Origin of the sequence: Streptomyces sp. YGL11-2, assembly GCF_050054615.1 — a bacterium.
Lineage (GTDB): Bacteria > Actinomycetota > Actinomycetes > Streptomycetales > Streptomycetaceae > Streptomyces.
This window is the reverse complement of record NZ_JBNHIN010000005.1, coordinates 118,836-282,608: the sequence shown is the minus strand read 5'-3', so window position 1 is coordinate 282,608 and position 163,773 is coordinate 118,836. Positions and strand designations below refer to the sequence as shown.

The window sequence follows — 163,773 nt, the reverse complement described above, 5'->3', positions numbered from 1 at the left end:
GGTCGCCGCCGCCGAGCTGGCCATCATGGCGGGCGCCGACCGCATCGAGGGCTGCCTGTTCGGGCAGGGCGAACGCACCGGCAACGTCGACCTGGTCACCCTGGGCATGAACCTCTTCTCCCAGGGCGTCGACCCGCAGATCGACTTCTCGCAGATCGACGAGATCCGCCGCACCAGCGAGTACTGCAACCAGATGGAGGTCCACCCGCGCCACCCCTACGCGGGCGACCTGGTCTACACCGCCTTCTCCGGCTCCCACCAGGACGCCATCAAGAAGGGCTTCGACGCCATGGAGGCCGACGCCGCGGCCCGGGGCACGACCGTCGACGACATCGAGTGGGCGGTGCCGTACCTGCCCATCGACCCCAAGGACGTCGGCCGCTCCTACGAGGCGGTCATCCGCGTCAACTCGCAGTCCGGCAAGGGCGGTATCGCCTACGTCCTGAAGAACGACCACAAGCTGGACCTGCCGCGCCGGATGCAGATCGAGTTCTCCCGGATCATCCAGGGGAAGACCGACGCCGAGGGCGGCGAGGTCACCCCGGCCGCCATCTGGTCCGTCTTCCAGGACGAGTACCTGCCCAACCCGCACGACCCGTGGGGCCGCATCCAGGTCAAGACCGGGCAGACCACCACCGACAAGGACGGCGTCGACACCCTCACCGTCGAGGCCGAGGTGGACGGTGCCGAGACGGTCCTGGTCGGCTCCGGCAACGGCCCGATCTCGGCGTTCTTCCACGCGCTCCAGGGCATCGGCGTGGACGCCCGGCTGCTGGACTACCAGGAGCACACGATGAGCGAGGGCGCCTCCGCGCAGGCCGCCTCGTACATCGAGTGCGCGATCGACGGCCGGGTCCTGTGGGGCGTCGGCATCGACGCGAACACCACCCGGGCCTCGCTCAAGGCGGTCGTCTCCGCCGTCAACCGCGCGGGCCGCTGACCCCCGGCCGCGCCACGCCCCGCTCCTCCCTCCGGGAAGGGGCGGGGCCCCGCGTATTCCGGCCAGATGTCCGGGCGTTGTCCGATACGGGGTACTGACGGCGCATCACCAATGTGGCTAACATCACGTACCGAACGGCGACGGGGCCGTGGGCGTAACTCCCCGCGTCGTCGAGGCTGCGGGGGAGTTACGGAGGCAGACGTGATGCGCAACTGGTGTGTGATGGGAGTGCGCACGTCCTGGCGTACCGTCGCCGACGGCGAGTTCTTCTGTCCCGACTGCGGCGGCGACCGCAACTACCTCCGCCGCACCGGCCGGCGCCGCCTCACCCTCCTCGGCGTCCCGGTCCTGCCCCGGGGCACCGCCGGACCCGTCCTCGAATGCTCCGCCTGCCAGGGCCACTTCGGGCCGGACGCCCTCGACCACCCCACCACCGTCCGCTTCTCGGCGATGCTCCGGGACGCCGTGCACACCCTGACCCTGGCACTGCTGGCGGCCGGCGGCACGTCCTCCCGCACGGTCCGCGACACCGCCGTCGACACGGTCCGCGCGGCCGGATTCGACGACTGCTCCGAGGACCAGCTGCTCACCCTGCTCGCCGCGCTCGCCGCCGACAGCGGCCGGCTCACCGGCACCTACGACGCGGTCACCGGCGGGCACTGCGGAGCGCAGGGCCTCGACCCGTGCGGCACCGCGCTGGCCATAGAGCTCCACGAGGCGCTGGAGCCGCTGGCGCCCCATCTCGCCCCGGCCGGACGGGAGTCGCTGCTCCTCCAGGGCGCCCGCATCGCCCTCGCCGACGGCTCCTACACCCCCGCCGAACGCGAGGTGCTCGGCACGGTCGGCGCCGCCCTGATGCTCCGCCCGGCCGACGTGCACCGGCTGCTCGCCGCCGCGGCCCGCACCCCGAGGTAGCCGCGGGAAGACGCCGACGGCCCTGCCACCGGGAAGGTGACGGGGCCGTCCGCGACGCACGGGAACGGCGGCGGCTCAGCCGGCCGTCAGCCGCACCGGCAGGCTGCGCAGCCCGCCCGCGATGAAACCGCCCGCGGGCGCCAACTCGCCGGGATCCACGGCCAGTCGCATGTCCGGGAAGCGGTCGAAGAGGGCCGGGAGCGCGGTGCGGGCCTCCAGACGGGCCAGCGGCGCCCCGATGCAGTGGTGGACGCCGTGGCCGAACGCCAGATGCTCCTGGCCCGTCCGCCGGACGTCGAAGGCCGCCGCGTCCGGGCCGTGCTGCGCCGCGTCGCGGCCCGCCGCCGCGTACATCGGGAGCAGCGCCTCGCCCTTGCGGATCACCTCGCCGTGCGGCAGCTCGATGTCCGCCACGGCGAAGCGCAGCGGGAGACTGGCGATGCTGGGGGACCAGCGGAGCGTCTCCTCGATGACGTCGTTCCAGGAGACGGTGCCGTCGAGGACCAGCCGGAGCTGCTCGGGGTGGGTCAGCAGCGCGTACACCGCGTTGCCGAGCAGGTCGACGGTGGTCTCGTGGCCGGCGCCGATGACCAGGATCAGGGTGTCCAGCAGCTCCCGCTCCGTCATCCCCTGGCCCGCGTCGTCCCGCGCGGCGACCAGCAGGCTCGTCAGGTCGTCGGCGGGCTGTGCGCGCTTGGCGGCGACCAGGTCGCCGAGCAGCGCGTTGACCGACACCCAGGTCGCACTCGCCTGCTCGGGCGTGGCCGTGGTGTCCATGATCTCCGCGACGATCCGGGCGAGTTCGACCCGCGGCCGCCCCTCGGGATAGCCGAACAGCTCGCAGATCACCTGCATCGGCAGCGGGTGGTGGAAGGACTCGCGCAGATCGACGACCTCGCCGGCGGGGCGCGCCGCGAGGCCGTCCAGTAACGCGCGGGTGACCTGCTCCACCCGCGGCACCATGGCGTCGGTGCGGCGGGCGGTGAACGCCGGGGCGATCAGCTTGCGCAGCCGCCGGTGGTCGGCGCCGTACGCGGTGAACATGTTCGTCACGCCGATCCACGACTGCAGCCAGCTGCCGCGGATCTCCTCGCGCTGCCACTGCGGCCAGTGGGCCCGGGGGTCCTTGGACACCCGGTCGTCGGTCAGCAGCTCCTTCAGCAGGCCGTGGCCGGTGATCGCCCAGGCCGCTATGCCGCCGGGCAGCTCGATCCGAGCCGCCGGGCCTAGTGCGCGGAGGCGGGCCGCCTCGCCGTGGATGTCGGTTCCGGCCGGGTCGATGACATAGCGCTCTGCTCGCTGTTGTGCCATGGCGTGGCTCCTGCCTGGTCCGGGGTGATGGGGGTGAAGCGGGCCGGGAGGGCGGCCAGCGCCCGGTGGAAGGCCCCGTTGCGCCACTCCAGCTCACTGTGGTCGACGGCGAGTTCGATGTCCGAGAGCCAGGCGGTCAGCCGCTCGATCGCGGTGGTGGCGATCAGCAGCGCGTGCCGCTTCACGGGGCAGGCGTGCGGGCCGGCCGCCCACGCCAGGTGCGAGCCGCTGCCCGAGCCGGGCGCCAGTACCTCGGTGGTGTCGAACTGGCCGTTGGCCGCCGCGTACGACACCATCACCAGCTGCCCCTTGCGCACCCAGGTGCCGTGGAAGAACACGTCGCGGACCGGGAAGTGGGCGGAGTAGTTGGCCATCGGCGGCTCGTTCCACAGCACCTCGTTGATGGCGTCCTGCGCGGTCAGCGCGCCGCCGGAGAGGGTGTTGTAGTAGCGGTCGTCGGAGAGCATCCGGGAGAGCGCGTTGCCGATGAGGTTGGCGAGCGGTTCGTTGCCCGCGCCCATCGTGAGGATGATGTTGTGGATCAGCTCCTCGTCGTTCAGCGCGTTGGGGTGGTCCATGAACCACGAGGTGAGGTCCGGCCCGCGCGCGGCCTTCTTCGTGCCGACCAGCTCCATGATGTAGCTGGTGAACGCCTCGTTGGCGGCGGCGGCCTCCTCCGGGGAGTTGCCGTCCAGCATCCCGGCGATCGCCGCGATGAGCCGTTCGCTGTACGAGTCCGGCAGCCCGAAGAGGCTGTTGAACATCAGGAGCGGGATCAGCCGCGCGTAGTCGGCGATCAGGTCGGCCTCGCCCCGGGCGCCGAAGCGCTGGATCAGGGTGTCCGCGGCATGGTGCACGCGGGCGCGCAGTTCGTGCGGCTCGACGAGCTTGAAGCTGTCGACGATGACGTCCCGGTAGCGCACGTGCGCCGGCCCGTCGCTGTAGAAGACGTTGGGGCGCCACATCAGCATCGGCATGACCGGGGAGTCCTGCGGGACGGTCGTCATCCACTCCCGGGAGTCCTTGGACCAGGTGGCGTCGTCGTGCAGCAGGTCGAGCGCGGCCCGGTAGTCGGTCACCAGCATCGCGGTCACGTCGGGCGCGATCTCCACCGGTGCCAGCGCCCCGTACTGGCGCAGATGCCGGTAGAAGCGGTGCGGGTCGGCGGCGAAGTCCGGTCCGTACAGCTTCACCGGTGCGTGCGCGTCCGGCTGGGCCGGCGCCTTGTGCTGCGGCGCCGCGTGCGCCGGGCAGCCCGGCGGCGGCGCCTGCTCCTGCGGCGGGGGGACGGCCTGCGCGGGGCAGGACGGCGATGGTGCGGCGCCCGGCCGGTGCGGGGAAGTCACGGGTTCGGGTTCTCCTCGGGGAGGTTGTCCAGGACGTGGCGGACGAGCGCGATCAGCGCGTCGACGGACTGCTCCTTGTCGCGGGCGTCGCACAGCACCAGCGGTGTGTCCGGGTGCAGATCGAGTGCGTCGCGGAGCTTTTCCACGTCGTACTGCGGGGCGTCCGGGAAGGTGTTGACCGCGACCGCGTACCGCAGCCCGGCCTCCTCGACGATGTCCATCACCTCGAACGAGTCCGCCAGCCGGCGGGTGTCCGCGAGGACCAGGGCGCCCAGCGCGCCGCGTGCGATGTCCTGCCACAGCGGGCGGAAGCGTTTCTGCCCGGGTGTGCCGAACAGGTACAGCACCAGGTCCCCGGGCAGCGTCAGCCGCCCGAAGTCGATGGCGACGGTGGTGGTGGTCTTGTCCCGGACACCGGCGAGGTCGTCGACCATCGCGCCGGACTGCGTCATGACCTCTTCGGTGTGCAGCGGTTGGATTTCCGAGAGCGCACGGATCAGCGTGGTCTTGCCGACCCCGAACGGGCCCGCGACCAGCAGCTTGACCAGCGTCTGACGGTCGCCGTCGAGGTACATGCCGCCGGTTCCGGCACCGGTGCTAGGACTTGAGAGAGCGGAGTCCATCGAGAACCCTCTCCAGGATCTGCCGGTCGAATTGCTCGGCTTCGGGTATGGGGACTCGGGCGTGCAGGCGCCCGGCATCGACGAGGTCGGCCACCAGCACCTTCACCACGCTGACGGGCAGGTGGAGATGGGCGGCCACCTCGGCCAGAGTCAGCGCCCCGGGCTGGAGCAGCTCCAGGATCCGGTGCTCTTCGGGGCGTACCTCACTGGTGATCGGCATGTCCACGCCGTGCAGCACGGTCAGCCGGTCCAACGTGTTGCGGCTCGGCTGGGCGCGCCCGCCGGTCGCCAGATAGGCCGGTACGAGGCGCCGTCCGCCGCTCTGGCGGGGCGTCATGCCGGTGTACCGGTGTCCCGGGCGCGGCTGTTCATGACCTTGCTGCCCAGGGTCGTCACCTGGATCTGCATGTGGTGCGCGACGACGCCCATGTTCACCTCCGGACCGGCGAACACGGCGAGGCAGGTGTTCTCCCCCGCCGGAATCGCGAAGACGAAACCTTCCTCCGACTCGATGACCGTCTGCCGCAGCCGGGTGTCGGGCTTCTCGGCGAACGCCGCGGTCACCGCGCGCCCCGCGCCCTGGAGGGCGGACATCATCGCCGCCACACCCTCCGCGGCCTCCCGCGAGAGCCCCGGCGAGGCGCCCTCGATGAAGCCGTCGCCGGAGATGACGGCGGCGTGGACCACATGCGGCAGCTCCAACAGGGGAGTCAGCACCCAGGACTTGTCCTCGGCGACACGGCGGCGGGTGGGGCTGTTCATGACTGGGCGTTCCCTTCGGGACTGCGCGGGGGCTCTGACTGGGCTGCGGCCCGGCCGGACTCGGTGCCTTGCTGGAGCGCTGCCCAGCGGGACGCCGTCTCCTCCGGGGAGCGCATGTTGATCGTGTTCTCGTCGCGCGGGTCGGCCTGCTCCTCGGACTGCGGCCTGCGGCGCCGCCGGCGCGGCAACTCCCCGTCCGCCTGCGGGAGTTCGGCAGACGAAACCGGCGCTGCCGGCGCTGCCGGCGCCGCGGGGACCGCGGGGGCAGCGGCGGGAACCCCGGTGCGACCGGTGACCCCGGCGGCGGTGGCCGGCGCCGCGGCTCCGGTCGGCATCACGGACGCCGACCCGGACCGGTCCCGCACCCCGGCACCGGGGGCCGGACGGTGCGGCACCGGCGCCATCACCGACATCGGCTGCGCCGTCTCGTCGAGCACCGTCAGCAGCGGATCACCCGGGATGTACACCACGGCCCGCACCCCTCCGTACGGCGACGGCTCCACATGCACCCCGAACCCGTACTGCCGCACCAGTTGCCCCGCCGCGGCGAAACCGGACCGCGGCGGATCGCCCAGCTGCGTCAGCAGCAGGCCCTCGTCACCCGCCAGCAGCTCCATCGCGTGCTTGAGCTCGTCGTCGTGCATCCCGACGCCGTAGTCGTCGATGATGACCGACGCGCCGCGGCTGCCCTGCTGGAGCGTCACGGCGACCGGAAGCTCCCGGTGCGAGTGGTGCAGCGCGTTCGCCAGCAACTCGGTGACGGTGATCGCGACGGGCTCGACGGCCCGCGCCACCACGGCGACCGGATCCCGCAGCTGGTTGCTGACCTGTACCCGCTCGTAACCACGCAGCCGCGAGGTGGCACCCGCCACCAACTCCGCGAGATACGAGTCCTCCCGCGTCAGCCCCGGCCAGGCACCGCAGACCACACCCGTGGCCTGGATCCGGCGCAGCGCCTGCTCGTTGAGGAAGTCCGCGTCGAGCAGGTCCTGCGCGATCTGCGGGTCGTCGTACTTGTGCTGCATGGTCTGCAGCGCCGTCTGGACCTGGTACAGCAGCGCCTGCATCGTGGTGGTGGCACCGCGCAGCGTCGACTGCGCCGCGGCGTCGACCCGCTGCCGCTCCTTGGTGATCGCCTCGCCGACCTGCTCCAGTACGCCGCTCAGCGCCTCATCGGTCTCCGACCCGGCGAACCGGCCGTCCAGCAGCCCCCGTACCGGCACATGCGGATGAGCCAGCGCCATCGTCAGGTCGGGCAGCCGCGCCCCGGCCAGATGCCGGATCTCGGCCTCCGTGGCCCGAAGCCGGGCCGACAGCTCCGTGTTGCTGTGGAGCGTGGCGCTGCTGTGTTCCTCGGCGGCGGCCAGCCGCGCTCTCAGGGCCTTGCGCTGTCCGCTCGCCCGGATCGAGAGCGCCGCCAACACCACGGCGGCGGCCGTGCCTGCGCTGAGGCACCACAACAGCGCCTCGGGTATGGATGTCATCGGGATCCTCGTTTGGGGGCTGACGGGGATGATGGCCGGCCGTCACGGCTGCCGTGCCGCCGATCATCACCGGATGCTACCTGCCGCCTGACGCCGTGTGAGGGCCCTCGACGTGCAGCGACGGAGAAGTGTGGAAGGTCGCATTCCGACGGTGATGACCGGTCGGTAACGTGATGCGGCCCCGCCATCCGGGGAGGGCGGGGCCGTGGGTGGTGCGGGTGGGGTCAGGTCAGGCGGTCCGGAACCGCTCGTCCTTGACGGCGCCGACGAACGCGGTCCAGCCGCCGGCCGGGAAGACCAGGGCGGGGCCGTGGGGGTCCTTGCTGTCACGGACGGGGACGAGGCCGGAGAACTGGTCGGCGACCTCGACGCAACTGCCGCCGCTATCGTCGCTGTAGCTGCTCTTGCGCCAGTTGGCGGCGCCAGGGAAGTCGTGAGCGACTTCGACGCAGTTGCCGCCCTTGTCGTCGCTGTAGCTGCTCTTGCGCCAACGGGCTGTGCTCAGGTCGTAGTCTCGCATCGTCTGAAATCCTCCGCCGCCGATTCCATCAGGGCCAGCGACGCCTCTGGTGACAGCGCGATGGCCCTGAGCAGATCGTACTCTTCGCGCACACCCTTGACGGTGGCCGGATCGTCCAGCAAATTCCCCGAACGCACGCCTTCCGTATAGGCGGTTGGCGGGGCGTCGTCGAACTCCAGGAGCCGCATCATCTTGCCCATGGAAGGGTACGGACCCGCGGCGAACGGAAGGATCTGCACGAGGATTTTGTGCTCGCGGGCGAGCTGCGCGATGTGCTCCAGCTGCTCGGCCATGGCATTCGGGCCGCCTACGGGGACCCGGAGAACGGCCTCATGGAGCAACGCCCAATACACGGGCCGTGTAGCGCCCTTGAGGATGGCGGCCCGGTCCAGTCGGTTGCGTACCGCTTCCTCGATCTGCTCATCCTCCGAGAACGGATCGCCCGCGCGCATGACGGCCCGTGCGTACGGCGCTGTCTGTAGCAGCCCAGGCACGATCATGGGCTCGCAGTCGCAGATCCTCGCCGCCAACCGCTCCAGCTCCGCCACCGCCGCGAAGTAATCCGGATACCGCTTGTCGTCGATCAGCTTGCGCCAGGCCCGCTCGAAAAAGCCGTCGGTTTGCAGCACCTCGTCGATCCGGGTCGCCACATCCAGCTGCGGCCTGCGGATCGCCTGCTCGAACTGGCCGATGTAGCCGCCGGAGACGAACACCCGCCGCCCCAGTTCGTTCTGGGTCAGCCCGGCGAGTTCTCTGCGGTATTTGAGCTCCGCGCCCCAGTGTTCCCATGCCGCCATGCGTGAGCCATTGGCCATGGCTAACTCCCTCTGCCTGCCCGGCAGTTGTAGTGCCGATCCCATTGCAGAGCGTAGTTCCGCAGCGTCACGCTCTGCATGCGAACAGTGAAACCCCCATGGAAAGGGCGGACGATCATGCAGCAGCACCTCAAGGAAGTGAATGCCGTGACGACGGAACTGCGCGAGGCCCTCGCCCGGGCGGGGATCGTGCTGCCTTCACTCCGCCCCGACCCGGTGTCCATCGCGCACCGCTATATGCCGCCGCTCGTCGAATTGGGGCGCTGCTCGATGGAGGTCGCCCGGCAGCTGACCGACGCGCTGGCGGAGCCCGCCCGGGGCGAGCGGCCCTGAGAGCCACCCGGGACCGCCGCCCTGCCGTCGTGCGCGAGAATGGCCCCATGAGTCTGTTCCGCGACGACGGCATCGTGCTGCGCACCCAGAAGCTGGGCGAGGCGGACCGGATCATCACCCTGCTCACCCGCAGTCACGGCCGGGTGCGGGCCGTGGCGCGCGGCGTACGGCGCACGAAGTCGAAGTTCGGGGCCCGGCTGGAGCCCTTCTCGCACGTCGACGTGCAGTTCTACGCGCGCGGCGGCGAGCTGGTCGGGCGCGGGCTGCCGCTGTGCACGCAGAGCGAGACGATCGCCGCGTACGGCGGCGGCATCGTCACGGACTACGCGCGCTACACGGCCGGGACGGCGATGCTGGAGACCGCCGAGCGGTTCACCGACCACGAGGGCGAGCCGGCCGTGCAGCAGTACCTGCTGCTGGTCGGCGCGCTGCGCACGCTCGCCAACGGGGAGCACGCGCCGCACCTGGTGCTGGACGCGTTCCTGCTGCGCTCGCTGGCGGTCAACGGCTACGCGCCGAGCTTCGGTGCCTGCGCGCGGTGCGGTCTGCCCGGTCCCAACCGGTTCTTCTCGGTGGCCGCGGGCGGCGTCGTCTGCGGGGACTGCCGGGTGCCCGGAAGCGTCGTACCCTCCTCAGAGGCCATCGGGCTCCTCGGCGCGCTGCTGACCGGCGACTGGGAGACCGCGGACGCCTGCGAGGCGCGGCATGTCCGGGAGGGCAGCGGCCTCGTCGCGGCGTATCTGCACTGGCATCTGGAACGAGGCCTGCGCTCCCTCCGTTACGTGGAGAAATAGCGCGGGCCGTCAATCGAGTCAATGAGTCAACGATCTGCAGAGGAGACTGGGGCGCATGGCAGTACGCGGGATTCTGGGCCGCAACCGGCGCGAGTACGAGACGCCCGAGCGGCATCCGTCCGGCGCGCGCCCGCCGAAGATCCCCGGCGAGCTCGTCCCGAACCATGTCGCGATCGTGATGGACGGCAACGGCCGGTGGGCCAAGGAGCGCGGGCTGCCGCGCACCGAGGGCCACAAGGTCGGCGAGGGCGTCGTCCTCGACGTGCTCAAGGGCTGCATCGAAATGGGCGTGAAGAACCTCTCGCTCTACGCCTTCTCGACGGAGAACTGGAAGCGGTCACCGGACGAGGTCCGCTTCCTGATGAACTTCAACCGGGACGTGATCCGGCGGCGCCGTGACGAGATGGACGCGCTGGGTATCCGCATCCGGTGGGTCGGGCGGATGCCGAAGCTCTGGAAGTCCGTGGTGCAGGAACTCCAGGTCGCCCAGGAGCAGACCAAGAAGAATGACGCGATGACGCTGTATTTCTGCGTGAATTACGGCGGTCGGGCGGAGATCGCGGACGCCGCGGCGGCGATCGCGGCGGATGTCCGGGCCGGGAAGCTGGACCCGTCCAAGGTCAACGAGAAGACCGTGGCGAAGTACATGTACTACCCGGACATGCCGGATGTGGACCTCTTCGTCCGGCCGTCCGGCGAGCAGCGGACGTCGAACTACCTGATCTGGCAGAGCGCCTACGCCGAGATGGTCTTCCAGGACATTCTCTGGCCGGACTTCGACCGCCGGAACCTCTGGGACGCCTGCCTGGAATACGCGAAGCGGGACCGCCGCTTCGGGGCGGCGCCGATCGCCGAGGGCGAGTCGGCCACGTAAACGGGCCCGTCCCGCCCCGCGCCGCCCGGCCGGAACAGCAGGCAACGGCCGCCCCCGCCCGCAGGCGGAGGCGGCCGTTCCCGTATGTCCGCAGCTACTGCTACTGCTACCGCGCCGCCGCGCGGTCCGCGCACTCGCCGCACGTACCGAAGATCTCGATGGTGTGGGCGACATCGCGGAAGCCGTGCTCGGCGGCGATCTGGTCGGCCCACTTCTCGACCGCGGGGCCCTCGACCTCGACGGCCTTGCCGCAGGCCCGGCAGACCAGGTGGTGGTGATGGTCGTCGGTGCTGCACCGGCGGTAGACGGCCTCGCCCTCGCTGGTCCGCAGCACATCGACCTCGCCGGCGTCGGCGAGGGACTGCAGCGTCCGGTAGACGGTGGTCAGCCCGACCGAGTCGCCCCGGTGCTTGAGCATGTCGTGCAGCTCCTGCGCGCTGCGGAACTCGTCGACCTCGTCGAGTGCGGCCGAAACCGCGGTCCGCTGCCGCGTCGACCGGCCGCGTACCGGAGATCCCGCGCTCGTCGCCACCGTTGCCTCCCTAGGACGTCAGGACTTGCCCTGCGCATGCGTTGGGCCATTGTGCCAGGTGATGCCCGGAACCCTGGTGGGACACTTACCTCCATGTCTGTCCCGCACCGGCCGGCCCTACCCCTGGCGGGCGCGTCGTACGACTGGGTCAGGCCACCCGCCGCGGACCCGCCTCACACCCGCACGTCGTCCGCCGGAACCCGGTCGGCGGGTACCTCCAGAGTGCACCCCTCGGCGGCCTGTGCGGCCGCTCTGGCGCGTTTTCTCGCGAGCGGGGCGGCCAGCGCCGTGAACGCCACGAAGAGCCCGATGGCGAACAGCACGATGGTCGCTCCGGACGGCACGTCGACGTAGTACGAGGTCGTCGTCCCGGCGACGGTGACCACCACGCCGATCGCCACCGCCGCGGCGAAGGTCACCGCGAAACTGCGGCTCAGCTGCTGCGCCGCCGCCACCGGGATCACCATCAGCGCGCTGACCAGCAGCAGACCGACCACCCGCATCGCGACCGTGACGGTGACCGCGGCGGTCACCGCGACCAGCAGGTTCAGCAGCCGCACCGGCAGCCCCGTCACCCGCGCGAACTCCTCGTCCAGGCACACCGCGAACAGCTGGCGGCGCAGCCCGACGGTGATCGCCAGCACCAGCGCGGCCAGGACGCAGATCGTCGTCATGTCCTGCGGCGAGACGGTGGTGATCGAACCGAAGAGATACGTCCCGAGATTGGCGTTGGAGCCCGCGTCGGAGAGGTTCATCAGCAGCACACCGCCCGCCATGCCGCCGTAGAACAGCATGGCCAGCGCGAGATCGCCGCGGGTCCTGCCGTACCAGCGGATCAGCTCCATGATCACCGAGCCGACGACGGCGACCGCGGTGGCCATCCAGACCGGGCTGGAGTTCAGCAGGAAGCCGAGGCCGACGCCGGTGAGGGCGACATGGCCGATACCGTCGCCCATCAGGGCCTGGCGGCGCTGGACGAGGTAGATACCGATGGCGGGCGCGGTGACACCGACGATCAGGGCGGCGATCAGCGCCCGCTGCATAAAGGCGTAGTCGAGGATTTCCATCAGCTCAGCAGCCCCGTTCGGAGCGGTTCCGCGGACGCGTCGGCGTGCGGGTGGACATGGTCGTGGCCGGGCAGCGCATGCTGGCCGACGGCTTCGGGCGGCGGGCCGTCGTGGACGACGCAGCCGTCGCGCAGCACCACCGCGCGGTCGATCAGCGGCTCCAGCGGCCCCAGTTCGTGCAGGACGAGCAGCACCGTGGTGCCCCGGGCGACCTGCTCGCGCAGCGCGGCGGCCAGCACCTCCTGGCTGGCCAGGTCGACCCCGGCCATCGGCTCGTCCATGATCAGCAGATCCGGTTCACCGGCCAGCGCACGGGCGATCAGCACCCGTTGGTGCTGTCCTCCCGACAGGGCGTTGACGGAGTCCCTGGCCCGGTCCGCCATCCCGACCAGCTCCAGCGCGCGATGCACCGCGGCCCGGTCGGCCCGGCGCAGGATGCCCAGCTTCGTACGGGCCAGCCGGCCGGCCGTGACCACCTCGCGGACGGTGGCCGGAACCCCGCCCGCCGCGGTCGTGCGCTGCGGCACGTACCCGATCCGGGCCCAGTCCCCAAAACGCCGGAACGGCGTCCCGAACAGCGACAGTTCACCGCCGGTCAGCGGAACCTGGCCGATCACCGACCGTACGGCGGTCGACTTGCCGGAGCCGTTGGCGCCGAGCAACGCCACGACCTCGCCCGGGCGCACGGTGAGATCGACCCCGCGCAGCACGGGCCGGGCGCCGAGCGACGCGGTGGCGCCGCGCAGGGCTATGACGGGCTCGCCCTCCATGGCGGGCTGGTCCCTGTCCTTCATGTGCCGACCTCCGTCGTGCGGTACGTCCGAATCGCGCCCGGCGGCATGCCGGGCCGCCGCTGCGCGGTCACTTGCCGCCGAGCGCCTGCTCCAGCGCGGCGAGGTTGGCGCGCTGGATACCGAAGTAGTCCTTGCCGCGGGACTTGGGGGTGATCCCCTCCAGCGGGTCGAGGACGTCGGTCTTCAGGTGCAGGTCCCCGGCCAGGGCCTTGGCGGTGGCCGGGTTGGCGATGGTCTCGAAGAAGACCGTCGAGACATGGTGCTGTGCGGCGAGGGTGTGCAGGTCCTTGATGCGGTTGGCGCTGGGCTCGGACTCCGGGTCCAGGCCGCTGATCGCCTCCTCGGTCAGGCCGTACCGCTCGGCGAGGTAGCCGAACGCCGCGTGGGTGGTGACGAACGTGTCCGAGGCCCGGTTCTTCAGCCCGTCCCGGAACTCCTTGTCCAGCCCGTCCAGCTTCTTGACCAGGGCGTCGGTGTTCTTCTGGTAGTCGGCCCTGTTCTTCGGGTCGGCCTGGGCGAGCGTCCGGCCCACGCCCTTGGCGACCTCGGCGTACTTCACCGGGTCCAGCCAGACGTGCGGGTCCCGGCCCGGCTCGGACTCGGAGTGCGAGTGGTTGTCGCCGGTGGAGTGGTGGTGGCCGTCGACCTCGGTGCCGTGCGTTTCGAGCGAGGTGAGGGAGGCCGCGTCGGCGACGTTCTTGACGCCGGACTGCTTGATCGCGTCGTCCACGGCGGGCTGCAGGCCCTTGAGGTAGACGATCGCGCCGGACTCACCGAGCTGCGCGGTCTGCTTCGGGGTGAGCTCCAGGTCGTGCGGCTCGACGCCCGGCTTGGTGAGGTTGGACACCTCGACGTGGGAGCCGCCGATCTGCTCGGCGAGGAACTGCATCGGATAGAAGGACGCCGTCACCTTCAGCTTGCCGTCGCCGGAGCGGCCGGCGTCGGCGGCGGAGCAGGCGGTGAGGCCCAGCAGGCCGAGGACCGCGGCTCCGGCTATGGCTGCGGTGGATATGTTCGGGCGTACGTTCATGACACTCATTTTCAACAAACATGGAAATGATTGTCAACAAAGTGCGAAGCAGGTCACAGTGCCCGAGGAAGCGGCCGGAACCGATTTGATCCGGAGGGTACGGCCGCCGGTACCCTGAACTATTCGCCCGCCCGTCTCCCGAGCAACCCCCCTCGTCGAGGCGCTACGCGCCGTCCTGTCCATTGTTCGTCGTCGTAATGAAGAGAGCACCGTGGCCGCCGACAAGATCGATACCATCGTCAGCCTGAGCAAGCGCCGTGGCTTCGTCTACCCCTGCAGTGAGATCTACGGTGGCTCCCGTGCTGCCTGGGACTACGGCCCCCTCGGCGTCGAGCTCAAGGAGAACCTCAAGCGCCAGTGGTGGCGCGCCATGGTCACCTCGCGCGAGGACGTCGTCGGTATCGACTCGTCGGTGATCCTGGCCCCCGAGGTATGGCAGGCGTCCGGCCACGTCGCCACCTTCACCGACCCGCTCACCGAGTGCACCTCCTGCCACAAGCGCTTCCGCGCCGACCACCTGGAAGAGGCGTACGAGGAGAAGCACGGCCGGCTGCCCGAGAACGGCCTCGCCGACATCAACTGCCCGCACTGCGGCAACAAGGGCGGCTTCACCGAGCCCAAGCAGTTCTCCGGCCTGCTCTCCACCCACCTCGGCCCGTCCCAGGACACCGCCTCGGTCGCCTACCTGCGCCCCGAGACCGCGCAGGGCATCTTCACCAACTTCGCCCAGGTGCAGCAGACCTCGCGCAAGAAGCCGCCGTTCGGCATCGCGCAGATGGGCAAGTCCTTCCGGAACGAGATCACTCCGGGCAACTTCATCTTCCGCACCCGCGAGTTCGAGCAGATGGAGATGGAGTTCTTCGTCAAGCCGGGCGAGGACGAGCAGTGGCACGAGTACTGGATGGAGCAGCGCTGGAACTGGTACCGCGACCTCGGCATCCGCGAGGAGAACATCCGCTGGTACGAGCACCCCGCCGAGAAGCTCTCGCACTACTCCAAGCGCACCGCTGACATCGAGTACCGCTTCCAGTTCGGCGGCTCGGAGTGGGGCGAGCTGGAGGGCGTCGCGAACCGCACCGACTACGACCTCTCCTCGCACTCCAAGGCGTCCGGCCAGGACCTCTCCTACTTCGACCAGGAAGCCGGCGAGCGCTGGACCCCGTACGTCATCGAGCCCGCGGCCGGTGTCGGCCGCGCGATGCTCGCCTTCCTCCTCGACGCCTACGTCGAGGACGAGGCCCCCAACGCCAAGGGCAAGATGGAGAAGCGCACGGTCATGCGCCTCGACCCGCGACTGGCCCCGGTCAAGGCCGCGGTCCTGCCGCTCTCCCGCAACCCGCAACTCTCCCCGAAGGCCAAGGGCCTGGCCGCGGACCTGCGCAAGAACTGGAACATCGAGTTCGACGACGCGGGCGCCATCGGCCGCCGCTACCGCCGCCAGGACGAGATCGGCACCCCGTTCTGCGTCACCGTCGACTTCGACACCCTCGACGACAACGCCGTCACGGTGCGCGAGCGCGACACGATGAAGCAGGAGCGCGTCAGCCTCGACCAGATCCAGTCCTACCTGGGCGGCCGTCTCCTCGGCTGCTGACCCGCCGCCCGCCCGGCAACGACAGAGCGCCGGCCGCCCCCGCAACTTCCCGGGGACGGCCGGCGTTTCGCTGCGCGCGGCCGTACGGACAGGGCCCTCCGACCCGCCTGGGGTCTGTCCTGTGGGTTGGGTCGGGGGTCGGGCGGGGCCTGGGACCTGGGATCTGGGACCTCGCGCCGGTCCGGTGGATCGGGGACGGGCGGGGCCTTGGGGGCTGTCCCGTAGGTCGGTCGGGGACGGGCGGAACCTCGGGCCTGTCCGGTGGGTCAGGGCCGGGAGGCCCTAGCCCTGCAGCCCCCGCATCACCAGGTCGCGGACCGCCTCGAAGTCGGCGGTGATCTCCGGGCGGGACCACTCCGCGGCGTAACACGGGTCGTGGAAACGGCCGGTGGCGGCGAAGACGGCGTGAGCGGTGGTGGCGGGGGAGGGGGCGCGGAAGGCGCCCTCGGCGACGCCGGCCTCGATGATCGTGGCGAGCTGGGATTCGAGGTCGGTGACATGGCGGTCGACGACACCGCCGCTCTCGCCGATCAACGTCATATACGTGGCGAAGAGTTCGGGGTCGTCGCCGGCCTTGTGGCGTTTCGCCTCGAAGAGGGTCGCGAGCCAGCGGCGCAGCCGGTCGTCGGCCGGACCCGCGTCCCTGACGATGGTCGCCAGCTGCTCGCTCGTACGGTCCAGCCAGCGCGCCGTGACGGCCTCCCGCAGCGCCGTCTTCGTACGGAAGTGGCGGTAGACGCTGCCGTGGCTGACGCCCAGGGCGCGCGCGACGTCGACCACGGTGGCCTTGGCCGGGCCGTAGCGGCGCAGCACCTCCTCGGTGGCTTCGAGGATGCGCTCGGGGGTCAACGTCTCGGGGGGCATGAAACGAGCCGGCCTTTCGGGGAGGGGCGGGGCGGGAGGGGGCGGAAGGGATGGTGGCGGGGGGAGGGATGGCGGCGGCGAGACATCGATGGGTAACCGAGGGCGTCCGGTGGTGGGCAACCGGCGGGCGTCCGGTGGTGGGCGACCCGGCAGGTGGCCAGTGGTGGGCAGCTGGCTGGTGCCCGACCTGGGGTCCGTCTTCGTTCTCTACGGACGGTACCCGTGATGCGCTCTTCCCGGGGCCTCCCCCTCCCCCTCCCCCCACCCCTCCCCCTCGCGTATGCGTCGGCACACGGGCTCGCGTGCGCCCGGGTATGAGCCCGTGTGCGCCTCGGCACGAGCTCGCGTGCGCCCTGGCATGGGCTCGCCTGCGCCTTGGCACGAGCCCGCGCGTGCCCCGGCAGGAACGCCAGCCAACGAACGCCAGCCACGGCTCTCCCTGGCTCCCCGGCTCGAACTCCGGACTCGGAGCGCGGCGGGCCCGATGCCTGCCCACGGCCCCCAGGCTCGAACTCCGGCCTCGGAGCGCGCCGGGCTCGAATCCCGATCGTGGAGCCCCAAGGCATGAACTCCGGCCGCGGAGTCCCGGCTCGAACCCCGGCCATGGAGACCCAAGGCGTGAACTCCAGCCAAAGAGCCCGGACTTGAACTCCAGCCCCGAGCCCCGAGCCCCGCGTCCGCCTCCCCCGGCCCCGAGCCCCGCGCCCGTCCCCCCGGCCGCTGAGTGCCGGAGCGCGAACCCCGACCGTCGGAGGCCCAGAGCGCGAACCCCGGTTGCGGAGCCCCAAGGTACGGACTCCGGACGGGACTCCCTGTTGCGATTCGGGCGGGTCATCGAGAGCCGTCAGGTGCGTCCGCTTGTGGGGCCACCGGCTGTCCGGCTGCCACCGACGGCCACCGCGGCCGTCGGCAGGCGGCTCGTTTGCCGAGCCTGTGGCCGTAGGCAGCTGATGTCCTGCCGGCGGGACCGTGAGTGGTAGGCGGTCGGCGGGGCGTGAACGGCGAGCGGTCGGCGGGTGTGTTGGCGTTGCCCCGTGGCCCTTCGCTCGCCGTGGGCCGGGTGCCCGGCAGGGTGGCGTTCGTCGTCCGCCTCTCGATGTCGCTCCTCTCCGTGGTCAGTGTTCGCTGTCCAAGTGGGCCATCTGGGCTGCCGGGTAGCGGTCGCCGGCTGCGGCGCCGGCGGGGATGGCCTGCTCGATGGCGGTCAGGTCGCCGGCGTCCAGGGTGACGTCCAGGGCGCCGAGGGCCTCGGTGAGGCGGTCGCGGCGGCGGGCGCCGACCAGAGGGACGATGTCCTCGCCGCGGGAGAGGACCCAGGCGATGGCGGTCTGGGCGACCGAGACGCCCTTCTGGTCGGCGATCTTGCGGAGTGCGTCCACCAGGTCGAGGTTGCGATCCAGGTTGTCGCCCTGGAAGCGCGGCGACATCCCGCGGAAGTCATTGGCGGCGAGCTTGCGGTCACGGGTGAAGTGGCCGCTGATCAGGCCGCGGGAGAGCACTCCGTAGGCGGTGATGCCGATGCCCAGTTCGCGGGCGGTGGGGAGGATCGCGTCCTCGATACCGCGGGAGATGAGGGAGTACTCGATCTGGAGGTCGGCGATCGGGGCGACGGCGGCGGCCCGGCGCAGGGTGTCCGGGCCCACCTCGGAGAGGCCGATGTGGCGGACGTGGCCGGCCTCGACCAGCTCGGCGATGGCGCCGATGGTCTCCTCGATCGGGACGTCGGGGTCGACGCGGGCGATCCGGTAGATGTCGATGTGGTCGGTGCCCAGGCGCTGGAGGGAGTACGCGGCGAAGTTCTTCACCGCGGCGGGCCGGCCGTCATAGCCGCTGAAGCCGCCCTCGACGGTGCGCAGGGCGCCGAACTTGACGCTGGTCAGGGCCTTTTCGCGGGCGGCGGCGGGGGCCGTCCGCAGGGCTTCGTTGAGGAGGAGTTCGTTGTGGCCCATGCCGTAGAAGTCGCCGGTGTCGAGGAGGGTGATGCCGGCGTCGAGGGCGGCGTGGATGGTGGCGAGGGATTCGGCGCGGTCGCTGTCGCCGTAGAGGGCGGACATGCCCATGCAGCCAAGGCCGAGGGCTGAGGTCTGCGGGCCGGTGGTGCCGAGGGTGCGGGTCTGCACGGCGTGCTCCTGAGGGGAGGGATGGTGGGTGGCTGGTTCAGCCGTGCCTCAACCATGACATGACGGCTGACAGATTTCAATATTTGTCAGTCGTAAGGGTGAGGGGTGATGGAGGGGTGGGGGAGCGGGCCGTGGGGAGGGGCGAGAAGCGGGGCTCAGTGCAGGGTGCGGGGGAGGCGGAAGCCGAGCAGGGTCGTGCCGAGGACGATCAGGAGCTGGGCCAGTACGGCGGCGAGCAGGGCGTCGCGGATGCCGGCGGCGGGGAGCAGGGCGAGGAAGAGGGTGCCCAGCGTGGCCACGCCGAGGGCGAGACCGGACTGCTGGGTGGTGACCATGACGCCGCCGCCCACGCCCGCCTGAGCCACCGGCAGTTCGCTCAGCACGATCCGCATCAGGACCGGCATCAGCAGGCCCTGCCCGAAGCCCAGCACCGTCATGCTCGGGGCCAGCTCCAGGACCGGGATGTGCGGCCAGTCGGCGTGGACGGTCAGGGCCAGGGCGAGCAGCCCGGCGCCCTGGAGCAGCGAGCCGGTGATCACCACCCGGCGGCCGAAGCGCTGCACCAGCCGCGGGCCGGCCAGCGAGGCGAGGAAGAAGGCGAGGCAGAGCGGGGCGAGCGCGATGCCGGCGGCGAGCGGGCCGTAGCGCAGGCCGGTCTGGAGGGCCACCGCCACCACGAACATGAAGCCGCCGAAGCCGACGGAGAACGGGATCATCATGGACAGGCCGCTGTGGACGGAGGGGATGCGGAGGAGGGACGGCGGTACGAGGGGGGTGCGGCCGGTCCGCTCGGCGCGGCGCTCGACGGCGATGAACGCGGCGGCCGAGAACGGGAAGACCGCCAGCAGCAGCCAGGACCACACGGGCCAGCCGGCGGCGCGGCCCTCGGTGAGAGGCAGCAGCAGGGCGATGAGGGAGGTGGCGAGCAGCGCGGTGCCGGGGCCGTCGACGCGGGTGGGGTGCGGGGACCGGGTCTCGGGGACCGTACGGGCCGCCAGCAGCCAGGCCACCACGGCGATCGGGACGTTCACCAGGAACACCGCGCGCCAGCCGGTGCCGGCCAGGTCGACCGAGACCAGCAGCCCGCCGAGCACCTGGCCGACGGCGCTGGAGACGCCGGCCGTGCCGCCGTAGAGGCTGACGGCCTTGGCGCGCCGCTTGCCGGTGGTGGTGGCCTGGATGGTGGCCAGTACCTGAGGCAGCAGCAGGGCGGCGGCCGCGCCCTGGGCGACCCGGGCGATCACCAACGTCCAGGCGTCGGGGGCCAGTCCGCAGGCGAGCGAGGTGAGACCGAAGGTGGCAAGGCCCCAGAGGAACAGCCGGCGCCGGCCGGCGATGTCGCCGAGCCGTCCGCCGAGGACGAGCATCGTGGCGTAGGCGACGCCGTAGCCGGCGACCACCATTTCCAGCAGCGCGGGCCCCGCCTGCAGGTCGTGGTCGATGGTCGGCAGGGCCACGTTGACGATAAAGAAGTCGATCATCGGGAGGGCCGCGCCCAGGAGGACGGTCAGCAGGCCCAGGGGGGTGAGTAGTGGGGTCGCCGCCGAACGGTGCCGGGCGGCGGTGGTGGGTGCCGCCGGGGTGGTGCTCTGTATCTGGGTTTCGGTCACGCCGTCGATGATCGTGGTCGGCTCAGACGGGTACCAGAGTGTCCTTATCCTGGTATCAGCGCTACCTGGCAACTGTCTGGGCTCTGCGGCAGGCTGGACGCATGAGTCTGGATACGACGGATGTGGCAGCGGCGGCGGGACCGGGCACCGTCCCGGACGCGACCACCGTCCCGGATGTGACCACCGTCTCGGATGTGGCGGTGTCGCAGCGTGCCACACGTGGCGGGGGCGGCGCAGCCCCCCGGGCCGGCGGCGCCCCCCGGGCCGGCGACACGATCCGGGCCGGCGACGCGATCCGGCGGGCGGAGCTGGCCGCGTTCCTGCGCAGCCGCCGGGAGCGGATCACCCCCGAGCAGGTCGGCCTGCCGCGCGGCAGCCGCCGCCGCACCCCCGGGCTGCGCCGCGAGGAGGTCGCGCATCTCGGAGCGGTCGGCGTGACCTGGTACACCTGGCTCGAACAGGGCCGGGACATCCACGTCTCGCCGCAGGTGCTGGACGCGGTGGCCCGCGCGCTGCTGCTGGACCGCGCCGAGCGCAGCCACCTCTTCGCGCTCGCCGGGGCGATCGACCCGCTGCCGGGCAAGGAGTGCACGGGCGTGCCGCTGGCGCTGCGGCAGATCCTGGACCAACTCGCGCCGTTCCCCGCGGTGGTGCAGAACAGCCGGTTCGACATCCTCGCCTACAACAGCACGTACGGGCAGCTGATGTGCGACCTCGACGCGCTGCCCGAGGAGGACCGGAACTGCATGTGGCTGGCGTTCACCCACCCCGGGTGGCGGGCCGCGCTCGTCGACCGGGAGGCGACGATCCGGACGATGACCGCCAAGTTCCGCGCCTCGATGGCCGAGCATGTCGCGGAGCCCGCGTGGAAGGCGCTGGTGACGCGGCTGACCGAAGCGTCGCCGGAGTTCCGGGAGATCTGGGCGCAGCACGAGGTCGAGCGCCAGGCCAGCGCCCTCAAGGTCTTCCGGCACCCGGAGGTCGGCGTGCTCCAGCTGACCGGGACGAATCTGTGGACGGGGCCGAATCCCGGGCCGAAGGCGCTGGTGTACACCCCGGTCGACGAGGTGTCGCGGGAGCGGCTGGAGCGGTTGGAGAAGCTGGCGCTCGCCCAGGGGTGAGCGTGCCCGGTCGCAGGTTACGACTCCGCGCCCGCCCGGCTGTGCCCGCGGGCCGTCCCGTTCTCGAAGAGCGCCGCGGTGCGCCGGGCGGTGGCGTGTGCCCAGCGGGTGGTGGTCAGGGCGCCGAGGAGGAGGATCGCGGCGCCGCAGCCGGTGATGATCCACCAGACGGGGCGGCCGGCGGCGAGGAAGGCGGCGGGGGTGGCGCCGAGGTGCGCCCCGCCGGCCAGAACGGCGCCGATCACCGCGACGCCCAGCGACTGCCCGACCTGCCGGCTGGTGGAGGCCACCGCCGCCGCCACGCCGGCCTGCGCGCGCGGCATACCGGACACCGCGGTGTTGGTGATCGGGGCGTTGACCAGGCCGAAGCCGATGCCGAAGAGGACGTAGCCGGTGAGCAGCAGGGCGTTGGTCGACGGGGCGTCGAAGGCGGCGAAGAGCAGGCCGCTGGCGGCCATCGCCGTACCGGCCAGCAGCAGCGGCAGCCGGGCGCCGCGGCCGGCGACCAGGCGTCCGGAGAGCGGGGCGAAGACCAGGGTCATCCCGGCCATGGGGAGCATGTAGAGGCCGGCTTCCAGGGCGGACAGGCCGCGGATGTTCTGGAGGTAGAGGGTGTTGACGAAGAGGAAGCCGCCGAGCGCGGCGAACGCGCAGACGGCCGTGACGGTGGCGCCGGCGAACGGGACGCTGTGGAAGAACCGCAGGTCGATGAGGGGTTCGCGGCGGCGGCTCTCGTAGCCGACGAGGGCCGCGAGGGAGGCCGCGGCCACCAGCACGAACGAGAGGATCTCCGGGGAGGTCCAGCCGGTCTCCGGGGCCTGGATGATCGCGTACGTCAGGGAGCCGAGCAGTGCGATCACCAGCAGCTGGCCCACCGCGTCGACCCGGCGGGGCCTGGGGGCGCGGGACTCCGGGACGTACCGCCGGGTGAGGAACAGCGCCAGGGCGCCGATCGGTACGTTGATCCAGAAGATCGACCGCCAGCCGACGTTCTGCACCAGCAGTCCGCCGATCACCGGCCCGGCCGCCATGCTGATGCCGACCACACCGCCCCACACCCCGATGGCGCGGGCCCGTTCCCGGGGGTCGGTGAAGGTGTTGGTGATGATCGACATGGCGACGGGGTTGAGCATCGACCCGCCGACCGCCTGCACCATCCGGAAGACCACCAGCCATTCCAGCCCGGGCGCCAGGCTGCACAGCAGCGAGCCGATCGCGAAGACCACCAGCCCGACGGTGAAGATCCGGCGGCGGCCGAGGCGGTCCGCCATCGAGCCGGACAGCATCAGCAGCGACGCCAGGACCAGGGTGTAGGCGTCGATCGTCCACTGCATCCCGGAGACCGAGGCGCCCAGCTCGTGCTGCATGGTCGGCAGCGCGACGTTCAGGATGGTGTTGTCGAGGCTGACGATCAGCAGGCTCAGGCAGCAGATCGCCAGGACCAGCAGGCGGCGACGGCGGCTGACGGCGGGCATGGTTGAACGCTACAACGATCCCGGCCGGACGTCCCCGGCGGGGCGGTTCGTCGGGTGCGGGACAATGGGGTCCATGACTTCGCTGCAGATCGGCCCGCATGCGGTGCAGCCCCCCGTGGTGCTCGCGCCCATGGCCGGGATCACCAACGCCCCGTTCCGGACGCTGTGCCGGGAGTTCAGCGGCGGCAAGGGCCTCTTCGTCAGCGAGATGATCACCACCCGGGCGCTGGTCGAGCGCAACGAGAAGACCATGCAGCTGATCCGCTTCGACGCGAGCGAGCAGCCGCGCTCGATCCAGCTGTACGGCGTCGACCCGGCCACCGTCGGCAAGGCCGTCCGCATGATCGCGGAGGAGGACCTGGCCGACCACATCGACCTGAATTTCGGCTGCCCGGTCCCGAAGGTGACCCGCAAGGGCGGTGGCTCCGCCCTCCCCTACAAGCGGAACCTGCTGCGCGCCATCCTGCGCGAGGCGGTCAGCGGCGCCGGTGACCTGCCCGTCACGATGAAGATGCGCAAGGGCATCGACGACGACCACATCACCTTCCTCGACGCCGGCCGGATCGCCGTCGACGAGGGCGTGACCGCCATCGCGCTGCACGGCCGCACCGCCGCCCAGCACTACGGCGGCACCGCCGACTGGGACGCCATCGCGCGCCTCAAGGAGCACGTCCCGGAGATCCCGGTGCTCGGCAACGGCGACATCTGGTCCGCGGACGACGCGGTGCGGATGATGCGGCGGACCGGCTGCGACGGAGTGGTCGTCGGCCGCGGCTGCCTGGGCCGCCCCTGGCTCTTCGGCGATCTGGTCGCCGCCTTCGAGGGCACCGGCGCGCCCGCCGCGCCGACCCTCCGCGAGGTCGCCGCGGTCATGGTCCGGCACGCCGCGCTGCTGGGCGAGTGGATCGGCGACGAGAACCGCGGCGTCATCGACTTCCGCAAGCACGTCGCCTGGTATCTGAAGGGCTTCGCGGTCGGCTCGGAGATGCGCAAGCGGCTGGCGATCAGCTCGTCGCTCGCCGAACTGGAGGACGGGCTGGGCGAGTTGGACCTCGACCAGCCGTGGCCGGCGGGCGCCGACGGACCGCGCGGCCGCACCTCCGGCAACAACCGCGTGGTGCTGCCCGACGGTTGGCTGCGCGACCCGTACGACTGCGCCGGCGTCAGCGAGGACGCGGAGCTGGACACCTCGGGGGGCTGACCGGCGGATGGCCGGTTTTCCCGCCCCGGCCCGGGAGTTGGCCTTAGCATCACGGGGAGGCAGGGCTTTCGGCCACGGGGGAAGCAGTGACAAGCGTCGTCTTCGTGCACGGTACGGGCGTCCGGTCGGCGTCGTACGACAGGACGTTCGGCCGCCTGACCCGCGCCCTGGCCCGGGTCAGACCCGATGTCCGCACCGTCCCCTGCTTCTGGGGCGAGGCCCACGGCGCGTCCCTCGCGCTCGGCGGGGCGTCGATCCCCGTACGGGACAAGGACCGCGGTCTCGCCTCGGACACCGATCCGCTGGACCTGTGGGCGCTGCTGGAGGCGGACCCGTTCGGCGAGCTGACGGCGTTCGCCGAGGCGGCCGGACAGGACGGTGCGGCGGGGTTCGTGCCGGGCCGCCGGGATCCGTGGGACGACATCGCCGACCGGATACGGGCGCTGTCCCTGGAGGAGCCGTTCCCCGACCCGGCGGCCACTGGCATGACGTCCGGGCACGCCGACGGCGTACGGCAACTCGCCGCCGACCTCGCCCCGTACACCGGTGAGGCCGCCGCGCGCGTCGCCGAGGAGATCTCCCGCAGCCTCGGCGGCGCACCGCCCACGGGCGGAATCGAGGCGGTGGCGGCCCGCGCCGTCCTGGCCCTCGCGCTGCGGCTGGCCGAGTCCGACGGCGACGCCGACGAACCGCTCCCCGTGGACGGCGCCGACCGCGACGCCCTCGTAGGCGCCCTGACCGACCGGCTCGGCGGCGCCGACCGCGGTGTCGGGGCGGTCGCGAAATGGGCCGGTGCCCGCCTGGCCACCCCCGTCCTGTGGCCGGTGTCCTCCGCCGCCCGGCGGCAGCGCGGCCGGCTGACGGCCGCGACCGTGCCCGCCGGCGGCGACATCCTCCGCTACCAGACCCGCGGCGGCGCCCTGCGCGCCGCGATCGCCGAGGCGGTGCGCACGGCCTCGGCGGACGCGGCAGGCCCGGTCGTCCTCCTCGCCCACAGCCTCGGCGGTATCGCCTGCGTCGACCTGCTCGCCGACCGCGCGGCCGGACCGCCGCCCGGCGTGGAGCTGCTGGTGACAGTCGGCTCGCAGGCGCCGTTCCTCTACGAGCTGGACGCGCTCGTCGCGCTGCGCCGCGGTGACCGGCTGCCGGCCGACTTCCCCCGCTGGATCAACGTCTACGACCAGCGGGACCTGCTCGCCTTCGTCGGCGAGAAGGTCTTTCCCGGGCGGGTGACCGACCACCGGGTCAACACCCGGCAGCCCTTCCCCCGTTCCCACAGCGCCTACTTCGCCCACCGGGGACTCCACGAACTGCTCGCCGCGGAGCTGCCGTGACGGGACCGCGGCACGACTGGCGGCGCACCCACGCCGTACTGGTGGCCGTCGAGGCGTATCAGGGCCACCCGGACTGGGATCTGGACGGACCGGTCAGCGACGCGCTCAAGGTGATGGGCTGGCTCGTCGAACAGGGCGTCCCGCGGGAGAACATCCAGCTGCTCGCCTCACCCCTGGCGCGCAACGAAGGTCTCCTCGCACAGGCGCCGCCCTCCTGGCGTCCGGCGCAGCGCGGCAACATACGGCACCTCTTCAGAGAAGAGCTGCGCCGCATCGACGGCGAGTGGCTGTGGATCTACTGGGCCGGGCACGGCGTCCAGGCGGGCGACCGCTGGAGCCTGCTCTACCCCGAGTCACGCGACCGGGACCTGGTCGGCGTGGACACCGACAACCTGATCCACCTGCTGCGCACGGACCGGCTGCCGCACCGGGGCGTGGACCGCGTCACGGTGATCATCGACGCCTGCCGCGAGGCCCTGCCCGTCCGGCAGCAGGCGCTGGCCGCGCCGCCGGACCGGCTCTGGGAGGAGCCGCAGACCCATCACGACCGCCGGATCTTCCTGATGCGCGCCTCCCACCCCGGTGGCACCGCCAAGAACCGCGACGGCGCAGGGCTGTTCACCTCCGTACTGCTCGAACAGCTCGCGAAGGCCGGACACGACGGGGCGGCCGTGGACCTCGACCGGGTCTGGCACGGGGTGAGCGGGGAGTTCGAGCGGCTGCGCAGGGACGAGGGTATCCGGCAGTTCCCGACCCTCCATGTCAGCGACTGGGACGGGACGGCACGCGAGTTCGCGGTCGAGCCGCTCCGGGACCCCCGGCACAGGCGCGCCCGGCAGCAACTGGTCTTCGAGACCGAACGGCTCCTGGCGGCCGCCGCCGGCGGGGCCCTGGGCGTCGCCGCCAGGCTGTGCCCACAGCTCGACACCGAGCCGCCCGCCACCACGCCCCCCACCGGCGGGGAACTGGTCGACTGGGCACTCGCCGACCCGCGGGGCGCCGCCACCCTCCTGCACGCGCTCGCCGAAGCGGCACCCGGCGAGACGGTGCAGCCCGGCGCCCACGAGGCGAGCTGCATCCTCCAGAACGGGCAGTGGCTCACCCGCGCCGAGTACGGTGCCCTCGTCGCGCTGCTGAGCCGGCTGGATCCGCCGCAACGGGACGCCTTCGAGCGACTGGCCGGTGAGCTGCTCCGCACGGCCCCCGCACCGGCCCCCGGCCCGGCCCCGCTGGTCGACGTGCTCGAAGGGCTCACCCGCAAGCAGGACCAACTCCCGCAGCTGCTCCGTGTGGTGGAGTGGTTCGCCGCCCCCGACCAGAGCCGGGTGGCGGTCGAGCTCCAGGAGTGGTCGATGGCCTGCGCGACCCGCCTCGGTCTCGTCGGGGCCCTGCGGGAACGGCGCATCGAAGCCGAGGACCGTGCGGCAGACGACCGGGCGGTGGACGAACGCGTCCAGGTCCGGCTCGGCCCGCCGGACGGCCCCGGGCACCGGCGGGGGTACGAGGTGTGGCTGAGCCGCCGCGACGGGGCCTCGGAGACCGTGTCGGTGGTCGACGACCGGGTCCCGCTGGAGGAGATCCAGCGCGCACTGGACGACGTGCTGAACAGGTACGCCCGGACGGACCGGACCGTGGTCGAGTTCTTCCTTGCGTACACCGACCTCCACCTGGAAGTGCACCGCTGGCCGCGCGGCACCGCAGGGCCCGCCCGCAGGACACTCGGCACCGACTTCCCCGTGGTCGTGCGCTCCGCCGAACTCCGCGACGAGCGGCCGGAGATGTGGAAGAAGCGGTGGGCGCGGGTGGAGACGTCCTGCACCACGGCCCTCTACTGGCCGCCGGGAGACATGGACAGCACCGCACTCCACACCGCCCTCCAGGCACGTGAGGACTCCCCCGGCGCCGTGATCACCACCGCGGTCCCGGACCGCCCGCAGCAGTTCGCGGTCTGCCTGTTCAGCGGCGTCCCCGTCCTGGTGTGGCACGCCGAGGCGGAACGGGAGTCGGCGGAGGCGGTGCTGGCCGCGATGCTCGGCGCCGAGCAACTGCACTCCCTGCCCCACCACGTACACCGGCTGCGGTCGTTGGGCGAGTCGCACGACCGCCACCCGGGCAAGCACCTGGCCCTGCTGTGGGACGACCCGCACCGGCCGCTTCCGCAACTAGAGCTGTCGGCACCCTGAGGAGAACGAAACGATGGCACAGGACTGGCGGCTGTTCCAGGGCGGCGGCACCGAGCCGCACGACGTGGAGTGGCCGGTGGCCCCGCCGTGGCGCCGCTTCGGCGACGCCGCCGCACACCACCGCACGGACGGGCGACCGCCGGCGTATGTGATCGCCCCCGAGGACCGGGACGTCGTCAACACCGCGCTGCACCTGCACCGCCCGCTGCTCGTCACCGGCCGGCCCGGTACGGGCAAGTCGACGCTGGCCCACGCCGTCGCCCGCGAGCTGCGCCTGGGACCGGTGCTGCACTGGCCGGTCAACAGCCGCTCCACACTGGCCGACGGGCTCTACCGCTACGACGCGGTGGGACGGCTGCGCGACGCCTCCCTGCGCGGCGGGGACCCCGGCGGGCCGGCGGCCGGCGAACCGGACATCGGCGACTACCTGCGGCTGGGCCCCCTGGGCACCGCGCTGCTGCCGCGCGGCAAGCCGCGGGTCCTGCTCATCGACGAACTCGACAAGGGCGACGTCGACCTGCCCAACGACCTGCTCACCGTCTTCGAGGAGGGCGCCTTCGACATCCCCGAACTGGCCCGACTCAAGCAGCCCGACGTCGAGGTGCGGACGACCGGGACCGAGGAGAAGGCACGGATCAGCGGCGGCCGGGTGGGCTGCGACGTCTTTCCCGTCGTCGTCATCACCAGCAACGGCGAGCGCGACTTCCCGCCCGCCTTCCTGCGGCGCTGCGTGCGCCTGGACATCAAGCAGCCGGACGAGCGGCAGCTGCGGGAGATCGTCACCATGCACCTCGGACCCGAGGTCGGCGCACAGGCGCAGCAGCTGATCACCGCCTTCCTGGACCTGCGGGACACACAAGAACGCGAACTGGCCACCGACCAGCTCCTCAACGCCGTCCATCTGCGCTCCTCCGGGGTGCGGATGGACTTCGACACCCTCCGCGAGACGGTGCTGCGCTCCCTGGACGAAGCAGACATCTGATGTTCCGGCGACTGTGCGCTCTGCTGGAGGACGCCGGGGCGGACCTGACCACCGAGGAACTGCGCGACATCCTGTGGTTCGCCGTGACCACGGCACCCTCCGGCGACGTCGACGGCGACGCCGGGCGGTCCGCCGGGCCCACGCGATCCGGCGGCGCCGCGGACGGCGGCCCGCTCCCCGCACCGGATTCCGCGCCGCCCGCCGAGCCGCGGCCGGGTGCCGAACGGAGGCCCGAACCCGCCGCCGATGCCGGGCTGTTCGCCCCCGGCGGGCCGCGGCGCACGGCGGCCCGCCCGGCCCAGGCCGTCGGGATCCGCGGCGTGCCGGCCCTGCCCGCGGCCCGCGGCCTGACCAGGGCGCTGCGACCGCTCCGGCAGAGCGTGCCCTCCCGCCGCGCCTTCGCCCTCGACGAGACGGCCACCGCCGACTGGATCGCCGACACCGGCCTCCCCGACGCCGTACTGCGCCCGGAGCGGGAGCGCTGGCTGAGCGTCGCACTGGTCGTCGACGACGGCCCGTCGATGGTGCTGTGGCAGCAACTCGCCGCCGAGATACGGGGCATGCTGGAGCGCCAGGGCGCCTTCCTGCACGTGCGGACCTACGGCCTGGACAGCGGATCGGCCGCCCAACCGGTGCTCACCGCCCGCCCGTTCGCGCCCGGCGCCCCGCGCCGCAGTACGGGACACCTCAACGACACCTCCGGCCGCACCGCGGTGCTGGTCCTCTCCGACGGCGTGGGGCCCGGCTGGCGCAGCGGCGCGATCGCGCGCACGCTGCTCGGCTGGGCCCGGCACGCGCCGGTCGCGGTGGTCCAGCCGTTGCCGCCGCGGATGTGGCCCGAGCAGGGGATGCCCACCCAGCGGCTGCTCGTCTCCGCGGACCGCCCCGGCGCCCCCGGCCGGAACCTGTCCGTACGGCACCCCGTGCTGCCGCCCGGCCTGGTCTCCTACAAGGGCTCGGTCGTGCCGGTCCTGGACCTGTCCCCGGCCCGGATCGGGGCCTGGGCCGACCTCACCGCCACGGGCCGGGGCAGTGCGCTGCTGCCGGTGATGCTCCTGGGCGACGACCACGGCGCGCCCGACCCCGCCCCTGACCCCGCCCCCGCGGCCGACGGCCGGCGCGGCGTGCCCGCGGTCGCTCCCGAAGAGCGCCTGCGGCGCTTCCGGGCCGCAGCCTCCCCCGAGAGCCAGCGGCTTGCCGGGGCGCTCGCCGCGGTCAGCCCGCTGACGCTTCCGGTGATGCGGCTGGTCCACCAGGCCGGCGGCGACCGGGCCGAACGTTTCCACCCGGCGCAGCTCGCCGAGGTCTTCCTGGGCGGCCTGCTGCGCCGGCGCGAGGCGGGCCCCCACCGGCCGTCCGACGCCGTCGCGTACGAGTTCCACCCCGGAATCGCCGACCTGCTGCTCGACACGGTCCAGACGTCCACCGCGCTGGACACGGCGGCGCAGGTCACCGCCTTCCTGCTGCGCCGGCACGGCAGCGGCCCGGAGTTCCGGGCCCGCCTCGCCGGCGCCGGCGGCGACGTGTCGGTCGCCGAGCGGTCCCGCCCCTTCGCCGCCGCCTCCCCGGAGCTGCTCTCGCGGCTCGGTCTGCTCGCGGCCGGCCCCGACGAGCAGGCAGCGGCACCGGCCCCCGAGCCGGCCACCGCCGCCCCCGGGCCGACGGCGGTCGTCCCGCCACCGCGCTCGTACGCGTCCGAGCGGGTACAGCCGCCGCTGATCGCCCTCGTCCGGCGGTTCGCACAGGACGACGGTCTGCCGGAGCCGGTGCGCCGGCAGGTCGACCGGTTGCTTCGCGAGGCGGACGACCGGGACGACGAGTCCGGGTGGTCGGGGGTGCGGGAACTCCGCCGGCTGGCCCGTGAACTCGTCGATGCCGGGTGGCGGGACCGCGCGGACGCGCTGCGCGAGGCGGTCCGGGAACAGCTCGGCGGGCTGGTGGCCGCCGAGGACCTCGAATCGCGGAACCTGCGTGGACACCTGGCGCTCGCCCTGAACGTTCTGGGAGAACACGAGGAAGCCGAGGACCACTTGAGAGCGGTGGTCGAGATCTCCGGGCACGAGCACGGCAGGGAGCACGACTACACGCTCTACGCACGCGACTATCTCATCGATCTGCTGGAGCACGCGAAGCGGAACGAGGCGGCGGAGGAGGAGTGCCGGACGCTGATCGCGGCGTACCAGCGGCGCGCGAACGACGAGTGCGAGCAGATCCTGACGCTGCGCCTGCAGCGGGGCCGCCTGCTGTTGAACCTGGACCGCCTGGAGGAGGCCGAGGCCGAGTTCCGCGCGGTGCACGCGGAACGGCTCGTGCGAAAGGGGGCTGCGCACAGCGGCACCGTCCTCGCCCGTGTCTGGCTGGCCACCGCGCTCCAGCGCCTCAGGCGCTACGACGAGGCCGAGGCCGAGGCCCGGGCGGCGGCAGCCGACGCCCGGTCGGCTCCGCAGCCGGATGAATCCTCCCTGCGGACCGCGCTGTTCAGGCTGGGCTTCATCCTGAACGACCGGGAGAGCTACGACGAGGCGCAGGAGCTGTGGAGCGATCTGGCCGGCCGGGCACGGGACGGCCTGGGGCCGACACACGCGCGGACGCTGGAGGCGCGCCGCTGGCACATCGCCGCGCTGCGCGGCCTGGGCCGCTACGAGGACGCCGGGACGGAGGCCGCCGCCCTGATGGAGGGCACCGCCGAGGGGCTGGGGGAGCGGCATCTCAACCACTTCAACGCCTGCCGCGTCAGGGCGCTGGTCATGCGAGACCAGAAGCGGTACGAGGAGGCGGAGGCCGCCTTGCGGACACTCCTGGACGAACAGCTCCAGGTCCTGGGACCGGACCACGACGGCACGCTCCTGACCCGGCACGAACTCGCGCTCACCCTCGACCACGCCGACCGCAACGAGGAGTCGCTCGCGCACTACGAGGAGGCGCTCCGGGGACACCGCCGGAACGGGCAGGACGAGGAACCGGGCACGCTGGTGACGCGCTCCGCCCGCGCGGACCTGCTGGTGCGGCTCGACCGCCTGGACGAGGCCGAGGCCGAGTACCGCGCCGTGCTGGAGGCCCGGCAGCGGACCCTCGGCCCCGGCCACCCGGACACGCTGATCGCGCGCAGAATGCTGGCCAATGCGCTGCGTGACCAGGAGCGTTACGAGGAGGCGGAGGCGGAGTTCCGGGGCGTGATCGAGGGCCGCACCCGGGTCCTGGGCGCGGAGGCGTGGCAGACTCTCGCGGCACGGCACAGCCTGGGGTACGTGCTCAACCAGTTGAGCAGGTTCGCCGAGGCGGAGCGGGAGATCCGGGTGACGCTCGACGCACGGACGCGCGTACTGGGCGCGGAGCAGCCGGGCACCCTCTGGACCCGCCACAACCTGGGTATCGCGCTCCGTGGGCTGGGCCGCCTCGACGAGGCGGAGGCGGAATGGCGCGCCGTGCTCGCGGTGAGCGAGCGCGAACTGGGCGACGAGCACACGTGCACCCGCGACACCCGGGCCCGGCTGGCCGAACTCGACGCCGGCCGGGACACCGCCGGCGGCTGACCGCGGGCGGGATACCGGCGGCAGGCCCGGGGCGGTGGCGCCGTCCGGGTGTACGGCGTGATGTCCCGGCGGCCGTCCGGTCGGGGCCCCGTTACCGTGTGCAGCCCACGTGCCGCCGTGCGGCGTGCGCGTCCGGCGGCCGGGTACGGGAGAGGTGAGGGAGATGCCGTGGTGAGCGGGCACCGCTCCGTGGCGGACACGGAGCAGACGGTACGGGCCAGGCTCGGCGACACCCCCGTCCGGCAGGAGCGGATGGCCGCCGTCGCGGGCCTCTACCGCGCCGCGGCGTCCGTACGGCAGCACTTCGAGAACTCGGTGCTGCGCGGAGCCGATCTGACCTGGACCTCGTTCGTCGTGCTGTGGGTGGTGTGGGTCCGCGGTGCGTGGGAGACCCGCCGGGTCGCCGAGGAGGCCGGCATCTCCAAGGGCACCCTCACCGGCGTCGCCCGCACCCTCCAGTCCCGCGGCCTGATGGCACGCACCCCCCACCCCACGGACGGCCGGCTCGCGCTGCTCTCCCTCACGCCCGAGGGCGAGGCGCTGATGGCCCGGACCTTCCCGGAGTTCCACGCCGAGGAAGCCTTCGTCACCGAGGGACTGACCGACGACGAGGCGCTGACCCTGGCGGAGCTGCTGCGGCGGATCGTCACCCAGGTGGAGACCCGGGGCGCGGAGCGGCGGCTGGAACTGCTGGACGGGGCGGACCCGGCACCGCGCAGGAGCGGGCGCCGGGCGAAGGCGTAGCGCCCGTCCGGCGGGTCAGGGCCGGAAAGGCCCCGGCCGGTCCCGGCCCGGCGGGCGTACGGCCCGGTGCTCAGTCGGCCTCCCGGTCGGCCGCGCCCGCGGCCACCAGCCCGGCCGCCCCCAACTCTCGGTAGCGCGAGAGCAGTTCACCCAGCACCCGCTCCGCGTCCGGGCCGTCCGGCGTATAGACCCACAGAGTGGCGGTGGGCGCCTCGATCGTGGTGAAACCCGTCGCGATGATCGTCACCTCGCGGCCGTCGACCGTACGGAACGCCTTGCGGTGGGTGGCCGGCGGCAGGACGTCGTGCCGGGCCCACATCTCCGCGAACAGCGGGCTGGCCGCGGAGAGTTCACGGATATACGCCCGCCACCGCGGATCGTGCATGCGGCGGCCGAACGCGCCGCGCAACCGGCCCACCATGAAGGAGACCTCGCGCTCCCAGTCGACCAGCGGCTGGGATTCCTCGTCCGCGGTGAAAAGCCGCCACAGCACGTTCCGTTCCGGCGGCGGCAGCAGTTCGATCCGGGGATCGAGCGCGGCATAGGCGTCGTTGAAGGCCAGCACGTCGTAGCGGGCGCCGACCAGGCCCGCGGGCAGCGGGCTCAGTGAATCCACAATGGTCTGCACCGCCCGCGCCCCGGGCGGAACCGGAATCTCCTCGGCGGGGGATTCGGGGGCGGCGGCGCCGGGGACGTCCGCGAGCCGGTGCAGATGCGCGCGCTCCGCCGGGCCGAGCAGCAGCGCACCGGCGATGGCGTCCAGCACCTGGACGCTGGGGTTGATCGCCCGCCCCTGTTCCAGCCAGGTGTACCAGGCCACGCCGACGCCCGCGCGCTCGGCGACCTCCTCCCGGCGCAGGCCCGGCGTGCGCCGCCGCGGGCCGCCGGGCAGGCCCACCTCCTGGGGGGCGATGCGCTCCCGGCGGAGCCGCAGGAACGCGGCGAGCTCACCGCGCCGGGCGGCAGCGGCGGATGCGGAACGGGTGATCGCTGACACCGGTTCATCATGAGGGGCGCCCGCCGGGCGGTGCCAGATACCGCCGATATCAGGATCACGGGATTCCCGGTACGGGAATCCGCCGCCACCTTGGGAGGCGAGTGACGGCAACGCGCTCCCGTGCAGCGGTATACGACCCGGGGCGCCGAGGCGCAGTTCCCGCCACCCGGGAACTATGGCCTGATACCGGTGCCCACCGCTCTTCGGCCCGGCGGCGCACCGAAACGCCCGGACCGAGGCGGAACCGGCGCCGTCCGCAGCTCCGTCCGGGGATGGCGCGGCCCAGCGGCGGCGCGGGGCGGGGAGGCGGCGGGGTCACGACCGGCACCGGGGCCGTCCCGGAGCGGCGGATGGCCGAATCGCGTGCGGATCTTCCGGCGGTACGGGAACGAGTGCGCATGCCGGTCGACGCATTCCTTGATCAACGAGCCGAAGCGGGTCCAAATGATGGGACCCGCTCACACATGAGCGCGTGATTCTCGCCACCCCTGATAGGGGGTCCGCTCAGATGAGCGGAATCGGTCGGGCTCCATCTCTCGCAATGGTGGCACCGGGTGCCATCCGTCACCCGTTCAAGTAATCAACGATGCTGTTGCGTTGCGTAGAGAGAAATCCCCCTGCCGACTACATGGTGCAGTGATCCGTTCGGGAAATAAACGATGGTGAATGCCCTTGATCACTTTCGATCTACTGGCGGACGCCGGGTTACGCACGTATGTCGACCAAGTGGACGTACCCATACGCCTTCGATCTGGGTATGTTCCTCGCCGTCAGGGCAGCCCGTCGGCGAGGAGTCAGACCCGTGCCGGAAACACAAGATCCCCACGTAAGCCAGTCTTCTTCCGTGAAGTTCGTCTACGACTTCACCGAGGGCAACAAGGACCTCAAGGACCTCCTCGGTGGCAAGGGCGCCAACCTCGCGGAGATGACCAACCTGGGACTTCCCGTCCCTCCGGGCTTCACGATCACCACCGAAGCCTGCAAGGTCTACCTGGAGAGCGGCACCGAACCCGCGGCACTCCGTGCCGAGGTCTCCGAGCACCTCGACGCGCTTGAGCGGAAGATGGGCAAGAAGCTCGGGCAGGCCGACGACCCGCTGCTCGTATCCGTGCGTTCCGGGGCGAAGTTCTCGATGCCCGGCATGATGGACACCGTCCTCAACATCGGCCTCTCGGATGCGTCGGTTTCCGGCCTCGCCGCGCAGGCCGGCGACGAGCGGTTCGCCTGGGACTCGTACCGACGCCTCATCCAGATGTTCGGCAAGACCGTGCTGGGCGTCGACGGCGAACTCTTCGAGGAGGCGCTGGAGGAGGCCAAGCGGGACAAGGGCGTCACCGTCGACGTCGACCTGGACGCCGCCGATCTCCGTGCGCTGGTCGAGCAGTTCAAGCAGATCGTCGCCAAGGAGACCGGGCGGGACTTCCCGCAGGACGCCCGCGAGCAGATGGACCTGGCCATAAGGGCCGTCTTCGACTCGTGGAACACCGACCGCGCCAAGCTCTACCGCCGCCAGGAGCGCATCCCCGGCGACCTCGGCACGGCCGTCAACGTCTGCTCCATGGTCTTCGGCAACCTCGGCCCCGACTCCGGCACCGGCGTCGCCTTCACCCGCGACCCGGCCAGCGGCCAGCAGGGCGTCTACGGCGACTACCTGCAGAACGCGCAGGGCGAGGACGTCGTCGCCGGTATCCGCAACACGGTCCCGCTCGCCGACCTGGAGAACATCGACAAGGCGTCCTACGACGAGCTGATGCAGATCATGGAGACGCTCGAAACGCACTACAAGGACCTGTGCGACATCGAGTTCACCATCGAGCGCGGCAAGCTGTGGATGCTGCAGACCCGGGTCGGCAAGCGCACCGCCGGTGCCGCCTTCCGGATCGCCACCCAGCTCGTCGACCAGGGGCTGATCGACGAGGCCGAGGCCCTCCAGCGGGTCACCGGCGGCCAGCTCGCGCAGCTGATGTTCCCCCGCTTCGACCTGGACGCGAAGTCCGAACTGATCGGCCGCGGCATCGCCGCCTCCCCGGGCGCCGCCGTCGGCAAGGCCGTCTTCGACTCCTACACCGCCGTCAAGTGGTCCCGGTCCGGCGAGAAGGTCATCCTGATCCGCCGCGAGACCAACCCCGACGACCTCAACGGCATGATCGCCGCCGAGGGCATCCTCACCTCCCGCGGCGGCAAGACCTCGCACGCCGCCGTCGTCGCCCGCGGCATGGGCAAGACCTGTGTCTGCGGCGCCGAGGAGCTGGAGGTCGACACCAAGACCCGCAAGCTGACCACCCAGGACGGCACGGTCATCGAAGAGGGCGACGTCGTCTCCATCGACGGCTCCTCCGGCAAGGTCTACGCCGGTGAGGTCCCGGTCGTCCCGTCCCCGGTCGTCGAGTACTTCGAGGGCCGGATGCACGCCGGCGCCGAGGACGCCGACGAACTCGTGCAGGCCGTCCACCGGATCATGGCCTACGCGGACCGGGTCCGCCGGCTGCGCGTACGGGCCAACGCCGACAACGCCGAGGACGCCGCCCGCGCCCGCCGGTTCGGCGCCCAGGGCATCGGCCTGTGCCGCACCGAGCACATGTTCCTCGGCGAGCGCCGGGAGATGGTCGAGCGCCTGATCCTCGCCGACACCGACGCCGACAAGGACGCCGCCCTCGCCGAGCTGCTGCCGCTCCAGAAGGCCGACTTCATCGAGCTGTTCGAGGCGATGGACGGCCTGCCGGTGACCGTCCGCCTCCTGGACCCGCCGCTGCACGAGTTCCTGCCAGACATCACCGACCTCTCGGTCCGGGTCGCGCTCGCCGAGGCCCGCAAGGAGCCGCACGAGAACGACCTCCGGCTCCTCCAGGCCGTGCACAAGCTGCACGAGCAGAACCCGATGCTGGGTCTGCGCGGCGTCCGCCTCGGCCTGGTCATCCCCGGCCTGTTCGCCATGCAGGTACGGGCCATCGCCGAGGCCGCCGCCGAGCGCCGGAACGCCAAGGGCGACCCGCGCGCCGAGATCATGATCCCGCTGGTGGGCACCGTCCAGGAGCTGGAGATCGTCCGCGAGGAGGCCGAACAGGTCATCGCGGAGGTCGAGAAGCGCTACGGCGTCAGCCTCAAGCTCACCCTCGGCACGATGATCGAGCTGCCCCGCGCCGCGCTGACGGCCGGCCAGATCGCCGAGTCCGCCGACTTCTTCTCCTTCGGCACCAACGACCTCACGCAGACCGTCTGGGGCTTCTCCCGCGACGACGTGGAGGCCAGCTTCTTCACCGCGTACCTGGAGAAGGGCATCTTCGGCGTCAGCCCCTTCGAGACCATCGACAAGGACGGCGTGGGCTCGCTGGTACGCAACGCCGCGGCGGCCGGCCGCGCCACCCGCCCCGACCTCAAACTCGGCGTCTGCGGGGAGCACGGCGGCGACCCGGAGTCGGTCCACTTCTTCCACGAGGTCGGACTCGACTACGTCTCCTGCTCGCCGTTCCGCATCCCGGTCGCCCGGCTGGAGGCGGGCCGCGCGGCGGCGGAGGCCAAGGGCAGCGACAGCCGCTGACCCGACGGGGCACCCGCCCCACACACCACCGGAGACGGCGGCCGGGCACCTTCACCCTCACGCCCGCCCATCGGCTCCGGCACCGCAACGAGGGCGGCACCTGTGCGGAGGTGCCGCCCTCGGGTTCGTGATCTGCGACGATCCTCAGATTCCGCGTCTGATGCGCAGCAACTACGCGTGGTAATTGCCGTCGTTTTTCGGGATCTTCCTGGTCCTGGTGCCCTCGTTGTGCCCTGTGGCGGACAGGCAGGGCACACGAAGCCCCCGGCCCGTCGCGGTGAGCGGCGGGCCGGGGCGCATCTGCCGCGGGTGCTGTGTGGTGCGGCACCGGCCTACGCCGGCGGGTGGGGCAAGTCGAGGACCATGACGTCGTGGAGATCGGCACCTGCCCCCGGGCGCACCTCACCGACCTTGCGGTAGCTCCACGATCGGTAGGCCGCTTGTGCTGCCTCGTTCACCGGATGGACGTTGAGCACCACTCGCTCGGCTTCGACGCCGTGGAGGAGCGTCTCGTGCAGGCGTCGGGCGATGCGGTGTCCGCGCCATGGCAGGCGTACGGCCAGTTCCAGCAGACCGAAGGTGCGGTGGCCGTCCTCGCGGCGCATCTCGTCGGACACGGGCTCGGTGAGCGAGTCCCACCAGCCCGTCTTCGGCCCGAGGGGGCAGCCGTAGGCCATGCCGACGGGCGTGCCGTCGGGCGTGCGGGCCAGGGCAGCCCGGAAGGCGGGTTTCCGTGTCCGGGAGCGGAAGCGCCGGAAGGCGGCCACGACGTCGCCCTCGGTCTCGTAGTAGGGCGGCTCGGCGAACACATCGGCGTAGACGAGCCTGAAGTCGCCTTCCGCGTTCGCTGCGGCCGGGCCGTCCAGGCGTACGACGGTGAGGGCTTCGGGGTAGGCCACGGGGGGCTCCTCAAAGGTCTCGCGGATGCGGTCGCCACACTCGCGGGCGACCGCCGTGTCGATTCCGGCGACGGCGCGCCGGAACTTACGATCCTGCCCAGCAAACGCGGCGACGAGATGCCTCCGCATGCCTCAAGTGCGGTGGTCATCTCGGCGCACGCCTCCTCGGCTTCCCCTTCTGCTTCCTCGTTCTCACTGACGGATCCACAGCCGGATCGCGGCGACGGTGACCGTGCCGTGGAAGACGAACGCTGGACGGTGGAACGGCATGTCGCCCGCGGTCTGCGGAAGTTGAGGCGCCTTCCTGGGATGGCCTGGCGCGGACGGACGGGAGTGGCGGGCAGGAAGGTTGCGTGTGCGCCGTGGCCGCTTCCGTCACGAAACGGCATTGCTTCAACGCTTGTTCGAGGGCCTCCAGACCACCTCGGCCAGGATGGGGACGCGTTCATGCCATCCCCCATGTACATGGAAGGCCCCGCTGCCTCATGGCCAATGATCACGATGCCCCGCCCTCCGATGCCGAACTCGCCGCGGCCTTGCGGAATCCAGATTCTGACGCTGCGTTAGATGAGCTGTATCGGCGGCACCGTTCGGCGGTTCTCTCGTATGCGTCCGCCTGCTGCCGGGATCCGCACACCGCCGAGGACCTCGCCGCGGAGGCATTCGCCCGCACCCTGCAGGCCGTACGATCCGGCAAAGGCCCCGTGTCCGCGTGGCGCCCTTACCTGCTCACCATCGTCCGCCGCACCGCCGCCGACTGGGCCGACAGGGCCCGTCGCACCGAGCTGTCGCCCGACTTCGAGCAATGGCTCGCCAACGCCCACGACGCGCCCGGTGCGGAGAGCAGCGAGGAGCGGATGCTCCGCCTGGAGGACAGCAGCCTCGTGCTGCGGGCCTTCCGGTCGCTGCCCGAGCGTTGGCAGACGGTCCTGTGGCACACCGCTGTGGAACGGGACTCGGCCCAGAAGGCGGGTTCCCTGCTCGGCATGAGCCCGGCCAGTGTCAGCTCCCTGGCCTACCGGGCCCGGGAAGGTCTGCGCGAGGCGTACCTGGCCGCGCATGCCGTCAGCGACTCCGCCACCGACGAGTGCCGCCGCCACAGCTCCCGGCTCGGCGCCGTGGTGCGACGCCCCGGACGCCGCAGGACCAAGGACTTCGAGCGACATCTGACACGGTGCGAGCACTGCCGCCGCGCACTGATCGAACTCACCGACCTCAACGAACGACTGGGTTCGGCACTGCCCGTCGCGGTGCTGCTCTTCGGCGGCTCCGCCTATGTGGCGGCACGGCTCACCGATACCGCAGTGGGCACCGGCACGGGGGCGCTCGGCTCCGGAAGCCCGAACGGCGCCCTCCACGGAAGTACCGGACTGTGGGCGAAGCCCGGCGTCGCCACCGCCATAGCCACCGCCGTCGGGGTCGCCATCGTCCTTCTGCCCATGCCGTTCGGCGACCACGACGAGAGTCCGCAGAGCGCACCACTACCTCCTCCGGTCACGCGGAAGGACACTTCGCCCAGGACACTCGGGACGCCGCCCCCGCACCTGCCCCCTTCTGCGGCCCGGCCCCCGGCCCCTTCCTCTTCCCCGACCCCGACCCCCACTTTGTCCCCGCCTACAGCTGAAGCCACGCCCCTGCCCTCGCCCAGGCGCGCGGACCGCTCGTCGCCCACACCTTCGACCACGGACAAGGGCCCGGTCACAGCCCGGCATTCGCCGACCGCCGGGCACGAGGCCGCGCCGTCGTACGCTCCTCCGCCCGCGCCCGCGCGTTCCGCCGCGCCTCCGCCCGCGCCGCCCGCGGCACCGCCGCGGCCGGCGCCTGGCAGCGATTTCAGCGCCTGCTATCACGACAGGTGTCAGGTCGAGGTGACAGGCGGGGACACAATCCCGCTCGACGGTCAGGCGGGTGTCGACGTGTTGAAGATCGTCGGCGTCGCCGGCAACAGCCTGAGCTACGCCGCGTCTTCGGGCAACGGAGCGCAGACTGCCAGCGGCAGCCAGTCCAGTCCCGGTACCTCGACGGTCAACCAACTCGTCATGGACATCCTCCGTGTCGACGGGAGCCGAGCGCTCATCCGTCTCCATAAGGGTTGACGCGCTCCGCTGCGGGATCGGGGGGCCCGGACGGCCGGCGGGAACCGAACTGTTCCGGACCAGCCGTCCGTCGCGTCCCGCACGCGGGCTCCGGTCATGGGCCAAGACCTGGGCCGGATCGTGCGGCGGGCGAACAAGCTGCTGAAGGAAGGGGGGAGGAGTGGGCGAGGAGTGGGGATCGACGCGGTTGTGGCCTGATGTGCCCCCAGCGTGCCCTGTTGGACCGTCAGTTCGGTATCCGCCCAGGTCAACCCTACGAGGGCGGCACCTGTGCGGAGGTGCCGCCCTCGCTTTCTCCGGACTCCCCCCTCGGGAGCTGCCGCCCTCCCAGTCGGCGTGGGAGGCGGCCTTCAACGGGCCCGCGGCCGGGCCGGTTGTTTGCCCATCACCCCCCACGGGATCGAGCAATCCGGGCCGTTCGCACCGCCGTTGAATTGAGTACAGCATTCCCGGCGAGCCCCCGCCGGCGCGACCCTTTTCAACTCTGGCCAAAAGGGCATGGTGACCGCACGTGTTGGCGTGCATACTCAGGCGTGCCGGGGGCCGACTTCGGAAACCAAGGGTGGGGGTTCGGTGTTACGCGTCCATTTCAGTGGACTCGATCTGGCCCGCGTGCGGATAGCCGCACGCCCCGACGCACTGTGGGAGACAGTCCTCAGCTTTCATCGACTACGTGACAGGCGCGACGATTCGGCGTTCGGGAAATGGCGATCGGAAACGCGCGGAAAGTTGAATGGCGAAACGCGCCTGCTGGCGCCGCTGGTGCCCACCCGCGGCTATTTTCCCGATTTCCTGACGCCGGCCGAGGGCCTGCTCGGCATGGACGAGGCGCTTGCCGCGCTGCGGGAGACCCCCGCCGCCCGCCTGCACGACGAGCTCTCCCGGCTGGCTCCCGCCGCCGGCCGCCCGCTCCCCGCGTGGATACGGGACATGGCGGACGGCGAGACCCGTGCGCTGGGCCGGCTCGCCGGGATACTCCGGCGGTACTACGAGGCGGCGGTGGCTCCGTACTGGCCGCGCGTCCAGGGCCGCATAGAGGCCGACCGCGCCGCCCGCGGCCGGGCGCTCCTGGACGGCGGCGCCGACCGCCTGCTGGCGTCCCTCCCGCCGATGATGCGCTGGCGCCCGCCCGTCCTGGAGGCGGACTACCCGGTCGAACGCGACCTCCACCTGGGGGGCCGCGGACTGCTCCTGCTCCCCTCCTACTTCTGCCGCCGCACCCCGGTGACCTTCTACAACCCGGACCTGACGCCGGTCCTCGTCTACCCGGTCGAGCACCAGGCCCCGCGCCTGACCCCGCCGGTGCCGCCCGACCGCTCCCTGGGCCGTCTCGTGGGCCAGACCCGCTCGGCGATACTGCACGGCATCGGCGTCGGCTGCACCACCAGCGAACTGGCCCGCCGCGTCGACGTCTCCCTGGCCTCCGCCAGCCAGCACGCCACCGTGCTGCGGGACGCCGGCCTCCTCTTCACCCTGCGCCAGGGGAACGCGGTGCTGCACACCCTGACGCCGCTCGGCGCGGCCCTCCTCCGCGGGGCCAGAGCGACCGAGCAGGCGGCGGGGGGACCGGCGCCCGGGGGGCCGGCGGCGGTGGAGGCATAGGCATAGGTATAGGGGGAGGCGGGGCCCCGGACCGGTGTGGCTGTGCGGTGTCGGTGCACGGTCGGAGGCTCGATAGGTGTGAACTCCCCCTGGGGCGCGGTGTGTTGGGTGCCAGGGTGGAATCGGGAGAAGCCTGGGAGATAGTCGTGCAGCGCTCTTGCGTCATCGATCCGCCCCCGGATTTTCACCGGCAAATTGTCGTACGCGGCGGCCATATCGGCGCACATCGTGTCCCCGGCCCGCGCCGGCGCCTTGCGTGGCGGCAACACCGCTGCTATTGCGCGGCGTTCGCGGAAGGTTACGTCCGTGTGCCATACGTTCTTGAGCGTAGGTACGTCGCCGGCTGTCTTGTCAAACCGCACCACCTCCTTCGAGTCGCCGGGGGGTCAGGGGCGGACGGTCTCCAACACCCGTCAAATGACGGGGAATTGGCGTTGTGTGGGGAGGGGCGCAGGTGCTGTCCGTGGTGGAGCGGCACGTTCCACTCCGGCGGTGCCTGTGGGGGTGAGAGAGGGGCCGGGAGAGGTGCCGATGAGGGGGTGTCCGTTGAGGGGTGTCCGGTGAGGGGGGTGTGTGCGGTGTGGGGCGGCGGGCCCTGTGGTGCGTGCCGGCTGCGGGAGGGGGGAGGGGCGTTCCTCAGTCGTCGATCCCGCTGCGTTCGACGCCCGCCACGATGTACCGCTGGAGCAGCAGGAACACGACGACCAGCGGAACGATCGAGATGCCGGCCGCCACGAACAGTTCGTGCAGGTTGAGGTTCTGGGCGGTGGTGAAGGTGGAGAGCGCGACCTGGACCGTCCACGCCGACTGGTCCTGGCCGATCACCAGCGGCCACAGGAAGGCGTTCCAGGCGCCGATGAAGACGATCGTGCCGACCGCCGCGAAGACCGGCCGGGCGTTGGGCACCACGATGCGCCAGTAGGTCCGCCAGTAGCCGAGGCCGTCGACCCGTGCCGCGTCCTCCAACTCCTGGGGGAAGCCGAGGAAGTACTGCCGGAAGACGAAGCAGGCGAAGGCGCTGAAGAGCGTGGGGACGACCAGGCCCCGGAGCGTCGAAATCCAGCCGAGCGTCGAGACCAGGACGAAGCTGGGGACGAAGGTCACGGCCGCCGGGACCATCAGCGTGCCCAGGATCGCGTAGAAGACCACGGAGGCGTGGCGGTACGGGATGCGGGCCAGGCCGTAGCCGGCGAGTGAGGCCAGGACGACCGTGCCGACCGTCGTCGACACCGCGATCAGCGAGGAGTTGAGCAGTGCCCGCGCCATCGGGAGATTCGGGTCGGTGAAGACCTCGGACAGGTTCGACCAGTGGAGGCGGGAGGGGAAGAAGGTCCAGCTGGGGGCGGTGATGTCGGATTCGCTCGCGAGTGCGTTGCGGAGGAGGAGGTAGAACGGGATGAGGAAGAGGAGGGCCAGGGCCACCAGGAGTACGGCGCGCAGGGCTCGTCCGGCTCTGGTCAGTGCGTCCTGCATTCCGCTCAGTCCTCCTTGCGGCCGAGGCCGAACCAGCGGGCCTGGACGACGGTCGCCAGCGCGATGATCAGCGCCAGGATCACCGCGCCCGCACTGCCCAGTCCCAGGTTCTGGTCGCGGCCGAGTGCCGTGTAGTAGAGGTAGACCAGGGGCGGACGGGCGTACGGCGGATATCCCCGGGCGTCGCTCAGCAGGTTGTAGAACTCGTCGAACGCCTGGAACGCGTTGATGACCAGGAGCAGCACGACCGCGACCGAGGTGGCGCGCAGCTGCGGGAAGGTGATGTGGCGGAACACCTGCCAGCCGGGCCGGGCCCCGTCCATGGCCGCCGCCTCGTACAACTGCGGGGAGATGCGCTGGAGTCCGGCGAGGAAGAGAATCATGTAGAAGCCGGCCTGCAGCCACAGCCGTACGGTCACGATGACCAGCCAGTACCACGGTGGGCTGGTGGTGGACAGCCAGGCCGTCTGGTCCGCCCCGAACCATCCGAGCACGGTGTTCGCCAGTCCGAAGCGCACCCCGTTGAAGAGCGACAGCTTCCAGATCAGCGACGCCACGACATACGAGCAGGCGGTGGGCAGGAAGAACACCGAGCGGAAGAAGGCCCGCGCGAAACGCAGCCGGTTGACCATCAGGGCGAGGGACAGTGAGAGCGCGTAGGTGGCCGGCACGATGAACGCGGTGAAGAGCAGGAACGTGCCCAGGCTGCTGAGGAAGTCGTCGTCGCCCAGCATCGCGGTGTAGTTCCCCAGGCCGACGAAGTCGGTCGGGTTCACCGTGTTGTGTGCGTTGAAGAAGCTGAGGTAGAGGCTCCACAGCAGCGGTACGTAGGTGAACAGCGCGAGCCCGATGGCGAACGGGCCGACGAACACCCAGAACCACAGGTTCCGCCGCTGCGGGCCGAGCAGCCGGGCCGGCCGGGGCGACGCGCCGCCGTTGCTCGTCGGGCTGGGGATCGTCGGGCTGTTGCCGGTCGTCGTCACTTTTTCCTGACCCGCTGGAGTTCGGCGTTGACCTTTCGCACCACGGCCTTCAGCTCGCTCTCCGGATTCGCCCCGTCCTTGATGATCCTGCTCAGCGCGTCCTGGTACGCGTTGCGGTCCGGGGTGGTCCACAGGAGCGGTTCGGCGTAGCCGTGCTCCGTCGCGAGACGTACCGCGTCCGCCGCCGCACCGTCCTGCAACTGCCTGGCCCCTTTCGCGAGCGAGCGCCGGGCCGGGATGTGGAAGCCGTACGACAGCGCGAAGTCCCGCTGGAAGTCGGTGCGGTCCACCCACAGCCACTTCGCGAACGCGGTGGCCGCCGCCCGGTGCCTGCTGCGCGCGCTCACCGCCGACGCGTACGCCCCCACCGGCACCGACGGCTTGCCACCCGCCCCGTCCTTCGGGAACGGCAGCACCCCGAAGTCGTCCCCCAGCGCCTTCCTGATCTGCGGCAGTGCCCACAGCCCCGACCACTGCATCGCGGTCAGCCCCTGCACGAACGCCGCCGGATCGGACCAGTCCGTGGGAGCCCCCAGCAGCAGCGACCCGTCGGCGTACAGCTGCCGGATCTTGGCCAGCACCCGGGCGGCGGCCGGGTCGTCGAAGCCGACCTTGCCGTCGTCGCCGATCAGGCTGAGCCCGGCGGCGAACAGCGGCGTCCCGCCGAGCACCCCCACGCCGCCGTCGTTGCCGAGGAAGAGCCCCTTGACCTTGCCGGTGGTGAGCTTCTTCGCCGCGTCCACCAACGCGTCGACCGTCTGCGGCGGTTGCACCCCGGCGTCCCTGAGCAGGCTCTTGCGGTAGTAGAGCAGCTGGGTGTCGACGGTCTGCGGGATGCCCCAGATCTTGTCCTGCCAGATCTTCGGGGCCAGTACCGCCTGGTGGAAGTCGTCCTTGACCGGTGCGACGACATCGGTGAGATCGGCCACCTGGCCGCCCTGGATCTGTTCCAGCGTCGGCCCGTTGACCTCGAAGACGTCCGGACCGGCATCGGTCAGCAGCGCCGCCGCGGTCTGCCGGTCGTAGTCCCCCGGGCGCCACTGCACGGTGACGTCCGCCTTCTTGTACGCCGCGGCGTACCGCTTCACCGCCTGCTGTGTCCCCGGCTCCCCGTACTGGTGGTACCACTGGCTGAGCGCCGGCCCCGAACCGCCGCCGCCCCGGCCGGTGTTGGATCCACACCCCGCCGCCAGCGCCCCGGCGAGCGCCACACCACCTCCGGCGGCGAGCAGCCGCCGTCTGCCGATATCCGTCATGGCAGGTACTTTGCCGCACCGGCGTGACGCGCGCATTGCCTCCGTACGAACCGGTCCGCCGGGCGTGGCCGACACTCCCTCGTCCGGCGGGCTTCCACGGTCCGTAGCGGACCGGTGGCACAGCGGCGCGGAAGTGCTTGAATGGCCTGTGCGTGCCGTCCTGACCGGAGGTGGTCGACCATGCTCGCCCCGCACAACCCGGCACAAGCGGTCCTCCATGAGGACGTCCACACCTATCCGCCGCGCCCCGAGAGCATCGCCCTGGCCCGGAACCGCGCGGCCCGGCTCGCGGGCGACTGGGGGCAGTGCGAACTGGCCGAGGACGTCCGGCTGTTGGTGTCCGAGCTGGTGACCAACGCGCTGGTGCACGGCCGGGTGCGCGGCCGGCACGTCCGGGTGCGGCTGACGCTGACCGCGGCGGTGCTGCGGATCGCGGTGACGGACGCGCGGGGCGAGCGGCTGCCGAGTGTGGGAGAGCCCGGGCCCCGGGTCCCGCACGGGCGCGGGCTGCGGCTGGTCGGGGCGTTCTCGGACCGCTGGGGCGTGCGCGTGCTGGGGGTCGGCAAGACGGTGTGGTGCGAGCTCGCGGCGCGGGGCGGCTGATCGCTCCGGGCGGCGGCTCCGGCCGGTCTGGCCGCCGCCCGGAGCGGTGCTCCCGTTACGCGGTCGCCAGGCGGAACCGCAGCCGGCAGATCACCGCGTCGGTGTCGCGCCGGACCGCGTGGGCGACCACCGCGCCGCGCTGGTTCTGCAGGAGGCGCTGCCACAGGTGGGCGGGTTCGACCTCGGGGATGAGGACGGTGACCCGGGTCCCGGGATGATGTTCCGTCAGGTGCCGTACGTAGTCGGCGATCGGGCGGCCGATGGAGCGGGTCTGGGAGGGCAGTTCGAGGAGGTCCACGCCGGGGTTCCAGAGTTCCCAGTCGCGGCGCAGGGCCTCGGCGGCGGGGCGGTCCTCGGGGGTGGCGTAGGTGACGGTGACGGCCACCACCTCGTCGCCCAGGGAGACCGCCGCGTTGAGGGCCTCGCTGGTCAGGCGGGAGAGGTGGGAGACCGGGACGATGACCAGGGAGCGGGTGCGGCGCGGGGTTTCGGGGACGCGGCCCAGGCCGAGGCGGGCGCCGATCCGGTCGTAGGCGCGGTGGACGGCTTCGAAGGCGACGACCAGCACGGGCAGCGCGATGACGATCAGCCAGGCGCCCTCGGTGAACTTGGTGGCGGTGACGACGATCGTCGCCGCGGCGGTGAGCACCGCGCCGAAGCCGTTGAGGAGGGCCTTGCCCTGCCAGCCGGCGGAACGTTCCAGCCACCAGTGGCGGACCATGCCGACCTGGCAGATGGTGAAGCCGACGAACACGCCGAGGGAGAAGAGCGGGACGAGGGTGTTGACGTCGCCGCCGGAGAAGACGAGCAGCGCCGCGGAGACCGCCGCCAGGACCAGGACGCCGTGGCGGTGGACCTGGCGGTCGGCCTTGAGGCCGAAGACGTGCGGCAGGTAGTTGTCGCGGGCGAGCAGGCCCATCAGGACCGGCAGGCCGCCGAAGGAGGTGTTCGCGGCCAGGGCGAGCAGCACCATGGTGGCGAACTGGACCACGTAGAAGGCCCAGTTGTGGCCGAGCGAGGCGTCCGCGAGCTGGGCGAGGACGGTGACGCCGTCGACGGGCTGGAGGTGGAAGCGGCCGATGAGCACGGAGAGGCCGATCAGCATCACGCCGAGCAGGGCGCCGAGGGCGACCTCGGTGCGCTGGGCGCGCTTGGCGCGCGGGGCGCGGAAGGACGGCACGGCGTTGGCGACCGCCTCGACACCGGTCAGCGCCGAGCAGCCGGACGCGAACGCCTTCAGGAGAAGCAGCGCGCCGACGGCGGTGGCGTTGTGGGCGACGACCGAGGCGTGGCCCTGGGCGGTGAGGGTGGAGGCCGGGGTGTCCCGGAAGAGGCCGACGACGACCATGGCCAGGATGGCGCCGATGAAGACGGCGGTGGGGAGCAGGAACGCCTTGGCCGAGTCGACGATGCCGCGCAGGTTGATGCCCGTGACCAGGACCAGCACGGCGAGGCAGATCCACACGCGGTCGGCGTAGAGGGAGGGGAAGGCGGAGGTGAGGGCCGCGACGCCCGCGGTCACCGAGACGGCGACGTTGAGGATGTAGTCGAGGATGAGGGAGGCGGCGGCCACCAGGGCGGTGCGCCGGCCCAGATGGGTGCGGGCCACCGCGTACGAGCCGCCGCCGTTGGGGAAGGCGGCGATGACCTGGCGGTAGGAGGCCACCAGGACGGCGAGCAGGGCGGCGATGGCGAGGGTCACCGGGAGGGTGAAGCCCAGTCCGTGGGCGCCGGCGGCGGCCAGCACCAGCACGATCGACTCGGGCCCGTAGGCGACGGAGGCCATCGCGTCGAGGGAGAGGGCGGCGAGGCCCTGGGTTGCGGTGAGGCGGTGGCGTTCGACGGCCGGGTCGGGGCCGTCGGCGGACCGCGGGGCGGTGCCGGTCGCCGGATCCGGCGGTTGTTCGGGCCGGTTTGCGGGCTGGGACACCGTCGACATGGTGCGTCGTACCTCCGTGCGGCGTGGCGGGACCCGCTCAGCGTGTGGGGCACTTCGGCGGGTGGCGAGCGGCCTTGGCGGGGCCTTGGCGGGCGGTGCCGGGATCTTCACGGGTTTTTGACGGGGGCGGGGGTGAAATGTGACCGGCGTCATGGCAGTCTGCGGTCCGCGCATGGCGTCCGTGTGGCCTCCGCATCAATGGTGCGTCAGTGCGGCGTCAAGGTTCGCGGATGCGGTGTCAGTGCCGTGTCAACCCCGCTACCGCTCCGGGGCCGCCGCCCTAGCTTCTGGCGCATGGGACGGCGACCGGGCCCGGGGCCCGACTCCGCGAAGGACAGGGACGGCGGCGACGATGAGGGAGGACGAGCCGGTGGGACACGGAGCGCACGACCGGCGGTTCCCTCACCCGCGCTGCGCCCTGGGGCGGCGGTCGCCGACGACCGCACCTGGCGTCCGGAGCTGCGGGCGGCACTCGGCTGGGCGGCCGGACTCCTTGCCGTCATGCAGCTGGTCGACCTCGCCAACGGGACGCTCACTCCCGGTCGGGGAGTGTGCTGGACGTCCGTCGCGCTGGTGCTGTTCGCGGTCCTCTACCCGCCACACGTGACGGCCGGCGCGCACTGGCTGGCCTCCCGGGGGCTGCTGCGCACCCGGCGGGTGGACACCGACCTGCTGGTGCTGGTGCGCCGCAGCGACGGGGTGGCCCCGCGGCTGGTGCTGCGGGACGCGCTGGGCGGCCGGGTCGAGATCGACACCCGGACGCTGACCGCGAACCCCGTGCTGTGGCATCTGCTCGACCAGGGCGTGTGCCGGTCCCGCGAGCGCGGGCTGCTGCGGTGCGGTGCCGGTCCGCTCCAGGAGCTGGCGGACCGGATCGACGGTGCGGGCGCGCGGGCGGTGTTCGAGGCGTCGGGCCTGCTGCCGTAGCGCGTGCCCTGCCCGGGGTCCGTCAGCGGGCCGCGGCCGGCACCGCGAAGTCGTGGCGCACGCCGGTGAGTTGCTCCGACGCCGTCCACAGCGCCTCGGCGGTGCGGCCGTTCGCCGTCCACGGGGCGCGGAAGGAGCGGGCCGGGGCGCCGCGCAGACCGCTGCGCGGGCCGATGAAGGAGTCCGGCCGCATGTGCGGGGCGGTGGCCGCGCAGAGGGTGCCCAGCGCCCCGCCATCCGCGGGCTGTCCGATGAGGCGGGTGCCCAGGTCGATGGCGCGCTCGGCGGACCTGCGGCCTTCCATCCTGACGCCCGCGGTCTGGAGGTTGGTGGCCGCGTAGCCGGGGTGCGCGGCGGCGACGACGACCCCCGAGCCGGCCGCGGCCAGCCGCCGGGCCAGCTCGTGGGTGAAGAGCAGGTTGGCGCTCTTGGAGCGCGCGTAGGCGGTCCAACGGCCGTAGGGGCGCTCGCTGTTGAGGTCGCCGAGGTCCACGTTCGCCAGGGCGTGCAGCATGCTGGAGACGGTGACGACCCGGGCGCCGGGCGTGGCCAGCAGCCGGGGCAGCAGCAGCCCGGTCAGTGCGAAGTGGCCGAGGTGGTTGGTGCCGAACTGCATCTCGAAGCCGTCGGCGGTGGTGCGCCGCGGCAGCGCCATCACGCCGGCGTTGTTGACGAGCAGCCCGAGCCGGTCGCCGTCGAAGTCGTCCAGCCCGGCGGCGAAGTCCCGTACGGAGGACAGGTCGGCCAGGTCGAGCCGCCGGAACTCCGCCTCGGCGGTGGGGACTTCGGAGCGCAGCCGGTCCAGGGCGGCGGCGCCGCGCTCGGTGCTGCGGCAGGCCAGCACGACCCGGGCGCCGCGCCGGGCCAGTTCGCGGGCGGTGACGTAGCCGATACCGCTGTTGGCTCCCGTGACGACCGCCGAGCGGCCCGTCTGGTCGGGTATGTGGCTGGTGTTCCACCGGGTCACGCCGTACTCCTCGGTAGGGGGGCACCAGCGTACGCCCCGGGGCTCGCCCGTCAGGGGCCGCTCCCCGGGTCGCCGCCGCCCGCCTCGGCCAGCCGCTTGATCGCCGCGAGGCGGCCGTCCCAGTCGGCGGCGATGCGGTCCATCCACCGGGCGGTGATCCCCAGTTGCTCGGGTACGACCCGGTAGCGCGCCTCCCGGCCCGCCCGGCGGCCGGCGACCAGTCCGGCCCGGTCCAGCACCCCCAGGTGCTTGACGACGGCCTGCCGGCTGACCGGCAGCTCCGCCGCCAGGACCGTGGCGGTCGCCTCGCCGTGCGCGGCGAGGGCGTCGAGGATCCGGCGCCGGGTGGGATCCGCGAGCGCGGCGAACACCTCCGTCGCCGCGTCGGCGCCGGCGTCCGGCCCGCCCGCGGATCCCACCGCGCGCCCCCGCCCCCTGTCGTCGGTCATGCCGCGAGCCGCTCCGCGTACTGCTTGATGTCCTTGGCCTTGCCGGTCCAGCCCTCGCTGTGGCTCTCGTACGAGGCGAACGGCTCGCGCTCCTCGGGGATGACGAGGGAGGCGAAGCCGGTCTCGGTCACCCGCAGCCGGGTGCCGCCGCCCTCGGGGGTGAGGGTGAACTCGACGAGGGTGGCGTTGTCCTCGGTCGCCACCTGGCCGGGGTGGCCGCTGGCCCAGCGGTAGGAGAAGCGGTGCGGCGGTTCGACCGTCACGATCGTGGTGTCGAACTGCCCGTACTGGCCGTGGTCGAGGTGCATGATCCCGCCGGGCCGCAGGTCGACCGGGGTCGGCGCGCCCTGGCCGAACCACGAGCCGACGTGCTCGGGCTCGGTGAGCACCGCCCAGACGCGCTCCACGGGGGCGTCGATGGTGATCTCCCGCTCGATGCGGTTCCGCTCGGGGTCGTCGGGGTGTCCGGTGGGTTCGCTGTGCGTGGTCATGGGGTGGCCTCCCGCCCGTTCTGGTGTGCCTTACGTGCTACTCGATGGTTGCACGTGGCGGCGGGAGGTGCAACCCGAGGGTTGCGCATTGGTCCTCCGGGGCAGGGGCGGGCCGGCCGCCCCTGCCCCGGAGCGGTCATCAGGCGTCCGGGCCGCCGGCCGCCGCGCCGTCCATCCGGACGCGGTAGACGGGGACCGAGGCCGCCGGGTCGTCCAGACACTCCCCGGTCTCCAGGTCGAAGCGCTGCTTGAGCAGCGGCGACGCCACGAACGGTCGGTCCGCGGCGGATCCGGTCAGACCGCGGGAGAGGACCTGTGCGCCGGTGAACGGGTCCTGGTTGCCGATCGCGTACGTCCGGCCGCCGCGGTCCACGAACACGGCCGCCTGGGACCCGTCCGGGAGCAGGGCGGCGACGCCGCGCCCGGGGGTGAGGTCGCCGAGGGTGCAGACGGCGAGCCAGCCCTCGGGGCCGAGGATCTCGACGGTCGGGGAAGGGGCGGTGGTCGCCGGGGAAGCGGCGGTGGCGGTGGTCATCGTGCGGAGGTCCCTTCCAGGGTGCGAACGGGCAGGGTCGGGCCGGCCAGCAGCGCCGGGTCCGGCTTCATCTGGTCGCGCTCCGGTACGAAGCGGACGGACGGATCGGGGGTGCCGGGCGCGTTGACGAAGGAGACGAAGCGGCCCAGCCGCTCCGGGTCGGCGAGGGTCTCGGCCCATTCGTCGCGGTAGTGGGCGACATGGGCGGCCATCAGCGCCTCCAACTCGTCGCACAGCCCCAGCGAGTCGTGGACGACGACGTCCCGTACGTGGTCCAGGCCGCCCTCGATCCGCTCCAGCCACGCCGAGGTCCGCTCCAGGCGGTCCGCGGTGCGGATGTAGAACATCAGGAACCGGTCGATGAGCCGGATCAGTTCGGCGTCGGACAGGTCCTGGGCGAGCAGGTCGGCGTGGCGCGGGTCGGCGCCGCCGTTGCCGCCGACGTAGAGGTTCCAGCCGTTGGAGGTGGCGATGACGCCGAAGTCCTTGCCGCGGGCCTCCGCGCACTCCCGGGCGCAGCCGGAGACCGCGGACTTCAGCTTGTGCGGGGAGCGCAGGCCCCGGTAGCGCAGCTCCAGGTCGATCGCCATCCGGACCGAGTCCTGCACGCCGTAGCGGCACCAGGTCTGCCCGACGCAGGACTTCACGGTCCGCAGCGCCTTCCCGTACGCGTGCCCGGACTCGAAGCCGGCGTCCACCAACCGGGCCCAGATCACCGGGAGCTGGTCGACCCGGGCACCGAAGAGGTCGATCCGCTGACCGCCGGTGATCTTCGTGTAGAGGCCGAAGTCGCGGGCCACCTCCCCGATGACGATCAGCTTCTCCGGGGTGATCTCGCCGCCGGGGATGCGCGGCACGATCGAGTACGAGCCGTTGCGCTGGAGGTTGGCGAGGAAGTGGTCGTTGGTGTCCTGGAGGGCGGCCTGCTCGCCGTGCAGCACGTATCCGTCGGCGCCGACCGCGGGGGCCAGCGACGCGATGATCGAGCCGACGGCGGGCTTGCAGATCTCGCAGCCGTCGCCGGACCGGGCCTCCGGGCGGCCGTGCGAGTCGAGGAGTTCGGCGTAGCTGTTCAGCCGCAGGGTGCGGACGATCTCGTAGAGCTCGGCGCGGGTGTGCGGGAAGCAGCCGCACAGGCCGGTGTCGACGGCGACGCCGCCGGCCGCCAGCTCGTCGTTGACGAGGGTGGTGAGCGCCTTGACGCAGGAGCCGCAGCCGGTGCCGGCCTTGGTGCACTTCTTGACCTGGGGGACGGTGGTGCACTCGTGCTCGGTGACCGCCGAACGGATCGCGCCCTTGGTGACGTTGTGGCAGTTGCAGACCACCGCGTCGTCGGGGAGCGCGGACGGGCCGAGCGCCGCGGGCGCACCGGCGCCGGCGGGCAGCACCAGCTGCTCCGGCGCCACCGGCGGCACGCTCCCGGTCAGCGGACGCAGCATCCCGTACGAGTCGGCGTCGCCGACCAGCACCCCGCCCAGCAGCGCGCCGTCCGCGCCGATCACCAGCTTCTTGTAGACACCGCTGCGGGAGTCCGCGTAGACGACGTCCAGGCAGCCCTCCGTGGTGCCGTGCGCGTCGCCGAAGGACGCCACGTCGACGCCGAGCAGCTTGAGCTTGGTGGACAGGTCGGCGCCGGTGAAGCCGCTGTCCTTCCCGGCGATGGCGTCGGCCGTGGTCCGGGCCATGTCGTAACCGGGCGCCACCAGGCCGTAGACCCGGCCGTCGACGGCCAGCGCGCACTCGCCGATCGCGTGTACCGCCGGGTCGCTGGTGCGGCACTGCTCGTCGACGACGATGCCGCCGCGCTCGCCGACCGCCAGCCCGCAGTCCCGGGCGAGCTGGTCGCGGGGCCGGACCCCGGCCGAGAAGATCACCAGGTCGGTCGCTATCCGCGACCCGTCGGACAGCTCCATACCGGTCACCGCGCCGCTCTCGTCCGCGGTGATCTCCTTGCCGCCGACGCCGGTGTGCACCTCCAGGCCCATCTCCTCGACGGTGCGGCGCAGCGCGCTGCCGCCGCCCTCGTCGACCTGGAGCGCCATCAGCCGCGGGTTGAACTCCACGATGTGGGTGCGCAGTCCGAGCCCCTTGAGGGCGCCGGCCGCCTCCAGGCCGAGCAGCCCGCCGCCCACGACGACACCGGACTCGGCGGTCTTGGCGTAGTCCTCGATGGCGAGCAGGTCCTCGATGGTGCGGTAGACGAAGCACCCGTCGCTGTCCTTGCCCGGCACCGGCGGCACGAACGGGTACGAGCCGGTGGCGAGCACCAGGGTGTCGTAGCGCACGGTCAGCCCGGAGCGGGCGGTGACGGTGCGGGACTCCCGGTCGATCGTCTCGGCCGGGTCGCCGATGTGCAGCTCGATGCCGTGCCGGTCCATGAAGTCCGGGGCGGTCAGGCTCAGTTCGTCCGGCGTGCGCCCGGCGAAGTACGAGGTCAGCTGGACGCGGTCGTACGCGGGGCGGGGCTCCTCGCACAGCACGACCACCCGCGCCCGCTCGGTGACCCCGCGCTCGGCCAGCTCCTCCAGGAAGCGCTGGCCGACCATGCCGTGTCCGACGAGGACGATGGTGGGGCGGGCGGTGTCGTGGGTGCCGGGTGTTGCCGGGGTGGCGGGTGCGGCCATGATCAGAAGCCTCCGTCGGTGGTGAGCAGGTGGAGCAGCGGAGCTGCGGGGAGCTGTTCGTCGCCCTCCCAGGTACGGGCGAGCGCGCCGACAGTGCCGAGATCGCCGAGGAGGATGCCGCCGACCAGCCGGTCGCCGCGGACGACGACCTTCCGGTAGGCGGTGCGGGTGGCGTCCGCGAGGCGTATGACGTCGTCGCCGGGGAGCGGGGTGGTCCGGCCGAACGTGGCCAGGTCGAAGGGGGTGGATCCGGTGGGGGCGGATCCGGTGGCGGGGGCGCCCTCGGCGGCGAGGGTCAGCCGGGTCAGCAGGCGGGTGCCCGTATAGACCGGGGTGGCGGGTTCCGGTGCGGGTGCCGCGCCGGCCGGTACGGGAGCGGGGGATGTGGGGGCGGCCAGCACGCGGGCGAGTACATCGGCCTGCTCCTGTGCGGCGCCCGCCAGACCGTAGACCGTCCCCCGGTGCTCGGCGCAGTCGCCGACCGCGTGGATCCGGGGGTCGGAGGTACGCAGCGAGTCGTCGACGCGGATGCCCCGGCCGACGTCCAGCCCGGCGGCGTCGGCGAGCCCGGTGCGCGGGCGCACCCCGCAGGCCAGCACGACGAGTTCGGCGTCGAGCCGGAAGCCGTCCGCCAGCTCCACTGCCCGGACCCGGCGGGCGGTGGGCTCCGCCGCGTCCGGCACCGCGGTCTCGATGCCGCGGACCCGGCACTCCGTGTGCACCTCGATGCCGAGCGCGGTGAGGTGGTCGCGGAGCAGCGCCGCCGCCCCCGGATCGAGCTGATGCTCCATCAAGTGCTCGCCTTGGTGGGCCAGTACGACCTGGGCACCACGCGCGGCCAGCGCCCGCGCCGCCGACACCCCGAGCAGCCCGCCGCCGATCACCACGGCCGGCCCGCCGGGCCGCGCCGCCGCGGCCAGCGCCCGGCAGTCGTCCAGCGTCCGGAACGGATGCACCCCGTCCGGCAGATCGTGCCGCCCCGGGGCGAACAGCCCGCGCAGCGGCGGCAGTACCGGGTTGGCGCCGGTGGCCAGCACCAGCACGTCGTACCCGACCTCCCGGCCGTCGTCGCACCGCACCCGGCACGCCTCCCGGTCGATCGCCTCCGCCCGTACGCCGCCGCGCCAGTCCACCCCGGCGCCGGGCGCGGGCAGTTCGATGACCTGCGGCGCATAGCGGCCGGCGAGCACCTCGGCGAGCAGCACGCGGTTGTACGGCGCGGACGGCTCCTCGCCGATGACGGTGAGGGCGCCGGGAGCCACGCCGGCCCGTGCGGCGGTCAGCTGCCGTACGAGCCGGGCTCCGGCCATACCGCCGCCGATCACCACCACTCGTGGCGCCGTGCGCTCCCGCGTTGTCGAGGTCATGCCGGTCAGCCTGCGGCGCGCCTGTTACCCGCCCGCATCCCCTCTGTTTCCCCGGCGGAACGCTGCGCTCAGCGGGCGCCCGGCGCCGGTGTGAGGCGCAGGGGTCACCCGAAAGCCCTGGTCACGGGCCCCGGGGCGGCGGCCGGGCGGTCACGGCGACCGCCGGAAGGGCGACTGTGACGGCCACCACGACGCCGCCCGGCGCTCGCGCTCCGCCCTCCTCCGCGGTGATCCGGGTGACTACGTTGACCCCATGCCCCCCACCCGCCCGCGGCCCCCGATCCGCACGGTCGTCCTCGCACCCTTCACACGGCGCGAGCTCGGCGCGGTGCTATGCGCCCTGCTGGGGCCGGTGCTCGCACTGCCCGGGGCGGTGCTGGTGGCGACCGGGCTGGCGCTGGGGGCAGTGCTGTCGTGGACGGCGCTCGGGCCGTGGCTGATCGCATTGAGCGTACGGGCCGCGGTGGCGCTGGGGGACGCCCAACGGGGGCTGGTGCGGCGGCTGCTGGGGGAGGCGATCGAGCCGGCCGGACGGAGGTGGGAGCCCGGGGTGTTCGGCTGGCGGCGGGCGGTGCTCGGCGACCCGGCCGGCTGGCGGGCGGTGGGCTGTGCGCTGCTCGCGCCGCTGACCGCACTGCCCCCGTTGCTCGCCGTCGTCCTCGGCTATGTATACGGGCTGCTGGCGCTCACCCACCCCGTGCTGCGGCGGTGGAACTACTTCACCCTCCGCGGAGCGGACGGTTCCGTGCGGAAGGTGGGGCTCCAGATCCACGGTGTGGAGTTCGACAGCTGGCCCAGGTGGCTGCTGGTGGTCGCCGTCGGGGCGCTGCTGGTGCTCGGCGCGCCCTGGCTGGTGCGCCGGGCGGGCGCACCGCACCGGACGCTGCTGCGGGCGCTCCTCGGGCCGAGCGCCGCGGACGCCCGGATCCGCACGCTGGAGGAGACCCGGGCGCAGGCCGTCGACGACGCCGCGGCCACCCTCCGCCGCATCGAACGCGATCTGCACGACGGCACCCAGGCCCGCCTCGTCGGCCTCGGCATGCACCTCACCCTGATCCGCGAACTGCTCACCAAGGACGCCGACCGGGACCGGCTGCTGGCCGTCGTGGCGCGCGCCCAGGACAACGCCACCCAGGCCATCGCCGATCTGCGGCACCTCGTCCGCGGCATCCACCCGCCGGTCCTGGACGAGGGGTTGGCCAGCGCGCTGGCCACCCTCGCCGCCGACGCCCCGCTGCCGGTGGCGCTCCACACCCGGATCGAGCAGCGGCCCAGCCCCGCGCTGGAGTCCATCGCCTACTTCTGCGCGGCCGAACTGCTCGCCAACACGGTCAAGCACAGCGGGGCGGCGGAGGCGGCGATCGAGGTGCACGGCGACGCGGACGGACTGCGGCTGACCGTACGGGACGACGGGCGCGGCGGCGCGGTGGTCGGCGCCGGCAGCGGGCTGACCGGGCTGCTCGGCCGGATCCGCACCGTCGACGGCACGCTGACCTGCGACAGCCCGGCCGGAGGGCCTACCGTTGTCGCGGTCCGGCTCCCGTACCCGGCCCACCGCCCCGACCACTGAGCGGCCCGACCGCCAAGAGGCCCGACCACCACCCCGACCACCAAAAGGCAGGAACCATGCGCGTCGTCATGGCTGAGGACTCCGCGATCCTGCGCGACGGACTCGTGCAGCTGCTGGAACTGCGCGACGTGCGGGTCGCGGCGGCCGTCGGCGACGCCGAGGCGCTGCTCGCCGCGGTCGCCGAACACCGGCCGGACGCCGCGGTGATCGACATCCGACTGCCGCCCGGCCACCGCGACGAGGGCCTGCGAGCCGCCGTCACGATCCGCCGGGACCACCCCGACATCGGCGTGCTGATCTTCTCCCAGTACGTGGAGACCGCCTACGCCGACCGGCTGTTCGGCGCGGGCTTCGCCGGGGTCGGCTATCTGCTCAAGGAACGGGTGGTGGACATCGGCGAGTTCGTGGACGCCCTGGAGCGGGTGGCGAACGGCGGCACCGCGCTGGACCCGGACGTCGTCGGCCACCTCTTCGGCGCGAGCCGCCGGGCCCGGTCCCTGGACGCCCTCACCCCGCGTGAGCGCGAGGTGCTGTCGCTGATGGCCCAGGGCCGCACCAACCACTCGATCGCCACGGCGCTGACCGTCACCGGGCGGGCGGTCGAGAAGCACATCGCCAACATCTTCGGCAAACTCGACCTCCCGCCCTCGGAGACGGACCACCGCCGGGTGCTGGCGGTGCTCCGCTACCTGGAGGCGGCCAGCCGGCCGTAGCCACCGCAGGACCGACCGCCCCCCTTCAACGCCCCTGCTGAAACCCGGCTGTTGACCTCATCCCGGAATGCCGGAATGCCGGAATGCCGGAATGCGGGAACGTAGGGACGTGGGAACTCAGCTGTTGACCTGCGCCGGGCACAGCCGCCGCGGCTGCGTGTCACCCCGCAGCCGGGCGTCCACACAGCCGCCCGGCAGCCCGTCGTGCGCCGTGCTGCCGAAGTTCGCGGTGACGGTCAGCGCCCCGTCGCCGAACACCGTCCGCTGCATGGTGCGGTCGCCGGTCAGCCACCGGAACGACGTCATCCTCTCGGTCCCCGCCGCGCGGTGCAGCGGTCCGAAGTACTTCTGGAGAGCGGCGAGTTCCTTCCCGTCCTTCTCCAGCGACGGCCCGCTGAGCGCGAAATTCAGCGGGGTGTTGTTCAGCATCGCCAGCAGCGCCCGGGTGGTCTTCTGCTCCGGCAGCTTGTCGTACGACAGCTCCCACCGCTCCACGTTGACCAGCGACTCGTGCAGGGCCGTCTCGTACAGCGGCACCCGGTACTTCGGGTCGTACATCGCGGTGGCCAGGTCCGCCGGCAGCGACACCGGCATGAAGGCGTTCTTCGGGGCGTTCTGCGGGAAGTAGCCACCCCACTTCTCCTTGTCCCGCTCCAGCTTCCACAGCCCGTCGGCGACCGGTGTCCCCGAGCCGTGGTTGAAAGCCAGCACCGAGTTCGCCCACGGCTGCGCCGACTCCGAACCCAGCACGAGGCCCTTGGCGATCCGCCGCATCCGGGCGAGCCGGTTCTCCCGGTCGCCCGCCTTGGTCATCTCATGGCCCGCGCCGTGGTCGCGGAACACCTCACCGGTCGCGTCCACGTCCAGGAAGTAACTGTCCGCCCCGTTGGCGGTCATCGCCCGCGTACGGTTGGCCAGATAGTGCTTGGCAGGCTCCGCCTTCTCGAAGGCGCGCGAGCTGAGATAGCAGCCGCGGCCCCCGAAACCGGTCTGCGCCGTCCCGTCCGCCTTCCGCACGCAGAAGTCCGGGTAGACCCTGTCCGGCCACGCCGACGTGGGGCTGTCCGCCGTCTTCGGATCCTGCCCGTTGGCGAACGTGTCGTACGGCCCGACGAGATACCCCGCCTTCTTCGCGGCCCGGACGGCATCCGCCGTCATCGGGTCCGGCCCGGAGTCGTACCCGAGCCACATCCGGTCCACGCCCAGCTTCCTCAGCTTCTCGACACCGGACGCGGTCCGCGCCTCGCCCCACAGATAGGCGTGGAACGCGCCCAGCAGCTTCGCCCCGGCCGGGTTCCTCCTGATCTTCTCGCGCAGGCTGCCGAGCTGCCCGTGCTGGGAGAGGTAGGAGCGGTAGTCGGCGGCCGGGGCCACCGGATTCCCGTCCGTGAGCGAGAACGAGACGTCGTAGTCGCCCGTCCCCTCACCGGAGTTGAAGTCGTGTGCCGCCGTGGCGTGCAGCCGCCCCCCGGTGGAGGCGAACCGCAGCGTCGTCCCGATGTCGGTGGGCGTGAGATAGCTGACGCCGTGCCGCCCGCCGGACCAGCCCCACAGCGGCAGCGCCAGGTCCCCGCCCACATCGACGGTGTTGCCGGCCAGCCCGCCCTTCGGCCCGTTCCAGAACGCGTCCCGTACGGGGATGTCCAGCCCCTCGCCGCGCGGCAGCTGCACATCGGACGCGGCCCGGTCGGTACCGGTCACCGGCCAGCTCACCGACCCGTCCCGCTCCGACCGGATCCGGACGTGCAGCCGCCCCCGCTCCGAACTCGCCGTGACCTGGAGCCCCTTGTCCGGATAGCTCCAGCGTGCCGTTCCGGCCGTACGGGCCACCGGGCCGGGCTTGCCGAGGCCGCTCGCCACCGCCTCGGACAGCACCAGCCGCGTCCCGTCGTTGGCGCGCGCGGTGACCGCCAGCGACCCGGTGTCGACGACGGCGGTCCCGCCGGCGACGGGGAGTTCGATACGACTGCCCTGGACCGTGCCGGCCGTGGCGCTGCCGCAGCCGGCGAGCGTGAACGCGGAGGCGGTCAGCGCCAGCGAGGCGGCGACCGCTCGGGTGAGTGTGGATGCCATTCCCCTTGAATAGCGACCGGCTTTAAGAACCTTCTAAGAGGCCGCCGGATCGTCCAGGGGGCACCGGGCGGCAGCCTCCTCACACGGCCAGGCGCCGCGCCGCCAGCTCCGCGTACACCGCCGCCCCGTCCGCCAGCACCGCATCGTCGAACTCGGCCCGCGGCGAATGGTTGATGGCGCTCCGCTCCGGGTCCGCACCGGCCGGCGGAGAGCCCAGGAACAGCATCGCGCCGGGCACCTCCGCCAGCACCCGGGAGAAGTCCTCCGAGCCCTGGAGCGGCTGCCGCATGGGCGCGTACCGCTCCTCGCCGAGCACCTCGCGCACCGTGTCCGCCGCGAAGTCCGCCGCCGCGTCGTCGTTGACGGTGATCGGATACACCTCGCTGAACTCCGCGTCCACGCCGACCCCGTAGGCCGCCGCGATGCCCCGGCACACCTCCACGGTGCCGTCCTTGACTCGCGCCTGCGCCCGCTCCGAGAAGCTGCGCACCGTCGCCTCGAAGACCGCCGTGTCCGGAATGACGTTCTGCTTCGTCCCCGCGTGGAAGGTGCCCACGGTCAGGATCACCGGGTCGAACACATCGAAGCTACGGGTGATCCACGCCTGCAACGCGGTCACCATCGCGCACCCGGCCTGCACCGGGTCCTTGGCGCGGTGCGGCATCGACCCGTGCCCGCCCTCGCCCCGTACGGTCACCCGCAGCACGTTCGACGCGGACATCGCCGGCCCGCCCCGGGTCCCGAACACGCCGCTGGGCACCCCCGCGGACAGCACATGGATGGCGTACGCCGCCACCGGCCGCTGCCCGGCCGCGTCCAGCAGCCCCTCGGCCAGCATGTGCCGGGCGCCGTCGTAACCCTCCTCGCCGGGCTGGAACATGAACAGCACCTCGCCCGCGAGCCGGTCGCGGTGCGCGGCGAGCAGTCTGGCCGCACCGGTCAGCATGGCGGTGTGCAGATCGTGGCCGCAGGCGTGCATCCGGCCGGTGTCGGCGGCGAAGTCGAGCCCGGTGCGCTCGGCGACCGGCAGCGCGTCCATGTCGCCGCGCAGCAGCACGGTCGGCCCCGGCGCCGCCCCGCGCAGCACCGCCGTCACCGAGGTGAGTCCGTCCCCCGTACTCAACTCCAACGGCAACCCGTCCAGTTCAGCCAGCACAGCTTCCTGCGTACGGGGCAGATCCAGCCCGGTCTCGGGGATCCGGTGCAGCGAACGGCGCAGCCGCACGAGGTCGTCGGAGAGCGCGCGGGCGTCGTCACGAAGGTTCATACGGGCTCCTCAGCTGGGGAGCCCCCCATTCTTGACCGTGGCGACGAACGAGGACCAGCCCGCCGCGCACACCACGATCGCGGGCCCGCCCGGAACTTTGCTGTCGCGGACGGGGACGACGCCGTGGGTTGTGGAGTGGGCGGGGGAGAACTCGATGCATGCCCCGCCGTTGCCTTCGCTGTAGGACGACTTGATCCACGTGGCGGTGGCCAGATCCAAGTCGGGGATCATGGGCGGTACTCCTTCAGCAGATTCTTGATCAGGGCAAGTGATTTATCCGGGGCCAATGCGTGCGCCCTGAGCAGATCGTAATCATCCAAGGCGGAGTCGACCGTTTGTGCGGAATCATGCATCCTGCCTCCTACCCGGGTCTCCGTGTACAACACGGTGGGGGAGTCCAAGAAGCGCAACACGATGAAGGGCATCGTGGACGTGGCCGCAATGCCTGCCGAGAACGGCATGACCTGAAGTTCCAAGTGCGGCGACGCGGCTACCGCGATCAGGTAGTCGAGCTGCCCCGCCATGACCTCGGCACTCTCGATGACAGTCCGCAGACACGCCTCATGGAGGATGACCCACAGCCGCGGGGGAGCGTCCCGTTCGAACACCTCACGTCGCCGTAGGCGCGCGGCAACCTTGTCCTCGATTCCCTTTGCACTTGCCCCGGGGTTGGATACGCGGAAGACGGCCCTTGCGTACTCCTCAGTCTGGACCACGCCTGATACGAGGTTCGTCTCGTACGTCAGGATCCGCGACGCCTTCCGTTCCAGATCCAAGTACGGGACGAACCACGACGGGTGGTCCCCTTCGTCGATCCTTCGCAGCATGCCCGCGAAGAGTCCGTTCGTCCCGAATGCGAGATCGCACCCATCGGCGAACTTCTCGCTGGCCTTCACCTTCCCGGACTCCACCATGCTGACGTACGCATAGGAGTAGCCCGCAGCATGGCCTAAGTGCTTCTGTGTGAGATTGCGGCCCAGGCGTACCCGTTTGACGTCACGCCCGAAGCTCTGGAGCGGATTGAAGTGCTCGGGTGGGGTCGTCTCGTCCAATGCTGTGACCTCTCGTTCTGTGGTCGCGGTCAGCATCGCCGCAGGCAGTTGCTGTAAGCACTGCCGTTTAAGTGGCCCCACTCTATTGCCCGTTGCGTTGTCAGCGTGACCGAATGGCTACACCCCGTACGCGAAGCCAGGACCCCCGCGACCGCGTGACCGGTCCGGGGGCGTGGCCACCAACCCCCTGGAGGTTGACGACATGACCGACGCTACCGCGCGGCTTCTGCCATGGTCGAGTGCGGACGGCAAGCCCTGCTTCGTCGTGGGCGACGGCACCGGCCCCGTGTCCCGTATTGCCGACAGCATCGAGGCGGCGCAACTCGACTCGGCCGCCGACCTCATCGACGAGTCACGTCGCGTGCTCGCTGCACGCGCCTGGACGTCCGGGGAACTCCAGCTGCTCACCGTCGAGTTGACGGACTCGCTCGCCGAGGTGCACCGGGTCGCCAAGAGCCGCGGCGCCCGGCTGCCGAAGCCGTACCCCGCCGTGGTCTACGTACCGGCGGGGGAGGCCGTGAAGCCGTGCCCGTTCCCGTGCGAGGTCTGCCGCCGCAAGGGACGGTAGGGGGTGGTGGACGCGCGTCAGCGCGTCTGGACGCCCGGTCCCCCCGCCACCGCGTCGAGCCGCGCCAACTCCCCTTCCGTGAGCGCGATCCGTGCCGCGTCCAGGTTCTCGTCCAGGTGGGCGGGCGAGCCCGTACCGGGCGTCGGCAGCAGGACGGGGGAGCGGCGCAGGAGCCAAGCCAGCGCGATCTGCCCGGTGGTCGCGCCGTGCCCGGCGGCGACCGCGGCGACCACCTCGCCCGCTTCCCCCGTCAGCGCCCCGTTCCCCAGCGGGAACCACGGCAGAAGCGCCGTCCCTCCCTTCTCGCACAGCTTCAGTACGTCCTCCGAGGCGCGGTCCAGGAGGTTGTAGCGGTTCTGCACCGACGCGATCGGGGCCAGCTCCTGCGCCCGCGCGAGCTCCGCCGCCCCGACGCTGTCCAGCCCGATGTGCCGGATCTTCCCGGCCTGTTGGAGTTCCAGCAGGGCGCCCAACTGGTCGGCCATCGGCACTCCGGGGTCCAGTCGGTGCAGCTGGTACAGCGCGATCGTGTCCGTACGCAGCCGCCGCAGGCTCGCCTCGCACATGGCGCGCAGCTCCTCCGGCCGCCCGGCGATATGCCAGGTGCCCGGCCCCGTGCGCACCACCCCGCCCTTGGTCGCGATCACCAGGTCGTCCGGATACGGGTGCAGCGCCTGCGCCACCAACTCCTCGGCGATGTCCGGACCGTAGTTGTCGGCGGTGTCGATCAACGTCACCCCGCGCTCGACGGCCCGGCGCAGCAGCGCGACGGCCTGCCGCGGGTCCGCGTGCCGCGGCCCCCAGTACCCGGTCCCGACGAGCCCGCCGGTCCCCAGCCCCAGCCGCCGCACGGCCAGGCTCCCGCCGATCGCGAACTCCGGTCCCGGAGATCCAGGTCCCGCAGATCCGGATCCCGGAGGTACATTCGCTTCCGTATCCACGGGCTGGAGCCTAGACGGCAGTCCGGCCGGCAATAATCCGGCGTCCCGGGCCGCGCCCCTTCATAAGATCACCTGGTGCCTCCTGACATATCGCTGTTCACGCTGACTCTGCTCTGCCTGGCGGCCCTGGCAGCCGGCTGGATCGACGCGGTGGTGGGCGGCGGCGGGCTGCTGCTGCTCCCGGCGCTGCTGGTCGGCCTTCCGCACACACCCGCCGCGTTCGTGCTCGGCACCAACAAGTCCACCGCCATCGTCGGCACCACCGCGGCCGCCGTGACCTACGTCCGCAAGACCCCGATCGACATCGGCACCGCCCTGCGGATCGGCGCCGCGGCGCTCGCCGGATCGCTCACAGGGGCGTTCTTCGCGGCCGGTATCAACAGCGCGGTGCTCCGTCCGTTGATCATGGCCGTGCTCCTGGGTGTCCTCGCCTTCATCCTCTTCCGCCCGGCGTTCGGCACCGCTCCCGCGCCCTCGGGACCGGTGACCCGGCGGCGCGTGCTGGTGGCGATCCTCGTCGCGGGCCTGGGAATCGGCTTCTACGACGGGCTGATCGGCCCCGGCACCGGTGCCTTCCTCGTCATCGCACTGGCCGCCCTCCTTCACATGGACCTGGTCACCTCCTCCGCCACCGCCAAGGTCATCAACGTCTGCACCAACGTCGGCGCGCTGACGATGTTCGCCATCCAGGGCACCGTGCTGTGGCAACTGGGGGCGCTGCTGGCCCTGTTCAACCTCGTCGGCGGCACGGTCGGCGCCAGGATGGCCCTCAAGCGCGGCGCCGGGTTCGTGCGCGGCGTGCTCGTCATCGTCGTCATCACCCTCCTGTGCAAGCTGGTCTACGACCAGTGGCTGGCGGCCTGACGCCCCCCACCGCCGTCTGCGCGCGGGCCCGCCGATGCCGCTGGCGTGAGACACGACGGCGGTCCCGGATCCGGCGGCCCTGCAACAGCGCCAACAGCGCCAACAGCGCCAACAGCGCCAACAGCGCCAACAGCGCCAACAGCGCCAACAGCGCCAATGGCGGCAATGGCGGCAACGACGGCAACGGCGGTTTCAAAAACGGCAGTTGTAGAGCCGCGACATGTCTCGCAGGCCCCCGGGTATCCGCGCCGCGATCCGGGCCGCCGCGCGGTAGGCCACGGGCAGCTTCTCGATCCCCGGCAGGTCCATGGCGCTGATGTTCTCGACGATCTCCAGGCGGGGGCTCAGCCGGGATATGCCGGCCGGGTCCGTGCCCCAGTGCAGCGTCGAACCGGTCCTGACGATGACGGTGTTGAGGCGCGCCGCGCGCACGGCGAACCTGCTGAAGGCGTCGAAGGCCAGCTCCCCGCTCGGGGCGTGGGCTATCAGGCGGCGGAGGAGCGTGGTGACGTCCTTCTCGGTGAGGTACATCAGCAGGCCCTCTGCGACGATCATCGTCGGCCGGTCGGACGGGAGTCCGTCCACCCAGTCCGGGGCGGTGACGGACGTCGGTATCTCGGCGTATCCGGGGCGCTCCGGATAGAGCTGCCGGCGCAGGTCTATGACCTCCGGGAAGTCGACGTCGTACCAGCGCACCCGGGGGCCGGGGGCGAGGCGGTAGACGCGGGTGTCGAGGCCGCAGCCCAGATGCACCACCGTCGCCTCCTCGTGCCGGGCCAGGAAGCGGGCCGTCCAGACATCCAACTGCCGGGCGCGGAGGGCGACTCCGGCTGCGTCGCCGCCGCGCATCCGGAGCTTGCGGAAGTCGTAGTCGAGGCGGCGCACCGCGTCGACGGCCATGGTGTCGCCGAGTATCGGCTTCTTCGCGCGGCTGTCGACCGCGCGGCCGTAGAGCGTGGCGAGGAGGGTCTCCTTCGCCCCGGTCAGCTGCACCTTCGATTTCGCGCTGGTCATAGTTCGATGGTACGGAACATTCAGAAAAATGTGAAGAGTGGAAACGTGGCGCCCCGCGCCGTGGCGGTGGCCGGCGTCAGCCCCGGGCCGCCGCGCCCGCGGGCACGCCCCGCGCCGGTTCGCGCACCGCCGTGACGGCGGTCAGCAGCACCACCGAGTCGTCGACGGCGGTCAGGCCGTGCCGGGCGTGCGGAATCGCCGTGACCTGCCCCGCGGTCAGTACCTGGCCACCGCCGGCCCAGGTCAGCCGGACGCGGCCGCGCAGCACTTGGAGGCTGGCCGCCGGGGGCGCGTTGTGCTCGTCGAGCGACGTGCCGGCCAGCAGCGCGATCACGGTTTGGCGCAGCGGACCGTCGTGCAGGAAGAGGTGAGCGCTGCGTCCGTGCGCGGAGGCGCGGGCGTCGTCGAGTTGGTCGCGGATGAGGGTTTCGAGATTCTCCATGGCGCTCGCCTTTCGAGTGCGGGCCGGCGGCGGGACGTCCCTGCGACGGGACTCCCCTCTCCATCGTTGTCCCTGCGCAGGAGGGCGCAACCGGGGCGTACGGGCGCGCAGCCGGCGGATACGAGGGCGGATACGCGGACGGATGCGAACGGGAGGGGGCGACGGATACGAACGGGAATGGGGCGTCCGGGTGCTTGGGCGCGGGCAGCGGCCCGCCGCGCGCCAGTTGATCATCAAGATCCGTACGATGCGAGGCGATCCTTGACCGAAGGATTGCAAGATCGATGGCGGAAGATCGATGGCCGGAGAGCGATGCCTGGAGTTCGGAAACCCGGAGTTCGGAGCCCGGCTACCGGACGGGGGCGACCGACGACCGATGACCGGAGACCCCGGAGATCGATGAATCGCGACCGGAGATCGGTGACCGAGGACCGAGCAATGGACACAGGACGCCGAGGAATGAGCGTCGAAGATCGAATGTGCTGGGCAGTGGCACTACCCCCCACCCCGACCGCGAAGGGTGCGTGACCGTGGCCGACCCGACCGCCCTGAACGAACCGCCTGCCGTGCCGGCCCCGGCCGCGCAGCCGGCGCGATTTCTGACCGTGATGACGACCACCGACAGCGAGCAGAAGGCCGAACGGCTGGCGCGCGGTGCGATCGAGGCGAGACTCGCCGCCTGTGCGCAGATCAGCGCACCGGTGACCTCGGTCTTCCGCTGGGACGGCGCCGTGGAGACCAACCAGGAGTGGCAGGTGCTGTTCAAGACGGCGAGCACGCGGTACGCGGCGCTGGAGAGCTATCTCCTCGCCGCACACGACTACGAGACCCCGGAGATCATCGCCACTCCGGTCACGCACGGTGGCGCCGGGTATCTCGCCTGGGTCGCAGAGGAGACGAGCTGACGTGGCACTACCACCCCCTATGTCGAAGGCCGTTGCGGCGGGTACCGCCGTTGTGCACCGCCGGCGGCTGCGCTGCCGGTGGGGGAGGGCGGCGACACTCGCCCTGGGCATGACCCTGGGCCTCGCCGCTTCCCCGGTGAGCCACGCGGCCGACGGCCCCCCTGGCGACCAGGTGTCCTACGGCCACCAGACCCACCCGCACGGCTCCTGGACCAGCAAGGACGCCGCCGCCTACTGGACGCCGCAGCGGATGGCCGGCGCCGCGGGCACCGACGACCGCGGCGACCAGCAGGCCGCCCCCGCACCGCAACTCGCGCCGACCGCACGGCACTTCGACGGTATCCCGTCCGTCGGCGTGCTGTTCTCCGTCGACGGGGAGGCGCGCGAGCACCACTGCACCGCCAGTGTGGTGCACAGCCCGCACGGCAATCTGCTGCTGACCGCCGGGCACTGCAACCCGGGCGCGCGCGCCGCGTTCGTCCCGCAGTACCAGTCGGGCGCGGACTCCCAGCCCTACGGGGTGTGGGCCATCGACGACACGTTCGCGTACTCGGACCGCGCCACCACTGGAGCCGGCGCCGACCTCGACTTCGCGTTCGCCACCGTGGCCCCGGACGACCGCGGCCGGATGATCGAGTCCGTCACCGGCGGCAACGTCCTGACCGACACGCCCGGTTACCGCAACCAGGTCAGCGTCATCGGCTACCCCAGCGCGCAGAGCGACCCGGCGGACCGCGCGGTACGCTGCGACGCCCGCACCAGCCGCCTTTCCGGCACCCGTGAACTCCGCCTGGACTGCGGCGGGTTCTTCGGCGGAACCTCCGGCAGTCCCTGGCTCACCAACTTCGACGAGCACACGCAGACCGGCCGGATCATCGGCGTCATCGGCGGCGTCAACGGCGGTGGCCCCAGCGGCCCGCACAGCGACCGGGTCTCCTACAGCCCGTACTTCGGGAAGGAGATCCGCAGCCTCTACAACCGCGCCGTCAAGGAGAGCGCACAGAGCGCCGAGAGCACACAGAAGGCGCAGAGCGCCCAGAACGCTCAGACCGCGCCGAGCAAGCCGAGCCAGCAGGGCAAGCCGAGCCAACAGAGCCAGCAGGCCCGGCAGACCCAGCAGAACCTGCAGAACCAGGAGCCCCCGCAGGACCCGCAGGACCAGCAGGACCCGCAGAGTGCTCCGAGCGGGCAGGGTACGGACAGCTCGCTGGGCTCGCCGGGCACGGACAACGCGCAGGACACGCAGGACGCGCAGAACAACCAGGACACGCCGAGTTCGGGCGGTGGCGGGGGACTCCTCTAGGAGTCCGGAGTCCGGGGACTGGGGTCTGACCGGAGGCGCGTGCCGTCAGTGCAGCGCCTCCGTCAGGCCCTTCTCCTTCGGTCCGAGGAACTGCGGATCGGGCCGCAGCACCGCATCCGCAGCCGCCTTCCCCGCCGCGAAGATCTCCCGTACGCCGCCGTACGCCCAGGTCAGGTCGTGGTCGGCGGCGACCCCGACGCCGTACGACGCGATACCGGCCGCCGAGCACAGCGCCAGCGCGCGCCGGATGTGGAAGCCCTGGCTGACCAGAACCGCCCGGTCCACGCCGAAGATGCGGTGCGCGCGGGTGCAGGAGTTCCAGGTCGCCGACTCTGCCTATGCAGAGTCGCGGGAAACCTTCGCCCCCTACCAAACGAGAACTAGGTAGGGGAACACACACCATGGGCCTGACCAGCAACAAAGCACCTAGGGCTTCTGTGCCTTGGGGTGCGGGCTACGCCGAGCGCTTGTACCCCTTGCCGTCGTAGAACGTCTGGCCGGGCCGGCGCTGGTAGCCCTTGTAGTCGTAGAACGTGCCACCGGAACGGCACAGGTATCCCTTGCTGTCGTAGAAGGAGTCTCCAGGGCGGCGCTTGTACCCCTTGTAGTCATAGAAAGACTCTCCCGGTCGACGCTTGTACCCCTTGCCGTCGTAGAAGCTCTCCTTTGTCGAAAACATGCCTGTCCCCCTCGCGTCTCGGTGTGGCGTCCGCGGTGCAGCACCACCGTTCGGTGGTGCCTGTCGCAAAACCTGGGGCTTCACTCCGAAGCCGTTCCGGTACAAGGGGGAAACGTACAGCAGGGGCGCCAAGTCGCCCCAAGGACAGAACGATCCCCCGCCGCCCTTGTTCGGAGGTACCCCCATGCCCCGAAGGCCCCGTCCTCCCTTGCAGCGCCCCCGGGTGCCCTGAGCTGACAAGGGGTGGGCGGACGGGCGGATAAGGGTCACGCGCGGCCCATCGCGTTGGGAGGCCACGCGGACGGTAACGTTCAAGTCCCGTGCCAGGAAGTGGCACAGGCTCAAGACGGGTGCGGAGTTCGGTCGCGTGCCGACGGGACGCCCCGCTGAGGCTGTAGGCCACCGGAGTGGGTTATCGCATACTCCACCACGTGGCGATGACTTGGCCAATGAGGGCTGATGCCGACGCCAAGAGGCGCACTGGAGCCCGTTGCGTGATCACGTGTGGACGACTCACACGAAGTTCAAGGAACGGGCAGGGCTGGCTTCAGGCGTGGTTGCACGTTCAGGCATGGCAATGCCCTCTCTGGGATCTCGGGGGCGCAATCCATAGTGCCGTGCGCCAGAGCGGTTTCTGGCCGAAGTCAACAAAGGTTCATGACCCGCAGATCCCGCCCCCCTTGAGTATCCCCGGGTGCCCTGAGGCGACCCGGGCCGGCGGTCGGTGTCCACCTCGCTTCAACGGCTCGTCCACCAAGCGGCGCCGGATCCTCCTGCTGCCGTCGCGAGCGTGACGAGCCATACGGGGATGCGTTGGATCGTCAAGTGCACCCCACCCCAGCGGAGTTCGAACTGCGGACGCTGTCGGGTGGTGCTCGGTTTCGAGGTCATTGCGCCAGTGCACCACAACCGGCAGGGGTCCCGTCATGGGCCGTGTGCGTACAAAACGTCATCCCAAACTTAGACCTTATGGAGCATGAGTAGCCGGAGTGGCGTGGTGAGGGCACGTGTCAGGGCAGTGGCATCGGCCATTGCTGATCGGGAGTGCGCCAAGGCGGGGTGGTTTTGCGTAACTGAGTCGGCCAGGGACGGCATGTCGTCAGTGACGACCTGATGGCCCTGCTCGCCTGCGCTGTTCCCGTGCCACACGATGTGTGTCCCGGGCCTGGAGGTGCCCCCCATACCCCAAGGCCCCCGCCGCTCTTGCGCTGTCGCCGGGTGCCCTGAGTCGACTCGGGCCGTCGGGCGCTGTGGACGTGGATCACGTGCGGCCCCTCGCGTTGGGAGGGACCGACACGACCGGAATGTTCAGGTGTAGTGCCGTGGGTGCCATCGATTGAAGACCGATTCGGAGTTTGGGGTCGCTGCCTAGCGACTGGTCCATCAGGAGACCCCAGATCCGCTCGCCGCTGTGACGAGCGTGATAAGCCATGAGGGAATGCGCTGAATGGTCAAGTGCAGTACACCGAAGCGGAGTTCGAGAGCATGAGGCTTGGTGTCTGTCGTCTTGGACATGAACGGAACTTCGGCTCCATTCAATTTAGCCCAAGGGCGCTGCTGGGACGAGGGCTTGCCTCCCCCCCGCCCCTCGTTAGTCGTCTCTCTGACGATTACTCCGACAGCAGTTACCTCCTTCTTGTTAGGAGACCCCCATGCCGCGTAGACCCCACTCCCCTTGCCCTGTCGCCGGGTACCCCGAGTTGACCACGGGCGGGCGCTGCGTCCCCGGACATGGCTCCACCCCGGTACGGGCGCTGACGGCTCGTACCGGGGCGGTGTAGGCGCGTACGGTGCCCTGGAAGTCGTCTCATTAGGTGAGTCTGCGGTAGCAGATGAGGCTGCAGGCGATGGCGGTGAAGGCGAGGAAGTGTTCGGCCTTGCGCTCGTAGCGGCGATGCAGGCGGCGGCAGTCGGCGAGCCAGGACATTGTGCGCTCGATCGTCCAGCGGTGCCGGCCCAGTCGGGTGGAGGACGCGATGCCTCTGCGGGCGATGCGATGCCGGATGCCTCGTCCGCGGAGCCATCGACGCAGGTCGTCGTGGTCGTACCCCTTGTCCGCATGGAGCTTGGCGGGCCGTCGTCGGCGCGGCCCGCGGCGCGAGCGTGAGGAATCGCACCCCATCCGGCCGTACGTGCTCACAGAGACCACGCTCGCGCTGCGGAAGGTGTGCGAACGCCGAAAAGCTCTCGCCGCTGCCGTGCTGTTCGGCGAGGACTACCCCTACGCCTTCGAAGGGTCGCACTCCGCCGCTATCGCCGAGGGGAGCGTCGCATGACCCGGGAAGGCATAATCGACCCGGTGCCGGACGTGCGCGTCGCACTGTGCATCCGATGCCACAATCTCACCGACGCCCCGGTTGCAGTCCGCTGGATTCAGAGCGCCAGCGGGCCAGGGACCACGCTCTACGCCTGTCCAGACTGCGCCACCTCGCTCGGTGCGGGACCAACCCCGGATGACGTGATCCGGTAGCACAGACACATGCAATGAGCCCCGTTCGGCCATGAGTCGGGCGGGGCTTCGCTTATCTGCCTTTGGACCGGCGTGGTAGGCACTGTTGATCACGAACGCGCTCACGTAGTAGGGGAGAACATGAAGCGCACAACCACGGCCGTACTCGCTGCGGCAATGGCCATCACGGCACTGTCCGCATGCGACGCCGACGGCCCGAACACGAAAACGCCCAAAAGCGCGCCGGCAACCACGGCACCTACCACAGAAAGCACCCCAAGCGGCAAGGATGCGACCGCGCCAAAGGATGGCGCCGCGCTGTCTCCGAACGCTGAACAGACCCCAAAGCTCATGTCTGCGCTCAAGGCTGTGAACTCAGCCTTTGGGGACAACGAGAAGTGGGCGCTCACTGCGTCAAGGACCATCTGTGCGGATATCCGGGCGGGGCAGGCTGACTCCGACGTGCAGGAGGACGCGAAGATCCGGTTCACGGGCAACACGCCTGGCACCGTGCCGACCGTGACGGACAACCAGGCGGCGCGCATCGTCACGGCTGTTAAGTCGTCGTTCTGCAAGTAAGCATGCAGCGACCCCGTTCGGCCATGAGCCGGGCGGGGCATTTTGCGTCCTTGAGCGCCCGGACGCTGACGGCTCTAGATAGACTCTGTATAGAGGGGGTTGGCGGTGTCGAAGCCCGCGTAGTCGCTGACGATCTTGTGGGCCGGGATGCCGTGCCGCACCAGATAGCCGCGCATCGCGTCCGGTTCGTCGTAGTCGTGCCGGCTGTTGTCGCCGGTGACCAGGATCGCGCGGACCGTGCCGCGGTCGTAGAGCCGCACGGCGGCGTCCAGCCGGTGGGCGAGATACGGGGACGGCTCGCCGTTCCACAGGCCGGCGCCGAAGACCACGGCCACGGGGGCGGCGGGCGCCGCCGCGACGGTGCGGACGCGCGGGCCCGCGGTGGCGTTGAGCCAGGTCGCGGGCGCCAGGGCGAGCACCGTCAGCACCACGACCGCCTGGAACGCGCGGCGCTGCGCGCGCCGGGTCCGCGGTATCCGAGGGCGTGGCAGCCACCGCGGTATCCGCACGCCGCGCACCGCCCGGATGCCCAGCATCCGTACGCGCCGTATACAGCCCGGCAGTCCGGCCCGCCGCCTCCGCATTCCCGCCCCTGTCCACAGCCTGCCGCCCGTGGGCGATGTCGCAGGCTGCGACGTACGGCGGGCCGGCGCGGTTGCGGTCGGGGGACGATGGCGTCACAGATCACAGGCCACAGGGCATGGGAATGTGGCCGGGACGCCGTTCGCCGACAGGGGAGAGGACCGCCGCCGATGACCATCGAGGATGAGCGCCTGCCGTTCTTCGTCTACGGGACGCTGCGCCCCGGCGAGGCCAACCACGCCCGGTTCCTGCGCGGCCGGACCGCCTCCGAGGAACCGGCCCGGATCGGCGGCGCGCTGCTCTACGAGGGCCCCGGGTACCCGTACGCCGTCGCCGGGCCCGCCGACGCGGTGGTGCACGGCGCGCTGGTGTGGCCGCGCGCCGCCGACTACGAGGACGTGCGCACCGCGCTGGACCGGCTGGAGGGCTTCACCCCCGGCGCCGAGGGGAGCGGCCGCAACCTCTACGAGCGGGTGGCCACCGAGGCGGTCCGCGCGGACGGTGGCACCGTACGGGCCTGGGTCTACCTGGTGGCCGGGCCGCCGGCCGCCCGGCTGCGGGCCACCGGGACGCCGGTCGCGGGCGGCGACTGGACCGGGCGCCGCGGACACCGCGCGGGAAACCCCGGATAACCTGGACGACTCCTCCCGTACCGCGGAACCGGTGCTTCCGGTACCCCGGAACGGGCCTCCCGTAGAGCAGTACAAGCGCAGAACAGGTGTGACCCGCGTGCCTTCCCACTCCCCGAGTGCCCCCGCCCACCGCCCCCTTCCCAAGGCCGAACTGCATCTCCACATCGAGGGCACCCTGGAGCCCGGGCTGGCCTTCGCGCTCGCCGAGCGCAACGGCGTCACGCTGCCGTACGCCACCGAGGACGACCTCCGCAGCGCCTACTCCTTCACCGACCTCCAGTCCTTCCTGAACCTCTACTACGCGCTGATGGCGGTCCTGCGCACCGAGGACGACTTCGCCGACCTGGCCGACGCCTACCTGGCGCGCGCCAGGGAGCAGGGCGTCCGGCACGCCGAAATCTTCTTCGACCCGCAGGCGCACACCGCCCGCGGCGTCTCCATCGGGACGGTCGTCCGCGGGCTGTCCCGCGCCCTGGACGCCGCGCCGCACAACCACGGCATCACCACCCGGCTGATCATGTGCTTCCTGCGCGACGAGAGCGCCGACTCGGCCCTGGAGACCTTCGAGGCGGCCCGCCCGTACTTCGACCGGATCACCGCCGTCGGCCTGGACTCGGCCGAGGTCGGCCACCCGCCGTCGAAGTTCCGGGAGGTCTACGAGCTGGCGCGGCAGGCCGGGCTCAAGTGCGTGGCCCACGCGGGGGAGGAGGGGCCGGCCTCGTACGTGTGGGAAGCGCTGGACATCCTCGGCGTGGACCGGATCGACCACGGGGTGCGCTCCCTTGAGGACGAGCGGCTGGTGGCCCGGCTGGTGGCCGACCGCGTCCCGCTGACCGTCTGCCCGCTCTCCAACGTCCGGCTGCGGGTCATCGACGACCTCGCCGACCACCCGCTGCCCGCCATGCTGGACGCCGGGCTCCTGGTGACCGTCAACTCCGACGACCCGGCCTACTTCGGCGGCTACGCGGACGACAACTTCACCGCCGTACGGGACGCCCTCGGGCTGGATGACGCGACGCTGCGGACGCTGGCCCGCAACTCCTTCCTGGCCTCCTTCCTCGACGACGGGACGCGGGCGGCGTACCTGAAGGAACTCGACGCGTTCTGACGGATCTTCAGGGTTGCTTCACGGTTGCCGGGGCGGGGTCACGCCGGCTGCACCCGCTCTATCCGCACCGCGCACACCTTGAACTCCGGCATCCGGGACACCGGGTCGAGCGCCGGGTTGGTCAGGGAGTTGGCCCGGCCCTCGCCCGCCCAGTGGAACGGCATGAACACCGTGTCCGGGCGGATCGCCCCGCTCACCCGGGCCGGCGCGACCGCCCGGCCGCGCCGGGAGACCACCGCCACCGGCTCGCCGTCCGCGACGCCGAGCCGCTCCGCCAGCTGCGGATGGAGCTGGACGTACGGGCCGGGCTCGGCGGCGTTCAGCTCGGCCACCCGGCGGGTCTGCGCACCCGACTGGTACTGGGCCAGCACCCGCCCCGTGGTCAGCACCACCGGGTACGCCGCGTCGGTCTCCTCGGCCGCCGGGCGGTGCGCCACCGGGACGAACCGGGCCCGGCCGTCGGGCGTCGCGAACCGGTCGAGGAAGAGGCGCGGGGTCCCGGGGTGCGGGAACCGCGCCGCCGCCGCAGGGTCTGCCGCCGCGGAGTCCGCTGCCGCTGAGTCCGCCGGCTCCCCGCCGCCGGGCGCCCCGTCGGCCGCCGGTTCGCCGTCACCCGCGGACCCCGGCCCGGCCGGGCACGGCCAGAACACCCCGTCCTCCGCCGCGATCCGCCCGTAGGTGATCCCCGAGTAGTCCGCCGGACCGCCCGCCGACGCGCGCCGCAGCTCGTCGAAGACCTCCTCCGGGTCGCTCGGAAAGCCCTTGGCGTGCCCCAGCCGCGCCGCGAGCCCGCCGAGCACCTCCAGGTCCGTACGCACCCCGGGCGGCGGGGCCACGGCGCGGCGGCGCAGCAGCACCCGGCCCTCCAGGTTGGTCGTGGTGCCGGTCTCCTCCGCCCACTGGGCCACCGGCAGCACCACATCGGCCAGTTGGGCCGTCTCGGACAGCACCACGTCCGCCACCGCCAGGAAGTCCAGCGACCGGATCCGCCCCTCCACATGGGCGGCGCGCGGCGCGGAGACGACCGGGTTGGAGCCCATCAGGAGCAGCGCCCGGATGTCCCCGCCCAGCGCCTCCAGCAGCTCGTACGCGCTGCGGCCCGGCCCCGGGAGCGACTCCGCCTCGACGCCCCACACCCGCGCCACATGGCGCCGCGCCGCCGGGTCGTCCAGCTTGCGGTAGCCGGGCAACTGGTCGGCCTTCTGGCCGTGTTCGCGTCCCCCCTGGCCGTTGCCCTGGCCGGTCAGGCAGCCGTATCCGGACAGCTCCCGGCCCGCCCGCCCGGTCGCCAGGCACAGGTTGATCCACGCCCCCACGGTGTCGGTGCCCTTCGCCTGCTGCTCGGGACCGCGCGCCGTCAGCACCATCGAGGACGGGGCGTCGCAGAACATCCGGACCGCCTCGCGGAGTTGGGGCACCGGTATGCCCGTGATCCGTTCCACCATCTCCGGCCAGTGCGCCATCGCGGCGGCCCGCGCCTCCGGCCAGCCGCTGGTGCGCTCCGCGATGAACTCCTCGTCCGTACGGCCCTGGGCCACCACCAGGTGCAGCAGCCCCAGCGCCAACGCCAGATCCGTGCCCGGCCGGGGCGCGAGATGCAGATCGGCCTGCTCGGCGGTGCGGGTGCGGCGCGGGTCGACGACGATCAGCCGGCCGCCGTTCTCCTTCAGCTCGGTCAGATAGCGCAGCGCCGGCGGCATCGTCTCGGCCAGGTTGGAACCGACCAGGATCACGCACCCGGTGCGCGCCACATCGGCCAGCGGGAACGGCAGCCCGCGGTCCAGCCCGAACGCCCGGCCGTGCGCCGCCGCGGCCGACGACATGCAGAACCGGCCATTGTAGTCGATCTGCGACGTGCCCAGCACCACCCGCGCGAACTTGCCCAGCGTGTACGCCTTCTCGTTCGTCAGCCCGCCGCCGCCGAACACCCCGACCGCGTCCCTCCCGTAGGCCGCACCGGTCCGCCGCAGCCCGTCCGCGACCCGGTCCAGCGCCTCGTCCCAGCCGGCCGGCACCAGCTCCCCGGTGGCGGCGTCCCGCACCAGGGGAGAGGACAGCCGCGCGCCCGGGGTGAGGAGCTCGGGGGCGGTACGGCCTTTGCCGCACAGGGCGCCCCGGTTCACCGGGAAGGCGGTCCGCTCGACGACCTCCACGGCGGGTCCGGCCGGCCGGCCGACGGGCCGCAGACCCATGCCGCATTGGAGAGCGCAGTACGGGCAGTGGGTCTCAACGGTCGCGGCGTCCATGCAGCACAGCGTGGTACGGGCCTGTTACGGACACGGATCGGCTCTGTTTCGGGCGGGCGGCGGAGACCTCCTACAGGGCGGGCGGCTGGCTGAGAACCGACGGAACACGGAGTTCCCACCCGGGAAACGGAACCGCAACGAGCGGTTGCCAGGCTCGGCCCATGACGGCGCCGACACCCCACCACCCCGTTCCGGACCCGTACGACCCCGCCACCCCGCCCGCCGCCCCCGTGGGCGCGGCCGAACTCGCGTCCGCGATCACCGACCAGCTCAGCAGCCGGCTCGGCACCGTCCGGCTGCACGGCTACCGGCGCCCCACCGGGACCCGCCCCGGGCCCGAGGCCGCCGCGCCCACCTTCGTGGCCGTGGCCCACGGCAGCCGCCACCCCCAGGCCGCCCCCACCGTCCGGGCCCTCCTCGCCCGGGTTCGCGCCCTCCGCCCCGGCCTGCCCGTACGCCTCGGCCACATCGAACTGGACCGGCCGCTGCTCGCCGACACCCTCGCCGGGCTGCGCGGCGAGGTCGTGCTCGTGCCGCTGCTCCTCACCCGCGGCCACCACGTCACCCACGACCTGCCGGCCGCACTCGCCGCCGCCGACCACCTCACCGGCCGGATCGCCGCACCCCTGGGCCCGCACCCCCTCCTCGCCGAGGCGCTGCACGGCCGCCTCCTCGAAGCCGGCCTGCCCGCCCGCCCCCGGGCCCGCAGCGCGGTCGTGCTGGCCGCCGCCGGCTCCCGCGCGCCCCGCTCCGCCGAGGACACCGCCCGCACCGCCGAGCTGCTCTCCGCCCGCCTCGGCGGCCTCCCCGTCCTCCCCGCCTATGCCTCCGCCGCCGCCCCCACCGTCCCCGAGGCGATACGGACGCTCACCGCCCGCGGCCACGACCCGCGCCGGATAGCCGTCGCCGCCTGCTTCACCGCCCCCGGCCGGTTCGCCGACCAGTGCGCGGCGGCCGCCCCCGGGCCCGCCGCCGCCCCCCTGGGCGACCACACCGCGCTGGCCCGGCTCGTCCTGCACCGTTACGACCAGGCGCTCAGCGCGCGTACCGGATCCGGCACCGAGAGCATCAGGGCGGCTACCGTCGCTGTATGACGGGCACATCACCGGCCACCCCGCCGCCCCCGGAAGCGGGCCCGGCTCCGCACACGACACCGCACTCGGCAACACCCGGTTACACCGCGGCCGACACCGAACGCTGGGTCCCCGAACCGGACAAACGCCCCGGGCGCACCGCCTTCCAGCGCGACCGCGCCCGGGTCCTGCACTCCGCCGCGCTGCGTCGGCTCGCCGGCAAGACCCAGGTCGTCACCCCCGGCACCCACACCCATGCCTGGGACGCCAGCCCCCGCACCCGGCTGACCCACTCCCTGGAGTGCGCCCAGGTCGGCCGCGAACTGGGCGCCGCCCTCGGTTGCGACCCGGACCTGGTCGAGACCGCCTGCCTGGCGCACGACCTCGGCCACCCGCCCTTCGGCCACAACGGCGAACAGGCCCTCAACGAGGTCGCCGCGCCCTGCGGCGGCTTCGAGGGCAACGCCCAGTCGCTGCGGCTGCTGGCCCGCCTGGAGCCCAAGCGGTTCGTGCCCGCCGCGGACGGCCACCCGGTCAGCGTCGGCCTCAACCTCACCCGCGCCGCCCTCGACGCCGCCACCAAGTACCCCTGGCCGCGCGGCGGGCACCCCGAAGGACCCGACTCCCCGAAGTTCGGCGTCTACGAGGACGACCTGCCGGTCTACGCCTGGTTCCGGGCGGGCGCCCCGCCCGCCGCCCGCAGCTTCGAGGCGCAGGTCATGGACTGGTCCGACGACGTCGCGTACTCGGTGCACGACGTCGAGGACGGGCTGCACGCCGGGCACCTCGACCCCAACGTGCTGCTCGCCGACGCCGAACGCGCCGAGATCTTCGCGGTGGCCGCCGAACGCTACGCCCCCGGCGCCGGCGAGGCGGAACTGGCCGCCGCCCTGGACCGCCTCCTCGACCAGGAGTGGTGGCCGCACGGCTACGACGGCACGGCCCTCGCCCAGGCCCGTCTCAAGGACGCCACCAGCCAGCTGATCGGCCGGTTCTGCCAGGCCGCCGAGGGCGCGACCCGGGCGCGATGGGGGTACCCCCGGAGCCGTCCGGACTCTGGGGGAGGGACAGGGCGGCTCACCCGCTACGCGGCGGAGCTGGTGGTTCCGGCCGAAACGCGGCTGGAATGCGCCGTTCTCAAAGCGGTCGCCGACCGGTACGTCATACAGCGCCCCGACCAGGAAGCCCTCCGGGCCGACCAGCGCGTGGTCATCGCCGAACTCGCCGAGACACTGCTGGCCCGCGCCCCGGACGGCCTTGACCCGCAGTTCCGTTCGCTGTTCGCCGCGGCGGCCGACGACACCGCCCGGATGCGTGCCGTCATCGACCAGATCGCGGCCCTCACGGACGCCTCCGCGCGCTCTCTTCACGCCCGCCTCACGCGTCCCCCTGGTAACGGTTGGGGCAACCCAGGGTGACCCTAGGGGGGCAGCCCCTCTTCCCCCCTCACGCTCCGTGCGGGACGCTCGTCCACGACGATTCGCACGGGGCAGCGCACACGAACGAACCGAACAACGGGGGCACGCACCACGGGGAGCACCAACGGGGGGCACCAACGGGGGCGTTTACGGACGCGGACGCGGACGTACGGCACCGCAACGAGGAGGAAGCAAGTGGTCGACGCACACCAGACGTTCGTCATCGTCGGGGGTGGCCTGGCCGGAGCGAAGGCCGCGGAGACTCTCCGCGCAGAGGGGTTCACCGGCCGGGTGATCCTCATCTGCGACGAGCGCGACCACCCCTACGAGCGGCCCCCGCTCTCCAAGGGGTACCTGCTCGGCAAGGACGAGCGGGACAGCGTGTTCATCCATGAACCCGCCTTCTACGCACAAGCCGACATCGAACTCCACCTGGGCCAGCCCGCCGTCCACTTGGACCCCGCGGCCAAGACCGTACGCCTGGGCGACGGCACCTTCATCGCCTACGACAAACTGCTGCTGGCCACCGGCGCCGAACCGCGCCGCCTCGCCATCCCCGGCACCGGACTCGCCGGCGTGCACCACCTGCGGCGCCTCGCGCACGCCGAACGGCTGCGCGGCGTGCTGGCCTCCCTGGGCCGCGACAACGGCCACCTGGTCATCGCCGGCGCCGGCTGGATCGGCCTCGAAGTCGCCGCCGCCGCCCGCTCCTACGGCGCCGAGGTCACCATCGTCGCGCCCCATCCGACCCCGCTGCACGGCATCCTCGGGCCCGAACTCGGCGCGCTCTTCGCCGACCTGCACCGCGACCACGGCGTCCGCTTCCACTTCGGCGCCCGCCTCACCGAAATCGTCGGCCACGACGGCATGGTGCTCGCCGTCCGCACCGACGACGGCGAGGAGCACCCCGCCCACGACGTGCTCGCCGCCATCGGCGCCGCCCCGCGCACCGCCCTCGCCGAACAGGCCGGCCTCGACGTCGTCGACCGCGCCGACGGCGGCGGCATCGCCGTCGACGCCGCGCTGCGCACCTCCGACCCGTACATCTACGCCGCCGGCGACGTCGCCGCCGCCGACCACCCGCTGCTCGACACCCGGCTGCGCGTCGAGCACTGGGCCAACGCCCTCAACGGCGGCCCCGCCGCGGCCCGCGCCATGCTCGGCCAGGACGTCAGCTACGACCGCATCCCGTACTTCTTCTCCGACCAGTACGACGTCGGCATGGAGTACTCCGGCTACGCCCCGCCCGGCTCGTACGACCAGGTCCTGTGCCGCGGCGACGTCGGCAAGCGGGAGTTCATCGCCTTCTGGCTCAGCGAGGGACGCCTGCTGGCCGGCATGAACGTCAACGTGTGGGACGTCACCGGCACCGTCCAGCAACTGATCCGCTCCGGCGCCGAGTTGGACCCCGACAAGCTGCAGGACCCGTCCGTTCCCCTGGAATCGCTCCTCCCGTAGCGCGCCGGGACGCCCCGTGGGCCCACGGGGCCCCTGCGCCCCGCGGGCCCGCCGGCGGCGCCCGTCCCGGCGGACGCGGCACCGGCGCCCCGGCCGTCCCCCCGACGACGTCCGGGACGCCGCCCGGGACGCCGCCCGGCGGCCGGCGGGCGTGACGCTCCCCACACCCGCGCCGGGCTCCCGCCCCCCGTGCCCCCGCGCCCCGGCGCCCCCGGCGTCGGGGCGCCCCGGCCCCCCACCCGGCCCGCCCGGCGTTGTCCGACCTCCACCGTAGAATTCACGCGTGGCAGGCAGGATCAACGATGACGATGTGAAGGCGGTACGGGACGCGGTCCCGATCGACGCCGTCGTGTCCGAGTACCTCCAGCTCCGCAACGCCGGCGGCGGCAATCTCAAGGGCCTGTGCCCCTTCCACGACGAGAAGTCCCCGTCGTTCCACGTGAGCCCGGCCAAGGGGCTCTACCACTGCTTCGGCTGCCAGGAGGGCGGCGACACCGTCGACTTCGTCATGAAGATCGACCACCTCTCCTTCGCCGAGACCATCGAGCGCCTCGCCTCCCAGGCCGGCATCACCCTCCGGTACGAGGAGGGCGGCTACACCCCCGGCCGCCAGCAGGGCGAGCGCACCCGCCTCGTGGAGGCCCACAAGGCCGCCGCCCAGTTCTACGTGGAGCAGCTGGACTCCCCCGAGGCCGAGATCGCCCGGAAGTTCCTCGCCGAGCGCGGCTTCGACCAGGCCGCCGCCCAGCACTTCGGCGTCGGCTACAGCCCCGCAGGCTGGGACCACCTCACCCGCTTCCTGCGCGGGCGCGGCTTCAGCGACCAGGAGCTGGTCCTCTCCGGCATCTCCCAGGAGGGCCGCCGCGGCCCCATCGACCGCTTCCGCGGCCGTCTGATGTGGCCCATCCGCGACATCGCCGGCGAGGTCGTCGGCTTCGGCGCCCGCAAGCTCCGCGAGGACGACAACGGCCCGAAGTACCTGAACACCCCCGAGACCCCCCTCTACCGCAAGTCCCAGGTCCTGTACGGCATCGACCTCGCCAAGAAGGAGATCGCCAAGACCAGCCGCGCGGTGGTCGTCGAGGGCTACACCGACGTCATGGCCTGCCATCTGGCCGGCATCACCACCGCCCTCGCCACCTGCGGCACCGCCTTCGGCGAGGGCCACATCAAGATCCTCCGCCGCCTGCTCATGGACAACTCCGGCTCCGAGGTCGTCTTCACCTTCGACGGCGACGCCGCCGGCCAGAAGGCCGCCCTGCGCGCCTTCGAGGACGACCAGAAGTTCGCCGCCGAGACCTCCATCGCGATCACCCCCGGCGGCATGGACCCCTGCGACCTGCGGCTCGCCAAGGGCGACCAGGCGGTCGCCGACCTCGTCGAGTCCCGCACCCCGCTCTTCGAGTTCGCGCTGCGCCACGTCGTCTCCCGGCACAACCTGGACACCACCGTGGGCCGGGCCGCCGCGCTGGACGAGGCGGCCCCCATCGTGGCCAACATCAAGAACAGCTCCATCCAGCACGAATCCGCCGTCCAGCTGGCCGGCATGCTCGGCATCCTGGACACCCAGTTCGTCGTCCGCCGGGTCGGCCAGCTCGCCCGCTGGGCCCGCGAGCGCGGGCGCGACGGAGGCCCCGGTCAGGGCCGCCCGCAGCGCCCCGGCACGGCCCCGGCCCCCGCCCCGCAGCGCCCCGCGCCCGGCACCGGCGGCCCCGCCCTCAACCTCCGCAGCCCCGCCCACCGCGTCGAGCGGGAACTGCTCAAGCTCGCCCTCCAGCGCCCCGACCTGGTCTCCCCGGCCTTCGACGCATACGGCACCGACGAGTTCACCGCGCCGCCGTACGCCGTGGTCCGCCAGTGCATCGAGGACGCCGGCGGAGCCGCGGCCGGCGCCGCCGACAGCGGCTATGTGCCCCGGGTCCGCGAGGCGGCGCCCGACGACACGGTCCGCGCCATGGTCACCGAGCTGGCCGTGGAGCCGCTGCACACCCGCCGCGAGCCCGACGAGGCGTACGCCGGCGTCCAGTTGGTCGCCGTCCGCCTCGCCGCGGTCAACCAGCGGGTCACCGAGATCCGCGGCACCCTCCAGCGCCTGGGCCCGCGCGCCGACCCCGAGCACCTGGCCGCCGTCCAGAACGAGCTGTGGGTCCTCCAGCAGTACGGCCAGGCCCTCCGCGAGCGCGGCTACGGAGCCTTGTAGCACCGCCGCCCGGCCACCCCCAGCACCTCCCGGTAGCCATCCGGTCACGGACCGGACTCAAAAAGTGCCCGCACGCCCCTCGTGGCGGGAGTGTGTCGTACTCCACACTGAGGAACGGTGCCTGAGTCCTCGGAGCGCGGCACACCCGGTCGTACGCACCCCGGTACGGGCCGCGAGTGCGCCGCGCAGCCGTTCGTGACGTACGGGACGGACGGCGGCTCGGCCGCGACCGTTCCCGGGCTTTCTGCCGCCCCAGACGCGATCACCCTGGAGGTCGCCCCCGTGCAGACCCAGACCCTCCCCGACGCACCGGCCGCCGGCACACCGGCCACCCCCGCCCCCGCCGATCTGCCGACCGGGCAGGTCACGGTCCCGCAGCAGCCCGAACCCCCGGCCGCCGAGATGGTCCTGGAGGAGATCACCCCCGAACCGCCGCCCCGCCCCGGGACCGTCAGCCCGTCCTCCGACCTCTTCCGCCAGTACCTCCGCGAGATCGGCCGGATCCCGCTGCTCACCGCCGCCGAGGAGGTCGAGCTCGCCCGCCGCGTCGAGGCCGGCCTGTTCGCCGAGGAGAAGCTCACCGGCACCCCCGACCTGGACTCCCAACTCGCCTACGACCTCGACAAGTTGGTGGTCCTGGGCCGGATGGCCAAGCGCCGCCTCATCGAGGCCAACCTCCGCCTCGTGGTCTCCGTCGCCAAACGCTACGTCGGCCGCGGGCTGACCATGCTCGACCTCGTCCAGGAGGGAAACCTCGGACTGATCCGCGCCGTCGAGAAGTTCGACTACGCCCGCGGCTACAAGTTCTCCACCTACGCGACCTGGTGGATCCGCCAGGCCATGTCCCGCGCCCTCGCCGACCAGGCCCGCACCATCCGCGTCCCCGTCCATGTCGTCGAGCTGATCAACCGCGTCGTACGGGTCCAGCGCCGGATGCTCCAGGAGCACGGCTGCGAACCGACCCCCGAGGAGGTCGCCGCCAGCCTCGACCTCACCGAGGAACGCGTCAGCGAGGTGCTGCGGCTCGCCCAGGAACCGGTCTCCCTGCACGCCCCCGTGGGCGAGGAGGAGGACGTCGCCCTCGGCGACCTCATCGAGGACGGCGACGCCGCCTCGCCCGTCGAGTCCGCCGCGTTCCTGCTGCTCCGCGAGCACCTCGACGCGGTCCTCTCCACCCTCGGCGAACGCGAGCGCAAGGTCGTCCAGCTCCGCTACGGCCTGGCCGACGGCCGCCCCCGGACCCTGGAGGAGATCGGCCGGATCTTCGGCGTCACCCGCGAGCGGATACGGCAGATCGAGTCCAAGACCCTCAACAAACTCCGCGACCACGCCTTCGCCGACCAGCTCCGCGGCTATCTCGACTGAGCCGCGGAGCGCCCGTGCGGCGGCGCCGGTCCGGTCAGCCCTCCCGCTGGAACGCCCCCGGATGGGCCTCGTCGCGCACCGCCGCGTACTGCTGGCGTACCGCCTGCCAGACCGGCAGTTCCTCGCCCGGCTCGAAGACCTGGCTCGCCGCCGCCGGCCACTGCGGAGGCTCCGGGTACCCCGATCCGCCGTCCCCACCGGCGGCCGGGGTGCCCGTACGGTGCGCCGTGTTCCACGCCCAGGCCGCCTGCCGGGCCGCACCCAGCGCCGCGTAGTCGGCCGGCTGCGGCACCACGACCTGCGCCCCGAACAACCCGGGCGCCGCCGTCTGCACCGCGCCCAGCTCGGCCGCCGCGCCCAGCAGGAACACCCGGTGCACCGCCACGCCCCGCCCGCGCAGCACGTCCAGCGCGTCCGCGAGCCCGCACAGCATGCCCTCCACGGCCGCCCGCGCCAGGTGCTCCGGTTTCATGCTCTCCCGGCGCATCCCGTGCAACGACCCTGCGGTGTGCGGCAGATGAGGCGTCCGCTCGCCCTCCAGATAAGGCAGCAGCACCATGCCGTACGCGCCGGGCGACGACTTCAGCGCCAGGTCGGACAGCCCCGCCAGATCCGTGCCGAGCAGCTCCGCCGCACCGCGCAGCACCCGCACCGCGTTGGTGGTGTGCACCACCGGCAGATGCCGCCCGGTCGCGTCCGCGAACGAGGTGATCGTCCCGGACGGATCGACCAGCGCCTCGTGATGGATGCCGAAGACCGACCCCGAAGCCCCCAACGACACCACCGCGTCGCCCGCGCCGACCCCCAGCCCGAAGGCCGCGGCCATCGTCTCGCCGGTACCGGCCGAGATCAGCAGCCCCTCCGGCGTGAAACCGGCCGTGCCCGACGGGCCCAGCACCTCCGGGAGCCGCACCTGATGCCCCAGCGCCAACTCCACCAGGTCCGGCCGGTACGTGCCGGTCGCCGCCGACCAGAAGCCGGTCGCCGAGGCCCCGCCCCGGTCCGTCGTCCGCCGCGCCGGCCGGCCCAGCAGCTGCCAGGCCAGCCAGTCGTGCGGCTGCATGACCTCCGCGATCCGGGCCGCGTTCGCCGGCTCGGTACGCGCCAGCCAGCGCAGCTTGGTCACCGGGTGCGCCGCCTGCGGCACCGACCCGACGGCCTGCGCCCACGCGGACCGGCCGCCCAGCGAATCCACCAGATCCGCCGCCGCGCTCTGCGCCCGCTTGTCGTTGCCCACCAGCGCCGGCCGGACGAGGTTCCCGTCGGCGTCCAGCGGCACCAGCCCGTGCTGCTGCGCCGAGACCCCGATGGCCTGCACGCCCTCCAGCAGCCCGTTCCCCGCGGCCTCGCCGAGTGACATCAGCCACGCCTGCGGATCGACATCAGGCCCCTTCTCGACGGGGTGCGGTGCGTACCCCTGCCTGACGACGGCACCTGTGTCCGCATCGCAGACCACGATCCGTGTGCTCTCGGACGAACTGTCCAACCCGGCGACTATCCCCATGGCCCCAGATGATGCCCCATGGATCGCATGGGGAGAGAGTCAGGGTTTGCCCGGCTGGGCCCGGGCGGGCGCGGAGCCTCAGGTGTTGCTGGTGCCCCAGTCGTCCTCGTCGGCCGCGCGCTGCTCGCGCAGCGACCGCACCCGCTCGGCGACCGGCGCGGGCAACCGCCCCTCGACCTTCGCGGAAACCGTCCCGAACACCCTGGTCGCGGTCTGCCGCCCGGTCAGCGCGGCGGACTCGGCGGTGTTGCGGACCGCGGGGTTTCGCGCGATGCGCTGCGCGCCCTTCCGCAGCTGCTCGTACCGCTCCCGGCCGGCCCGGGTGCCGAGCACATATCCCACCGCCAGTCCCGCGATGAACGTGAGCCGGTAGCGCATCGCTCCACCTTTCCCATGCCGCTCGATCCGCGTCCGGTGCCGGGAGGCAGCGGACCACCGGGCTGCGCACCTGCCCTCCGGCGCCGGAGATCACCTGCGGCGACCTGAGGCCATACCGATTGGCGGAGCACCCCCCTGCTTGCGCTAATGTATGTGTCGCAGCGAGCGCCCGCCGTCCGGAAGCCCGGACAGCGATGCATTCGAGGCACGCAGAGCAATCCCCTGTAGCTCAATTGGCAGAGCAGCCGGCTGTTAACCGGCAGGTTACTGGTTCGAGTCCAGTCGGGGGAGCTCGGTCCCCTGTAGCTCAATTGGCAGAGCATTCGGCTGTTAACCGGAGGGTTACTGGTTCGAGTCCAGTCGGGGGAGCAGAAAGAACGAGGATCCCGGAAGGGGTCCTTTTTCTTGTGCCCGGGAACCGAACGACCGGTGATCGAAGTCCTTTTGGGCAGGCAAGGTCGCCCGACGGCAGCCCGCACGGGCAGCAGATCGTATGAGCGGCTATGCTGCGGCAGACGGCGCGCACAAATGTGCGCGACGCGCCGTGAGGGGGCGGTAGCTCAGCCGGTTAGAGCAGCGGACTCATAATCCGTCGGCCGTGGGTTCGAGTCCCACCCGCCCCACCGCAGCCTGGTAGCGCAGAGACGATCAGACCCGGTGAGAACACGGCAGGAAGGGCCCTCGCGGACATGCGAGGGCCCTTTTCCATGCGGCTTCATGCGGCTTCATGCGGCTGCGTGGGGCTCTTCCCGTGGTCGTGGTGCCGCTTCCGGTTCGGCGGCGCGGTCTCCCGGTCCGCGGGTGGTGGGATCCGGCCGGTGTGCGCCGGGGCGGGCTGGGTGCGGGCCGTACCGGAGGAGTGCGCGCCGAAGCCGGCGATCTGCCTGCCGGTGGAGCGGTCCGAGGCGTTCCGCGGGTTCGCGCGGGAGCGCACCGAGCGCGGGGACGGCGAGGTGATGGCGGCACCGGTCCGCGGACGAGCTGTGGATCCACTGCCTGCTGCTGGGGCAGCAGGCGGAGGACACCGCGCGCCGGCATGCGCCGCCCCGGGCCGCGATCCGGCCGGCGGGGGGCGCCGCCCCGGGATCACCCCGGAGCGCACCGCACTGCTGACGGCGTACGCGGAGGGCGCGGTGGGGTACGGCGGGCTGCTGTTGGGGGAGCGGAGCTAAGGGGCGGGCGCGGCGGGCTTGCGGACGTCGTGGGTGATCCAGACGCAGGGTTCCCAGTACGCGCCCCGGTCGCGGGTGTGGTCGATGTGCAGGGTGGCCAGGCCGCCGGGGAAGACGTAGGGGCCGTCGTCGGGGAAGGCCATGCCGGTCCAGGTCTCCCATTCGGCGACCGTGCCGGTGATGCGGGAGGACTGTGCCACGGCGGCGGCGATGGTGCCGCCCTGGCGTACCTGGGTGCGGATCCAGGGGTCGAAGGGGGAGCCGTCGGGGCGGGTCCAGGACGCGTAGCGCTCGATGGGGACGAGGGGATAGCGGTCCTTCCAGGTGGGCCGGACCGGGACGATGACGTGGGAGAGGCCGGCGGCGCGGGCCATGTCGGCCATGTGCCCGAGGAGGCGGGTGGAGTGGCCCTTGCCCTGGTGGGCGCGCGGGATCTCGATGCCCAGCGCGCACAGGGCGTCCGGCGCGGCCCCCGCGTCGTGGTCGCGGAACGCCGCCTCGATGGAGGCGTCGAGGCCGGTGCCGAGGCCCTCGGGGGTGCCGTCCCAGGTGCGCGGCAGGGTGCGGCCGGCGCCCAGGACGGTGTCGGTGTCCGGGTCGTGGAGGAGGAACTGGTGGTCGGCGAAGTCGCTGAAGAGGCGGTTCCAGAAGCCGGCGTTGATATCGCCGTGCAGGTTGTATTCCGGGACGATACCGGCGAATTCGTCGCTGATGCGGTCCCAGAGTTCGGGGCGTTCGGAGTGGTGCACGAAGGCGGGTGTCATGCGGCGCTCGTCTCGGGCTTTTCGGCGGCCCAGATGACGACCAGGGGGATTCCCTCCCAGGCGGCGCGGGCGGCGTCGGCGATGGATTCCTCGTAACCGCCGGGTGCCAGCCGCCCGTTGAAGACCGGTTCGTGGCATTCCCGTACGGTCAGCCCGGCGTCGGCGAAAGCGGAGAGATAACTGCTGTGGAGATGGCGGTGGTTGCGGACGAACGCCAGGCGTTCGGTGTCGTGGACGAAAATGCACTGGCCCTGGAGGGAGGTGACGAACGGATGCAGGTCGGAGACGATGACCCGGCCGCCGGGGCGGACCACCCGGGCCAGTTCGCCGATACCGGAGGAAAGGTCCGGGATATGGGTCAGGGCGAGGGAGCAGACGGCGAGGTCGACGCTGTCGTCGTCCAGCGGGAGTTTTTCCAGACGGCCCTCGCGGAATTCCGCGCCGGGTACTTTCCGGCGGGCGTGCGCGAGCATTTCGGGTGACTGGTCGACGCCGATGGTGCGGTGGCCGCGGGCGGCCAGGGCGGCGGTCTGGCGGCCGGTGCCGCAGGCCGCGTCCAGGGCGGCGCCGACCGGGCCGCGGTCCAGCAGGCCGTGCAGGATCGGCTCCTCGACCTCCAGATAGGCGCTCGGCAGCGAGTCGTAGCGGGTGGACCAGGACGCGTAGCCGTTCGCGGCGTCGAGTTCGCTGACCGGCTTGCTGCGGTCGGGGAGGGTGGCGGCGCTGTCGTCGGCGTAGCTGCGGATCTCGGCCAGGCGCGCCGCGATGAATTCCTCGTCGGCGTCCATCGCGTGCCGTAGCAGGGCCAGCCCCTCAATACCCAGTACCAGTTCCCTCACTCGGAATTCACTGCCCATTTTCTGCCTCCGTTGGCCGGAAATTTCGTTGTTGCGGACCGGTGTCGCACCTAGCATGGCGCGGGTGATCGAGGGATATATGGATCGTGAGAGTGTGATAGCCGGACGGCGTCTCAGATTTCATGTGTCGACGGATGCCGGGGAATTCCGGGTCCGTTTCTACCGGCTGGGACGGGAACTCGCCTTCATGGCGGAGACCGGCCCGTATCCGGGCGCCTGGGTCGCCGCACCGCCGCATCCGGACGGCGTCCCGGAGCATGCCTCGCCGGCCGTGGACTGGGACTGGCCGCCGTATGACCACCGCATTCCCGGCGACTGGCCGCCGGGGATCTATCTCGCCCACTTCGTCGAGGAGGAGGTGAGAGGGGAGGGGGAGGGGGAGGGGGAGGGGAGACGGGCCCGGGACGTTCCGCTGCTGGACGACACGGAGATCGCCGGTTTCGGCCGGGAGTTCTTCGTGGTCCGGCCGCGGCATCCCGGGGCGGGCGGGGCCCGCATCCTCTACAAGAAGTCGACCTACACCCGGCACGCCTACAACCGCGCGGACCGCGCGGACGTCCAGCGGGCCGCCAGCCTCTACGACCACCCGGTCTACGAGGAGGGCGGCGCCGACCGGCCCCGCGGCCATCAGCTCAGCCTGCACCGGCCCGGCGGCGTCGACGACCTCGCCTACTGGGACGCGCCGTTCATCGCCTGGCTGGAACGCAGCGGTTACGAGGTCGAGTACTGCACCGACCTCGACCTCCATGAGGACCCGGGGCTGCTCACCCCGTACCGGCTGCTGCTGAGCGTCGGGCATGACGAGTACTGGAGCGCGGCGATGCGCGCCCAGGTCGCGGAGTTCGTGCGCGGGGGCGGCAACGTGGCGTTCCTCAGCGCCAACACCTGCTGGTGGCGGGTGCATCCGGTGGACGGCAACAGCGCGTTCGTCTCGGACACCGACCACCAGGTGGGCGCCGAGTACCCGCATCTCCCGGCCACCGACCTGTGGTGGCCGGCGCCGCCGGACGGGGTCGGGGAGCCGGAGAACGCGCTCACCGGCGTCAGCTTCCGCAACGGCGGGATGTGGCCGGGGGACTGGCCCGGCGACCGGCCCCGCGGGGGGTACCGGGTCCAGCACGCCGACCACTGGGTCTACGCGGGCACCGGCCTGCGGGACGGCACGGACGGCGGCACCCAGGATGCCCTGGGCGCCGGGACCGCGCTGATCGGCTACGAGTGCGACGGCGCGGCCTTCGCGACGGACGCGGACGGGGTGGCCCGCGCCACCGGGGCGGACGGCACTCCGGAGTCCTTCCTCATCCTGGGGATCTATCTCCTGGATCCGGTGCACGACGACTTTCACCACCTGAAATGGGGGCACTGGAACTGCCCGGAGCGCGAGGCGGCGATCACCTCCCCGCGCGCCGCCACGATGGGGCTCTACACCGCCGGGGGCACGGTGTTCACGGCCGGGACCACCGACTGGTCGGTGGTCTGCGGCCGGGAACTGGACCCCGGGGTCGTCCGGGTGACCCGGAACGTACTGGACCGGCTGGCCGGCCCGGCTACAGCAGACCGCTGAGCGCGGCCAGCGACGAGATCCGCACGGCCCCGTCCGGCAGCGGCGGGGCCACCCCCTCGACGACCCGGTCGGCCCGGTTGGCCCGCCACAGATGCGCGGCCCGCATCCCGCAGGCCAGCGGGCCCACGACGTCCGGCTCCCACATGTCCCCGACGAACAGCGCCTGCCCGGCGGGCACGTGGCACCTCTCCAGCACCGCCCGGTAGATCAGCGGATGCGGTTTGCGGGCGCCGACGCGGGCCGAGGTGACCGCGGTGTCCACCAGCCCGGACAGGCCGACGTCCTCGATGGCGCGGTCCAGGTCCCAGTACCAGTTGGAGCAGACCGCCACGCGCACGCCCCGGGCGCGCAGCTCCGTCAGCGCGTCCACGACGTCGTCGAAGAGCGCCAGCCGGAGGTCCTTCATCGCCCGGTCGAGCTCCACGGCGAGTTCGCCGGCCACCGGCTCCGGGACGCCGCAGTCCCGCGCCCGGCGCCGCAGCCGGTCCACCTCCCAGGCGCGGTACGCCTGTTCGCTGACGGAGTGGGCGGTGTGCTCCTCGCCGTCCCGGGGCCCGACCGCCCACTGGTCGCCCCATCTGCCGGCGGCCTCGGTCAGGCCCCGGCGTGCGAACAGCGACCGGTGGCTGGGCGGCAGCGGTTCGACCAGCCGCACCAGGGTGCCGTAGAAGTCGAGGATCACGGCCCGGATGCCGCTTCGGGCGGTGTCCCCGCGGTCGTCCGGCACCGGCGTCAGTACCGTCCGTGGCGGTGCGGGAAGTAGTCCTCCAGCGTCCCGTCCCGTTCGATGTCGAAGGTCGCGCAGTGCAGCCCGCCGCCGAACGGGCCGACCGCGCGGAACGGCACCGGCACGATCTCGAAGCCGTACGAGGAGAGCTGGTCGGCCAGCGGCACTTCCTTCTCCTCGATGCACAGGGTGTTCGGGTCGAGGTTGAGCATGTTGCCGGCGAGCCACGGGCTGCAGTACGACAGCCTCGGCTGGTGCTCCCAACTGGCCGGCTGCACCGCCTCGATGACCTCCCAGTCGTTGCGGCGGAAGAACTCCATCAGCTCGGCGTCCGCCAGCCGCTCACCGCAGTGCAGCACCAGGCCGGGGCGGAGCGGCACCCAGGTGGCGTCGATGTGCAGCGGGTGGGTGTTGGTGGAGGTCACCGCGTGCACCCGGAAGTCGGGGAAGTGGCTCTTGAGCCAGCGGTATCCGCTGCGGTTGGTGACGAACGACAGCTGGACGAACAGGTCCTTGCCGAAGCGCGCGATGTCGGCCGCGTCGAACAGCGGCTCGGCCTCGGTCAGCACCAGGTCGTAGTCCCGCACCCGGGCCAACTGCTCCTCGGTGCCGAGGGTGTGGTAGGTGTCCCAGAACCCGGGCCTGTAGGAGGCATCGGTCAGCCGCGGCTTGGGCGCCGCCTCCCAGCGCATGTTCTCGTCGGCGTCGAAGAGGCGCTGCAGGAGGGGCCGGTAGCAGAGGTACTCGAACCAGCGGCTGCGGTATGACATGGTCGCTTCGAGGATCTCGTTGCCGACGGTCAGCAGCAGATCGCGCGGCGGCATGCAGCCGGACATCGACTCCTGCGTCCAGTCGGGCGTGCTGACCTGCTGACTGAAGTCGACGGGGGTGGGGCGGTCGACGCGGATGCCCCGGCGGCGCAGCAACTCGGCGAAGTTGTCCAGCTGTTCGTTGGCCTCGGCGGTCATGTCGGCCGGCATCGGGCCGTAGGTGCCCAGCGGGAATCCGTCGTCGGGGAAGTCCCGCCGGACGGCCGGTTCGGGGGCCTGTACGACCGTGTTGTCGGCGCGTCCGACGACGACATGCCGCAGGGGGTCCCAGCCGTTCCAGGAGTTGACCTTCAGGGGCCGGGTGGCCGGATCTGCGGCCGTCGTGCCGTACTCAGTCACGTGCAAACCCTTCGATAGGGGACGTGGGAGACACCCGAGCAAAAGTGAGGCAGCGGGGGCGGCAGCGTCAAGAGCGGATCTCCGGAGTACCGGAGTTTTTGCGTCAATTCACCGATGGGTTTGCGGTGGTGAACCCCGGATCGGAATGCGGCCCGGCCTGCCTTACCGGCGTTCCCGCTTTCCCCGGCAGGCCATTGGGGGGCGGTGGAATTTCTGGCCGGAAAGACTCCCGGGGGTGACGGGCGGGATACGTGGGGTAGATAGCACGCCGGTTCCGACGACCCCGACGGAGGAGATCATGGTGGGACGTGTCTCCCGTTCAGCGGCGGCCCTGGGGGCTCTCGCGGTGCTGGGGTCGGCGGCCGGCTGCGGCGGGCCGGTCGCGGCGGGCCGCTCGGGGGAGCTGACGGTGTGGCTGACCGTCGACGCCCAGGAGAGCTGGCCGGATCTGGTCTCGGAAGTCGACGACCGGTTCCGCCGGACACATCCCACCGCCCACGTCACCGTGCAGTACCAGCAGTGGACCAGCAAGAACCAGAAACTCGACGCGGCACTGGCCGGGCGGCAGGTCCCCGACGTGGTCGAGATGGGAAACAGCGAGACCACCAATTACGTCGTCAACGGGGCGTTCGCGCCGGTCGATCCGGCGCGGTTCGACCATTCCGGGGAATGGCTCGGTGCGCTCCGCAACGCCTGCCGCAACGCCGGGAAGACGTACTGCGTGCCGTATTACGCGGGCCCCCGCATCGGTATCTACCGCACCGATCTCCTCCATCAGGTCGGCGTGGACCACGCGCCGCGCAGCTACCCGGAATTGCGGGCGGATCTCGACAGGCTGAAGCGGAAGTTCGGCGCCGCCGACCGGAATTTCTCCGCGTTCTACATGCCGGGCCGCTACTGGTACGCGGCGATGGCGTTCGTCAAGGACGCGGGCGGTGAGATAGCCGTGCGCAGGGACGGCCGCTGGCAGGGGTCGCTGTCCTCCGCGGCGTCCGTCAGGGGCCTGGCCGCCTGGAAGGACCTGCTCGACGCGTACTACGTGGGCGACCGGTCCAAGGACAACGGCGACGAGCCGGCGGTGGTCGGTCAGGGCCGCGTCGGCATGTTCTACGGCACCACCTGGGAAGCCAGGGCCGCGACGGACAGCAGGTCGGGCGGCAGCCCGCAACTGCGCGGAAAGTTCGCCACGTTCGCCTTCCCCGGCCCCTCGGGCGGGCTGCTGCCGCCGTTCCTGGGCGGCTCCACCCTCGCCGTCCCCGCCAAGTCGGCACACCGGGACCTCGCCCAGGACTGGATCCGGCTGTTCACCGACCGCACCTCGCAGCGCCGGCTGATCGCCGCCGACGCCCTGCCCAACAACACCGCCCAGCTGCGGGAGGTGGCCGCCGGCGGCATCGGCGGCCCGGCCGCGCGGGCCGCCGGACGCGGCTGGATGACCCCCCTGGCGCCGGGGTGGGGAGCGGTGGAGAAGTCCCAGGTCCTCCAGGAGATGCTCCAGGACATCGCGACCGGGAAGCGGTCGGTGGCGGCCGCGGCGCAGGCCGCGGACCGCCGGATCGACGCCGTGATCAACGAGAACTGACGGCCGTGGGGACCGCGGAGCCGCAGCCGCGCGCGCGGCGCACCGCCCGGCGGCGGGTGCTGCCCTACCTGCTGATCGCGCCGACCGTGCTCGCCCTCGCCGCCGTCCTCGGCTACCCGCTCGCCGACCTGGTGCTGCTGTCCTTCCAGGACATGACCCGCCGCGAGCTCTTCTCCGGCACCGCGCCGCCCTGGGCCGGACTGGCGCACTACCGGTCGATCCTGACCGACGGGTTCTTCTGGACGGTCCTCGGGCGCACCGTGCTGTTCACGGTGGTCTGCGTGACAGCGACGATGATGCTGTCGATGCTGGTGGCGCTGCTGATGCGGCGGGTGGCGCGCTGGGTGCGGACGGTCATGACCGGGGTGCTGGTCGCCGTGTGGGCCATGCCCGTCATGGTCGCGGCGTCCATCTTCCGCTGGCTGTCGGACGCCGACGACGGCGTCGTCAACTGGCTGCTGGGACTGCTGCCCGGACTGGACTTCGGCAAGCACAACTGGTTCGAGAACCCCTGGCAGGGATTCGCGGTGATCACCGGTGTCGTCGTCTGGGGCACCGTGCCGTTCGCCGCCGTCACCCTGCACGCCGCGCTCCTGCAGATCCCCGCGGAATGGGAGGAGGCGGCCCGCGTCGACGGCGCCCGCGGATTCCGGCTGTTCCGGCACGTCACCTTCCCCGCGGTCAAACCGTCGGCGGTTCTGGTCACCTCGCTCTGCGCGATCTGGGATTTCGGGGTGTTCAACCAGATCTGGCTGATGCGCGGCGGCCAGCCCGAGAAGGACTACTACCTGCTCGGGGTCTATTCGTTCACCGAGTCCTTCGCCGTCAACCGCTACAGCGCGGGCGCGGCCATCGCCGTCATCACCGTCCTCATGCTGCTGGGCGGCGCAGTCGTCTACGTCCGCCAGCTCGTCCACCTGGGGGAGACCGAGTGAACACAGCACCCGGCACCGGGAATCGGGGCGTTTCGCGGAACCGGGAACGCCCGAAATCCCGGCACCGCGGAAAACGGCGACCCGCACTGAACGCACTGGGCCTGCTCTTCAGCGCGCTGATGGCATTCCCGATCTACTGGATGCTGCTGACCGCATTCCGGCCGGCCGACGAGATCCACGCCAGTCCGCCGCGGTTCTGGCCGGACCGGCTGACCCTGGAACACTTCCGCCGGGCCCTCGCCACCCCCACGTTCTGGGCCAATGTGCGGGCCAGCGTCCTCATAGGTGCCGGGACCGTCGCCGTCTCCCTGCTGATCGGCACGCTCGCCGCGTTCGCCCTCGCCCGCTTTGCGTTCGCCGGGCGCAAAGCCCTGGTCGTGGTGATCCTGGGAGTCCAGATGATTCCGTCGGCCGGACTGATCATTCCGCTGTATCTGCTGCTCAGCGACGCCGGACTGACCGACAGCCTGCCCGGGGTGGTCCTCACCTATCTCGCCTTCATGCTCCCCTTCACGGTCTGGCTGCTGCGCGGCTTCGTCGCCGCCGTTCCCGTCGAACTGGAGGAGGCCGCGATGACCGACGGCTGCACCCGGCTGGGCGCCTTCCGCCGGGTCGTCCTGCCGCTGCTCGCACCGGGGCTGGTGGCCACCTCCCTCTACGCCCTGGTCCAGGCGTGGAACGAGTACGTGCTCGCCTATGTCCTGCTGTCCAGCAACGACAAGCAGCCCCTCAGCGTCTGGCTGGTGTCCTTCCAGACCGGCTTCGGCACCGACTACGGCGGGCTGATGGCCGGCGCCACGCTCACCGCGCTCCCGGTGGCGGTCTTCTTCGCGCTCGTCCAGCGCCGGATCTCCGCGGGCCTGGCGACCGGCGCGGTCAAGGGATGACCCGGACTCTCACCGTACGCGCTCACCGGTGCACCGCTGCCCCGGTGGACGGACCCTCCGCACCTACCCGACCTTGCAGGAGAACACGTGACGTTCGACCGTCTCGACCTCGTGTCCAAGCTCTACCAGCCGACCGGCTGGCCGCGGATCCTCGAAGCCGCCTCCGGAGGACCCTCCAGCGGCCCCCTGGTCGTGGACCTGGACCCGACGACCTTCTGCGATCTGGCCTGCCCGGAATGCATCAGCGGAAAGCTGCTCAACCAGGGGCGCTTCACCCCCGAACGGCTCGCCGAACTGGCCGGGGAACTGGTGGAGATGAAGGTCAGGGCGGTGGTCCTCATAGGGGGCGGCGAACCGCTCGCCCACCGCGGCACCCGCACGGTGCTGCGGGTCCTCGGCGAGGCCGGCATCGCCATCGGCGTGGTCACCAACGGCACCCTGATCCGGCAGAACCTCGCCGAACTGGCCGCCTACGCCTCATGGGTACGGGTCTCCGTCGACGCCGGCACCAGCGACACCTACCGGCTCTTCCGGCCCGACCGCAAGGGCCGCAGCGTCTTCGACAAGGTCATCGGCAACATGCGGCTGCTCGCCGAGGCCAAAGCGGGCGCGCTCGGCTACTCGTTCCTCGTCATGACCCGCCAGGAGCCGGGCGGCACCGTCGTCAGCAACCACCACGAGGTCTTACGGGCCGCCGAACTCGCCCACGACATCGGGTGCGACTACTTCGAGACCAAGGCGATGTTCGACGACGGGCACCACGTCATCCAGGTGCCGGACGGCATCCTCGCCTCCGTCGAGGAGCAGCTCGCCACGGCGCGGCAGTGGACGGGCGACGGCTTCGAGATCGTCAACTCCTCGACCCTGACGTCCCTGCGGAACCGGGTGGGCCCCGTCCAGGAGAAGGACTACCACCGCTGCCCGGTCGCCGAACTGCGCACCCTGGTGACGCCGTCGGGCGTCTACGTCTGCTCGTACCACCGGGGCAACGCCGGGGCCCGCATCGGCGACGCGGTGACCGAGAGCCTGGCGGACATCTGGCGCACCTCCGACCGCGGCATCGTCGACCCGAGCCGCGACTGCCGCTTCCACTGCGCGCGCCACCGCTCCAACCTCGAACTCGACAAGATCAGGTCCGGAACGGTGGCGGGGACCCTGGGGGTACCGGAGGCCGGGAGCGAGGAGGACCCGTTCATCTAGCGGATCCGTTCAGCCAGCGGACCCGCTCATCTGGCGGACCGTTCACCTGGGGGACCGCTCACCTGGCCTTCTGCCCCGGGCAGTTGACGGGCCGGTCCCCCCCCGGAACCGGCGGCCCGCCGGGCGGGACCGCCGGCCCCCCCGGTTCCCCGCGCGCCGGACAGCCCGGGGAACCGGCCCCGCCCTACGGAGCCGGCGCCCCACCGGCCGTGCCTACGGGGCCGGCGCCGCCGCCAGCTCCGGCGCCAGGCCCGCCGCCGCCCGGGTCACGATCACCCGCGCCCGCGGATGCGCCGCCCCGAGCACCCGCCGCAGCCGGGCGGCCACCTCCTCCGCCTCGGCGGCCGGGCAGATCCCCACCAGCGACCCGCCCCCACCCGCCCCGCTCAGCTTCAGCGGCAGGCCGGCAGCGCGCAGCGCCACCTCCCGCAGCTCCTCCAACAGCGGCGTGGACATGCCCTGGAGGTCGCGCATCGCGGCGTGCGCCTCGCCCATCGCACCGCCCAGAGCGGCCGGATCACGGCGGCGCACCGCCTCCCAGACGGCGGCGGACGCCGCGTCGCAACGCTTCCGGTACGCCGCGAGCCGGGCATCCCCGGCCGCCAGCTGCGCGCGCACCGAACGGATGTGGTCGCTGGTGTCCTTCCTGGTGGCCGAGTCGAGCACCACCACCGCCCAGTCGTCCGGGAAGTCCACCCGGCCCACGATCTCCGGCAGGCCGCTCGGCCGCCCGTCGAGCAGCAGCAGACCACCCGCGATCACCGCGAGATGATCCATCCCGCCGCCGTTGAAGTACCCGAACTCGAACTCGTACGCCCACTGGGCCAGCGTCCGCGCGGACAGCGGCGCACCCGGCGCCGCCACCTCGGCGAACGCCCGGAACAGCGCCACGATCAGCGCCGTCGACGACGACAGCCCGCTCGCCGCCGGTGCGTCGCTGCGCACCGTCACGGCCGGCGGGCGGGCACCCGCTCCCGGCAGCGGCAGCCGGTGGCGCAGGAACGCCCACACCTCCGCCGCCCAGCTCCCCGCCCCGCCACCGGAACCGGCCCCGCCCGGCGGCCGGGCACCGGGCGCCCGTACCGTCACCGACGTGGTCAGATCCAGCGCCAGACTGACCGACCGGCCGCCCAGCCAGTCCAGATCCTCCCCGGACAGGCACGCCCGGCACGGCACCGCCGCACCCCCCGCCGGAACCCCTCGAACCGCTCGCGTCATCGTCATCGGGCCTGGAACTTTCCGGTCGAGCCGAACTCCCGGAACATCTCCAGGACCACGGCGGTGGGCGGATGCAGCGGTCGCGGCGGATCCGCGAGCGCCCGGAACTGCGCAGCGGTCACCTCGTCCCGGTCCGGGGACAGCTCCCCGGACCAGCGGCGGGCCCAGAAACACAGCGCGAAGCAGTGCGTGACGTCCCCGTTGGGGTAGGTCAGGGTGTGCACCTCGGGGTCGGACAGCGAGCCGAAGGCTTCCAGATCGGCCGGCGCCACCCGCAGACCGGTCTCCTCCGCCAGCTCCCGCACGGCCGTCCCCGTGAAGTCGCTGCCCTCCTCGCACGCTCCGGCCGGCAGCTCCCACACGCCGTTGTCGGCGCGCCGCTGGAACAGCCCCCGGCCGGCCCCGTCCAGCAGCAGGACCTGCGCGCCCGGGACCAGCAGCGGCCGGCTGCCCACCTGCTGCCGCAGGGCCCAGAGATACGAGCCGACATAACTCACCTGTACGTCACCTTGCTTCCGTTTCGAGGGCCTTCGTCCGCCTTCCCGGCGGCAGGCTGTCATGCGGCCGGCTCGGCGGCCAGCCACCCCGGCACCGCATGGGGTGTCGCCGACAGCCACCGCACATACCGCTCCACACCCGCCCGGACGTCGATCCGCGGCTGCCAGCTCAGCAGTTCACGGGAGTGCTCGGTCGCGGCGTACCCTCCCAGCGGATCGCCCTGCGGCATGGGAGTGGTGACGAACCGCGACGCGGGGAAGTGCGGCGCGATCAGCTCGCCCACCTCGCGCACCGAAGTCGGCACACCGGTACCGACGTTGACCGTCTCCCCGGCCATCCGCTCCTCGATCAGGGCCAGCGCGGTGGCCGCCGCGACATCCTCGACGTGCACCAGGTCCCGCACCTGCACCCCGCCCCCGTTGAGCCGCATCGGGCGGCCCAGCCGGGCCTGCATGGACAGCCAGGCCACCATCCACGAATGGCTGCCGGGCTTGGGGATCTGCGGATCGCCGTACACGGAGAAGTAGCGCAGCACCGCGTACTCCGGGGTGTCCGGGCCGCCCAGCAGCAGCCGCGTCTGGTGCTCGGCCCACAGCTTGGAGTTGGCGTACACCGACACCGGGAGTAGCCGCTGGTCCTCGCGGAACACCTGCGGCCCCCGTACGGAGGGATCGCCGTCCCCGTACACCGCCGCCGAGGACACCAGCACCAGCCGCCGCACCGTGGACGCCGCGGCCTCCTCCAGCACCACCTGGGTGCCCTGCACATTGGCCCGGAAGGCGATGTCGGGCCGCCGGGTGCACGCGGCCACGTCGGCGTACGCCGCGGCGTGCACCACATAGTCGGCGCCGTCGAGCACCGTACGCACCGCTTCGCGGTCGCAGATATCCCCGACCACCGTCTTCGCCCCGAGACCGTCCACCCCGAACAACGAGGTGTGCGCCGATTCGGGATAGGCGTCCAGCCGGTCCAGTACCGTCACCTCGGCATCCGCCCGGCGTAATAGGGCAACCAGCCGGCTGCCCACCAATCCGGCGCCACCGGTCACCACCACACGGGCGTCCCGCAGTTTCTCCAGCCGGGCCGCCACCGATTCCCCCGGATCGCCGCACGCCGCACTTCCCACGCCATTACCGGTGCCGATACCGATACCACCGGTGTTACCAGTGCCGTTCGCCGTCGCCGACATGGAACCCTCTCCCTGTGCACGAGACCGCCCGACCTGGGCCAGCGGTCAGCATGTCGGTCGCCGAATGCCGCTACCAGAGCGCGATTTCGGCAGTCTTGCGGCGCTCCCGGCGACCGCCGTACTGTCCGGATCCACCTGTGCCGGAATGCCCGGCACGGCGAAAAGCGCCGGAGGAAATTGATGACGCGATATCGGCTGAGCGGTGCCGTGATGACCCACCCGAAACGCCGCGCGGCAGCGGAACGCCTGGCGCAGGCCGCCCCGCCGGGCGCATTACGCGTCGTCATGGACCCGGACCCGGCCGGGAAACCGTCCGTATTACGGACCGCGCTGTGCGCCTGGTCGGCGATCGAGGACGGCGCCACTCATCAACTCGTCGTCCAGGACGACATGATCCTCTCCGATACGTTCTTCACGCGCGCCCGGATGGCGGTCGAAGAGATGCCGGACGCGGCCCTCGCACTTTTCGCGCTCTGGGACTCCAGAAACGGCGCCGCGGTCCGATTCGGCGCGCTGGCCGGAGCGCGCTGGGTGGCGGCCGTCAACGAGTATTTTCCGTGCGTCGCCATCATTCTGCCCAGGGAAGTCGCCGCCGGATTCGTGGCTTTCGGCCGACGCCATCTTGACAGCTGGCCCGACGACATCCTGATGAACCACTACTTACGCGCGCACAGAATCCCCGCATACGTTTCGGTACCCAGCCTCGCCGAACACGAGGACCACGGCAGCATCTCCGGCAATGCCTTCCGCGGACCGCGCCGTTCGGTCTGTTTTCTGCCCTCGGACGTTCCCGGTCGCGAAGACGTCCGGCTGGGCGGACTGCGGGTGCTGCCGTTCTTCAAACACGGCGTCGCGCAGTGCGCGGTACGCGTCGGCGCCCCCGGCGACGATCCCGGTCACTGGCTCCATCTCACCTGCGAGCAATACCTGGAGGGCTGCGGTGTACGCCCCGGAAGACCGCAACCGGCCATCGTGGGAATGGCCGAAGCGAGCGGCTCCGCCGCGGCCACCGGGACCTGGCTGACGGCCTTCACGATGGGATTCGTCCAGCAGCGGGACGGCCTCCACCGCACCGCCGCGCCCGACGGCGGCACCGCCCCCGACCCCGCCGTCCTCGCCGAGGCGCTGGCCACCGTGGGCCCCGGCGGCATCAGTTACGCCCAGCCCGAGGAGCGCATCGCCGAACTGCGGGCGGAACTTGCGCAGATCACCCTCGCCGGCGTCGCGGCCGGCCGCGAGGCGGCCGACCGGCAGCGGGCCCGCCCGGCCCGCCCCCGCACCGCGGCCCCCCTGCGGGTCGGCGTGCTCGGGTCCGCGACCCCGCTCACGGAACACCTCGTACGGGGCCTGGCCGACGCCGGACACCGGATCACCCTCCTGGGTCGCCCCACCGCCCCCGACGAGCCCGCCGCCCGCCCGTACGACGCGCTGCTCGACCTGACGGCCCTGACCCCGCAGCACCCGCCGGTTCCCGCCACCGCCGCCACCGCCGCCGACGTCGGCCGCGGCACCTCCCTCACCCTCACCATCAAGTACCCGGACCTCTCAGGGCAGTTCAGGGACGTGACCGTCCGCGTCGGGGAGCTGTACGGCCCGGGCTGCCCGCACGACACGCGGATCGGCCGCCTCGTCTGGGACGCGCTGCGCAGCTACCCGCTGACCGTCGAGGACCCGGACGCGGAGCTGCGCCCCCTGCACGTCGGTGATCTGGTCGGCGCGCTGTCCGCGATGCTCCGCACGCCCCCGCCGGACGGGACCGCCGGGCTGGCCGGCGCCCCGGTCACCGCCGCCGAACTGGCAACGGCGGTACAGACGGCGGTCCGCCCCGTACCGCTCGCCGAGGCACCGCCGACAGCGTCCGCCGCACCCCCGCGCCGTACGGAGGAGGCGCCCTGGCCCCCGGCCCCGCCCGGCTGGAAACCCGCCACGGACCTCGTCCACGGGCTGCACACCCACGCCCAGTGGCTGGCCTACGAGGGCATCCATCTCGCCCTGGACGCCTGACGGATCAACCCGGACGCCCGGCGGATGGTCCTGAACGTATGCCGGAGCGGCCCTAGATGACCGGCGGCCGTCCCAGCCGCGTCATCCGCCACACCGTGCGCCAGCGCATCGGCCGCCGCCGTCCGCAGGGGGTCCGCACGCCCTCCGCGAACCCGGCGGCCCATGCCCGCATGCCCGCCGCCGAGCGGCTGCGGACGGCCGTCAGGCCCGCCCAGACGCCCAGATACACCGGCACCAGCAGCACCGGCAGATGGCGCTTCGCCAGCCAGACGCGGTTTCTGGCCACCATCCGGTGGTAGACCGCGTGCCGGGTGGGCGAGGTGTACGGGTGCTGGAGCACGATCTCCGGCGCGTAGCGGATGCGCCAGCCGTCGTCCAGCGCCCGCCACGCCAGGTCGGTCTCCTCATGCGCGTAGAAGAACTCGTCCGGCCAGCCGCCGATCCGGTCCAGCATCGGCACGGACAGTGCGTGACCGCCGCCGAGGAAGGTGGTGACCAGGCCGCCGCGCTGCGGGTCGCCGACCCGCAGCCGGGGGACGTGGCGGCGCTGGGTGCGGCCCCGCTCGTCGGCGATGCGGAAGCTCACGACGCCCAACTGCGGATCCCGCTCATACAGTTCCGCGAGCCGGCTGAAGACGTCCGGGCTGATCAGCAGCCCGTCGTCGTCCAGGTCGACCACCACGTCCAGCTCGCCGAGCTTGCGCAGCTCGTCCAGGGCGACGTTCCGGCCACCGGAGACCCCCAGGTTTTCGCTCAGCGACAGGCCGGTCACGCCATCGGGCAGTGGGGGCAGCGGCGAGCCGTTGCCGACGACCACGATGTGCGTCGCCGGGAGGTCCTGCTTGGCCACCGAATCCAGCAGCTCGTGGAGTTCGGCGGGGCGGTTTCCCATGGTCAAGATGGCGACGCCTACGCGCAGATGACGCACAGATGAACACTCCGTCCTTGGCGGTCTCTCCAGCGATGCTAACCGCCGCCACGGACCGCCGAGTGCCACGACGCAGGCCCGGCGACATCGCCACCGGCTCGTTCCGTCGGGTCATCCCACGGGTCATCCGCGGGTCATCCCACGAGGGCGTCCCGCGGAGTCATCCCTGCGGGGCGTCCTGGCCGGCGAGGGTGCTCGGCCGGCCGGCGAACGAGATCTCCGGACTGAACCGGTCCTCGTAGCCGTCGGCCAACTCGCGCAGCGCCGCCGCCCCGTCCCCGTAGTACGACGACCCGTGCATCACGGCCAGCGTCCTCGGCGACAGCCGGGCCAGCGACCGCATGGTGGCCACCGCCGCCGTCAGGCACGACGTCTGACGGAACAACTCCTCCGCGTCGAGCGCGGGCCCGACCAGGTCGTGGTCGGTGATCGGCGAGCCGTCGCCGAGGTGGGTGAACAGATCGCCGCACAGCAGCGTGCCGGTGGTCTCCTCGAACAGCACCCGCGCCTCCCAATTGTGCGGCACATGCGGGGTGTTGAGGTTCATCACCCGGCGCCGCAGCACCTCCTTGCCGCCCAGGTCAAGCGTTTCACCGTGCGCCATCGGGCGCGGCGGCCGGTCGGCCAGGTCGTTGAGCGAGACCAGGCACCCCTGGAGGCCGTGCGCCACCTCGGCCCGCGGGGCCGCGGCCAGGAACTCGTTCATCGCCCCGCACTCGTCGGCCTCCACATGCCCGAAGGCCAGCCAGCGCAGCTGGTCCAGCGGCACGACCCGGCCCACGGCCTCCGAGACCAGTGGGAACAGCTGCCGCATGCCCGTGTGGAAGAGCAGCGGCTGCTCCGCGTCGATGAGGAACTGGTTGAACGTGAACCCCGCCGGTGCGGCCACTTCGGGAACGTAGGTGGAGATCCGGTAGATGCCGTCGGCGATCTCATCGACGCGCGTCTCCATGGGCCGGCACCTCCTTCCGGGCAGGCCCCCCGTCCATCGTAGGGCGGCGATCCGGACCATCGCAGCCCACGCACATACCGGCGATCCGGCTTCCTGATTCCACCGTCCCCGCACACGCAGGCAGCGCCGCGTACGTCGGGCAGCGCGGCGCGACGCGGCCTGGTACGTCGGGCAGTGCCGCCTACGGCTGCTGTCCGCAGCCCGCGTGACGCGGGTGAGCACCGGCGAACTGCGGACGCCGGAGAGCCTGCTCGCCACCCGCCTGCGCGAACTGGAGGAGCATCACGCCGATCTGGCTGCCGATCTGGCCGCCGGCCACACGTTCCCCGAAGTCCCGCCGGGCACCGCGCGCCGGCCCGGCTCACCGGGCGCAGCCCGGACGGCACCGGCCTGACGGCACCCGGCCGCGCGACGGTGGCGTTAGCCCTGTACCGGATCTGACACCGGAAGCACGGGACCGCGCGGCCGGGCACCTGGGGGACCGTGTGTACCGCTCACGGGGACCGGAGGCCCGAACGGGGGCGTGCGCTTCTCCCAGGGCGCCGTGCGATGCGCCACACGGCGGTATGGCGATTCCCCAGGGGCGGGATGTCTAGGAGCGGCTGGGGTGGGCAGGGGAGCGGGACGGTCCGGTGTGCGGAATACGGTGCGGGTTGATCCCGTTGCGGATACCGGACACCGACCGGACCGACGGGACACCGACCCGATCGACGGGACACCGACCCGGACATCGTCAGCAGACCGGAAGCAGGGAAGCGCGTATGAGCACCGTGGAGCTCACCAAGGACAACTTCGACGAGATCGTCTCCGGCAACGGTTTCGTCCTGATCGATTTCTGGGCCGAGTGGTGCGGGCCCTGCAAGCGGTTCGGCCCGATCTTCGAGAAGTCGTCCGAGAAGCACGACGACCTGGTCTTCGCCAAGGTCGACACCGAAGCGGAGCCCGAGCTGGCCGCCGCCTTCGAGATCCAGTCCATCCCGACCCTGATGATCGTCCGGGACAACATCGCGGTGTTCGCCCAGCCCGGCGCGCTGCCGGAATCCGCCCTGGAGGACGTGATCGGCCAGGCCCGCGGACTCGACATGGACGAGGTCCGGGCGTCGGTCGCCGAGGCCCAGGCCCAGCAGGCGGCACAGCAGGGAGAGCAGGCGCAGGCCGAGTGAGCGAGCTGCTGCTGATCCGGCACGGCGAGACCGAGTGGAGCAGGGACGGCCGGCACACCAGCTGGACCGACCTCCCGCTCACCGCCGACGGCGAGGAGCAGGCCCGCGCGCTGCGGCCGGTGCTGTCCGGCCGGAAGATCGGGCAGGTCTACGCAAGCCCGATGGCCCGCGCACTGCGCACCGCCGAACTCGCCGGGCTCCCGTCGCCGCAGATCCTCGACGACCTGCGGGAATGGGACTACGGCGGCGACGAGGGCGTCACCACCGCCGAGATCCACCGCAGCAGACCCGGCTGGTATCTGTTCAGCGACGGCGTCGCCCCCGGTCCCGCCGACCACCCGGGGGAGACACCCGAGGAGGTCGGTGCACGCGCCGACCGCGTACTGGCCCGCATCGCGCCCCATCTGGAGGCCGAAGAGGGCGATGTGGCCCTGGTGGCGCATGCCCACTTCCTGCGCGTACTGACCGCCCGCCGCCTCGGCCTGCCGGCCGCGGCGGGCGGACTGTTCACCTTCGGCACCGGCGCGGTCGGCGTCCTGGGCACCGAACACAACCGCCCCGCGGTGATCGCCTGGAACGCCCGGAGCCTGTGACCGGAACGCCCGCCGGCCGGGCCCGCCCGGCCAGCCGGGCCGTCGCACTTCCTCCCCAGCGGTCCCACCGCGCGTCGGATTTCCTCCTACGTCGGACTTCCTCAGCCGTCCCACCGCGCGTCGTATTTCCTCCTACAGAGCCACAGGGCTACGGAGTCACCGAGCCACCCAGCTACCCGGCTACCCAGCTACGGAGCCATCGGATCGAGGTGCAGGGGCTGCACCTTGCCCTCGATCATGGCGCCCAGCCCCTGCACCGCGCAGGTGCCGGGCCGGTCCGCGATGTGCACCGGCATCGTCGTCGCCTCGTGGATCATCGGCTCCAGTCCCGGGATCACCGCGCTGCCGCCCGCCAGCATGATGCCGCGCTCCCCGAGGTCGGCCACGAGGTCCGGCGGGCAGCGCCGCAGCACCGCCCCGATACCGTCGAGGATCGCGGTCAGCGGCGTGATGATCGCGCGCCGTACCCGCTCGGTGTCGACGTGCACGGAGCGCGCCAGTCCACTCACTACATCCCGCCCGTGCACCTCAGTGGTGCCCGGCGTCAGCTCGCCCTCCCCGGCGAACATCAGATGCAGCGGGCGTACCGACTGGCCGGGCAGCATCAGCTCGTGGTGCAGCCGCAGATGCTGGATGACCGCGTGATCGATGGCATTGCCGCCCACGGGGACGGTCTCGGCGGCCACGATGGAGCCGAGGGACAGCACCGCGACCTGGGTGGTGCCGGCGCCGCACACCACGATCATCGTCGCCTCCGGCTGCTCCACCGGCAGCCCGCAGCCGACGGCGGCGGCGACCAGCGTGTCGACCAGTTCGACCCGCCGCGCACCCAGCCCGGTGAGGGTCTCCACGGCCGCCCGCTGGGCCAGCGGCTCACTGCCGTACGGCAGGCAGACCGCGGCCCGCATGCTCGGCCGGCGCCGCCACGTCTTGCGCAGCTTGTCGCCGACCAGGTGGCGCAGCAGCCGCTGCGCCATGTCGATGTCCACGACCGTCCCGTTGGAGACCGGCCGGACGACCTTGATGTAGTCGGGGGTGCGGCCCTCCATCACCTCGGCCTGAGCGCCGACGGCCAGCAGCGAGCCGGAACGGGTGTTGACCGCGGCGACGGTCGGTTCGTCGACGACCAGCCCCTGGTTCTTGACATACACCCTGGTCCGGGCCGCACCGAGGTCGACGGCGGCCGAGCAGCGCCGCAGTTGGGCGAGGCAGATGGTCATGGTGGATTCCTCCCCGATGGGCCGGTCTGGCCGTCCCCGGTGGGCCGGTAATGGACGCAAGCGCCCACACGGGAGCGCTCGTGCGCCATCCTCCGGGCCCGATTCCCACCCCGCTCGTCGAGCGCGTCCGCTCGGGGGACGGAGGAGGGGAAGTCCGGGCGAAGGGGTGACGGGAACGCTGACGCAGGCGGCACAGCGACGGAGACGGAGACGGGGAGGGGGTCGGGGAAGGGGCCGGGGGACGGGGGAGGTACGGGGCAAGGCGCGAGGGAAGGCGGCGGGGCGGCCCGGCCCGGCGACTCACGTGCTCATGCCGCACCAATGCACGGACGTACCGGCATACGGACGTCCCGGCTTACGAACGTCCCAGCTCACCGACGTCCCAGCTCACCGACGTCCGGGCTCTCTAACGCACCGACCCAATGGTCTCCGGCGAACCGGCCGCCTACCTGACGCCACGTCACCACCATGCCGCCACCGTCCACATCGACCGGCCCCCACGCGGCCGATCGCTCGCGTCCGCACCCGCCGGTCCGTCAGTCCACCCTGCGTTGGAACAGGCCCCAGGTGAACTCCGCGACGACGTCCTGCAGTTCCCCGTCCGGACCGGGGGCGGTGCAGGCCAGCTGCCAGCGGTTGGGGGCGCTGCCCTCCATGGGGCGGGCCGGCGCGAAGGCGCGGGCGACCTCGTCGACCGTGCACGACCACGGTGTGAGGTCCTCCGTCGTACGCAGCACGGGGGTGGCTGCGCCGGGCGCCCGGACGAGCCACGCGTTCCACACGGCGCCGCCTGGGGCGGTGAGGACCTCGAACCGCAGATCGGGCCAGAGGGGTACCGGCCAGGTCAGCGCCTCGCAGGTCAGATCGCCGACGCGGCGAACGGCGACGGTCTCGGGGGCGCCGAGCAGCGCACGGTACGGCTGGACGCCGGCCCGCGCCCGCGGGGCGTGCATCCGGGCCTGCCAGCGGCGGTTGGCCTCACGCATCTCGGCCCGGGAGACCCCCAGTTCGCCGAGTGCGTCCTCGACGAGACCGGGCTGGTGGTCGGCCATCCGGCGCAGCAATACGAGCTGGAAGGCGAGGGGGCCCGGCAGGTCGGAGGGGGCGCCGGAGCCGGCGGGCGGGTCGTTGTCAGTGGCGGGGTTCATGATGGACATGGTCGCGGACGGGCGCCGCGGAGGCGGCGGCCGGCGCGGAGGCGACGGGTCCGGGGCGGGCGCCGTCGGGGAGGAAGAGCACGGAATTGACGTACCGGCGGTGCGGGGCGAGGGAGCGCCTCAGCAGGCCGTGTTCGGCGAGATGGGAGGTGCGGCACTGATGGGCGGGCAGATCGAAGTCGGCCAGCGGCAGCCAGCGGTCACGCGGCAGGACCCAGCCGCGATACCCCCGCGCGGCCGTCCACTCCAGTACGGGCGTGAGCGGCTGAATGCGGGTCTCCAACTCGACGAACAGTGCGGGTAGTTCACGCTCGATGGTGTGCGCCGCGCCGCGCAGTACCGCCAGTTCGCCGCCGTCCACATCGATCTTGATGAGGGTGACGGCCGACAGCTTCAGTGTGTCCAGGGGAAGGCAGGGGACGTCCAGGGCGGTGGTGTGCAGCTCACGGCGTACGAGCGAGGAGACCCCGCGGTCGCCGCGGCCGTCCGGGGGCAGCCAGAGCGTGGCGCAACCGGTGCGATCCGTGGCCGCCGCGGAGACCACGTCGACATGGGAGGGAGTGACGGAGGCGATCAGCCGGGCCAGGTGGGGGACGGGCTCGATGGTGACGACCCGGTCCGCGCGCCGCGCCAGGCGCCGGGTCCACGGGCCGTACCACCCGCCGACGTCCACGGCCGTCCCGCCCGCCGGACAGAAGTCCGCGAGCCGCCGCAGCTCGGGTTCGAACCGCGGATAGAGCCCGCCCGCCACGGCAGCCACCCACCGCCCCGGCAACCGCGGCCCCAACCACGCCGCCAACGTCACGACGCCGCCCCCGAGTCCACAGGACCGGAGGCCCCGGCTCCTGGAGAGGCTCCGGCCCCAGCGGAGTTTCCGGGCAACGTGGCGTGGGAGTGGGCAGGGGCGGGGGTGCCGCGCTCACCAGAGGAGGCAGTGTCTGCACGGGCATCAGCCTCCCCATCGGATCCCGCGTCACCTCCCCCTTTGGAGCCCACGTCACCCTTGGATCCCACGTCACTGTCGGAGTCCGCGTCACCCCCGTAAGTCGCACCCCCACCGAAGCCGGCGCCCGCCCCGTCGTCGGTGCCCTCCCCCAAGAGGGCGTCCTCCCCGTCGTCGGCGTCCTCCTCCGCGATCTGCCGTAGCACACGCTCATGTTCTTCGTCGGTCACCTGCACACCGGAGGACGGCAGGAGTTGGGGGATGCCGTCGAGGATCGGGTAACGGCGCCGCAGTCGCGGGTTGTAGAGGGCGTCGTCCGGCGCGAGCAGGCGGAGCGGCCCCTTGTCGATCGGGCAGGCAAGAATCCTCAGCAGCGGGTCATCGCGCTTCATGGCTCAACTCCGTTGTCTTGACGATGGATTGATCGGTGCGGCCGCGCGATCCCTCGTGTGACCGCCCGCCCCCGGTGCGTCCGAGGGACACGGGAAGGAGGCCGAACGGCGCGCAGAGGCGGCCGAAGGGTGTGGGGCGACGGCCGAAGAACGTGAGGCGAAGGCCGAAGGGCGTGAGGCGGAGGCGGCGGCCGGTGGGGTGGCAAGGCCGGTTGGCGGGGCGGCGAAGGCGCCCGGGGTGCCGGCGTCGTGACCGGTCGAGGTGTCGCTGCTCTGCCCCGTCGAGGCGACGGTGTCAGGACTGCCATGACTCCCACGGCTGGCATGCCTGCCATGACTCTCACCACTGCCATGACCGCCACCACTGCCACCACCGCCACCACTGCCATGACTGCGACGACGGCCAGGACGGTCGTCATGACGGGGCAGCGCCAGGAGAACGGACAGTGCGACGACGGTGCCGCCCAGCCGCAATGCCAGCCGTACGGGGTTGGCGGGCAGCGGCTCGCCGAAGGTGACCGTGCCGCAGGCGACCGTGAACACGCAGGTCACGGTGGAGCAGACGGGGACGATGACCGAGGCCCGGCAGCGCTGCAGGGCCGTCTGCGACAGAATCAGCCCCGTCGCGCCGGTGAAGAGGAGCAGATACGGGTACGGCGACCGGAAGAGCGCCCCGACCGCGGCGGGGATGTCGTGGGTGCCCAGCAGCCCGGACACGCCCTTGATGGCGAGCGAGCTGACCCCGTAGAGCAGCCCTACCGCCACCCCGTAGGGCACGCCCGCGGTGGGCAGGCGGTGGCGGCGCCGTGCCCGGCGTTCGGCGGAGCGGTACAGCAGCAACCCCGCGCCGAGCGATGGCACGGCTATGGCGAGCAGTGTCGCGGGCGGTGCCGTACGGGCGATGGCCTGCGCGTCCTGGCCCTGTAAGGAGGCGACGACCATCACCAGTGCGACGAGGATCGCCACGATGCTCTGTCGTTCCCGGCCGCTGGTCCGCTCGCCCAGCACGACCGAGGACAGGAGCAGCAGGAGCACCAGACCCGAGACGAAGATGCCCTGTGCGGCGGCTATGGGGAGGGTGCGGTAGACGGCGAGTTGGGCGGCGAAACCGGCGGCGAGGGCGAGTGAGCCGACGATCCACAGCGGGCTGCTGAGGAGGTGGCGGACGACCCGGGCGGGCCGGTGGGTGCTGAGCGCGGGCAGCCCGGACAGGGCGCGCTTCTCCAACACGAAGCCCGTGCTGTACAGGACGTTGGCGAGCAGCGCGGATGCCACGCCCCACCAGAGCATCGCTGCACTCCCTTCTCTTCGGCTCGCCAGCCCGGCAGTTGGCTGGCGTCGTGGCCCTCCAGTCCGCTGGCTCGGCCCGCTGGCTCTCCGCGATTCGGCCTTTGCGGCTGGGTGGCGTTGGGTGTCGGGCGTGGCGCGCACGGCCTTGGGTGTCGGGCGTTGGGCGCTCTGCGTTGCGGCTTGCGGCTTGCGGCTTGCGGCTTGCGGCTTGCGGGTTGTGGGCGTGTGTCGGGTGATGCGTGCTGCGTATCGGGTGGTGTGTGGCTGGGCGGTGTGCCGTGTGCGTTGTGCCTTGCGGGCCTCCACTTACTCCGGCAACGATTACGGAGAGTAATCGATTCCCAGGTTATCTCACTTTGTGTGGTGGGGCGTTGTGGGGTGAGGGTGTGGGTGCTCGGCGGGCGTGGGCGAGGAGGATGGAGGCCAGGGGCGGGATGTGGCAGGCGGCGCGGTCCAACGGGCGTAGGGGGCGCGGGACGTCGTGGTAGGGCGCGCCCGCGATCTGTATGACGTCGAAGCCGGAAGCGGTGAGGAAGCCGCGTAGCGCGCGGGCGGTGTAGAGGCGCAGGTGGCCGACGACCTGGGTGCCGGGGCGGCCGTGGATCGCGCGCAGGCTCACCTCCGAGAAGACGGGTTGGATGCCGGCGAGGAGGAGCCCGCGGTTGTACCAGGCGGCGAGGTTGGGGGTGGAGAGCATCAGGTGTCCGCCCGGGCGGAGTACGCGGCGGAGTTCGTCCAGGGCGGCATCGGGGTCGACGAGGTGCTCGATGACCTCGCTGAAGAGCACCGCGTCGGCGGATCCGGTCGCGAACGGGAGTCCGCCGTCGGTGAGTTCGCCGCGTACGACGGTCGGGATGCGGGTGGCGGCGCGGCGTAGCGCGTCCTGGGACCAGTCGACGCCGATGATCCGGTGGCCGGCGAGGGGCGTTGCGGCGGTGGCGGCTGCGGTGCCGTCGCCGCAGCCGATGTCCAGGACGGTGGCGGGCGGTGCCCCCACGCGTGCGGGGCCCAGGGCGCGCGCCAGGAGCAGCGCCTGTCGTCGGCTCCGGGCGTCGCCGGATGCGACCGGCACGGAGGGGTTCTCGTAGAAGTCCCGTAGCTGGGTGGGGAGGTGGGGGGTGGGAGGGGAAGGGGCGGGGCTGGTGGTGGGGGGTGGCGGGGTCATCGGGCGCCTCCTTCGGGCGCGGTCGGGGCCGGCGGGGTGGTCGGGGCGGGCGGGGTGGTCGGGGGTGCGGGGTGGGCGGTGGCGGCGAGGGAGGAACGGAAGAGGGCAGCCAGATGGTTGGCGGCCGGGGTGTCGAGGAGGGCGTGCGACCAGCGGAGTGCCAGCTGGATCCGGTTGCCGACCGAGACGGTGGTGACGGTCACTCCGCGGGGCATGCGGGCGGGGGCGGAGAACCATACGGCGGTTGCCCGGCCGGCGTCGCCGAAGTCCAGTGGGTAGGGGACGCGGCCGATGTTGGAGAGGAGCGTGGTCGACGTCCAGGGTGCGGCGGCGGAGCGCAGCGTACGGGTGAGGGCGGCGCGCAGGCCGACGGGGAGGGCGGGGGTGGTCAACAGGGCTCCGGACAACCCGAGTTGGGGTCCCGGTGGTGCGGACTTCAGGGCGCGGGTGCGGGCGGCCGTGTGGCGCAGCAGGCGGGACAGCGCGGCAGGGTCGGGCGGGTCGGCGGCGAGAAGTGCGGCGTCCCGGCGTTCGGCGTCCGGTCCGAAGCCGACGGAGACCAGCCGGGTGCCGTTGCCGATGGGCATTTCGACACCGCGTGGCCGGTCGTCGACGGGCATGGTGACGACGACCGGGGCGGTGCGCCGGCCGTGGAGCCGGTTCCAGCCGGCGGCCATCAGGCAGGTGGCGACGAGGAGTTGGTCGTTGACCGTGTACGGGGGCGGGGCGTCGGCGGTGCGTGGCGGACGGGCCGGGACGGGGAGTTCGGTGAGCAGCATCCCGTTGCTGGTGCCGTTGCAGATGACGTCGGTGCCCGTGCCCGTGCCCGTGCCCGTGCCCGTGCCCGTGCCCGTGTCGGTGCTGGTGCCGGTGCTGATGTTGCTGGTCTGGTGGGGGGTGATGCGGGCGGGGCGGGTCAGGGGACGGGTGCGGCCTGTGGGTGGTGTGGCGCCGTTGGGGTCGGGGTGGTCCGGAGCGGGGTGGCGCGTAGTGGGGGTGGGGCCGGGGCCGCGTACGGGGGGTGGTGCGGGGGAGTTGTCGGTGCCGCCGTACAGCTCGGCGGTGGTGGCGAGTACGCGGAGGCAGGCCGGGCCGTCCAGTGCGGTGTGGTTGATGGTGAGGAGCAGTACGGTGCCGGCCGAGGTGCCCGGTTGGGTGGTGTGCTCGACGACCTCCAGGCGTACGGGGGGCGAGAGGTGCAGGGGCGGGCAGTGGGTGAGGGCGCGTTCCCGGGCGCGTTCGAGGGCGTCGGGGCCCGGAGGGGGGAAGGAGACCGGGTCGACGTCGGGGGTGGCGGTGAGCTGCCAGGTGTAGCGGCGGTGCCACCAGTGGGCCGGGGCCTGGCGCATGAGGATCCGGGGATGTCGGGCGAGTGCCTGGTGGAACGCGGTACGCAGCCGGCCGTGATCGACCGGGCCGGGGAGGTGTACCTCGATGTGTACGGTTTCCGGCTCGCCGTCCGCCAGGCAGTGCCGGGAGATCTCGTCGACCACGGGGAAGGGGACGTGGGCGATGGTGGGTTGGGTGGGGGTGGGGGGAGGCCCGGCGGGGGTTCGGCGCGGCGCGCGCGGGGCCTTGGCGCGGTTTCCGGGTGAGGTGGTGTCGGGGGTTTCGGAGGGTGCGCCGCAGCGGCTGCTGGACGGCTCGCCGGGTAGGTCGTCCGGTGCGGCGCTGGATGGTTCGCCGCCCGGGCTGCCGGGCGGTGGGCCGCTGCGCAGGGCGCTGGGTGGGTCGTGCGGGGCCGGTTGCAGATCGGTCATCGGGCGGTGTCCTCCCCGGTGTTGGCCGGTCGTACGGGACCTGTCGGACGACTCGGGGACGGGTCGGTTTTGGCCTTCGGGGTGGGACGCCGATACGGGGCGGCCCAGGAGGGGCCGGCGCCGGGAGTCCGCCCGCGGGCCGTGATCAGACGCCCGGCCCGGGCGGGCGGGTCGGCAGGGGAGCGAGGACGGGAGTCAGGAAGGGAGTCGGTAGGGGAGTTGGTCGGGGGTTCGGTGGAGGTGTTGGCGGCGGGGGTGGCTGATGGGGTGTCATGAGGACTCGGCGCTGGTGTGAAGGGGCGGAGGGGCGGGCCAGTCGGGGGTGTGTGGGTCGGCCGGTCGACTGGCCCGCCGGTCTCTGTGGCGGCTCCCTGAGCGCTTCCCGGGCCGCCGTTCGACGCCGCTCCGGATCCGGCCGATCTGTCCAACGCTCCTGAGCCGCCGGGCAGTCGGCTACCCGGGCGTCCACCGGGTACACCCGCACCCGTCCCCGCATTTCCGGCCGTTCCCGCATCACCGCCCGTCCCCGCGTCCCCGCCCCGATCACGTCGCGGCAGGGGAGGGCGAACGGTTGATGCCGTGGTCCGTGCAGACGGTGCTGAGAGCGCTGACGGTGTGGAGGGCGTGGAGGGTGCGGACGGTGACGAGGGTGCGGGGCCAGGGGGAGCTCCGGAAGGCGTGGGTACGTGTGCAGCGGATGGCGGGGTCGGGACCGTGACCACGGCTGCGGTCAGGGCGAGCAGGGCGAGGGCCTGGGCGGTGGCGCTGAAGGCTCCGGTGTGTTCGGCGACGGGGTGGCCCGCGCCGAGGGCCGCGGTGATGCCGGCGCCCAGCATGGCCACGAAGGCGAGGGGGGCCAGTATGCGCGGCCGGTAGCGGGCCGCCACGGCCAGCGGCGGCACGATCACCGCGTACGGGCCGGCCGCCATGGCGACCACCGCGGTCAGGGCGAGTGCGCCCAGGACCCAGGAGGGGGTGGGCGGTGGTTGCGGGGCGGGCGGCGGGGTGCGTGGGGTGCGGCGGATGAGGGCGGCGGCGATGAGCAAGGCGACGCCCAGTACGCCGCCGATGAGGCCGAGGTCGTAGAAGGTGGCCGGGGTATAGGTGAGTTCGACGGTGCCGCCGGCGCCGGCCGGGACGAGGAACGCCTGCTGCCAGCCGTCGACGCGGAGCGGGGTCAGCTCGTGGCCGTTGAGGGTGGCGTGCCAGCCGTCGTTGGCGTTCTCGTACATCTGGAGGTAGGCGGCCTGACCGGCGCCGATGGCGACGGTGCGGTGGTCACCCGTCCACTTCCCGGCAGTGACCGGACGTGCGGCAGCGGTATCGGGAGGGGAGGGGGCAGAGGAAGAGGAAGAGGAAGAGGGAGCGGCAGAAGGGGCCTTGTTCGTCCCGTCCGCCCTGCCCGTTCCGTCCGTCCTGTCCGTCCTGTCCACCGTGCTTGCCGCGCTCACCGTGCTTGCCGCGCTCGCCGTGCTTGCCGCGCTCGCCGTGCGCGTCCCACTCGCCCCACTCGCCCCACTCGCCTCCCCCCGTTCCAGCACCACGTCCGTCAGGGCCAGCGGGCCCTGGTCGCCGGCCTCGACGCGGTGGCGGCCGGAGGGGAGGAGGAGGCGGCCGTCGGGGGCCTCGTCGGCGCAGAGTTGGACGGTGATGGGGCGGCGGTCGGTGAGGTCGCGGACGTAGCCGCTGGCCTTGGTGGCGTGTAGGACGCCGTCGACGGCGAGCATCGGGCCCTGGCCGCAGGCGAGGGAGAAGCGTTTGCCGGGGTCGGGGCGCGGGGTGCGGTAGGAGTCGAGGGCGGGGATGTAGATCTCGCTGAGGCCGACCGGGAGTTGCAGGGGCTGGCCGGCGACCGGGTTGTTGAGGGTGAGTTCCTTGACCTTGCTGATGGTGATGTCGAGGCGGTCGGTGGTGATCGGGTCGAAGCGGGCCTGGCCGTTCTCGTCGACGCCCGCGGTGGCCGCCCCGTAGGGGGAGTTGATCAGGATCTGTTCGGGGCGGGTGGAGATGCCGCCGGCCGCGGCCAGCACGATCTGGTCGATTTTCTTCTTGCCGGGCCAGCGCAGGTGGACGGTGGGTTTGTCGCCGGCGATCCAGGCGGTGGTCAGGTCGCCGTCGACGAGATTGCGGGGGCTGAGGGACTGCCCGAAGCCGAAGCTGGTGGAGTCGGCGGTGGCGGTGATGCGGTCCTTCTGGTCGGGGGCGATGCGGTCCAGCAGGTGGTCGAGTTCGGGGCCGGGGACGGCCAGTGCCTTGCCGGTGACGGTGTACGAGGCGCTGCGGCCGGTGAGGAACTGGCGGTGGAGTCCGACCTCGGCGGAGACGGGGGACAGGCCGCCAGGGTCGCTGCCCCGGTGGAGGGAGATGGTCTGTGAGGGGGAGTCGGATGCGGTGGCGTCGGTGGGGAGTTGGAGGAGCCGGGTGACCTGGACGCCGGGGATGGAGATCTCGGAGAAGCCGGCGCCGGAGAGGCCGGCGCGCGGGGTCTGCGAGCCGAGGATGGTGAGTTTGAGCCAGGTCGCCTTCCCGGGTGGGGCGGCGATCTGCTGGCGGGTGCCGTCGGGGCGGAGGGGGCTGTCGGCGCTGCCGTGGTCGGTCTGGATGCGTACGGAGGTGGCGGCGGCGCGGAGGCCGTCGCCGGGGAGGGGGGTGACGGAGAGGGTGGTGGGGATGTCGGTGGGCTTGGTGAAGGCGATGCGGATCCACTGGCCCACGGGGTTGCCGGCGCTGCCTTCGGCCCAGGCGGTGTCGGGGTTGCCGTCGAAGGCGTTGACGGGGTCGTACTGGGGGAGGTGGAAGAGCCAGTTGCCGCTGGTGGAGGCGGTGACGGAGGCGGCGCCGCGGAGGACGGCGGTGGTCTGGTGCTCGATGCCGGTGGTGGGCAGGATCTGCCGGGGCGGGCGGCCGGGGTCCTGGACGCTGTCGGGGTGGTTCCGTTCGCCGGCGGTGTAGGTGTACGAGGTGTTGCTGTTGACGAGGCCGAAGCGGGTGTCGGCGCGGCGCAGGCCGTCGGCGGTCAGTTGGAGCGGTGGGGTGCCGAGGCCGGGGTGGCGGTCGCCGGTGAGGACGGTGGGCCGGTTGCGCAGCGTGGGGTCGGCGGAGAGCTGGAGCAGGGATTCGGGGCCGCCGCTGAGCTGTGCGGTGCCGGCGACGGCCTTGGCGGTGGCCGGGCCGGGTTCGGGGATGCCCTGGGGGCGGTAGATCTCGACGGAGCGCTGGCGCGGGTAGAGGCCCTGGATCTGGACGGGGGCCTCGGCGGGGATCCGGCCGCTGGTCGTCAGGGGGCCGAACGCGGCGACCTTGCGGTAGCCGGACGCTTCCAGGGTGCGGGTGACGGTGCGCGGGGGGACGTAGCCGATCTGGTCGGGGTCGAGGTCGTTGCGTACCACGATGTCGTGGATGCCGGCGCGGTCCAAGTAGTCGCGCAGGCCCGGGACTTCGGCTCCGGTGAGGAGGGCCTGCTCGACGGCGTCCAGGGTGCGGCGGGAGCCGGGGGTGCCGAAGGGGACGAAGTCGCGTTGTGCCCAGGGGGATCGGGCGAGGACGTCGAGGGGTTCGTCGATGGGGGAGCCCCAGGTGTAGATGCCGTGGGCGGTGGCGGGGACGACCAGCGCGCGGCTGTGCGGGGTGTGGGCGGCGAGCCAGTTCGCGGTCTGCTGCCAGTAGGCGGGCAGTTTGGTGAAGGCGCCGGGCTGGAGGACGGTGCCGGTCAGGTATGGCAGGGCGAGCGCGGGCAGGACGAGCAGTGCGGCGGCGGCCGGGAGGGCGCGGTGGCCGGGGAGGCCGCGGGCGCGGCGGCGTTCGGGGCCGGTGCGGCGGGCGGTGCCCAGCAGGTGGGCGAGGCCGAGGGTGAGTGCGAGGGCGAGTCCGGGGGTGAACTTGTAGATGTTGCGGAACGGGCGGAGCCAGCCGTTCAGCCAGTCCTGCCAGAGTCCGTGGACGGGGCCGCCGAGCGCTCCGCCGTAGCCGGCGAGGGCGATCAGGGCGACGGTCAGGGTGGTCAGCAGCAGCCAGCGCCGTTCGGGCAGGTCGCGGCGGGCCAGGCCGGCGAGGCCGAGTGCGGCGGCGAGTGCGGAGCCGAGGACGGCGAAGGCGTTGGCGGTCAGGGTCCAGCCGGCCGGCAGCCAGGGTTTGCCGAAGTTGAGGTAGCCGACCCAGTTGCCGGCGCCGCGCAGCATCTCGGTGGCGGACATGGTGCCGGTGGTGGTGTCGGCCTGCTCGATGAACGGCATGAAGTTCTCGCCGTGGATGCCCAGTAGGAGCAGCGGGACCACCCACCAGACGGTGGCGAGTGCGACGCCGGGCAGCCACCAGGCGAGCAGGGCGCGGCGGCGCGGCCCGGTCCGGGACAGCAGGTACAGGAGGGCGGGCAGCAGGGAGGCGAGGGTGGAGGCCGCGTTGACGCCGCCCATGAAGGGGATCAGCAGCGCCGAGCGGGTGGCGGCGGTCCGGGCGCTGTGGCGCGGGTCGGTGAGCGGCAGCAGGACCCAGGGCAGCAGGGCGCCGGGCAGGGCGGCGGCGGAGGTGGAGCCGATGACGAGGGTGAAGGTCGGCCACAGGGCGTAGCAGGCGGCGGCGAGGAGCCGGGTGGGCGGGGTGCCGAAGCGGAGCCGTTCGGCGAGTCGTAACGCGCCCCAGAACGCGGCGGTGACGATCAGCGACATCCACAGCCGTTCGGCGAGCCAGACGGGCAGGTGGACGAGGTGGGTGAGGCCGTAGTACGGGAGGGTGGGGAAGGCGTAGCCGAAGTACTGGTCGGCGATGCCGCCGAACCCGGCGCGGTCGTGCCAGAGTTGGCCGAGGTCGCCGAGGAACGCCCAGGGGTCGGTGGTCACCCCGAGTTTGGTCTCGAAGGTCATCCTGCCGGGGGCGGGGGCCAGGAATCCGGCCAGGACGGCGGCCCAGAACGCGAACAGCCAGCGCCGGCGGCGGGGTCCGTCGGGTGGCGGGGCGGGGGCGGTGGCCGGGTTGCCTCCGGCGTCCGGTGAGCCCGGTGACAGGGACGTCTGCAGCGTCTGGGTCATGGCAACCGCCGGAGGATGAGGAGGAGGTTCCAGGTGGCGATCTCGCGGACGCCCGGGAGGCGGGGGATGGCCTCGGCGAGGAAGGGGGCGTAGCGGGAGCGGGCGGTGACGACGGCGACGTCGTCCCGGGCGCGTACCTGGCGGAGGGTGGTGCCGATGTGGACGGCGAAGAGGTTCTCGCCGAGGGTGTGCTTGGCGGGTCGGCCGGTGCGCCGCCGGTAGCGCGTACGGGCCCGTTCGGCGCCCAGGTAGTGCCAGGGCGCGGTCTCGTGGCCGCCCCAGGGGGACAGCCAGTTGGTGAACGCCACGTAGATCAGGCCGCCGGGGCGGGTGACCCGGACCAGTTCGCTGAGGAAGGTCTGGGGGTCGGCGACGTGTTCCAGGACGTTGGAGGAGAAGCAGACGTCGGCGGCGCCGTCGGCCAGCGGCAGCAGGTAGCCGTCGGCGACCACCGCTCCTTGGGGGGTGTGCCCGCGGGCGGTGAGTTCGGCGGTGTCGGGCTCGAAGAGGTAGCCGTGGGCGCCGCGGCGGCGGAACTCCTCGGTGAAGTGGCCGCTGCCGCCGCCGACGTCGGCGACCACCGCGCCGTCCAGGGGGACGTACCGTTCGACCTGGTCGGCGGCGTCGCGGGCGAGCAGCCGGTAGCAGTGCTCGGGTTCGGTCTGTTCGTGCAGGAAGGCGCGGAAGAGGGCGTAGGACCTGCGCAGCGAGGGGTCGCGCACGGCGGGCCTCACCGGCCGGGCGGGGTGTGGAGGACCGCCTCCGCGGCGACTGCGCGGAAGCTGTGGACGGTGCGGCTCCATCGGAAGCGGGCGGCGCGCTGTGCCGCGGCCAGGCCGAGGGCGCCTCGCCGCCGGGCGCTGAGCGCGAGGGTGCACCAGTGCGCGGCGAACGCGCTCTCGCCGCGCGCCAGTAGGCCGGTGACCCCGTCCTCGACGGAGTCCCGCAGCCCGGGGATGTCGAAGCCCACGGCGGGGGTGCGGCGCGCGGCGGCCTCCATCACCACCAGGCCCCACCCTTCGACGACCGAGGGGTGCAGCAGCAGCCAGGCGGAGCACAGCAGTTGGTGTTTGCGCTGTTCGGAGATCCGTCCGGTGAAGGTGACGTCCGGGCCGGCCAGGGCTGCCAGCCGGTCGCGTTCCGGTCCGTCGCCGACGATCACCAGCCGGCCGCCGGTCACCGGCCGCACCCGTTCCCACAGCCGCAGCAGCAGGTCGATCCGCTTGTACTCGACGAGCCGGCCCATGGCCAGGAACAGCGGCTCGGGGGCCTTGGGGGTGAGCGGCCCCGGTTCCGCAACGCCGTTGTGGACGAGCCGGATCCGGTCCGGGGCGACGCCCAGGGCGTGCAGTGCGGACGCGGTGGAGCCGGAGACGGCGACCATCAGGTTGCGGCGGTGGGTGCCGGCCAGCGCCCAGTGCTCCAGGCGGCGGCCGAGCCGGGCCGCGGGCGCCGGGTAGCGCATCCCCCACAGGTCCGTGTGGACGTGGTTGACCAGGCACAGCGTCGGGCCGCGGTGCCACAGCGGCGCCAGGTACGGCATGCCGTTGCAGACCTCGACCAGCAGGTCGCAGGCTCCGACGTGGCGCGCCAACCGGCCTGGTGCGCGCAGGAAGTGGGCGGCGTCGCCCCCCGCGGACACCACCTGGTAGCGGCGTTCGGCTGCGGGCCCGCCGCACAGCAGGGTGACGTCGTGGCCGTACGCGGTGAGCCCGTCGGCGATCCGGTCCACCAGGAGTTCGGAGCCGCCGGCGGCGGGGTTGCCCAGGTCGCGGCGGGCCAGGAAGACGATGCGGCGGGGGAGCGGGGGTGCGCCGGCGGCCGGGGCTGCGGCCGGCGCGGGGGGTGCGAGCGGGCCCGCCGCGGGGGGAGCGGCGGGCGGGGCGGGGGAGGCGGGGACATGCTGGGGCATGTGCGATCCAACTCGTCTCAGGGTGCGGTACCAGTGGTGGGGGGACGTACTGCCTGCTGAGTCGTGCGGGTCGTGCAGCGTGTGGGAGGCACAGTTTTCGCCGACGGACCGGCGGCGGCTACTCACCGGGATGACAAAATCCGGTCCGATCCCGGCCGCCTGTTCATCACTTCGCTCAGATCCGGCCACCCGGCCGTCTGCCCCGTACGACCAGCAGCCCGCCGGCGAGCGCGAGCACCCCGCCGGCGGCCGCGGCGCCCGCCGGCAGCGTCCGGCCGACCAGCGCCAGCCTGCCGCTGTCCGCCTTCGCCAGCTCGACCTGGGCGCGCTGCGTGGCGGGGGTGAACTCCAGGTCGCGGCCGCGCAGCAGGGTGACCGCGTCCTGCCGGGAGCCGGGTGCCCGCAAGGTCTTCCGCGGGGAGATCGACGCGTCGATGATCCGGCCGGTGCGCTGGTCGGCGACCAGGGCGATCGAGGAGTTGGCGTACCACTCCTCGGCCTGGATCTGCCCCTGCTGCGGTCGGCCGACCAGCCGTCCGGGCACCTGCCGGCTGCCGGTCCGGGTGGCCGGCACGGTTCCGGTGAAGCGGTAGCCGGGGTAGCCCTGCACCCGTGTCGTGCCGGTGAAGCGGAGCGGGACGGCGGCGCCGAGCGTGTCGTCCCACCAGCGGTAGGTCTTCTTCCGCAGGTCGAAGGGGAACTTGAGGTACGCGTCGCCGTCGTAGCGGGTGGGGGCCTCGCCGCAGCAGTGCACCGGGGCGTTGCTGGCCCGGTCGGTGACCCAGCGGCCGGTGGTCCACTGGAACGCCCGGCGCGGGTCCTTCAGGGCCAGCGTCGGCGGGGTGTCGACCGTCGTGGACACGTCCCAGACCGCCCGCCCGCTCCTCCCGCTCGCCGCGACATCGCCCAGCACATGCCGGGTGATGGTGATCCGCTGCCCGTTCCTGGTGGTCAGCGAGCCGGTGTCGAAGTAGCTGCCGGTGCCGGTGAAGACGGTGGTGACATCGACGTCGACCGGGGTGCGAGCGGCCCGCGGCGTGACGTACCGGACCAGCAGCGGGGCCAGGACCAGCAGGAACACCCCGGCGCCCAGGAGGACCAGCGACAGCGGCGAGGCGGTGCGGGGGGCGGCGGCGGGCGCCGCGGGGTTGCCGGATTCACGCATACGGGCACTCCTGGAAGCGGTGAGGGGGACACGCCCTGGTGCACGTGCGGCGCCGCGACGCGGCGCCATGGGGCGGGAACGTAAGCGAACCCTTGACAGCGCGTCAATGCCCTTCCACACTCGGCAGGCACCCCGACCGAAGGGGCGCCGCGCTGTGGGAACGCGTCGCCGCCGCCGGTCATGTGAGCCGTGAGGCCGCCCTCTGAGGGCCGCTGTGGTGTGAGCCGTACGCCCGTGTCGTGCCGTGCCGTGTGCCGCACCGTGCCCCCTCACCGACGCACTCCCGCCTCGGCTGCCGACGAAGGGATCGCCGCGCCATGCACCGAACGCTCGCCGCCGCACTGACCGCGCTGGCCGCCGCCGCTCTGGCCGTCGGCGCCGCGCTGGGTATCGTCGCCGCCCTGGAGGCCACCCCCGAGCAGCCGAACGTGCCGCTGGTGACCTTCGACCGGACCGGCGGATAGGCGGTACGGGCGTGCTGACGGAGGCTGCTCGCGCCGGGGCGGAGCGCGGGGTGCGGACCGGGTCCCGCCGGGTGGCGGCGGGCCCTGGCGCCGCCGGGGAGCCGGGGACGCCGGGGAGGGCCGGGTCGTGGTGACCGCCGTCCGCTCGGCGTGGCGGGAGGTGCCGCCCCATCAGGTACGGCGGTTCGCCGCCCGGGCGATGGAGGAGGTGCCCGCACTCGCCCGCGACATCCTGCGGGAGATCCGCCGGGAGTACCCGCAACTCCCGCTGGTCCCCGACGAGTTCGGGGAACCGCGGGCGCTGGTGGGGATCCGGCAGTCGCTGGAGCACTTCGTGGCCCATATGACCGTCGGCCTGGACCGCCCGCACATCCATCCGCGCGTCTTCCAGGAGTTCGGCCGCGGCGAGGGCATGCAGGGCCGCAGCCTGGACGTCCTCCAGGCGATCTACCGGCTCGGCGTCCGGCTCGCCTGGCGGCGGCTCGCCGAGATCGGCCAGCAGGTCGCCATCCCGGCCCCCGCGATGTACGAGCTGGCCGAGTCCGGTTTCGAGTACCTCGACGGTCTGGTCGCCGAATCCGTCCGCGGCTACGCGGAGGCCGCCGCCCGCCAGGCGGGGGAGCGGCTCCGGCTGCAACGCCGCCTGATGGAGCAGCTGTTCGCCGAAGCGCCCACGGGCGCCGGCCGCGGCCGCGGGTACCGGCGGCCCGGCGCCGCCGCCCCCCGGCACGGCCCGCCGGCCCCGGTCGCCGGCACCTTCCCCCCGGCCCCGGCTTCCCGCCCGTCCGCTCCGCCGCTCGCCGAATGCGCCGCCCGGATCGCCTGGCCGCTGCCCGAACGGGTCGCGGTGGCCGTGCTGTTGCGCCCCGCCCGGGACGCGGTGGCGCCCGCCGTGGCCGACGGTGTGCTGCTCGACATGGAGTGCGAACGGCCCCGGATGGTGGTGCCGGAACCGGACGCGCCCGGCCGGCGGGAACTCCTCGCCCGGGCGGCGGCCGGCTGGTCGGGCGCCATCGGCCCCGCCGTACCGCTGCCCGACGCCGCGAAGTCGCTGCGCTGGGCCGCCTCCGCGGTCGACCTGATGGAGCGCGGACTGCTGCCCACGGGCGAACTGCTGCAGTGCACCGAGCACACCGAGGCGCTGGTCCTGCTGCCGCCCGAGGAGCTGATCGAGGACCTCACCCGCCGCCGGCTCGCCCCCCTGGAGCGGTGCGGCCCCACCCACGGCCGACGCCTCGCGGAGACCCTGCTGGCCTGGCTGGAGACCCGCGGCGGCGCCCCCGAGGTCGCCGCCCGGCTCGGCGTCCACCCGCAGACCGTGCGCTACCGGCTGCGCCAGATAAGGGAGTTGTGGGGCGGCGACGTCGACGACCCGGACCGCCGCTTCGAACTGGAACTGGTGCTACGGGCCCGGCGCCTCCGCGGCGAACTCGGCTGACGGCGCTTCCACCGGCCCCGCCCGCGCCGCTACATCCCCCGCTCGACCAGCATCCCCATCCCGTCCAGCAGCCGCCCCAGCCCGAACTCGAAGATGGTGTCCAGGGTGACCGCGTTCTGCGGGGCCCCGTCGACCCCCGCGTACATGGGGTACGCGCCGGACCGCAGGATGCTCTCGAACGCCGGCTCCATCGCCGCCATCCACTGGCCCTGGTCCATCCCGGTCTCCTGCTCCGCCTCCAGGTCGTCCTCGAACCCGGCGGCGGTGGCCCGCACATGGTTCAGCAGCGTCACGGCCATGTGGATCAGCGTCAGCGGGTCCACCCCCTCGACCCGCGCCATGGTCCACTCGATCAGCGCCATCGCCCGCGGCATCGGCTGCGGCCGGCTGATCGACAGGTACTGCGCCAGCCACGGGTGCCGCTGGTAGAGCGCCCACTGGAGCCGCGCGCCCGCCTCCATCCGCTCCCGCCAGCCCGTCGGCGCGGGCTCCGGGAGCCGTACGCCGGCGAACGCGGCGTCCGCCATCAGCAGCACCAGCTCGTCCTTGTTGGCCACATGCCGGTAGAGCGCCATCGAGGACACCCCGAACTCCGCCGCCACCCGGCGCATCGACAGCGCCCGCAGCCCCTCCGCGTCGGCGACCTTGATCCCGGCCCGCACCACCCGCTCACGGTTCAGCCCGCCGTCCGTCTCCCGGGCCCGCCGCTCCTTCGGGGCGTCACCGCGCGCGGCCCGCGGCGGCTCGGCGACCACCGTGCCCACGCCGGGGACGGTCCGGACAACTCCCTCCTGCCGCAGGGTGGTCAGCACCTTCGTCGCGGTCGCCATCGCCACCCCCCACTCCCGGGTGATCCGCCGGGTCGACGGCACCCGGTCGCCCGGCGTCAGCTCACCGGCGTCGATGCGGCCCCGGATCTCCTCGACGATCCGGCGGTAGGGCGGCGGAGCGGACTGGTCCACGAGGTGACCTCCGTACTAGTGCGCCAACGGTCCTGGAGCGCCCCGATTCTACCAGCGCTCCCCACGCCACCACCCTCACCACTCCGAGGTGCACTAGTGTGACGAACCCCCAACTGCCTTCCTGTGTCTATCGTTTGCGCCGTAAACACCCCCTGCCTACGCTGTCCGCCATGACGTTTACCCCGTACACATCCCGGGCGGCGGATGCGCCCGCCCCGAAGGCCGGCCGCCGCGAATGGCTCGCCCTGGCCGTCCTCCTGCTGCCCTGCCTGCTCGTCTCCATGGACGTCTCGGTCCTCTACTTCGCGGTGCCGTTCCTGACCGCCCAACTGGAGCCCAGCAGCGTCCAGCAGCTGTGGATCCTCGACGTCTACGGATTCGTCCTCGCCGGCCTGCTGATCACCATGGGCGCGCTCGGCGACCGCATCGGCCGCCGCCGGCTGCTGCTCACCGGCGCCGCCCTCTTCGCCCTCGCCTCCGGGCTCGCCGCCTACGCACGCAGCGCCGAGATGCTCATCGCCGCCCGCGCCCTGCTCGGCGTCGGCGGCGCGACCCTGATGCCCTCCACCCTCGCCCTGATCCGCAACCTCTTCCACGACGCCACCCAGCGCGGCAAGGCGGTCGCCATCTGGTCGGTGGCGGTCACCGGCGGCATCGCGATCGGCCCGGTCCTCAGCGGCGTCCTCCTGGAACACTTCTGGTGGGGCTCGGTCTTCCTGGTCAACACCCCCGCGATGGCGCTGCTGCTGCTCTGCGGCCCGCTGCTGCTCCCCGAGTTCAAGAACCCCACAACCGGCCGCTTCGACCTCCTCGGCAGCGCGCTCTCCCTGGCCGCGATGCTCCCCGCCGTCTACGGCATCAAGGAGATCGCCCGCAACGGCGTGACCGCACCGCCCGTCGCCGCCCTGGTCGTCGGGCTGCTCGCCGCCCTCGCGTTCGTCCGCCGGCAGCGCACCGCCCGCCACCCGATGCTCGACCTGGAACTCTTCCGGCACCGGGGCTTTTGCGGCTCGATCCTGATGAACCTGCTGGCGATGTTCGCCATCGTCGGCTGCGCGGTGTTCTTCACCCAGTACCTCCAGTCCGTACGGGGCATGAGCCCCCTGGAGGCCGCGCTGTGGAATCTGGTCCCGACCCTCGCCGTCGGCGGCATGGCACCGCTGTCCGCCGCACTCGCCCGGCGCATCGACCGGGCCCACGTCATCGCCCTCGGCTTCGCCCTCGCCACCGGCGGCTTCATCTGGCTGTCCTGGCTGAAACCCGCCTCGCCCCTGTGGATCGTCCTGGCCGGCTCCGCCGTCTACGCCTCCGGGCTGGTGATGGTGATGTCCCTCGGCAACGAACTCGCCATCGGCATCGCCCCACCCGAGCGGGCGGGCTCCGCCTCGGCCCTCCTGGAGTCCGGCACCGAACTGGGCGGTGCCCTGGGGATGGCGATCCTGGGCAGCGTCGGCGGCGCCGTCTACCGCGGCGACATCGGCGGCGCGCTGCCCACCGGCGTCCCCGCCCGCGCCGCCGACGCCGCCCGCGAAACCCTCGCCGGCGCCACCGCGGTCGCCGCCCACCTCCCCGGCCGGATCGGCACGGCCCTGCTGACCGCGGCCCGCACGGCCTTCACCCACGGCCTGCACGCCGCCGTTCTGTGCGCCGCGGCCGTGATGGCCGCAGCCGCCGTCCTGGCGGTGGCCCTCCTACGGGGCGTACGGACCGTGGGGACCGCGTACGACGAAGCTGCGGGGGAGACGCGGGAGACGCGGGAGACGGGGGAGACGGGGGATCCGTCCGCGGCCCATGGCGCTGCGAGGAACGGAGCCGGCGGGGCGGGGGAGCGTGAGGGGGGACCCGCCGCCACGGGAACGACCGCCCCGGCACCGACGACCACAACAGGCGCCCCCACCCGCCCCTGAGGCGCCCGACAAACGCCACGCCCCAACAATGTGACGTACCTTCAGATCACACGCCCTCGGGCCCCGCCCCCGGCCCGTCGCCCTCGGATCGTCGCCCCCGCCCTCGCGGCCCCGGGCCCCTCAACTGAAGTCGAACTCTCCCGTGCGGGTCCGCTTCAGCTCGAAGAACCTGTCGTAACCGGCGAGCAGCCGGGCGCCGTCGAAGACCCGCACCGCGTCCTCGCCCCGCGGGATCGCCATCAGAACCGGGCCGAAGAACGCGACCCCGTCGATGTGGATCGTGGGCGTGCCGACATCCTCGCCGACCGGGTCCATGCCCTCGTGGTGGCTCTTGCGCAGCGCATCGTCGTAGGTGTCCCGCTCGGCGGCCTGCGCCAGCTCGGCGGGGAGCCCGACCTCGGCCAGCGCCTCCTCGATGACGGCCGCGGTGTCCTCGCGGCCGTTGTTGTGGATACGGGTGCCGAGCGCGGTGTACAGATCCCGCAGCACCTCTTCCCCGTGCTCCTGGGCGGCCGCGATGCACACCCGCACCGGGCCCCAGCCCTTGTCCAGCAGCTCGCGGTACCTCTCGGGAAGGTCCTCGCGGCCTTCGTTGAGCACGGACAGGCTCATGACCCGGAAGCGCAGGTCCAGGTCGCGGTGGCGCTCGACCTCCAGGATCCAGCGCGAGGTGATCCAGGCGAACGGGCAGATGGGGTCGAAGTAGAAGTCAACGGTGTGGCGGGTGGTGCTCTGGAGCGTCATGCCGACCAGGTTAGAACGCCACCGGCCCAGCCGCCTGGGACACTCCACCGCGGAATCCCTGGGCCAATTCGCCACCGCTCGCCTGCGCCCCACTGCCCGGCCGCGCCCCTCCCCAAGCCCCCACCGTCGTCACCCCTACTCCCCCTTCTCCCCCTGCTCCGGGTTCCCCGGATTCCGCGACGGCTCGGGTGCGATGCCCAGCATCCGCTGGAGGAGCTGCTTGAGCAGGGTGCGCTCGGCGACGGTCAGCTGCCCCAGCGGCTCGCGCGCGAAGTCCAGGGAAGCCCGCAGCCGTTCGGCAGTCCGCGCGCCCTCGGCCGTCGGGGCGGCCAGCTTGACGCGGCGGTCGGCCGGGTCCGGGCGGCGCTCCACCAGGCCGCGGGACTCCAGGCGGTCCACGATGCCGGTCACGTTGGACGGCTCGCACTTCAGTCGCTGGGCGAGCCGGCGCATGGGCAGCGGCTCGACGGCCAGCAGGCTGAGCAGCCGCGCCTGGGCGCCGGTGAGCGAGTGCTCGGCCGCGGCGTGCTCGTACTCCTCGTGGAAACGGACGACGACGGTGCCGATCAGGTCGACGACGTCGACGGTCAGGGGGTCTGCGCGCGGGGTCATACACACCAGGATAGCCAATTGCTTGACACCATGAAATATCGATGCGCATCATTGTTTCAGTATCTGAAACATTTGGAGGATCAGCTCATGTCCGCACCGCTGCCCACCACCAGCCGCGAATGGCACCTCGTCGCCCGCCCGCAGGGCTGGCCCACCCCCGACGACTTCGCGCTCCGCGAGGCCGCGCTGCCCGAACTCGCCGACGGCCAGATCCTCGTCAAGAACGCGTACTTCTCCGTCGACCCGTACATGCGCGGCCGGATGAACGACGTGAAGTCCTACGTCCCCCCCTTCCAGCTCGACCAGCCGATGGACGGCGGTGCGGTCGGCGAGGTCCTCGCCTCGCGCGCCGAGGGCATCGCGGTCGGCGACCACGTCCTGCACGGCCTCGGCTGGCGTGAGTACGCGGTCGTCGACGGCAGCCACACCGCCAAGGCGGACCCGTCGCTCGCCCCGCTGACCGCCTATCTCGGCGTCCTGGGCATGCCCGGCCTGACCGCGTACGCGGGCCTGCTGGAGGTCGCCTCGTTCAAGGAGGGCGACGCCGTCTTCGTCTCCGGCGCGGCCGGCGCGGTGGGCAGCGAGGTAGGCCAGATCGCCCGCCTCAAGGGCGCCTCCCGGGTCATCGGCTCCGCCGGCACCGACGAGAAGGTCAAGCTCCTGGTGGAGGAGTACGGCTTCGACGCCGCCTTCAACTACAAGAACGGCGATGTCACCCGGCAGCTCAAGGAGGCCGCCCCCGACGGCATCGACGTCTACTTCGACAACGTCGGCGGCGACCACCTCGAAGCCGCCATCAGCGCGCTCAACGTCCACGGCCGGGGCGCCATCTGCGGCATGATCTCGATGTACAACGCCACGGAACCCAGCCCCGCCCCGCGCAACCTCGCCATGGTCATCGGCAAGCGCCTGCGCCTCCAGGGACTGCTGGTCAGCGACCACTCCGCGCTGCGCCCCCGGTTCGTCGAGGAGGTCTCCGGCTGGATCCGCTCCGGCGACCTGAAGTACGCCGAGACCAAGGTGCACGGCATCGAGAACGGCGCCGAGGCGTTCCTGGGCCTGCTCCGCGGCGACAACACCGGAAAGATGATCGTGAGCCTCACTGACTGAGGCTCTTCGGGACGAGCCAACCACGCCTCAGTGAGCGGGCGTTGGAGGGGAGCGGTGGTCGGAGCGGTGGGCGGGGGGCGGCTGCCGGCTACCGGCAGCCGGCTACCGGTTGCCTGCGGCTGACGGCTGACGGCTGACGGCTGACGGCTGACGGCTGACGGCTGACTGGTGGCCGGTGGCCGGTGGCCGGTGACTGGTGGCCGCTGGCCGGTGACTGGTGCCCGCTGACTGGTGGCCGCGGATTCCGTTGACTACTGACTGGCGGGTGGGGCGGGGTGGGGAGGGCGAGAAGCCTGTCTGCGGCTCTGTGAGCCTCGGCTCCCTCCTCCCCGACCCCGCCCGTTAGGCTCGGCGGCAAGCCGTCGCGATCCGTGGGCGCGAGTCGCGGCGAATCACAGGAGGATTCGGTATGTCCATCCAGACCGTCGACGTCGTCTACACCGCCGTCGCCACCGCTGAGAACGGCCGTGACGGCCGCGTCGCCAGCGACGACGGCAAGCTCGACGTCGTCGTCAACCCGCCCAAGGAGCAGGGCGGCAGCGGCGCCGGCACCAACCCGGAGCAGCTCTTCGCGGCGGGTTACAGCGCCTGCTTCCAGGGTGCGCTCAGCGTTGTCGCCCGCCGGGAGAACGCGGATGTCTCCGGCTCGCGGGTGACCGCCAAGGTCGGCATCGGCAAGACCCCGGACGGCGGTTTCGGCCTCACGGTCGAGATCTCCGCGTCGATTCCCAACGTCGACGCGGCCACCGCCAAGGACCTGGTGGAGAAGGCGCACCAGGTGTGCCCGTACTCCCACGCCACCCGAGGCAACATCGAGGTCAGGCTGACCGTCGCCTGACGCGTCGAGCCGACCGCCGCCCGGGGCGCGGGTGCCGGCGCTGAGCCGCGTTCCCCCGCCCCGCGCACAGTGCGCAGAAGTCGAGGGCCGTACCCCCAGCGGGTGCGGCCTTCGGCCGTTGCGCCCCGCCGCAGCCTTGAGGCGATGGTGGCCCGTGTGACCGAGACGGTCGACGCGGCCGAGACAGCCGAGACAGCCGAGACGACCGACGTGATCGAAGCGGTCGACGTGGCCGCTGTGGTGACACCCGGCGTGGCCGCTGTGGTGACACCCGGCGTGGCCGCTGTGGTGACACCCGGCGTGGCCGCTGTGGTGACACCCGGCGTGGCCGCTGTGGTGACACCCGGCGTGGCCGCTGTGGTGACACCCGGCGTGGCCGCCGCGCCGACACCTGTCGCGGCCGTTGTGACGCAGGCAACAATCGCGGAGTCTTGACGCGACCGCCGTGTAATCGATTACGTAGGGCCTCGCGAAACCGCGCGTAATCGATTACACCCCCTCCTTGACCGCGTACCCGACGGACAAGCGCCCACGGGGCACGTGCCCACCGGGCACGTACCCATCCAGCACGTACCCATCGATCGCGCCGGCCGCTCGGACCGCATCGCGCGTTCCGGGCGGATCGCATGGGCAGGTCGACGGCGATCAGCACACCCACCAACAGGACGGCAACGGCGCCATGGCGAACATCAAGGATGTGGCAGAGCGGGCGGGGGTCTCCGTCGCCACCGTCTCCCGGGTCCTCAACGGCAACAGCCCGGTCGCGGAGACGCGCGAGCGGGTGCTCGCCGCCGTACGGGAGTTGGGCTACCGCCCCAACAACGTCGCCCGGGCCCTGCGCACCGCCCGCACCGGCGCACTCGGCCTGGTCATCAGCGACCTGACCAATCCGTTCTTCACCGAGCTCGCCGACGCCGTCGAGGACGCGGCCCGCAGCCTCGGCTACAGCCTGGTCATCGGCAACGCCGGCGAACGCCCCGAGCAGCAAGACGACTACATCCGCACCCTGCTCGACCGCCGGATCGACGGCCTGCTGGTCAGCTCGGCCGGTACCGGCTCGGCGATGCTCCGCGAGGTCGTCGCCTCCGGCACCCCGCTGGTCCTGCTGGACCGCGCCGTGCCCGGTATCGACGCCCCGTGCGTCCGCGCCGACGGCCGCGCCGCGCTCACCGACCTCGCCGCCCATCTCGCCGCCCTCGGCCGCCGCCGCCCCGCGATCATCGTCGCCCCGGCCGGCACCCCCACCGGCGACGAACGCCTGGAACTCTTCCGTGCGGCACTGGCCGCGCACGGCATTCCGCTGCCCGACGAACGGGTCGGCGCCACCCCGGACCTTCAACCCACCGGCGGCCGGCGGGTGATGAGCGACTTCCTCGACCTGCCCGAACCGCCGGACGCGGTGCTGGCCACCGACAACCTGATGGCGCTGGGCGCGATGGACGAACTACGGGCGCGCGGGCTGCGGGTCCCCGATGACATGGCGCTGGTGGTCTACGACGACGTGCCGTGGTTCGCGCACACCGATCCGCCGCTGACCGCCATCGCCCAGCCGACCCGCGACCTGGGCCGGGCCGCGGTGCACGCCCTGCTGGAACGTATCGAGGGCCGCTCGGCCGCAACGGTGCTGCTGTCCGCCCGACTTGTCACCCGCCACTCCTGCGGCGAGCCGGGCACGGAGCAGCCGGCCGACGGACCGGCCACCCGGCAGCCGGCCGGCGGGACCGCCACGGTCCCGCCCGCCGACGAGCCGCCCACCGACTGATCCCGCCCGCACGCTTCCACCGAGCGCCCTGACCCCAAGGCCCCCATCGCCCCCCCATCGCCCCCATCGACCGGCCCACCCGGCCCCGACCGCCCGCCCCGCCCGAGCAACCCACCCGGTATCCCCCCAGACCCCAGCTCCCCATACCCCCGACCCCCGCCGCCGAGCACCCCACCCACCCCACCCACCCCACCCGAAGACGACCGCACCACCCGAAGGAGAGAGGGGCAGCGCATGACCGGCGTCAACGACGACGTACCGGGCCGCCGCGAACTGCTGCGCGTGGAGGGGGTGACGAAGTCGTTCCCCGGCGTGCGCGCGCTGGACGGTGTGGACCTGAGCCTGCGTACCGGCGAGGTGCACGTCCTGCTCGGCGAGAACGGCGCGGGCAAGAGCACCCTGATCAAGATGCTCTCCGGCGCCCACCGCCCCGACAGCGGACGGATTCTCGCCGACGGCGGACCGGACGGCTCGTACGACGGGCTCCACGAGGTGCGGATCCGTTCCGCGCAGGATGCCGAACGGCTCGGCATCGCCACCATCTACCAGGAGTTCAACCTCGTCCCCGGGCTGACCGTCGCCGAGAACATCTTCCTGGGCCGCCAGCCGCGCACCGCGCTCGGCCTCGTCGACCGGAAGACCATGCGCGCCCGCGCCGCCGAACTCCTGCGCCGGGTACGCCTGGACGTCTCCCCGAACGCACCGGTCGCCGAACTCGGTATCGCCCGGCTCCAGATGGTGGAGATCGCCAAGGCGCTCAGCCTGAACGCCCGGGTGCTGATCATGGACGAGCCGACCGCGGTCCTCACCTCGGAAGAGGTCGAGACGCTCTTCGGCATCGTCCGCGAACTGCGCTCCTCGGGCGTCGGGATCATCTTCATCACCCACCACCTCGACGAGATCGGCGCGCTCGGCGACCGGGTCACCGTGCTGCGCGACGGCCGCTCGGTCGACGAGGTGCCCGCCGGAACCGACGAGGACGAGCTGATCCGGCTGATGGTCGGCCGGGACATCGCCGAGCAGTACCCGCGCCGCCGCCCCGATCAGGAGGAGCCGGGTACGTCGCTGCTGCGCGTCCGGGGCCTGACCCGGTACGGCGCCAAGGGCCCCGACGGCGCGCCGGCCCGGCCGGTCTTCGAGGGCGTCGACTTCGACATCCGGGCCGGTGAGGTCGTCGGTCTGGCCGGGCTGGTCGGTGCGGGCCGTACCGAGGTCGCCCGGGCGATATTCGGTGTCGACCGCTACGACGCCGGCACGGTCGAGGTCGCGGGCACCGAGCTGGTGCGCGGTGACGTCCGGGCGGCGATGCGGGCCGGGCTGGGCCTGGTCCCCGAGGACCGCAAGGGCCAGGGGCTGGTGCTGGACGCCTCGCTGCAGGACAACCTGACGCTGGCGCGGCTCGACCGGGACACCCGCGGCGGGCTGGTCGACAGGCGTGGCCAGCGACGTGAAGCGGCGGCCGTCGCCGGGCGGTTGAAGGTCAGGATGAGCGGCCTGGGACAGCATGCCCGCACCCTCTCCGGCGGCAACCAGCAGAAGATCGTCATCGGCAAGTGGCTGCTGACCGAGACCAGGCTGCTGATCCTGGACGAGCCGACGCGCGGCATCGACGTCGGCGCCAAGGTCGAGATCTACCAGATCGTCAACGAGCTGACGGCGGCCGGCTGCGCGGTGCTGATGATCTCCAGCGATCTGCCCGAGGTGCTCGGTATGAGCGACCGGGTGCTGGTGATGGCACAGGGCCGGCTGACCGGTGAGCTGCCGGCCGAGGAGGCCACCCAGGACGCCGTGATGGAGCTCGCGCTCCAGTCCCCGCACGGCGCTCCCGACGGCAGGAACACGAACGAGAGCGCGATGGAGGGCTCCGATGTCCGCTGAGGTGAAGACAGCAGCCGCCCCGGAGGCGGCGGGCGGGGCACCGTCCCCGGACGGTCTCGGGCCGTGGTTCTCCCGGGCCGTGCTGCGGAACGGCCCGCTCGGCGGCCTGGTCGCCCTGGTCGTCGTGATGGCGGTGCTGTCCCGGGACTTCCTCAACGGCCAGAACCTCCTCAACGTCGGCGTCCAGGCGTCGGTCACCGCGATCCTGGCCTTCGGCGTCACCTTCGTGATCGTCTCGGCCGGCATCGACCTGTCGGTCGGCTCGGTCGCCGCGCTGTCCGCCACCGTGGTCGCCTGGGCCGCCACCAAGGAGGGCCAGCCCGTCTGGCTCGCGGTGCTGCTCGGCCTCGCGGTCGGCGTGGCGGCCGGACTGGTCTCCGGCGCCCTGGTCGCCTACGGCAGGCTGCCCGCGTTCATCGCCACCCTGGCGATGCTCTCCGTCGGCCGCGGCTTGGCCCTGGTCATCTCCGGCGGTTCGCCGATCCCCTTCCCCGGTGCGGTCAACGCGCTCGGCGACACCCTGGGCGGCTGGCTGCCGGTGCCGGTCCTCGTCATGATCGCCATGGGGCTGATCGCCGCACTGATCCTGGCCCGTACGTACTCCGGCCGCGCGATGTTCGCGATCGGCGGCAACGAGGAGGCGGCCCGGCTCTCCGGCATCAACGTCAGGCGCCGCAAACTCGTCATCTACGCGCTGTCCGGGCTGTTCGCCGCGGTCGCCGGCATCGTGCTGGCCGCCCGGCTCACCTCCTCCCAGCCGCAGGCCGCGGGCGGTTACGAGCTGGATGCCATCGCCGCCGTCGTCATCGGCGGTGCCAGCCTCTCGGGCGGTTCCGGCAAGGCGTCCGGCACCCTGATCGGCGCGCTGATCCTCGCCGTGCTGCGCAACGGCCTCAACCTGCTGAGCGTCTCCGCGTTCTGGCAGCAGGTCGCCACCGGTCTGGTGATCGCGCTCGCCGTCCTCCTGGACACCCTGCGGCGCCGGAGCGCGCGATGAGGCGGCGAACGGCACTCATCGGCGCGGCACTTCTCGTGGGCGCGCTCGCCCTCTCCGGCTGCGACCGCGGCGGCGACACCGACCTGGGGCTGGCGCTGTCCACGATGAACAACCCGTTCTTCGTCGGTATCAAGGAGGGTGCGCAGGCCGAGGCGGACGCCCGCGGACTGCACATCAACATCACCGACGCGCAGAACGACCCCATGCAGCAGGTCAACCAGATGGAGACGTTCACCAGCCAGCAGGTGAAGGCGGCCATCATCAACCCGGTGGACTCCGACGCCGCCGTCCCGGCCGTCGGTGTCGCCAACCGGGCGAAGGTGCCGGTCATCTCCATCGACCGCGGTGTCAACGGCGGCACGGTCGGCTCGACCATCGCGTCCGACAACGTCGCCGGCGGCCGGCTCGCCGCGAAGACGCTGGCCGCGGCGCTCGGTGGCAAGGGCACGGTGGCCTTCCTCGAAGGCCAGCCCGGCACCTCCGCCGCCCGCGAACGCGGCCAGGGCTTCGACGAGGGCATCAGGCAGTACCCCGGTATCCAGGTCGTCGCCCGGCAGCCCGCCGACTTCGACCGCACCAAGGGCATGGACGTGATGTCCAATATGCTCCAGGCGCACCGCGACATCGACGGGGTGTTCGCCGCCAACGACGAGATGGCGCTCGGTGCCGCCAAGGCGCTGGGGGCCCGCTCCGGCAGGAACGTGAAGGTGGTCGCCTTCGACGGCACCCCGGACGGCGTCCGGGCGGTCCGCGACGGGACCCTGACCGCCACGGTCGCCCAGCAGCCGAAACTCCTCGGCAAGCAGGCGGTGGACTGGGCGCTGCGGGCATCCCGCGGCGAGCGGCTGCCGCGGACGGTGAAGGTGCCGGTGGTCCTGGTGACGGCGGCGAACGCCGCGCGCTTCGGCGGCTGACGGTGCGGCCCGGCGGCGACGGGCCGCCGGTCGGCAACAGGCGGGTAGAGACGGGAAAGCGGTGCACGGACACGCGGGAGCAACGCGCGGACCGGCGCTCGGACAAGGGAGAAGAACGGCGCATGTACGACGTCCTGGTGGTCGGCTCGGCCAACGCGGATCTGACGGTGCGGGTGGCCCGGCGGCCCGGCGCGGGCGAGACCGTGCTCGGCACGGACCTGGTCGAGACGGCCGGCGGCAAGGGCGCCAACCAGGCAGCCGCCGCGGCCCGGATCGGCGGGCGCACCGCGCTGCTCGCCCGGGTCGGCGGTGACGCGTACGGCGCACTGCTGCTGGCCGCGCAGCGCGCCGCGGGCACCGACGTCACGCCGGTCATCGTGGACGAGGGCGCCCGCACCGGCACCGCGATGATCATCGTCGACCCGGACGGTGACAACAGCATCGTCGTCTCGCCGGGCGCCAACGCCGCCCTCACCCCGCACGACGTCACCGCGGCCAGGGACGTCATCGCGGCCTCGTCGGTGGTCTCCCTCCAACTGGAGGTGCCGATGGAGACCGTACGGGCCGCCGCCGCGACCGCCGAGGCCGCCGGCACCCGGGTGGTCCTCAACCCCTCGCCGGCCCCCGACACCCTCGACCGCGAACTCCTCGCCGTGGCCGACCCGTTGGTGGTCAACGAGCACGAGGCCCGGCAGCTGTCCGGCCGCACCGACGGCAGGCCCGCGGACTGGGCGTTCGCGCTGCGCGAGCAGGGCGCCCGGTCGGTCGTGGTCACCCTCGGCGGGGACGGCGCCCTGGTCCTGGACGCGTCCGGGACGGTGGAGATCCCGGGCGTACGCGTCAAGGCCGTGGACACCACCGGCGCCGGCGACGCCTTCACCGGCGCGCTCGCCACCCGCCTGGCCGCCGGCGCGACCCTGCCCGAAGCGGCCCGCTTCGCGGTGCGCGTCGGGGCCGCGGCCGTCACCAAGCCGGGCGCACAGCCTTCTTACCCCACGGCGGACGACCTGGCGGAGCTGCCGGAGACGCCGGAGCTGCCGGAGAACTGATCCGGCGGGAACCGGTCCGGCACGCGCTGCTCCGGCGGGATCCGAGCCGGCGAGAGCTGCTACAGCGGGAACCGCCCTGACGGGATGCGCTCCGGAGGGAACTGCTCCGGTGGGATCCGATCCGGCGGAGGGAAGAGCGGGGCTGGGGGATACCAGGGCGACGGCGGTCCCGACGGGGCGGCGCGATACGGCGGTTACCCGCCGGCTCGCCGCACCCCGTCGCCCGCACCTCACCGCTCGGCCCCTTCCCTCAGGAGGGCGGGCTCCGCCCCGGCCTCCGTGCCGCGCGCCTCCGGCTTTTCGCCGCGCTCGGCGCCCTGCTCCTCGCCGAACTCCGCGGGCCCGTATAGCGCATGCGCCGCACCGGTCGCCAGCGCCCAGTAGCGGTCCCCGTAGGACCAGTGCCACCACTCGGTCGGGTAGTTGACCAGGCCCGCCCCCTGCAGCGCCGCGGCCAGCACCCGGCGGTTGGCGCGGGCGGCAGGCGTCAGGTCCGGGGACGACGTATAGCGGGCGCCGTCGCTCTCCTCCGGGGACGAGTCGATCGGAGTCCCCATGTCGACAGCGCCGCCGTCGGTCGTGACCAGGGTGAGGTCCACCGCACCGCCCGCGCTGTGCGGTGTGATCTCGGGCGGCGACACAAAGCGGCTGGCGGCCTGACGGACCCGTGCCGCGTCCCAGTCGGGGTGCGCGGCGCGCAGTTCGCGCCCGTACCGCTCGAAGTACTGGTGCTGGAGGGCCGGCGGGCGGTATCCCTCGACGACCTGGAGCCGCAGCCCGTCCGGGAGCCCCCGCTGCGCCGCCAGCAGCCGCCGCAGCACCCCTTCCCGCAGATACGCGAAGGTGTCCGTCCCGCCGTCCTCCTCGTCGTCGAGTCCGTCCGCCTTGAGCCCGTCCGCGAGGAGCGCGGGCGCGGCGGTCCGGAGATCCACCAGCGGCTCACCGCACTCCCGGACCGGCACCGCGGCCACCGCGGGGTCGGCCATCAGCGTGACCGCCTCCCGGACATCGCTCAGCACCAGTTCGCCGTCGCCGTCGCCGTCGCCGTCGCCGTCGCCGTCGCCGTCGCCGCCGTCGCCGCCGTCGCCGCCATCGTCCCCCGCCCCCGCCCCGGTCCCGGGCCACGCGGACGCCGCAGCCACCCGCTCACCGGAAGGCAGCCAGCCGCCGCTGAGCCCGCAGGCCGGGCCGGGGCTTCCGACCTCGATCCCATTGGCGAGCAGCACATACAGCCCGTGCTCCCGGGCCAGTTCCGCATACCGTGCCACCCGCTCCGCGCCGTCGTGGAACGCGCTGGAGAGATAGACCCGGCAGCCGTCCGCCACGGCCCGCTCCGGCACCTCGGGGAAACTGCTGTCGAAGCAGGTGGCGAGCGCGAACCGGATGCCGCCCAGCGTGAACCGGCCGTGTGCGGTCCCCGGTGCGAACACCTTCGTCTCGCTCTCTGCCAGATGCCGTTTGTCGTAGCGGGTGAGCAGCGCGCCGTCCGGCCCGTACACGAACGTCGCGATGGTCGGCGCGGCTCCGTCGTCGGCGCCCCGCCCCGCGGCGTTCACCACCGCCGCGACCCCGGCCGTCCGGCACGCCTCCCGTACGGGCGCAAGCCGGGCGTCGTCGGGCAGCACCGCCAGACCCGCCGGATCGGCGGCTATCAGATGCAGGTCGTAGTGCGTCAGCGCCAGCTCGGAGAAGACCACCAGCCCGGCGCCGCGCTCGCCGGCGTCGGCGATGAGGGCGGCCATCCGTGCGGCGTTGGTGGCGATATCGCCTGGTACGGAGGGGAATTGTGCGGCAGCAATGATCATTCGCCCATGATGCCCGGCCCGCCCGCGACGCGTCCGGGCCTGTGGACAACTCCCGCGCGCATGCTCCGGGCCCCGTCCGCGCGCGTCATCAGGCGCGCCCTGCCGCCCCGGCCCGGCTGCGACGGCACCTCGCCCGCCGCACCTGCCACCACCCCCGAACTCCCGCCCCCGACGCGGCAGTACGCGCAGCAACGCGCCGGCGGCTCTGCCCCGGGGCCCTGACCGGACCCGCCGGCCTACGGGCTGTCCGGCGGGCCAGGGGCGGACCGGCCCTGGTCGGCCCCCGCGCCGGGCTCCTCGGCAGTCCCCTGGCCCGGCTCTTCGGCTGGCTCGTCGCCCTGTCCGGCCGTGCTCCCGAGCAGCGTCAGGAAATCGCGGAACGCGGCGGGCATGTCGACGTTCTCCGGGTCCAGCAGCCATTGCAGCTGGAGTCCGTCCATCACCGCGACCAGCAGCGGCGCCGCCTGCTCCGGGGTCAGCCCGCCGGGCAGGGTGTCGCCGAACTCGGCCCGCAGCGCCCCGGCCAGCGCCTGGCGTACGGCACGAAATCGGGTCTCGAAGAACTCGCGTGCCGGATGGTCCTCGGTGACGCTGTCGGCCGACAGCACGGTGTACGTCTGGACGATGCCGGGACGGGTGGCGTTGTAGTCGACGAGTTGGGCGAGGGTGCCGGTGCGCCAGGCGCCGGACGCCGCGGCGGCCGCGTCCCAGCGGTCGCGTGCCTCCAGCACGCCGATCAGCAGCAGCTCCTTCGTCGGGAAGTGGTGCAGCAGCCCCTGCTGGGTCAGCCCGGCGCGCTCGGCGATGGCGGCGAGGGAGGTACGGCGGTAGCCGCGCTCGGCGATCAGCTCCATGGCGGCCTCCATGATCGCCGCACGCCGCTCGGCGCCCTGGGCCTCCCGTCCGCCGCCGCCCCTCCGGGGTCCCCGGGAGAGGCCCTGATCTCGTGCGCTCACGAGCCGAGCGTAACTCTCCCGCCTATGTCCTCAGCGCTCCACACCCCCTATCGATAACGTACTGATAACGATCCTTACCGTGTGCACGGTAGGGAGGTAAGAATTCGGCCAGGGGGCCCGCACGTCCAGTCAAGGGAGCGCCGCAGATGACCGACCAGCCCCATACCCACCGCAGCCACCCCCGGCCCCACGACTACTCCGCCGTGGTGGAGCGGGCGCTCGACGCTCTCGACCTGGACACCAAGGCCCGGCTGCTGTCCGGCCAGGACATGTGGACCCTGCCCGCCGTGCCCGCGATCGGGCTGCGGTCGCTGGTGATGTCGGACGGCCCGATCGGCGTCCGGGGCGGGCAGTGGAGCGCCGAGGACCCGTCGATCGCCCTGCCCAGCCCCACGGCCCTGGCGGCCACCTGGGACCCCGAACTCGCCCGCCGCGCCGGCCAACTGCTCGCCCAGGAGGCCCGCCGCAAGGGCGTCCATGTCCTCCTGGCGCCGACCGTCAACCTGCACCGCTCGCCGCTCGGCGGGCGGCACTTCGAGTGCTACTCGGAAGACCCCCTGCTGACCGGCGTGATCGGCGCCGGATATGTGCGGGGAGTGCAGGAGGGCGGGGTCGGTACGACGGTCAAGCACTTCGTCGGCAACGACGCCGAGACCGACCGCTTCACGGTCGACAACCGCATCGCCCCGCGCCCGCTGCGCGAGCTGTATCTCGCCCCCTTCGAGCACATCGTCAAGACCGCCCGCCCCTGGGGGATCATGACCGCCTACAACCAGGTCAACGGCGCGACGATGACCGAACACCGCCCGCTCGTCGCCGAAGTGCTGCGCGGCGAATGGGGCTTCGACGGCTGCAACGTCTCCGACTGGACGGCGGCCCGGCACACCGTACGCGCGCTGCGCGGCGGCCTGGACGTGGCGATGCCTGGGCCCCGCACGGTCTTCGGCGCCCCGCTCGCGGCGGCCGTCCGCGCGGGCGAGGTCGCGGAGTCGGAGGTCGACGACGCGGTCCGACGGGTGCTGCTGCTCGCCGCCCGCACCGGCTGCCTGGACGGGGCACCACCCGCCGTGCCGCCGGTCGACGTGCCGCAGGGCATCGACGGCCGGGCCGTGGCCCGCGACCTCGCCCGCCGCGCGGTCGTACTGCTGCGCAACGAGCCCGTCGGCGACGGGCAGTTGGCCGGCGAGCCGGCGGGCGGCGCGGCGCAGGGCGCCGACCCGGCAGGCCGTACCGGCCGTGCTCTTCCCCTCGACGCCTCCGCCATGCGCCGCATCGCCGTCATCGGGGCGGCTGCCCGCGACGCCCGGGTGCTCGGCGGCGGCTCCGCCACCGTCTTCCCCGAGCAGATCGTCTCCCCACTCGCCGGACTGCGGGCCGCGCTCCCCGACGGCGTGGAGGTCACCTTCGCGACCGGCGCCGACCCACGCACCCGGGTCCCGTACGCCCGTGACGGCTTCGCCCTGCGTGCCCGCTACCTGGCTGCCGACGGACAACTGCTGGCCGAGAACGCGCAGTTCGACGGACAGGTCCAGGTGATGGGCAGCCTCCCCGACGGCGTCACCCGGCAGCGCCTGCACGCCGTCGAACTCACCGGCAGCTACACCCCGCAGCGCACCGGCGGCCACACCCTGGCCGTCTCGGGCACCGGCCGCCTCCGGCTGACCGTCGACGGCGCGGTGCTCTTCGACGACCAGTGCGCGCCGACGGGCGGCGATCCGTTCGAGGCGTTCATGCACCCCGTGGAGCACCGGGTCACCGCGGAGCTGACGGCCGGCCGGACCGTGCCGCTCACCCTGCGGTTCGTGCCCCGCGCCCTCGGCCTGGGGGAGGGCTTGGACGTTCTGAACTTCGCGCTCGGGCACCGCGAGCCGCAGCTCGCCGCCGACGCCGAGATCGAGGAGGCGGTCCGCGCGGCGGCCGGTGCCGATGCCGCGATCGTCGTCGTCGCGACGACGGAGGAGGTGGAGTCGGAGGGCTTCGATCGCACGGACCTGACGCTGCCGGGCCGCCAGGACGAGCTGGTCACCCGGGTCGCCGCCGCCAACCCCCGCACCGTCGTGGTCGTCAACGCCGGCTCGCCGGTGGAGCTGCCGTGGCGGAAACAGGTCCCCGCGGTGCTGCTGAGCTGGTTCCCCGGCCAGGAAGCGGGCGCCGCGCTGGCGGACGTCCTGCTCGGCTCGCACGAACCCGGCGGCCGGCTCCCCACCACCTGGCCCGCCCGCTTCGCCGACGCCCCGGTCACCACCGTCACCCCGGCCGACGGCCGACTTCCGTACGAGGAGGGGCTGTTCATCGGCTACCGGGCCTGGCAGCGGTCCGCCGTGGCGCCCGCGTACGCCTTCGGCCACGGGCTCGGCTACACCGACTGGGAGTACGAGTCCCTGGACACCACCCTCGACTCGGTCCGGGTCCGGCTGCGCAACACCGGCCGGCGCACCGGCCGCGAGGTCGTCCAGATCTACCTCGCCCCCACAGCCGGCGCTGCCTCCGGCGCGCCCGAGCGCCCGGACCGCTGGCTGGCCGGCTTCGCCGCCGTCGAGGCGGGCCCCGGTGAGAGCACCGAGACCGAAATCCCCCTGCCGGCCCGCGCCTTCGAGGTCTGGTCGGAACCGGAGGGCCGCTGGTGCCGGGTCCCGGGCGTCTACACCGTCGAGGCGGCGCACAGCATCGACGACATCCGGCTGGTGGCGCAGGTCACTTCTGGCTGAGGACCGACACGTCGCCGCCGCTCGTCCGCGCCGATATTTTGTGCTCCGAGCCGGGATCCGTCGGGACGGAGACCTTGCGGGTCCCGCCGCTCGTCACCGCCTGGACCGCGTACGAGCCCTTCGGCAGCCGGACGGTGACATTGCCTCCGCTGGTCCGCCCCGACACCTCGTCGGGCACCGCGGCCAGCGCGAGATCCACATCCCCGCCGCTGGTCTTCACCTTCGCCGTACGGGCCGTGGAGTCGGCGACGGTGATGTCGCCGCCGCTGGTCTCCGCGCTGATGCCGCCCGAGGCGCCGTGGACGGTGATGTCCCCGCCGCTGGTGTGCAGATCGACCGAGGCGCTGCGCGGCAGCAGCACGCGGTAGCTCACCTCGCAGCGGCGGCCGGTCTCCGGGCAGTCCTCGGCCGTCAGCGTCAGCGTGCCGTCCTTGACCGTGTGGGTGGGGGCGGGCTTCTGCCCGTTGTACTTGTACTTCTCCGTCACTTTGACCGATCCGCCGGCGTCGATCGGCACGATCTCGATGTCCCCACCGTGGGTCGTCGCCGACAGTGCGCCGACCTTGGCGTCCACGCCGTACGTCCGCTCCGCGGTCTTCGGCGGTCCGATCGTCAGCGAGCAGCCGGTCATCAGGACGGTCAGTGCCGCGCTCGGCAGCACGAGATGAGAGGCGCGGAGACGGGCCATGGTGTTTTCCCCCGGGACAGGTGACGAACAGGTCGGAACACAACGGAGCGGCGCGGACCACGCCGGAACCGCTCACCCCTCATCGTTCCGTCCCCGAGGCCCGAGTTCGTCGCCGCACGGTATGACCTTCCCCGTCCCCGCACGGTATGACCTGCGCCACGGTGCCCCTAGGGGTATCCCTGACGTCTCACGGATGCCCCTGGGGGCGCCGCGTGCCTCACGCGTTCTCCCGGCGGGTGATCGTCCGGAACGCCAGCTCCGCCAGTTGCTGCTGGCCGCGGGCGCCCGGGTGGAACCAGTCCCAGGTGCTCAACTGCCGCTCGGTGAAGCGGTAGTCGAAGACCGACCGGTCGAACCGGCACAGCGCGTCCCGGGCGCAGACCTCCGACAGTGCCTCGTTGTACGCCATGACCCGCTCCCGGACCCCGTTCCGCCGCTCCTGCGCCGGCTTCGTCAGATCGTCCGGGTCGCGCAGCATCGACCCGCAGATGCCCAGCTTCCACACCTGTTTGCCGAGCGGGTTCTTGCGCCCCTCGGACCACAGCCGCAGCAGATCGGGCACCGCGGCGACATACACCTGGGTGTGCGGCAAGGCCCGCCGCAACGTCTTCATGGACCGCTCGAATCCGGCGCGGAAGGCGTCCGGGGAGGTCATCGCCCGTACGTCGCTTCGGCAGGCGTCATTGGCGCCGATCAGGACCGTGACCAGCTCGGGCCGGCGCGCGGCGGCCTCGGTGATCTGCTCCGGCAGATCGCTCATCAGGGCGCCGGTCCGGGCGTAGTTCCAGCTGTGCGCGGCGGGGTTCGCCTTCACCAGCCGCCGGGCGAGGCTGTCGACCCTGGGGTCGGTGCCGGTGGCCCAGGAGACCTCGGGGCACTCGGAGAGCACCGTGCAGGCGTCGAAGCCGACGGTGATGGAGTCGCCGAGGGCGGCGATCGAGTGGAGGGCCGTGCGCCATGCGGGTGCCGGTTTCGTGGCGGGGTGCTTGGTCTTCGCCCCGCCGTGCGCGGTGCCGGAACCGCCGTCGCCGGCACAGCCGGTGAGCACGGCCAGCAGCGCGGTGGCGGTGCCCGCGGCCAGCCCCGCGCGGGCCGCGAGGCGGTGACGCCGAGGGCGAACGGGCCGATTGATCGTCGTCATCCCCTGTCCCCTCCGGCGTGCGAGTGATATCTCTTCCGGTACCGACGGTACGTCACTTGCCGTCCGGTGCCGCGCGGTAGCTTTGCCCTGTAACTGCCGGTCTGTGACCCAAAGTGGCAAGTGCAGTCGGTGCAGGCAAATGACATCACGTCATTTCCTGTCCCTTTTGCGGCAAATTCCGCCCAATGGTGTTTACTGTAGGTCACCTGGCATGCTGGTGCCGAAGTGATCACTGGGGCAGAATGTCGGCAACTGTCCCGGCCGTAACCGGAACGGGCACGAGGCCGCTGGGGAAGGCGAACCTCGAACCGCACGGGAGGTCCCGGTGACGACACGTGGAGTTCTGTACGTCCACTCCGCTCCGCGCGCGCTGTGCCCGCACGTCGAATGGGCAGTGGCGGGCGTCCTCGGGGTGCGCGTCAACCTCGACTGGATCCGCCAGCCGGCGGCGCCCGGCACCTGGAGAGCGGAGTTCTCCTGGCAGGGCGAGGCCGGCACCGCCTCCAAGCTCGCCTCCGCCCTGCGCGGCTGGCACCTGCTCCGCTTCGAGGTGACCGCCGAGCCCTGCTCCACCGCCGAGGGCGAGCGCTACAGCTCCACCCCCGACCTGGGCATCTTCCACGCGGTCACCGGCATCCACGGCGACATCCTCATCCCAGAGGACCGGCTGCGCGCCGCCGCCGACCGCTCCGCACGCGGTGAGACCGAGCTGGCCGACGAGGTCGCCAAGCTGCTCGGCAAGCCCTGGGACGACGAACTGGAGCCCTTCCGGTACGCCGGGGAGGGCGCGCCCGTCCGCTGGCTCCATCAGGTCGTGTGACGGCGACATCCGGCCGCGGTTGCCTTCGAGCGCCCTCCACGGCCTAGCGTGCCGCCATGGCCGACAACAACACTTCCCACGCATCGTCAGTCGCCGTGCTCGGCACCGGGATCATGGGCGCCGCGATGGCCCGCAACCTCGCCCGTGCCGGGCTGGACGTCCGCGCCTGGAACCGCACCCGCGCCAAGGCCGAGCCACTGGCCGCCGACGGGGCTCGTATCACCGACACCCCGGCGGAGGCGGTGGACGGCGCCGATGTCGTCCTCACCATGCTGCTCGACGGGCCCGCCGTCCTGGACGCCCTGCGGCAGGCCGCCCCGCGGCTCGCCCCCGGCACCCTCTGGCTCCAGATGAGCACCGTGGGCCCCGAAGCGCTCGTCCCGCTCGCCCGGTTCGCCGCCGAGCACGACCTGCGGTTCGTCGACGCCCCCGTGGTGGGCACCAAGGCACCTGCGGAAAAGGGCGAGTTGACCATCCTGGCCGCCGGTCCGCAGGAGCTGCGGGAGCGCGCGGGGCGGGTCTTCGACATCGTCGGCAGCCGCACCCAGTGGGTCGGCGAGGATGGTACCGGCGGCGCCGCCAGCCGCCTCAAGCTCGTCGTCAACACCTGGGTGCTCACCGTCATCAGCGGCACGGGGGAGGCCCTGGCGCTCGCCGAGGGGCTCGGTGTCGACCCCCGGGACTTCCTGGCCACGGTCGCCGGCGGGGCGCTCGACATGCCGTATCTGCGGATGAAGGCGGAGATGATCCTCTCCGGGGACTTCCCGGCGAGCTTCACGGTGTCCGCGGCGCGCAAGGACGTCCGGCTCATCACGGAGGCCGCCGGGGCGGCCGGCGTACGGGTGGACCTGGTGGCCGGCGCCGCGGAGCGCTTCCGCCGCGCCGAGGAGCAGGGGCACGGCGACGAGGACGGCTCGGCGGCGTACTTCGCCAGCTTCGACGGCTGACGGGAGCCGCCCGCAAACGCGCGGGCCCGCCCGGTCGGTGACCGGGCGGGCCCGCCGCTGACTACGGGGTCAGACCGTGCGGAACGCCAGCACCACGTTGTGGCCGCCGAAGCCGAACGAGTCGTTCAGCGCCGCGACCCGGCCCTCGGCCGGCAGCGCGCGGGGCTCGCCGCGGACGATGTCCGCGTCCGCCTCCGGGTCGAGGTTCTCGATGTTGATCGTCGGCGGCGCCGTCCGGTGGTACAGCGCCAGGATCGAGGCGACCGTCTCGATGCCGCCCGCGCCACCCAGGAGGTGACCGGTCATCGACTTGGTCGCGGAGACCGCCATGTGGTTGACGTCGTCGCCGAAGACCTTGCGCAGCGCCTTCAGTTCGGCCAGGTCGCCCTGCGGGGTCGAGGTGGCGTGCGCGTTGACGTGCACGATCTCGGCCGGGTCGAGGTCGCTGCTGTCGAGGAGGTTCTGCAGCGCGTGCGCGATGCCGTTGCCGGACGGCTCGGGCTGCACGATGTCGTGGCTGTCGGCGGAGATGCCCTGGCCGACGGCCTCGGCGTAGACCCGGGCACCGCGCTTGGCGGCGTGCTCGGCCGACTCCAGGACGATCACGCCGGCGCCCTCGCCGAGGACGAAGCCGTTGCGCTCGGTGTCGAACGGGCGGGAGGCGCCCTGCGGGTCCTCGTTGTTCTTCGACATCGCCATCATGTTGCCGAACGCGGCGATCGGCAGCGGGTGGATGGCCGCCTCCGTGCCGCCCGCGACGACGATGTCGGCACGGCCCGTACGGATCATCTCGATGGCGTAGCCGATGGCCTCGGAGCCGGACGCGCAGGCGCTGACCGGGGTGTGCACACCGGCGCGGGCGTTGACGTCCAGGCCGACGTTGGCGGACGGCCCGTTCGGCATCAGCATCGGGACGGTGTGCGGGGAGACGCGGCGGACGCCCTTCTCCTTGAGCACGTCGTACTGGCCGAGCAGGGTGGTCACGCCGCCGATGCCGGAGGCGATGACGGTGCCCAGCCGGTCCGGGTTGACCGAGCCGGCCGCGCCGGCGCCGGAGTCCGGCTCGCCGGCCTTGGCGGTGAAACCGGCGTCCGCCCAGGCTTCACGGGCCGCGATCAGCGCGAACTGCGCCGAGCGGTCCAGCTTGCGGGCCTGGGCCCGGGGCAGGACGTCGGCCGGATCGACGGCGGCCTGCGCGGCGATCCGGACGGGCAGTTCGGCTGCCCACTCCTGGTCGAGGCTGCCCACACCGGACGTGCCGGCGAGCAGGGCCTCCCAGGTTGAAGCGCTGTCGCCACCCAGCGGTGTGGTTGCGCCGATACCGGTGACGACCACGGTGCGATTGGTCGCGTTCACGGGAATTCTTACTCCACGGGTAGAGGGGTCTGAATCGACGGCGCCACCGCGGGGTGGCGACATGCGCTGCGCCAGATCAGGACTGGTGCTTGAGGATGTAGTCGGTCGCGTCGCCGACGGTCTTGAGGTTCTTGACGTCGTCGTCCGGGATCTTCACGTCGAAGCGCTCTTCGGCGGCGACGACGACCTCGACCATGGACAGCGAGTCAACGTCCAGGTCGTCGGTGAAGGACTTGTCCACCTGGACGTCCTCGGTGGGGATGCCGGCGATCTCGTTCACGATCTCGGCGAGACCCTTGACGATCTCTTCCTGAGTGGCGGCCATGATGGCGCTCCTTCGGTCATTTTAGGGGGAAACTGCTTTTTACGGTGAAGCGGTGAAGCTCTGGACAGCAACCGACACTTACTGCTTGGTGCCGTGCTGCGCAGATCTTGCCTAGGGGAGAGTAACGACCGTCGCGGCGTACACGAGACCCGCCCCGAAGCCGATGACCAGCGCGGTGTCCCCGCTCTTGGCCTGACCGGTCGCCAGGAGCCGCTCCATGGCGAGCGGAATCGAGGCGGCCGAGGTGTTGCCGGTGGTCTCCACATCGCGGGCGACCGTCACGCTCTCCGGCAGCTTCAGAGTCTTCACCATCGAGTCGATGATCCGCATGTTGGCCTGATGCGGAATGAAGACGTCCAGGTCGTCCGGGCTGACCCCGGCCGCGTCGAGCGCCTGCTGGGCGACCTTCGCCATCTCGAACACCGCCCACCGGAAGACCGCCTGGCCTTCCTGGGTGATGGCGGGGTAGCGGATCGCCTCGGGGGCGGTGCGCTCCCCCGGGCTGTCACCGCCGGGCACCGGCGTGGTGCGGTACGCGTCCCAGGCGATGGTCTGCTTGATGGTCTCGGCCTTGTCGCCCTCCGAGCCCCACACGGTCGGGCCGATCGCGGGCTCGGTGGCGGGGCCGACGATCACCGCGCCGGCGCCGTCGCCGAACAGGAAGGCCGTCGCGCGGTCCTCCAGGTCCGTCAGGTCCGAGAGCCGCTCGACGCCGATGACCAGGACGTGCTTCGCGGAGCCCTCGGTGACCATGCCCTTGGCCAGCGTCAGCCCGTAGCCGAAGCCCGCGCAGCCGGCGGAGATGTCGAACGCGGCCGGCTTGCCCGCGCCGATCAGGTGCGCGATCTCGGTCGCGATGGCCGGGGTCTGCTTGAAGTGGGAGACGGTGGAGACGACCACCGCGTCGATCTGCTCGGGCGTGATGCCGGCGTCGGCGATGGCCTTGCCGGCCGCCTCGACCGACATCGTCGCGACGGTCTCGTCGGGGCCCGCCCAGTGGCGCGTGGCGATGCCCGACCGCGAGCGGATCCACTCGTCGGACGAGTCGATGTGCTTGAGGATCTCCTCGTTGGGCACGACACGGGTCGGGCGGTAGCCGCCGACACCCATGATGCGCGCGTACGGGGCGCCCTTGGAGGGCTTGATCTTCGAGGTCATGCGCTTCGGACTCCTATTCGGCCGATACCGCGGCGATCAGCTCGCGGGCCGCATCGAGATCGTCGGGCGTCTTGAGGGCCAGCGTCTTCACGCCGGGCAGGGCGCGCTTGGCCAGGCCGGTGAGCGTGCCGCCCGGGGCCGCCTCGATCAGCGCGGTGACGCCGAGCTCCTTGAAGGTCTCCATGCACCGGTCCCAGCGCACCGGGTTGGCAACCTGGCCCACCAGCCGCTGCGCCAGTTCCCGGCCGGAAGTGACCACCTGTCCGTCCTTGTTGGAGACGTAACGGGTGAGCGGGTCGGCGACCGTCAGCTCCGCGGTGGCCGACTCCAGGGCCGAAACGGCGGGTGCCATGTGGTGAGTATGGAACGCGCCGGCGACCTTCAACGGCACGACCCGGCGGGTGCCTTCCGGCTTGTTCTCGACCAGCGCGGCGATCTGCTCGGCGGTGCCCGCGGCCACGATCTGGCCGGCGCCGTTCACGTTCGCCGGCGTCAGGCCCAGCTTCTCCAGGTGGGGCAGTACGACGGCCTCGTCGCCGCCGAGCAGCGCCGCCATACCGGTCTCGGTGGTCGCGGCGGCCTCGGCCATGGCCTGCCCGCGGCGGCGCACCAGGGTCATCGCGGCGCCGTCGGAGACGGTGCCGGTCAGTGCCGCGGCGGCCAGCTCGCCGACGCTGTGCCCGGCCGCCGCGCCCACCGTGGCGACGACGTCGTCGGCGGTCGCGAACAGCTGCCGCGCGGAGATCAGGGAGGCCGCCACCAGCAGCGGCTGGGCGACCGCGGTGTCGCGGATCTCGTCTTCGGTGGCCTTGGTGCCGTAGTGGACGAGGTCCAGGTCGATGGCGTCGGACCACTCACGGAGCCGGTCCTCGACTCCGGGGAGGTCGAGCCAGGGGATCAGGAAGCCGGGCGTCTGAGCGCCTTGGCCGGGAGCGACGAGTACGAGCACCCTCACACTCTCTCTTGGGGGAGGTCCCGCCCGCCCGTGGGGACAGGGACGAAGAACCATCGGGGGAATTGTTGGTGTTCGACAAAAGTCTAGGGTTGCGCCTCACCGTCAGCCAGACGCCCCAGAATCAGCGCGATACGCAGCGTAAAGGCCGAGCGCACATCCGACGGTGACCAGCCGGTGACGTCCGTCACACGACGCAGCCGATAGCGCACGGTGTTGGGGTGGACGAACAACATCCGCGCGGCGCCCTCCAGACTGCTGGCCTGCTCCAGATAGACGCTCAGTGTCTCCAGGAGAGCCGACCCCGCCTCCTCCAGCGGTCTGTAGATCTCCTCCACCAACTGCTCGCGCGCGACCGGGTCCGAGGCCATCGCGCGCTCCGGCAGCAGATCGTCGGCGAGCACCGGCCGCGGGGCGTCCGGCCAGGCGGCGCAGGCCCGCAGCCCGGCCGCCGCGGCCTGCGCCGAGCGGGTCGCGGCGAGCAGGTCGGAGACCACCGGGCCGGCCACCACGGGCCCCGCGGCATAGGGGCCGATCAGCGCCTTCGCGGCCTTGAGCGGGTTGTCCGAGCCGCCCGCGATCACCACCAGGCGGCTGCCCAGGACCCCGGTCAGCACCTGGAGTTTGGCGTGCCGGGCGGCCCGCCGGATCGCCTCGACGGTCAGCTCGCTGTCGCCGTCCGGGGCGGTGCCCAGCACCACGCACACATGCTCCGGCGCGTTCCAGCCCAGCGCCGCGGCCCGCGAGACCGCACCCTCGTCGGCCTCCCCGGAGAGCACCGCGTTGACCACCAGCGACTCCAGCCGCGCGTCCCAGGCGCCGCGCGCCTCGGCGGCCTGCGCGTAGACCTGGGCGGTGGCGAAGGCGATCTCCCGGGCGTAGACCAGCAGCGCCTCGCGCAGCACGGACTCGTCGCCCGGCGCCGCGACCTCGTCGATCGCGGCCTCCATGACCTCGATCGTCGTGCGGACCATCTCCACGGTCTGCCGCAGGGTGATCGCCCGGGTCAGCTCGCGCGGCGCCGTGCCGAAGACGTCGGTGCTGATCGCCTGCGGCGTCTCGGGGTGCCGGAACCACTCGGTGAAGGCGGCGATACCGGCCTGCGCGACCAGCCCGATCCAGGAACGGTTCTCCGGGGGCATCGCGCGGTACCACGGCAGCGTGGCGTCCATACGGGAGATGGCCGCCGCCGCCAGTTTGCCGGACGAGTTCTCCAGGCGCCGGAGGGTCGCCGAGTGCGGGTGCGCGTCGCGCGATGCGGGTTCAGACACGGGACAAGCCTGCCCTATCGGGATGAGGGGGTGCGGCGGCGGGGCTACGGTGGGCCGATGATTCAGGTGCGCAGAGGTGAGGAACGCTATCGGGGCGGCGACGCGGAGGCCGGGATCACGTCGCTGCACGCGTTCTCCTTCGGGCCCCACTACGACCCGGACAACCTGCGTTTCGGAGCGCTGATCGCCTGCAACGAGGAGCGCCTCGCGCCCGGCGCCGGCTTCGACGAGCATCCGCACCGGGACACCGAGATCGTCACCTGGGTCGTCGAGGGCGAACTGACCCACCGCGATTCGGCGGGCCACGAAACGACCGTACGCCCCGGCGACCTCCAGCGGCTCAGCTCGGCCGGCGGCGTGCGGCACGTCGAGCGCAACTCCGGCGCGGAGCCGCTGTGCTTCGTCCAGATGTGGCTGGCCCCGCTCTCCCACGGGGGCGACCCGTCGTACGAGGTGGTCCGCGGTATCGCCGACGGCACCCCGTACGCGCTTCCGCGGGCCGGCGCCATGCTGCACGTGCGCCGCCTCGCGGACGGCGAGCGCACCGCCCTCCCGGATGCCGCCCGGGTGTACGTGCAGGTGGTGCGTGGCGCGGTGCGGCTCGGTGCGGAGCGCCTGGCGGCCGGCGACGCGGCACGGATCACGGACGCCGAAGGGCTGGAGCTGGTGGGGCTGACGGCGGCGGAGTGCCTGGTGTGGGAGATGCGGCCGGAGCCCGTGTACGGATAGGGGAGCGGGCGGCATTCGGGAGGGCCGGGTGCCGCTCGCTCCGCACCGGGCCCCGGAGCGGTCAGCGGCCGGCCAGTTCGGCCAGCACCGCATCGGTCAGTTTCGGCCATGCCTCGATGGCCCACGGCCCGAAGTCCCGGTCGGTCAGCGCGACGCACGCGGCCCGCGCGTCCGGGTCCACCCACAGGAACGTCCCCGACTGCCCGAAGTGCCCGAAGGCGCGCGGCGAGGAGCCGGCGCCCGTCCAGTGCGGCGACTTCCCGTCGCGGATCTCGAAGCCCAGCCCCCAGTCGTTGGGCTTCTGGTGGCCGTAGCCCGGCAGCACGCCGGTGAGCCCCGGGAAGACGACCCCGGTCGCCGCCGCGAGCGTCTGCGGCGCGAGCAGCCGGGGCGCCTGGAGTTCGGCCGCGAAGCGGATCAGGTCCGCGACCGTGGAGACGCCGTCCTTGGCCGGTGAGCCGGTCAGGTCCGTCGCGGTCATGCCGAGCGGCGCGAGCACCGCCTCGTGCAGATACTGCGGGAAGGGGATGTCGGTCGCCTTGGCGATGTGGTCGCCGAGCGCCTCGAAACCGGCGTTGGAATATATCCGGCGGGTGCCCGGCGCGGCCATCGCGCGCTGCTCGTCGAAGGCCAGCCCCGAGGCGTGGGCGAGCAGATGACGGACCGTGGCACCCTCGGGACCGGCCGGTTCGTCCAGTTCGACGGCGCCCTCCTCGACGGCGAGCAGCGCGGCGTAGGCGGCCAGCGGCTTGGTGACCGACGCCAGCGGGAAGCGGTGCTCCAGCGGGCCGTACGCTCCGGCCACCGAGCCGTCGGCTCGTACGACGGCAGCCGAGGCGGTGGGCACCGGCCAGTTCTCGATCATCCGCAGGCTCTGCATGGTCCGAGCCTACGGGGTGCCCTGGCGGCCTCAAATTCCGGTCAAGTCTCTCCGCGATCGGCGCTTGCTTGGAGTGCACTCCAGGTCTCTAGCGTTGGGGAGGTCGAGAGGCATCCGACCAGAGTCCGGACGCCGGCGCGGTGTCCGGGGACGAACGAGCCATCCGGCAAAGAGGGGGAGACACGGGATGACCGTGACGCAGAGCGAACCGGCGACCGGCGGCGCGACCATGACCGGCGGCGCGCACATGACCAGGGGGCTGCCGGAGGTGCCCTGCCCCCGGCCGCGGCCGGCGACGCTGCAGGGGTGCGCGACCTCGCCCGCCCATCCGCGGCCCACCGGCCACGACCGGTACACGATCAGCGAGGTGGCCGAGCACACCGGCCTGAGCGCGCACACCCTGCGCTGGTACGAGCGGATCGGCCTGATGCCGCATGTGGACCGTACGCACACGGGGCAGCGCCGCTTCACCAACCGCGATCTGGACTGGCTGAATCTGGTCGCCAAGCTGCGGCTGACCGGCATGCCGGTCGCCGACATGGTCCGTTACGCCGAGCTGGTGCGGGCGGGCGAGAGCACCTTCGCCGAGCGCGAGCGGTTGCTGACCGAGCACCGCGAGGACGTACGGCAGCGGATAGCCGAGCTGCAGAGCACGCTCGACGTACTCGACTACAAGATCGACATCTATGCCGACGCCCGGCGGGCGTCCGAGGGGTTCTGAGGTCTCATGGGGAGCGAGAAGATCGACACGGTTGAGCTGGGCACCGGCGGCCCGCGGGTGGGGGTCCAGGGCCTCGGCTGCATGGGCATGAGCTGGGCCTACGGGCCGACCGACGCCGACGAGGCGCGGGCCACCCTGGAGCGCGCCCTCGAACTGGGCGTCACGCTCTACGACACCGCCGATGTCTACGGCGCGGGCGAGAACGAGAAGTTCATCGCCCCCTTCATCCGGGCGCACCGCGACGAGGTGGTGCTGGCCACCAAGTTCGCGCTGGTCAGCAATCCGGACCAGCCCTACACCCGCGCCATCCGCAACGACCGCGCCTACGTCCGGCAGGCCGTCGAGGCCAGCCTGCGGCGCCTCGGCGTCGACGTGATCGACCTCTACTACATGCACCGCCGCGATGTGAACGTCCCGATCGAGGAATCGGTCGGCGCGATGGCGGAGTTGGTGACCGAGGGCAAGGTCAGGCATCTGGGGCTGAGCGAGGTGACCGCCTCCGAGCTGCGTGCCGCACACGCCGTGCACCCGATCGCGGCGGTCCAGTCCGAGTGGTCGCTCTTCAGCCGCGACATCGAGCAGGGCGTGGTCCCGGCCGCGGCCGGCCTCGGCGTCGCCCTCGTCCCGTACTCGCCGCTCGGCCGCGGCTTCCTGACCGGCTCCTTCGTGCACGCCGACAGGGAGCTGGGCGAGGACGACTTCCGCCGCCGACAGCCCCGCTTCACGGGTGACAACGCCGCCGCCAACGCCGCCCTGCTGGAACCGGTCCGGAAGATCGCGGACGCCCATGGAGCGACGCTCGGCCAGGTCGCGCTGGCGTGGGTGCACCACCAGGCCGCCGCGCGCGGGCTGACGGTCGTCCCGATCCCCGGCACGAGCAAGCGCCGCCGGATCGAGGAGAACACCGGCGCCACGCGGCTCGCGCTCGGCGAGCAGGCCCTGGCGCTGCTGGAGCCGATCGCGGGCCGGGTGGCGGGGGACCGGTACGCCGACATGACGTTCACGTCGGCCGGCCGCGAGTAACCGGACCGGGAACCACGGCGTCGGCGCGGCGGCCCCAACGGGCCGCCGGACGCCGGGTGTTCGGCGGCCCCGGGCCCCGGCGCCGTACGGCGCCCCGGTGCCTTCGGGTGCGTGATCGGTCCGACCACGCACCCGAAGGCGCGGTGCAGGGCGGCGGCCGAGCGTCCGCCGGGCGGTTACGCGAGCCCCAGCGCGAACACCGCGAAACCGGCCGCCAGGACCGCCGCGACCGCCCGGCGGGCCCGCCCCACGCCGGTCCACGGTGTCTCGAAGCGGCGGGTGACCCGCCCGATGAGGACGAGCAGGACGGCGAAGACCGGCAACCAGGCCAGCCGCGCCAGGATCCAGCCGGGCGAGTCGGGGGCGACGGTCAGGCCCGGTACGGCGCCGGCGAGGGAGAACGGCACGGCCGCCGAGAACATCGCGGTCTGGTGCCAGCACAGGATCGTCATCGCACAGAGGTTGATCACCTCGACCGGCGCCCACAGCGCGGGCCGGCGCAGCAGCGCGGCCAGCCGGTCGCGGAGCAGGATGGCGGCCCCGGACTGCGCCGCGGCCAGCGCCAGGACCAGCAGCGACGGCGGGTGGGAGTTCGTCCGGTCCTGTCCGGGGACCCCGACCATGCTCGCCGGGTAGTGGAAGAACAGCAGCAGCGCGGCGAACAGCGCGGCGCCGCCGAGCAGCAGCGTCCAGGCGGCGCGCCTGCCGAGCCGCCGCTCTCCCCAGGAGACGCCGACCTGGTAGGCGAACATCCAGCCGGGCAGCAGATTGAGCAGGCTCAGCCAGGGCGGCATGGCCTCCGCGTACGGCCCGTACCGAAGGAAGTCGACGACGGCGACCGCCGCGAGCAGCGGCGCCGCGGCCCAGCCGCCCATCCGCCGGGCGGCGCGGGCACAGTACGGCGTGAGCGCGGTGACCAGCACATACACCCCGACGAACCAGAGTGGCTGGATCACCAGTGTCGCCCCCGTGCGCAGCGTCGCGACGGGCACCCCCAGGCTGTACAGCAGCGGTAGCAGCGCCGCCCAGACGGCGGCGACGCCCAGCACCGGGCGGCCCAGCCGGATGATCCGGCCGCGCAGCCAGGTGCCGGTGGCATCGCCCCGCGCGGTGGCGCGCCGCAGGGACAGCACCGAGGCATAGCCGCCGACCAGGAAGAAGATGCCGAGCATCTGCAGTAACCAACTCGCCGGCGCGAGGAAGCCGGAGGCGGTCAGCGGGCTGGCGTTGTGTAGTGCGCCGTCGGCATCCCGGGTGAAGCCGCCGAGCAGCCAGTGGCCGGTGGGGACGGAGAGCAGGGCGAGGGCGCGCAGTCCGTCGACGGCGCGGTCGCGGTGCGCCGGGGTGCGGTCCTCGATGGCGTGGACGGCGGTACGCACGGTCCGGGTGAGGCGTACGAGAGGTGCGGTGTCCATGGGGCGTCCCTGGGTGAGTGGTGGATGCCGGGCGACCGATCGCGCATGCCCGGTGGTGAGTTCTGCGGCGTGGCGACCGGGGGTGCGTGCCGGATGGCGGTGGCTGCGGGGGAGGAGCCGCCGGCTGGCGGGGGCGGTGCGGGCGGCACCCGGCGGCGGGCCGGTCGCCGTCAGCGCACCTCGGCGTAGCGGCCCAGCGCGATCGCCGCGAAGTTGCGGAGGGAGTCCGTACCGGGGGCGAGGTATCCGGTGTGGCCCCTGGCCTGCTGGGCGGAGACGCGGCGGGCGCCGAACGCCGGATCGGTGGGGTCCGTGCCGTGCCCCAGGCCCAGCAGCTCGACGTTCGGGACGTCGCCGATCCAGTCGGAGGCGTCCCGCGCCGCCCACACCCGGGCCGGGGTGCGCAGCTCCGCCACGTTGTCCTGGCGCGTCCCCGGCGAGCCGAAGACCACCAGGTCGGCGATCTCACCGCGTTCCAGACGCGGCGCGGCCAGCCCGCAGACCACCGATCCGTAGCTGTGGCAGAACACCGCCGGCGCCGGGGTGTTGAGGGCGGCGAGGCCGGACAGGAGGCGGGCCAGCCGGGGCGCGCCGGCCTCGGCGAGCCGGCCGGTGGCCGCGTCCGGGCCGAGGCCGACCGGGGTGGTGTAGCCGACCCAGGCGATCACCGCCGTGCGGGTCCCGGGCGCATCCGCCGCCATCTGCCGGCGCAGCGAGGCGGCCATGCCGGTCGGGGTGCCGTACGGGTCCTTCGCGCGGTCGAACGACCCCAGGTCGATGTCCGAGCCGGGCACGATCACCGCGGTCCGCTCGGCGGTCGCCAAATCGCCGTGCACTTCGGCCACTTGACCGCGTCCGCGCGGGTCGAAGGCGAGGATGTGGCGCCCGGGGGCGAGCAGCGCGGCGCAGCGGTCGGCGGACTTCCGGGCCTGCTGGTGGTCCTGGAGGGTGCCGGCCGGGTCGGTGGCGAGGGCGAGTTGGCGGTCCCGCTCCGCGCGCAGCGCACGGGCGTTGGCCTCGTAGCGCAGGGCGACCGGCGCACCGTCGAGGTTGCCGACGGTGAGCGGATGTCGAGCGGCGAGCGACTGCCGCTCGCGGCCGGTCAGCGAGGCGAAGAAGCGGGCGACCTCGGCGGGCTCCGCGGTGGCCGGATCCGGCAGCCGCACGCCCAGCGAGTGGTCGGCCCGCCAGGCGCCGGCCCCGGGCGCCGGCCCGGTCACCGCGGTCTGCGCGGTGCCGGCCGCCCATCCGCCGGTACCCGCGACGACGGCCGCCGCCAGTGCGGCGGCGACGACGGTCCGCTTGCTGCGCCGAAGGCCGTTGCGCGGCACGGTCATGGTGGTCTCTCCCTCTTCCAGCGGTGTGGCGGAGGGAAAGGTAGGAAGACGGTGTATGACGTGACGTCACACCGGGGCGTCAACTCCCGGGTGATACCGGGGTAGGGGGTGCCGGCGTGCTCTCGTTCTCGCGGAGGAGAGCGCGGGGGCTGCCCCCAGGAGCGGGGTGGGGCCGGCAGGGGGGCGGGGTGGGGCTACCCCGAGGAGGCCCCGGTCACCGCTCCCCGGGTGCCACCAGACCCGACTCGTACGCGAAGATCACGGCCTGGGCGCGGTCCCGCAGCTCCAACTTGGCGAGCACCCGGCCGATATGGGTCTTCACGGTCTGCTCGGCGAGGATCAGGGCATCGGCGATCTCCTGGTTGGACAGGCCGCGGGCGATCAGCTCCAGTACCTCCGTCTCCCGCGGCGTCAGCCCGTTCAGCCGCAGGGAGGCGCGGTCCTTGCGGGGCGCCGGCCGCTGACGGGCGAAATCGGCGATCAGGCGCCGGGTCACCGACGGCGCGAGCAGCGCCTCGCCGGCCGCCACCACGCGCACCGCGGAGATCAGGTCGGCCGGCGGCGCGTCCTTGAGCAGAAATCCGGACGCGCCCGCCCGCAGCGCCTCATAGACGTAGTCGTCGACGTCGAAGGTGGTCAGCATCAGCACCTTCGGGCGGTGGGTGGCGCCGATGGGCGGATCGAGCAGCTGACGGGCCGCCTCCAGCCCGTTCATCTCGGGCATCCGGACGTCCATCAGCACCACATCGGGGTGCGTCCGGCGGCTCAGCGCCACGCCCTGCACACCGTCCGGGGCGTCACCCACCACGTCGATGTCGCTCTGCGCGGCGAGCAGGGCGGCGAACCCCGCCCGCACCATGGCCTGGTCGTCGACGATGATCACTCGCGTGGTCATGGGGAGTCGGAGTCCTTCGCTGAGAGGGGAGCCGCCCCGGAGAGCGGCGCGGAGAGGGGGAGTTGGGCGGCGACCCGGAAGCCGCCGTCGGGCAGTGGTCCGGTGTCGAGTGTGCCGTCCACCAGGCGCACCCGCTCCCGCATGCCGACCAGGCCGTGCCCGGTGCCGCTGGTCTCCAACGGCGCGGACGGCACCGGCGGCCGGGAGTTGACGACCAGTACCGTCAACCGTGCGCCGTCCCCGGTCGTCGTCACCGACACCCGGGTCTGTGCGCCCGGCGCATGCCGCACCACATTGGCCAGCGCCTCCTGGACGATGCGGTATGCCGACAGGTCCACCGCCGGTTCCGGCACCACCGGCTCCTGCGGCAGCACCAACTCGACCGGCACACCGGCCCGTACGGTGGCCTCGACCAGTTTCGGCAGCTGGCCGATCCCGGGCTGCGGGGCCTTCTCCGGACCGCCCTGCCGCTCCGTCTCCTCGCTGCGCAGCACCCCGAGCAGCCGGCGCATCTCCGCCAGCGACTCGCGCGCGGTGGTGGCGATCGCCCCGAACTCCTCCTGGGCCTCCTGGGGTATCCCGCTGATGCGGTAGGGGGCGCTGTCGGCCTGGACCGTGATCACCGACATGTGGTGGGCGACGACATCGTGCAGCTCACGGGCGATACGGGTGCGCTCCTCCAGCAGCGTGCGCCGGGCGCGCTCCGCCTCGCTGATGGTCTCCTGCTCCTGCAACTTCCGCTGGGCGTCGCCGCGTTCCCGCAGGGCGGCGCCCATCAGCAGCATCACGCCGGCGAGGACGAACATCAGCACCCAGGTGCTCTGACTCCTGTCGGGCGCGATCGTCTCGGCGAGGATCCCGGCGGCTCCGGTCGTCAGCCAGACCGCGATCAGGGTGCGCCGGCGCTCGCGCAGCGACAGCGCCAGCATCAGCGCCAGATAGCCGACGATCACCGTGGGCGGCCAGGGCCAGGTGCGGCCGGCGACCCCGTCGGTGCCGATCAGGGCCGCGGCACCGACGAGATCCGCCGCGAAGATCACCCACCACGCCTGGAGCGGCCGGGTCACCGCGAGCAGCAGCGGCACGCTCTGCGCGGTGGCGAGCGCGCCCGCCAGGCCGCCGCTCATGCCGTAGTCGTTGTGGAGGACGTTCACGCCCGACGGCAGCAGGGAGACCGTGAACACGAACGCGGCGAGGTACGGCAGACGGCGCAGCCAGCGGTTCTGCACGCCGGCGAACAGCGGGGTGCCGGGACCGGCCGGGGTGCCGAGCTCGGCGGCGAGGATGCGCACCGCCTGCCGGGCGGCGCGCAGCGCCTTGGTGCGGACCGGCTCGGGCCCGTCGCCGGCCGGCTCGCGCTCTGGGGTGGGGGGTCGCTTGAACATCGCGAGTTCAATGTAAGCGGACCGCCCGCGCACCGGCGTCATACCAGGGTTCGGGCTTGCGGCCCGTACCACGGTATGACGCCCACCCGGCGGGCCGGGACCCGCGCAGCCCGCCCGGCCGGCCCGGCCACGGCCCTCCCGGAGCCCCCGCCCCTCAGAGTTCCGCCAGCAACTCCGCCTTCTTCGCGCTGAATTCGGCGTCCGTCAGCAGCCCCGCCTCGTGCAGCTCCCCGAGATGCCGGATCCGGTCCGCGATGTCGGCAGGGTCCCGGCGGGTGTCCCCGGCCCGGCGCACCGGCTCGCGCTCCGGCACGTCCGGCGCCGCCTCGGCGGCGCGTACCGCCTCCAGCACGGAGGCGGCGAACGGCAGCGACTCGTGGACCAGCCCGTAACCGAGCCCGAAGACCACCGCCGCCGGGTCCTGGTCGGCCTCGCCCGCCCCCGGCTCGCGGGCCCCGCGCTCCAGCAGCCGCAGATGGCCGTTGACGATCTCCGGCGAGCGCCACTCCACCCCGGTCAGCTCGTCGACCGCGAACGTCTGGTCGCCGCTCTTCCACTTGGCCGAGGACGCGCCCGTCCAGAACCAGCGGAAGGCGACCGACCGGCCGTCGAAGGACGCCTTGCCGTCGTACGCCTTGAAGTGCAGCGGAGGCTCCGGGGCGGCCACGAGGTGGCGCTCGGCGGGCTCCTTCGCCGCGGGCCCCAGCGCCGCGCGCAGCTCGTCGGCGTAGAACTCGGCCAGCGTCTCGCGCTCGGCCGGCAGCACCAGCCGGTACGGGTCGGCGTCCTCCTTGAGCTGTCCGTCCGCGGCCTCCATCAGGGGGTCGGCCCCCTGCCGCGGCACGGCGTGCAGCACCACCGCGCCGCGCCTGCCCTGGGAGACCTCGACGGACTTCAGCGCCTCGTACGGGATGCGTCGCTCGCCGAGCGCCTGGAACAGCCTCGGCCTGCGGATCCCCCGTTCGAAGCGGATGAGCACGGAGTCCGTGTCGAACTCCCAGACGGCGTGAAAACCGGCCAGCACATCACCCATGTGGCTCATCGTATGCGGGTGGTTGCCCGCCCGTCCCCCTTCCGGACACCTGCGCTACGCGCGTCGCGGGCATCCCGGTCACCTGCCGGGCGCCTTGCTCTGTTCACGTCACCCGCACCGGCCGCGGTTCCCGCAGGTGCGGCCCGTCCCCGGGCGCCGGGCCGTACCTGCGGGCAACCGGCTGCGCGCATCTGACCGTCAGGCCAGGTCCGCGCCGCAGTGGGAGTCGCTGGAGGCGCACTCCACCGACGTGAGGGCACCGACGCCGACCATCGCGAAGTTGCGCAGGCTGCGGGTGCCCGGAGCGAAGTAGCCGGCGTGCCCGTCGGCGCCGGCGGCCGACAGGATGCGCGCCCCGAAGGACGGGTCGACCGGGTCGGCGCCGTGGCCGAGCCCGCCGACCTCCAGGTACGGCACGTCCTGGATCCAGTCGTCGGCGTCCCGCATCGCCCAGACCCGGGCGTGCGTGCCCAGCCCGGACAGGCTCCCGGCCCGCATGCCGGGGCTGCCCGCCACCGCGATGTCGGTGACGTTGCCCGGCAGGCTCCGGGCCGCGACGCCGCACACCACGGACCCGTAGCTGTGGCAGAACAGCGAGACGGAGTCATCGGACGGCAGGGAGTCGACCAGGGAGCGCAGCCGGACCGCGCCGGCCTCGGCGAGCTGCCCGGTGGCGGCCTCGACGCCCAGTCCCGCCGGCGTGGTGTAGTCGGCCCAGGCGATCACCGCCGTACGGGCCTGCGGCCGGGCGGAGTGCTCGGCGTCGTAGAGGGACTGCGCCATGCCGACGGGGGCGGCGGTCGCCTTGGCGGTGCGCTCGAAGGTCGACAGGTTGGTGTCCACACCGGGCACCACCACCGAGACCCGGTCGGCCGTGGTGAGGTCGCCGAAGACCTCCGCGGCCCGGCCGTCGCCCGCCGGGTCGAAGGCGAGGATCTGGCGGCCGTCGCTCATCAGCGATTCGAGGCGGTGCATCAGCTGGCCCGCTGTCTGGCGGCCGACCGGCGTGAGCCGGTGGTCGCGCATGCGTCGTTTCTCGACGGCGCGGGCGGCGTCGATGGCTTTGCGGTTGGCGCTGTAGCGCAGCTCGACGGGGGCGCCGCCCATGTTGCCGACGACGAGCGGGTAGCGGGCCGCGAGCTGCTGGCGCTCGGCCCGGTCGAGCGTGGCGAAGAACGCGCGGAGGGTGGCCGGCGCGCCGTCCGGGTCGGGCAGCGGCCGTCCGTGGATCGTGGCGTGCCGCCAGGCGGCCTTGGCCGTGGCCAGGGGGTTGGCGTCGTCCTTGGTGCCTCTGATGGCCGTCCAGCCGGTCATGGCAAGCATCACGAACACCACCACCAAGGCGAACGAGGCACGCCAGGCAGTGGACTGCAGGAAACCGGAGGAGGGACCGAGGCCCGGGAAAGAAGTCACCGCGGGCCACCCTAGGAGACGCGGGAGGGTGCCTGCTGAGTCCAGTGAGGCATCTCACGTTTCGTGGAGGGTATTTCGACCAAAACGGACATCCGATGTCATTGATCGGTGCTCACTCGTGCAGAGTCCGTCTCAATGGGCAATAAACCGATCACCCACCGGAGAAAGGCTGTTACGCCAGGTTGAGGGCGTGTTCGCGCCCGGTGGGCGGTGTGTTCAGCGGGTTCGCCAGTCGGCGTCGATCGCCGGCCCGATGTGGTCCAGATAGGACTGCGTCAGCTCGCGGATCGCCGCCACGCTGCAGTCCTGGCCCTCGCCCCAGACCTTCCCGGCCACCCGCATCACGCCGCTGAACGCCGCGACCAGCACCCGCGGGCGGGGGTCGGTGTCCACGTCCAGCCCCTCGCGCCGGGCGATCAACTGGGCGATCTGCTCCTCCAGTTCGGACGAGCGGCGCAGATGCGCGGCGACCAGTGCGGGCGTCGACTCGATCATCTGGTACGAGCGCATGTGCAGGTCCACCGGGATCACCGAGGCGATGGCGTCGCCGATGTCGTCCCAGGCCAGCATCACGGCGCTGCGCAGCGCGGTCAGCGGGGCCTCGTCCTCGGGCCGGGCGCGCAGCTCGCTGAGGAAGCGGGCCTCGACCATGTCCTGGACGGCGAAGGCGACGTCCTGCTTGTTGGCGAAGTACCGGAAGAACGTGCGCTGGGAGACGTCCACGGCCTCGGCGATCTCGTCGATCGTCGTCGCCTCGTACCCCTGCTCCGTGAAGAGCTCCAGCGCCGCACGGATCAGGGCGTCGCGGGTGCGCTGCTTCTTGCGTTCGCGCAGGCCGCCGGTGGGTGCCGTCTGCGGCGTCGGGGTCGCCATCCTGCGCCGCCCTTCCCTGGTGTTCTTGCTGCTCAGAATACCTGTGAGCTAAATGACAGTTACCGACTCATGAATCACTTTGTCAATTGTCAGTGGCTGACATTAGCCTCGAAACATGAGTTCACAGACCCCGGTCGCCGACGTCGCACCGGAACTTCCCGTACCGGAGCCTCGAAAGGGGCTGCGGGGCCATCCCTGGCTGACGCTCTTCTCCGTCGCCATCGGCGTCATGATGGTGGCGCTCGACGGCACGATCGTCGCCATCGCGAACCCGGCCATCAAGGAGGACCTCGGCGCGTCGCTCGCCGACGTGCAGTGGATCACCAACGGCTACATGCTCGCGCTGGCCGTCGCGCTGATCACCGCGGGCAAGCTCGGTGACCGCTTCGGCCACCGCCAGACCTTCCTCATCGGCATCGTCGGCTTCGCCGCCGCGTCCGGTGCCATCGGGTTCTCCAGCCAGGTCACGCTGGTCATCGTCTTCCGCGTGCTGCAGGGCCTGTTCGGCGCGCTGCTGATGCCCGCCGCGCTGGGACTGCTGCGCGCCACCTTCCCGGCCGAGAATCTGAACATGGCCATCGGCATCTGGGGCATGGTCATCGGCGCCTCCACCGCCGGCGGCCCGATAGTCGGCGGACTGCTGGTCGAGCACGTCAACTGGCAGTCCGTGTTCTTCATCAACGTGCCGGTCGGCGCGCTGGCCCTGGTCCTCGGCCTGGTGATCCTCAAGGACCACCGCGCGGAGAACGCCCCCCGCTCCTTCGACATCCCGGGCATCGTGCTGCTGTCCGGCGCGATGTTCTGCCTCATCTGGCCGCTGATCAAGGCGACGGACTGGGGCTGGGGAGACATGAAGACCTGGGGCTTCCTGATCGCCGCGGTCGTCCTCTTCGCGCTCTTCGCCGTCCTGGAGACCAGGGTCCGCGAGCCGCTGATCCCGCTGCGGATGTTCCGCTCCGTGCCGCTGACCGCCGGCACCGTCCTCATGGTGCTGATGGCCTTCGCCTTCATGGGCGGGCTGTTCTTCGTGACGTTCTACCTCCAGAACGTCCACGGCATGAGCCCCGTCGACAGCGGTCTGCACCTCCTGCCGCTGACCGGCATGATGATCGTCGGCTCGCCGCTCGCGGGCGCGCTGATCACCAAGTTCGGACCCCGGATCCCGCTGGTCGGCGGCATGGTCTTCACCGCCGTCGCCATGTACGGCATGTCCGGTCTGGACACGAGCACCGGCACCGGCCCGATGTCCCTCTGGTTCGCCCTGCTCGGCCTGGGCCTCGCGCCCGTCATGGTCGGCGCCACCGAGGTCATCGTCGGCAACGCCCCGCTGGAGCTGTCCGGTGTGGCCGGCGGTCTCCAGCAGGCCGCCATGCAGGTCGGCGGCAGCCTCGGTACGGCCGTGCTCGGCGCGGTGATGGCCTCCCGCGTCGACAACCAGCTCCCGGGCAAGTGGCAGGCGGCCGGCCTCCCGCCGCTGCCGCCCGAGAAGATGTCCCAGGTGTCCGACGCCGTCTCGGCCGGTATCGCGCCGGTGCCGAAGGGCACCCCGCCGGAGTTCGCCCAGAAGATCACCACCGTCGCCCACCACACCTTCGTCTCCGGCATGGGCCTGGCCTTCACGGTCGCCTGCGGTGTGGCGATCGTCGCGGCCGTCGTCGCGGTCTTCACCAAGCGCGGCGCGAATGCCGAGGCGGGCGCCGGCATGGGGCACATCTGACCGGCACCGCACGGTAGTCGGGCGCAGCGCCCCGGCACCGCACACACCCGAAGCACACGACCGGCGCGCGGCCGGCCGGGGCACCCCCTC

General features: G+C 72.5%; 136 protein-coding genes, 3 tRNA genes and 7 pseudogenes. 63 read left to right on the top strand and 83 right to left on the bottom strand.

Annotated elements, in window-relative coordinates; translation table 11 throughout:
* Positions 1–940, top strand: a 940-nt coding sequence (locus tag ACO1BR_RS09015) for an alpha-isopropylmalate synthase regulatory domain-containing protein (protein ID WP_426794496.1), incomplete at its 5' end; no start/stop codon positions are given.
* Between the two features lie 204 nt (positions 941–1,144).
* Positions 1,145–1,855, top strand: a complete 711-nt coding sequence (locus tag ACO1BR_RS09010) for a TerB family tellurite resistance protein (RefSeq protein WP_426794507.1) — start codon at positions 1,145–1,147, stop codon at positions 1,853–1,855.
* Between the two features lie 75 nt (positions 1,856–1,930).
* On the opposite strand, the gene ACO1BR_RS09005 is transcribed toward ACO1BR_RS09010, so the two are convergent.
* The 8 genes from ACO1BR_RS09005 to ACO1BR_RS08970 all read right to left on the bottom strand — a co-directional run bounded on the left by ACO1BR_RS09005 (position 1,931) and on the right by ACO1BR_RS08970 (position 8,716).
* A complete protein-coding gene (locus tag ACO1BR_RS09005) occupies positions 1,931–3,166 on the bottom strand; it encodes a cytochrome P450 family protein (protein WP_426794495.1) in 1,236 nt (411 codons plus the stop codon).
* Positions 3,082–4,512: a cytochrome P450 gene (locus tag ACO1BR_RS09000; RefSeq protein ID WP_426794494.1), complete on the bottom strand. Its 1,431-nt coding sequence runs from the start codon at positions 4,510–4,512 to the stop codon at positions 3,082–3,084. Before ACO1BR_RS09000 ends, ACO1BR_RS09005 begins: the two co-directional genes overlap by 85 nt.
* Positions 4,509–5,087, bottom strand: a complete 579-nt coding sequence (locus tag ACO1BR_RS08995; protein ID WP_159503843.1) for a GTP-binding protein — start codon at positions 5,085–5,087, stop codon at positions 4,509–4,511. Before ACO1BR_RS08995 ends, ACO1BR_RS09000 begins: the two co-directional genes overlap by 4 nt.
* A gap of 22 nt (positions 5,088–5,109) precedes the next feature.
* Positions 5,110–5,472, bottom strand: coding sequence for a DUF742 domain-containing protein (locus tag ACO1BR_RS08990; RefSeq protein ID WP_159503844.1), 363 nt, complete (start codon positions 5,470–5,472; stop codon positions 5,110–5,112).
* Positions 5,469–5,897: a roadblock/LC7 domain-containing protein gene (locus ACO1BR_RS08985; protein ID WP_426794493.1), complete on the bottom strand. Its 429-nt coding sequence runs from the start codon at positions 5,895–5,897 to the stop codon at positions 5,469–5,471. The genes ACO1BR_RS08990 and ACO1BR_RS08985 overlap by 4 nt, the downstream gene beginning before the upstream one ends.
* A complete protein-coding gene (locus ACO1BR_RS08980; RefSeq protein ID WP_426794492.1) occupies positions 5,894–7,381 on the bottom strand; it encodes an ATP-binding protein in 1,488 nt (495 codons plus the stop codon). The genes ACO1BR_RS08985 and ACO1BR_RS08980 overlap by 4 nt, the downstream gene beginning before the upstream one ends.
* 229 nt (positions 7,382–7,610) lie before the next feature.
* Positions 7,611–7,901 (bottom strand): DUF397 domain-containing protein, encoded by a 291-nt coding sequence (locus tag ACO1BR_RS08975; RefSeq protein ID WP_426794491.1) that lies wholly within the window; start codon positions 7,899–7,901, stop codon positions 7,611–7,613.
* Complete coding sequence (locus tag ACO1BR_RS08970) at positions 7,883–8,716, bottom strand: helix-turn-helix domain-containing protein (RefSeq protein WP_426794490.1); 834 nt, start codon at positions 8,714–8,716, stop codon at positions 7,883–7,885. Before ACO1BR_RS08970 ends, ACO1BR_RS08975 begins: the two co-directional genes overlap by 19 nt.
* Before the next feature lie 117 nt (positions 8,717–8,833).
* Here ACO1BR_RS08970 and ACO1BR_RS08965 point away from each other — a divergent pair, with 117 nt between their 5' ends.
* Genes ACO1BR_RS08965 through ACO1BR_RS08955 form a run of 3 tightly spaced genes read left to right on the top strand, consistent with a single transcriptional unit; the run spans position 8,834 to position 10,717 of the window.
* The gene (locus tag ACO1BR_RS08965) at positions 8,834–9,049 is read left to right on the top strand and encodes a hypothetical protein (RefSeq protein ID WP_426794489.1); all 216 of its coding nucleotides are present in this window, start codon (positions 8,834–8,836) and stop codon (positions 9,047–9,049) included.
* A gap of 47 nt (positions 9,050–9,096) precedes the next feature.
* On the top strand, positions 9,097–9,843 hold the full coding sequence (gene recO / locus ACO1BR_RS08960; protein ID WP_426794488.1) for a DNA repair protein RecO: 747 nt from the start codon (positions 9,097–9,099) through the stop codon (positions 9,841–9,843).
* Between the two features lie 55 nt (positions 9,844–9,898).
* Positions 9,899–10,717: an isoprenyl transferase gene (locus tag ACO1BR_RS08955; RefSeq protein ID WP_426794487.1), complete on the top strand. Its 819-nt coding sequence runs from the start codon at positions 9,899–9,901 to the stop codon at positions 10,715–10,717.
* Between the two features lie 106 nt (positions 10,718–10,823).
* Here ACO1BR_RS08955 and ACO1BR_RS08950 read toward each other — a convergent pair whose 3' ends face one another.
* The 4 genes from ACO1BR_RS08950 to ACO1BR_RS08935 all read right to left on the bottom strand — a co-directional run bounded on the left by ACO1BR_RS08950 (position 10,824) and on the right by ACO1BR_RS08935 (position 14,140).
* A complete protein-coding gene (locus tag ACO1BR_RS08950; protein WP_426794486.1) occupies positions 10,824–11,249 on the bottom strand; it encodes a Fur family transcriptional regulator in 426 nt (141 codons plus the stop codon).
* A gap of 173 nt (positions 11,250–11,422) precedes the next feature.
* On the bottom strand, positions 11,423–12,316 hold the full coding sequence (locus ACO1BR_RS08945) for a metal ABC transporter permease (protein ID WP_426794485.1): 894 nt from the start codon (positions 12,314–12,316) through the stop codon (positions 11,423–11,425).
* Positions 12,316–13,110 (bottom strand): metal ABC transporter ATP-binding protein, encoded by a 795-nt coding sequence (locus tag ACO1BR_RS08940; RefSeq protein ID WP_426794484.1) that lies wholly within the window; start codon positions 13,108–13,110, stop codon positions 12,316–12,318. The genes ACO1BR_RS08945 and ACO1BR_RS08940 overlap by 1 nt, the downstream gene beginning before the upstream one ends.
* A 67-nt stretch (positions 13,111–13,177) precedes the next feature.
* Positions 13,178–14,140, bottom strand: a complete 963-nt coding sequence (locus ACO1BR_RS08935) for a metal ABC transporter substrate-binding protein (protein WP_426794483.1) — start codon at positions 14,138–14,140, stop codon at positions 13,178–13,180.
* A 211-nt stretch (positions 14,141–14,351) separates the two neighbouring features.
* Between ACO1BR_RS08935 and ACO1BR_RS08930 the strand changes: the two genes are divergently transcribed.
* Entirely contained in the window at positions 14,352–15,734 is a 1,383-nt protein-coding gene (locus ACO1BR_RS08930; protein WP_159503855.1) for a glycine--tRNA ligase, read from the top strand.
* A 282-nt stretch (positions 15,735–16,016) separates the two neighbouring features.
* On the opposite strand, the gene ACO1BR_RS08925 is transcribed toward ACO1BR_RS08930, so the two are convergent.
* From ACO1BR_RS08925 to ACO1BR_RS08915, 3 genes are all read right to left on the bottom strand, one after another.
* Positions 16,017–16,598, bottom strand: a complete 582-nt coding sequence (locus tag ACO1BR_RS08925; RefSeq protein ID WP_426794482.1) for a TetR family transcriptional regulator — start codon at positions 16,596–16,598, stop codon at positions 16,017–16,019.
* A 1,115-nt stretch (positions 16,599–17,713) separates the two neighbouring features.
* Positions 17,714–18,718 carry an aldo/keto reductase gene (locus ACO1BR_RS08920; RefSeq protein WP_426794481.1) on the bottom strand — a complete coding sequence of 335 codons (1,005 nt, stop codon included), beginning with the start codon at positions 18,716–18,718 and terminating at the stop codon, positions 17,714–17,716.
* Positions 18,719–18,873: 155 nt separating this feature from the next.
* A complete protein-coding gene (locus tag ACO1BR_RS08915) occupies positions 18,874–20,328 on the bottom strand; it encodes an MFS transporter (protein WP_426794480.1) in 1,455 nt (484 codons plus the stop codon).
* Between the two features lie 101 nt (positions 20,329–20,429).
* Between ACO1BR_RS08915 and ACO1BR_RS08910 the strand changes: the two genes are divergently transcribed.
* Positions 20,430–21,449: a helix-turn-helix transcriptional regulator gene (locus ACO1BR_RS08910; RefSeq protein WP_426794479.1), complete on the top strand. Its 1,020-nt coding sequence runs from the start codon at positions 20,430–20,432 to the stop codon at positions 21,447–21,449.
* Between the two features lie 17 nt (positions 21,450–21,466).
* On the opposite strand, the gene ACO1BR_RS08905 is transcribed toward ACO1BR_RS08910, so the two are convergent.
* Entirely contained in the window at positions 21,467–22,924 is a 1,458-nt protein-coding gene (locus ACO1BR_RS08905; protein WP_426794478.1) for an MFS transporter, read from the bottom strand.
* 64 nt (positions 22,925–22,988) lie between these two features.
* On the opposite strand from ACO1BR_RS08905, the gene dusB reads away from it, so the two are divergent.
* From dusB to ACO1BR_RS08875, 6 genes are all read left to right on the top strand, one after another.
* Positions 22,989–24,125: a tRNA dihydrouridine synthase DusB gene (dusB, locus tag ACO1BR_RS08900; protein ID WP_426794477.1), complete on the top strand. Its 1,137-nt coding sequence runs from the start codon at positions 22,989–22,991 to the stop codon at positions 24,123–24,125.
* An 86-nt stretch (positions 24,126–24,211) separates the two neighbouring features.
* On the top strand, positions 24,212–25,459 hold the full coding sequence (locus tag ACO1BR_RS08895) for a hypothetical protein (RefSeq protein ID WP_426794476.1): 1,248 nt from the start codon (positions 24,212–24,214) through the stop codon (positions 25,457–25,459).
* Positions 25,456–27,642 (top strand): caspase family protein, encoded by a 2,187-nt coding sequence (locus ACO1BR_RS08890; RefSeq protein ID WP_426794475.1) that lies wholly within the window; start codon positions 25,456–25,458, stop codon positions 27,640–27,642. The genes ACO1BR_RS08895 and ACO1BR_RS08890 overlap by 4 nt, the downstream gene beginning before the upstream one ends.
* 13 nt (positions 27,643–27,655) lie before the next feature.
* Positions 27,656–28,624 carry an AAA family ATPase gene (locus tag ACO1BR_RS08885; RefSeq protein ID WP_426794474.1) on the top strand — a complete coding sequence of 323 codons (969 nt, stop codon included), beginning with the start codon at positions 27,656–27,658 and terminating at the stop codon, positions 28,622–28,624.
* Positions 28,624–32,157 carry an SAV_2336 N-terminal domain-related protein gene (locus ACO1BR_RS08880; RefSeq protein ID WP_426794473.1) on the top strand — a complete coding sequence of 1,178 codons (3,534 nt, stop codon included), beginning with the start codon at positions 28,624–28,626 and terminating at the stop codon, positions 32,155–32,157. The genes ACO1BR_RS08885 and ACO1BR_RS08880 overlap by 1 nt, the downstream gene beginning before the upstream one ends.
* A 171-nt stretch (positions 32,158–32,328) precedes the next feature.
* A complete protein-coding gene (locus ACO1BR_RS08875; protein ID WP_426794472.1) occupies positions 32,329–32,901 on the top strand; it encodes a MarR family winged helix-turn-helix transcriptional regulator in 573 nt (190 codons plus the stop codon).
* Positions 32,902–32,971: 70 nt separating this feature from the next.
* Here ACO1BR_RS08875 and ACO1BR_RS08870 read toward each other — a convergent pair whose 3' ends face one another.
* Positions 32,972–33,898 carry a helix-turn-helix transcriptional regulator gene (locus tag ACO1BR_RS08870; protein WP_426794471.1) on the bottom strand — a complete coding sequence of 309 codons (927 nt, stop codon included), beginning with the start codon at positions 33,896–33,898 and terminating at the stop codon, positions 32,972–32,974.
* 844 nt (positions 33,899–34,742) lie between these two features.
* Between ACO1BR_RS08870 and ppdK the strand changes: the two genes are divergently transcribed.
* Positions 34,743–37,436 (top strand): pyruvate, phosphate dikinase, encoded by a 2,694-nt coding sequence (ppdK, locus tag ACO1BR_RS08865; RefSeq protein ID WP_426794470.1) that lies wholly within the window; start codon positions 34,743–34,745, stop codon positions 37,434–37,436.
* Between the two features lie 332 nt (positions 37,437–37,768).
* Here the strand turns inward: ppdK and ACO1BR_RS08860 are convergent, their stop codons facing one another.
* Positions 37,769–38,335 carry a GNAT family N-acetyltransferase gene (locus ACO1BR_RS08860; protein WP_426794469.1) on the bottom strand — a complete coding sequence of 189 codons (567 nt, stop codon included), beginning with the start codon at positions 38,333–38,335 and terminating at the stop codon, positions 37,769–37,771.
* 485 nt (positions 38,336–38,820) lie between these two features.
* Between ACO1BR_RS08860 and ACO1BR_RS08855 the strand changes: the two genes are divergently transcribed.
* Positions 38,821–40,431, top strand: coding sequence for an RNA polymerase sigma factor (locus ACO1BR_RS08855; protein ID WP_426794468.1), 1,611 nt, complete (start codon positions 38,821–38,823; stop codon positions 40,429–40,431).
* 729 nt (positions 40,432–41,160) lie between these two features.
* Positions 41,161–42,033: an ArsR/SmtB family transcription factor gene (locus ACO1BR_RS08850; RefSeq protein ID WP_426794467.1), complete on the top strand. Its 873-nt coding sequence runs from the start codon at positions 41,161–41,163 to the stop codon at positions 42,031–42,033.
* 56 nt (positions 42,034–42,089) lie between these two features.
* Here the strand turns inward: ACO1BR_RS08850 and ACO1BR_RS08845 are convergent.
* The 4 genes and pseudogenes from ACO1BR_RS08845 to ACO1BR_RS08830 form a co-directional block, all read right to left on the bottom strand.
* Positions 42,090–42,395, bottom strand: a pseudogene (locus ACO1BR_RS08845) (TauD/TfdA dioxygenase family protein); the annotation flags it as partial.
* Positions 42,396–42,669: 274 nt separating this feature from the next.
* On the bottom strand, positions 42,670–43,506 hold the full coding sequence (locus ACO1BR_RS08840; protein ID WP_426794466.1) for a carbohydrate ABC transporter permease: 837 nt from the start codon (positions 43,504–43,506) through the stop codon (positions 42,670–42,672).
* Positions 43,507–43,511: 5 nt separating this feature from the next.
* Positions 43,512–44,462, bottom strand: coding sequence for a carbohydrate ABC transporter permease (locus ACO1BR_RS08835; RefSeq protein WP_426794506.1), 951 nt, complete (start codon positions 44,460–44,462; stop codon positions 43,512–43,514).
* Between the two features lie 23 nt (positions 44,463–44,485).
* Positions 44,486–45,745, bottom strand: coding sequence for an ABC transporter substrate-binding protein (locus tag ACO1BR_RS08830; RefSeq protein WP_426794465.1), 1,260 nt, complete (start codon positions 45,743–45,745; stop codon positions 44,486–44,488).
* Positions 45,746–45,925: 180 nt separating this feature from the next.
* On the opposite strand from ACO1BR_RS08830, the gene ACO1BR_RS08825 reads away from it, so the two are divergent.
* Positions 45,926–46,348 (top strand): ATP-binding protein, encoded by a 423-nt coding sequence (locus ACO1BR_RS08825; protein ID WP_426794464.1) that lies wholly within the window; start codon positions 45,926–45,928, stop codon positions 46,346–46,348.
* A gap of 55 nt (positions 46,349–46,403) precedes the next feature.
* Here the strand turns inward: ACO1BR_RS08825 and ACO1BR_RS08820 are convergent, their stop codons facing one another.
* Positions 46,404–48,287, bottom strand: coding sequence for an APC family permease (locus tag ACO1BR_RS08820; RefSeq protein ID WP_426794463.1), 1,884 nt, complete (start codon positions 48,285–48,287; stop codon positions 46,404–46,406).
* A gap of 294 nt (positions 48,288–48,581) precedes the next feature.
* Between ACO1BR_RS08820 and ACO1BR_RS08815 the strand changes: the two genes are divergently transcribed.
* On the top strand, positions 48,582–49,214 hold the full coding sequence (locus ACO1BR_RS08815; RefSeq protein WP_426794462.1) for a hypothetical protein: 633 nt from the start codon (positions 48,582–48,584) through the stop codon (positions 49,212–49,214).
* A gap of 22 nt (positions 49,215–49,236) precedes the next feature.
* On the opposite strand, the gene ACO1BR_RS08810 is transcribed toward ACO1BR_RS08815, so the two are convergent.
* The 6 genes from ACO1BR_RS08810 to ACO1BR_RS08785 form a co-directional block, all read right to left on the bottom strand.
* On the bottom strand, positions 49,237–50,181 hold the full coding sequence (locus tag ACO1BR_RS08810) for an oxidoreductase (RefSeq protein ID WP_426794461.1): 945 nt from the start codon (positions 50,179–50,181) through the stop codon (positions 49,237–49,239).
* A 50-nt stretch (positions 50,182–50,231) separates the two neighbouring features.
* Positions 50,232–50,630 carry an ArsR/SmtB family transcription factor gene (locus ACO1BR_RS08805; RefSeq protein ID WP_426794460.1) on the bottom strand — a complete coding sequence of 133 codons (399 nt, stop codon included), beginning with the start codon at positions 50,628–50,630 and terminating at the stop codon, positions 50,232–50,234.
* Positions 50,627–51,121, bottom strand: a complete 495-nt coding sequence (locus tag ACO1BR_RS08800) for an SRPBCC family protein (protein ID WP_426794459.1) — start codon at positions 51,119–51,121, stop codon at positions 50,627–50,629. The genes ACO1BR_RS08805 and ACO1BR_RS08800 overlap by 4 nt, the downstream gene beginning before the upstream one ends.
* Before the next feature lie 139 nt (positions 51,122–51,260).
* Positions 51,261–51,656, bottom strand: a complete 396-nt coding sequence (nirD, locus tag ACO1BR_RS08795) for a nitrite reductase small subunit NirD (protein ID WP_426794458.1) — start codon at positions 51,654–51,656, stop codon at positions 51,261–51,263.
* The gene (gene nirB, locus ACO1BR_RS08790) at positions 51,653–54,280 is read right to left on the bottom strand and encodes a nitrite reductase large subunit NirB (RefSeq protein ID WP_426794457.1); all 2,628 of its coding nucleotides are present in this window, start codon (positions 54,278–54,280) and stop codon (positions 51,653–51,655) included. Before nirB ends, nirD begins: the two co-directional genes overlap by 4 nt.
* A gap of 2 nt (positions 54,281–54,282) precedes the next feature.
* The gene (locus tag ACO1BR_RS08785) at positions 54,283–55,647 is read right to left on the bottom strand and encodes an NAD(P)/FAD-dependent oxidoreductase (RefSeq protein WP_426794456.1); all 1,365 of its coding nucleotides are present in this window, start codon (positions 55,645–55,647) and stop codon (positions 54,283–54,285) included.
* A 253-nt stretch (positions 55,648–55,900) separates the two neighbouring features.
* Here ACO1BR_RS08785 and ACO1BR_RS08780 point away from each other — a divergent pair, with 253 nt between their 5' ends.
* Complete coding sequence (locus ACO1BR_RS08780) at positions 55,901–57,217, top strand: sensor histidine kinase (RefSeq protein WP_426794455.1); 1,317 nt, start codon at positions 55,901–55,903, stop codon at positions 57,215–57,217.
* A gap of 56 nt (positions 57,218–57,273) precedes the next feature.
* Complete coding sequence (locus ACO1BR_RS08775) at positions 57,274–57,930, top strand: response regulator (protein ID WP_426794454.1); 657 nt, start codon at positions 57,274–57,276, stop codon at positions 57,928–57,930.
* A 117-nt stretch (positions 57,931–58,047) separates the two neighbouring features.
* Here the strand turns inward: ACO1BR_RS08775 and ACO1BR_RS08770 are convergent, their stop codons facing one another.
* The 4 genes from ACO1BR_RS08770 to ACO1BR_RS08755 all read right to left on the bottom strand — a co-directional run bounded on the left by ACO1BR_RS08770 (position 58,048) and on the right by ACO1BR_RS08755 (position 62,322).
* Positions 58,048–60,003, bottom strand: coding sequence for a glycoside hydrolase (locus tag ACO1BR_RS08770; RefSeq protein WP_426794453.1), 1,956 nt, complete (start codon positions 60,001–60,003; stop codon positions 58,048–58,050).
* Positions 60,004–60,082: 79 nt separating this feature from the next.
* Positions 60,083–61,270: a M20 metallopeptidase family protein gene (locus tag ACO1BR_RS08765; protein WP_426794452.1), complete on the bottom strand. Its 1,188-nt coding sequence runs from the start codon at positions 61,268–61,270 to the stop codon at positions 60,083–60,085.
* A 9-nt stretch (positions 61,271–61,279) separates the two neighbouring features.
* Positions 61,280–61,501: a DUF397 domain-containing protein gene (locus tag ACO1BR_RS08760; RefSeq protein WP_426794451.1), complete on the bottom strand. Its 222-nt coding sequence runs from the start codon at positions 61,499–61,501 to the stop codon at positions 61,280–61,282.
* A complete protein-coding gene (locus ACO1BR_RS08755; protein ID WP_426794450.1) occupies positions 61,498–62,322 on the bottom strand; it encodes a helix-turn-helix domain-containing protein in 825 nt (274 codons plus the stop codon). The genes ACO1BR_RS08760 and ACO1BR_RS08755 overlap by 4 nt, the downstream gene beginning before the upstream one ends.
* A gap of 202 nt (positions 62,323–62,524) precedes the next feature.
* On the opposite strand from ACO1BR_RS08755, the gene ACO1BR_RS08750 reads away from it, so the two are divergent.
* Positions 62,525–62,890, top strand: a complete 366-nt coding sequence (locus ACO1BR_RS08750; protein ID WP_426794449.1) for a hypothetical protein — start codon at positions 62,525–62,527, stop codon at positions 62,888–62,890.
* 17 nt (positions 62,891–62,907) lie between these two features.
* Here the strand turns inward: ACO1BR_RS08750 and ACO1BR_RS08745 are convergent, their stop codons facing one another.
* Positions 62,908–63,759 carry an aldo/keto reductase gene (locus ACO1BR_RS08745; protein WP_426794505.1) on the bottom strand — a complete coding sequence of 284 codons (852 nt, stop codon included), beginning with the start codon at positions 63,757–63,759 and terminating at the stop codon, positions 62,908–62,910.
* 147 nt (positions 63,760–63,906) lie between these two features.
* On the opposite strand from ACO1BR_RS08745, the gene ACO1BR_RS08740 reads away from it, so the two are divergent.
* Positions 63,907–64,695, top strand: a complete 789-nt coding sequence (locus ACO1BR_RS08740) for a sulfite exporter TauE/SafE family protein (protein ID WP_159503886.1) — start codon at positions 63,907–63,909, stop codon at positions 64,693–64,695.
* A 192-nt stretch (positions 64,696–64,887) separates the two neighbouring features.
* Here ACO1BR_RS08740 and ACO1BR_RS08735 read toward each other — a convergent pair whose 3' ends face one another.
* Both ACO1BR_RS08735 and ACO1BR_RS08730 read right to left on the bottom strand, forming a co-directional pair.
* A complete protein-coding gene (locus ACO1BR_RS08735; RefSeq protein WP_426794448.1) occupies positions 64,888–65,709 on the bottom strand; it encodes a class I SAM-dependent methyltransferase in 822 nt (273 codons plus the stop codon).
* A 76-nt stretch (positions 65,710–65,785) separates the two neighbouring features.
* On the bottom strand, positions 65,786–66,151 hold the full coding sequence (locus ACO1BR_RS08730) for a cupin (protein ID WP_426794447.1): 366 nt from the start codon (positions 66,149–66,151) through the stop codon (positions 65,786–65,788).
* Between the two features lie 530 nt (positions 66,152–66,681).
* Between ACO1BR_RS08730 and cutA the strand changes: the two genes are divergently transcribed.
* On the top strand, positions 66,682–67,056 hold the full coding sequence (gene cutA, locus ACO1BR_RS08725; RefSeq protein ID WP_201304818.1) for a divalent-cation tolerance protein CutA: 375 nt from the start codon (positions 66,682–66,684) through the stop codon (positions 67,054–67,056).
* Between the two features lies 1 nt (position 67,057).
* The gene (locus tag ACO1BR_RS08720) at positions 67,058–68,359 is read left to right on the top strand and encodes a trypsin-like serine peptidase (RefSeq protein WP_426794446.1); all 1,302 of its coding nucleotides are present in this window, start codon (positions 67,058–67,060) and stop codon (positions 68,357–68,359) included.
* A gap of 45 nt (positions 68,360–68,404) precedes the next feature.
* On the opposite strand, the pseudogene ACO1BR_RS08715 reads toward ACO1BR_RS08720, so the two are convergent.
* The 3 genes and pseudogenes from ACO1BR_RS08715 to ACO1BR_RS08705 form a co-directional block, all read right to left on the bottom strand.
* Positions 68,405–68,683: pseudogene (locus ACO1BR_RS08715) on the bottom strand (hypothetical protein); the annotation flags it as partial.
* 130 nt (positions 68,684–68,813) lie between these two features.
* Positions 68,814–69,038 (bottom strand): hypothetical protein, encoded by a 225-nt coding sequence (locus ACO1BR_RS08710; protein WP_426794445.1) that lies wholly within the window; start codon positions 69,036–69,038, stop codon positions 68,814–68,816.
* Positions 69,039–70,848: 1,810 nt separating this feature from the next.
* Positions 70,849–71,136: pseudogene (locus tag ACO1BR_RS08705) on the bottom strand (transposase); the annotation flags it as partial.
* 34 nt (positions 71,137–71,170) lie between these two features.
* On the opposite strand from ACO1BR_RS08705, the gene ACO1BR_RS08700 reads away from it, so the two are divergent.
* Both ACO1BR_RS08700 and ACO1BR_RS08695 read left to right on the top strand, forming a co-directional pair.
* A complete protein-coding gene (locus tag ACO1BR_RS08700) occupies positions 71,171–71,314 on the top strand; it encodes a hypothetical protein (protein ID WP_426794444.1) in 144 nt (47 codons plus the stop codon).
* Positions 71,315–71,628: 314 nt separating this feature from the next.
* Positions 71,629–72,066, top strand: a complete 438-nt coding sequence (locus ACO1BR_RS08695; protein WP_426794443.1) for a hypothetical protein — start codon at positions 71,629–71,631, stop codon at positions 72,064–72,066.
* A 104-nt stretch (positions 72,067–72,170) separates the two neighbouring features.
* Here the strand turns inward: ACO1BR_RS08695 and ACO1BR_RS08690 are convergent.
* Positions 72,171–72,602: pseudogene (locus ACO1BR_RS08690) on the bottom strand (SanA/YdcF family protein); the annotation flags it as partial.
* Positions 72,603–72,818: 216 nt separating this feature from the next.
* Between ACO1BR_RS08690 and ACO1BR_RS08685 the strand changes: the two are divergent.
* Positions 72,819–73,280 carry a gamma-glutamylcyclotransferase family protein gene (locus tag ACO1BR_RS08685; RefSeq protein WP_426794442.1) on the top strand — a complete coding sequence of 154 codons (462 nt, stop codon included), beginning with the start codon at positions 72,819–72,821 and terminating at the stop codon, positions 73,278–73,280.
* Positions 73,281–73,377: 97 nt separating this feature from the next.
* Complete coding sequence (locus ACO1BR_RS08680; protein ID WP_426794441.1) at positions 73,378–74,388, top strand: adenosine deaminase; 1,011 nt, start codon at positions 73,378–73,380, stop codon at positions 74,386–74,388.
* Positions 74,389–74,426: 38 nt separating this feature from the next.
* Here ACO1BR_RS08680 and ACO1BR_RS08675 read toward each other — a convergent pair whose 3' ends face one another.
* Positions 74,427–76,634, bottom strand: a complete 2,208-nt coding sequence (locus ACO1BR_RS08675; RefSeq protein ID WP_426794440.1) for a molybdopterin oxidoreductase family protein — start codon at positions 76,632–76,634, stop codon at positions 74,427–74,429.
* 161 nt (positions 76,635–76,795) lie between these two features.
* Between ACO1BR_RS08675 and ACO1BR_RS08670 the strand changes: the two genes are divergently transcribed.
* The 5 genes from ACO1BR_RS08670 (at position 76,796) to ACO1BR_RS08650 (ending at position 84,148) form a co-directional block, all read left to right on the top strand.
* Positions 76,796–77,728, top strand: a complete 933-nt coding sequence (locus tag ACO1BR_RS08670; protein ID WP_426794439.1) for a sirohydrochlorin chelatase — start codon at positions 76,796–76,798, stop codon at positions 77,726–77,728.
* Positions 77,725–79,125 (top strand): deoxyguanosinetriphosphate triphosphohydrolase, encoded by a 1,401-nt coding sequence (locus tag ACO1BR_RS08665; RefSeq protein WP_426794438.1) that lies wholly within the window; start codon positions 77,725–77,727, stop codon positions 79,123–79,125. The genes ACO1BR_RS08670 and ACO1BR_RS08665 overlap by 4 nt, the downstream gene beginning before the upstream one ends.
* 195 nt (positions 79,126–79,320) lie before the next feature.
* Positions 79,321–80,583, top strand: coding sequence for an NAD(P)/FAD-dependent oxidoreductase (locus ACO1BR_RS08660; RefSeq protein ID WP_426794437.1), 1,263 nt, complete (start codon positions 79,321–79,323; stop codon positions 80,581–80,583).
* Between the two features lie 283 nt (positions 80,584–80,866).
* Positions 80,867–82,783 (top strand): DNA primase, encoded by a 1,917-nt coding sequence (gene dnaG, locus ACO1BR_RS08655; protein WP_426794436.1) that lies wholly within the window; start codon positions 80,867–80,869, stop codon positions 82,781–82,783.
* Between the two features lie 117 nt (positions 82,784–82,900).
* Positions 82,901–84,148: a sigma-70 family RNA polymerase sigma factor gene (locus ACO1BR_RS08650; RefSeq protein WP_426794435.1), complete on the top strand. Its 1,248-nt coding sequence runs from the start codon at positions 82,901–82,903 to the stop codon at positions 84,146–84,148.
* Positions 84,149–84,182: 34 nt separating this feature from the next.
* Here the strand turns inward: ACO1BR_RS08650 and ACO1BR_RS08645 are convergent, their stop codons facing one another.
* Together ACO1BR_RS08645 and ACO1BR_RS08640 are read right to left on the bottom strand one after the other, a co-directional pair.
* Positions 84,183–85,652 (bottom strand): FGGY family carbohydrate kinase, encoded by a 1,470-nt coding sequence (locus ACO1BR_RS08645; protein WP_426794434.1) that lies wholly within the window; start codon positions 85,650–85,652, stop codon positions 84,183–84,185.
* Between the two features lie 78 nt (positions 85,653–85,730).
* Positions 85,731–86,030, bottom strand: coding sequence for a YtxH domain-containing protein (locus tag ACO1BR_RS08640; RefSeq protein ID WP_426794433.1), 300 nt, complete (start codon positions 86,028–86,030; stop codon positions 85,731–85,733).
* Between the two features lie 218 nt (positions 86,031–86,248).
* Here ACO1BR_RS08640 and ACO1BR_RS08635 point away from each other — a divergent pair.
* The 4 genes from ACO1BR_RS08635 (at position 86,249) to ACO1BR_RS08620 (ending at position 87,202) form a co-directional block, all read left to right on the top strand.
* A tRNA-Asn gene (locus ACO1BR_RS08635) sits at positions 86,249–86,321 on the top strand.
* 5 nt (positions 86,322–86,326) lie between these two features.
* Positions 86,327–86,399: transfer RNA gene (locus tag ACO1BR_RS08630), tRNA-Asn, on the top strand.
* 180 nt (positions 86,400–86,579) lie between these two features.
* Positions 86,580–86,653: transfer RNA gene (locus tag ACO1BR_RS08625), tRNA-Ile, on the top strand.
* Positions 86,654–86,767: 114 nt separating this feature from the next.
* Complete coding sequence (locus ACO1BR_RS08620) at positions 86,768–87,202, top strand: hypothetical protein (protein WP_426794432.1); 435 nt, start codon at positions 86,768–86,770, stop codon at positions 87,200–87,202.
* Here ACO1BR_RS08620 and ACO1BR_RS08615 read toward each other — a convergent pair.
* Positions 87,199–87,966: a GNAT family N-acetyltransferase gene (locus ACO1BR_RS08615; RefSeq protein ID WP_426794431.1), complete on the bottom strand. Its 768-nt coding sequence runs from the start codon at positions 87,964–87,966 to the stop codon at positions 87,199–87,201. The genes ACO1BR_RS08620 and ACO1BR_RS08615 overlap by 4 nt on opposite strands.
* Complete coding sequence (locus ACO1BR_RS08610) at positions 87,963–88,823, bottom strand: class I SAM-dependent methyltransferase (protein WP_426794430.1); 861 nt, start codon at positions 88,821–88,823, stop codon at positions 87,963–87,965. The genes ACO1BR_RS08615 and ACO1BR_RS08610 overlap by 4 nt, the downstream gene beginning before the upstream one ends.
* Before the next feature lie 124 nt (positions 88,824–88,947).
* Between ACO1BR_RS08610 and ACO1BR_RS08605 the strand changes: the two genes are divergently transcribed.
* Positions 88,948–90,387, top strand: coding sequence for a N,N-dimethylformamidase beta subunit family domain-containing protein (locus ACO1BR_RS08605; RefSeq protein WP_426794429.1), 1,440 nt, complete (start codon positions 88,948–88,950; stop codon positions 90,385–90,387).
* Here ACO1BR_RS08605 and ACO1BR_RS08600 read toward each other — a convergent pair.
* Together ACO1BR_RS08600 and ACO1BR_RS08595 are read right to left on the bottom strand one after the other, a co-directional pair.
* Positions 90,371–91,114: an HAD family hydrolase gene (locus tag ACO1BR_RS08600; RefSeq protein WP_426794428.1), complete on the bottom strand. Its 744-nt coding sequence runs from the start codon at positions 91,112–91,114 to the stop codon at positions 90,371–90,373. The genes ACO1BR_RS08605 and ACO1BR_RS08600 overlap by 17 nt on opposite strands.
* Before the next feature lie 5 nt (positions 91,115–91,119).
* The gene (locus ACO1BR_RS08595) at positions 91,120–92,283 is read right to left on the bottom strand and encodes a serine/threonine protein kinase (protein ID WP_426794427.1); all 1,164 of its coding nucleotides are present in this window, start codon (positions 92,281–92,283) and stop codon (positions 91,120–91,122) included.
* Positions 92,284–92,581: 298 nt separating this feature from the next.
* Here ACO1BR_RS08595 and ACO1BR_RS08590 point away from each other — a divergent pair, with 298 nt between their 5' ends.
* From ACO1BR_RS08590 to ACO1BR_RS08575, 4 genes are all read left to right on the top strand, one after another.
* A complete protein-coding gene (locus ACO1BR_RS08590; protein WP_426794426.1) occupies positions 92,582–93,865 on the top strand; it encodes an extracellular solute-binding protein in 1,284 nt (427 codons plus the stop codon).
* A gap of 5 nt (positions 93,866–93,870) precedes the next feature.
* Entirely contained in the window at positions 93,871–94,800 is a 930-nt protein-coding gene (locus ACO1BR_RS08585; protein ID WP_426794425.1) for a carbohydrate ABC transporter permease, read from the top strand.
* A 119-nt stretch (positions 94,801–94,919) separates the two neighbouring features.
* Positions 94,920–95,687 carry a carbohydrate ABC transporter permease gene (locus ACO1BR_RS08580; RefSeq protein ID WP_426794424.1) on the top strand — a complete coding sequence of 256 codons (768 nt, stop codon included), beginning with the start codon at positions 94,920–94,922 and terminating at the stop codon, positions 95,685–95,687.
* Positions 95,688–95,774: 87 nt separating this feature from the next.
* Complete coding sequence (locus ACO1BR_RS08575; RefSeq protein WP_426794423.1) at positions 95,775–96,887, top strand: radical SAM/SPASM domain-containing protein; 1,113 nt, start codon at positions 95,775–95,777, stop codon at positions 96,885–96,887.
* Positions 96,888–97,100: 213 nt separating this feature from the next.
* Here ACO1BR_RS08575 and ACO1BR_RS08570 read toward each other — a convergent pair whose 3' ends face one another.
* From ACO1BR_RS08570 to ACO1BR_RS08560, 3 genes are read right to left on the bottom strand one after another with little or no spacing between them, the layout of a single operon-like run.
* Entirely contained in the window at positions 97,101–98,063 is a 963-nt protein-coding gene (locus tag ACO1BR_RS08570) for a mevalonate kinase family protein (protein ID WP_426794422.1), read from the bottom strand.
* A 44-nt stretch (positions 98,064–98,107) separates the two neighbouring features.
* The gene (locus ACO1BR_RS08565; RefSeq protein WP_426794421.1) at positions 98,108–98,602 is read right to left on the bottom strand and encodes an NUDIX domain-containing protein; all 495 of its coding nucleotides are present in this window, start codon (positions 98,600–98,602) and stop codon (positions 98,108–98,110) included.
* 59 nt (positions 98,603–98,661) lie between these two features.
* Complete coding sequence (locus ACO1BR_RS08560) at positions 98,662–99,792, bottom strand: NAD-dependent epimerase/dehydratase family protein (protein ID WP_426794420.1); 1,131 nt, start codon at positions 99,790–99,792, stop codon at positions 98,662–98,664.
* Positions 99,793–99,972: 180 nt separating this feature from the next.
* On the opposite strand from ACO1BR_RS08560, the gene ACO1BR_RS08555 reads away from it, so the two are divergent.
* Positions 99,973–101,796: a hypothetical protein gene (locus tag ACO1BR_RS08555; protein WP_426794419.1), complete on the top strand. Its 1,824-nt coding sequence runs from the start codon at positions 99,973–99,975 to the stop codon at positions 101,794–101,796.
* A 52-nt stretch (positions 101,797–101,848) separates the two neighbouring features.
* Here ACO1BR_RS08555 and ACO1BR_RS08550 read toward each other — a convergent pair whose 3' ends face one another.
* A complete protein-coding gene (locus tag ACO1BR_RS08550) occupies positions 101,849–102,724 on the bottom strand; it encodes a glycosyltransferase family 2 protein (RefSeq protein WP_426794418.1) in 876 nt (291 codons plus the stop codon).
* Between the two features lie 160 nt (positions 102,725–102,884).
* On the bottom strand, positions 102,885–103,676 hold the full coding sequence (locus ACO1BR_RS08545; protein ID WP_426794417.1) for an MBL fold metallo-hydrolase: 792 nt from the start codon (positions 103,674–103,676) through the stop codon (positions 102,885–102,887).
* A gap of 205 nt (positions 103,677–103,881) precedes the next feature.
* Here ACO1BR_RS08545 and ACO1BR_RS08540 point away from each other — a divergent pair, with 205 nt between their 5' ends.
* The 3 genes from ACO1BR_RS08540 to ACO1BR_RS08530 all read left to right on the top strand — a co-directional run bounded on the left by ACO1BR_RS08540 (position 103,882) and on the right by ACO1BR_RS08530 (position 105,432).
* Positions 103,882–104,070 (top strand): hypothetical protein, encoded by a 189-nt coding sequence (locus ACO1BR_RS08540; RefSeq protein WP_426794416.1) that lies wholly within the window; start codon positions 103,882–103,884, stop codon positions 104,068–104,070.
* Positions 104,071–104,437: 367 nt separating this feature from the next.
* A complete protein-coding gene (gene trxA / locus ACO1BR_RS08535) occupies positions 104,438–104,839 on the top strand; it encodes a thioredoxin (protein WP_426794415.1) in 402 nt (133 codons plus the stop codon).
* Positions 104,836–105,432, top strand: a complete 597-nt coding sequence (locus ACO1BR_RS08530) for a histidine phosphatase family protein (RefSeq protein WP_426794414.1) — start codon at positions 104,836–104,838, stop codon at positions 105,430–105,432. The genes trxA and ACO1BR_RS08530 overlap by 4 nt, the downstream gene beginning before the upstream one ends.
* 188 nt (positions 105,433–105,620) lie before the next feature.
* Here the strand turns inward: ACO1BR_RS08530 and ACO1BR_RS08525 are convergent, their stop codons facing one another.
* The 11 genes and pseudogenes from ACO1BR_RS08525 to ACO1BR_RS08475 all read right to left on the bottom strand — a co-directional run bounded on the left by ACO1BR_RS08525 (position 105,621) and on the right by ACO1BR_RS08475 (position 121,460).
* Positions 105,621–106,652, bottom strand: a complete 1,032-nt coding sequence (locus tag ACO1BR_RS08525; RefSeq protein WP_159503914.1) for a rod shape-determining protein — start codon at positions 106,650–106,652, stop codon at positions 105,621–105,623.
* 536 nt (positions 106,653–107,188) lie between these two features.
* Complete coding sequence (locus tag ACO1BR_RS08520; protein WP_426794413.1) at positions 107,189–107,800, bottom strand: hypothetical protein; 612 nt, start codon at positions 107,798–107,800, stop codon at positions 107,189–107,191.
* The gene (locus ACO1BR_RS08515; protein ID WP_426794412.1) at positions 107,784–108,614 is read right to left on the bottom strand and encodes an FkbM family methyltransferase; all 831 of its coding nucleotides are present in this window, start codon (positions 108,612–108,614) and stop codon (positions 107,784–107,786) included. Before ACO1BR_RS08515 ends, ACO1BR_RS08520 begins: the two co-directional genes overlap by 17 nt.
* A 326-nt stretch (positions 108,615–108,940) precedes the next feature.
* Positions 108,941–109,144 (bottom strand): annotated as a pseudogene (locus ACO1BR_RS08510) (Trm112 family protein); the annotation flags it as partial.
* A 414-nt stretch (positions 109,145–109,558) separates the two neighbouring features.
* Positions 109,559–110,434 (bottom strand): annotated as a pseudogene (locus tag ACO1BR_RS08505) (DMT family transporter); the annotation flags it as partial.
* 346 nt (positions 110,435–110,780) lie between these two features.
* The gene (locus ACO1BR_RS08500) at positions 110,781–111,599 is read right to left on the bottom strand and encodes a class I SAM-dependent methyltransferase (protein WP_426794411.1); all 819 of its coding nucleotides are present in this window, start codon (positions 111,597–111,599) and stop codon (positions 110,781–110,783) included.
* A complete protein-coding gene (locus ACO1BR_RS08495) occupies positions 111,596–113,359 on the bottom strand; it encodes a condensation protein (protein ID WP_426794410.1) in 1,764 nt (587 codons plus the stop codon). Before ACO1BR_RS08495 ends, ACO1BR_RS08500 begins: the two co-directional genes overlap by 4 nt.
* On the bottom strand, positions 113,356–118,383 hold the full coding sequence (locus ACO1BR_RS08490; RefSeq protein WP_426794409.1) for an alpha-(1->3)-arabinofuranosyltransferase domain-containing protein: 5,028 nt from the start codon (positions 118,381–118,383) through the stop codon (positions 113,356–113,358). Before ACO1BR_RS08490 ends, ACO1BR_RS08495 begins: the two co-directional genes overlap by 4 nt.
* Positions 118,380–119,105, bottom strand: coding sequence for a class I SAM-dependent methyltransferase (locus ACO1BR_RS08485; protein WP_426794408.1), 726 nt, complete (start codon positions 119,103–119,105; stop codon positions 118,380–118,382). The genes ACO1BR_RS08490 and ACO1BR_RS08485 overlap by 4 nt, the downstream gene beginning before the upstream one ends.
* Before the next feature lie 8 nt (positions 119,106–119,113).
* The gene (locus ACO1BR_RS08480; RefSeq protein ID WP_426794407.1) at positions 119,114–120,295 is read right to left on the bottom strand and encodes a glycosyltransferase family 4 protein; all 1,182 of its coding nucleotides are present in this window, start codon (positions 120,293–120,295) and stop codon (positions 119,114–119,116) included.
* A gap of 175 nt (positions 120,296–120,470) precedes the next feature.
* Positions 120,471–121,460, bottom strand: a complete 990-nt coding sequence (locus ACO1BR_RS08475) for a DUF3068 domain-containing protein (protein WP_426794406.1) — start codon at positions 121,458–121,460, stop codon at positions 120,471–120,473.
* A 317-nt stretch (positions 121,461–121,777) separates the two neighbouring features.
* Between ACO1BR_RS08475 and ACO1BR_RS08470 the strand changes: the two genes are divergently transcribed.
* Entirely contained in the window at positions 121,778–121,924 is a 147-nt protein-coding gene (locus ACO1BR_RS08470) for a hypothetical protein (protein ID WP_201304823.1), read from the top strand.
* A gap of 127 nt (positions 121,925–122,051) precedes the next feature.
* Positions 122,052–123,362 (top strand): helix-turn-helix domain-containing protein, encoded by a 1,311-nt coding sequence (locus ACO1BR_RS08465; RefSeq protein ID WP_426794405.1) that lies wholly within the window; start codon positions 122,052–122,054, stop codon positions 123,360–123,362.
* A 29-nt stretch (positions 123,363–123,391) separates the two neighbouring features.
* Here ACO1BR_RS08465 and ACO1BR_RS08460 read toward each other — a convergent pair whose 3' ends face one another.
* On the bottom strand, positions 123,392–124,324 hold the full coding sequence (locus ACO1BR_RS08460; protein ID WP_426794404.1) for a GntR family transcriptional regulator: 933 nt from the start codon (positions 124,322–124,324) through the stop codon (positions 123,392–123,394).
* Between the two features lie 170 nt (positions 124,325–124,494).
* Here ACO1BR_RS08460 and ACO1BR_RS08455 point away from each other — a divergent pair, with 170 nt between their 5' ends.
* Positions 124,495–126,231: an MFS transporter gene (locus ACO1BR_RS08455; protein WP_426794403.1), complete on the top strand. Its 1,737-nt coding sequence runs from the start codon at positions 124,495–124,497 to the stop codon at positions 126,229–126,231.
* 120 nt (positions 126,232–126,351) lie between these two features.
* Here ACO1BR_RS08455 and ACO1BR_RS08450 read toward each other — a convergent pair whose 3' ends face one another.
* Both ACO1BR_RS08450 and ACO1BR_RS08445 read right to left on the bottom strand, forming a co-directional pair.
* A complete protein-coding gene (locus ACO1BR_RS08450; RefSeq protein WP_426794402.1) occupies positions 126,352–126,975 on the bottom strand; it encodes a disulfide bond formation protein DsbA in 624 nt (207 codons plus the stop codon).
* A 135-nt stretch (positions 126,976–127,110) separates the two neighbouring features.
* On the bottom strand, positions 127,111–127,587 hold the full coding sequence (locus tag ACO1BR_RS08445; RefSeq protein WP_426794401.1) for a MarR family winged helix-turn-helix transcriptional regulator: 477 nt from the start codon (positions 127,585–127,587) through the stop codon (positions 127,111–127,113).
* A gap of 87 nt (positions 127,588–127,674) precedes the next feature.
* Between ACO1BR_RS08445 and ACO1BR_RS08440 the strand changes: the two genes are divergently transcribed.
* The 7 genes and pseudogenes from ACO1BR_RS08440 to ACO1BR_RS08410 all read left to right on the top strand — a co-directional run bounded on the left by ACO1BR_RS08440 (position 127,675) and on the right by ACO1BR_RS08410 (position 136,135).
* Complete coding sequence (locus tag ACO1BR_RS08440) at positions 127,675–128,697, top strand: NADP-dependent oxidoreductase (protein WP_426794400.1); 1,023 nt, start codon at positions 127,675–127,677, stop codon at positions 128,695–128,697.
* 409 nt (positions 128,698–129,106) lie between these two features.
* Positions 129,107–129,535 carry an organic hydroperoxide resistance protein gene (locus ACO1BR_RS08435; protein ID WP_426794399.1) on the top strand — a complete coding sequence of 143 codons (429 nt, stop codon included), beginning with the start codon at positions 129,107–129,109 and terminating at the stop codon, positions 129,533–129,535.
* Between the two features lie 156 nt (positions 129,536–129,691).
* A complete protein-coding gene (locus tag ACO1BR_RS08430; RefSeq protein WP_426794398.1) occupies positions 129,692–129,970 on the top strand; it encodes a hypothetical protein in 279 nt (92 codons plus the stop codon).
* A 244-nt stretch (positions 129,971–130,214) separates the two neighbouring features.
* Entirely contained in the window at positions 130,215–131,297 is a 1,083-nt protein-coding gene (locus ACO1BR_RS08425; protein ID WP_426794397.1) for a LacI family DNA-binding transcriptional regulator, read from the top strand.
* A 234-nt stretch (positions 131,298–131,531) separates the two neighbouring features.
* The gene (locus ACO1BR_RS08420) at positions 131,532–133,175 is read left to right on the top strand and encodes a sugar ABC transporter ATP-binding protein (protein ID WP_426794396.1); all 1,644 of its coding nucleotides are present in this window, start codon (positions 131,532–131,534) and stop codon (positions 133,173–133,175) included.
* Positions 133,165–135,086: pseudogene (locus tag ACO1BR_RS08415) on the top strand (substrate-binding domain-containing protein). Before ACO1BR_RS08420 ends, ACO1BR_RS08415 begins: the two are co-directional and overlap by 11 nt.
* Before the next feature lie 122 nt (positions 135,087–135,208).
* Positions 135,209–136,135, top strand: a complete 927-nt coding sequence (locus tag ACO1BR_RS08410; RefSeq protein WP_426794395.1) for a ribokinase — start codon at positions 135,209–135,211, stop codon at positions 136,133–136,135.
* Between the two features lie 230 nt (positions 136,136–136,365).
* Here the strand turns inward: ACO1BR_RS08410 and ACO1BR_RS08405 are convergent, their stop codons facing one another.
* On the bottom strand, positions 136,366–137,940 hold the full coding sequence (locus ACO1BR_RS08405; protein ID WP_426794394.1) for a nitrilase-related carbon-nitrogen hydrolase: 1,575 nt from the start codon (positions 137,938–137,940) through the stop codon (positions 136,366–136,368).
* Between the two features lie 236 nt (positions 137,941–138,176).
* Positions 138,177–138,896, bottom strand: coding sequence for a TetR/AcrR family transcriptional regulator (locus ACO1BR_RS08400; RefSeq protein ID WP_426794393.1), 720 nt, complete (start codon positions 138,894–138,896; stop codon positions 138,177–138,179).
* A 146-nt stretch (positions 138,897–139,042) separates the two neighbouring features.
* Here ACO1BR_RS08400 and ACO1BR_RS08395 point away from each other — a divergent pair, with 146 nt between their 5' ends.
* Positions 139,043–141,604: a beta-glucosidase gene (locus tag ACO1BR_RS08395; RefSeq protein WP_426794392.1), complete on the top strand. Its 2,562-nt coding sequence runs from the start codon at positions 139,043–139,045 to the stop codon at positions 141,602–141,604.
* Here the strand turns inward: ACO1BR_RS08395 and ACO1BR_RS08390 are convergent.
* Positions 141,591–142,292, bottom strand: coding sequence for a DUF4097 family beta strand repeat-containing protein (locus tag ACO1BR_RS08390; RefSeq protein WP_426794391.1), 702 nt, complete (start codon positions 142,290–142,292; stop codon positions 141,591–141,593). The genes ACO1BR_RS08395 and ACO1BR_RS08390 overlap by 14 nt on opposite strands.
* Before the next feature lie 217 nt (positions 142,293–142,509).
* On the bottom strand, positions 142,510–143,433 hold the full coding sequence (locus ACO1BR_RS08385; protein WP_426794390.1) for an SGNH/GDSL hydrolase family protein: 924 nt from the start codon (positions 143,431–143,433) through the stop codon (positions 142,510–142,512).
* Between the two features lie 325 nt (positions 143,434–143,758).
* Between ACO1BR_RS08385 and ACO1BR_RS08380 the strand changes: the two genes are divergently transcribed.
* Together ACO1BR_RS08380 and ACO1BR_RS08375 are read left to right on the top strand one after the other, a co-directional pair.
* Positions 143,759–144,253 (top strand): DUF3145 domain-containing protein, encoded by a 495-nt coding sequence (locus ACO1BR_RS08380; RefSeq protein WP_043264207.1) that lies wholly within the window; start codon positions 143,759–143,761, stop codon positions 144,251–144,253.
* A 56-nt stretch (positions 144,254–144,309) separates the two neighbouring features.
* Entirely contained in the window at positions 144,310–145,200 is an 891-nt protein-coding gene (locus tag ACO1BR_RS08375; RefSeq protein ID WP_426794389.1) for an NAD(P)-dependent oxidoreductase, read from the top strand.
* A gap of 69 nt (positions 145,201–145,269) precedes the next feature.
* Here the strand turns inward: ACO1BR_RS08375 and ACO1BR_RS08370 are convergent, their stop codons facing one another.
* From ACO1BR_RS08370 to ACO1BR_RS08350, 5 genes are all read right to left on the bottom strand, one after another.
* Positions 145,270–146,556 (bottom strand): beta-ketoacyl-[acyl-carrier-protein] synthase family protein, encoded by a 1,287-nt coding sequence (locus ACO1BR_RS08370; protein ID WP_426794388.1) that lies wholly within the window; start codon positions 146,554–146,556, stop codon positions 145,270–145,272.
* 76 nt (positions 146,557–146,632) lie between these two features.
* Entirely contained in the window at positions 146,633–146,881 is a 249-nt protein-coding gene (locus tag ACO1BR_RS08365) for an acyl carrier protein (RefSeq protein ID WP_016572342.1), read from the bottom strand.
* Between the two features lie 111 nt (positions 146,882–146,992).
* The gene (locus ACO1BR_RS08360) at positions 146,993–148,039 is read right to left on the bottom strand and encodes a ketoacyl-ACP synthase III (RefSeq protein ID WP_426794387.1); all 1,047 of its coding nucleotides are present in this window, start codon (positions 148,037–148,039) and stop codon (positions 146,993–146,995) included.
* Positions 148,040–148,052: 13 nt separating this feature from the next.
* Positions 148,053–148,988 carry an ACP S-malonyltransferase gene (locus tag ACO1BR_RS08355; protein ID WP_426794386.1) on the bottom strand — a complete coding sequence of 312 codons (936 nt, stop codon included), beginning with the start codon at positions 148,986–148,988 and terminating at the stop codon, positions 148,053–148,055.
* An 89-nt stretch (positions 148,989–149,077) separates the two neighbouring features.
* The gene (locus tag ACO1BR_RS08350) at positions 149,078–150,262 is read right to left on the bottom strand and encodes a PucR family transcriptional regulator (RefSeq protein ID WP_426794385.1); all 1,185 of its coding nucleotides are present in this window, start codon (positions 150,260–150,262) and stop codon (positions 149,078–149,080) included.
* A 57-nt stretch (positions 150,263–150,319) separates the two neighbouring features.
* Here ACO1BR_RS08350 and ACO1BR_RS08345 point away from each other — a divergent pair, with 57 nt between their 5' ends.
* Positions 150,320–150,991, top strand: a complete 672-nt coding sequence (locus ACO1BR_RS08345; RefSeq protein WP_426794384.1) for a pirin family protein — start codon at positions 150,320–150,322, stop codon at positions 150,989–150,991.
* 61 nt (positions 150,992–151,052) lie between these two features.
* On the opposite strand, the gene ACO1BR_RS08340 is transcribed toward ACO1BR_RS08345, so the two are convergent.
* Positions 151,053–151,871 (bottom strand): serine hydrolase domain-containing protein, encoded by an 819-nt coding sequence (locus tag ACO1BR_RS08340; RefSeq protein WP_426794383.1) that lies wholly within the window; start codon positions 151,869–151,871, stop codon positions 151,053–151,055.
* 187 nt (positions 151,872–152,058) lie between these two features.
* Here ACO1BR_RS08340 and ACO1BR_RS08335 point away from each other — a divergent pair, with 187 nt between their 5' ends.
* Both ACO1BR_RS08335 and ACO1BR_RS08330 read left to right on the top strand, forming a co-directional pair.
* Positions 152,059–152,592 carry a MerR family transcriptional regulator gene (locus ACO1BR_RS08335; RefSeq protein ID WP_426794382.1) on the top strand — a complete coding sequence of 178 codons (534 nt, stop codon included), beginning with the start codon at positions 152,059–152,061 and terminating at the stop codon, positions 152,590–152,592.
* A 6-nt stretch (positions 152,593–152,598) separates the two neighbouring features.
* Complete coding sequence (locus tag ACO1BR_RS08330; RefSeq protein WP_426794381.1) at positions 152,599–153,615, top strand: aldo/keto reductase; 1,017 nt, start codon at positions 152,599–152,601, stop codon at positions 153,613–153,615.
* A gap of 176 nt (positions 153,616–153,791) precedes the next feature.
* Here ACO1BR_RS08330 and ACO1BR_RS08325 read toward each other — a convergent pair whose 3' ends face one another.
* The 7 genes from ACO1BR_RS08325 to ACO1BR_RS08295 form a co-directional block, all read right to left on the bottom strand.
* Positions 153,792–155,030 carry an acyltransferase family protein gene (locus ACO1BR_RS08325; protein WP_426794380.1) on the bottom strand — a complete coding sequence of 413 codons (1,239 nt, stop codon included), beginning with the start codon at positions 155,028–155,030 and terminating at the stop codon, positions 153,792–153,794.
* A 170-nt stretch (positions 155,031–155,200) separates the two neighbouring features.
* Positions 155,201–156,367: an alpha/beta hydrolase gene (locus ACO1BR_RS08320; protein WP_426794379.1), complete on the bottom strand. Its 1,167-nt coding sequence runs from the start codon at positions 156,365–156,367 to the stop codon at positions 155,201–155,203.
* A gap of 214 nt (positions 156,368–156,581) precedes the next feature.
* On the bottom strand, positions 156,582–157,262 hold the full coding sequence (locus ACO1BR_RS08315; RefSeq protein ID WP_426794378.1) for a response regulator: 681 nt from the start codon (positions 157,260–157,262) through the stop codon (positions 156,582–156,584).
* Entirely contained in the window at positions 157,259–158,647 is a 1,389-nt protein-coding gene (locus ACO1BR_RS08310; protein ID WP_426794377.1) for a sensor histidine kinase, read from the bottom strand. Before ACO1BR_RS08310 ends, ACO1BR_RS08315 begins: the two co-directional genes overlap by 4 nt.
* A gap of 154 nt (positions 158,648–158,801) precedes the next feature.
* On the bottom strand, positions 158,802–159,680 hold the full coding sequence (locus tag ACO1BR_RS08305) for a DUF4429 domain-containing protein (protein ID WP_426794376.1): 879 nt from the start codon (positions 159,678–159,680) through the stop codon (positions 158,802–158,804).
* A 198-nt stretch (positions 159,681–159,878) separates the two neighbouring features.
* Positions 159,879–161,093, bottom strand: a complete 1,215-nt coding sequence (locus ACO1BR_RS08300) for an alpha/beta hydrolase (RefSeq protein WP_426794375.1) — start codon at positions 161,091–161,093, stop codon at positions 159,879–159,881.
* 216 nt (positions 161,094–161,309) lie between these two features.
* Positions 161,310–161,966, bottom strand: a complete 657-nt coding sequence (locus ACO1BR_RS08295; protein WP_426794374.1) for a TetR family transcriptional regulator — start codon at positions 161,964–161,966, stop codon at positions 161,310–161,312.
* A 115-nt stretch (positions 161,967–162,081) separates the two neighbouring features.
* On the opposite strand from ACO1BR_RS08295, the gene ACO1BR_RS08290 reads away from it, so the two are divergent.
* Positions 162,082–163,683: an MFS transporter gene (locus ACO1BR_RS08290; RefSeq protein WP_426794373.1), complete on the top strand. Its 1,602-nt coding sequence runs from the start codon at positions 162,082–162,084 to the stop codon at positions 163,681–163,683.
* Positions 163,684–163,773 lie beyond the last annotated feature (90 nt).

Excerpts from the sequence above, each read along its gene's own strand:
- ACO1BR_RS08445 (WP_426794401.1), bottom strand. The coding sequence starts at position 127,587 with ATGACCCCGCGCGCAGACCCCCTGACCGTCGACGTCGTCGACCTGATC.
- ACO1BR_RS08500 (WP_426794411.1), bottom strand. The coding sequence starts at position 111,599 with ATGACCCCGCCACCCCCCACCACCAGCCCCGCCCCTTCCCCTCCCACC.
- ACO1BR_RS08340 (WP_426794383.1), bottom strand. The coding sequence starts at position 151,871 with ATGCAGAGCCTGCGGATGATCGAGAACTGGCCGGTGCCCACCGCCTCG.
- ACO1BR_RS08435 (WP_426794399.1), top strand. The coding sequence starts at position 129,107 with ATGTCCATCCAGACCGTCGACGTCGTCTACACCGCCGTCGCCACCGCT.
- ACO1BR_RS08880 (WP_426794473.1), top strand. The coding sequence starts at position 28,624 with ATGTTCCGGCGACTGTGCGCTCTGCTGGAGGACGCCGGGGCGGACCTG.
- ACO1BR_RS08475 (WP_426794406.1), bottom strand. The coding sequence starts at position 121,460 with ATGCGTGAATCCGGCAACCCCGCGGCGCCCGCCGCCGCCCCCCGCACC.
- ACO1BR_RS08490 (WP_426794409.1), bottom strand. The coding sequence starts at position 118,383 with ATGACCCAGACGCTGCAGACGTCCCTGTCACCGGGCTCACCGGACGCC.
- ACO1BR_RS08335 (WP_426794382.1), top strand. The coding sequence starts at position 152,059 with ATGACCGTGACGCAGAGCGAACCGGCGACCGGCGGCGCGACCATGACC.
- ACO1BR_RS08420 (WP_426794396.1), top strand. The coding sequence starts at position 131,532 with ATGACCGGCGTCAACGACGACGTACCGGGCCGCCGCGAACTGCTGCGC.
- ACO1BR_RS08775 (WP_426794454.1), top strand. The coding sequence starts at position 57,274 with ATGCGCGTCGTCATGGCTGAGGACTCCGCGATCCTGCGCGACGGACTC.
- ACO1BR_RS08590 (WP_426794426.1), top strand. The coding sequence starts at position 92,582 with ATGGTGGGACGTGTCTCCCGTTCAGCGGCGGCCCTGGGGGCTCTCGCG.
- ACO1BR_RS08945 (WP_426794485.1), bottom strand. The coding sequence starts at position 12,316 with ATGGAAATCCTCGACTACGCCTTTATGCAGCGGGCGCTGATCGCCGCC.
- ACO1BR_RS08365 (WP_016572342.1), bottom strand. The coding sequence starts at position 146,881 with ATGGCCGCCACTCAGGAAGAGATCGTCAAGGGTCTCGCCGAGATCGTG.
- ACO1BR_RS08935 (WP_426794483.1), bottom strand. The coding sequence starts at position 14,140 with ATGAACGTACGCCCGAACATATCCACCGCAGCCATAGCCGGAGCCGCG.
- ACO1BR_RS08525 (WP_159503914.1), bottom strand. The coding sequence starts at position 106,652 with ATGACCATCTGCCTCGCCCAACTGCGGCGCTGCTCGGCCGCCGTCGAC.
- ACO1BR_RS08910 (WP_426794479.1), top strand. The coding sequence starts at position 20,430 with ATGAGTCTGGATACGACGGATGTGGCAGCGGCGGCGGGACCGGGCACC.
- ACO1BR_RS08450 (WP_426794402.1), bottom strand. The coding sequence starts at position 126,975 with ATGACGCTCCAGAGCACCACCCGCCACACCGTTGACTTCTACTTCGAC.
- ACO1BR_RS08980 (WP_426794492.1), bottom strand. The coding sequence starts at position 7,381 with ATGACATCCATACCCGAGGCGCTGTTGTGGTGCCTCAGCGCAGGCACG.
- ACO1BR_RS08410 (WP_426794395.1), top strand. The coding sequence starts at position 135,209 with ATGTACGACGTCCTGGTGGTCGGCTCGGCCAACGCGGATCTGACGGTG.
- ACO1BR_RS08315 (WP_426794378.1), bottom strand. The coding sequence starts at position 157,262 with ATGACCACGCGAGTGATCATCGTCGACGACCAGGCCATGGTGCGGGCG.
- ACO1BR_RS08545 (WP_426794417.1), bottom strand. The coding sequence starts at position 103,676 with ATGGAGACGCGCGTCGATGAGATCGCCGACGGCATCTACCGGATCTCC.
- ACO1BR_RS08610 (WP_426794430.1), bottom strand. The coding sequence starts at position 88,823 with ATGGGCAGTGAATTCCGAGTGAGGGAACTGGTACTGGGTATTGAGGGG.
- ACO1BR_RS08520 (WP_426794413.1), bottom strand. The coding sequence starts at position 107,800 with ATGAACCCCGCCACTGACAACGACCCGCCCGCCGGCTCCGGCGCCCCC.
- nirD (WP_426794458.1), bottom strand. The coding sequence starts at position 51,656 with ATGACCACCGCCACCGCCGCTTCCCCGGCGACCACCGCCCCTTCCCCG.
- ACO1BR_RS08770 (WP_426794453.1), bottom strand. The coding sequence starts at position 60,003 with ATGGCATCCACACTCACCCGAGCGGTCGCCGCCTCGCTGGCGCTGACC.
- ACO1BR_RS08985 (WP_426794493.1), bottom strand. The coding sequence starts at position 5,897 with ATGAACAGCCCCACCCGCCGCCGTGTCGCCGAGGACAAGTCCTGGGTG.
- ACO1BR_RS08965 (WP_426794489.1), top strand. The coding sequence starts at position 8,834 with ATGCAGCAGCACCTCAAGGAAGTGAATGCCGTGACGACGGAACTGCGC.
- ACO1BR_RS08800 (WP_426794459.1), bottom strand. The coding sequence starts at position 51,121 with ATGACCACGCACAGCGAACCCACCGGACACCCCGACGACCCCGAGCGG.
- ACO1BR_RS08295 (WP_426794374.1), bottom strand. The coding sequence starts at position 161,966 with ATGGCGACCCCGACGCCGCAGACGGCACCCACCGGCGGCCTGCGCGAA.
- ACO1BR_RS08640 (WP_426794433.1), bottom strand. The coding sequence starts at position 86,030 with ATGCGCTACCGGCTCACGTTCATCGCGGGACTGGCGGTGGGATATGTG.
- recO (WP_426794488.1), top strand. The coding sequence starts at position 9,097 with ATGAGTCTGTTCCGCGACGACGGCATCGTGCTGCGCACCCAGAAGCTG.
- ACO1BR_RS08375 (WP_426794389.1), top strand. The coding sequence starts at position 144,310 with ATGGCCGACAACAACACTTCCCACGCATCGTCAGTCGCCGTGCTCGGC.
- ACO1BR_RS08310 (WP_426794377.1), bottom strand. The coding sequence starts at position 158,647 with ATGTTCAAGCGACCCCCCACCCCAGAGCGCGAGCCGGCCGGCGACGGG.
- nirB (WP_426794457.1), bottom strand. The coding sequence starts at position 54,280 with ATGGCCGCACCCGCCACCCCGGCAACACCCGGCACCCACGACACCGCC.
- ACO1BR_RS08750 (WP_426794449.1), top strand. The coding sequence starts at position 62,525 with ATGACCGACGCTACCGCGCGGCTTCTGCCATGGTCGAGTGCGGACGGC.
- ACO1BR_RS08645 (WP_426794434.1), bottom strand. The coding sequence starts at position 85,652 with ATGGGGATAGTCGCCGGGTTGGACAGTTCGTCCGAGAGCACACGGATC.
- ACO1BR_RS08440 (WP_426794400.1), top strand. The coding sequence starts at position 127,675 with ATGTCCGCACCGCTGCCCACCACCAGCCGCGAATGGCACCTCGTCGCC.
- ACO1BR_RS08840 (WP_426794466.1), bottom strand. The coding sequence starts at position 43,506 with ATGCAGGACGCACTGACCAGAGCCGGACGAGCCCTGCGCGCCGTACTC.
- ACO1BR_RS08975 (WP_426794491.1), bottom strand. The coding sequence starts at position 7,901 with ATGCGAGACTACGACCTGAGCACAGCCCGTTGGCGCAAGAGCAGCTAC.
- ACO1BR_RS08995 (WP_159503843.1), bottom strand. The coding sequence starts at position 5,087 with ATGTACCTCGACGGCGACCGTCAGACGCTGGTCAAGCTGCTGGTCGCG.
- ACO1BR_RS08555 (WP_426794419.1), top strand. The coding sequence starts at position 99,973 with ATGACGCGATATCGGCTGAGCGGTGCCGTGATGACCCACCCGAAACGC.
- ACO1BR_RS08390 (WP_426794391.1), bottom strand. The coding sequence starts at position 142,292 with ATGGCCCGTCTCCGCGCCTCTCATCTCGTGCTGCCGAGCGCGGCACTG.
- ACO1BR_RS08805 (WP_426794460.1), bottom strand. The coding sequence starts at position 50,630 with ATGACCGACGACAGGGGGCGGGGGCGCGCGGTGGGATCCGCGGGCGGG.
- ACO1BR_RS08360 (WP_426794387.1), bottom strand. The coding sequence starts at position 148,039 with ATGACCTCGAAGATCAAGCCCTCCAAGGGCGCCCCGTACGCGCGCATC.
- ACO1BR_RS08675 (WP_426794440.1), bottom strand. The coding sequence starts at position 76,634 with ATGGACGCCGCGACCGTTGAGACCCACTGCCCGTACTGCGCTCTCCAA.
- ACO1BR_RS08990 (WP_159503844.1), bottom strand. The coding sequence starts at position 5,472 with ATGACGCCCCGCCAGAGCGGCGGACGGCGCCTCGTACCGGCCTATCTG.
- ACO1BR_RS09005 (WP_426794495.1), bottom strand. The coding sequence starts at position 3,166 with ATGGCACAACAGCGAGCAGAGCGCTATGTCATCGACCCGGCCGGAACC.
- ACO1BR_RS08695 (WP_426794443.1), top strand. The coding sequence starts at position 71,629 with ATGAAGCGCACAACCACGGCCGTACTCGCTGCGGCAATGGCCATCACG.
- ACO1BR_RS08395 (WP_426794392.1), top strand. The coding sequence starts at position 139,043 with ATGACCGACCAGCCCCATACCCACCGCAGCCACCCCCGGCCCCACGAC.
- dusB (WP_426794477.1), top strand. The coding sequence starts at position 22,989 with ATGGGGTCCATGACTTCGCTGCAGATCGGCCCGCATGCGGTGCAGCCC.
- ACO1BR_RS08815 (WP_426794462.1), top strand. The coding sequence starts at position 48,582 with ATGGGACGGCGACCGGGCCCGGGGCCCGACTCCGCGAAGGACAGGGAC.
- ACO1BR_RS08685 (WP_426794442.1), top strand. The coding sequence starts at position 72,819 with ATGACCATCGAGGATGAGCGCCTGCCGTTCTTCGTCTACGGGACGCTG.
- ACO1BR_RS08825 (WP_426794464.1), top strand. The coding sequence starts at position 45,926 with ATGCTCGCCCCGCACAACCCGGCACAAGCGGTCCTCCATGAGGACGTC.
- ACO1BR_RS08765 (WP_426794452.1), bottom strand. The coding sequence starts at position 61,270 with ATGAACCTTCGTGACGACGCCCGCGCGCTCTCCGACGACCTCGTGCGG.
- ACO1BR_RS08385 (WP_426794390.1), bottom strand. The coding sequence starts at position 143,433 with ATGACGACGATCAATCGGCCCGTTCGCCCTCGGCGTCACCGCCTCGCG.
- ACO1BR_RS08330 (WP_426794381.1), top strand. The coding sequence starts at position 152,599 with ATGGGGAGCGAGAAGATCGACACGGTTGAGCTGGGCACCGGCGGCCCG.
- ACO1BR_RS09010 (WP_426794507.1), top strand. The coding sequence starts at position 1,145 with ATGCGCAACTGGTGTGTGATGGGAGTGCGCACGTCCTGGCGTACCGTC.
- ACO1BR_RS08785 (WP_426794456.1), bottom strand. The coding sequence starts at position 55,647 with ATGACCTCGACAACGCGGGAGCGCACGGCGCCACGAGTGGTGGTGATC.
- ACO1BR_RS08855 (WP_426794468.1), top strand. The coding sequence starts at position 38,821 with ATGGCCAATGATCACGATGCCCCGCCCTCCGATGCCGAACTCGCCGCG.
- ACO1BR_RS08320 (WP_426794379.1), bottom strand. The coding sequence starts at position 156,367 with ATGACCGTGCCGCGCAACGGCCTTCGGCGCAGCAAGCGGACCGTCGTC.
- ACO1BR_RS08780 (WP_426794455.1), top strand. The coding sequence starts at position 55,901 with ATGCCCCCCACCCGCCCGCGGCCCCCGATCCGCACGGTCGTCCTCGCA.
- ACO1BR_RS08925 (WP_426794482.1), bottom strand. The coding sequence starts at position 16,598 with ATGCCCCCCGAGACGTTGACCCCCGAGCGCATCCTCGAAGCCACCGAG.
- ACO1BR_RS08710 (WP_426794445.1), bottom strand. The coding sequence starts at position 69,038 with ATGTTTTCGACAAAGGAGAGCTTCTACGACGGCAAGGGGTACAAGCGT.
- ACO1BR_RS08735 (WP_426794448.1), bottom strand. The coding sequence starts at position 65,709 with ATGACCAGCGCGAAATCGAAGGTGCAGCTGACCGGGGCGAAGGAGACC.
- ACO1BR_RS08940 (WP_426794484.1), bottom strand. The coding sequence starts at position 13,110 with ATGAAGGACAGGGACCAGCCCGCCATGGAGGGCGAGCCCGTCATAGCC.
- ACO1BR_RS08495 (WP_426794410.1), bottom strand. The coding sequence starts at position 113,359 with ATGACCGATCTGCAACCGGCCCCGCACGACCCACCCAGCGCCCTGCGC.
- ACO1BR_RS08305 (WP_426794376.1), bottom strand. The coding sequence starts at position 159,680 with ATGGGTGATGTGCTGGCCGGTTTTCACGCCGTCTGGGAGTTCGACACG.
- ACO1BR_RS08325 (WP_426794380.1), bottom strand. The coding sequence starts at position 155,030 with ATGGACACCGCACCTCTCGTACGCCTCACCCGGACCGTGCGTACCGCC.
- ACO1BR_RS08665 (WP_426794438.1), top strand. The coding sequence starts at position 77,725 with ATGACGGGCACATCACCGGCCACCCCGCCGCCCCCGGAAGCGGGCCCG.
- ACO1BR_RS08905 (WP_426794478.1), bottom strand. The coding sequence starts at position 22,924 with ATGCCCGCCGTCAGCCGCCGTCGCCGCCTGCTGGTCCTGGCGATCTGC.
- ACO1BR_RS08345 (WP_426794384.1), top strand. The coding sequence starts at position 150,320 with ATGATTCAGGTGCGCAGAGGTGAGGAACGCTATCGGGGCGGCGACGCG.
- ACO1BR_RS08730 (WP_426794447.1), bottom strand. The coding sequence starts at position 66,151 with ATGGAGAATCTCGAAACCCTCATCCGCGACCAACTCGACGACGCCCGC.
- ACO1BR_RS08615 (WP_426794431.1), bottom strand. The coding sequence starts at position 87,966 with ATGACACCCGCCTTCGTGCACCACTCCGAACGCCCCGAACTCTGGGAC.
- ACO1BR_RS08830 (WP_426794465.1), bottom strand. The coding sequence starts at position 45,745 with ATGACGGATATCGGCAGACGGCGGCTGCTCGCCGCCGGAGGTGGTGTG.
- ACO1BR_RS08470 (WP_201304823.1), top strand. The coding sequence starts at position 121,778 with ATGCACCGAACGCTCGCCGCCGCACTGACCGCGCTGGCCGCCGCCGCT.
- ACO1BR_RS08670 (WP_426794439.1), top strand. The coding sequence starts at position 76,796 with ATGACGGCGCCGACACCCCACCACCCCGTTCCGGACCCGTACGACCCC.
- ACO1BR_RS08970 (WP_426794490.1), bottom strand. The coding sequence starts at position 8,716 with ATGGCCAATGGCTCACGCATGGCGGCATGGGAACACTGGGGCGCGGAG.
- ACO1BR_RS08480 (WP_426794407.1), bottom strand. The coding sequence starts at position 120,295 with ATGCCCCAGCATGTCCCCGCCTCCCCCGCCCCGCCCGCCGCTCCCCCC.
- ACO1BR_RS08760 (WP_426794451.1), bottom strand. The coding sequence starts at position 61,501 with ATGATCCCCGACTTGGATCTGGCCACCGCCACGTGGATCAAGTCGTCC.
- ACO1BR_RS08405 (WP_426794394.1), bottom strand. The coding sequence starts at position 137,940 with ATGATCATTGCTGCCGCACAATTCCCCTCCGTACCAGGCGATATCGCC.
- ACO1BR_RS08580 (WP_426794424.1), top strand. The coding sequence starts at position 94,920 with ATGGCATTCCCGATCTACTGGATGCTGCTGACCGCATTCCGGCCGGCC.
- ACO1BR_RS08290 (WP_426794373.1), top strand. The coding sequence starts at position 162,082 with ATGAGTTCACAGACCCCGGTCGCCGACGTCGCACCGGAACTTCCCGTA.
- ACO1BR_RS08455 (WP_426794403.1), top strand. The coding sequence starts at position 124,495 with ATGACGTTTACCCCGTACACATCCCGGGCGGCGGATGCGCCCGCCCCG.
- ACO1BR_RS08820 (WP_426794463.1), bottom strand. The coding sequence starts at position 48,287 with ATGTCGACGGTGTCCCAGCCCGCAAACCGGCCCGAACAACCGCCGGAT.
- ACO1BR_RS08425 (WP_426794397.1), top strand. The coding sequence starts at position 130,215 with ATGGCGAACATCAAGGATGTGGCAGAGCGGGCGGGGGTCTCCGTCGCC.
- ACO1BR_RS08560 (WP_426794420.1), bottom strand. The coding sequence starts at position 99,792 with ATGTCGGCGACGGCGAACGGCACTGGTAACACCGGTGGTATCGGTATC.
- ACO1BR_RS08955 (WP_426794487.1), top strand. The coding sequence starts at position 9,899 with ATGGCAGTACGCGGGATTCTGGGCCGCAACCGGCGCGAGTACGAGACG.
- ACO1BR_RS08885 (WP_426794474.1), top strand. The coding sequence starts at position 27,656 with ATGGCACAGGACTGGCGGCTGTTCCAGGGCGGCGGCACCGAGCCGCAC.
- trxA (WP_426794415.1), top strand. The coding sequence starts at position 104,438 with ATGAGCACCGTGGAGCTCACCAAGGACAACTTCGACGAGATCGTCTCC.